The following is a 186193-nucleotide window of genomic DNA, read 5'->3' as shown; positions in this document are numbered from 1 at the left end:
CATTCGCTCGACTTGCATGTATTAGGCACGCCGCCAGCGTTCATCCTGAGCCAGGATCAAACTCTCCAATAAAGTTAGTTTGTCTAGCATCTAAAAATAAAAATTGACGTTCACGTTGTTTGTTTCGTTCAGTTTTCAAAGAACTACTTGGTCGCTCATTTGCGACTTCCTTATGTTAACATCTTCGTTTTTCGATGTCAACTAAGTTTTTCAATTTCTTTTTTGTCGTTTTCTGCGTTTCCGCATCAGCGACGGTTATTAATATATCATGTGAAAAAACGAAATGCAACACCTTTTGAAAACTTTTTTTAAACCAACTACATTTCTTTTTTAATATCATATACTTAAACGAAATATCTCTTTCATTTCTAAGTAATTCCTACATATATTCTATATAAAGTCACTCTGCCAAAAAGCGTTTCTTTCTATATAAAGTGAAACTTTAATCAGTGGGGGGTGTTCATCCCCCACTGATTATTAGTTGAACCAATCGGGCATTTACGGGCAGTTGTCTCCCACCTAACTTTCTCGCATTCGGCGAATTTTGAGGCGAGGGCTTACTGCCCGTTAATGCGGGATAAATGTTTTATTCATATACCATATCATACAAGGAGGAATATACATGGACTACACCGACTTATTAATAAAATTAGGTCTCTCGGCTATTTTAGGATTCGCTATCGGTTTAGAGCGCGAATTAAAACGTAAACCACTCGGTTTAAAAACTTGTTTAGTTATTTCTATTATTAGTTGCCTCCTGACTATTGTTTCTATTAAAGCAGCTTATAACTTACCACATACCGATCATATGAATATGGATCCACTTCGACTTGCCGCTCAAATCGTATCAGGAATCGGCTTTTTAGGTGCCGGTGTAATTTTACGAAGAGGAAACGATAGTATTGCGGGACTAACGACTGCTGCTATGATTTGGGGTGCTTCTGGTATTGGCATTGCCGTTGGAGCCGGCTTCTATATCGAGGCGATTTTCGGGATGTGTTTCCTTATGATTAGTGTAGAACTTATCCCATTAACTATGAAATTCGTCGGCCCTAGATCATTTCGTCAACGTGATATCGCAGTTAAACTCGTTGTACGAAATATGGACAATATCCCCATTGTAATTGAAGAAATAAAAGAGATGGATATAAAGGTTAAAAATATGAAGCTCAAAACATTAGAAAACGGCGCTCACTACTTACATCTTAAATTGTCTATCGATCAAAAAAGACATACTGCCGATGTTTATTATGCTCTTCAGCATCTTGAAAGTGTTCAACAAACTGAAGTGGAGAGTATGTAACATAAAGAAAAACGTAACTACTCAGCCGTACATTTCATTTAGCATTTTGGTAAGGAGTATTATCCCAGCGAAAATACGTACCTTATTGCCTATATATTTTTTCATTTTTCAGCATATAGATTACTGCCATGGAGATAAAAATGGACCTACACCTCGCTACCCTTCTTTGTTTTAAAACTTTGCGCGTGGCAGGAAAAGGCACTGACCGCTCCTATACATAGCCAGTCCATCTCAACCATTTAAAAAAATGCTTTTCTGGCGTTTTTTCATAGGGGGACTGAGTAGTTACAGAAAAACTCTCTTTTTAATTAGAGAGTTTTTCTTTTTTCTATAATGGTAACAATGAATGTAGTCCTGAAAAGTAAGGAGGAATAGGAACTTGAAATCCCGTCCGAATTTAGTAGATACATTTCGTGATTCCATTATTTTTCGTTTAATTTGTTTTATTATTGTACTTACTGCCTTCTCCGGCTTTCTTATACATATATTAGAGCCAGCTCACTTCACCACATGGTTCGACGGGGTTTGGTGGTCAATCGTTACCATTTTCACCGTTGGATACGGCGATTTTGCCCCTCATACAACGATAGGAAAACTTATTGGTATAGGCATTATTTTATTAGGAACTGGATTTTGTTCTTATTATATGGTTCTATTCGCTACCGACATGATTAATAAACAATATATGAAAATTAAAGGAGAAGCAGCTGCTACCTCTAATGGTCATATGATTATCGTTGGCTGGAATGAACGTGCAAAACATGTTGTAAAACAAATGCACATATTACAACCGAACCTTGATATCATTTTAATTGATGAAACACTTTCTTTACTGCCAAAGCCATTTCATCATTTAGAATTTATAAAAGGTTGTCCGCATCACGATCAAACTTTATTAAAAGCTAACATTACAACAGCTCACACTATATTAATAACAGCGGATAAAGAGAAGAACGAAAGCTTAGCAGATACACAGTCCATTTTAAATATTTTAACTGCAAAAGGACTTAATCCAAACATTCACTGCATCGCTGAACTTCTTACTTCTGAACAAATCCAAAATGCAACGAGAGCTGGCGTATCAGAAATTATAGAAGGAAATAAATTAACGAGCTATGTATTTACCGCTTCTCTTTTATTCCCTTCCATTTCAGGTGTACTATTCTCACTTTACGATGAAATCTCTGATAACAAATTACAACTGATGGAGATTTCCCCGTCCTGTATAGGACAATCCTTTGCAAATTGTAGCTATACTCTTTTAAAGCAAAACATTCTCTTACTAGGTGTAAAGCGCGACGAACAATATATGATCAATCCAGTTCATTCTTTCATTCTCATCGAAAGCGACATACTCATTGTTATTCACCATTAAAAAAATGACTTTCTAGTTCTTGTACTAGTACTTTACCAATACTGATATATTTTCTTTTCACGTCTCCATCGGGATCTTTCGGCTCAGCAAATTGATCAAATCCACTCGTTCCAGCTGTTAAAGTATTAACATTATCATCTAGTTCGTCTTGATATACATGCGAAAGAATATACGGCGTTTCAAGACGGACTACTACCTCAGGCACATCTAGTTCTCCATCCACCGCTGTAAATGGTACTCGTAAAAATTGATAGCCATCTTCTTCGTCGATTTTATAATCAAAACATCCTTTATCATAATCCCAATTGCCACCAATACTATATCCAAGTGGTTTCATAACCTCTTCTAACTTATATAACGCATATGTACGTCCTTCTAAATTTGATTGAATCGGAATCAAGCCCATCCCTCCTAGACTTTTCCTTTAGCATACCCATTCTAGTTTGAATATACCGATGTACTTTTCAGTAAAATAATAAAAAGCGATCGGAGACCCGATCGCTTTTTATTATTTTAAACGCTCTTCTAATTCTGCTTTTAACTCTTCAAATCCTGGTTTTCCAAGTAGAGCAAACATATTTTTCTTGTACGCTTCTACTCCTGGTTGGTCAAATGGATTTACGCCTAATAGGTAGCCACTCATCGCACATGCTTTTTCGAAGAAGTATACAAGGTAACCGAATGTGTACTCGTTTAGTTCTGGAATGTTTACGATTAAGTTTGGTACTCCGCCATCGCTATGTGCAAGTAATGTACCTTCGTATGCTTTTGTGTTTACGAAGTCTATAGTTTCACCAGCAAGATAGTTTAATCCATCTAAATCGTTGTCATCTAATTCGATTTTTAGTTCGTGTGTAGATTTACCTACTTTAAGAACTGTTTCGAATAGGTCACGACGGCCTTCTTGAATGTATTGACCTAATGAGTGTAAGTCAGTTGAGAAGTTTGCTGAAGATGGGAAAATACCTTTTTGATCTTTTCCTTCACTTTCACCAAATAACTGTTTCCACCACTCAGAGAAGTAGTGCAGTGCTGGCTCATAGTTAACAAGCATTTCAATTGTTTTCCCTTTATTGTATAGGGCATTACGAACTACTGCGTATTGGTAAGCTGGGTTTTCTTCAAGTTCTGATTTCGCGAAGTCATTATGACCAGCAGCTGCACCTTTCATCATCTCTTCAATGTTTAGGCCACTTACAGCGATTGGTAATAAACCTACTGGTGTTAATACAGAGAAACGACCGCCAACATCATCTGGAATAACGAACGTTTCGTAGCCTTCATTATCAGATAATGTTTTTAAAGCACCGCGCGCTTTATCTGTAGTCGCATAAATACGTTTGCGTGCTTCTTCTTTTCCATACTTTTCTTCTAATAATTTACGGAAAATACGGAATGCGATTGCAGGCTCTGTTGTTGTACCTGATTTGGAAATAACGTTAATAGAAAAGTCTTTACCTTCTAGTACGTCCATTAAATCTTTCATGTAAGTGGAGCTAATGTTTTGTCCAACAAATAGCACTTGTGGAGTTTTACGTTGTTCTTTAGAAAGCGTGTTATAGAAAGAATGGTTTAACATTTCGATTGCTGCGCGTGCTCCTAGGTAAGAACCACCAATACCTACAACAAGTAAAATGTCAGAGTCATTTTTAATTTTTTCTGCGCATTTTTGAATGCGAGCAAATTCTTCTTTATCATATTGAAGCGGAAGCTCTACCCACCCAAGGAAATCGTTCCCAGCTCCAGTTTTTTCGTGGATTGCATGATGTGTTACTTTTACTGCATCACGTAAATAAGTTAGTTCATTTTCACCGATGAAGGATAACGCTTTAGAATAGTCGAACGTTACATGTGTACTCATCTTTTTCCCTCCAATTATGTATATGTATTTCTGTATTCACTTTAGCGAAACTAAAGTTGTAAATCAAGCGATTCAATAATTGTAAACGTAACCATTATTTATTTTTTAGAAAAAGTTCATTTTTTGCATAAAAATTCGCATTTTTCGGTATAGATGTATATACATCATTTTTCGTACATTTTTCATGTATAAAAACAACAAAACTATACCATTCTATAAAGGAGTTAAATTTTCTTATTAACTCCTTGCTTGCTCACGTTTCACATTAAGGGGGACTTTTCATGAGTACTCTACAACGTATCGCATTAGTCTTCACTGTAATCGGCGCTGTTAACTGGGGACTTATTGGGTTCTTCCAGTTTGACTTAGTAGCGGCTATTTTCGGTGGACAGAACTCAGCTCTTGCACGTATTATTTACGGCATCGTTGGTATTTCTGGGCTTATCAATCTCGGCTTACTATTTAAACCATCCGAGAATCTTGGTACTCACCCAGAAACACATGAAATTCAATAGTCAGTATGTCTTTTCGCCTCCGACATACGAATATGATTGCATGCAATCATATTTGCAAAAATATATATCATAAGTCACAGTAAAAGAGGAACGCTCATATGCGTTCCTCTTTTACTTTATTACCTCCGATTCTTCAATCCATTCTGCTAGCTTTTCTCGCAGCGTATTGAACCCTTTATCAGATGGATTCAGTATAAGAACCCTTCCTTGTTTTCTTTTCGCAGCTTTTAACGATAAACTCATTTTCCTGTGCTCTTCATCAATTGAAAGTACCTTTACTTCTACTGTATCTCCGACCTTCAAAAAGTCATGAATGTCTTTTACATAACCATTTGTGATTTCAGATATATGCACAAGTCCTTGTGTTTCTGCATCCAAAGCTACAAATGCACCGTAATCTTGAATTCCAGTTACTTTCCCTGTTACAACCACTCCCGTTGTATATTGTTCTGACATGTGAAACACTCCCATACGTTTACCATTTTCTCTACAATTGTAAATAGCAAAGCAGATGTATTTATTGTTAAATATCCGATTAGTGGTAAGTATCCTAAGTAAAACCCCGAGGATACTCCCACCTTATATTAGTAAATTATACCACTATGATAGAGCTCATTCAAAATCCATGAAAAAATTTCCTATAATACGTATAATTATCCAATATTAGGATAGAATACTAACACATGGCTTTCTAGTATTCCCCCCCTTTTATGGACAAAACGTATTATGTTTTGTCCTTTTTTTATTCTCTATGAACCGTTCCATTCTCTTCATTGCTTCCATAAGTTGCTCAAGCGATGTTGCATATGAACAACGAATAAATCCTTCACCACTCCCGCCAAACACATTTCCAGGAACAACAGCCACTTTTTCTTCTAATAATAACTGTTCTGCAAATTCTGCTGAAGATAGTCCAGTTGAAGCTATAGAAGGGAAGACATAAAATGCCCCGCCTGGCACATGACATGTTAAGCCCATTTCATTGAAAGATGTCGTCATAAAGTTACGACGTTTTTTATAGCTATCTCTCATTCGAATTACTTCATCATTTCCCCCGCGTAATGCTTCAAGCGCTGCAAATTGAGACATCGTCGGTGCACACATCATTGAATACTGGTGGATTTTGAGCATTAATTCTGAAAATTGCACAGGGGCTGCAATCATCCCAAGACGCCATCCCGTCATGGCAAACCCTTTTGAAAACCCTGAAATTAAAATCGTATGGTCACGCATATTTTTAATACTCGCGAAACTCGTATATGCTTCGTCGTATACGAGCTCTGCATAAATTTCATCAGATAACACGATTAAATTATACTTCTCAACAATAACTGCTAGCTTTTCTAATTCGGATTTATTTAACATTGCGCCTGTTGGGTTATTGGGGGAACAAAGTAATATTGCCTTTGTTTTCGTTGTAATAGCTGCTTCAATTTGATTTGGCTGTACTTTAAATTCATCTTCTAATGAAGTCGCTACTGGAACTGGGACCCCGCCCGCTAACGTAACAAGCGGTGCATACGAAACGAAGCTTGGTTCAATAATAAGTATTTCATCATCAGGATTTACAATAGCGCGCATCGCTACATCTAGCGCTTGACTCGCTCCAACTGTAACAATGATTTCATCATTCGGATCATAAGATACTGCAAATTGTTTCTTTAGATACTTTGCTATTTCTTGACGGAGCTCCAATAATCCTGCATTTGCTGTATATGACGTATATCCTTGTTCTAAAGAACGAATACATGCTTGCCTTACATTCCAAGGGGTAACAAAGTCCGGCTCCCCCACTCCAAGTGAAATAACACCTTTCATACTTGCCGCTAAATCAAAAAACTTTCGTATACCGGACGGTTGTAAAGATTCTGCTACTCTAGATAGGTCAAATTGCTTCACGGTGTCACCACAATTCTCTTATCATCATCTGTCTTTTCATAAATAATCCCCTCATGTTTATACTTCTTCAAAATAAAATGAGTTGTCGTTGAAACGACAGATTCAATTGTTGCTAATCTCTCAGAAACAAACATTGCTACTTCTCCCATCGTCTTCCCTTCTAATGTAATGGAAAGGTCATATGTTCCAGACATTAAATAAACGGATTTCACTTCTGAATAGCGATAAATTTGTTCAGCTACTGCATCAAAACCCACACCACGCTTCGGTGTAACTTTCACATCAATCATCGCCGTTAAACCAGTATGTTCTTTCACTTTTGTCCAATCGATATGTGTTACATAGTCCACGATAATCTTTTCACTTTCTAATTTCGCAACCATTTTTTTCGCTTCTTCTACTTCTATATTTAACAACTTCGCTAATGTATCTACAGATAAACGACTATTCTTTTCAAGACAAGCTAATAATTCCAATTCTTTCTCTGTCACCATATAAATCATCCTTCCTTTTAGTTTGTGTCTAAATTATACAAATACTCTTTCCGGTTTGAAAAGAAGATTTTTTTTGAGAATTATGTCAAAATAAAGTGAAACTTTAATCAGTGGGAGGATTCATCCCCACTGATTATTAGCCTTCACCAATCGGGCTTTTACGGGCAACCCGGACTCCCACCTAACCTCTTTGTTTCAGCCGTTTTTGGAGGTGGGGGTCTTACTGCCCCAATGAAACTTTAATCAGTGGGAGCTTCATACCCGCTGATTATTAGCACACACCAATCCGGGTAAAGAGGAAAGGGGATGGAACCGTGAAACCAAAAGTATATATTGCCGAACCAGTTCCAACATTTGTAGAAAACTATTTATCAGAACACTGTGATTTTGAAAAATGGGATCAAGACGAGAAAGTACCTCGTGATGTTCTATTGGAAAAAATAAAAGATAAAGATGGGTTATTAAATTTCGGATCTACTATAAATGAAGAGTTATTGCAGGCTGCTCCTAATTTAAAAGTAGTAAGTAACATTTCTGTTGGCCATGATAACTTTGATTTAAAAGCGATGGAAAAACAAAATGTTATCGGAACAAATACTCCATATGTGTTAGATGATACAGTAGCCGATCTCGTTTTCGCTCTTATGTTATCTGCTGGTCGCCGTGTTTGCGAACTCAATTCCTATGTAAAAAATGGTGAATGGAACGCTGAAATCGGAAAAGAACACTTCGGACTAGATGTACATCATAGTACGATCGGTATTATCGGAATGGGAAGAATTGGAGAAGCTGTCGCAAAACGAGCGAAATTCGGCTTTGATATGAATGTCCTTTACTATAACCGTCGCCGTAAAGAAGAAGCTGAACAAAAATTTGATGCTACATATTGTGATTTACAAACTCTAATCCAACAATCTGATTTTATTATTCTTCTTACTCCATTAACAGATGAAACCTATCATCTTATCGGTGAAAAGGAATTTTCACTAATGAAAGAAACAGCAATTTTCATTAATGCTTCTCGCGGGAAAACAGTAGATGAAATTGCATTAATTCATGCGTTAACAGAAAAGAAAATATTTGCAGCCGGCATCGACACATTTACACAAGAGCCGATTCAAAAAGAGAATCCGCTCTTATCATTACAAAACGTTGTAACTTTACCGCACATCGGATCTGCAACATTAAAAACTCGGCAGCAAATGGCTATGACAGCTGCTGAAAATTTAGTGGCAGGATTACAAGGAAAAACACCACCTAATATTGTGCTTGGGTAATTATAAATACGCGAAAGGCAAGATGACATCGTCATCTTGCCTTTTTTTGTTAACATATTTTTTTCTTGCCTGGAGATGATATGAACAAAAATCAATGGAGTGACAAAAAATGAACCATGAATGCAAATGCCCTTACTTCACTTTTTCCACTCGCGGGACTACTATTCATTACGAATTGTATGAACATAATACTAAAAAAGAGCGACCTACTTTCGTACTCGTTCACGGCTTCCTCTCTTCCTCATTTAGCTATCGACGACTCATTCCTTTACTAACAAAGAAAGGTACAGTAATTGCCCTTGATTTACCACCATTCGGAAAAAGTGATAAATCTCATCTCTTTAAATATTCTTATCACAATTTAGCAGCTATTATTATCGATTTAATCGAACATTTATCTCTCTCGAATATTGTATTAGTTGGTCATTCTATGGGCGGACAAATTTCACTCTTTGTAAACCGTTTACGCCCTGAATTAATTTCAAAGACAATTTTACTATGTAGCTCTAGTTATTTAGCACGCGCAAACTTACCTTTACTGTACTCCTCTTATTTACCGTTCTTCCACTTATACGTGAAGAACTGGATTATTCGAAGGGGCATCATTCATAACTTAATGAATGTCGTTCATGACCATTCATTAATTGACAATGAAATGATGGAAGGCTATGCTGCTCCTTTTTATGATGATCGTATATTCCCTGCTTTAACTCGAATGATAAGAGACCGTGAAGGTGACTTATCTTCAACTGAATTACAAAAAATCGAAACCCCAGTATTACTCATTTGGGGTGAAAAAGATCGCGTCGTCCCTGTACATGTAGGACACCGTCTCCATAAGGACCTACCTAATTCAACTTTCATTTCTTACGAAAATACAGGGCACTTACTCCCTGAAGAAAAGCCCGATCATGTTTATGAAGAAATTATTGCGTTTGCGACGCAATAAAGTGAAGCCTTAAACCGTGGTGGTTCCTATCCCCGTGGATTATTAGCCTTCACCAATCCGGCTTTTACGGGCAGTTTGGTTTCCCTCCTATCTTCTTTGCTTCAACCGAATTTTGAGGCGGGAGTCTTACTGCTCGTTAAAACGGGATAAAGTGAAGCTTTAATCAATCCGAACGAAAATAAACAAAAAGGCTGTCGTAAATTCCGACAGCCTATAATGAACAACTTCCGCCTTCTTTTAGTACGAGTAACTCTACTGCTAATTTTTCGCATTTTTCAAGTGCAGGTACTTCTTCAAAAGACATAAAGTATATATGTTGAATCTTCTTTGCGATGTATTTCGGATCATCAAACACACTTACGACGTTTACAACATCGCTCGCTTCTGTTTCATAAAACTCCGGTCCCATTTGAAACGGATCCCAATTTTTCACAACCTCAATCATTTTGTCATATGCACCCATCTGCTTCCCGCCTTTTCACTTTTTAATGCTTTTCTTTATCGTATCACATCAGCTATTCTATAAGAAGAGTGAGAATTTTCATAACTTAACAGTTTGACAGAAGAAAGGAGCAAACATATGCAACTATTTCATAAAACGGTAAATCGTCGCGGAACACATAGTACAAAATGGGATACATATAAAAATGAAGAGCTCATCCACGCTTGGATTGCCGATATGGATTTTGAAGTACCAAAACCAATTCAAACTGCATTACAAAAACGCACAGAACATCCTATTTTCGGCTATACACTTCCTCCTGAAAATATTGGGGATATCATTTGTAATTGGACGAAAAGCCAATACAATTGGGAAATACAAAAAGAATGGATTGTATTTAGCGCAGGTATCGTTCCAGCTCTTAGTACGAGCATACAAGCTATAACGAAAGAAGGAGAAGCCGTACTCGTACAACCTCCTATTTATCCACCATTTTTTGAAATGATCAAAACAAATAATAGACAATTATGTGAGAGTCCCTTGTTTAAACAAAATGGCATATATAAGATAGACTTCGAGCATCTAGAAACTCAATTTAAACAGGGTGTAAAACTAATGCTTCTTTGCAGCCCTCACAATCCTATCGGACGCATTTGGACAAAAGAGGAGCTAACAAAACTCGGCACGTTATGTACGCAATATAATGTAACCGTTGTCGCGGATGAAATTCACGCCGATATTATTTATAGAGACCATACTCATACACCGTTTGCTTCTTTATCTGAAGAATTAGCAGCACGCACTATTACTTGTATGGCTCCAAGCAAAACATTTAATATCGCTGGATTACAAGCATCGATCATTATTATTCCGAATGAAAATCTCCGTAATGCCTTTATGTCTATCCAATATAGACAAGGATTCCACGGATTAAATACATTTGCTTATACAGCAATGCAAAGTGCCTATACAGAATGTAATGATTGGCTAAATGAAATTCGATTGTACGTTGAAGATAACGCTCAATTTGCTTGTGAGTATATTCAAAATCACATACCAGCTCTTTCTGTAATTAAACCAGAAGGTAGTTTTTTACTGTGGATTGATTGTTCCCACTTGGACCTTTCTCAAGATGAACGAACAGCATTGCTTGAAGAGAAAGGTAAAATCATCGTTGAGCCTGGTGAGAAATACGGAACAGGTGGAGAAGCCCATATCCGAATTAACATTGGCTGTCCTAAATCTGTTTTAGAAGAAATTTTAAACAGACTACACCATACATTCTCATAATAAAAAAGGAGGCTGTCCCAAAATAATTTTGGGACAGCCTCCTTTTTTTCGATAAATCGATATAATTCCACTTACTATCATGCGGTTTTACAACAAAATCTACTATTCACGGTAGCTTCTATTTTTTCTTCATATCCGACACTTTTTTTACGATAACACCGCAAGCAATTCGGCCACCAGATTTACCCGTTGGTTGTGTCATACCATCATCAGCGTTTTCTGTAATAATAATAGACGCTCCATCTTTTCTATGAATCGTCGTTTTTCCTTCTTCAAGCGTTATATGCGGAGCATCGATTTCTGCTTTAATCTTTCCCGAACCGTCTGCCACTATATTCGGTAAATCACCATTTTCCGCACCTTTCGGATTCAAGAGCCCATGTTCTTTATTATCCGGATTAAAATGATTCCCAGATGATTCGAAACGAGGCGCTTTACATTCTCCGATTTCATGCACATGTATCCCGTGCGTTCCTGGTGTAAAGCCCTCCGCTTTAATCTTAATTTTCACTCCACTTGTTTGCTGAACTACTTTTGCAGTCCCAACTTCATCACCTGAAGCATTATGTAATTTCACATCAATTTCTTTCGGCTTCCCTTGGTCACAACCCGCCATTAGAAATAATAAACAACAACTGAAAAAAAGCTGTCTCTTCATTCAATTCCCTCCAAAATACTTTCTGCCCTTAGATTGTCCGAGCATAGAAGGAAACATACAGAAATGAACTACTGTTTCTTTTCAGCTAAAAGCTTTTCTTCTACTTTCTGTAATCGCTCTGCTTCTCGTTTTGATACACGAATAAACATACGCCACGTAGCAACCGCACCGATGATAAATAGAACGCAAACAATACCTGGAATAATATACTCCGTTTTATCTTCAGGAAAATATAAAGGCATCATATAGAACACTCCTTATCAGGGAATTTATGAAAATAATTAACATCAGAATTTTCTGTTATATCATTTTAAATTATAGTTGAAGCCTGTCATATTCTCAAGGACATTCAAAAATCAACTGATTTCTTTGACTCCTTCTTATACTTTCCTTACTATAAACTTGAGGTGAAAAATATGAGAGAAACATTTGAAATTGGTGAAATCGTTACTGGTATTTATAAAACTGGAAAATACATCGGCGAAATTACAAATAGCCGTCCTGGCAGTTACGTCGTAAAAGTATTAGCTGTTTTAAAACATCCAGTGCAAGGTGATTTACATAATGTAAAACAAGCTGACGTACCATTCTTCCATGAAAGACGCGCTTTAGCTTTTCGTGAACAGACGAACATTCCAGAGCAAATGGTGAAGAAATATGAAGGAGAAATTCCGGATTATACAGAGTCACTAAAATTAGCATTAGAAACTCAAATGAATTCATTTTCTGAAGATGATTCACCTTTTGCGGGGCGTAGTCTAGAAACACTTCAGCACTTGAAGCAAGATTACAAACTTTAAAAAAACAAAACGACCAAATTACATGTTTTGCAATTTGGTCGTTACTGTGTACTCACTTTCTTTAACACTTTCGAAAAATCAACAAGTTCCCCTAATGTCGGAGGTGCTGGTTTGACTAAATACTCTTTATCTTTTTCTACTAACTTAAAAATATTATATGTCGTCATCGCATCATCAAGCGCACAATGATGCTTTCCTGTTCCTGCTTTTCCATATGCCTCAATTGCTTTCCACAGCCCTGTTTGATTTCTCTCTCCAAAAAACTTCTTATACTCAAGCGATAAATCACGACACTGTCCAAAGAATGGAAACTCTACTCCCGCCATTTCGCAGTTTTGCTTTAAGACTTTCATATCCATATTTCCCCACGTTACAATTGTCGGTTTACACCTCTTTTCATATTCTCCAAGTTTCTCAACAAGTTCATGAAAAAAAATTCCTTTGTCCACTACTTCCTGTTTAATTCCTAAAAATTTTTTACATCGATCCGTTAAAGACGGAAATGTTTTCGGTCTAACATGCGATGAATACGTATCTTCCACCTTACAACCAACAACTGAAACGAGTCCGACCTCAATAATTTCTGGGAAAAAACCTTTTGGCTTTTTTCTATGCTGGGGCATCGTAAACTCAAAGTCTAAAAACAAAAATCGTTGTTCATCCATACGATCCCTTCCTTATCATTTTTGTCATTCCTTTCTATTTGACACTCCTACACGAACAAGCTCGAATGCTAATTTCATTTTAAATATTCAGATTGGATGTATCTTATATATATGTCAAATACCCGCAAATATTTTTAAAAATAAGAAAAAATGAGCTATGCAGAAAATATGACAAAATACCCCCTTTCATTTACATCTGCCATTTTTCTACTTTATAATGACGTTATGTGTGTTTCTTCTAGAACATTTTTGACACACTAAGAAGAGAAAAGAAAAGGAAACGAAAGGAGATGAGAGTTTTGCACGAGACAACGCAAGAGCTCGCAAACTGGCAGTATTATTTTGCTATCGCAGTCTTTTTAATTACATATGCCATTATTATTTCTGAAAAAATTAATCGCGCTGTCATCGCACTTCTTGGTGCAGCACTCATGGTAATTGTGGGTGTCGTCGACTTACACAACGCATTTACGAAACATATTGAATGGGGAACAATTACGCTACTCATCGGTATGATGATCCTAGTGAACATTACAAGTAAGTCTGGGGTATTCCAATACGTTGCCATTAAAGCAGCTAAACAAGCACAAGGAAATCCAATTAAAATTTTAATTTCACTTTCCTTACTTACCGCGCTTGGCTCCGCATTTTTAGATAACGTTACAACAGTACTTCTTGTTGTTCCAGTTACTTTATCTATTACGCGCATCTTGCAAGTAAATCCTGTTCCATATTTACTTTCTGAAATTATTTTTTCAAATATCGGAGGAACAGCAACACTAATTGGTGATCCACCAAATATTATGATTGGTTCTGCAAATAAGCATTTAGATTTCAATGCTTTCTTATTCAACTTAGCACCTATCGTAATCATCATTATTGCTGTTACAGCAACAATTCTTTACTTCATATACCGTAAGCAATTAATTGCTGATCCTGTACAAATTAAAAAGTTAATGAGCTTAGATGAAAAACAATACATTAAAGATCCAGTATTAATGAAGAAATCTTTAACCGTACTTGGATTTACTATTTTAGGTTTCATGACTCATTCTATTTTCCATATTGATGCAGCTATCATCGCTTTAACTGGAGCTACTGTCCTTATGTTAATTGGTGTGAAAGAACATGAAATTGAAGAGGTATTCGCAAGTGTAGAGTGGGTAACAATTTTCTTCTTCGCGGGACTATTCGTACTCGTTGGAGGACTTATCGATATCGGGCTTATCAAAATGTTAGCTCAAAAAGTAGTTGGAATAACAGGCGGAGATATTTCTCACGCATCTATCCTTATTCTATGGGTATCTGGTATCGCCTCTGCAACAATTGATAACATTCCATTCGTTGCAACAATGATCCCACTTATTAACGATATGGCAGTTGGGCTAGGTTTATCACCTTCTGACGCACAAATCGACGTACTATGGTGGGCATTAGCATTAGGTGCTTGCTTAGGTGGAAACGGAACATTAATCGGGGCTTCCGCTAACGTAATCGTAGCCGGAATCGCAAGTCGTGAAGGACATAAATTCAGCTACATGGAATTCCTTAAAGTCGGCTTCCCAATTATGATCGTTTCATTAATCATTTCTCACATTTACATTTACTTACGTTACCTTATGTAGTAGAAAAAGCGCCCTGCTTAGCAGGGCGCTTTTTTATGTCTCATTCAGTACCGATTTTTGGAAAAGTTACTCGTTATACCTCATCGGCTCATTTCGAATAATGAATAAATGAATCGGCAAGAAAACCGAAAATGTGATTACATGAATAATCGTAAATAATATCGCATTCGTTCCATATCTGTCCAAAATAGCGTAAATGAGATAAATAGACAGCACAATCGACACAGCCGCTGCTAGCAGACTTATAATTGGTACATAATTAAAAATAAAGCATGCGACATATATACCGAATACTTTCCACCCTGCTTCTTCTTTCAAGAAATCCGGCAATTTATCTTTCGCTAAGTCACCCCATGTCTTACTATTTATAAAAGGAATAAACGCAAGAACGCCATCTGTTGCACCATCATTTTTCGCCATCGTATAAAGTGCAAAAGCCGTTAACAAATACGAAATAATGGCCCAAATTAATATAACAAGAATAAATGCAAAACTAAGAGCAAAGAAACCTGCTAGTACGCCTTGATCTTCCATCTTATCCTCTCCTCTCTCTTCTCAACATATTTCATTACAGTGCAAGTTATGTTTTAAAATTCAACCAAACTCTTTGTATAATAAGAGAGGAAAGATAATAAGAGAGGAGCACATACCTATGCATCCATTTGTAAAGGCATTACAAGAGCATTTTACAGCTCATCAAAATCCCGAAAAAGCAGAACCGATGGCACGTTATATGAAAAATCACTTCCCGTTTCTCGGCATTCAAACTCCCGAGAGAAGACAATTATTGAAAGACGTCATTCAAATACATACTCTCCCAGATAAAAAGGACTTCCAAATCATCATACGTGAGCTTTGGGACTTACCAGAACGTGAATTTCAAGCGGCTGCACTCGATATCATGCAAAAATATAAAAAACACATAAACGAAACTCATATCCCATTTCTAGAAGAACTTATTGTCACAAAATCTTGGTGGGACTCTGTTGATAGCATCGTCCCTACATTTTTAGGTGCTATCTTTTTAAAACATCCAGAATTAATTTCTGCATATATTCCAAAGTGGATTGCATCAGAAAACATATGGTTACAACGTGCCGCTATTTTATTCCAGCTGAAATATAAACAAAAAATGGATGAAGAACTCCTTTTCTGGATTATCGGACAACTACATTCCTCAAAAGAATTTTTCATTCAAAAAGCAATCGGCTGGGTCCTTCGCGAATATGCAAAAACAAAGCCAGATGTAGTTTGGGAATACGTTCAAACTAACGAGCTCGCTCCATTAAGTAAACGCGAAGCAATTAAGCACATTAAGCAAAATTACGGAATAAATAACGAAAAAATAGGCGAGACTCTATCATAGATAGGCACGCTCCTCTATTGTGATTTAAAAAAGAACGTGTTAGAATATGTTCATTATTATTAATATAAGTAGCGATGACGGACTTATAAGTACTTGCACAAAAAGCGATTCAGGGATAGTGAAAGCCTGAAGCCGCAAGGAAACGGCAGTCTCGAGCAATACGTGATGAAAGTGGATGTGCGAAATGCACATCAACTAGGGTGGAACCGCGGGTATATACAAGCTCGTCCCTAGGCATGATTGCCTAGGGACGAGCTTTTTTGTGCTTAATTTAAAAGCGCAAGCGGCTCGCTCAGAATGTGAGGGGGATGGAGCTTCTGACATAGAGGCGCTTTTGGCCTCGGCGGAAGAAGCGAAGCCACCGAACATTTTAGCCGCTGGAGCTAGCGGAGATGCCTCGTTTCCAAATTACCCATCACGTCATCGCAAATACGTTAACTTTCAAAAGGAGGATTTTATTATGTATTCAATGGAACAAGTTGTAAACTTAGCGAAACATCGCGGTTTCGTTTTCCCTGGTTCTGAAATTTACGGTGGTCTTGCAAACACTTGGGATTACGGTCCACTTGGAATCGAATTAAAAAATAACGTTAAAAGAGCTTGGTGGAAAAAATTCATTCAAGAATCTCCATACAACGTTGGTTTAGATGCTGCTATTTTAATGAATCCAAAAGCTTGGATCGCTTCTGGTCACGTTGGTAACTTTAACGATCCAATGATCGACTGTAAAAAATGTAAAGCTCGTCACCGTGCTGACAAATTAATTGAAGATGCATTAGATGCAAAAGGCATCGAAATGGTCGTTGACGGTCTTACTTTCGACCAAATGGCTGATTTAATGAAAGAACATGAAGTAAAATGCCCAGATTGTGGTAGTCAAGAATTCACAGAAATTCGTCAGTTCAACTTAATGTTCAAAACATTCCAAGGTGTTACAGAGTCTAGCACAAACGAAATCTTCCTTCGTCCTGAAACAGCACAAGGTATTTTCGTAAACTTTAAAAACGTACAACGCTCTATGCGTAAGAAACTTCCATTTGGTATTGGCCAAATCGGTAAAAGTTTCCGTAACGAAATTACACCAGGTAACTTCACATTCCGTACACGTGAATTCGAACAAATGGAACTTGAATTCTTCTGTAAACCTGGTGAAGATTTAGAGTGGTTCGCATTCTGGCGTGAAACTTGTAAAAACTGGTTACTTTCACTTGGTATGACTGAAGAAAGCATGCGTCTTCGTGACCACGGTGAAGAAGAATTATCTCACTACAGTAACGCAACAACTGATATTGAGTTCAAATTCCCATTCGGTTGGGGCGAACTTTGGGGCGTAGCATCTCGTACAGACTTCGATTTAAAACGTCACATGGAACACTCTAACGAAGACTTTAACTATATTGATCCACAAACGAATGAGCGTTACGTGCCATACTGTATCGAGCCATCTCTAGGTGCAGACCGTGTAACATTAGCATTCTTATGTGATGCATATGAAGAAGAGCAATTAGAAAACGATTCTCGTACAGTTCTTCGTTTCCACCCTGCTTTAGCACCATACAAAGCAGCGATCTTACCATTATCTAAAAAGCTATCTGAAGGTGCTACTGAAGTATTCGCAGAACTAGCTAAAGACTTCGTGGTAGACTTTGACGAAACTGGTTCTATCGGTAAACGTTACCGTCGTCAAGACGAAATCGGTACACCATTCTGTATCACATACGACTTCGACTCAGTTGAAGACAAAGCTGTTACAGTACGTGACCGTGACACAATGGAACAAGTTCGTATGCCAATTAGCGAATTAAAAGGTTTCTTAGAGAAGAAAATCCAGTTCTAATTATAAAGTGAAACTTTAATCAGTGGGGGTTTTGTTCATCCCCCACTGATTATTAGTTGAACCAATCGGGCGTTTACGGGCAGTTGATCTCCCACCTAACTTCTTTGCTCAAGCCGAATTTTGAGGTGGGAGTTTTACTGCCCGTTAACGCGGGATAAAAAAAGAGGCAGCTCATAAGAGCCGCCTCTTTTCTATTTTTCACGTTTTTCTTTAATTGCTACTGTACATCTTGATATGCATAGTAAATCATCATTTTCATCAATGATGCGAATATCCCAAACCATTGTCGATTGTCCTCTATGTATCGGTGTTCCGATTGCTGTTACAATTCCATCTTGCTTTGAGCGAATATGATTTGCATTAATTTCTAATCCAAAACAAATACATTTCTCTTGATCAATTAAATTGTATGAACCAACGCTTGCCACAGTTTCTGCTAATGCAACAGATGCACCGCCATGTAAAAATCCAAACGGCTGATGCGTACGTTCATCAACAGGCATTGTAGCAACCACCTTATCCTCTGTCATTTCTAACAACTCAATTCCAAGCGAATCCATTAAAGTTTTTGACATATCGTTTTCAACCTCTCTCACTTCAAATTAAATGTATAATTTTACCTATTTAATTTCAAACTACCTATAACACTTATATAAGGAGGTTTCACCTAAATGAAACAGAAATTTTGTATACTACTGCTTATGTTCTCCTTGCTCACTATTGTACCAAATTGTGCAATAGCAGCCAAAGCATCCAACCTGACAATCAATGTTAAGACTGTAACGCAAAAAGGTAAGAAACCTTATATAGAATATCAAATTAATAGGCCTTCCTTTCACAACTTTTCTGATTCGAAATTTCAAAATAAGCTGAATTCCTATTACAAAAACTCTACTGCTAAATTTAAAAGTAAATTAGAAAAAGAAGCGAATAAATATTATAAAGAAACAGAAGGATCTAGCACACCTTTTCATCCATACGTTGCAAATGTTGACTATAAAGTAGCTTTAAACAAACCACCTTTCCTAAGTCTATATGTGAATTACTATCAATATACAGGCGGAGCGCACGGACTTTATACGTGGAAGGCAAATACATTTGATTTAAACGAAAAAAAATTATTACACTTAGACGATTTATTTCAACAAGAGGATAAATATAAAGAAATAATTCGCACAGAGATTGTAAGACAAATTGAACAAAATGAAAGCATTTATTTTCCTGATGCAGTCGAAAAAGTAACGAGCACAAAAAATTTTCACTATTTTTTAGAACCGGATAATCTTGTGATTTATTTCCCTTTATATGAAATTGCTCCTTATTCAAGCGGAATCCCGCAATTTCGTATTCCATACACATTGCTTAGAGACTATTTAAAGCCTTCTTATCAAAATATTTTGATTGACAACAAGTAAATATTTTCGCTACGATAATGTTAACCAAAGCGCAACAGGAGGTTAACATTATGAAAAGATTTCATGTTCTAGATTTAGCATTAGCTGCCATGTTCGTCGCTCTTATGGCCATTGGTGCAAATATTGTATCTTGGGCACCATTCCTACAAATAGCGGGCGTTCCATTGTCTATGCAACCATTTTTCGCAATTTTAGCAGGCCTTCTTCTTGGAAGTAGACTTGGGGCATTATCAATGACTGTTTACATGCTTGTTGGAGTAGCAGGTGCGCCAATCTTCGCTAACTTCAAAGCTGGATTTGGAGCACTTTTAGATCCTACTGGTGGTTTTATTATCGCATTTATTATCGTTGCTTACGTATCAGGAAAACTAGTAGAACAAAAAGAACGACCAACATTCAGCACCTTTGCAATTGCTTCTTTCGTCGGAATCATTTTAACGTATATTATCGGTACTACTTATATGTACGGGGCAGTCAATATTTTCATGGGTGGTAATATGAGTTATAAAGCTGCTTGGATGATTATGATGTGGTTTGCAGTAAAGGATATTGCGTTTACAATTATCGGCGCTATTATCGCACCTCGCATATACTATGCTGTACGTCGTTCCGCTTATCAGCATTCTCATTCGACGATTTCATAATAAAAAAGAGTTATTTCAGTATACTGGAATAACTCTTTTTTTATTTTCGACAACATCCGACACAGATTAGAAATAAATTTTGCTATGCTAGTTCGGTAAATATTACATTTTATACATCTAATAAAAACAATTTTCGGAGGAAAATCAGTGAAACTATCAAAAAACACACTTATTAAAATAGGTGTAGGAGTACTTTCTTTACTCTTTATAATAAGTATAATTAGCGGTTATACATTATATGGAAATAGCGAATTAGGAATGAAATATGCGCTTGGAAATGGTCTAGCATTTTTCTTTTTAATTCTTGCTATAATTAGTTTATGCGCGACTTTAATCTTTATTGTCATCGGGTTCATTAAAAAAATCCGAAAAGTACCAGCAAAAAGAACCTTTATAACATCAATAATACTATTTCTTACATCAGTTATATCAATCATTGTTCTTCTCTTTACTATATCATCAGTAACGAATATGGAGGAAGAATATCAGGCTATTCAAGCTCAAAAGAAAAAAGAAACTGATTACTTAAAAGCTGCAGCATCTTTTTATAACAAAATAGAGACTTTCGAATACTCTGCGTCATATGTGTTATCCGAGTATTCAACTACATGGTCAAACGCAATAGATAGTCGAAATGATTTCAATACTGCACTTAGATCTAAGAAAAAAGAAATTGATGGAATGGTTGTAGCTGTAGATGTATTTTATAACAGCATGGGAAAAGATTTAAGGTTAGTCTCTGAGGCTGCAAAAGAACAGCCAAATAAGTATAAAGAAATCTATGAAGAATATAAAAAAATCTATGGTATTGTAACTGCACTTAATGAACAAGCTCAATCTCCAAGTGGTAGTTTGATTTCATTTAATCAAAATGTTAATGCATTAATTCAGGAATACAAAAAAGCAGCTGGAAATATTAATATCGCTATTACTGATGATATTAAATCAAAAGCTAATGAACTGAAACCCACCGATTAAAACTTAAGTTCTAATTAAAGACACTCTCTCCAGAGTGTCTTTTTCACAAAAAAATCCCTTGTTAGATTAAGCAGTAAATTACATATCTCTACTGCCAATCCAACAAGGGATTATGCCACAAAATGAAAACCTATATATTAAGACTCTTGCTTCATTTGCTCTTCTAAAATTTTCTTCATCATTACTAGCATATCATCACGTAATTCTTCGTGCTGCAATGCCATTTCAATTGTTGTTTGAACAAATCCTAATTTTTCACCAACGTCATAACGCTTTCCTTCGAAATCATATGCAAATACACGTTGAATTTCATTTAAGTTTTGAATTGCATCCGTTAACTGAATTTCGCCACCCGCTCCAACTTGTTGCTGTTCCAAGAACATAAAGATTTCAGGAGTTAAAATGTAACGTCCCATAATCGCTAAGTTTGAAGGCGCAGTACCTTGCGTTGGTTTTTCAACGAAATTACGAACTTGATAACGACGTCCCTCTTGCTCTAACGGATCAATAATTCCATAGCGATGTGTTTCTGCTTCAGGAACAGTTTGTACACCAATAACAGAAGAAAGTGTTTTGTCATACTCGTCCATTAATTGACGTAAACATGGTTTTCCAGCTTGAACGATATCATCGCCTAATAATACTGCAAACGGCTCATCACCAATGAATTTACGCGCGCACCAAACAGCATGTCCTAATCCTTTTGGTTCTTTTTGACGAATGTAATGGATATCTACCATTTTAGAAGAAGCTTGTACTTTTTCAAGTAACTCATACTTTTTCTTCTCTAATAAGTTTTGCTCTAATTCAAATGCGTTATCAAAATGATCTTCGATAGAGCGCTTTCCTTTACCAGTAACGATAATAATATCTTCGATGCCTGATTTTACTGCTTCTTCTACGATGTATTGAATTGTTGGTTTATCTACAATTGGAAGCATTTCTTTTGGCATTGCTTTCGTTGCTGGTAAAAAGCGTGTTCCTAATCCCGCTGCCGGGATAATTGCTTTTCTCACTTTTTTCATGACAAATACCCTCGCTTTTCATTTTAATTCTCTTAGTAAAGTGCAAATTTATAACATTAGCTCGTAATAATCCTCTACATCAAACAAAACTACAAGAAAAGAGGAGGCCGTTCTCCGTTCTCCCCTTTTCCTATCTGTAGCACTCTATTCTATTATAAACGATTCATAATATCTTCTTTAATAGTAAGTAACTTTTGTTCACTATTTTGTAAGGAATCATCTTGTACACCAAAGTAGAATTTAATTTTTGGCTCTGTTCCAGATGGACGTAAGCAGAACCAAGAACCATCTTCTAATTGATATTTTAACACATTTGATTTCGGTAAGTGAATCTCTTCCTTATTTCCATCTTGTAACGTTGTAATGATGCTTTCCTTATAATCCTCAACTGCAACGACTGTTAAACCAGCTACTTCTTTCGGAGGATTTTCACGGAATGTTGCCATCATCTTTTGAATCTGTTCGGCACCATCTTTTCCTTTTAACGTTAACGATACAAGGTCCTCACGGAAGAAACCGTACTTCTTAAATACTTCTAACAGACCATCATATAACGTTTTACCTTGTGATTTGTAGTACGCAGCTACTTCACATGCAAATAGGACTGATTGCACCGCATCTTTATCACGGCAGAATGGACGGATTAAATAACCATAGCTTTCCTCATAACCGAATTGGAATTCATATTGTCCGCTTTCTTCATACTGTTTAATTTTTTCACCGATAAATTTAAATCCAGTTAACGTATCAACTGTATCTAAACCGTATGCTTTTGCGATTGTACGGCCGATTTCAGACGTTACGATTGTTTTTAAAACAACACCGTTTTCTGGAAGCATTCCGTTTTCCTTCTTTTGTGATAATAAGTAATCAAGCATTAACGCACCTGTTTGGTTACCAGTTAACACTTGGAACTCACCATCATGATTGCGAACTGCTACACCTAGACGGTCTGCATCAGGATCTGTTGCGATTAACACATCAGCGCCTACTTTTTCACCGTCGCGAATTGCATACTCAAACGCTGCATGCTCTTCTGGATTTGGTGATTTTACTGTAGAGAAGTTTGGATCTGGTAACTCTTGCTCTTTTACAACTGTTACATCTGTAAATCCAACTTCTTCTAAACCACGGCGTACCGAAATATTTGATGTTCCATGTAATGGTGTAAAGACGATTTTCAAATCTTTTCCTACTTCTTTCACCATCTCTTTATTAATAATGACATTGTTCAATTCTGCCGCATATGCATCATCTACTTCTTGTCCAATTATATGTAATAAACCGTCAGCTTTTAATTGCTCAACATCAGCAACTTCAACTGTTAATTCATCTTTTACTGCATTTACGTAGCTAATTAACTCATCAGCTTCTTTTGGAGGCAACTGGCCGCCATCTTCACCATATACTTTATAACCGTTATATTCGGGCGGATTATGGCTTGCCGTAAGAACGATTCCACTTGCTGTATGTAAATGACGAACTGCGAAAGAAAGCACTGGTGTTGGACGTAAGCTTTCAAATACATATGTTGTAATACCATGTGCACCAAGTGTAGCAGCTACTTCCATTGCGAATTCAGGTGATTTATGACGAGAATCATACGCGACAACAACACCACGTTTTTTCGCTTCTTCACCTAATTTTTCAATAAACCTAGCTAATCCTTTTGTTGCTTTACGAACTGTATATACGTTTAAACGGTTCGTACCAGCACCAAGTTCACCACGCATACCACCTGTGCCGAACTCTAGATTTTTATAAAAGCTATCCTCGATTTTCTTCTCATCTTGCTTCATGTTTTCTAGCTGTTCTTTTAATTCTGTGTCTAATTCTGCATATGAAAGCCAGCGACTAAATTCTTGTTTCCAATTCATACTTCCATCTCCTCTCGCCTGTCGTACCTTCATTATATGAAAAAAACAACCTGCATCTCAATATTTTTTAAAATCTAGCAGGATTTTACTATAAATATTTGTATACACTATGGTTAAATACTCCACCAAAGGGAATGAGGATTATGCAAGAATGGGGCTTGTCAGAAGAGCTCAAAATAAAAACAAAGCAGATGATTGAAATTGCTGAAAAAGAATTATCAAACATGAAGCATGCAATCGATAAAGAAGATGAATGTATTTTATGTAAAATGGAAGATATTCATCATATGTTAACAAATGTACAGACGTTAGCAGCTACATATTATATTCAAGCATATTTATCACCTTATACGGAAAGTTCACATTTCATCACTACAGCTGTCCAACATTTAAGCGCTCGAAAACACGGTGCTCTTATTATTGTGGAACGAAGTGACGCTCTTGATTCTTTCATTCAAACTGGAACGACATTAAACGCACACTTAACCGCGCCACTACTTGAATCGATTTTTTATCCAGGGAACCCTCTTCATGACGGAGCCGTTCTCATTAAAAATAATCATATTGTCTCAGCAGCTAATATTCTTCCATTAACAAAAAGTATAGAAATCAATCCTGAGCTAGGAACACGTCACAGGGCTGCAATTGGCTTATCAGAGAAAAGCGATTCACTTATATTAGTTGTCTCTGAGGAAACAGGGCGTACTTCATTCGCTTTAAGTGGGACGTTATATACAATTTCTTTATAGAATACCTATAAAATAAAAAAAGCTGCTCCGGAAAGGTTCATTATATGATGACCTTTCCAGACAACTTTTTTTGCATTCTTTATTCTTCTCCGAAACGCTCAACAAGTGTTGCAAGTGTACGCACCATTACACCTGTTGCTCCAGATGGTCCTAAATCATGTGCACCTGTTGTTTCAGATGTTCCAGCGATGTCTAAGTGTACCCATGGTGTTTCTTCTGCAAATTCACCAAGGAATGTCCCAGCCATAACCGCATGTCCTTCACGGCCTGGTGAGTTATTTAAATCAGCAAATTTACTGTTTTTGACAAGTTCTTTATCACGTTCAAAAATCGGCAATTCCCAAATTGGCTCATCCGTTTCCATAGAAGCCTCTAACACTTGTTCAAACAATTCTTCATTATTTGTCATTGCGCCTGTTGTATGATTTCCAAGTGCAACAATTACACCGCCTGTTAATGTTGCAACATCAACTAAGTAATTTGCACCAAGTTTCTTCGCATACGTAATACCGTCAGCTAACGCTAGGCGACCTTCTGCATCTGTATTTAATACTTCAATTGTTTTTCCGCTCATAGATGTAATAACATCATCTGGCTTAAATGCTGTACCACTTACAACGTTGTCAGTTGATGGAATAACAGCAATTACATTTTGCTCAGGGCGAAGTTCACCGATGATATCCATCGCGCCAAGAACAGCTGCAGCACCGCCCATATCACCTTTCATACCAACCATGCCTTCACGTGGTTTTAAAGAATAGCCGCCAGTATCATATGTAATCCCTTTTCCAACAAATCCAATTACATCTTTCCACTCTTCTTTTCCTTTATAAATAAGAGCGATCATTTTAGGCGGTTCAGTAGATCCTTGGTTTACTGCAAGTAATGCACCCATACCAAGCTCTTCCATCTCTTCTTTCTCAAGAACCTTATAATCCATATCGTATTTTTCCGCTAATTCAACTGCATATTCAGCAAGCTTTGTCGCTGTTAATACATTTGGCGGCATATTTACAAGTGTACGAGCTGAATTCGTTGCACGTCCATGTACGTATCCTACTGTTAATGCTGCTTCAATTTCTTGTGCATCTTCTGCTGTAATAGCAATCAGTTTTTCTAACTCTACTCTTTCTTTTTCATCCGTTTTATATGTTTGTAATCCGTATGTACCAAGGCAATATACTTCCGATGCAATATGAGCTACATCAATCGTGTCTAATTTATCTGTTACGAAAGAGTCAAGTAAGATTGCTGCGTCTTTTACTTTTGCTGATTGTAATGATTTAAAAGCTTTACTAAGAGCCGCACGTAACGTTTCTGTTGTATATGACTCTTTCTTACCTAAACCAACAAAATAATAACGTTTAACATTTGTTTTTCCTAAGCTATGTACTTTTGAAATGGCTTTCTTCTTAGTTGAAAGTTCTTTTTCTTCTAATAAAACTTGTAACTGTCCTTCAAACGCTTTATCCAGTTCTTGTACAAAGCTATTCGTTTTATCTTCTTCAAATAAGGCAACAATTACCGCTTCATGACTTGCTAATTCTTTTTGTACTTGAAACATGTTCAGACCCCCTAAATTTCTCTATGTCTATTATAACTTTATTTTCGATAAAATGCGACAATTCTAAATTCTATCGTTTCATATAAAGATGCTATCTCCAATATCTTCTATGGTGAAATAAGACAAAAAAAAGTCTAGCGTTATTACCACTAGACTATCTTTGTTTTAAATATTGTCCACGAAACACTTGCATCGTTTCGTCTTGATTTAACATCGTTAACTCTTCTTCCGAAAACTTACCATTTCCTATTTTCACTATATACACATTTACTTTTTTCTTACCCCATTGGCTATAAACATCTTTCACCGTATCATAATATAAATCGAGACGATTTCCTTTTATAGCACCGCCCTTATCAGTTACAACACCATATCCGTAACCTGGCACGAATAGAATTGTCCCAAGCGGGAATACGCGCAAGTCAGCAGCGATTGTGGAATATAAATCCCTTTTTGCTTTAACACCTGAATATGTAATGCCATACTCTGGATGCCCCGGCCTCTTTCCAGTTGACTCTATACCTGATGTATAGCCAGTTGCAGTCATTTCTATAACGCGATATTTAGACCAGTCATTTGCCTGTTCTAAAGCATTTATCACTTCTTTACTCGGAGCAATTTTTTTCTCAATTTCTGCTGCATGTACTTCTTTTGCACTTGTTTCTTCATATGATTTTATAATCTCTAATAAAGAAACTCCTGTGAAAGCCTTCCATGTTACGCATAATGCGAATGCAAGTAAACAAGTCATCATAATGCGAATACAATATCGTTTTAACATTTTTATATTCCACACTCCTTCATCGTTAATCATTCCCTATACGATGAAGGAATATGCAAAAAAATAATCTCCAAATTGATTGGAGATTAAAACATTTGATATCCACTTTTCCGAAGTTTTTTAATTATGATTCCTGCTAAAGCAGCACCTACTAATCCAGTAGATAGAATAAACACATCTGCATGTCCTAAATGCGATACACTCGTCCCAAATGAAGAAAATGTTTCTTTTGGCTTTGAAAAATAGTCCCATACACTCGCTTTATTAATAATAAGCATACAAATAATCGGATACACAATAACCATTACCCACGTAGCTCGCAAAATCATGTTGAGTAAAAATCCAATTCCAAAAAATAAAATAAAGAACAACATCATTGAAATAAGTAGTACCGGTATACTCACTTCTTCTCCCTCTCCTTCGCATACGCCGTAAACACATGATAAGCCGTATAACCAAATTGCTCTCCTGGATTTAATGTTTTGTCCATTTCAAAATACGACTCTGCTCTTCCTTCTAATAAATATTTGATGAGTACAGAAGTATTTTGATCATCTGCAATATTTTCTGGATGTAAAAAAGCTACTTCCGACAATTCTTTCTCCTGTACGATAACGTCTTCTCCCTCTGGCTCTAAAAGAAAAATAATCATATTATCACTAATTTCATTATGAATAACACCCGAGCGAATACCAATAATCCCCTTTACATGAGCAACAATTCCTGTCTCTTCCAAAATTTCACGTTTCACAGCTTCATCAACAGTCTCACCTTCATTAACAAAACCAGCAGGTAAAGACCATTGCCCTTTCAATCCACCGTATTTTTTCTTAACGAATAGCCATCTCCCATCTTCTGTAGCTACTAAGCCACTGACAGCTAACCACACTTTCCCTCGCTTCCCCATGATATAACCTCCTCCACCAAACGGACAGAATATTCTTTCTTTTTTATATATTATACTATATTTTCAATACAAAAAAAGCAGAAACAGCTCATAGCCGTTTCTGCTTTTTCTACTATATATTAAAAGAACTTCAATTTACCTTTTTTAAGAACTAATAAAGGTCCGCCTAGTAGGAATAAGTAACGGTTATCGATTACTTTCTTCATGAATGAAGCTTTCCAACCTGTCAACTTTTTACCCATAACAACGCCCATTGCATCGTCATGACCTAATGAACATACAGATCCTTTATTATCAAATGCGAACTTTTTCATTTCGCCTTTGCCGCGAACTAACACAGTTAAATTGTGTGCAATGTTATAACCTTCTTGAATTGCAATCTGTGCTGTTGGTGGGTATGGACGGTTAATCTCCTCATTGATGATTAACGCTGCGTCACCAACCATGAATACATCTTCATGACCCGGAGCGTGCATGTACTCATCCACTTTAATGCGTCCGCGCATTGCTTCAAATCCAGACTCTTCCACAATACCGTTACCACGAACACCTGCAGCCCAAACTACAGTTTCAGATTTAAGAAGTTCTGCATCATCACCGTTTGCAACGATAATACCTTCTTCAGTTGCTTCCTTAATTGCTGTACCGATGCGGAATTCTACACCTTTTTTCTCAAGTTGTTTTACAGCGTACTCTACTAATGCTGGATCGAAACCCGGAAGTGCTGTTGGAGCAGCTTCTACACAGATGATACGTGCTTTTTCACGTGGAACATCGTACTCTTTGCAAAGTTCAGGAATACGGTTTGCAAGCTCACCTACGTACTCGATACCAGTAAACCCAGCGCCACCAACAACGATTGTTACTAACTCATCGCGTTTTTCAGTCGCATATTGAGCGAATTTTTCTTCCATATGCTCACGAATTTGACGAGTTGCATTAATGTTAGTGATTGAGAATGCATGCTCTTTTAATCCTTTAATTCCGAACGTTTCTGATTCGAAACCAAGACCGATTACTAAGTAATCATACTCTAATTCACCATTTTTTAAGATAATACGTTTTTCAGCAGCTTTAATCTCTACTACTGTATCTTGTACAAAGTTCACTTTATTTGTATCAATAACGTCTTGAATATCTAGACAGATTTTATCATCTTGTAATGTACCAGCTGCACTCTCATGTAACCAAGTTGCTTGGTAGTGATAGCTGTTGTTGTTTACTAACGTAATTTCAGCTTCACTTACAGATAATGTTTTTTGCAGACGAACAGTCGTAATCATCCCGCCATAACCTGCACCTAAAACTACGATTTTTGGAGTCTTCACTAAATCACAACCCTTTTCTTTATATAATAGTAATAAAAAATAATACCAAGTACTAAAAAATCTATTTGTCAAGAATGTGGAATTTATCACATTCTATATCATAACAAAACGCAGTCAAAAAATCGTACGAAATTTGTCATAGAAATTTAACATAATACTTCCCTATATTAGTCGGTTTTATTCCATAATTCAAGCACCTAGAGAATTATCAATATTTTAAAATAACATAGCGTTTTCAAGGGTTTTTTAGCCTTTTTTTCATGTATTTTCCTTTCGCTATATTTTATACGATTCTAAAACATCTATGTGCAAACTTACTTATTATTCAGTCGTTTTCAGAAGTATTATTAACTGAAATATGCTATCATTTATTTGAAAGTGTCATCATTTGCAGGATTTTCATGTACATATGAACAATATATGAAATCAATATTAAAATTCCATCATCTATAGGGGGAATGAAAATGACAGAAAATCAAAAAGTTTACGACATAACGATTATTGGTGGTGGCCCAACAGGACTATTCACTGCATTTTATGGCGGAATGAGACAAGCAAGTGTAAAAATTATTGAAAGCTTACCTCAACTTGGAGGGCAATTATCCGCACTATATCCCGAAAAATATATTTATGATGTAGCTGGATTCCCAAAAGTGCGTGCACAAGAGTTAGTTGATAACTTAAAAGAACAAATGAAAAAGTTCGATCCAACTGTTTGCCTAGAAGAAGCTGTTGATACGCTTGAAAAACAAGCTGACGGTATATTTAAACTTGTTACAAATAAACAAACTCACTACTCTAAATCTGTCATTATTACTGCTGGTAATGGTGCTTTCCAACCACGCCGCTTAGAATTAGAAGGCGGGGCAAAATACGAAAAGAAAAACTTGCATTATTTCGTTGATGATATGAATAAATTTGCTGGAAAACGCGTCGTTGTATTCGGCGGCGGTGACTCAGCAGTAGATTGGACAATGATGTTAGAACCGATTGCGGACAAAGTTACAATTGTTCATCGCCGTGATAAATTCCGTGCACATGAACATAGCGTAGAAAGCTTACTGAATTCCCGTGCAGAAGTAAGCACACCTTACGTTCCAGTTGAACTCATCGGTGATGATACGATTGAACAAGTTGTTCTTCAGCACGTAAAAACAGAAGAAAAAGTTATCATCGATGTTGATGACGTAATCGTAAACTACGGCTTCGTTTCTTCGCTTGGTCCAATTAAAAATTGGGGCTTAGATATTCAAAAGAACAGCATCCTCGTGAACTCAAAAATGGAAACAAATATTCCTGGTATTTACGCTGCTGGTGACATTTGTACATATGAAGGAAAAGTAAAACTCATTGCTTGCGGCTTTGGTGAAGCACCGACAGCAGTAAACAATGCAAAAGCTTACTTCGATCCAAACGCAAAACTTCAACCAATGCATAGCTCAAGTATGTTTTAATATAGAAATGAAAAGAACTCCTTTTACATGAGAGGAGTTCTTTTCATACTCTCTCCTTTTCCTAACTAAAATACATTGCAATTTGATAAAAAATATTACTTCCTTCCAAAATATGTTACAATAAAAACAGAACGTACGTTTCATTTAATAAAGGGAGGTTTTATTAATGAAAGAACCTATTATCGTAAAAAAAGAAGCTTTCCAAGCAATCGGTGTCTCTATTACGACGACAAACGAAAAAGAAGCATCGACTGAAGGAAGGATTCCAATGCTTTGGAATCGCTACTTCCAAGAACAAATCATGCATCAAATTCCACATCAACAAACAAAAGAAACATTCGCCTTCTATTCAAACTACGAATCAGATGAAACTGGTACATATCAATTTACTATCGGCATGTCCGTTTCTTCATTAGACGATGTTCCTGAAAATATGACAGCCTTAACAATACCTGCCGCAACGTATGCAGTATTTACAACGAGAAAAGGTCCTGTGTCTGAAGTCGTTTGTGAAACTTGGGAATATATTTGGCAATGGTCGAAAGAAAACAAACGTGCTTTTACAACAGACTTTGAGCTTTATGACGAAAGAGCACTTGATCCAAATAACGTACAATTGGATATTTATATTGCACTAGCTTAAAAAAAGATGCCCTTTGGCATCTTTTTTTGTCGTGAAATAGCCACTGTGCAAATTCATTATTATTGTCTACAATGAGAAAGTGCAGTATAGAAATATTAGAAACTGTATAAAGTGAAACTATACTCAGTGGGGGTTTTGTTCATCCCCCACTGAGTATTAGCCCTCACCAATCGGGCGTTTACGGGCAGTTGGTCTCCCACCTAACTTCTTTGCTCGAGCCAAATTTTGAGGTGGGAGTTTTACTGCCCGTTAACGCGGGACAAAATGATTGTTAATAGGTTTTTTAGTCTAAAATCGGTACATAGAAAGGAAGCAATATGGAGGAACTACAACAAAATAAATCTGCTTTAGAAGGAAGCGGAAAACCGTTATTAAAAAATACGAACTTCCTTTTTCTTTGGGCAGCTACGCTCTTTTCAAGTTTTGCTTTAGCCTTTTTTACTTTTTCACAAACATGGTACATAGCAAAAACATTAAACCTTGAGGCTTCACTCGGTATTGTTTTCGTGGCTCTTAGTGTTCCAAGGCTCATCTTTATGATTATCGGCGGAGCATTAGCTGATAAATTCCCGAAAAAAAACATTATGTTTTACTCTAATATTATTCGCGCTATTCTTGTCGCAACCATTCTCACCTGGTTCATCGTCGGTGATGTAACACTATATACATTTGCTTTGTTCGCTTTGTTCTTCGGACTTGCTGACGCTTTCTTCTGGTCAGCAGATGGATCTATTCTGCCTGAACTTGTAGAAAAAAGCCGTTTAACACAAGCAAATTCACTTACACAAATGACAAACCAAGGATCGGTTATTTTAGGCCCTGTACTTGGCGGTATTCTCATTAAATTTACGAACTATGAAACAATTTTTTCAATTACAATCCTGCTACTCATTATCGCTGCAATACTCGTTCAAAAAATACAATTTACAATACCCGAAAAAAATGAAACAGATAAAGGCATGTTTACTTCTATTAAAGAGGGAATTTCATATGTAAAAGAATCACCATTTCTTTCAACTTTCCTTATATGTAGCGCCTTTTTAAACTTATTTTTAATCGGCCCAATGCAAGTAGGCTTCCCGCTCTTCGTCAAAAACGTTCTGCACGGTGATTCACTTCAGTTTAGTTACTTAGAAGCTGCTGTTGGCGGCGGGATGGCGATAGGAGCTGTCATTGTCGGATTAAAAAACATTAACCGCAGACGTGGTCTATTTTGCATTATCATGATGCTACTGTCTGGTGTATTCTTCCTATCCATCAACTTTAGCACTGTACTTTGGCAAGCGTTATTAGCCGGAATGTTTTACGGTATTACAATCGCGATGGCTATCGTTCCACTTATGGCAATGATCCAATCGACGGTAAAAGAAGAGATGATGGGACGCGTTATGAGTTTACTCATGCTTTCATCAATGGGATTCATTCCGCTCTCTTACGCATTTACATCGCTTGCACTTGGGATAGGCATTCCAATTGTAACGGTTATGAAAAGCGGTGCAATCGCCGTTATCGTCTTTGTACTATTTGTAGCAATTCGTGTCCCAGTTGTAAGAAAGTTCGATTAGCTCTTAGAGTCATGTATTATACGCATGACTCTTTTTTAAATGGATCGAATAACGGTATTCCCTTACTTCTCCTTAATGCCGCTCCCCACTCTAATCCAATTTCTAAAAATAAATCTCGCATCGTACTATACAATAGTGCTCCGACATCTTTACGAATTTCTCCGTACTTATACGCTCTCACAACACTTTTAGCCCGCCGAATTAAATTTCCATACACTTCTTCATCAGCTAAAATCTGGTCTAATAAAACACCTTGCTCTAGTAATCCGCTTTTTTTGTAAGCAAGCTCCACTTTACTCCACAGTGTATTAAGCTTCTTCGGATGACTCGTCATCGGTATAAGTGCGTATATAAAAGGCTTCGGTATATCATGACGACAATACGTTTCATCAAGCTCGTACGTTACTTTTCTTTTCTCTTTTATTTGTGGAATGTTTTTAGAAAGAATTGTTTCCCCCTCATTTTTTTGCTCATTTCCACTACAGCCAGTTGCGTGCCCCCCACTTTCACATGCGGACATTTTCATACGGTCATCCATGCGGTCAATCGCAGATGTAAGAAATACATATAAGTTTGCACTATATCCGCCGCGCTTATATCTTTCTTTTGTCGCAACACGCTTTACAATTCCAAGCTCCTCTAGCTTCGCAATCGAGCGACGTACCGTCCGAATACTCTTTCCAATATTCGTCGCAATTGTCTCCATTAACGGACAAGCAACACCAACTGTTTCGTTCTTCTCATTAACCGCATATTTCCCTAAAAAATGAATAACTAAAGAATCAGTCTTATTTAGTTGAAACTGATAACATTTAAAAACTTGTTTTTGATATGTATTAAACTCTTCTTTACTTCGAAATTCACTATATGGTTTCATTAAATTATATAAGCTTCCCATTTTTATCACCTCATTTATAGGTAAGAAACAGGAAGAGAAATTGGCGTGATATTTAATATTTTTTTATTGGAGATGAAAATATGATTGTAATTAGCGCTTGTTTAGGTGGCATTGCTTGTCGTTATGACGGCAACGATAATCTCGTTTCAAAAATAGAAGAGTTATTACAAAAGGAAGACACCATCCTCGTTTGCCCCGAAGTATTGGGCGGTTTACCTACACCACGCCCTTCTGCTGAAATTATCGGTGGTAATGGCGATGACGTTTTAGATGGAAAAGCAAAAGTGATGACGAAAGAAGGACAAGACGTCACGGAGGCTTTCGTGCGTGGTGCTTATAAAGCATTAGAACAAATAAAAGATTTAAACCCAGAATATATCATTTTGAAAGAACGCAGTCCTTCATGTGGTAGTTCTACTATTTATACTGGCGAATTTAACGGAAATAAACAAACTGGATATGGCGTAACAACAGCGCTATTCCGGAGACATGGATTTACAGTAATTTCTGAAGAAGAATTCGAAAACAAAAAAAGGAATTGACCATGATCGTCAATTCCTTTTCTTCATTCTTTATTTCACACCTAATTTTTCTTTCACCTTCGCTGGAAGCTCGTCCTTTTTCACTTCTTCCCAAGCTGTTACGCCCTTTTTATCAGAATGGAATACGCGTAGGAATGCTTCTTTACGAAGGTTTTTCACAGCGGTAAATTCCATTTCTTTTTCTTTACCATCCTTATCAAATCCAGGTAACTTATACTCGAATGATTTGTGCGGCTGACCATTATCAGCTTTTTCATTCTTTTCGATTCCATCAGTAGTAATTTGAACGTAGTACTCATCTTTACCCATACGGTTTAAATCACAGCCAACTAATAGACTTGCAAATACAACTAAAATACTAAAAAGTGCAATATATCTTTTCATTTCCTTCACCTCATGTGTTTTTCTTATATTGTTATCTTAAAGCCTAAGCTCTAAAGAAGAAATTCAAAAACATGACATGAACATTACACTTTTGTAAGATAATAATTATTTCTTCACTCTAGAAACAGTCATCCCGTCACCAATTGGAATGAGTACAGATTCTAATTTCGGATGAGTTGCTACCATTTTAAAAAGGCAATTGCTCTCTCGCAATGATGTAACCTATCTCTTCCTTTATGATGATCACCACGATGGTGACCTTCCTTCATGAACTTATCTTTTCTCATTTCAAATCTCCCTTTGTATACAAAATTTCAAAATAAAAAGCCTTAAGGGAAATGAATTTTATAATTCATCTCTCTTAAGGCTTTTTATCTTCTATCTCTTTACTACCAATATTTCTATGTATCCATTACCGCCAATAATGTCTTTCGCGCCAGTTTCGCCACTTATCACGAATTTTATCACGCAATTTCCTTATACCATTTATTACACCTTCTATTATGCATTCTATTATAATATCTATCACAAGGTATCTTATACATCTAAAAATAGGACCTATCACGTACTTCACTACAAATTCAAAAATATCTTCCAGCATATATCCCTCCTCTTTCTACCCTTCAATTATAGCTGTAAGAAAGAGAACAATTAAAGCAAAATAAAAGACCTTTTTCTATTTCGGCTAAAAACTTAGCACTCTTTTGGCTCACCAGCATTCGATGCTGTATGGAAAGATGACCACATGATGCGATTGCATTTGGATTATCAATTGTAAATTATGCGTTTAGTTTAAGGCAGATTAAAAAATGATAAAATAAAGCATAAAAAATTAGGAGTATATGATAAATAATCAAACCTGTCCTTGTTGCGGTTATAAAACATTAAAAGAACGTAATAATTAGGAAACATGTCCAATTTGTAAGTGGAATGATGCTGAAGTTCAGGTGGTTTCCCATGATATTCGTGGTGTAAATAAAGAAATTGGAAGCCAATAGATGAAAAATAATAATTCTTTATTCAACTAACGCATGCATGAGTTGAACAACCTTAGGCTACTTCGTTAGCTATTTTTTGGTATCAACTGGCAGTTTAGTTTTCAATATGTGAAAAGGGATTTCTAAGTAATTAATTGAATATATATTTATTGTTTACTCATTTTTGGTAGGTTCCTTTATAGGAAATAAGCTTTACTGTATTCCTGTACTTCGCACGGTTCTATAATAACTTATATTGATGCTGTAACGGGATTTCCTATTAGTGAGATAAGGTATTTTTTAATTCATTCATTATAGAAATTGCAACTCTCTTCCTCAAGAATTATTTCTTTTGGGTGAAAGTTTTTTTATTATATAAGTTTCATTCTGTCATAATTTAAAGTTTTCGAGAGGAGAAATTATATGCATCCTATTTTATTAGATGTTCCGTTACAAATAGAAACAGACAGACTAATTCTTCGAGCACCACTTCAAGCTGGTGAAGGGAATGTAGTATACCAAGCTATTAAGGATTCAATTAATGAGTTAAAGCAATGGTTGCTTTTATTCCAGTCAATTCCTACTGTTGAAGAAACAGAAATTATCCTAAGAAATGCGCATATAGATTTTTTGAAAAGAGAAAGCTTTCGCTATCTTATCTATCATAAGGGGACTAATGATTTTATTGGAACTGCTAGCCTTCACGGAATTAATTGGAAGATTTCTAAATGTGAAATTGGCTACTGGATTAACACGCAATTTAGTGGCAATGGATATATGACAGAAGCAGTAAGTGCGTTAACAAACCTTGGATTTCAGTTATTCAAATTTAGAAGAATTGAAATACGATGTGAATCTAATAACACTAAAAGTCGTACGATCCCTGAAAAACTAGGTTTTGAGCTTGAAGGGATATTACGTAATGAAGATCTTTCAGCTGACGGTAACAAACTAACTGATACCTGCATCTATGCAAAGATAAATTAGATTAAAATTTGAAAATTCCTTGTACAACTAAAGCATGCGATCGTTGTACAACATATCTAAAAGTCGGTTTCCAAATTTGGAAGACGGCTTTTTTGATTTTTTATAACGAACGGTGTCATAATGAACTACGCAAAAAGGATTAAAATTCATGCATTAAACGTAGGACTACTAGAAAATACGATGATGGGGCGCTTCTTTATTCAAACACTGTTGGCAGTTGCGGATATTTGGGGCTAGCATTCACCATCTTTGTAATACTCTTTTTCTTTTTTTACGGCAAAAGAAAAGACCTCCCTAACGATTAGAATCCATCGCTAAGAAGGTCATCTTCCACAACCGTATATTGAACGTTTTAGGGTCGTTTATCTCCCAAAAGATACTTGTTTTCCTGCGGTCTAAACCGTATAATCCGTAACTCTCCGATTCAGTTTCCGCCTAGACTAACGGAATAAAAAAACTTAGCACTCTTCCGGCTTACCAGCATTCGACGATGTACGGAAAGATGATCCGCATCCACATGATGCAATTGCGTTTGGATTATCGATTGTGAATCCGCCACCAAGCATAGATTGCTTATAGTCAACTTTCACTCCTTTAACAATCGGAGCACTTTCTTTATCGATAACAAATTCAACACCGAAAAACTCAAGAACTGTGTCGTCTTCGTTTGGTTCTACTTCAAAACCTAAGCCGTAAGAAAGACCACTACATCCGCCGCCATGTACAGCAAGGCGCACGTACTTCTCTCCATCTTCAGCATCTTTTAACATATCTTTAATTTGAAAAGCTGCTTGTTCTGTTACTTCAATCATGAAATACACCATCCTTTCTGTTCTCATTCTATTATACATCTTTACGCTTCTATCTTGTACTCATACACTCCGCGACAAATTATTTCCGCAGGTCCTTTCATTAATACATTTCCTTCTTCTGTCCATGCGATCATTAAGTCGCCGCCTGCTAAGTGAACTGTAATTTCTTTACCGTGTTCCATTTTTCCATTTAAAATTGCCGCAACGACAGCTGCGCATGCTCCTGTCCCGCAAGCTTGTGTTACACCAGATCCACGTTCCCAAACGCGGAAATTCATCTCTTCATCATTCAAAATCTCGATGAATTCAACATTCACTCGCTCTGGGAACATTTCATGTGTCTCAAGAACTGGTCCTAACGTTGTAAGAGGCGCTTTTTCTACATCATCAACAAAAATAACCGCATGTGGATTCCCCATTGAAACAGCTGTAAATGCATAACGGTGATTATTGTATAAGAAGTTTTCACGAATAAACGGTGTTTCTCCTTCACCAAGCATCGGTATCTCTTCACGTGTTAAACGAGGTGCTCCCATGTCGATTTTCGCTAATGTAACTTTGTCATCTTCTACCGTTACTTCTGCCGTAACAATACCAGCTAACGTTTCAATTGTGAAAACTTTACCTTCTACTAGTTTATGCTCATACGCATATTTCGCTACGCAGCGTAAACCATTTCCACAGCTCTTTCCTTCTGAACCATCGTTATTAAACATGCGCATTTTTACTGGTGCCACGTCAGAAGGACAAATTAAAATCATTCCATCTGCACCAATACCAGTATTAATATTTGAAACCTTTTCCGCTACAATTGCTAAATCTTCTTCTCTAATTTGTTCCTCAAACATATTTACATATATATAACTATTTCCAAGACCATGCATTTTTGTAAAAGAAAATTGGCTCATTTTTATTCACTCCAAAAATAATTTATTATTTCAAGTATAAAATGCATGCTTTTAGAACACAATATGAATGTCCCCCGTTTCTCATATTTGACAGTGTTTTGGCAATGTTTTGGCAATAAGCCGTTCTTACACAAATCGTGTAAGAAAAAAGCCCTTCTAAAAGGGCCTTTTTTTTTCGAAATAAACACTCCTAATAAAGTGAAACTTTAATCAGTGGGGGGGGTGTTCATCCCCCACTGATTATTAGCCTTCACCAATCGGGCTTTTACGGGCAGCCCGACTCCCACCTAACTTCTTTGCTTCAGCTGAATTTTGAGGTGGGAGTCTTACTGCCCACAAATAGCGGGATAAATGAAAAAAAGAAAAACGTTGCCTGTTTGCAACGCTTTAAAACATTGGATTTTCATCCAAATAATCATATACATTATTTACAAGTTCTTCTACTGTTGCACCTTGTACAACTTCACCATTTACAAGTGCAAATGGACCTTCAAAACAGATACCACAATATCCTAAACAACCATATTCCATTACGTCTAAATTAGGATCTTTTTCTAATTTTTCTAAAGCCGCTTGCGAACCGCTTGCAAGGTTACCTACACAAAATTCGATTAATGGTTTAATCAAAACTCTCCCCCCTGTATCTCTAAACAATTTACCATTTACTTTAGCAAGTATGAAGTGCATACCTAATTTGCGAAACGGATAAGTAACCCTCTCTACTTGTTACCATTCCACTTTATTTATAAGAAGAAAACTAAGCTGTTTCTTGTTGTTTTCGTTATATATTCTAAACTATTTAGTTACTTCACTATTTCACTTCACAATAGATAGTCTTCTTTATATAACATTCTACTCATAATGAAATAGTAAATAGTAACTAGAAAATGAAAACAGTTTACTTTACTTTTCTTCTTATTGTACAACAGAGTATTCATTCATGCATTGTTATTTGTTCACAAATTCGATATAATTTGATTGAGTAAAGTCGAAATATTTTATTAATATAAAATTGTATGATTAGGGGATATTTCAACAGAAAAGGGGTAATCCATCATGAAACACCTCGTAATACTGGGTGGTGGCTACGGTGGAATGAGAATTCTGCAGCGGCTACTTCCAAGCAACCAACTTCCAGATGATGTACAAGTGACATTAATCGACAAAGTACCATATCATTGCTTCAAAACTGAATATTATGCATTAGTGGCGGGTACAATTTCAGAAACACATATTCGCATACCGTTTCCTGAGCACCCACGTCTTAATATTCAATACGGCACAATCACAAATATTGATCTTGAAACGAAAGCCGTTCATCTCGATGGAGGTGAAACAATCCAATATGATGATTTAATTATCGGACTTGGCTGTGAAGATAAATATCATAACGTTCCTGGGGCGAAGGAATATACACATAGCCTACAATCAATTGAACAAACACGTAAGACATATGAACAATTAAATAGCTTAGAACCAAATGCAACAGTAGCTGTCGTTGGAGCTGGCTTAAGTGGCGTTGAAGTAGCAAGTGAACTTCGTGAGAGCCGTTCTGATTTAAAAATCTATTTATTTGATAGAAAAGATAGAATTTTATTCCCATATCCAGAGAAATTAAGTAGATATGTAGAAGAATGGTTTATAAAACATAACGTTACCATTATACGAAACTCTAATATTACCAAAGTGGAACCAAATATTGTATACAACCATGATGAACCACTTGAATGTGATGCAATCGTATGGACAGCTGGTATTCAAGCAAATGAAATTGTTCGAAACCTTCCAGTTGAACAAGATGGTAGCGGACGGGTTGTTTTAACAAAATATCACAATATTCCAAATAACGAGCACGTTTATGTCGTAGGAGATTGTGCAGCACTTCCACACGCACCATCTGCTCAACTCGCTGAAGGTCAAGGAGAGCAAATTGTCCAAATATTATTAAAACGTTGGAATAATGAACCACTTCCTGATGAACTGCCTGTTATTAAATTAAAAGGTGTTCTCGGTTCTCTCGGCAAAAAACACGGATTTGGTTTACTAGCAAACCAACCATTAATGGGACGTGTACCGAGATTATTAAAATCCGGTCTTCTTTGGATGTACAAATATCATAACGGTTAATACTTTAAAGGCTGTCTACATAGTAGACAGCCTTTTTCTATTCATTTTTTTAAAAAATAACTTTCTCAATATAGATTCACAAAATTTTTCCATTTTAATATTAAAAACTACCGATGAAAAGTGTATGCTATATGTAAGAGTTATTTCATTTTATTATTTTCTTTAGGACCGAATGCGTTCGGTCTTATTTTTTATGCTATAAATACTACACATAATAGGAGGCATTTCATTTCACTTATGAACTTAACAAAACTAAATAATCGAATAGAAGTGAAAAAGAAAGAATTAATCCACCTCGTTGAAAAATATGGATTTTCTCACGATAAAGTCATTTCTCTTAGTCAAGACTTAGATCGTTTGCTAAACTTATTAACGAAGCTAAATACTTCCGTCTCAAGACGATCTAATCCTGCAAACAAAGAAAAAAGATGTTCCTTCTAAATAGATTTTATTTTTCTATTTTTCTCTCTTTTTGATACGATATAACTAGAATCAGAAAGGAGCAATTTATGTTTATATTAAAAGACATCATATATAAGGATATTCTACACATTCCTTACTTACAAATTCAACAAGAAAAAATAACTTGTATTATCGGTGAAAGTGGTAGCGGAAAAAGCACATTACTTCGTATGTTAAACGATTTACAATCACCAACATCTGGCACAATTGAATATAACGGAAAATCTATTTTAGATTATCCTCCCATTCAATTACGCCGTGAAGTTGTCATGCTCGGACAAACTCCGCCTATTTTTGATGGAACAATTAAAGATAATTTATTAATGGGACTTCGATTTTCTGAAAAGCCATTTCCAAATGACGATGCCCTGCGGGACGCATTAACGACTGTTAGCCTAGATAAAAAATTAGAAGATAACGCCTCCTCTTTATCAGGTGGTGAAAAACAAAGACTCGCTTTCGCTCGCATTATACTAATGGATCCGCCCGTCTATTTATTAGATGAACCAACTTCGGCACTAGATGGTGATACAGAACGCCGCGTTATGAAACAATTTACTATACTCGCAAGAGAAAAGAAAAAAACAGTTATCTTCATTACACACTCACAACAACTTCCAGAAGAAATTGCAGATGATATTATTGAAATTAGTAAAACAAACGGTGCAACTAGAAAGGAAGTGCTATCAATTGAAGGGCGTTATTGAACTACAAATTTGGCAACTTGCAGCTGCATATATTTTCATCCTTATTTTAATCGGGCTTGTGAAATTAAAAGGAATACCGCGTGAGAAACAAATTACAATTGCTACATTACGTATGACGATTCAACTTGTACTAGTTGCATATGTTCTTACATACATATTTGAAAATAGTAATCCGTTTTATACAATAGCTCTCATTACTTCTATTACTACATTTGCGATTTTCAACATTTATAAACGAATAAATCTTCCTATGTCAAAAGAATTAAAAAGAGTTGCTGCCATTTCCATGATTGCTGGGTCAATTGGGCCACTACTCTTATTTATCTTTGTCATTATCGGACACGATCCTTGGTATGCTCCGCAATATATCGTTCCTATTGCCGGCATGTTAATCGGTAATGCTATGACAGGTATTTGCCTCGGGGCAAACACCTTTTTAAACAGTATGAAATCACAAAGAGATCATATCGAAGGTGCACTTATGCTCGGGGCAACTCCAAAACAAGCAGCTGCCCCGCTCATACGGGACGCTTTTGATTCTGCTATTTTACCAACAATCAATTCTATGGTCGGAATGGGGATTATAAGTCTTCCGGGCATGATGACTGGTCAAATTTTATCCGGTGTATCACCATTTACAGCTATTCAATATCAAATTGCGATTATACTTGGTATTTCTGGAAGTACAGCTTTCTCTGTTATTATCTTCTTACAGCTTGGGTATAAAACGTTCTTTAATAAAAGGTGTCAGTTGAAAGAAGTTGAAGTACAATCATAAACTAAGTGTTGCGCGCCGAGGTAAATGAAATTATATCAACGATTCTATACGAAATATCGATTTACCGAAAAAAATTGACAATAAAAAGAGGAGGCTACTCGCCTCCTCTTTTACTTACGCCTTCTTAACGAACTGTGATTTTAACTTCATAGCTCCGAAACCGTCAATTTTACAATCAATATCGTGATCTCCCTCGACTAGACGAATACTCTTTACTTTCGTACCAATCTTTACAACTGAAGAAGTTCCTTTTACTTTTAAATCTTTAATTACAGTAACAGCATCGCCATCTTGAAGAACGTTTCCGTTCGCATCTTTTACAACTTTTGCACCGTCATTATTTTCAGCTTCCGCTTCTTTGCCCCACTCATGAGCACATTCTGGACATACGAAAAGAACGCCATCCTCATACGCATATTCTGAATTACATTTTGGACAATTTGGTAAAGTAGCCATAAATTCATTTCCTCCGTTCATTATTTATACGTAAAAATCAAATCGAATTTTTACATGTCGATAAATAAAATTTGTATAGCATTTCTTTATACTGCCATAGTCTCACGTTATTGACAAGCCTACCTCAAATTCTCATTTTTTATTGTATTTTACAAAATTTCAATTAGTATGCCGTTTTTTATGTCTTCCCCAATAAATAAAAGAAGAACCTTCACAAGGTCCTTCTTTTCAAAATTAACGAGTTCTCTCTAGAAACCCCAACTATTTTCTTCAATGTAAATTTGATACTCTTCTAATTCTTCTTCACTTAACTTCTTATTATTTTCATATACTTCTTGCCATTCAAAATAATCTTCACTGAAATAAACAGCAAATTTAATTTTTACGTTTTTCTTCTCTGTATAGTCATAACCAGTAAACTCTACTACGTCATAATCCTTTTCTTTCTTTACAAACTTCCAAGTTGGATTATCAGTCATAACCTCTAAAGTAAATCCTTCATCACTTGAACGAACAACATTTTTAATATTCGGCTCAGTTGGTAAAAGGGAGAGTCCGAACATAGCACCGCCAAACACTATCCCCACTATAACTTGTAAACCAATCATACCAACAAAACTAGCGCCACCCTTTGATTGTAAGTAATACGCCTTCTCATGATCAGGCATATCTTCTGCCTTATGTAAAATACGAACAGCGTGCTTATAATATAAACGGTTTCCTTGCCATCCAGTAAATATCATAATTCCTAATTGAAGAACTAAACTAAATGATAAATAAATTCCATCTGGAATGTCTATAAAAGGAGTTACCAATATACTAGGTACCGACAATAATGTAAGTATAATAAATAACTTATACATTTTACGATGAGCTAACCAAAAAGATGGGAAGAAAAAGGCTACCCAATTCCATGTATTCTCTTTTCCTGGATTTTTTACTTTGCCCCATTTAAAGTCATAATAAGCTGTATTCTTTTGAACAACTTTATGTAATTCTTGTGGAGAAATTGTTTCTTGTAAAACTGTGTCCCTCACGTACATCATCCTTCTCTTATTTCTATATAACTTTATTGTATATCTATAAAAAGAAGGAATCTAACAAAAAATAGTTATATTTCATAAAAATGAACGAAAATCGAATACATTCCGACAATTACCCGTTTCTTATTCCATTTTACTATTAAATATATTAGAATACTCATATATAAGGCATTTAATACACTATGTTAAACATCTTGTGTATTCGCAAAAAAGGATGTCCCAAAATCATTTTGACACACCCTCCTCCTATTATATAAATTACTATTGTGATATGACCAAACCTAAAATCTCGACTTAGGAAACTTCACAAATTAGCTTTCTACTATTTCAAACATATTTCTACTTACACAACTGCTCCAAATTACCCTTCACTTTCTCAATAACATCTTCTATACGTTCCGCTATACATTCCGGCTCCCAATCTCCCTCACCGTGCATAGCGGTATAAACTGGACAATTCTCATCATTACTATCTACAAAGATTGGGTCCCCAAGATACGAATCTATCCCAATTACAATCCATCCTTCTTGCCAATCTCCTTCTTCATTCCCAACTAAGCTTTGCCCTTCATTGTCAAAACTATAACCAAGTTGCCCTTCTTCTATTTCTTCACTATTAAATAATTCTATTGTCATTGGTTCAAATTCATACTCTAACTCAATTTCATTATCCCCAGCACGATCTACATATGCTAAAAGTTGTTTAATTTTATTATGGTTAATCATAATATTTTCTCCATTCTATCTTTAAAAAATCTAACTTTATTCATAATAAGCTGCTGCAAGCAACATTTGGGCAATAAAGTGAAACTTTAATCAGTGGGGGTTTTGTTCATCCCCACTGATTATTAGTTGAACCAATCGGGCTTTTACGGGCAGTTGATCTCCCACCTAACTCCCTCACATTCGCCGAATTTTGAGGTGGGAGTCCTACTGCCCGTTAATGCGGGATAAACTTCCACGGTATATTTTCTGGAAGCTTCTCCCCTTGATTTATATAAGCACCTTCACAATCACCTAACCAACCATTTAATGCCTCTAAATAAGTCTCTACCTCTATATTCTCCCATTCATCTTTATTCTCTTTAAAATCCTTTTGAAGATATACAAGAAACTTCAACAAGTCTTCTTTAGAATTTACGTGATCAAGGTATTCAGATATATCCATATTTTGTTCCTCTTTCTATTGCTCGTCATTTAAACTAACTATAATATATGAAATAAGATTCCTAAAACTATTACTTGAGGTGACCAAATATGAAGTCTACAGTTTGGACAGAAGATGATTATTTAAAATTAGCCCCTATTAACGACGAACTAATAAAAAAAGCAGAAGAAGTACTGAACGTAAAGCTCCCAGAATCGTACATAAATCTTCTAAAAGAACAAAATGGAGGAACTCTTCGATTAGATGCTCACCCTACTTCAGAGCCAAATTCTTGGGCAGACGATCACGTTAATGTTTCCGGCTTATATGGCATTTCTTTTAATGAAAATGAATCTAGCATTTTAGATAGCCAATATTTAATTCAGGAATGGGACATGCCTGAGAATATCGTGCTTTTATCTGGTGACGGACATACGTGGATTGCATTAGATTATCGAAATGTAGCTAAAAATCCTTCAGTTATATTTATCGATAATGAATTGGAGGAAATTATTGAATTAGCACCTAACTTTGAAAGCTTCTTACAAAACTTAACTACGTACGATTATGATGAAGAGTAAACCTCTCTCTAAAGGAGTACACACTGGTGCAAGATTTCATTATAAATTTACACGCTGCTTTAAAATCACTTGGGTTTAAGAAAAAAAAGACATACATTTCAATATTCGATTGTATTCTACAAACAAGAATAGAACCTATAAACATCAAAAAGAACAATCTATTGCATAATGTTTCACATGAAACTATCCATATTCCAGATTACCTCTCTACAACTTAAAACAGTACGAACAAGCTAATCACTACTTACAGCAATATTTATATTGCTCTGTGCATCTTAATAATGAGGAAAGAGAAACAGTATTCTTTCATGAAATTGATATGTATATGAGAAAACTAATAGAAAACGCAATGTAATTTTACATTGTGCTTTCTACTAGTCCTTTATCACAGTTCTATATACTTAGTCGCCTTTTATACCTCTCCTACAACGCCCAAGTAATATTCATTTCTTCAAATGACTCCTTACTCACTTCCAACCCTTCGCTACCATCCGTTCCAATCATCGCTACCTCTTCTTTAGACAACATAATTTCCTCGTTTGGATTTTGGATTTTTCTCTCATATACTAATTGTAAAAGCTCTATTTGTTCCTCTGTCAGTTCATACTCTTCTTCCAATCTTTCAATTGCTGATTCCGTATCAAGTAATGGGATTTCTAATAAGAATCCACCGTGTTCTTCCATCTCTTCAAATGAATCGATTGAATATGCACCGTTATCATCAATCCAAAATGCTGTTGTAATGAAAGGAACTGTTTCGCCTTCTACTTCTTCTAATACGTATTGAAGTGCTTCTTCTTTAGCAATTTCTATCACTTCCGAAGGTGCCCCTTCAAAATAATTTGCCGCATCAATCCACTCTTCAATTCTCTCACTATTCACATCTTGAAGACATACGATCGTGTATTTCGGATGAAAAGTAATCGTCCCTCGTCCGCCTTGACTATCTTGCATACTATAGTTAAATCCATCCCATGAACTTTCATGTAAAAAATCAGGAGCATGTGCTACAAAAATTGCATCTGCAATTGACTTTAAAATGCATCCTTTCCATAGTTGCTCTTTATCTATATGTAATTTATATTTTCCCATTCTCTTCTCCTATGCACATATTTTTTCTATTATCTTTCCCCTACACAGTACGTGTAAAGCCTTTTCTACCATTTCTCTCTACACGTCTCAATTAAATGAAGTAAGTACCTCTTCGTCATATCAGCCCGTCTCCAACTAGAGAGCCTTCGCTTTTCTTCTGGATTATGCCGCATTCGCTCTACTTCTCTGAATAAAGGCTCCCACTCATGAGAGTAAAGTTCCAACATATATTGCAATCCTCTATCTTTTGAAACGATTGTTTTATAATCTAGCGTATATAAAATACGTCCCATCGTAACGACAGCTGATTCCACCCATTCTTCTATGAAAAATAAATAGGGACGCTTCACTTTTTCACTCCAGTAATGTTCTACGTTATATTTCATTGTATTTACTACATCGTCCCATTCTATTTGAAAGGGAAGGTCTTCTGCTTCTTTCCCGATAACTGTAATGCCTTGGTTTTTCAATGTCCACCATGTGACCGCGTTAATATCCCAATGACCAATATTAGCCTTACCATCTGCACAATACACGTACTCATTCATTTCATGATTGTATTTCCCTAAGTCAGCAAGCGGAATATACATACCGTCCATTCTTTTACCTAACGTACTTTTCCTAATTTTTTTATGCAGTTCTATAATTTGCTGTTTTTCAACTTCATTCACGGAATCACTTATTACCGTAACAAAGTCAACATCGCTCGTTTCTATATGAAATGCTCCTAGCGCGATTGATCCGTAAATATATACCCCGACTATTTTTTTATCTAAGAAGATTTCTTTTAATTCTACTATGTACTGCCCCATTAATTGCTTTACTTCTTCTGGTAAAGCATGTTTTATTCCACTCTCCACATCTATCCCTCCATTAAAAAAAGCCTCTGCAAATTCGCAAAGGCTTCATGCTTTATAAATATTTCTCGATTTCTTCGTAAACATCCTTCAAACGAGGATTTCCTTCTCCAACAATTTCTCCATTCACAAGAACGACTGGATAAAATAAATCTTCCTCCACTACTCGCTCTGCGAATGCTTTTTTATCCTCATCTTCTTGTTCTTCTTGAAAATCAATATACTCAAAATTAAATTTATTTTCTTGTCCTTCATATTTACGACCAATCGCCGCTTGTAACCACTCAAACGTTTCTGTTGAAGATGGCATTCCAACGCAGCTCGCACAAATTACTTTCGTCCCATACACTTGAACATTAACCATTTTTTCTCCCCCACTTCTCGTTCTAACAGTATATTCAGATGTCTTATTGCATAAGCACATCATTTTACAAATTTATTCTATACCCCTATACTGAAAAAACACGTTGTAAACATGATACAATATTTCGACAATAAAACAAGAAGAGAAAAAATAGATTTTCCCCTCTATCTTGATTATAATAAAACTGATGAAAGGAGTCGATAAAAATGGAAAACCCAAATATGCAAGAACAAGTACTAGAAGTATTAGATAAATTACGTCCGTTCTTACTTCGTGATGGCGGTGACGTTGAATTAGTAGATATTGAAGAAGGTATCGTAAAACTACGCCTTATGGGTGCATGTGGAAGCTGCCCAAGTTCTACAATCACACTAAAAGCTGGTATCGAACGCGCACTACTTGAAGAAGTACCAGGCGTTATTGAAGTAGAACAAGTATTTTAAATTAAAAGCGGCGGTGGCTCGTTCAGCTCTGATTGGCTAAGGTTCTTTCGCATAGAAGGCGCTTTTTGCCTTCTTATGCGGAAGGTTCTTAGACACGAAGAGCTAGCCACCAGAGCTGGATAATATTAAAAGCAGAAGCGGCTCGTTCAAAGCTACTTCTAAAAAAGAGACCAAATTTGGTCTCTTTTTTTGTACGCAAACAATACATACTCCCCTACACTATTAACATCATAAAACAAAATTGGAAATCCTTCTCAAGAAATGCAATAATTAATATATAGTGAATCGTTCACACATATAAAGCGAAAAACATAGGGGGACGACGTATGCCAAAAATAGGGAGTACTTTTGTAACAATTCAAGAATTAGAACAGAAAAAAGAATATTTATTAATTCTTTCACCCGTTATACCGACATGGAATACGAGCTATCAATTTTTATTTAAAGAAATACAACAAGAATTATTAAAAAAGGTAAATGAAAAAATTGAAAGACACCACATTATTTTAACTATATGTACAGATCAAAAAGTAGGAGCATAGCTTCTTATTATATAAAGATAGACACGGGTATCTATTGTGGTATAAAAAAGAGACCTCAATTGGCCTCTTTTTTATACTTTTAAGATAGCCAATCTAATTTCCTAATGCCTAACTTATCAATAGGTAAACGAAATGACTCGTAAAAATGATTCATAAATTGCTCAGTGCGCTTCACATCATGTAAAATGATTTCTAAACGAGCTCTATATATGCCTTTTTGTTCTTCGTTTCCTGTTTGATAATATCGTTCAACCGTTTCAAAGTAGTGAAGCGGGAACAGAAGCCTTGCGAATAATAAGCGCCAACCAAATGAAGAGAGCGAATAATTACGTTCATAATCTGTAATGAATTGAACTACCGTTTGCTCCCAATCTGTCTTTTTTTCTATCATCATATAGCGAATACATTCTGCTATATCCCTACTTGGGTGATCATATACCCAATCAAAAGGAAGTTTTAAGCGCTTCGTTTGATGCCATAATAAAGGTGTAAATCGTTCTTGGCAAATTGTTGCTGCGTCAGTTATTTGCGGTGTATCATCCATTTCTGTATCGACAACATATTGAATTGCATTTTCTGCAACTCCTAAGTAATACGGGAAGGATTCAATAAACAATTGATCGAATACGTCTGAAGGATGGTTCATCACTTGCGATTGCCAAAACCTTTCTAATTGGTCGAGCCTTTTTTCCCATAATGCTTTCCATTCACCAATGCGGCTTAATTGCTCAACTTCTTCTGGAAAGAATGCGCCACGTTTATGGAATATAGAAAGCTCGCTTCCTAATGATGTAGCATGTCGCTCTAACATACGCATACCTTTTAATAAGCAGTAATTTTTTTCTTCTATCTCACTTACATGGTAGCCGTGTATAGTCGGAACGAAAGTCGCAACAGTTATATCCCCTTGCTGATTCATATAATCACTGAGCTTTTTCATCTCTACAAGTACTTCTTCCTCCATTTCTCCAATTGGAACAAGTACATAAATTTTATTGCGAATCCAAAAGCTTTTATAGGGGCCAAGGGGGATTAATTCTTTAACATGTATGTGATAATGCTCATAAATATGCTGAATCATCGCAGTCGCCACCTATGGTTTTTCTTTATATATATGAGCTTGTGCTCGCCTTTCATTCCTATGCACATGATAAAGCAACGAAACGTATACAAATACTAAAAAGAAAAAAAGGTGATAAACATGAAAAAGTCAAATCAACTACAAGAAAGAGCATTACAACTATTACAAGAACGCGGTGTAACAATTGACGATATTGCTGAACTTGTTCATTTTCTTCAAAAGAAATACCATTCAAATTTAGAGATGTCAGAATGTCGCTATAACGTTGAGCGTGTACTATCAAAACGAGAAGTACAAAACGCACTTATTACAGGCATTGAACTTGATGTCCTTGCTGAAAAAGGAATGTTAAGTGAGCCGTTACAAGATATCGTAAAACGCGATGAAGGACTATATGGAATCGATGAAGTCATCGCACTTTCAATCGTTAACGTGTACGGTTCTATCGGTTTCACGAACTTTGGATATATCGATAAATTAAAACCAGGTATTTTAGAATACTTAAATGATAAATCAACTGGAAAGGTGCACACATTCCTTGATGATATCGTTGGCGGAATCGCTGCCGCTGCTTCAAGCCGTTTAGCGCACCGTGCTGAGCATTCAGAGTAACGTATCTAGGCCGTCAGTTTCATACTGACGGCCTTTCATATTCCATAAGCATGAACTCTCTTCCACGGCTCAAAAAAAGAGGTCCTACTTGAAATCCAATGTTTTTATATAGCCTAATCGCTCTCTTATTGAATGTCGCTACACTCAGTCGAAACATTTTCGAATTCAATTCCTCAGTAGCAAATGCTATTCCCGCTTGAAAAAATATTTCCCCCATCCCTTTCCCGGTTAAATCCGGCTTCATTCCAAGTCCGATATCTACAACATCTTCTCTCACATATAAATTGGCATCTCTTCCCCCTGGCACTTGTGCATTTTCTCCAAAGCAAAAATAGCCGATGAATTCTCCATTCTCTCCGCAACAACCGTAATACGTCCCATCTAGTAACTCTTCTATTACTTCAGCCTCTCCTGAAAAACTATATAAATTGTACGGTTCCTCATACGTCCACATATTTATCTCATTCGCTTCTTCTTCTGTTAATTTATGAATTTCCATTCCTTTCGCTCCTCATCAAATATTCTATATATATTTACTCATTCATTTTTCACATTCAATTTCCCTCTAATTACAATATGCATAATTGCATGCGCACACCCATTTAAAAAATGCTAAAATTTATTTGAATCGCTGTTGTTACACTTCTTGATTAAGAAAGACCGTTAACCGGAAAATTAACGTCTTATCAAATTCAAGCAATTGGCACATTTTGTCATCATGAAAGACACTCGAAAGAGTGTCTTTTTTTCTATACCTGAGCAGGACCTGCTCATTTACAAAGTTAATGCATAAATTAATATAACTCTTTAAACACATTATTCCCTTTCTATACGTTGCGGCGTTCGTTGCGACAGATTCGGATAATAAAAAGCACTCCAGCCAGAGTGCTTTTTACTTTCAAACAAGGAGGTTACATATATGGATAGTACTCTTGTATTTAACTTTGGTATCGGTATTGTTATCATTTTATTCGTCTTCTTTGTACTTTGTATGAGCGGGGTATAGTAATCTTTTATGCTGATAACTCCTTTAAAGTATCACTCAATTTAAACTTTCTTAATTGTAATGAAGCAATCATTGCTGCACCTGCTCCGAGTATCACACTAGCTAGGGCCAATATGAAAACTTGATTATACGGAACGATAATAACCGTTAACTCTAAGCTTGATAACACAATATAACTAAACAAAATTCCGCCAAAAATGCCAATACAACCAGCTATCGCTCCGAGTAAAGTTCCCTCTAATAAAACAATCCGTCTCATTTGCTTCGGAATAGCTCCTACCGCACGAATCATACTAATTTCAGCACGTCTTTCATGTAAACTTGCGACAATCGCATTCATTAATCCTATACCAGAAATAATGAAAATAATGACAACTAACAAGCGAATTAACATCATCATTTGCGATAATAACTGCTCCTGCTCTTTCAATAGATCATAACTATTAATAACTTCTACGTTCTCTTTATTATTTGTAATTTGTTTTACTTGTTTCTTAATTGCTTCAAATGATTGATTAGAATTTGTCATAATTTGAATCGCTTCATATCCTTGCACGTGAAAATTATCACGGGCCCATTGTTCATTTACAAAAATATCTGATCCTCTTAGCCTTAATCCTTGCTCAATAATCGAAACGACTTTAATCGTTTGTTTTTCTTTTCCTTTCCCTTGTACTTCGATCGTATCATGTAACTGAATCCCTAAATTTTTAGCCGTTTCTTTCGTAACGACTCCTTCACCATCTTGTAATGGCTTATTTAAATTTTGTCCTGAAATCACTTTTGCCTTTGTTACTTTCTGATACGCTACAATATCATTACCTACAACTTCCATTGAGTCATAATTAAAATTATTTTTCCTCCTATATTCATACCATTCTTGATTTGCTTTCTTAAAGTCATAATTTACAAGTTTTGCTGTGAAATCAGCAGCATTCCCTACACTCGCTTCTACACCGTCAACTTTTTTAACCTTCTCCATCCAACTAAATGGTAAAGTTTCAATTTCTTGCGATTCCATCGGTACACGTATTACTAAATCCGCTGGTAAATGCTTTTGTAATCCTTTCTTCGTACCTTCATACATAGAGTTTACATACATCGTTCCAACAAGTGCTAACATAAAACCAAATGCTAGTATAGCAACTGACACCGTTGCCTTATTCCGATAACGAATTACATTACGGCTACTAATCGTCGTTTCAATTCGAAATATCATTTGCAAAGGTTTCGCAATAAATGGCGCTATCATACGAATAAATAACGGAATTGCAAATAACAAACCAACTGCAAATAACAGCGCTCCTATCGCACTTGGATTAAAACCGATATACTCCTCTAATACGTTACCTGCTAGTCCAATAACAGTACCAATAATTAAAATGCTACAACTAAAAGTACTCCATCTTTTTTCTTTTTTCTCATTACTAGGAAGACCGGGCCGAAGTGCTTGAACTGGGGGAATCTTTCTAACCATGAAAGCTGGTATAATAGCCCCTATGACAGACATAACAATCCCTAGTGAAAACGTAATGAGTAAAATCTCACCTGAAATCGAGAATGATTCTTTCCCTGCACTCTCAATATTCACCCATTTATTAATGAATGATGCCGCAATTGTGTGCGTACTCGCTCCAAGAACAATTCCTGCTAGAGATCCAATTGCTCCAATACATAAAGCCTCTAATAAAACGACTAATATAATTTGATTTGGATTACTACCAAGTGCACGTAATAATGCCCATTGCTTAAATCGACTTCTGACAGATAAGAAGAAACTTCCCATTATTAAAAGGGCTACTACAAATAAGGCAATACCACCTAAACTAAAAATTAATGGCTTCATTACATTTAGTCGTTCAAATGCCTTATCGACATAAGTACGCTGATCTACCTTTATATTTTCTATCTTCTTATTTACATCAAGAGCAATTGCCCTTTTCACATTTACATCCAGTGCTTTCACTTGAACGAGATTGAATTGATTTTGTAGATTTAGTTCTTTTTGAAGCCAATTAATTGGAAAATAAGAACCATGCCCCATTGCCGCCATTAAAGGTGGATTCAAAATCCCGACAACTTTAACAGTCTTTTCTCCATGCGGTGGAAACGGAAGTTTGATCATATCTCCTACACGTATATTTTCACGGTCTGTATACCCTTTTGTCAGTGCTACTTCAGCACCTTCTTTCGGATATCGTCCTTCTGCAACTTTATAAGAACGCATTTCTGGTGAATCTTGCTCAACACCCCAATAAGACGGCTTCCCTGATAGCTCTTTATACTGTGGTAAAGGATACGGTATAAGTACTTTTGATATTTTTTCAGCGTTTTCTAAGCCATCTATCCCTTTTAAACTTTCATTATTTAAATACATATCATTCTTTATATATCCAAATTGCAAATTATAATCTCCATAACGACTTACTACTTGTTCCTTCACACTTTGCTCAACTGATTGATTCCCTAGTAATAACATAGTCGCTAACATAACACCTAACGCTGCTCCAAGGGCAATCAACATATTTCTTAACCAATTTTGTTTCATTGATTTCACCGCATACTTAATTACCCAGCGCATCACCTTTACCTCCTACTTTAAAGTGATGATTCATAATTTCTTGAATGTGAGTAACTTGCTGCGGGATATTTCGAAATTTCCATCCCTTACTTTCAGCATGTTCATAAATCACTTCACCATCTAATAAGAAAACAACTTTATCCGCATGGGCCGCTACGAATGGATCATGCGTTACAATGACAGCTGTTTGTCCTAACTCATCACAGGCATTGCGAAGGGCGGCGATTATATTTTTGCTATTTTCTGAATCTAATGCCCCTGTTGGTTCATCCGCTAATATAATAGCTGGCTCATTTGCAAAAGCCCTTGCAATTGCAACCCTTTGCTGTTGACCACCTGATAACTGTGCTGGTAAATGCTTTTCTTTTCCCTTCAATCCAACAAGATCTAATAAGCGATTTGCTGTCACAGTCGCCTTCTTTTGCGAGACATTATCTAACAGTAAAGGCAATCCTACATTTTCCTCCGCACTAAACACTGGAATCAAATTAAACTGTTGAAAAATAAAACCGATTTTATGCCTTCTAAACAAAGCGAGCTCTTTTTCTTTTAATGTTGAAATCTCTGTACCATCAACTCGAATACTACCTAACGATGGAATATCTAATCCACCTAACAGCTGAAGTAAGGTCGTTTTACCCGACCCACTTGCCCCCATAATACAAACGAAATCCCCTTTTTGAATTTGAAGATTGATACCTTTTAATATCTTTACTTTGCTATCCCCAATATCAAACGATTTTTCTAACCTTTCAATTTCAATAATATTCATCCCGATATCCCCTTCTCTCTCTATTTGCCAATCTATATATTCTATTCGAAAATGCAAAATCCCTACTATTTTGTATTTTTTTGTCACATACTAACATTTATATTAACCGGCAGTAAGTGCCCGATTAGTGTGAGCAAATAATCAGTGCGGGATGGACAAAACCCCCACCGATTAAAGTTTCACTTTATTTCTCACGTCAGAAAAGTTGATTCTCGCAACGAAAGTAACCATAATAGTTACACAAATATATAAAAACTATTCACATATCCACAAATAGGAGGAAGAAAAATGAAACATGTAATCGTTTATGCACATCCGAATACAGAAAGCTTCAACCATGCTATTTTAGAAACTGTAAAAAGTGAATTAGAAGGAAAAGGGCATGAAGTACGCGTTAGAGACTTATATGAATTAAACTTCAATCCAGTATTAGGCGCTTCCGATTTCACCTCATTTTCTCAAGGAAACACACCAGAAGATATTAAAGAAGAACAAGAGCATATCTCTTGGGCTGATAGCATTACATTTATTTATCCAGTTTGGTGGGCAGGACTTCCTGCTATTTTAAAAGGATATGTTGACCGTGTATTTAGCCACGGCTTCGCTTATGCTTACGGTGGAAATGGCATTGAAAAGTTATTAAGCGGTAAAAAAGGATTGTTATTATCTACAATGGGTAATACGAAAGAGGCATACACAGCAGACGGTATGTTTGACGCAATGAAGAAAACAGCGGATGTTGGTATTTTTGAATTTACAGGCATTGAAACACTTGAGCATACATTCTATACAAGTGTTCCTTCTGTGGATGACAGTGTGCGTAAACAATATCTTGAAGAAGTTAAAGACGTTGTGAATCGCGCATTTTAATAAAAAACTCCGGTTATAACAACCGGAGTTTTTTATTTCATCATCAATTTCGGAATATATCTTTGAAGTATACTTTCTAATTCATTCATATCTTCCTGTCTAATAAGTAAATTTACATTGTCATTCATTTTTTCTCGCCCGCGATATAAAAATATATTTTCTTTTGGATTTTCCCATGTTGATGTTTTATAGCCTTTTAATTCTTCGTATGAATAAAAGTTCAATCCGTCTATTACACCTTTTTCATATATTTGTACACTTTTAATCAGATGGATAGCTATTAAAGTCATAAAACAACTTGCTACAGCATAACTACCTGACTGAATGAGAAACTGTTCAACTGTACCAATATCACCACTTACGTACTGAGCATATATATACATACATTGTCCGATGAAGTACGCTGGTCCAAGTAATGCAATCCAACGTCGTTTCACCCGAGGATATGTTGCAATAAGTTTTCCCGCGCTTTTTTTCATTTCATTTATTTTATATATCTTCCATAGAACAAAGAACAAAACACATAATGTAAAAACAAACATAATACATGACATCCAATACACTCTTATTCCCTCCCCCTTTATATCACCACATGTAAATTTTACATTTTATATAACTATAGTACATATGCAATTATGCATAAAAAAACAGGCAACCGCTCCCGGTTACCTGCCTTTCATTACATCTTCTCAATCCACTCCGTCAAGTTATGCACAACTTGCGTTGGTTGTACTTCATATTCTGTTAACTTCTCCACAGTTGTTACTCCAGTGTGGACAAGAAGGGTATGCATACTAGCATTTATCCCCGCTAAAATATCTGTATCGTAGTTATCCCCAACCATTAAAGCTTCTTCTTTTCCTATGCCAAGCACTTTTAACGCTTGTTCCATAATGATTGATTCTGGTTTACCGATAAAGATTGGATCCACACCTGTTGATACTGCAACAACTGATGTTAATGAACCGTTCCCTGGTAATAATCCGCGCTCAGTCGGAATCGCAATATCCCCATTTGTTGAAATAAACGTCGCACCGTTACGTACAGCAAGACATGCTTTTGCTAACTTTTCATATGTGATATCGCGATCTAAACCAACAACGACGAAATCAGGATTTTCATCCACAAGTTCAAATCCTTTTTCAACAAGAGCATCGTGTAAGCCCTCTTCACCAATCATATATACAGTTGCATCTTGTTTACGCTCATAAATAAAGTTCGCTGTAGCCATACTCGTTGTGAATACTTGCTCCGCTTTCGCTGGAATATCGAAACGAACAAGTTTTTCTGCAACTTGTTCTGGTTTACGAGTTGAGTTATTTGTAACGAATAAATATGGAATACCACGTTCTCCTAATGCTTTTACGAAGTCACTTGCTTCTTCAATTTGTTCTTCTCCGCGATACATCGTACCGTCTAAGTCAATTAAATAACCTTTATACATCTATTTGTCTCTCCTTCTATGCTAACGTTCTCACCTATCATACCACTCTTATATTAACCCCTTTTTCAAAAGAAAAAAACGCTTTACCCTAAAGCGTCCCATAACGTTCATTTTTTCTCTTTTATTTGATACGAGCAATTACAATCGCCTTCACACATGTTCGTTAACGTCTTCACATTTGCATCTACAAATAATCGTTTGTACATATCTTTTTCATCTTCACACACTTGCGGGAATTTCTCCGCTATTTCCTTTAACGGGCAGTTTTGCTTTTCAAGTATGAAAGAGCGTTCCCCATCTCTCTTTATTTGAACCATATAACCATTTTTCTCTTGCATAGCAGCTAGTTCCTGTACTTTATACGCTAAATTACTTTGATTACTTATCTTCTTTTGCAACTGTTCTTCCATTCGTTTCGTTCTCGCTTGTAAAACGTAACGAAGTATTTTTTCATCGCCCATTCGAGCTAAATCATCTAGTATTTCAATAGCAAACTGCTTATATTCTTTCGGGAATGTATCTTCTCCCTTTTGACTTAATCCATACAAATATGTTGGTCGTCCAACATGCTGCCTTACCATCTTTGAATAAATTAGCTCATCTTTCTCAAGATTACTTAAATGCCTTCGAATTGCCATTTCCGTAATTTCTAAAGCTTCGGCTAATTCTGCTACAGTATGCTCGCCCTTTACCTTCAACAATTGTACAATCTCTTCTTTCGTCGTACGTGCTTGCCCCATAACTCGCCCTTCTCCCTTTTCTCATATACAATATAAGATCCCCAAAAAGTATTTTGGGGATCTTATAAGCACAATTATTCTGGTACAAATGCAGATACAGGCCCTAATTCCTTTTCTAAATAACTGTGAATATTCACTGGGTATTTCTCTACCACGGCAATATGTTTTTGAATCGTCTTATATAATTCATCATGATTCATTTGAATATAATCTTGCGTAAGCATTTTTCGAAGAAGAATAATTTCTTTAATATGCGCTCCCTCTTCTCCACTTATAACTCTCTCGTCCATTAAAATATCAATAATATCTTCGTAACTTCCTGGATCGCGCATAATAAATCCATCAATCATCGCATTTCCTACATCTAATATACAATCGATAATAAGATGGGCTATGCGCTCTAATGCATAAAATTCAAACTCGGTTTCATATGTCTTTTTCTCTTGAAATGTATTTGTTGCTCGTTCTAAACATACTAGCATTTGTTCTATTTTCTTTCTGTCTACGAAGTACATGAATGTCACCTACCTGGAAATTAAAGCATTTACATTTTAATTGTAACGCTTTCTTCTGAAAAAATCGACAATTTTTCGAATTCACCTTTTCCTCGTTATTTGTTATAGTTATATTTGTATGATTTTTGAAATTGGAGGAATGCAACCTTGGAACGTGAACTCGCACTAGAAATTGTCCGTGTAACAGAAGCAGCAGCCTTAGCATCTGCACAGTGGATGGGCCGCGGAAAGAAAAACGAAGCAGATGATGCAGCAACTACAGCTATGCGTGATATGTTCGATTCAGTAAACATGGCAGGTACAGTTGTAATCGGTGAAGGAGAACTTGATGAAGCACCGATGTTGTATATTGGTGAAGAACTAGGAACAGGTAACGGTCCAGAAGTAGATATCGCCGTTGATCCATTAGAAGGTACAAACATCGTTGCGAAAGGCCTTGCAAATGCAATGGCAGTTATCGCAATCGCAGATAAAGGAAACCTTCTTCATGCTCCGGATATGTACATGGAAAAAATCGCGGTTGGTCCAAAAGCAGCTGGTAAAATTAGCTTAGATGATCCAATTGAAAAAACAATTGAAATTGTAGCAGAAGCAAACAATAAAAAAATTCGTGACCTAACGGTTATCGTGCAAGAACGTGAACGTCATCAAGAGATTATTGACCGTGTTCGTGCAAAAGGTGCACGCGTAAAACTATTTGGTGATGGAGATGTTGGTGCATCAATCGCTACAGCTCTACCTGGGACAGGTATCGACTTATTCGTAGGTGTAGGCGGAGCTCCAGAAGGCGTTATTTCTGCTGCAGCATTAAAATGCCTTGAAGGTGAAATGCAGGCACGCTTAGTTCCAATGAACGAAGAAGAAGAAGCTCGTTGCCGTGAAATGGGATTAGAAGATCCTCGTCAACTTCTTATGTTAGATGACTTAGTATCTGGTGATGACGCAATCTTCTCAGCAACAGGTGTATCTGCTGGTGAATTATTAGACGGCGTGAAATTCCTTGGCGGAGATTTAGCTGAAACATATTCTATCGTTATGCGTTACAAAACAAGAACGGTACGATTCATTAAAACACACCACCATTTAGACCATAAACCACACTTAAACTTAGATATTTAATAAAGGAGCCATGTGTATGGAAGAACGTTTCTTTCTGTACGACGATACAGTCGCTACAAAAACTCGTTTCGTTAGCTTTATGGGGGAAAATGAGCGTCATGATTTAGCGCTTCTATACTCTGATCGTCATTACGGTAAAACGATAGTCCTTGATATGCAGAGCAACAAATTTGCTATCATCGGTCCTGACGATTTAAACGAACCAGGCTACTTAGAGCATGCATTTTCTATGTCTGAAGAAATTGCAGAAGAATTACGCTCATTTTTATTTGAACTTATATAATTTATCTTATACACCAGCTATTTTAGCTGGTGTTTTTTTACATTTAAAGTTTTGAATTTTCAATCTTTTATGTTATACTTATGAACAAATCTATTTGGATAGAAAGGACGTTATCTACGTATGCCAACATTTACTTTGTAATGGACCAGCAATTGGATAGCATTACTCTCAAAAAAGCACCGTGCTTTTTCAAGGGAGTAGTCTGCCCATTCCCATTACGAAGGAACGTAACGCATCTGTAGTATGATGTTTACGGAGGTTCCTCTTAGGGGAATCTCCTTTTATTTTTGTCTACTTCTCATGTCTTCATACTACAAGACATCCAAATAGCTGTATTACGTTCCTTTACCACTATATAAGAGGTGAAGGAAAATGCAGAAAGTACAACTTTCTTGGAGTTTATATGAAAATGAGTTATCCACAATCGAAAAATATTGTAAAAATTGTAGGCGCACTGCCCTTTTTACTGATACGAATATTCGCAGGCATAACGCAAATGGAAAAAACATATACCGATTTGCAATTTATAAATGTCCGAAAGATCATACGTGGAACCAAAAGCTTCACATTTATAAATCATTTACTGATCACGTCGAAACTGTCGATATGGCTCAGCAAGAACAAACTGAAACAAGTACTACCATTTCCATTACACAATACAAAGAAAGTGGTATAGCCGAAATAACGATCGTATTAGACATAGTTTTTGGTTTCCACCGGATTGATAAAGTGTTATCCACATATATTTCAGATTGGAGCCGTACACTCATTGTGGATAAAATTAAAAATGGGTATATCCAATTGAACGGGCAACAAATGAAACCAAATACAACACTTTCTGAAGGTGATTTTATTTCAATTTTCTTGTAAAGGAGACGATTATGCTAAAAATAAAAAAAGGCACAATTGATTTATTGGACGAATTAAATTTGATGTATACAGAATGTAAAGAAGCACTCTTACAGAATCAAATTTACCAATGGGACGATTCTTATCCGACGCTCGAACATATTTCCTATCATTTAGAACAGGACGAATTGTATTGTCTATTCCAAGACCAAGTACTTGTCGGCGCTGTTGTCTTAAACGAAGCAGAGTCTCCAGAATACAAATTGATTGACTGGTCAGAAACATACGGACGCTTTCTTATCGTTCACTCTTTCGTCATCCATCCGCTCGCGCAAGGAAAAGGATATAGCAAAGTACTATTATCCTTTTGGGAAGATGAAGCAAGACGGGAGGGTTACAAAGGAATACGCCTAGATTGCTTTACAGGTAACCCTGTTTCATTAAGCCTATATGAAAAAAACAATTATATTTGCCGAGGTGCTGTTTATTTTGAGAGTAAACAGCCTCCTCATAATTGGTATAACTGCTATGAAAAAATCCTCTTACAATCGTAAGAGGATTTTTTCATTTCTTCACTTTTCGTAATACAAAGTGTGCACAACCGAAGTTACAGTACTCGTATAAATACTCTGATAAAGTACTAATTTTCGTATCATATGTCGAACGTTGATTACTATCATCAAAGAATCCACGCAATCTAAGTTGCTCATAACCCCAGTCTCCAACGATATAATCATATTTATTTAAAATTTCTGCATAGCGCTCTTTAAGTGCTTCTTCACTAAAACCGTCACGAAAGTTTTTAATTACTTCGTACTGAACATTATTAACGCTCACCGTAGTATGAATCTCTTGCTTTTGCTCCATTATGAACTTCCTCTCTAAGCATTCTTCTTTTTATCGTATCACAAAGCATAACAACCAACAATTTCAAATACAAAAAATTGAAAATTAGTGCATGCTATGGAGAAGGAGGTGATACATCGTGAAAAAGCAAATTATACTCTCTCTTCTCACTCTTTCCTTCTTTGCAGGCTGCCAATCAACTAATAAAGCCGAAATGGAGCGTGAAGAAGGAAGTCGTGTTCTTGTTTCCAACAAAAACGACATGTATCATACGGAAAACACAAATACAAGGTTAACGAGAGTCGGTTATTCTTCTAAACAGAAGCATGAAGTATCTAACAAACAAGTAGGCGCTATTAACCGTGAGAAAGTCGCCGAAATGATTACGAGCATGACAGTCAAACTTCCTGATGTCACCAATGCCGCTACACTCGTTACCGACGATGAAGTGTTCGTTGTATACCGTGCAAACACAACGGATCCGAAACTCGTAACAGATCAAGTATATAAAACAGCTTTGTCCATCGTCCCTCGCTATTATAAAGCATATGTATCAACAAACCAAAAGTTGATTTCTCAAATTCAAGGTCTCCAATCTGGTAGCTTAAACGATAAAGAATATGAACAAAGTCTTGATATGTTAAAACGTGAAATGAGCGATAATCCTCATTTGAACAATACGGGGGATCAAACTTTAAATGATATGATAAAAAAATAAAAAGGTGGAGAAAACCTCCACCTTTTTACTATTTCTTACGATTTGCATAAACCTCCATCGCATCACACATAAACTGCGCTAAACCTTCACCAAACTTATCAATATTTTTCGTAAAGTGCTCATCAGCAACATACATTTGACCGAGTCCCTTAAATGCCTCTAATGAATATTCACCGAAGTTTTGCAAGTAATCGTACCATACCCCGATTGCTTCTTGCGCCTCTTTAGAATCCGGTGCTCCATTTCGAAGTGTCGCTAGATTTCTGTAAATAGTATTAAACTCCTCCTGTTTCTCTGTAGACATACCCTTCGCTGTTTTATTCGCTTTATCTACAGCCTCATCTCCCCATCGTTCACGCGCTTCTTCTTCATACAGGTTATGGCTAAAATCAAATCCTTCAAATTTCTCTTTATTCGTCATCTCAATCTCTCCCTTTGTATGCTGAATTGTTTTATTAATTGTCGCTATCACTTTATCCAACCTAGCTCGCTTTTCAAGAAGCATTTTCTTATGAAGCTGTAATGCCTCTTCACGGTCGAATGAAGGACTCATGATAATTTCCTTAATCTTCTTTAAAGGGAAGCCAAGCTCTTTAAAAAATAAAATTTGCTGTAGTGTTTCTAAATTTTCATTGGAATACAGACGATATCCAGACTCTGTCGTCTCATCTGGGGTTAACAACCCAATTTCATCGTAATGATGCAGTGTGCGCACACTAATTCCAACTAAATTAGCTACTTCTTTTATCCTCATTGTCATGCGTATCTCCCCCTTAATACATACGATAAAGTATGACGCAACGTTAGAGTCAATAAAAATTTCATTTTGTTTTTGAAAGATTCATCTCTCCACATTCTCCTACATTTCATGCATAATATATATGTACATACATTAGAAAGCGGTGAAAGTATGGTTTCAAATACTGTAATTGCCAGTATCATAATTCAACTCGTTGTTTCGGTTCTGGTCCCAATTATTGTACTCGTTTATTTCCGTAAGAAATATAATATTAATTGGAAAATAGTTGGCGTTGGTATCCTTATCTTTATCGGGTTTACCCAAATTCTCGAAACACCATTCCAATTATTCATGCGTGGTAATCCCACAACAGCTGAATTTTTAAAGAACCCATTTATCTTTTCGATTTTCGGCGGACTAACTGCTGGTATTTTTGAAGAACTAGGTCGTTTCGTTGCCTTTTACTACTTACTAAAAAAATATCGAGATTATAAAGACGGTCTTGCGTACGGAATTGGACACGGCGGTATTGAATCGATTTTAGTCGGCGGATTCGCTGGGCTTCAAACTCTTACCTTTGCAACATCTATTAACAATGGTAGCTTCGCTCGAATGGTTGAACAATACCCACAGTTGAGCCATATCAAGGACTTGTTAATAGAGCAACCTGCCTACTTATACTTACTTGGTAGCTTAGAAAGAATTATGGCACTCGTTCTGCAAATTGCTTTCACAATGCTTGTCGTATACGCAGTAAAACAAAAGAAATACATTTTCCTCGTATACGCTATACTATTCCACGCACTTGTGGACTTTTTCGCAGCACTTTACCAAACAAAAATGATTAACATCTTTGTAGCAGAAGGAATTACTCTTCTCTTCGCGATTGGCGCTTTCGTTCTTATTCGCAAAATGAAAGAGAAATTAGTGAGTGCTTCAGAGTAAAAATAAACCACCAATTTTGGTGGTTTATTTTTCATGTGGATTATCGCAATGGTGATAGCTTTTTCCTCCTAAAAGCTCCCTCTTTATTTCTGCATCTATAACTATATACTTATGAAACTCATCTACTTCATCTTGAGAAAAGGAAGCAAAAAAATACACTTGGCGATCAGGATGAACAAATACATCTTGAATCACCACTCTACTTCGACAGCCAACATCTGTTTTTTTTCGGAAGGTAAATTCTGCATCTTGTACTTCTTTCCATAAAATTTTCTTTCGAACACTATACGCCGCATTTTTGTATTCCTTATAGACCTTCTTATCTAACTGTTCATAAAACACATCTTCATTCACAAACGACTTATTTTGATTGCTCGGGTATTCTAATTCTTGATTTGATTGTGCATATGCTGTGGACAATTGTATGAGAAAATAAATACTGAATACAATGCATATTATTTTTTTCATAATTGCACCTCAAATTTTCATTTATCCACATTACTTTTCCACATACTTAGATCACTATGCCCTTTCCAAGAAAAAGGAATTTTTTCCACATTTGTCGAAGTATATATCGTCAACTTGAAAGAAGGGGATGAAATATGAAGAAAATTATTGTAATCAGGCATTGTTCAGCAACTGGACAAGAGCGTAATGCCGAATTAACAAACATGGGAAGAGACCAATCAAACACCGTTGCTACATTCCTCATAGCAAATCATCTACAAATAGATCATATTATTTCAAGCCCATTTGTCCGAGCTATCGATTCTATTCGGCCATATGCCCTCCAAGCTAATTTATCTATTCAAGAAGATGAACGGTTAGCAGAACGCATATTAAGCACTGTTTCAATGGATGATTGGCTTCAAAAACTAGAATACACTTTTACCAATATAGATATTGCCTTTTTGGGCGGAGAGTCAACAAAACAAGCGATGGATCGCGCAATCTCACTTATTCAGGAAGTTTTAAAGCTAGAGCATGACACAACATTACTCGTTACACACGGCAACTTACTCACATTAATTTTAAAGCACTTTGATCATACTATTGGCTTTGACGAATGGAAAACTTTAACGAATCCTGATATTTATGAAATTACACTTGATGAACAATCTATCATAAAACGATTATGGGAAGCGCCATCCAAGTAATATCCCTTTCCAATACATTCAGTTGACACCGCGAGAAGATATGGCGAGACTGCAGTAAAACATAGAGAGGGGTATCATTCAATATGTACGAAGACGTACTTTCTTTACTACATAAAACAAATGCTTCATATGAAAAGTTTGAACACGAACCAGTACTTGACTATGAGACTGATCGCATCGTTCGTGAAAGGCTCGGCTTACAAGGTACTCCAAGTAAAAGCCTATTTTTAAAATCAAAATCCGGGGCGTATTACGTATTCTTTACGTTAGAGGGAACTCGCCTCAACCGAGGAGAGATGAAAGAAATAACAGGAGAAAGCTTATCTCTCTGTTCTCCTGATGAGCTAAGAGAAGAGACTGGTTGCATGCCAGGATGTGTAGCTCCTTTCGGTTATTCACAAGATGTAACGATTATTGTGGACAGTTCAATTTATACTTACAAGAAAGTTTTAATCACACCTGGTGTACCTGAATTTACAATTGAATTATCCACAGAGGAATTAAAACGAATTTTATCAACGTGTCAAAATACAGTTTTAGAGTATAAGAAAAAAGAGAGCTAATCATTAGCTCTCTTTTTTCATTATTTCGCTTCTGCTACTTTTTCTTTTGCAGAACGTACTTGCTCGTCCGCATGATAAGAAGAACGTACAAGTGGACCAGCTTCACAGTGGCTAAATCCTTTGCTAAGTGCAATTTCTTTAAGCTCTGCAAATTCTGCTGGTGGGTAATATTTAATAACTGGTAAATGCTTCTTAGATGGTTGTAGGTATTGTCCAAGAGTTAAAATATCCACATTGTTTGCACGTAAGTCATCCATTGCTTCAATTAAATCTTCTCTTGTTTCACCTAAGCCCACCATAATGCTCGATTTAGTTGGAATATCAGGCTGCATTTCTTTTGCTCGACGTAAAAACTCTAATGAACGATCATATTTTGCTCTAGCGCGAACTCGGTTAGATAATCGACGTACTGTTTCAATGTTATGGTTCAAAATATCTGGTTTTGCATCCATTAACATTTTTAAGTTTTCTTCTACCCCACCCATATCAGATGGTAATACTTCGATTGACGTAAATGGATTTTTGCGACGAACAGCGCGTACTGTTTCAGCAAAAACAGCTGCCCCGCCATCCTTTAAATCATCACGTGCAACCGCTGTTATAACAACGTGCTTTAAGCCCATTTGTACTACAGAATCTGCTACGCGTTCTGGCTCTTGTAAATCAAGCTCAGTTGGCAAGCCTGTTTTAACCGCACAAAAACGACAAGCACGTGTACAAACCGCACCTAAGATCATAAATGTTGCTGTTTTCCTTACAGCCCAGCATTCATGAATATTCGGACATTTCGCCTCTTCACAAACTGTATGAAGATTCTTAGAACGCATCATTTTCTTTAAGCCTGTATAGTTTTCATTCGTGTTTAACTTAATTTTCAACCATTCGGGCTTGCGCTTATACTCTGTTTGTTTTGTCATGGTTATCAACTCCGCACAATATGAAATAGTTTACCGTGTTCGCTTCTTTCAATGTAACATATCTATTCTAACGCATGAAAGCGATTTGCTCAAATGAAGATTCTAAGATTTTTTCCAATCGTTCCCTATAATGAAATACTCCGTATATCCCACACTAAAAAGAGTGATGTTGTGAAAGGAGTCTATTTCATGCTTCGAAAAATTTCTCTTTTGCTTTCGATTTGCTTTCTTCTCCACCAAAACATCGCTTACGGTGAAGATAATCAGCAAAGCATATATGAAAAGCGCATGGCACTATATAAAGAAACTGAGCAATCTTCAAGTATTCCGTGGTATTACTTAGCTGCAATGGATCAATATGAAAGAAACATACGGGGCGTAAGAAAGGATATTCCGAAAAAACCAGATGCCATCATTTCCCTTTATTTCAAACCTGAAATATGGGCTGGACCTGTTAATAGTAATGATACTCTCCCCCATACGATTTCTCTATTTGGCGGAATGGGTTTAGATGGTGACAAAGATGGATTTGCAAATGCAAATAACGACCGTGATCTTCTGCATACAGCAGCAACCATTTTAAAGAAACAAGGAACGTCAGAAGACCGTATTAACATTATGCTTTGGGAATATTATAGACGTGCAAAAACAGTTGAATTAATTACAGAATACGCCCGAATTTATAAACATTATGGGCGCATTAATTTAGAAGGAAATGCTTTCCCTCTCCCTATTCGCAGTGACCATAGCTATCGTAGTACTTTTGGTGCTGGTAGAAGTTTTGGCGGCAGGAGAATTCATGAAGGAACCGATATTTTTGCTGGATATGGCGTACCTGTACGATCCACTTGCTATGGCGTTATTGAAACAAAAGGATGGAATCGTCTTGGTGGATGGCGCATTGGTATTCGTGATCTTCATAATAATTACCACTATTACGCTCATTTAGGCGGGTTCTCTAAAGAAATACAGCTCGGACAAATTGTCGAACCAGGAAAAGTAATCGGATTTGTCGGTAGTACTGGTTACGGTCCTCCTGGCACAGCTGGAAAGTTCCCACCCCACTTACATTTCGGCATGTATAAAGACAATGGCTATACAGAATGGGCTTTCGATCCATACATGCATTTAAGCCTTTGGGAACGAAAAGAACGAGCAAATACAAAACGATAACCGTAGCGAATTGCTACGGTTATTTTTTATCTGGTACAACAACTCCGCCACTTCCGTAATAAGTAGGCACCTCACCTTGAACGATGCGCGTCGCAATCGGAATATTTTGCTTCACCTTAATTTCTTTCGTGCGTAACGGAATCATAACTTGTAACGTCACTTCCACTTCCATAATAATTTTGATCGCTGTATTATTAATTCCTTGCGGCTCAACTAGCTGTTTAATATCCGTATTCACATGACCAATTGGCGTAAAATTAATCGGAATATCCGGCCCTATATTACCAAGAAGCGCATTATCGGTTATGCGTCCAAAAGGAATTGACATAGATACCCCATTCTCTTCAAAAATACCAAGTGCTTTCGTATCCCCTTTTTCTACTTGTTGTAAATATTTCTCTATGTATGCAGTAGTCGATGTTAATATTTCATTTACTTGTTTTGTATTTAAATCAATTGTAGATACTTTCCCATTCCTATCCGTTTGCACTTTCATTAATGAATCTACATCAAACCCTTCATTAATTCGGTCTTTTACCGCTTTCGTCATAACTGCTGTTGCCATTTTATGCGTCTCTGTTTCTCCATACTTAATTAACGCTGGCTGAATACTTTTATTTACAATCCATAAACCTTGAACTACCATTACGATAAAAATAATAAACGAAATAAGCAGTATATACCGAAAGGAAATCGGTCCCCTTCGCAACCGCGAATTGTTCGAACGAAATTTACGCATAAGAAAACCCTCCTTCTTATACTATTTCTATGCAAGAAAGAGGGACGATATATACTTATCTCATTTTTAATAGTGCATCTTTTCCAATCGTTCCTACTGGAATACCTAAAGCTTCTGCTCCAGTCGTTACCGATTCTAGTGGTGCTTCAAGAAGTTGTTCAATCGTTCTTACACCAACTGCACGGCCAGCAATAATTCCTCGATCTCCTAACTTCTCATTTAGAAGACCTACATCTAAAGCACCGCACATAATATATCCTTTATCGCTCATTACAGCTAGCAAATTTGTCTTTGGAAGTTTTACGCTAACAGCAATGAACGTATAGTTATCAATTATAATTGGCTCTACATTAACCATAGTTCACACTCCTCTCTTTCTTATCTTTATGACAAGAGAAAAATGAGTGTTACAAGTTAACTAGCCTATAGTTTGACTGAAGATGTATAAGTTATCAACATATCTGTTAACACATCTCTAAGTAATTCTGGCATATAATATTGTTTGTCAGAAAGTGTGGATAGCTCTGGGTATAAGTATCCGAATGTAAACATATCAATCGTTCCTACCGTATATATCCGGTCTAATTCCAGCGATTCGCCATTAATCAATACATCTTCTAGTAAAATTTTATTCCCTGGAATCGTATCTGGAATCACTTCCAAACCATCGTAAATCATTTTCCCCATTACTTTTCCACGAAATCCGAATCCTTTCACCTCAAGATTCTCCATATTCGGACGGCGCGCTTTCAAAATAACTTCTCTTAACGTTTTCCCTGGTACTTTTAATAGACATGGATTAATTGGATGTGGACAAATTCGATGAATATCTCCGCGCGTCACAACACCTTCATTTAATCCATCAAGAAGTACACCAGCGTTCACCATCCCAACATCCGCATTACACCACTCTTTAAGTGCACTTGCCAACATATGAGAAAATGACGTCTCCTTAAACCAATCGACCGGCAATGATTCTTTTAAATGAACGACAGGCTCAGCCATTATCTGTTTACTTTCTTCCTTTAGCATTTCAATTGTGGATAACGGCTCGCTATAAGCACCTAACCGTTCTGTCTTAATCGCTCTACCGTCTTTTTTCAAGAGTTGCTTCGTCTCTTTATCCACAGTAAGCTGAACGTGACCGACGTAATGTCCCCACTTTTCACAACAGCAAAGCAAAGTATCGTTTACAAGAACACCACGCTCAAATAAATGATGCGTATGTGCCCCTAAAATAACATCTATATCATAATGCTCCGCCATATACTCATCCATACTTTTTCCAAGATGAGAAAGCACAACCGTAATATGAGCTGTATCCTTAACTTCTTCTAAAATAGACTCTAAATGGATGATTGGATCTTCAATATGCCAATCTAACATATGATAAAACTCTGGATAAGCTACCGTTAATCCAATAAAGGCAATCGTAATCCCATCTGTCGTTGTATGTAATTTATAAGGCTTCGCCCATGCTGGACGTACGCCCTCTTTTTCAAATAAATTCGCTACGAGCACCTCAAACCCAGCATCATCATATAGACGATTCAAATGCTCCTTCGCTAATGTAATTCCTTCATTATTTCCGATCGTTACATAATCATATAACGCCTCATTTAATAACTTTGTATTCCCAAGTCCATTTGTCGCTTCCGAAATACTATGAAAACGATCCACATGATCGCCAATATCCACAGTTAAAACAGTCTCTCCCGCTTCCTGCCTTCGCTTTTTCTCCCCTAGTACAAACCGAGAAATTTGCGGCCAATTTTCAAAATGACTATGTATATCGTTTGTATGATAAAGGTGGATGATCGTTTCTTTATTTATATTCAGAGAAAAAACCTCCTCTCAGTTCCTTACTGCCATTTACGCTACACGTACGCAATAATCCTGTAAATACTTTTCGTCTTTTCTTGCTATTCTACATTGTACTCGCATTATAAGAAAAAGCAAAAGATTCTCCTTTCAACATGGAAAATTTCACATTATCATCTATGTAAGGAGGTGTTCTCTATTAATCGATATAGTTTTCTCTCACTATGGTTTTCATTAGCAGGAGGCATTTTATTTATCACTTCCGTACTTTACTTGCCTAATCTATTTCTATTTATTAGTGTCCCACTTATTATTCTCGGCCTCATATTCAGCATGATTGCCCTATGTAAAAACGAAGAGAGCAAATTAAGATTTATCGGTATCTTCGTCTTACTTATATTAGTTATTTTTATATTAGTATGCGTTCCTTTTATATTTGTAGCGTTTGGATTTTAGAGCCGTCTTTTGATGGCTCTTTTCACGTATTAAGGGGTATTTTCGGCCGTCCTCCATGTCTTTGTCGACAAGTCGATATATTTGAATAATCGTTGATACATTTAGCTAAATACTAAGTGGGGTATCTACGCCCGAGCTCCATATATAACATAAAAAAGCGCCCTGCATAGCAGGGCGCTTTCATATTTCTATTTAACCAATAGAACCTTCCATCTCAAACTTGATTAGGCGGTTCATTTCTACTGCGTATTCCATTGGAAGCTCGCGAGTAAATGGTTCGATGAAGCCCATTACGATCATTTCTGTAGCTTCTTGCTCAGAAATACCGCGGCTCATTAGGTAGAATAATTGTTCTTCTGACACTTTAGATACTTTCGCTTCGTGCTCAAGTGAAACGTAATCGTTTTTGATTTCGTTATAAGGAATTGTATCAGATGTAGATTGGTTATCCATGATTAACGTGTCACACTCAATATTAGAACGAGAGTTTTTCGCTTTTGGTCCGAATTGTACGATACCACGGTAAGTTACTTTACCACCATGCTTCGCAATCGATTTAGAAACGATTGTTGAAGATGTGTTTGGTGCTAAGTGAATCATTTTCGCACCAGCATCTTGGTGTTGGCCTTTACCAGCAATCGCGATAGATAATGTTAAACCACGAGCGCCTTCGCCTTTTAAGATAACTGCTGGGTATTTCATCGTTAATTTAGATCCGATGTTACCGTCAATCCATTCCATCGTTGCGTTTTCTTCACAAACCGCACGTTTTGTAACTAGGTTGTATACGTTGTTCGCCCAGTTTTGGATTGTTGTATAACGGCAATATGCATCTTTCTTAATGATGATTTCTACTACCGCACTATGCAGTGAGTTAGTCGTGTAAACAGGTGCAGTACAACCTTCTACGTAGTGTACATGTGCGCCTTCGTCTACGATGATAAGCGTACGCTCGAATTGTCCCATATTTTCAGAGTTAATACGGAAATACGCTTGAAGTGGTGTATCAACTTTAATACCTTTTGGAACGTAGATGAATGATCCACCAGACCAAACTGCAGAGTTTAATGCAGAGAATTTGTTGTCTGTTGGTGGGATTATTTTTCCGAAATGCTCGCGGAAAATATCTTCGTTCTCTTTTAATGCGCTATCTGTATCTTTGAAGACGATTCCTAGAGCTTCTAGGTCTTCTTTCATGTTGTGGTATACAACTTCAGATTCGTACTGTGCAGATACACCAGCTAAATATTTTTGCTCAGCTTCAGGAATACCTAATTTATCAAATGTCGCTTTAATTTCCTCAGGTACTTCATCCCAAGACTTCTCAGATTTCTCAGATGGTTTTACGTAGTACGTAATTTCATCGAAATCTAAGTCGTTTAAGTCGCCGCCCCATTGTGGCATTGGCATTTCATAGAACTTATCCAGTGATTTTAAACGGAAGTCTAACATCCACTGTGGTTCTTCTTTCATACGTGAAATCTCTTCAACGATTTCTTTTGTTAAACCGCGTCCAGCACGGAAAATCGAAACGTCTTTATCCTTGAAACCATATTTATAATCGCCGATATCTGGCAGTTGCTTCGCCATGTTGGTGTGTCCCTCCTTATATAACCTCGTTTTTAGGAACCTTTAACATTACTTATCTTCGTTTAAGCCCTTTTCTAACGCTTTCCACGCTAATGTTGCACATTTAATACGTGCCGGGAACTTGCATACGCCTTGTAATGCTTCAATATCTCCTAAATCAATGCTGTCATCATACTCTTTTCCTAGCATCATGTCAGAGAAAATTTTAGAAAGCTGAAGTGCTTCTTCAATTTTCTTTCCTTTTACTGCTTGTGTCATCATTGAAGCTGAAGACATTGAAATTGAACATCCTTCGCCTTCAAACTTCGCTTCTTGTACAATACCCTCTTCTACTTTCATCGTAAGTTGAATACGATCGCCGCAAGTTGGATTGTTCAAGTTAACGGTAACACTATCTTCTAACACGCCATGGTTACGAGGATTTTTGTAATGATCCATAATAACTTGACGATATAACGTATCTAAATTATTAAATGACATTTGTGAAATACTCCTTTGTCTTGATTAGCGATTCAACAAATGTATCAATTTCTTCTTTTGTATTATATAAATAGAAGCTCGCACGTGCTGTTGAAGAAGCTTTTAGCCACTTCATAAGTGGTTGTGCACAGTGATGTCCTGCGCGAACCGCAATGCCTTCTACATCTAATACAGTTGCTACATCGTGAGGATGTACGTCTTCAATATTAAATGTAACTAGACCAGCGCGATGCTTTGGACCATAAATTGTAACGCCATCTACTTCTGATAGTCTTTCTAAAGCGTATTGCGCTAATTCATGTTCATGCTTTTCAATATTATGAAGACCGATTTCTTCTAAGAAATCAATTGCCGCACCAAGTCCGATTGCATTACCGATAATCGGTGTACCTGCTTCGAACTTCCACGGAAGCTCTTTCCAAGTAGACTCTTGTAAGTCTACGAAATCAATCATTTCACCACCAAATTCAATTGGTTCCATATTGTTTAGCAATTCTTTCTTACCATATAATACGCCGACACCTGTTGGTCCGCACATCTTATGAGCAGATAATGCGTAGAAATCACAGTTTAAATCTTGTACATCCACTTTCATATGAGGTGCACTTTGTGCTCCATCAACGATCATGATTGCACCGTTTTCATGTGCGATTGCTCCGATTTCTTTTACAGGGTTAATCGTTCCAAGTACGTTTGACACGTGCATAATAGAAACGATTTTTGTATTCGGTGTAAATGTTTGACGAACATCTTCTAAAGAAATTGTACCGTCTAGTTGAAGCGGAAGGTATTTTAAAGTTGCGCCAGTTTTCTTCGCAACTTGTTGCCACGGAATGATGTTACTATGGTGCTCCATGTAAGAGATGACGATTTCATCGCCTTCTTTTACATTATCAAGACCATAGCTAGCTGCTACTGTATTTAATGCAGTTGTCGTTCCGCGCGTGAAAATAATCTCTTCCATTGATTTCGCATTAATAAACTTGCGAACTTTCTCACGTGCACCTTCATACGCGTCGGTAGCTTTCGTACCGAGCGTATGAACACCGCGATGCACGTTAGAATTATATTCTTTATAATAACGTTCTAACGTTTCAATGACTTGAATTGGTTTTTGAGAAGTTGCTGCACTATCGAAATAAACAAGTTGTTTGCCGTTCACTTTTTGATCAAGAATTGGAAACTGTTTGCGTATTTCATGAATATTCATTAGCGAACTTTCCTTTCAATTACCTCAACAAGCTGTGCTTTTACTCCTTCAATTGGAAGCTCATTTACTACAGGTGCTAAGAATCCATGGATGACTAAACGTTCTGCTTCGCGTTTTGGAATCCCACGGCTCATCAAGTAGTATAATTGGTATGGATCTACGCGGCCTACTGAAGCTGCGTGACCTGCCATTACATCATCTTCGTCGATTAAAAGAATTGGGTTTGCATCACCGCGAGCTTTCTCATCTAACATAAGAACGCGAGAAGATTGTTGTGCATTTGATTTAGATGCACCGTGTTCAATCTTACCAATTCCATTAAAGATAGATGTTGCACTATCTTTTTGTACTCCGTGTTTTAAAATCCAACCTTCAGAGTGTTTACCGAAGTGAACAACTTTAGTTGTAAAGTTTTGTGTTTGGTTACCACGGCCAATTGTTACTGTTTTTGTATCAGCAAATGATCCGTCGCCCATTAAGTTCGTAACGTTCTCTGAGATTGTATTTCCGTCATTCATAAGGCCTAGAGCCCAATCAATACGGCCGTCGCGTCCAACAATGCCGCGGCGGTTAACGTAAGTTGTTACATCTTTCGCTAATAAATCAACCGCACCGAATTTCACTTGTGCGCCTTGTTCCACGATTACTTCTGCTACGATATTTGCAATACCTTTAGCATTTTCATTTGCAACGTAGTTTTCTACATAAGTTGCAGTACTGTTCGCATCAGCTACGAATAATACGTGGTTATATACGTTAGCTTCTTCGCCGTCTACTAAGAATACAGCTTGAAGTGGAGTTTCAAGAACAACGTTTTTCGGAACATATACGAATGCACCGCCGTTGATTAATGCAGCATGAAGTGCAGTTAGACGATGTTCGTCTACTTTCACGCCGTCTTTCATTAAGTACTTTTGTACTAGTTCAGTATGCTCTGTTGCAGCTGTTACGATGTCTGTAAAAATAACACCTTTTTCTTTCGCTTCGTCTGCTAAAGAAACGAACGCAGTTGTACCAGTACGTTGTACCAATACGCTGTTATTTTCATCGATTAAGTTTTTCACTGCCTCTGGAAGCTCTGTTAAAGAACTTACAGGCTCTTGCTTAGCAGCGTCGCCTTTTCCGATAAAGTCCCATTTGTCAATTTTCGTTTTATCAGGCGTTGGCATTGGAAGTTCAGTTGCTTGTGCAAGAGCTTGTAAGCGGAACTCAGTCAACCAAGCAGCTTCGTTTACTTCGCTTGCGCGCTGACGGATTGTTTCTTGATCGAAAGGTAATGTACCGATTGTCATGTTTATGCTCCTCTCTTACGCTTCTTGCTCTGCTGTTTCGTCTTCAATACCTAATTCTTTTTTAATCCAGTCGTAACCTTCAGCTTCTAGACGTTGTGCAAGCTCAGGGCCACCAGATTTAACGATACGACCGTTCATCATAACGTGAACGAAGTCTGGAGTGATGTAGTTTAATAGACGTTGGTAATGCGTAATCATTAGGCAACCGAAATCTTCACCGCGCATTTGGTTAATACCTTTAGATACAACTTTTAATGCATCGATATCAAGACCAGAGTCGATTTCATCTAAGATTGCGATTTTTGGCTCAATCATCATTAATTGAAGAATCTCGTTACGTTTTTTCTCACCACCAGAGAAACCTTCGTTTAAGTAACGTTGTGCCATTTCTGGATCCATTTCTAGGAATTCCATGTTTTTATCTAATGTACGGATAAATTTCATAAGAGAAATTTCTTCGCCTTCTTCACGACGTGCATTAATTGCAGAACGTAAGAAGTCAGCGTTTGTTACTCCGCTAATTTCACTTGGATATTGCATTGCTAGGAATAGACCTGCTTGCGCGCGCTCGTCTACTTCCATTTCTAATACATCTTCACCGTCGATGATGATGCTACCTTCTGTTACTTCATACTTTGGGTGACCCATAATTGCAGAAGATAAAGTTGATTTACCTGTTCCGTTAGGTCCCATGATTGCGTGGATTTCTCCACCTTTTACTTCAAGGTTTACACCCTTTAAAATTTCTTTGCCATCAATTGATACATGTAAGTCTTTAACCGTTAATGTAGAACCAGCCATCTCAATACCTCCATTAATCCTATATATACATTTTAAAAATTACTAAAACGTTCATATTCTCATTTTATTCTCATTCTAATCTTATATCAAATAAAATGATATCGCAAACGCTGAAAAAATGTAACAATTTTTTCACAAATGTATATAAGTATTTCCCTTGCATCCTTATATGATACACCTTTCTTCTTATTTATATAAAGAAAAAAGAACTGGTAATTTCCAGTCCTTTCCTGCACTTATTCATTTACCGGAAGTACAGCACCTTTATATTCTTTATTAATAAAATCTTGAATTTCTTTTGAATGTAGTACTTCTACTAGTTCTTTAATTTCTTTTTTCTTCTCATCGCCTTTACGAACTGCAATAATATTTGCATAAGGAGAGTCTGATCCTTCAATTGCAATTGCATCCTTTTTCGGATTTAATTTTGCATCAATTGCGTAGTTTGAATTAATAAATAAAGCATCACCTTCATTGTTTTCGTACAGCTTCGGTGAAAGTCCAGGTTCTACATCTGTTTTAAACTTTAAATTTTTCGGGTTTTCTACAACATCTTTTACTGTCGCTTTAACAACATCTACACCGTCTTTTAATTTAATAACGCCGCCTTTTTGTAACAACGCTAACATACGACCACGCTCAGCTACGTTATTACTCATAATAACCGTTCCTCCATCTGGAAGCTCTTTTAAGCTTTTATATTTCTTAGAATAAATGCCCATTGGCTCTAAATGAATTTTTCCTGCGTTTACAATTTTATATCCTTTTTCTTGAATTTCTTTATCTAAATACGGAATGTGTTGAAAGTAGTTCGCATCAATTTCTTTATCCGCTAACGCTTTATTCGGTAACACATAGTCCTGGAATTTTTTAATCTCTAATTTAATACCTTTTTTCTCTAATATCGGTTGTGCTTTCTCTAAAATAACAGCGTGCGGCACGTTAGAAGCTCCAACAACAAGCTTATTCTCCTCTTTCCCCCCGCAGGCAGCTAATGTAAATACAGACAGTGCTGTAACAGCTGACAGTATAATCTTTTTCATATGACGTCTCCCCTTCTCCCCTATAGTTATGTAGTTAGAAAAAAGAGCCGGCATACACCAGCCCTTCTTCAAACGATTATTCTTTTACAGGAACAACTGCCCCTTTATATTCTTTATTAATAAAATCTTCAATTTCTTTAGAATGCAGCACTTCTACAAGAGCTTTAATTTCTTTCTTATCTTTATCGCCTTTACGAACTGCTACTACGTTTGCGTACGGTGAATCACTACCTTCAATTGCAATTGCGTCTTTTTCTGGATTTAATTTCGCATCAATTGCATAGTTAGAGTTAATTAGAACTGCATCGCCTTCTTTATTGTTATACACTTGTGGTAATAAACCAGGCTCGATATCCGTTTTGAATTTTAAGTTTTTCGGATTATCTGCAATATCTTTCGGAGTCGCTTTAACTGGATCTACTCCGTCTTTAATTTTTAAAATGCCTTCTTTTTGTAAAATTGCTAAACCACGTCCATGATCAGCAACAGAATTACTCATAATAATTGTCGCCCCGTCTGGAAGTTCTTTTAAGCTCTTATATTTTTGAGAGTACACGCCAATTGGTTCTAAATGAATTTTCCCCGCTATTTCAAAATCATATTTTTTATCTTTAATTTCTTTTTCTAAATACGGAATGTGCTGGAAGTAGTTTGCATCTAAATCCTTATCCGCCAATGATTTATTCGGCAACACGTAATCTTGGAATTTTTTAATTTCTAACTCAATTCCTTTTTTCTCAAGTAACGGCTTTGCCTTTTCTAAAATAACAGCGTGCGGTACGTTAGAAGCACCAACAACTAGTTTCTTTTCATCTTTATCTTTCCCACCACAAGCAGCTAGCCCAAAAATCGAAGTTGTAATAAGTGCTGTAAGTAATAATTTTTTCATTTGAAATACCCTCCCGTTTTTCATTATCTTTTATCTATTCGAGTCGTTACACTATCACCAATCCACTGAATGAAAAATACAACTAGTAATACACAAATTGTCGCAACGATTGTTACATCGTTATTTCCTCGCTGGAACCCTTCTAAATAAGCAAGTGTTCCAAGGCCACCAGCACCAACAACACCTGCCATTGCTGTATAACCTACTAAAGCAATTGTCGTTACCGTAATACCAGATACTAATGCTGGTAACGCTTCTGGAATTAATACTTTCAAAATGATTGTGCTTGTTTTTGCTCCCATTGCTTTTGAAGCTTCAATTACACCTTTATCAATTTCACGAAGTGCGATTTCAACCATTCTCGCGTAAAATGGTGCCGCTCCAATAATTAAAGCTGGCAGCGCTGCACTCGCTCCGAGAATTGTTCCGAGAAGAATCTTTGTGAATGGGATTAATAAAATAATTAAAATGATGAACGGTATAGAACGGAAAATGTTTACAAACGCTCCAATCACCGTATTAATCGCTTTATTTTCCCATAAATTATCTTTCGCTGTCATAAAGAGTAATAGTCCTAAAATAAGTCCTAAAACAAATGTGGCAAGCGCTGCGATTGCCGTCATATATAACGTTTCACCAGTTGCTTCTAACATTTGATTCCAATCAACATTTGCGATTAACTTATCCATGTGCAATCACCTCCAGCTCTACTTGATCTTGATGAATCCCTTCTATTGCTTGCTGGATTGCTGTTTCTTCACCATTTAAATGAACGACTAAACTTCCGTAAGAGCCGTTATTCGTTTGTGCGATATTTCCTTGCAAAATGCTAACTTCTATATCACCGCGCTGCATTAACCTTTGAAGTACCGGTCTTTCTACCGCTTCACCGACAAACTGCAAACGAATTACTTTTCCATCTGGATACTTTTCTATTAAACTTTCAATCGTTTCATTCGTATCTTCAGAATCAGTTAACTGCTGTACAAATCGTTTTGTAATGTCTTGCTGTGGATTACGGAATACGTCAAGTACTGGACCCGTTTCTACGATCTTCCCTTTCTCCATTACAGCAACTCGATTACAAATTTTGCGAATAACGTGCATCTCATGCGTAATCAATACAATTGTTAATCCGAGACGCTTATTAATATCTAACAATAAATCCAAAATTTGATCCGTCGTTTCCGGATCAAGAGCTGACGTTGCTTCATCACATAAAAGTACTTGTGGATTGTTAGCTAACGCTCTTGCAATCCCGACGCGCTGCTTTTGTCCACCACTTAGCTGAGATGGGTACGCGTCTCCTCTTCCCTCTAATCCAACAAGATGAATTAACTCATCGACACGTTTTCTTCTCTCCGCCTTATCGACACCTGCAATTTCAAGTGGGAATGCGATATTTTCACGCACAGTTCGTGACCAAAGTAAGTTGAAATGCTGAAAAATCATTCCGATTTCTTGTCTTGCCTTACGAAGTTCATTTCCAGTAATTGCTGAAATCACACGATTCGCAATTGTAATTTGCCCAGACGTTGGTTTCTCTAACTGATTAAACAATCGGATTAAAGAACTTTTCCCAGCGCCACTATATCCGATAACACCAAATATTTCGCCTTTCTCTATTTGTAAGTTGGCGTTATCTACAGCAGTGACATCACCGCTTTTTGCCTTATATATTTTCTTTACATTCTCTAATAAAATCATGGTGTATCACCCCTTTTTTAAATAAAAAGCGCAAGCGGCTCGTTTAGAACAAGAGGGCGTTGGAATCCCTGACGTAGAGGCGCTTTTTGCCTCATAGGAAGGGATGAAACGACCGACTGTTCTAGCCGCTGGAGCTAGATTTCATAAAGATTTTAGATTTACTCCGCAATTTTTTATTTTTGATGCGTGTAATCTATCGCTACTGCTCATCTTGCTGTTTGAATGTCCTCCGCATTCAAACAACAAAAAAACCTTTCCGCTTCTAGAGAAGCAGAAAGGTTTATATGCGTATATAACAACATTATACCTCTCTCTCATCTCTCAAAGCATTTGCTTTGCAGGAATTGGCACCATTTCAACATAAGTTGACGGTTGCCGGGCTTCACAGGGCACAGTCCCTCCACCTCTCTTAATAAGAGAAATCAGATTAAATTTTCGTCTGATTTAAAATTTATGAAATTGTCTATATTTTATGAATTGAATTGTATCAATATCCACATGCTGTGTCAACAGAAATTTTCGTAAAAAAAGAAACTTCAGAATTTTAAGCTCCGACTGACATCGGTTTACATATATGAAACATCGATTCAACTAATAACATCGTTCGATACGTTCCAGAATATTGTACCCGTCCATCACTCATTAACTTTTGCAACCTCATATTTCCAGTCACTAATTTTTGTACATCCTCTTCCTCTAAACAAACGATTTGTTCCGTTCCTCTCGCCTCTTTCAAAAGTTCTATATAATCTCTTGAAATTTGTAACGAACAGCATTCATCTCCAAAACGAAAATTAACAGTTCTTTCTCCTTGCCTTAAAAGCGGTTCTAAATGATATTGACCATTAGCGTAATTTACAAATGATTGCAGCAAAGAATATAATTTCATCCTAAATCACATCCCTCATATCACTTTCTATTACATACCATTCCCTCTTATTAAAGAGCAATCCTGTTACTTTCGCTCGACAAATACTGTATCTATCACGCATGTCGACATATTTCCCAAGAAATATGTCGAGGCGGCAAAAACTTTGCCGCCTACTTTAATTCCGTATATAAATATTCAACCGAATGAAATGCATATATTTTCTTCATCAGTGTCCCATTTTCAAAAATAAGTAAACACGGTACACTTTCTATCCCATACTCTTTCGCTAAATGCGGGGCATAATTTAAATCTAACATTCCAATTTTCAAATCTTCAATCGTCATCTCGACGACCGTTAACATCTTCTTTGCTAATTGGCATGTTCCACACATTGGTGTATACACATATAACACTGTTTTTTCTTCATTTCCTATTAGGGCTGTAGCTTCGGCACCTGTCCAATCAATCACTTCTATCATTCCTTACCGTAAATATTCTGTATAAACGTCAATGTCAGCTCCCCATAACACATTTGCTAAATGTGAAGAAGGTGCAGTCGCCACCTCGCGATACGAGCGATCAATATAAATATGCTCTGCTTGCGGAAATTCTTTTCGGAATTGTTTCCTTAACTTTTCTCCTGCATCATCAGCATCCACTAGCACATATACGTCCTTATCAAAAAATTGATCAATGAGCTCATCCATTTTCGACAAACCAATTGTACCATTTGTACAAACAATTTCCACTGGTTCACGAATAATAGATTCAATCTTTCTTCTATCCGATTTACCTTCTACAATAATGACTTTTTCCACATAAATCATATGTCATCACCCGATCACCATATACTATACAACCTTTAACTTAGTATATAGTATATTCGTTATTTTCATGTTGTTTCCTGTTTATTTTTGCAAAAGAAAAGCGGAAGCGGATCGCTCAGAACAAGAGGGCATTGGAACTCCTGAACTAGAGGCGCCTTTTGCCTCAAGTGAAGGAGTGAAATGACCGACTGTTCTAGCCGCTGGAGCTGGATCATAACGAAAAGCGGAACCGACTGTTTAGCCCTGTTGGCTAAGGTTCTTTCGCACAAAAAACACATGAAATCTTACCGAAGAGAAGTTATTCCCCTAATAGCTGATTCATTTATATGTGATTTAAAACTTATTATGTACATAAAATAAAAAAGGACAGCACAAAGGCTGTCCTTTTTCTTCGACTATAATTAGTCTTGGTTTGTCATTTCTGCATATTTTTCTGCAGTTAATAACTTCTCAACTTGGCTTGCATCAGAAAGTTCAACTTTAACCATCCATGCACCCTCGTATGGAGATTCGTTAACTAGTTCTGGTTGGTCACTTAATTCTTCGTTTACTGCTACAACTTTACCACTTACAGGTGCGTATAATTCAGAAACTGTTTTAACAGATTCTACGCTTCCGAATGGCTCGTCAGCTTGAATTGTTGCACCTACTTCAGGAAGTTCAACGAATACGATATCGCCTAACTCACCTTGCGCAAAATGAGTAATACCGATAACAACCGCATTACCTTCTGTTTTTACCCATTCGTGTTCTTCAGAGTAACGTAAATTATTTGGAATGCTCATGACTGTACCTCCAGTGAATGTATTAATTATGTAAAAATACCTTATTGGTACTTTTTCCACACACTTTCAAACTGCTCTTCGTTAAAACCAAGTGTTACACTCGTTCCATCTGTTACAATTGGACGTTTAATTAACATGCCATCAGATGCTAAAAGCTCGTACATTTCGTCTTCGCTTGCATCCTTTAACTTATCTTTTAAACCAAGTTCGCGGTAACGCATACCACTTGTATTAAAGAATTTTTTTAATGGTAATTCACTTTTCTCATGTAAATTACGTAAATCTTCTTTTGACGGTGGATTTTCAACAATATGAATCATCTCATATGCTACATCGTTTGCCTCAAACCATTTCTTTGCTTTTTGACATGTGCCACACTTTGGATATGAATAAAATGTTACTGTCATAAATTCACCTACTTTTTTACTAACCTTTACCTTTATCATATAGAAAACATTTTATTATTTCAAACGATTATTCGCTAAACTTTTACTTATTTCGTGATAATTTTTAATAATCCTGCTAATTTTTCTTATTTTTCCGCCATTTATTAAGAAAAAATAAATATATAATTTTTTTAAAAGTTTTTTCTCATCCCACGCCGAACATATATCTTAAACAAACGTTTGATTAATTTCATATTTTTCTACCTCAGCCTTTGGAATACGTAGATTCTTTCATACCGAACAAATACCTTAAACAAACGTTTGATTAATTTCGTGTTTTTCTACATCCACCGTTGAAAAACATGATTTTTCCCATACCAAACATACCTCTTAAACAAACGTTTGATTAATTTCATGTTTTTCTATATCACCGTTGAAAAACATGATTTTCTATACCGAACATATCTCTTAAACAAACGTTTATTTAAAAAATAAGAAGCCCTTTTACAGGCTCCTTCATCATCGACTTAAATAATCCGAAATGGTTTGAAATACTACTATATACATATTATGAATATTTTGATTGGAAACCGTATCATTATATAATCCTATACCCCAATATTGTCCTTCGGGTCTTCCCATATTCACAAAACCTTGCGTATACATCATTGCCCTATCCCTTGGAGCATTGTCAAAATCTAAATCTTTTTCAGTAAAAATCAAATACGGTCTATCTTGTAAACCAATAAAAAACACCGGCTTCTTTAACGATAAAAATAAGTCCGTATACTGTTCCTTTGATGCTTCTTGAAAATATTCTTTCATGACGAGAAAACCATCAACTTTTGCTGATTTCTCCCGCATCTCTTCTAACTTCACTTTTTCAAACTTTATATTTCTAAATGTATCTTTCGGCTTTTCACCAACAACTCCAATGACGAGTGCTCTCCCGTTATATTCTAAATTCTCTCCTTCTTTATCCTTTGCACACCCAGTACTCACTAGGCATAACAATATAAAAACTAAGAAATAAAGTGAACGCTTCATATAGCACCCTCCCCCTCTTTTAAGTCAAGTGACAAAAATGTAAGGTGAATTCAAGAAAATGTAAGTAAAATCGATAGCCCAATTGGATTTTCTATATTATAATCAATTGAATTTATTTACATTACTAAAACATAGGAGATTATCATGAAAAAATTTAAACTTTCATCTCTTCTTCCGTTAAGTTATATACTTCTACTCGTACTCGTAAGTCCCCTTTACGATGTATTAAATAAATCTACTGTTCACGCAGTAGATGTCACAACTGTAGTAGATGATTGGATTCCATTTGTGAAAGCATTTATTATTCCTTACTTACTTTGGTTTCCATACTTATACGGTGCACTTATTTATTACTGTTTTGCTGATCGAAAGCAATATTATGTCACTTTAAGTAGTGTAATTCTTGGAAAACTTGCTTGTTTTTCGATTTATTTTTTTTGGCAGACAACTGTACCACGCCCAACCGTCGTTGGAACAGATGTATTTTCCGAACTAGTCCGCTATATTTATAGTATTGATCATCCAGTAAACTGCTTCCCAAGCATTCATGTCCTTACGACATTTGTAATTATGTTAGCTGCCTTTAAGCGTAGAGAACAGCATACTTTGGAATATTACATCCTTACTTTCTTCGGTACGCTTATTATTTTATCAACATTATTTACGAAGCAGCATGCCTTTGTAGATGCAGTTTCTGGAATGACGCTCGCAAGTGTACTATACTTCGGTGTCCAGCTCTTATTAGCAAAAGAAACAGTGACAGTTCCAGTAAAACAAAATCATAAAATGTAAAAAAGCAGACTGTGGCTTCTTCAGTCTGCTTTTCTCTATATTAAGGAGATTTTCAAATTAAGATTGCGGTACAGTCATATCACCAGAATGAATACGACCTGCTTTTTTAAGAGCAATGTAAAGTATATAAGAAACAGCTACTGGGATGATAATATAAGTGATTATCATCGCTGGGACAACCTCCCACCCTTGGCTGGAAATTAAATTAATTGGTGCGATAAGGGAGCTTAATCCAAGACCTGCAATTTCTTTTCCTGCTTCCAGTTGGAAAATTAATGCTGATACTGGGCCCACTATAGCACTGGCGACGACAGTTGGGACGAGAATCATTGGATTTTTAGTAATGTTCGGCAACTGTACTTTTGGAGTACAAAGTGCCTGAGCTAATATGCCACCTAAATTATTTTCTTTCGCTGAAATAACAGAGAATCCGATAAATTGAGCAACACATCCTGCAAGTGCTGCACCGCCTGCAACACCATCTAAGCTAAGTGCTATCGCTAAAGCAGCTGATGAAGCTGGAGAGATAAGTAATAGTCCCCAAACTACAGCAATCACGATAGAAGCGATAAATGGGCTACCAGCTGAACTATCTTTAATGAATGCTCCAACTGTATTTAAAACTGGGCTAATATTTTGAGCTAACCAAATACCGACTAAACCAGAACCTAATATTGCTGCAAATGGAACGAGCATCATATCTAAAGCAGTTTTTCCACTTAATCGTTTACCAATATAAACTGCTAAAGTCGCTGTTAATAATGCACCAATTGGTTCGCCTGTTTTAATGATGAGACCAGCTTCAGTAATTGAAATTGAACCAGCTCCAATTGCTCCAGCTACCATCGCTGAGAAAATTACAAGTCCGTTTGCACCGAGCATAAAAGCAATCCCGGCTCCAATTGCTGGTGCCATAAGTGATTTTGCAACAACTCCGATTGTAATAAGTAACGGGATATCAACAATTCTTCCTATATTTTCGATCAGTAAACCAATTCCAAGGGATACGAAAATACCCTGTGCGATTCCGGCAGAAGCTTTAAACATACGAGACATTATATATTCCTTCATTTGTTTCACCTTCTCCTATAATTTAGTAACCAATTGTTTTCATATAATCGCGTAAAACATCGTTTGATTTTGCAAAGCGGCTTTCTTCATCTTCTAATAAGTTCAGTTCTACCACTTCTCTTATACCGTCTCTAGTAATAATTGCTGGTACTCCTGTACAAATATCGTATTCGCCATATTCACCATCTAAAATGGCTGAAACAGCGATAACACGGTGATCATCATTGAAGATTGAGCGAGCAATATACGCTAGAGAATTTCCAATTCCGTAATAAGTAGTTCCTTTACGTTTATAAATTTCCCATCCAGCTTTTGCAGTCTTCTCAACAATTTCATCTAAATCTATTTCACCAAAGCATTCTTTTTGTTCCTCTAAAATTTGCAGAATTGGTTTTCCACCAACAGTTACATGAGACCAAGCAACCATTTGAGAATCACCATGTTCTCCTAATGAATACCCATGAATACTACGAGGGTCTACATGTAACATTTCAGATAAAATTGTTCTTAAGCGAGAAGAATCTAGTGATGTACCTGTACCAATCACACGATTTCTAGGTAATCCAGATAGCTTCCACACTTGATATGTAATAATGTCAACTGGGTTCGATGCGAGTAAGAAAATGCCATCAAATCCACTTTCCATTACGCCGCCAACAACACTTTCCATAATCTTAGCGCTTGCTCCTAAAGTGTCTAAACGACTTTGTCCAGGCTTCGGCGCTGGTCCTGCTGTAATAATGACAATGTCCATATCTTTGCAGTCTTCATAACTTCCTGCATATACTTTTGTTCTTGTATTTGTAAAGTTAATGCAGTGCGATAAATCCATCGCTTCTCCAACTGCACGTTCATGATTTATATCAATTAACAATAGCTCTTCGCAGATTCCTTGATTCACAATGGAATACGCACAGCTTGATCCAACTAATCCAGTACCGATAATTGCAATTTTTCTTGTATTTCTTTTCATAGCAATCTCTCCTAATTGATCATATAATCTATTTCTTTTGTTCTTTACACTCTTCATTATAGAGATTCCCACGATAGAAACCATGGATACTTTGTGAAACATTGAACAAACTTTTGTCCTTTTTGTGAATTGTTATATTCAATTTTCGTCATATTTGTTACAACTGGAAAAATATTTATTACATATTTATTGACATGTACAAAACAAAAAAACGAGCGACTTCATTCGCTCGTTTTTCAGCACACTATTCCGCACTTAATTGACTTTTTAATTGTTGCACAATCATCGGATTAGCCGGTGCTGCTGGCTTATAATAACTTTTTTGCTTTGCGTATTCATACATATTACGTTGACGCATTTCATCTTGATTACGAATTTGAATTAACGTTTGATGTAACTGTTCATTATCAGACTGAGAAATATAATTTGCATAACTTGTTAAACTTGAATTTAACCCTGCTAAATAATCGTTTACCATATCTTTTTCATTCATTTCTCTCTTCCTCCTATCCTAAAAAAGTCATTAATTGCTGTTTCGTATTTCGTGCATCTTGTGCATCCTTTTGCAGCATTTGTTTCAGTTGTGGATCTGTACAAGCCTGTGCATACTGGTCCAATTTGTTAATGATTGTCGCATGTCCACCAATTAAATGACGTAAGTTTTCCACTTCAAGCTCTGTTAAATTTTGCATAGATCATACCTGCCTTTCTTTGTTCATTCGTCATTAGTATTTGGTTCTTTTTGGATTGTATGCGTTAACTTTTCCTACTTATAAACAAAATAAAAGATGAATAGCTAGGCCATTCATCTTTCATGCTAAATATTCGTTCAATTTTATAAAGAGGCAATCATACTTATACTCACAAGTAAGTTCCATGCAATATGTAAAATGATACTAGGTACAATAGATTGCGTCTTCTTATATAACATAGCAAATACAATCCCCATCATCATTGCTGTAATCGGATAACCATCATGAAGAATCCCAAAAATGAAGGAAGAACCCATGATACCAATTAGAAAATTATATTTTTTTCCAAAAACCGATATAAAATACCTCGAAATAAAATTTCTTCTATAACTGGTGTAATTATATCGGTACTTAAAATATATATAACACTTTGAATTATGCCATTTTGAAGAGGTATGTTTCCTAATTGTTCTTGTTGTTTCTCTGGGCTTTCAAAACTAAACACATCAAACATTAAATATTGTGATAAACAAATGATAATAACATCAATTAATAGATACAAGTATGTCTTCCCATTCTTCAAAACAGATATATCCCAAATGTTCTTAATAAAATGAAGCACTGGTTTATAAGCAAATGAAACAATAGTAACAACAGCTGCCTCAAATAGGGTTAAATAATAAACCTCTAAATTATTACGTATTGCTTCTTCTCCATAAATCCCAAGAGCTAAAAAAAGGAATAATCCCCCTATTAATAGGAACCCAAAAATACTTGCTATCATTACTAATAAATTTTTATATGTTAAATTGTCCGTTCTCTCTTCTACGCTATAAGCTTCTAATACTGTTTTACTCATACTATTCCTCCACTTGTTTTAATTCATTTTTATCTATAATTATTAATATGAATATATAAATAACATAACGAAAAATAAAATAAGAATAATATGCAATTTTACATATTGTGAAAACCCTGCATTCTATAGTTTTAGAATTCAAATTACTATATAATAATTATTAAATAAAAACTCCGAAAACTCATAACATCCTAGTTATCAAATCAATCACCTAAATTAAAAGTAGCACCTTTACAAAAATTCTTTCTATTTGTTATTACACCATCTTGCTTATTCACCATGACACTCGCATCATATAAAACTTTTTAATTGAAGGAGAGATAAACATGAAAACACATGACTTCCTTACAGAAATCCAGAAAAGCTCTGAGCCTAATCCATATCACGATCCTATCGTATTTATTTTCTTTGGCTTTTTCTTAGCTATATATACCTTTTTAAAGCCTGCAAAATAATATCATTTAGGAGTAGCACCACATTACCGTCAAGCTACCGAAACTGGTTACCCCCAAAACGAAAAAAATGAGTCGAATTCTTATAAACAATTAGAGAAAGAAAATTTTTTAGTTTTGGGAATACCTTAGACTCTTGGCTTGATGGATATGCATAGTACCTCTTTTAGTGAAAAATGTACCTCTACGGCCTAGTTTTACACATTTCTCGGCTGAACTGCAAAAAAAGAAAAAAGGATGCCCTGTTATGGAAATCCTTTCTAGTTTTAAGCCCGAGGGCTTGTATTTAGTTTACTGTGGTAGAGTGAATTTAAACCCTTATGAAATCTTTATCTTGTAGTCTAAAAACAAGTATTCTGAAGTGTGTTCAACATATCCTTTATTTAATCGATTCACTTTCCATAAATCCCCTTAATGATTTGGGTACGTTTCTTTCAAAAAACTTACAGATTGTTTAATTAGCTCTTTTAGAACATTAATATCAATGTCTGCTATTTTATTAATGTATATACACGATTTTCCAGACGTGTATTTTCCAAAGTTTTTTAATAGTTCTTCACGCCTAGGATCACCCTCTGTAAAATACAAACTAATTTTAGCTTTTCTAGGAGAAAACCCTACTAATGGGGCATCTCCTTCATGACCGGATGCATATTTATAATGGTATGTACCAAATCCGATAATACTTGGCCCCCACAGCTTTGCTGTATATCCTGTTGTTTCAGTAAATATATCTAATAATTGATATGCATTTTCTCGCTTTTTAAGACTTTCAACACTTTCAATAAACTCAATTACACTATTGTTAGTTTCTGTTGTTTTGAGTTTGTACATATTAGAGGCACTCCTTTTTAGATATGGATTTTATCACATACATAATTATAATACAGCCGACACTATACATATCCATCAAGTTACGATAAGTTTGTATCCATATAATGAAAAAACGCTATTCTTTTTGTGGAAATATGCAGAAATAATGGTGTTTTTTTACTTAAAGACACTTAGTACTCTAAAATTGATGGGTATGGGGCGCCAAGAACCCTCTAAATTATTAGAGGGTTCTTTTTACTAAAACTACAATATGAGTTACTAATCCATTCTTCACTTCTTTATTGCTAAATTCCCCTCCGCTTCTTCAATCGCTCGTTGCATATGTAGCAAAGGATCTTTAATCATCTTCCCATGCCCTGTCGCCAATATAGTCGGCTTATATTCCAGCAATTTCTGAGCGCTTGTTAACGCCATATTCGCATCCCAAGTCCCGAACACCGGAAACGGAAAAAGCCACTTCAATTGCCCCGCAACCGCCACCCCGCCTCTCGTTTGAAACGCATCTCCAACAATGAGTGCATCATTTCTCGTATCTAAAAACGCCATTGATCCTGGTGTATGACCTGGAGTCTCAATCGCTACAAGAGAACCAATTCTATCTCCCTCCTGCAACAGAAAATCTGGAGTAGTCTGTATCTTTCTTGACACCCCCACTTTTATTGGCGTGTTTCTTTCTCCCTTTTGCAGTGACAAATCTCCTTCAAGTAAACGAGCATCTCTTTCAGAAATATAGACCGAAACATTCGGGAGTTCTTGTTTTATAGCATCAAGTGCTCCTACATGATCATCATGTGCATGTGTAATAACAATATTCGTAATTGGTTTCCCTATTTTTCGAGCCGATTCTAAAATCTTCTTTGCACAAAATGGTAAAGCTGCATCAATTAAAGTTAATCCTGTTTCTTCTTCGACAAAGTAACAGTTAATTGGACATAGACGCGGTAAAAATGCGATTTGATGAACTGTTCCTACTCTTATTAACTGCATCTCCTTTACCTCCATTAAAAAAACCGTTTACAAATACATATGTTCAACAGCCCTTTTCAAGAATCCACCAACAAAAAACCAGTAGCCATAAGGCTACTGGTTCCCTCTCATCTATTAAACTGTGTAACGCTCATCTTCTAAAATTTTCGCAGCAATTTCACGTTTCTTCGGAATTACGTTAAGTGGTGTGTGGCGAGTTAATTTACGTAATGATGATAACATCATACGTAGCATGTCGCCGTTTTCAACTGCGATAAGTGTTTCTTTCGCATCTGCTTCAATTTCGTTGAATGCTTCTTGGCAGAATACTTCAGTGTATAACACTTTTTGTTTATTCTTTTCAAGGCCAGTTGTTTTAATTGCTTTTTCTGTACGAAGAACAGCTGATTCCATTGCGTATAGGTTGCTTACAATGTCAGCGATATTCACAAGAATTTCTTGCTCTTTATCTAATGCTTTACCGTATTTTTGAGCTGCTAATCCAGCTACCATTAATCCGATTTTCTTCGCGTTCTTTACTAAATATTTTTGAAGTGCTAATGGCTCATCGCCTACTTCTTCTGGCATCATCATCATTAACTCTTCTTGTAATTTTTGTGCTTTTTGTAGTAATGGTAATTCACCTTTCATCGCTTTACGTAAGAACGTACCTGGTACGATTAGGCGGTTGATTTCGTTCGTTCCTTCGAAAATACGGTTAATACGCGAATCGCGGTACATTCTTTCAATCTCGTACTCTGCCATAAATCCGTAACCACCGTGAATTTGAACACCTTCATCTACTGTATAATCTAACACTTCAGAACCGAATACTTTATTTAAAGAGCACTCGATTGCATATTCAGCGATAGAAGCTGCTACTGCTTTACCGTCTTTTACTTCTTCTTCAGATAATGTGCTCATGCGGCTTTCGAATAAACCTACTGTACGATATACAGAGCTTTCAGCTGCATATGTTTTCGCTGCCATATTCGCAAGTTTCTCTTGAATTAATGGGAAGCGAGCGATTGGTTGTTTGAACTGTTGACGTTGATTTGCATATTGTGCTGAAATTTCTACTGCACGTTTCGCAGATCCAACTGTACCAACACCTAATTTATAACGGCCGATATTTAAAATGTTGAACGCGATAATATGGCCTTTACCAATTTCACCAAGTAGATTTTCTTTCGGTACTAATGCATCCTCTAAAATTAACGTACGAGTTGAAGAACATTTAATACCCATTTTCTTTTCTTCTGGGCTTGTAGATACACCAGCGTATTCTTTCTCTACGATAAATGCTGAGAAGTGCTCGCCATCTATTTTTGCGTATACGATAAATACGTCAGCGAATGCAGAGTTTGTAATCCATTGTTTTTCACCATTTAATACGTAATGCGTACCTTCTGCATTTAAACGTGCAGTTGTTTTTGCACCTAATGCATCAGATCCTGAACCTGGCTCAGTTAATGCATATGCAGCTAATTTTTCACCAGTTGCAAGTAGTGGTAAATATTTTTTCTTTTGCTCTTCGTTACCGAATAATACGATTGGTAAAGATCCGATACCAACGTGAGCACCGTGAGTGATTGCAAAACCACCAGCGCGCGAGAATTTCTCTGCGATTAACGCTGAGCTTACTTTATCAAGACCAATTCCGCCGTACTCTTCTGGTACGTCAGCACCTAATAAACCAAGTTCACCAGCTTCTTTTAAAAGACGCACAGAACGATCAAACTCGTGTTGCTCTAAATATTCAAGCTCCGGAAGAACTTCATTTACGATAAAGTCCTCTGTCGTTTTTGCAATCATTTTATGCTCAGATGAAAAATCTTCTGGCGTAAACACTTGATCAATCGTAATCTCATCTACTAAAAAGCTACCGCCTTTAACCGCACTTCCTACTGTTTTTTCCATGAAAATTTCCTCCTTTATATTTTCATAAGCCGCTTTTCTCATTTTGAAAGAAGCTGGCTCTCACGTTTATTTTTTATAAAGTGAAACTTTAATCAGTGGGGGTTTTGTTCCTTCCCACTGATTATTAGTTGAACCAATCGGGCGTTTACGGGCAGTTGATCTCCCACCTAACTTCTTTGCTCCAGCCGAATTTCGAGGTGGGAGTTTTACTGCCCGTTAATGCGGGATAACCCTTTGTTGCTTCCATTCTTTGCTTTAGCGTCCTCTTGTTCTAAGCGAGCCACCTGCACTTTTTTTATAATCTAGTTCCAGCGGCTAGAATGTTCGGTGGCTTCACTTCTTCCTACGAGGCAAAAAGCGCCTCTACGTCTGAAGCTCCATCCCCCTCACATTCTGAACGAGCCGCTTCCACTTTTTTTATAGTAATTCAAATACTCCCGCTGCTCCCATTCCGCCGCCGATACACATTGTTACGATACCGAATTGTTGGTTGCGGCGTTTCATTTCGTGAATAAGGGATAGTGTTAGTTTTGCTCCTGTACAGCCAAGTGGATGTCCAAGTGCGATTGCACCGCCGTTTACGTTTACTTTTTCTTCATCTAAACCAAGTTCACGAATAACTTGGATAGATTGAGAAGCGAACGCTTCATTTAGTTCGAATAGGCCGATATCAGATAGCTCTAAACCAGCTAATTTTAACGCTTTCGGAATTGCAGCGATTGGGCCGATTCCCATTACTTCTGGTGGTACACCAGCTACTGCGAATGAACGGAATTTTGCAAGTGGCTTCATGCCATCGCTCACTGCTTTTTCACGATCCATTAATAGTACAGATGCTGCACCGTCACTCATTTGTGAAGAGTTACCAGCCGTTACAGAACCGCGAACGTTAAATGCTGGACGTAATTTACCTAAAATGTCTAGCGTCGTCTCTGCTCTTACACCTTCGTCTTGTGCGAAAATGATTGTTTCTTCTTGCAGTTTGTTATTTGATCCAACAGTACGTAATGTTACATCTACAGATACTGTTTCATCAGCAAAGTTCCCTGCAGCTAATGCTTTTGCAGCACGTTGATGACTTCTTACCGCGAATGCATCTTGCTCTTCACGAGAAATTCCATATTTCACAGCAACTTGCTCTGCTGTATGTCCCATACCCATATAATATTCTGGAGCCGCTTCTACAAGGCGACTATTCGGACGAACAACGTGTCCCATCATCGGAACTAAACTCATTGATTCCGCTCCGCCTGATAATACAGCTTCAGAGTGACCAAGCATAATGCGTTCTGCTCCGTAAGCGATACTTTGTAAACCTGAAGAACAGTAACGGTTAATTGTAATAGCTGGAACATCGTAAGAAAGTCCTGCTAGCCCGCCGATATTACGAGCCATATTCAAACCTTGCTCTGCTTCTGGCATCGCACAACCGAAAATTAAATCATCAATTGGTCCTTCATAATTCGCACGCTTTAACGTTTCCTTTACTACTAACGCCCCTAGATCGTCAGGACGAACTGTTTTTAATGAACCCCTCTTTGCTTTTCCAATTGGTGTTCTTGCTCCCGCAACAATGACAGCTTCTCTCATGAACGATATCTCCCCTCGTTATTAGTTACGTAATGGCTTTCCTTTTACAAGCATGTGCTGCATTCTTGCTTGTGATTTCATCTCACTTACTAAGCTAATAAATGCTTCACGTTCTACATCTAATAAATACTGCTCATCAACTTCTGTTCCGTACGGCACTTTTCCGCCCGCAATGACATATGCAAGTTTCTTCGCAATGTGAAGATCATGCTCAGAAATGTAACCTGATAAATGCATTGCTTCTGCACCAAGTACAAGCGTTGCATATCCTGTCTCACCAACAACTGGTATCTTTTTGCGGATAGGCGCTTTATAACCCGCTTCATATAAAGCAAGTGCTTTTTGTTTCGCATCATATAGTAAGTGATCACCATTCACACTAATACCGTCTTTATCGCCTAAGAAGTTGTTCGATACAGCTTCTTGTGCTGATGTAGAAACTTTCGCCATCGCTACAGATTCGAATACTTTATTCGCAACTTTTTGTAAGTCGAATTCTACACCGTTTGCCATCTTGTTTAAGTGTTTAATGTATAGCTCTTTGTTACCCCCTCCGCCAGGGATTAGACCAACACCTACTTCTACTAAGCCCATATATGTTTCGCTAGAAGCTTGAATGCTCGCTGCTGGTAAACAAACTTCTGTACCGCCGCCAAGTGTCATACCATATGGCGCTGCTACAACTGGCTTAGAAGAATACTTAATTTTCGTCATTGCATCTTGGAAGTTTTTCACAACCCACTCAATTTCAAAGTAGTTGTCATCTTGTGCTTCCATTAAGATCATTGCAAGGTTCGCACCGACGCAGAAGTTCTTCGATTGGTTTCCGATAACAAGACCTTTATAATTTTTCTCTACTTCATCAACAGCGTAGTTAATCATTTGCGTAATATCCATACCGATTGCATTGCTCTTCGAATGGAATTCTAAGCAAAGGATGCCGTCGCCTAAATCAATTAAGCTCGCTCCGCTATTTTTCTTTAACACACCGTTTTTCGCTTTTAATTGCTTAAGCGAAATTGCTTTTTTGTTACGTTCGATTAGCTTATATTCACCGTTATCGTAATAGTAGCTATCGCCATTATCATGTTTATAGAAAGTAGCAAAACCTTTCTCTACCATTTCTTTCACCCAAGCAGGTACATTTACGCCGTTTTCTTCCATCTTTTGAACGGATTTTTCAACGCCAATTGCATCCCAAATTTCAAATGGACCTTGCTCCCAGCCGAAGCCCCATTTCATCGCTTGGTCAATTGCAACGATATCGTCAGCAATTTCTTTATGAAGTTTTGCAGAGTATAAAAGAGTTGGTGTGATAATATTCCATAACAACTCTCCTGCGCGATCTTTCGCGTATACAAGCGCTTTCAATTTATTCGCTAATCCTTTTTCTTGCTTACTTAGCTCTACGGATGCAGCTTTTAATTTTTTACGCGCTTCATATTCCATCGTTTCTGGATTTAATTCTAAAATTTCTTTTCCTTGTTTTAAGAAGAAGCCTTGCCCCGTTTTACTTCCAAGCCATTTTTTATCAAGCATGTCATGCATGAAAGCAGGTACTTTAAATACATCACGCTCTTCTTCTTGTACATTTTCATATACGTTATTTGCAACGTGTACAAATGTATCTAAACCAACAACATCTAATGTGCGGAACGTTGCGCTCTTCGGACGACCAATTAATGGACCTGTTACAGAGTCAACTTCTCCAATGCTATAGCCACGCTTAATCATTTCTTGAAGCGTTACAAGCAAGCCATACGTACCGATGCGGTTTCCAATAAAGTTTGTTGTGTCTTTTGCGATAACAACGCCTTTTCCAAGAACGTCTTCGCCAAATAGTTTCATGAAGCTTAATACTTGTGGATCAGTTTCTTTCGTCGGTATTACCTCTAGAAGTTTTAAATATCGTGGTGGGTTAAAAAAGTGTGTGCCTAAGAAGTGTTTCTGGAAGTCGTCTGAACGACCTTCTGCCATTTTTTCAACGGAAATTCCTGATGTATTTGAGCTCACAATCGAGCCAGGTTTACGGACCGCATCTACTTTTTCAAATAGTGTCTTTTTAACATCTAAGTTTTCAACTACTACTTCAATAATCCAATCTACATCAACAAGACGCTCAAGATCATCTTCTAAGTTTCCTGCTTCAATCAGTGCTAGATTACCTTTCACTGTCAGAGGAGCTGGTTTTTGCTTTACTAGTTTTTGCAAAGCCGTGTTACTAAAACGATTTCTCACACTTTTATGTTCTAATGTAAGTCCCTTCGCTTCTTCTTCTTTCGTAAGCGCCGGTGGTACAATATCAAGCAATAATGTCGGAATACCAATATTAGCTAAGTGTGCCGCAATTCCTGAACCCATTACGCCTGAACCTAGAACAGCAGCCTTTTTAATTTGGAACATCCATTTCTCCCCCTATTCTTGAATGAATGCTCATTCAATTTTTCGACATAAGTCGCAATCAATGAGTGAGCCTCTACTAATAAATATATGATACAGTTTGAATTTTCGCAATATATTTATTGATAAAATTTTCTGAAATAAATATATTTCTTTCATTTGGCTATGCTATACATGTGTATTTTCTTCATTAAAATGCACTTTCCCTTTTTATAATCTGACGAAACTGGAGGAATATATATGGCAAAACTTAAGAAGAACCCTTCAAAAGCTGGAATTAGCGCAGCAAGCGTAACTGGAAATGCAGGTCCGCATAATCACGGTGTTGAAAAAGGGCGTCAAGGTAATAACCAACAATATAAGAAGCATAATATGGGCGAAAAATAACGCTATATTTTTGGGCAGAGAACGTGGCATAATGATTAATGGCTGCTTTTTCTGCCCAATTTATTTGTACATATGGAAAACAAAAGAGGGAACGACGATGAAACGAACAATAATTATGATTGTAATGATTGCCACACTATTTACAGGGATGATTTTCTTCTCTTATGCACAACGGCAACAAGTTGTAAGAGTAGATCAACCTAACATTACTGGTCAATATGGGATTACAATCGATGCAGACACAGGGAAAATTTTGTATGGAAAACGTGAAGATGAACGCTCTTATCCGGCTAGTATAGCCAAAATGATGACGACTCTTCTCTTACTAGAGAATGTAAAAGAAGATGAGGAAATTACGATTACGGAAAATGCGATTAAAACGGAAAGTCAAAGTAAGAAGATTAAGCTTCACGCGGGTGAAAAATTAAAACGTGATGAGGCATTAAAGCTTATGCTGATCATTAGTGCAGACCCAATCGCTGAATCAATTGCAGAACATATTGCAGGATCAAAAGAAGGGTTTGTTAAAATGATGAATGCTAGAGCGAAAGAACTTGGTACAAAACATGCAACTTTCAAAAACGCAAGCGGTGCTGATGCACTTGGAAATAAAGTATCACCTTATGACATTGCTATTATTACGAAAGAAGCCTTGAAGTATCCGATCGTTTTAGAATATATGAATTCAATACATACAACACTACATACTTCAGAGCGCTCTCCAAAAATTGCAAACTATGGACGAGAAGAACTATATGACGATCCATATGCGATTGGAAGTAAAAGCGGTTTATCAGCACTCGGAAAATATACAGTTGTAACAGTTGATGAAAAAGACGGTAAACGTATCATTAACGTCGTATTATCTTCTACTCGTACACAACTATATCCTGATACGAAGAAAATGGCGCACTATGCATTTCAGCAATTAAAATAACCAAGGAGAAATTTCTCCTTGGTTATTTTTTGATCATACCTTTTAATACGAACGCAACGTTCGCTGGACGCTCTGCTAGACGGCGCATGAAGTAACCATACCAGTCGTTTCCATACGGTACGTAAACACGCATTTTATAGCCTTCTTTTACTAGCTCAAGTTGACGCTCTGTACGAATACCAAATAACATTTGGAATTCAAATTGATCCCTTGAAATATTGTGTTCTTCGGCAAGTTTTTTTGTATATTCAATAATCGCTTCGTCATGTGAAGCAATTGCAGTATAATTTCCATTTAATAAGTGCATTTTAATAATTTTTTTATAATTGTCATCTACATCTTTCTTGTCTGGGAACGCTACTTCTTCAGGTTCCTTATAAGCCCCTTTTACAAGACGTAAATTAGGATTATAAGCATTTAAATCTTCAATATCTTTTTCTGTACGATATAAATAAGCTTGAATAACAGTACCAATATTATCGTATTCAGATTTTAATTGTTTAAAGATATCAATTGTTTTCCCGCAGCGCGTATAGTCTTCCATATCAATTGTAATAAACACACCATTTTCTTTTGCAGCTTCTAAAATACGGCGCATATTGTTCATTACGATTTCGTCAGAGATATCTAATCCCATAGAAGTCATCTTTAAAGAAAGCTGCGAATCAAGACCTTCTCTTCCAATTGCACGAATCGCTTCAATCGATTCGCTAGCCATTTCATTTGCTTCCGCTTCATTATCAACGAATTCACCTAAATAATCGATTGTTACACAAAGACCTTGCTTATTTAATGCTTTAATTGCAGCTGTCGCTAATTCAATCGTCTCCCCTGCGACGAATCGACCTGCACCAAAGCGTAAACCGTACTTTTTAGCCAGTTTTGTTAGCGCTTTATTTTTAGACAAGAAAAGAAACGAATTTCGCATTAATTGTTCCATGTAATTCACCCCTAAGACTATACTTTATCTGTTTTTTACCCCTCTTCAAAATTATATCACTGTTTAAAATTATTTGATACAAATAATTATTTAGATAATTTATAAAATACTATCAAAACATTTAAAACCCTATATTCTCGCTTGTAAATATGAAGAAATATTTTTCGACATTTAGAAAAAAGGAGTTTACTAGGGAAAAAATGAGCATGCCGAAAATATTCGACATGCTCACAAAACCATTTATATTTCATCTAAATTATATGAGGATATTAATAACAAAAACTTGAGGTAACATTATCTCAAGCCTTCTTACTTCTCATTTCGCTTCTCATCATTCAGCTTTTTAATATTCGTAATTAACTGTACCATCTCTTCTTTTGCATCTGGATACGTCTCATTCCAATGTTTCACTAAAGCTGGCATCGTCTTAGCTATATAAGAATAAAGTGCCCATTTCTGTACCTGCTCTTTTCGCTCTTCATTACTTTCTCCTAGCAATAATTCTGTATATTTCTCTAATAATCCATCAAATTGCTCATTAAACTTTTCACTCATCTTATTTTCCTCCTATATGAAAAAAGCAGCGAAGATCGCTGCTTTTTCTTATAATTTTGATCGAACAGAGTTTAATTTCTTCTCCATCGTACTTACTTTATCACGGCGATCATCGATACGAATTGTTGTCGCAACACGCTGTGCACCTTTCGTATATGGAACTTCATGCATTTGTTGAATGACTTCTAAAATGACAGGAAGATCTCCTTCAATAACTGTATTCATCGGTGTTAATTGATACTTCACGCGATCAGCATTTTTCTCTAGCACCTTTTGTACTTCTGCCACATATTCACTAACACTTGGATTACCTGTTCCTACCGGAATAATCGATACGTCAACAATTGCCATAGTAACACTTACCTCCTATAATCGCTTCTTATATATCCATTGTCTATTTTACCTAAATCCTCATCACTTTACTAATCTGTTTTCTTCTACTTTAAACTGCTCAACCAATCTCTCTAAGTCCTGCATATTCTCTGTCACACTTTCCATCGTATGAGCTACTTTTTCTAAATGATTCACTTGTGACTCAGTTGCTGCATTTACCTCTTCAGAAACAGCCGCACTCTCTTGACTCGTGCTAGCAATTGTTTGCATAACTTCTGTAATTTCTTCTTGCTCGTGACCTATGTTATTTACCTCTTCTACAATTTTTTCAACTGAGGTACTAATAGTATTTACAACTGACATAATTGTGCGAAATTCTGTCTCCGCCTCTGCCGTAACTTTATTTTGTATATCCGCAATGTCTTTCAATTTACTTACAACTTCTACAACTCGTTTTACTTCTAACTGCACACCACTAATCATTATTGCAATCTCACCCGTTGCCTCTTTTGATTGTTCAGCTAATTTTCGAACCTCTTCCGCAACAACAGAGAAGCCCTTACCTTGCTCACCTGCACGTGCTGCTTCAATTGAAGCATTTAAAGCCAGTAAATTCGTTTGATCCGAAAGACCTTTTATAAGTTCTACCACATTTCGAATCAATCCAACCCTTTGCTCTAACTTACCGGATGCTTCTTCCGTATGAACAACGATAGAAGATGATTGTTCTCTTGTACGAACTAAATTTCGCATCGTATTGAGTCCCTGCTTAGATGCTTCTTCCGCCTTGCCAGTCACTCCCTTTATTTCACCAACGGAACTATTCATTTCTTCCATCGACTGCACCATATTTTCAAGTTGCGCTGAAACCTCCTCTACACTATTAGCAAGAGTAGACGCGCCTCCGCTCACATCATCCATTGCACCTGAAACTTCTCTACTAGCTGCTACAGTTTCATTCGTTAAATAATGCAGATTGTGAGTCGATTGCTGTACTGTCGATACACTATTTTTAATTTTACTTACCATTTCATTCATTTGCTCAACCATATCATTAAAGTGAGTCGTAAGCGTACCAACCTCATCTTTACTTGTCACCTTCATTTGCAACGTTAAATCACCTTCCGCTACTTTTTGAACGTGATTTGTTAATAGTTGTAATGGTCTTGCTAATCTTCTTGAGAATACATATGAAGCTAATATTCCAATTAATAAACTTATACATGCCATTATAATAACTGTATTTCTTGTTTCTATTAGTAAGTTATCAATGGACTCTTTCGGATATACAATCCCGATTTTCCATTTCATCTTATCAAACAATTGACTATAGGCTACTACATCTTTTCCACCTAATGTCGCCGCCGCAAATTTCGTTTCATCTTTATTTAAACTTTTAACAAGTGGTTCTTTCGAAACATCTTTTCCTACTTTCTCCGGGTACACAATGGCAATATTTTTATCATTTATGATAAACATTTCTCCGCCATTATTATATTGAATATTATGGAGTAGCTTTTGAATCGTCCCTAGTGATACATCCATTGCTACAACACCTAACACAGAACCATCTTGTCCGACAATGGCTTTTGAAACTCCAATACTTAACTTACCCGTCGCGATTTCATATTGTGGTTGTCCCCAAATAATCGATTTTGTATCTACTTCTGACGCTTTATACCAAGGACGACTTGTTGGATCATATCCTTCCGATACTTTGCCTCCTTCAGCAAGATTTGCACTCAACGTTTTTTTATCTTTCGTCCCTATGTAGACATCTAAAATATCAGGATGATTCTTTTTAAACCTTGAAAATTCCTTTAAAATAAAACTCTCCTCTTCTGGGGTAACCCCATCTTGTAGCATGTTTTGAATATCATCATGAGTTCCATAATGACCCATATCTTCTTCAATTCGCTGCATAAATGCAGTTAACTGCTCTGTCACAAGATCCATCGTATTTTCAGAATACTGGTCTAAGGAGTGCGTTTCTTTCTCTTTTTGCAATTGATACACAGCTGTACCTAATATTACAAACATCATAGAAATAAGCACCGAAAATACTACTGCAATTTTTAAACGTAAACTTCTCAACATCGTCCCTCAAGCATCCCCTTCTCGATGAAATTTAATCCTATTAATCACTATATTAAGTATAATAGATAAATCAGAAAGCTCAATCCATATAGTTTAAAAACTTGAAATTTATTCTCATTTCAATCAACCTACTTGTTATCTCAACACTTGTGTAAAAACAAATAGTTCATTATCCTTAACATATAATCTCATTCGTTCGGAGGGAACTATGCTACAAAAATTCGGTTTCTCACAATATGAAAGCCAGGCCTATGAAGTTGTCGTATCAAGCAATGAACCATTAGATGCAACAACTATCGTTAAACATTCAGGTGTTCCAAAAGCAAAAATATACGAAGTGTTAGCACGACTAATTGATAAAGGGATGGTAATGGATTCTGTTTCTGAAAAGAAAAAATTGTATACCGCATTACCACTCAAGCTAGCAATTGAAAAGTTAACGACAGAATTCCAATCTAATATTAAAGAACTTGAAAATAATATTTCTAAAAAGTCATTTACAGATGACCGCGTTTGGAGTTTAAAAATGCAGTCTTCTATTAAAGTACAAAGTAGGCAACTTGTAGAAGATGCGAAAGAATCCATACGCATCTCCGCATGGAACGATACCCTTTTAGAATATCTTCCTTTACTAGAAGAAAAAGCAAAACAGGGTGTCCAGATCGAGTCCCTCATAGTTGGAAAAGTAAAAACAGATTTAGAAAACATGCATTTTCTAATCCCAACTGAAGAACCTAACGCATTAGAGCGTTACTTACTACTCATCGTTGACGATCGTGAAATTTTATTTGCTGGTGTAGAGCAAGAATCATGGCAAGCGATGAAAACAATGTCACAACCTTTCGTGAAGTTCTTTACGGAGTTCTTCTATCATGACGTTGCACTTGCGAAGATTACAGAGAAGCACCATGATCTCTTTATGCAGGATGAGGAAATTAAGGAATTGTTGATGAAGTTGAGGTATTAACAAATCCCAAAATCGATTCTACCATTTGAATAGATAATATAATTTTCCATACAAAAAAAGCTGTACCAAACGGAGTTTTACATACTCATTTGGTACAGCTCTTTTTTATCCCGCTATTTGTGGGCAGTAAAACTCCCACCTCAATTTTTCTACATTTCTTTTCTATTTTTCAACCTTAACACATATGCACCAGCAATAATAAAACCAATCCCTAGAATAAATAAGAGCGCAAACTCTTTCGTACCACCTGTCATTGGTAAACGAACTTCATCCTTAGCAGGCTTTTCTATTGCCTTCACATCATCTATAGAAGGTTTTACTTCTCCACTCGGTGTTTGAGGCTGATCCGGTTTAGGAGTTGTAGAGGGTTTCTCTTCTTTCCTATTCTTTACAGTATGCTTAATAATTTCTCCATTCTCTTTTATTTCAAATGAGAATGTCTCTTCATTAATTACATATCCATTCGGCGCTATTGTTTCTTTATATGTGTACTTTCCGTATGGTAGTTTAAATTTCGCTACACCTTTTTCATCCGTTTTCCCTTTTACTACTTCTTTCCCTTGCTCGTTATAAATTGTAAACTCTGCATTTGGTAATTTCGTATTTCCATCGGCTACATCTACTTTTGTTATTTCTAGTTCACCTTCTATTTTTTTATCTTGAACGATATGTTTAATAATTTCTCCATTCTCTTTTATTTCGAATGCGAATGTCTCCCCATTAATTACATATCCATTCGGTGCTATTGTTTCTTTATACGTGTACTTTCCGTATGGCAGTTTGAATTTCGCTACACCTTGCTCATTCGTTTTTCCTTTTACTACTTCTTTCCCTTGCTCGTTATAAATTGTAAACTCTGCATTTGGTAATTTCGTATTTCCATCGGCTACATCTACTTTTGTTATTTCTAGTTCACCTTTTATATTTTCATTTTTCAATTCTAATACAGCTGTTTCACCAGTTTTCACCTCAATTTTTTTAACAGCATTGTCTAACACATATCCAGCCGGCGCTTGAATTTCTTTCACGCTATATATACCGATAGAAAGATTTCCTAACTCCGCAATCCCCTTATCATTTGTAGTAACATTTTGTTTAAAGTTTTCATTAGAAACTTCAAACACAGCCCCTTTTAATACTTCCTTCTGCCCTCCTAATTTCATAATCCTTAAAGATCCTACCGATTCCCAGTTTACGATTAAATCTGTACTGATTTTCTCACTATTTCTTTGTAACAATACCGTTGTGTTTTGAATTTTTTCCGAGCCTTTAAAAGCTATTGCTTGTAAATTTGTTAAAGTAGATTTCACTTTCATTTTAAAATTCCCACTAATCGTATCTTTCGGAATTAAAATTTTGAATTTTTCATTAATTGATAATGTACTTTTCTCTTCTCCTCTTTCATTTACAATTCTAATACCTTTAGGAGCATTTTCAGGAAGAATTGTATAGGAACCAGACACTGCATTTGTTTGAATTGCATAAAACCCTGTTTCTAAATAATCACCTTTTTGCATTGCAGTTTGTGGATCTATAGAATTAACTTTAAAAAATACATCTTGTGATCCAGTTTCTTTTTTTGAAGCCTCTACTAAACGCTTCATAAGATTATGTACTTGTTCATTTTTTGCAACTAAATCTTCTTCAGTTAATTCATTTGATGCAATCCATACTGCTAATTGTGTAGCATAATGCGCTTCTTCCACTGTCGCTACACCTAATTCAGATGGGCTTTTTTTGGGATATCCATTAAGTAAAACACGGTATACAGCATCAGATGTTTTTCCAATATCAGGTAAATCTTCTCCATTAGGAGAACGTAAATCAGGCGTTAAACAATACGCAATACTACCCGAGGCAGTTTTAATTATTTCGGTCTTTATGTCACGATCTTTTGCTTTACTATAACTCCAATCCATTTCATACTTTTCTCTGTTCATTACTTCTGCTTTTGCTTGTGGTACTACAATTCCTAATAAAACAATAAGAGCACTAAAAAAACTAAACCATTTTCCGATTACCTTTCGTTTCACTCTCTCCACCACCATATATAAATTTCTACATGAAGCAATCTTACTGTTTCATTGTACTTATAGTAAAAAAAAGAGAATAGGTGGTTTTTTTGTAACATACTGTCGAAATATTGAGAAAGTTAAATGGATAAACTGCGAGTTTTGAATTCCTCATTTCCATTTGACTATTGATAAATAAAGATAATTTGTGCTCAACCCTTTAAACATAATAAAAAGGCACTTTCAAAAGTACCTTTCAAATTTGCTAAAATTAGATTACTTTATATCTTTATATACTAATTTTACAAATAAATACTATTACTTATTCTTCTCCTTTATATCCATCAACAGCTCAATAATTTTCTCATTCTGCTCCACTTGTTTCTCTGAATTTTGATAGATGAAACGAACCCATCTAAATACAAAAATAATAAGAAATAACGGAACTATCGACATTAGAAAACCAATAATCGAAAAATTCGAATACATATATTATCACCTCGCTACCTACCACCTTCTCTATTCCTCTACTAAATCCTTTAATTTTCTTCAAAAAAAGAACCTATCAAACGATAGATTCTTCCTTCACAAGCTGATTAGAACGCCCTCTCGTAATAGAGAAAATCGCACAAAGCAGCGCCAATATAATGAAAACGCCGCCTACCCAAGCGTTATATATAACAGATGATTTCTCAATAACAACTCCGCCCACTGTTGAACCGAGCGCAATTCCTAAATGAAGTGCAGAGTTATTTAAACCTTGCTGAATACCAGCTGATTCTGGTGCAATTTCAATTAAATAGTTTTGCTGTGCTGGCGAAATCGCCCAGCTCAGCATACTCCATAATCCCATCATAATGATGAAGAGCGGGAATGAGAATGTCATCATCGGCAACATAAAGATTGCACATGCAAATACGATAATGATGGAAATAATACTTTTCTGCGATCCCCATTTATCCGCAAGCCAGCCGCCAAGGCCACCTCCAAGTACCGCTGCAATTCCGAAAATAAAGTAAAACACACTAATCCAGTTTGCTTCAACATGCATGACATCTTTTAAAAACGGTGTTAAATATGCGTATAGCGTTAAATGACCCGTTAAAAATAAAAATGATGTTAACTGTGCACTTACAATTTTTTTATCTTTTAACGTAGCGATTTGTTCTCTTATTGATAATACTGATGTCGCTGGTACTTTCGTTAAGAACAACGAAATACAAGCGATTGCCATAACAGTTAATATCGAAATTAATACAAATGGAGCACGCCATCCGTATGCATTTCCAAGCACAAGGCCGAGTGGTACTCCAAGTACGAGTGATCCACTAATACCCATGAAAATGATTCCAATTGCACGCGCACGAAAATGTGGCTCTACTACACTAGAAGCAAGTGTTACCGATAGTGCAATAATAAGCGATCCACTCGCTGCACAAATTACCCTCGAGAACATTAACATCCCGTAATTCACACTAAATGCTGAAATAATATTTCCGATTAAGAAAATCGACAATGCCCCAACATACAATCTTTTTCTTTCAAACTTTCCTGTTACTGCTAATAAAACTGGACCTGATAGAGCGAATACTACTGAAAATATTGTAATAAGCTGACCAGCTGCACTAATCGACACACCTAAATCATTGGCAACTAAATCGAGCGTTCCTCCTATAATTAGCTCAACCGTTCCGACTACGAAAGCCGCAATAGCTAAAATATATACACGAAAATTCAAGTCTTCCCCCACACTTTCTCTTTTGGTTACTACTATTATAGTAATCAAAAGAGAAAGTGGACGCAAGTATAATTTTTTTACAGCAAAAAAGGCAGGCGTATTATACGCCTGCCCTTCAATCATTAAACTCCAGTTTCTTTCTTCTTATTTAAGTACCAATACACCGGAAGTCCTGTAAATACAATTCCAATCGATAAGAAACAACTTATCGGATCGTTAATAATCGCACTTCCAAGTACAAACAACGATCCTAAAATCGCAACGATTGGTACAATTGGGAATAACGGTACACTATATGCACGCTCTTTATCCTTGTTACGCTTTCTTAGAATAAAGACACCAATAAACGTCATTACATAGAAAATATAAATAATGAATACGGAAATCTCAGATAGCTTATTCGGATCACTAATAAGCATTAAAATAATTCCTAATATGATTTCAACAGTAATCGCATTCGCTGGTGTTTTAAACTTCTCGTGTGCCTTTGCGATAAACTTAGAAAACGGAAGGTGTCCACGCTCTGCCATCGACATCGGAATACGCGGGAACGTTAAAATCTTCCCATTTAAACAACCGAAAATAGAAATGATAATACCAATACTAATAATTTTCCCGCCATATTCTCCAAGTAGCATGCCCGCAGCTGTCGCTGTTGCATTTTCTCCAAGGTCTACAATTTTCGCTGCTGGTAATACATTTAATAACGCTAAGTTAATTAATACGTAAGCAGCAGTTACAATTAAAATCCCAACTGTCATTGCCTTTGGTAATAACTTTGTTGGATTCTTCATTTCTCCGCCGATAGAAGCAAGCAAAATCCAACCATCATAGGCAAATAAAGTTGCTAAAATTGCCATCCCGATACTTTGATTTTCTGATATCGGTACAACTACGTTGAAGATATCACTATTCCCTTTCCAAAACCCTAGCACAACAATTAATATAATCGGAATCATCTTCCCAACTGTCGTAACCGTTTGGACGATGCCCCCATATTTTGTTCCCATACTATTTACAACGCCTAGGAACACAACTGTTCCAATTGCGATTGGTAAATTCCATACTTTATCTAAATAGAAAAAATTGATCATTAAAGAACTAAAATACAAACCTAACGTTCCAATAATAGCTGGTCCATAAACAATTGTTTGCATCCAGCCAGATAAATACCCCCAAAAACTTCCGTAAATCTCCTCTAAATACGTATACAACCCACCATTTTTCGGAATTTGCGCCCCAATTTCGGCTACTGTTAAACCACTTGCTAACGTCAACAGACCACCAATTACCCAAGCAAGGATTGCCATATTAGAACTCCCCGAGTAATCTAATACGCTCCCTGGTTTCATAAACACACCAGACCCAATAATAGTTCCTACTACGATAGAAAGTGCTACTGTTAAACCAATTTTGTTTTTCTCATCATGATGCATGCTGCGTATCCTCCTTCCAATTCTAGTGTGATGCAAAAATGAAATAAAAAAACACTCCTCCCTAAAAAAGGGACGAGTGTTGTATTCGTGGTTCCACCCTTGTTTCAATTAGTAAAGTGACACACTTCACCAATTTCTCAAGTCTAAATAACGGTTTTTGCCGGCAAGCAATTACTAGATATCCGTTCACTGCTGCAGTTCAGAGGTGGTAATCCATTTTTCCGTATTAGGAAGCTCACAGCCAAAGGCCTCCCTCTCTGAGAATCGTAAAAAATTGATCATGTCCTCATCATCACTTCTTGATGTCGAATTTTGTAGTTATTGTTCATTATATTGAATTGTTAGAAAAAATCAATATATTTTTTTATATAACATAAAAAATATTTCTCTCCTTATATTATAACAGAAGTTACCATATTTCTCTAATTTGCTCTCTCGTTAACAATGTGATCTGGTAAATGAAATTATATCGACTTCCCAACAAAAAACGACAACGATAGCAACCTACATAATAAGAGGAGGCTGTTCCAAAGACAGCCTCCTCACATATGTATCTTTCGGTTGCCCACACGAAAGATACGGCATAGTTCAATTATTTATCATCTTTTTTCATGAAAAATTTATGATTTGGAAGATCGACATTTAATTCCGCTAGTTGTTTCTTTTCATTTTCTAGAATCGCTTTCGCTTTTTCTTTTGCCTGATCATCTAAGTTCGCAAAGATGTCTTCATGCTTCCCTTTCTCTGGAAGTTTCACGCCTAGTTCCGTCAGTTTCTCTTTCACTTGCTCACGAGTTAATTTCCCTGACTTTTCTTGCTCAAAAATTGACTTCGCTTTTTCTTTTGTCGCATCATCTAAATCCGCGAACATATCTTTGTGCTTCCCTTTCTCTGGAAGGTTTACTCCTAATTCTTTCAATTTTTCTTTCGCTTGCTCATGAGTTAATGCTCCGGACTTTTCTTGCTCAAAAATTGACTTCGCTTTTTCTTTTGTCGCATCATCTAAATCCGCGAACATATCTTTGTGCTTCCCTTTCTCTGGAAGGTTTACGCCTAATTCTTTCAATTTCTCTTTCGCTTGCTCACGAGTTAATGTTCCAGACTTTTCTTGCTCTAAAATTGCTTTCGCTTTTTCTTTCGCCTGATCATCTAGATTCGCGAACATGTCACCACGCTTCCCTTTCTCTGGAAGGTTTACGCCTAATTCTTTCAATTTCTCTTTCGCTTGCTCACGAGTTAATGTTCCAGACTTTTCTTGCTCTAAAATTGACTTCGCTTTTTCTTTTGCCTGATCATCTAATCCTGCAAACATTTCCTTGTGCTTACCCTTCTCTGGGAATCTCACACCTAGTTCCTCTAATTGTTTCTTTGTATCATCCATAATCGTTTTTACTTTTTGTTTTGTAGTGGCATCTAAATCCTTTTTCGCCGTTTTTGTAGGTTGCTCAGCTGCTTGCGTATTCGTTGCCGCAAATGCTGGTATGCAGGCTCCTCCTATAATTCCAAATGATAAAGCACCTGCAATCGCTAAATACCCAACTGTTTTTTTCTTCATAGGAAATTTCCTCCTTCATATTTCTAAAGCATGTACACTTACGTATACAATGCCAATAGTAATGTTGGTTTCTTAAAATTTCCTTAACGATGCAAATAAAAAACACCGCTCATCACGAGCGGTGTTTCTCTAAGCTTTTTGTAATTGTAATTCTTCACGTTCCATTATTTTTCTTAATACAATTGTTTGTGTCATTGTAAATAAGTTACCCGTAATCCAATACAACACAAGTCCTGACGGTGCCGCAATACCCATAAACAAAATCATTGCTGGCATCATAATTTGCTGTATTTTCAGCATTTGCACTTGCTCTCCAGGCGTTATATTTGATTGGAACACCTTCATTTGAATAAATGTTGTTAACGCTGCGATAATCGGTAATATATGATATGGATCTGCATGTCCTAAGTTTACCCATAAAAATGAAGATGTACGAATCTCTTCAGTTCGGCTAATCGCGTAATACAAAGCAGAGAAAATCGGCATTTGTATAAAGATTGGCCAGCAACCAGCTAACGGATTCCAACCGCCTGATTTCATTAGTTCTGACATTTCTTTTTGATACAGCTTTTGTTTTTCAAGATCTTTACCCACATCACCGTGTTTCTTTTTCAGCTTCTGTAATTCAGGTTGCATTTTTTTCATTTTCATTTGACTACGATATTGCGAAACAGCTAATGGAATCAGTGCTGAACGAACAACAAGCGTAATGACAATGATAGCAATCCCAAAGCTTCCACCAGATATATGATGAGCAACAAATTGAATCATATACGATATTGGATATACAAAATAATGGTTCCAAATTCCCGTACTATGTGAATCAATTGTGCCTGCATTACTGCAGCCAGATAAAACAAAAACAAGTAATAATGATAAACTAATGAGCCCAGCTCGGTATGATTTTAACATATTCATTCCTCCAATGTTTCGTAATTAATTAGCGAAACATTGGTGTATACGGACCTACCTCGTCACTCTCTCCGCTCGATTCTTGTCTGCGGACAGAACGAATCATTCCATATTTATAAAAAATAGAAAATAGCGGTACATTTCTTGTACCCTCTTCACACGTATCAACTAGTTTAAAAGCTCTCTGTCTACCGCTCGATGCTTGCTGACGCACAAAGCGAGAAACGTTAGCAAGAAAAAAGACTTCTAATACACAAAGCGCTGTCGTTACAAACGATATATATAGAATTGCATCCTGCAATAAAAATTCCATCGCTTCACATCCTTAATAAAGTCATTTTAGCACATTCAACAAACATTCTCTATTTCCTTTTGTTCTCAAAAGTTTTTTTGCATATTTTCTCAAAAAATTATGCTAGAAAACCAATGTATTCGCTTTCTTTAGTATATTCACACGTATCTTTGAATAGGTTTAATTTTTTAGAAATTTATAAAATTTTTGCATTATAATAAAACTATTGCCAGTTTTTGAAAAAAGCTTTATTCTCTTCTTGTAATCAAAAATGAATATGGAGATGAAACATACTATGGGTCAACTAGGAGACGCCGATTACGTTCCCGACACCGCCTTTTTATCCTTCCCAGCAGCTAAAACATTTCACTTAGAATTTATCATACAGCTAGTTGTTATTTTTATAGCTTCTATTTTGTATGCAATTTCTATGAATATGTTTTTTATCCCGCATAATATGATTAGCGGTGGGTTCGCTGGTGTAGGGATGATCATCGGTTATTTAATGCACTACAATATCGGAGCACTTATCTTTTTACTAAACATTCCGCTTCTTATTTTAAGTCACTTTTACTTAGGTAAGAAGACAACCTTTTTAACGGCATACTTTGTAGCTGTATCATCTTTAGCGATGAACATTATCCCAGTACACCAAGTCTCAGACGATATTTTACTTTCTTCTGTATTCGGTGGTGTCATCTGCGGTGCTGCCTCAGGAATCATATTCCGATTTGCTTCTTCAACAGGTGGTTTTGATGTTGTTGGATTGATTGTAGCGAAACATCGCGATGTTTCAATTGGAGCAATCATCTTTGGATTCAACTTAATCTTACTTGTTGCAGCAGGATTTATTTTCGGATGGGATATTACGCTTTATACGTTAATTAGTCGGTTTGTAGTCAGCAAAGTAATTGATGCCGTGCATACAAAACATATTAAATTAACGATAATGACAATTACAGAAAAAGGTGAGGAAATAAAAAGCTCACTATTACATCACGGCATACGTGGCGTAACAATGGTAGATGCTGTCGGCGGCTATACAAACCATAAGAAGAAAATGATTTACACTGTCGTAACTCGCTACGAGTTAGGCGAAATGAAACGAATCATTCGCCAAGTAGACAATCGAGCATTTATGAATATTACTGAAACCGTTGAAATCGTTGGACGTTTCAAACGTATATAAAAAAGCGCAAGGAACTACAATTCCTTGCGCTTTTTATTTTTTACACTTATTACAAAATCAGATAATTCTATTATTGTGGCACTAAATGTGTTATAATAAAAGTAGACTTACAAAAAAGAGTATATAGACTTGGAAGTTTCTCTTATTATTATAAGCAAAAAGAAACGAGCAGTCGGGTATATTTCAGACACCATACACGTAACGGCTAAAAAAAAGCCGATCATCTTAGTTATTCTTCACTGATCTTTTTATAAAAAGATACGTACAACTAAAATTCACTTCAATATACTATACCTACCTTTTTGACTTCCAAATCATCTTACTACATAAGGAGATGAACATATGAATCAATATGTACGATACACAATAGCTGTCCTGTTTGCCATCGTAGGCGGTGTGATCTGCTTCTGGACAAACACCCAGCTTGGAGAGAATATCATTTTTAATGGAATCGAAACGCTTGTAAGCGCTTCAATTTTAGGTGGATACATTTTCTTCCTCTTCAATCCAGAAGAAAATGCTCAAAAAACAATGTTATTAACAATGATCGGAATCGTTGGTGGATGTATTTCCTACTCAATGACAAACTATACATTACCACTTCAATTAAGCTCAGCTTTCTTCCACGGTCTATGGACTTGGTTTATCGCATTCTGCCTAGCAGACGTATTCAACCTATTACAAGACCACGAAGAAGAAAATGGTCAACAAATTGAAAGTAACTCTTAAGCTGGAAGATACTCTTCCAGCTTTTTTAGATCACCTCATATACCCCGCATAGTACTTCCTGGAATATATCATTATATCGACGTTTCAACACAGGATATCGATTTAACGACATCGTTCGACATCCCTAAAGCACAACATACCCTATCCCCCAAGCAACTTACTACCGAACTCCACAATTAAAAAGATAACTACAAGAATCGCAAGTATCTTTAATGCCACATACGTCACTTTAAAAACAGCATAAATGAGCAAGACTAACAAAATAATCGCTAAAATTTCCATATATAATTCCTCCAAGCTTTGCTCTTCTTACCTCATTTTACTCGCCCCAAGCTTTTTACGGAACGGCATAAGATTACATATAGAAAAGAGGATACCTCACCCATCGTAAGATACCCTCTCCTTCAACTGCTCAAACCATTCTCTCTCTAATTGTAAATATCCTATTTCACTCTTCTCAGTGCTCTTCAATTCTTTATCAGCTTTCCTCATATAAGTGCGTGAAGCTTCTAAATCACCCTCTAAATATTTAACAATTCCTTGTGTGCGGTAATACCCATTTAAGTCCATTTTTGTAATTGCCTTTGCATGTTCCTTCGCTTCTTGCAGAGAAAGACTTTCCTCCTGATACAGTACTTTATATAAAAGATACCAACTATGAAAGATACTAACGAAAAATTTATTTTCTTTCGTTACAGGTAGTTGAACAATTTGTTCTACATACGGTATCGCCCTTTCCATCCCCTCTTGATCAGCTCGGGCATAAAAGACGAGCATAAGTCCACTCATTATCTCGCTTATACTTTTATCCTCTTTTAATTTTTCCTCACTAAGTTCTATTAATCTCTCATCCCAATCTTTCGGTCTTTTGTAACTAAATAACTCACTCGATACTTGAATCGTGTATAAATGCTCTCTAGCCTTTTCATCATCTTTAATTAAAATGAGGAATTGCATGCCATCGCTTAATAGCGTTCCCTTAATTGGAATTGCTGTGACGACAAAGATTGCAAGGTGTAACACAGAAAAGTATAAAAGCATGTGGTAATAACTCACCATATATATGTAACCTGATACAATGCCAAATACGAAACTCGTTAACGGTCCGCTTAAAGTCATCCATGCCCATTTTCTTGAAAGGTTCGGTGTTTGTGTGGAAGGCGGCACTAACATTGCAACGCCACCAACATACATCCATATTTTATTTTCTCGAATTCGTATTTTCCCCTTTTCTTTTTGAACAGTAATAGGCCCTACTGTCATAAACTTAAATTTCAAACCGACTATCAAACCACATATTACATGCCCTAATTCATGAATAGCTAACACTAGCAATGCAATCCCGAAAAAGGCCCATATTTCTATAATTTGCTGTACTTTTTCTATTCGAATGAACCCATATAAAGCGGAGAAAACGAAGGCAACGAACATTGAAAAAGCAGGTCTTCTTAAAATGTCCAACGCTTTTCTCCCCTCAATAAATCATCTTTTTATGCATTTCATACATATATGTTCCAACATGTAATACCCAAACGAACGAAATCATAATGACCATAAAGAAATCTTTTCCGTCTAAAAGTGCATACGCAATCGCCGCAAACCACGCACAAACAAGTGTCATATTTGTATATTGATATGCCTTATATCCGGCTTCATGAACGATTTGCTTTTGCCCTTCATCTGCATTCTTCGCCCACATTTCCATTGACTGAGAATACGTGACACTCTGTTCTGGATATAGATTGTTATACCTTTTCTTCATTGCAAATCCTAACCAAGTTATAGCAATAAAGCATACTGCAGATGCCACTGTACTTACACTCACAAAGAATAAGTTCCCCTCACCTGTATACGTTCGGTAAAAAGCAATAACTGAGCAAACAAACCATGATGGAATAACAATTTCCATTATTCGAAGATAAATAAGTACTATTCCTAATCTTCGTCCCTTAACATTCTCCTCTTCATCTTTCGTTTGTGCGAGCGCTCTTGTACGCTTCCAAATATAATACATAGCCGCTATACCGAATACACTCATCATAATAATGCTAATAACAGGAGATATTTTGCTAGTACCAGCTGTAGCAATATCTCCTATTACATACCCTATAAATCCACCAAATATCGCTCCTACCAACAGCTTAAATATAGCAGACATTTTCCCCTTCGCCTTACTCTTCATTTTCGTCTTCCCCCTCCACTAACGTAAATATCTCCTCCACCGGCGCTCCAAAAATTTGTGCGATTTTTAGCGATAATACAATAGACGGCGCATAATCCCCACGCTCAATTAAACTAATGGTTTGCCGTGATGAGCCAATCGCTTTCCCTAAATCCCCTTGTGATAAACGATGCTTTGCTCGCAATTCCCTCACTCGATTTTGAAGCTTCATGTCTTACCTCTTTTTCATTTATTTAATTAAAATTGTAAATAATATCCTGATAAATGTCAATTATCATTGTCATTTTGACGTTAATAATTGACAAAAATAAGGATTTATTATGATGCAAATAACCTATATAATGAATGTGAAATATTAAACAAAGGAGGTGACATATGAATAAAACATCTACCTTTTCTTACATTCTTACTAAGCTAACAGCAACTTTCTTGTTATTATTACTTATTAGCACACTTCTCTTAACAACTAGTCAACAAACACTATATAGTTTCTTAGCTGGATTACGGGAATTACTATATGTTCCCTTCATTCCTCTTCTTGCTTTATATGCAATTTTTTGCTCTATTTGCATCGATAAATTGAACTTAAAAACACATACAAGACTTAAGAGATTATGCCTTTATATTTTTTGCGGCTATTTATTCTTTCTTCCCTTCCTAATATTTAAAGAAGCTGCTCTAATACAGTTCTTGTTCCTCGGTTCAATTGGAGCAGTATGTTCTCTTTTTTTCTACTTATGTACAGTCATAGCAACAAAATTTAATTGGATACAATATTTCGTGCCAAGCATTATGCTTATTATATTTATCACAATCAACTTAATCGATCTAGCAAAGATTGGAACATCAAAAGAACAATGGATCGAAACAAAAACAGAAAACTCTTTCGAAGCATCTTTTCAGCATTTTAGCGGTGAACATAAAGTCCCAATTGAACTAAAACGGGGTGACATATTAGAATTTACCGTTGAATCACCATCTGAAAATCCAAATGGCTACATGAGAGACATAAGAATGGCTAGTGAATTTGAAGAGGAAGAAAACTATTTAGCTTCAAACGGCCCTAATACATACCAATTTGCGGCAATTAAGACAGGAACTTATTACATTATAGTTAGCGGAAATAAGTTAAAAGGGAAACTGAAAATAGATTGGAACATAAAGTGAAACTTTAATCAGTGGGGGTTTTGTTCATCCCCCACTGATTATCAGCCCGCACCAATCGGGCTTTTACGGGTGGCCCGACTCCCACAAATAGCGGGATAAAATAAAAAGGCAGTGCTTTTGCACTGCCTTCCTAAATTCTGACATAGAATGGATTTCATATTAACTTGCGTTTTGTACGAATACTCGTTTTAGCTGTTTGCGGAAACGAACGCTCAGCGTGATTACTACAATTACAACTACTCCAAAGATGATTTTACCGATATTATCTTCCAGTACTCCGAAAATATCATGTAAGTTACCACCTAGCCAGTAGCCACCAATTAAGAAGAATGATACCCAGAATAAAGCACCTGAATAAATTGTAATCGCAAAGCGGCGAAACGGTAAGTTAATGATACCTGCAAAGTATCCTGTAAAATGACGTACACCAGGGATGAAGAAGCCAATAAAGATTAGAAAATATCCATACTTATCGAACCACATTCTCGTTAAATCAATTTTTCTTTGTGTTAAAAATACGTACTTCCCGTATTTTTGAACAAAAGGCATACCAAGCTTATTCCCTAAAAAATATTGGATCGTCATTCCTACACTTGTCCCAATAAAGGATAAAATAATTAAAATAGGTAAACTTAAATCACCCTTCTGTGCTAAAAATCCCGCATATGCTAATGTTGGCTCTCCCGGAAACGGAAGTGCAATATATTCTAACAGCAAGCCTACAAGTACTACATAATACCCGTATTGCTGAAATAATTCATGAACCCATTCCATGTCATCTCCCCTTTCATTCACGTACAAGTTGTTACTATTATTGTATAAAAAAATTGTCGAAATAACTATCACAATAGCTTACATTTTTATTACATTTTTGTAAGGCTCATGCTAAAGTTTTCTGTTCTTTATTTAATTATATAAATTATCGTTTTAAAACGGGATGACGCCTATCTATTGCAATGGCTAGAGATAGATGTCATCCCGTTTTCAGCACTCGGAAATCGCCTCATTTTGTTCTCTATAAAAAACCATAACAAACTCATACTAACTTCATATTAGCTTCATATATGTATTGTAAGATTATATCGGAATTTGTTGAAAAGTTTAATTACTATATTACCTAAACATTAAATTGAATAAATATAAGTCGTTTTCTGAAATTGAAAAAAGGGAGAATAAGAATGGAAGCTTATAAAATGCATGATTTTATTAATAAAAATGTTGAATCTCATCCAAATGAAACGATTTTTAATTTACACATATGTGAAACAAATGAATTTGACGTAAGTTTAACAAAATCCACAACGCTATCTTTTGTCGTTTCTAAAAAGAATATTAAAATTGTCACGAAAAAATGGACTAATTCTAATCAAGAAAGCATGATTGGAAAAAGTTATATCATTCCAACGAAAGCGTTTCACTATTTTTTACCTATGATTTCTGAAACAGAAGATGAAATGAGTATTCAAGTACAGAGCTTCGGACTACACGGTGAGCTTTTACTAAATGAAAGATTGCTCATTGATAAAAACAACAAACATAATACAAAAATTACTACTTTTTTTGAATCACTAAATGAAAACGTACATCAAGCATTACGAGGATTACAAATTCATTGTATGTAATACTACTAAAATAGTAAAAGGAGAATATCAATGAAAAAATTACTAGTAACTATTATGTTATCGTTAGTTTTTTTAACTGTTCCATATATATCTGCAGAGGCAGCTTCAACTAACGAACAACTTATCGTTGACACGAAATTAAATAAAATGGATTTCTATCAAAATGGAAAGCTTATAAAAAGCTTCACTGTCGCTACTGGCAAAACAGCAACACCTACACCTAAAGGTACTTTTCAAGTGGTAAACAAAATTAAAAACCGTCCTTATTATACAGGGCGTATTAAAGGCGGCGATCCACGTAATCCACTTGGTGACCGTTGGCTCGGATTAAATATGGCAGGAACATACGGAACAACGTATGCGATTCATGGGAATAACAATAATCAAGCGATTGGTAAAGCTACAACACTTGGCTGTATTCGCATGTATAACAATGATATACATTGGTTATTTGAACGTATTCACGAACGTGCCACTGTCACTGTAAAATAACCTATGAACAAGATTTACATGTAGCCAAGAATTTTATATCTTGGCTTATTTTATTTATTCATTTACAGTAGCTAAACAACTCTACTTGCATATATAATGAAAGTAGACTGCACTAAATAGCATAAAAACATTAATAAACATAGATATTAAAATTATACAGTTATAATATTTTATAAATTTCACATTGCATACTATAATAGAACTACTGTGATCCTGAAATATTCAGTCCAATAAACAATTCCCCTTGCTACTTTTATGATTATTTTATAGCGGGGGCTTATTATATGTATATACAACCTGAGTCATCCGAAAAATGATGAATTCGAATATTGCAGTAAAAAGCGTTATTTAGGAGGTGTTACTATGACGCATATACTGGTGATTGAAGACAACCCAGATATACAAGAACTTATTCGTGAATTTTTAACTGCCCAAAATTTTACCGTTGATGTAGTTGGCGCTGGAACGGAGGGTATTCTTCTTTTCCAAAAAAACTCATACGACCTTGTCCTCCTTGATGTAATGTTACCAGATATAGATGGTTATAGTATTTGTAAAATTATGCGAGGACAGTCTGATGTACCAATCATTATGTTAACAGGCTTACATAATGAAGAGAGTGAAATTAAAGGGTTTGAGTTGGGCGTTGATGACTATATTACGAAACCGTTCCATTACACGGTATTTATTAAACGCGTAGAAGCTGTATTAAGAAGGACAACAACGAAGGAAGCCGAAACTGCAACTATACTACAATTCCATGAATTGATGTTAAATTCCACAGCATATGCAGCTTATGTTCATGGTAATCAAATTGAACTAACAACTAAAGAATTTGAGATTATATATACGTTGTTACAAAATCGAGGAAAAGTATTATCAAGAAGTGATTTGTTAAATAAGGTATGGGGCTATGAACATTATGGTGATGTAAGAGTTATAGATACACATATTAAAAATTTAAGGAAAAAATTAGGGATTACTTATATTAAAACGGTGAAAGGCATTGGCTACAAAATCGAAGCATAGCAAGGATAACATCACCAAAAATATTTTCATCAAAACCCTATTGTTTTGTGTTCTTTTATCAATTTGTTTTTATCAAATCATTTATTTTCTAGCTTTAAACTATGATAAAGGGCATTATGCGAAAAACCCTGAAACTCAAACTGCAGAACATGCGGATTCAGTTCCGAAAAACGAACAAAATAAAAGAGAACGGAATAAAGTTGTTTCAGAGAGTAGCATCTCAAATTTCCAGTCATCTATTATAGATTTCAAAACACTCTCTACTGCTATTAATCATCTTTTGCAACCTAGCCAAACTACAAAAGCAAAAGAAAATATAGCACATCTTTCGGAGGAAAGTAACAAAACTGAATCACATACTAAAGCGGAACAAACAGCCGCTAACACTGATTCCTTACATACACAAAATACAGCAAAGAAAACAAACGAAACACATGATAATCCTAGTTTAGCAGATGCCTTGCAACAATTAGCTCCAAATATTGGTGCAACAATGCTTGTATTATCTCTGCTCGGTTCTTTAGTTTATGCCAAACTAATTGCCAAACCTTTTCAATATATGAGTGATACTTTAAAAGATATTATAAATCTGGACTTTTCAGATCAACAATCACCTAACAAAAATACAGATCAAACAGATTTTAATTTGCAAGTAGCCGCTTCACAAGTCCCAACCATTGTGAAGAATCTACATGAAACAAATAAAGATTTAAGAAATGAGCTCAAGAAAGAACAACAATTAGAACAATCTCGCAAAGAATTTATGTCTATGGTATCCCATGAATTAAAAACACCTATCGCAGCCGTTATGGGACAAATAGATGGCATGATTCACGGAATCGGTGCTTACAAAGATAGAGATAAATACTTAAAACGTTCCTACGAGATGATGCAAGATATTAACGTATTAACGGAAAATATATCAGAATTATCCAAAATACAAAATCCTCAATTCAAACCGAATTTAGAAGTTATTTCACTATCTAACATCATTGAGGACGTTATGAAGAAAGTAGATTATTTTATATCAGTAAAGCAATTAAATGTTCAATCTAATATTAAACAAGACGTACAAATTTTAGCTGATCCTAAATTTATTCAAACTGCTATTTTTAATATTATTTCAAATGCAATTCACTATACAATCGATCGTCAGCATGTATATATAAAGCTTTATGAAAAACCAAACGGTTACGCATTAGAAGTATTAAATACAGGTTCACAAATTGATGAGGACAAACTCGCTCATTTATTTGAGCCTTTCTATCGCGCTAATCCTGGAAACAACGGTTTAGTACAAGGTAGCGGTCTTGGATTATATATTGTAAAACAAATACTAGATAAACATCAGTTTCCTTATGGAATACAAAACACACCTCAAGGTGTAAAATGCTCAATTGTCTTTCCAAAAACAATGTAAACTACTACTATAATTTCATACCCCAAACTCATACTTCGTATGAGTGGCGGAATTTTGTAGAGTCTCTGACTCTGTTTCGTTCGCCCGTTGTCCTTATTAGGATAACGGGCGTTTTTTATTTATCCCGCTATTTGCCGGGCAGTAAAACTCCCACCTCAAAATTCGGCTGGAGCAAAGAAGTTAGGTGGGAGTCGGGCTGATAATCAGTGGGGGATGAACAAAACCCCCACTGATTAAAGTTTCACTTTATATAAGGAGGTTTTCACATGGAGAAATTTAAGTATTCATTACTAGTTTTATTCGGCGCTTGTAGCTACGGCGTACTTTCAACTATTTTTAAACTCGGATTCATCGACGGATTTTCAGCACACCAACTACTAGGAGGACAATATGTCTTCGGATGGATTGGACTATTTTTACTCGTTCTTTTCTTTTCACGTCATAAAGTATCAAAAAAACAATTCTTTTCGTTACTAATAGTCGGCACAACAATGAGTATGACAGGTATTTTCTATGCTATTTCTGTAGAAGAGCTGCCAGCCTCTATCGCTGTCGTTTTACTCTTTCAGTTCACTTGGATTGGTGTAGTCATCGAAGCGATTGCGAATCGAACATTCCCAAGCCGTGAAAAAGTTATATCTATTATTATTTTATTTACTGGTACATTGTTTGCTGGTGGAGTATTTGAAGGTCTTGGACAAAACTTTTCTACGAAAGGTATTATTTTTGGACTATTAGCTGCCGTCTCTTTCTCATTCTATGTATTTGTAAGCGGGCGCGTTGCTACAGATGTTCCGCCTTATACGAAAAGCTTTCTTATGACAACGAGTGCTACTCTTATTGTATGCTTATTTTTCCCGCCTACCTTTTTAACAGATGGTGCCTTACAAACAGGCCTATGGAAATATGCTTTCTTCCTTGGATTGTTCGGGGTTATTATACCTGTCATTTGTTTTTCAATTGGGGTACCAAAAGTCGGAACGGGACTTGGTACAATATTAGGTGCAGCTGAATTACCAACAGCAATTATCGCTTCCATTACACTCGTTCATGAAGTTGTATCACCTATGCAGTGGCTTGGTATTATTTTTATATTGTTTGGTATTTTCACACCACAACTGCTTACAGCTAGGAAAGGAAAAGAGCATAATGCGTGAAAATTAGATACTTGTACAAAAATGCAAATGAAGTTAAAATACGGTATATATTTTAAAATAAGTAAATCTATTTGGAGGTATAAATGACTATTTTAAGCATAGCGTGGTTTGCTATTATGTCTATCTTCTTCCTAATAAGATATATGAAAGAAAAGAAATTTTACGACTTGCTCCTCATTCCCATTTGCATATATGCAGGAGCAGTGAAAACTCCATTAGCAGAGTACTTAAACTTTAATACTACATTCAAGATAACATATGATATTGCAGCTATTATTCTCGTAATCCTTGCTGTACTTTTCTTTTTAAAAGATAAAAAAGAGAATCCTACTGCATAACTAAAGACCTTTCATTTATTTGAAAGGTCTTTTCCTTATATTTCACTTTACCGCTCCATATAACTTCTCTACCTCATGTTCAATTTGTTTTACATCGATTCGCTCAAATAATGGCTGCACATTATCAATTCGGTTTGGCAACGTATTTTGAGGTTCCCAATTTACTTTAACACTCGATAATGTATTTCTAACTCTTTCACTTGAAAACGGTAAAAATGGTTCAAGCAGTTGTGCAAAATTAGCGATAAGATAAACACAGTTACAAATCGTTTCTTCACATGAAACTGGGTCGTCTTCTCTTTGTTTCCAAGGCTGCTTTTCATCAAAGTATTTATTTGCAAAGCGTACTGCATCAAATATTGTTTCTAATGCCACCTTAAATTTAGTTTGTTCAATTGTTTCTCCTACACCTTTATATAATCCTTCTACCTTATCTCTCAGCTCCATATTAATATTTGCTTTTGGCACAATGCCATCATAATACTTTTCAATGAACTTCAACGTCCGATTCACAAAATTCCCGTATGCGCCTAATAGTTCACTATTATGACTGTAAATGAATTCACGCCATGAAAAATCAGTATCACGATTTTCTGGTGCATTTACTGTTAAAAAGTAACGAATAGAATCTGGATTATAGCGTTCCAATATATCAGGTACCCATACTGCCCAGTTTTTACTTGTCGATAACTTTCTTTTTTCTACTGTTAAATACTCATTCGAAACGATATGACGCGGGATCGCTTCTTCTCCTATTCCAAGTAATACCGCTGGCCAAATGATTGAATGAAACGGAATATTATCCTTACCATGTACATAATATGTTTTCGCATCTCTATCCCAAAACTCTTGATCAGCTTTCTCTGTTTCTTCAGCCCAGTGTTTACTCGCTGAATAATATCCTGTCACAGCTTCAATCCATACGTAAATTTTCTTATCTTCATATCCTGCCACTGGAATTGGTACCCCGATTGGTAAATCACGTGACACTGCCCTATCTTGTAATCCTTCCTTTAAATATCTCTCTGTTAATTGAATTGCATTGTCGCGCCATGTTCCTTTCTGCTTTGCAATTTCTACAACCTCTTTAATTTGCTGCTGAAATTTATGCAATGCAAAATAGAAATGCTCTGTTTCCTGTACTGATGGCGTACTACCGCATAACTTACATTTCTTTTCTAACAAATCGAGTGGATCTAAAATAGCGGAACAAGCATCACATTGATCACCCCTCGCCCCTTCATGACAATGTGGACAAATACCTTCTACATATCGATCCGGTAAAAATTGCGTACACGTTTCGCAATAAGCTTGTTCAACTACTTTTTTATAAATATAACCTTCTTCTAATAGTCGCAAAAAGACTTTTTGAACAGTTTCATGATGGTGCTCACTATCTGTACGTGTATAGCAATCATACGTAAAACCAAGATTATGAAAACATCGCTGGAATTCTTCATGATATTGATCAGCTATTTTCTTTACTGTAACCCCTTCTTGTTTTGCTCTAATTGCAATTGGCGTTCCATTACAATCGCTTCCTGAAACATACAACACTCTCTCACCTTTTGCCCGATAATAACGTGCTAAAATATCTCCTGGCAACAAACTAGCAATATGCCCAAGATGTAACGAACCATTTGCATACGGCCAAGCGCCTCCAATAAAAATACTCATCTTACATTCCTCCTTTAAAATATAAAAAGCCCCGCCCCTATCTTAAAAAAGATAAGGGCGGGGCTGTATAAACAGTCGCGGTACCACCTTATTTCGTCAGTCATTCACATAACTAACCTTAACAAGTACGGAGCTATATGCTCTTATACTGTGGTTTTGATAACGAGTACCAACTCTCGTCGCCGCCTACTATTATCATTTGATAAGTTCAGGACGAAGCTCAAAGGCCATTGTTCAAATGAATATTCTTGCTTCTTCTCAGCTACCGAAGCTCTCTGGAAAGAATGTTTTCATTCTACTTTTCCTTTTCAACGCTTTTATGTATAACACGTATTGTACGACTTAATAACAGAAAAATCAAACTTTTTTAAAAAAACAGGAAATCCTACTCAATCACCGAATAACTATATGTTCACAAAAGGAGTGATAAAATTGAATCAAAAGCAACTAAGCACGATAAATGAAAAAAGCTGGAACGCAGCTGCTTATGAAGCTTGGACAAATCGCCACGGGGCGCCTGCGAAAAAGCTCATGGAAGATCCAATACGCGAGGTAGATCATTATTTACCCTACATACAATCTCCAAAAGGAAAGCGTATTATTAATTTACTCGGATCAAAAGGCAATAAAGCAGTTGCTCTTGCCCTTTTAGGAGCCGATGTAACAGTTGTAGACATTTCAGCAAGTAATGCGAAATATGCCAATGAACTAGCAGAGGCTGCTGGAGTCTCTATTCAATATATCATTTCCGATGTACTAGATTTAAATCTATCCCAATCATTTGATATCGTGTTACTGGAACTTGGCGTGCTCCATTACTTTTTAGACTTAAAGCCACTCTTTCATATAATCTCTCACTTACTAAAACAAGATGGGACATTTATACTGCGTGACTATCATCCCGTTTATACAAAATTATTAGGAATAGATCATCCATCATTTCGAGCAAATGGAAATTATTTCGATGAGAAACTTATTGAAGATGACGTAGCTTATAGTATTCTCCTTACGGAATCACAGAAAGAAGCCTTACCAAGAACAAAAATTCGGCGCTGGACACTAGGAGAAATTATTACAGCAATGGCGGAAACAAATTTCAAGGTTGAAAAATTGATTGAAGAACACGGATCTCATCAAAAATGGGTCTTCCCTTCTACTGCACCCGAAGGAACTGAAGAGCGTATACCCGCTCTATATACATTAATTGCGACAACATGCAAAAAAGGATCCCTTCACGGATAGGATCCTTTTTTTGCATGCTTACGCATATAAGTTGAGGTTGGAGATTACCATAATTCTGTAGAATAGGACACAAGATATTTCAACATTCATCTCTGACTCACGTCGTCAAAAAGGGGTATGACCAACATAACGAAGAGTAATGTTTTAGTTGATAGTGATAATCGTTATCAACTAATTAGAAGTATACAGGATGTCATTTCAAATTACAATAGCCTTTCTGGTTTTTATTTATGAATTTTTTGATATAAAAATGTATACATTTTAAGAACATTTACTCATATCAATTTGCCTCCTTCCGTTATCTGCTATAATTTTCACTGAACAGATTAATAACTTCATAATAATGTTTTTATTAATTCCGTTTTTATATTTATAAATTATAATAAATAGTTCTTTAAAAAAGGTAGGGTAACGATGAAATATATTAGTATTCGAAAAAAAATACTCTTCACACTCTTAAGCATTTGTTCCTTATTTAGCATTGCTCTAATTATTATTCTTACATTCGCTATGAACCAAGCAAATGAAGTTGAAACATTAAAAAATGATGTATCGAAAAGAGCAACCATTTTAAAAGAACGCGGTGATTGGTTCCAAGCGCAAGTTGCTGGCTTACAAGAACATTTACTATCGCACGATCAAAAAGGATTAGATAAATTCAACCGGGAAGGAAAGAAATTAGCTGATACAAGAGAAAAAGTAACGAGTGATAAAAAACTCCCTGAAGGAATGAAAGAGGCCATTTTAATGGGCGCAAAGTGGCGAAGCGTCATAGACAATGAGGTTCTCCCCCTTGCAAGTGAAGGGAAATGGGACGAAGCATCCAAAATCGCTTTAGCTCAAACAGATTACGTAAATGACCTTTTAAGTCGATTTACTAAATATGCAAATGAAGAGAATGAAAAACGTGATACATTAATTGCTGAAGTTCAATCTTCTTCATCTCTTATCCAATATATTATTTTCTTCTCACTCATTACATGCACACTAACTTCTATTTTATTAGCATGGTGGTTCTCTGGTAAACTCGTTAAACCTATTCGACAAATTGATGCGAAATTAAAAGAATTAGCTTCTCAACATGGCGATTTGACTGCGAGATTGAATGTAACTAGTAAAGATGAAATCGGTGATATTGCACATTCCTTTAATCAAATGCTCGCTAACTTACAACGTATAATAAAGCAAGTTCAACAAACATCAACAAGTGTAAAAGAAGCTTCAGAAAATATGTTCATCGAAACAACTGCATCTATGGACACTACCGCACAAATCCAAGAGACTATGAATGCTCTTGATCATAATATTCGTTCACAAGTGTCTAGCATCGAAGAGAGCTCAACGGCAATGGATGATATGGCAACAAGTGTTCAGCGCATTGCAGAATCTGCCTCTTCTGTTGCTAGCTTAGCTGTTACAACTTCAGAAAAAGCAGATGATGGTAGTAAAGTAATTAAAAAATCTATTACACAGATGAATACAATCAATGACGCTGTTAACGCTACATCGCAAGTGGTAGAGCGACTCATTACACATACAAACCATATTGATACTGCTCTTCAATCCATTTCTAACGTTGCAGAACAAACGAATCTACTTGCTTTAAACGCTTCTATTGAAGCTGCCCGCGCTGGTGAACATGGTAAAGGATTCGCTGTTGTCGCTGATGAAGTTCGTAAACTTGCGGAACAATCTAAACTAGCTGCAACCGACATTAACCATTTACTTTATCAAATTCAAGAGGATACAAAAATAGCTAATGAAATGATGACACAAGGTCAATCAGAAGCTTCACAAGGAATCACAGTCATTCGTATGGCTGGCTCTTCATTCTCAGCAATTGTTAACCACGTTAACAAAGTCTCTACACAGATGCAAGAAATGTCTGCAACTGCTGAAGAAATGGCCGCAAGTTCTGAGGAAATGAATGCAGCTTTAAATAATATCGCTTCTATTTCAAACGAAGTTGCCGCTGAAACATCACAGACAGCACATTCAGCTGGTGGCCAAGTAGATGTAATGAAAGACATTGCTACAAAGTCATCAGAAATGAAAACTGCAGTACAAGAACTTGAAGTTCTCGTTTCTCATTTCAAAACAAATGCATAAAGTGAAACTTTAATCAGTGATTTTTTTCTCCTCCCCCACTGATTATTAGCCTTCACCAATCGGGCTTTTACAGGCAGTTAATTTCCCGCCTAATTTTGAGGTGAGAAATTAACTGTCCACAAATAGCGGGATAATAGGAAAAAAGAGGGATTTCTTTTTTTAGCCCCTCTTTTTTACTTTAAAATATATCTTTCTCTCTCCCACTCTGTCTGCTATAATTCCTAAAGGAAATAAGAAAGCTTTATTCCAACTTTAAATAGGAATAAGGCTTTCTTTTAAATCGTTATATAAAGTAATCATAATACTCAAATTTTACAAAGGAGGTTTTTCAATCATATGAATTTTATTATCATTCGAAAAAAATTAATGTTCATGATGGGAACGATTTGCGCTTTATTTGGCATCGCATTAGCTTTTATTTTATTCTTCACTATTGATCAGTCTCGTAAAGCTGAAGCATTGCAAAAAGAAATTTCTCCTCTTGCAACAGAGTTAAAAGAACGTGGAGACGCTTATCAAGTACAACTTTCTGCTTTAAGAGGTTATTTACTGCAACATGATCAAGTCGAATTAGACAAGTTTCATGAAATGAGTAAACGTCTTGAGGATTCAAAAAATGAACTTCTTTCTAACCCTAATGTTTCTCAACAAGTAAAAGACACAATGCAATTAGGCTCTACATGGAGACAATTTATTGATGATAAAGTTGTTACTCTTGCGAAAGAACAAAAATGGGAAGAAGCATTACAAGTTGCTTCTAAAGAAAATGGTACGGTTTATAAAGTTATTGGTGATTTCACAAACTATAGCAACGAACAAGCTAAGTTACGTGATCAATCCATTGAAAAAATTGACCAATCATCACTACTAATTGAATACGTTGTATTCTTATCACTTGTTATATGTATTGTCGTTGCAATTATTCTTGCATGGTGGTTCTCTGGTAAACTTGTAAAACCAATTCAACAAATTGATACTAAACTAAAAGAGTTATCTTCCCAAGAGGGTGACCTAACAGCTCGTCTACAAGTAAATAGCAATGATGAAATCGGTGCAATTGCCACATCATTTAATAACATGTTAGAAAACTTGCAGCACATCATTAATCGTGTTCAAAAAACTTCTGTAGAAGTACAAAATGCTTCTGAAAATATGCTAGAAAAGACCAATACATCGCGTGATGCAACAATAAAAGTTCAAAGCTCAATGTCCAATTTAAATGCCAGCATCCAATCGCAAACTTCTAGTATGGAAGAAAGCTCGACTGCAATGGATGATATGGCAATGAGTGTTCAGCGCATTGCAGAATCTGCTTCTTCTGTAGCCGAACTAGCTGTAGCCACGTCAGAACACGCTAACGACGGAAGTACTGTTATTCAAAAATCTATTTCACAAATGACGACGATTCACGAAGCTGTAAATGCTACATCAGAAGTAGTCGAACGTCTAATCACTCACACAAAATACATTGATACAGCTGTACAATCTATCTCTAATATCGCTGAACAAACAAATCTACTTGCTTTAAATGCTTCTATTGAAGCGGCTCGTGCCGATGAACAAGGAAAAGGATTTGCTGTCGTAGCTGATGAAGTTCGTAAACTTGCTGAACAATCAAAAACAGCGGCAACGGATATTAACCAGTTGCTACATCAAATTCAAAATGATACAGAAACTGCTAGCTCTATGATGTCTCAAGGTCGCTCTGAAGCATCTGAAGGCATTAACGTCATTCGTGAAGCAGGCTCTTCTTTCACAACAATTGTTGGTCAAGTGAATACAGTGTCTACTCGAATTCAAGACATATCAGCAACTGCTGAAGAAATGGCCGCAAGCGCTGAAGAAATGAATGCTTCACTTAATAACATCGCTTCAATTTCTAATGACGTTTCAAGTGAGACTGTCGCAACAGCACAGTTTGCTGAACAGAAAGTCATCGTGATGAATGAAATGACTCTAACTGCAAAACAAATGAAACAAACAGTTGAAGAATTAGATCAACTCGTATCTCATTTTAAAACTGAATAGCTTTTCAAAAAATATTCCTCCTTCAAGAGGAATATTTTTTTGAGCTCATTTCCTGCACTTTATACGCATATCCGTTATAATGAGAATCGATATCATTAATATTTAGGGGGTGCTACACATGTCACAACAAGCATTTGAAGAAAAGTTATATGCAAACTTAGAAGCTGTTATTGACCCTGAATTAGGTGTTGATATTATCAATCTTGGATTAGTTTATGACGTTACAGCTGATGAAAATAATAATGCTGTTATTACGATGACGATGACTTCTATCGGTTGTCCAATGGCTGGTCAAATCGTATCAGACGTTAAAAAAGTACTATCAACGAACGTACCCGAAGTAAATGAAATAGAAGTAAACGTTGTATGGAATCCACCATGGACAAAAGAACGTATGTCACGCATGGCAAAAATCGCATTAGGTGTCCGTGATTAAATAAGGAAAAGACCTGACAATCCAGTCAGGTCTTTTTTCTCTTATTATTTTACTCCTACTGCGTCATAAGCTTTCGTTACAGCTTGTAACTCTTTAGAGTTTTTACCGTATAAATCTTCTGCTGATTGAAGTGCTGCTTGACGCATCATTTTAAAGTCAGAGTTTGCAGTTAAATATTTTGTAAGAGCACGATAGTAAATTTTTTCTGTTGCTTCACGGCCCACTCCAGTTACTTTCACACCGTAATGAGTGCCGCCCTCAGATACTAAGTATGCTGCTTTATTATTGATGCTACTGTTAATATGAACGCCGCCATTATCAGCTGTTCCAGTATAACGTTTATTGTAATGATCTGGGTAACCTTCGCCAGGTTTTAATGGATTTGGAATAGATGCTGGATCTTTCAGAGAACGAAGTGCATCACCAGGTTTACCAGGTGTATAAATGTCAGCACCTAAATCCCAGCTCTTCTTCTCAACCATTACACCCATAATATCAGACAATGATTCGTTTAATGCACCTGACTCATTTTTATAAACAAGGTTTGCTGTATGTTCAGTTACAGCATGCGTTAATTCGTGACCGATAACATCTAGTCCAGCAGATAATGGAATGAATGTCTTGCCATCGCCATCACCATACATCATCTGAACACCGTTCCAAGCTGCGTTATTCCAAGATTCACCTACGTGAACAGTAGAAATAAGTCTCGCACCTTTATCATCGAAAGAGTTACGGTTAAATGTCTTTTTATAGTAATCATATACTTTTCCTGCATTCACATGCGCATCAACTGCCGCTTTATCTTCGAAGAACTTAGATTTACTTACAACTTCTTCTCCTGTATATCCAAGAATTTGTGAGAATAAATTAAACCAGTTTTCATCCATATTCTCTGCATCAAATGTATGGACACCTTGTCCTCGTGTACCATCAAATAAGTTGAACGCTCCTGTTTTCGTATCTTGAGCAATTTCAAATGATTGTCTAGCCCCTAATACTCCGTAACCAAATCCAGTAATGTGATCTACAGCATTATATTTCTCAATAACATTTCCATTTGTCGCATCAACAAAGTAATGCCAATATCCTGGAGCTGGTTTTGAAACCGATGCTTTTACAAGATAAGCAAGATAGTATTGGCCATCTTTTTCATACACATATAAATCTTTTTTCACACCATCATAATTCTTTACTTTACCAATTTCTTTCTCAATATTAGCTTTTGCAATCGTTTCTGCTTGTTCCGCACTAATACTTGCAGATGCAGGAATATTTTTATCATCTAAATTCGGAATAACTTGTCCGAAAAACGCTTTTACATTATTCTCTTTATCAAGCGTAACCGTTTGATCTGAACCATACACAGGAATGTTATTATGCTTCTCAACTAACTTCACATGTGTTGTACCAGACTCAGCATCTTTTTCTTCACCAACGATATTGAAATGTTTTTCAATATTTCCTGCTAGTTTAAACATATCTTTTTTATTCTCTAAATATTGAAAGACCGTCTCTTTTTTATCTAGTCCTTCCGGTGCTTTCCATTCTTCACCTATGTAAGCTGGTGTTTTAAACTCTTGGTGATACTGGATTTTTTGCTCTTCTGCTTTCGTCGTAGTTGCTCCAAATGCCCCAAACCCACTTGCGATAACAGTTAACGCTAATGCTGATGAAATTATTTGCTTTTTCAATCTAACACTCCCCATTCCCCTAAGAATTTTTGACACTCTTAATACAATTCTAAATACTTATTCGTATACCTGTTCTCAAAAATTGAGAAAGTTTTTTCTGACAATTCGACTCACCAAAAAGAGGACATCGAAAAACGATGTCCTCTTTCCTATAACTTTTCATTCCGCTATTTATATGTTCGAAAGCCACCACTGATTAAAGCCTCACTTTATTGTATTTTCATTTCAATTGCTAAATAGTGAGACTTCTCTTTCGCTTGAATTTGAATATCTTCTTCTACAGCCTCCGCTGCATCACGCATTACAAGTGTTTCACCGTTTACAACGCTGCTACCTTCAATTTGTACAAGGTACAATTGACGTCCTTCTTTAACAGGAAAATGAATTTCTTTACCAGCTTCTAATGATAAAGAATATAAATTTGCATCTTGATGAATATGAATTGGTGCATCTCCATCAGAAGGAGATACCATATGGAACCACTCATTTTCACGTTTACTCCAATCAAATTTAAACTCACCGTAGTTTGGTTTATGACCATCGCGGTCTGGTAAAATCCAAATTTGCAATAAACGTAATGTTTCACTTCCTAAGTTATGCTCACTGTGAAATACACCAGTACCTGCACTCATATATTGAACATGCCCACGCTCAATTGTCCCTCGGTTCCCCATACTATCTTCATGTGTTAATTCACCATCTATAACGTAAGAGATAATCTCCATATCACGGTGCGGATGCATATCAAAACCAGTTTGTGCCGCTATTAAATCATCATTCATAACACGTACTGCTCCAAAATTCATGTTGTTTGGATTATAATAATTTGCAAAAGAAAAATGAAAATGTGTATTTAACCAACCGTGATTTGCTCTTCCCATATTTTTATGATCAACTTTTCTAAACATATCCTTCACCTCATATTATCTCGAAATCGAGATATTTTTTTGAATTTTATCACTGCAACTTCTTCAGTAATTCTAATAATTGTTTTTGTTCTTTTCTATTTAACTTATCAAATTGCTCTGCTTGAAATGTTTCTTGCGGTGGGACTATTTCTTCATATAGAACCTTTCCCTTTTCTGTTAATGAAATATATTTCGTGGTACCTTCTTGTTCACGCTGAATCCAATCTAGTTGCTCCATTTTATTTAAAAGTTGAGTAACATTTCCTTTCGTAACAAACAACTTATTTCCAAGCTCCTGCTGCGTTAAACGATCATGTCCTCCAATTTGAACTAATACATCAAACTGAGCGGCAGATACATTCCACTTTTTCAAATGCTGATTCGTCTCACGAATACTTCTATTATAAAAGCGTGATAAACGAAACCATAATAGTAATCCAAGTCTTTCCTCTGCTTTCATTCCATCACCTCGCTCATTTGATACTATTAGTTTAGAACTAAACTTAATAAAGGTCAACTACTTATTTTTCATTAGCAACAAATAAAAGCACAGTGATTTTTCTCCACTATGCTTCAGATTAAATTTCTATTTTTATATTCATCTAGCTTCCTCTCCGCGAAATGCCTCGCATCTTTCTCGATCCATCTTTCTTCGTATAGTTCATTTCCAACATATAGTACATCATTCTTATGCTGCATCGCATGCCTGAATTCATGCAATAGCGTTTTGAGCACTTGTTCATACTCTTCCCACTTACAAATGAAAATTAATTGTTTTTCTTTATGATAAAAACCACCTACCGGGAATAAAAACTCCTCTTCTTCTTCTCCTAATGATAAAAGGACATGATTCGCATCACACGTATCACAAAAAATAACTGGCGTTGTGCTTATTTCAATAAGGGAAAATAAATCATTTCTTAACTTTTTGACATCCCAAGGAAGCTCCGAATCCAACACATACCAATTCTCAACTTGTTGATATACATTTTGAAACTGGAGTTCCATTTCTCAATAATCCCCTTCCCAAACTCCCTTTTCCTATATGTATGCCACAATATGTAAAATATTAAACATATCCTTCTCTAACAAATAACAACAAGTTATTAATTTTCCATAAAAAAGGAATCTATTTAACTATAGATTCCTTCACGATAATACCTTATATAAAATCTGACCTTACACGTCAATTGTTTAAAATTTAGCTATTCTTCATATCCCACTTAAAGATTTTATTTAAAAATTTATATACATTCTTTGACTCTTTCGTTAGAAGCGGACCTAAAATGGATAATATAAGCACATATAGTGCTGAGAATGGTTTCAATACCGACATTAAACCACCCGCGATACCGATATTAGCCATAATGATTGAGAATTCTCCCCTTGAAACGATTGTTAATCCAATATTTGTTGATGCTTTATGAGATAGTCCAGCTTGTCGTCCTGCAATCATCCCTGCTACAAAGTTTCCAATTATCGTCAGAAGTACAGCACCTAACGTTAACCATATTGCTCCGCCCAATGAGAATGGATCTATACTTAATCCGAAACTGAAGAAGAAAATAGCTCCGAAAAAGTCTCTAAATGGAACAACAAGATGTTCAATTCGATCACTATGCTCTGTCTCAGAGAAAACTAACCCTAAAAGAAGTGCCCCGATTGCTTCTGCAACGTGAATTGTTTCTGAAAAACCAGCAATGAAGAACAACGAAGCAAATACTACAATAATAAAGATTTCATCAGAACTAATATTCAACAATTTATTTAATAACGGCGTAGCCTTTCTAGCTACTACGAAGAATAGAAGCATATATCCTAAAGCAATTCCAATTGAAGTGAGGGCACCTAAGAACGAAGCGTGATCCCCAAGGACTAAGCCAGAAACTACTGATAAATATACAGCAAGGAATATATCTTCAAACATAATAATTCCTAAAATTAATTCGGTTTCATTATTACCAGTTCTTCTTAAATCAACTAACACTTTTGCAACGATAGCACTAGAAGAAATCGTAATAATACCCGCAATAATTAAGATTTCGAGTAACGGGAATCCCATTATAAATCCGTATAATAATCCTAGTGAAAAGTTAATCAAAATATAGATTGTTCCGCCAATCGCGATAGAACGTCCAGATTTAATTAGTTTTTTCATCGAAAACTCTAATCCCAGATAGAAAAGAAGGAACAGAACGCCAATCCTTCCAAGGAAGGATATCACACTTGCACTTTCAATAAATTTGAGATCGATAACACCTATTGTCGGCGCGTGCGGCCCTACTAACATGCCAAGAACGATTAGAAAAGGAATTACTGAGAATTTAAACTTCCCAGCAATTACCGCCGCAATTGCTACTAAAACTAAAGCTGTACCAACTTCAAAAATTAAAGTATCCATCTAGTCAGTCCCCCTGTTCGAAAGTAATTCATTAATAATCTTTTTAATTTCTTCTCTCTCACCAGAAACTACAAGCATATCTCCTTCTTCAATCACCGTGTCTGGCCCTGGATTAAATAGCTTTTTCATGTTCTTTTTCATAACTGCAATTATAGTTACGCTATATGTTTTTCTTATTTCAAGATCACCAATTGTTTTTCCAATTGCTGGCGCTGCATTCTCCACTTTGAACCACTCAATTGCTAAACCTTCAAAGACCATTTCAACATTTTCTAATGCCCTAGGCTTATATACCATTCCACCTAATATTGCTGCAATTTGTCTTGCCTCTGAGTCACGCAATGAAATACTTGATAGACTTTCTTCATGGTCTGAATCAAAATGATACATTTCCCTACGTCCATCATCATGAATAACAATCACCATTTTTTCGTTACCTTTCGTAACGATCTGAAACTTATAACCAATACCCGGAAGTTCGCTTTCTCTTATATTCATACTAGTTCCTCCTCAACAATCTTTATTTGAATTTTCTGTTTTTCTGTCTTTTGTTCATCCAATCAATTTTAGAAATTCTAGCCATTCAGGATACCTGTGATTTGGAAATCTTTTATTGTAATAATAAGTAGCTCCTAGAAAGATACTTGAAGATGTAATGATAAAAAATACATTACTTCTCATCTTTAGACTCTCAAGGCTTACTTTCAATAAAGTTTCTTCTTTCAAATTATCCCCTCTTTCTCGCTTTAAATTTAGTTTTTTAAAATGTAAATAATTCTAAAAATATTACAATGTAACATAATCATAACATAAAACACATTTAAGTAACATCATTTTTAGAAAAATTGATTCTGGTATATTTTTTGCATATAATTTTCTTATTACGAAAAAAAGGAAGTGTATTATATGGTTGATATCTTTAGCAGATTCCTTGAGGTAACGAATAATATTTTATGGTCATATATTCTTATTGCAATGCTAATCGGCTTCGGTCTTTATTTCTCTTTTAAATTAAAATTTGTCCAAATTACTCATTTCGGTGAGATGGTCAGTTTAATTAGTAAAGGATTCAATCGAAAAGAAAAGAAAAAAGATAGCATCTCCCCGTTCCAAGCATTTTGCTTAAGTGCAGCAGCACGCATCGGTATCGGGAACTTAGCTGGTGTAGCACTCGCAATTTCTATGGGTGGACCTGGTGCAATATTTTGGATGTGGTTTATCGCTATTATCGGTGCAGCTACTAGTTTTGTAGAATGTACTCTCGCACAAATTTATAAAGTAAAAGATGGACGTGGATTCCGTGGTGGCCCTGCTTACTATATGGAAAAAGGTTTAAACAAGCGCTGGATGGGCATTTGGTTTTCACTTCTCATCACAGTTGCATACGGATTAATTTTCAATTCAGTACAAGCAAATACAGTAACAATAGCATTTGAAAATGCTTTTGGACTAGAACGAACTATCGTAGGAGCTGTATTAGCTTTATTAGTTGCTGTTATTATTTTTGGTGGTATTAAAAGCATTTCACGTATTACAGAAATGATTGTTCCTCCAATGGCAATCGTTTATATCGGCGTAGCTGTTTTTGTCGTTATTAAAAACTTCAATATGTTACCAAGCATTTTCCTAGAAATATTTAACGGCGCATTTGGTTTAGACCAAGCCATCGCTGGTGGTATTGGAGCAGCAATCAAGTTCGGAATTCAGCGCGGTTTATTCGCGACAGAAGCAGGTATGGGGAGCTCTCCTAACGCAGCAGCAACATCAGATGTATCTCACCCTGTAAAACAAGGACTCGTTCAAGCATTAGGTGTTTTCATAGATACATTCTTAGTATGTACATCAACAGCATTTATCGTATTATGTTCTGGACTTTATAAAGGATCTAACTTACAAGGAATTGAATTAACACAACAAGCATTAAGTTCTCAAATTGGACCGTGGGCAAGCACTTTCTTAGCGATTATTATTTTCCTATTCGCTTTCAGTTCCTTACTAGGAAACTACTATTATGGTGAAACAAATATCGCATTCATTAAAGAAAGTAAAACATGGTTAATGATTTATCGCGTTGCAGTTGTCGGAATGGTGTTCTTCGGATCAATCGCTGCCCTTCAAACAGTTTGGAGTTTAGCTGATTTCTTTATGGGACTAATGGTATTCACAAACTTAATTGCTATCTCATTCCTTAGCAAATTTGCCTACGCAGCATTAGTAGACTATATAAAGCAAAAGAAACAAGGAAAAGATCCTGTTTTCGTTGCAAGTTCTATCCCTGCCTTAAAGAATACGGAGTGCTGGGATGGACAGGATGCAGAAGAGAATAAACAAGCTGGATAACAACTAAAAGCGGAGGTGACTTGCTCAGAACAGGAGCGAAATGACCGACTGTTCTAGTCACTGGAGCTGAATATCACTTAAAGCGCAAGCGGCTCGTTAAAAACAGGAGCTATATATCAAATAAAAAATCCCTATTACTTCACAGTAATAGGGATTTTTTATTTACAACAGTTCATAATTTGTTCAAATTAATTCCAGCAAAAGGGTTGATTTATATAAATTACTAGATTATAATAATTATAAATTAGTAATTCATATAACATAATAACTCAAGAGGAGATTGATCATAATGAACAAACAAGTAATCGAAGCATTAAACAAACAAGTAGCAAACTGGAGCGTTTTATTTACAAAACTACACAACTTCCATTGGTACGTAAAAGGACCTCAATTCTTCACACTACATGAAAAATTTGAAGAGCTTTACACAGAATCAGCTACTCACATTGATGAAATTGCAGAACGTATTTTAGCAATTGGCGGCAAACCAGTAGCAACAATGAAAGAATACTTAGAACTATCTTCTATTCAAGAAGCAGCTTACGGAGAAACTGCAGAAGGGATGGTCGAAGCAATCATGAAAGACTACGAAATGATGCTAACTGAACTGAAAAAAGGCATGGAAATCGCTCAAAACTCTGACGACGAAATGACATCTGACCTACTACTAGGCATCTACACAGAACTAGAAAAACACGCTTGGATGCTACGTGCGTTCTTGAATCAATAATAGATTTAAAAGCGCAAGCGGCTCGTTCAGAGTCGCTTCTTTTATGTAGTCGTCGCACATCACAATGGTACATAAAATTATATCGGCGATTTTTCAAATTTATCGACCGCAACTCGAATTTCATCACCGATTTTTCATTTTATCGAAGTTCCGACAAAGAATATCGACTTACCGACAAATCACGACAATATTAACACTCCTCTCCTCTACTTTTATCAATATATTACAATCTCATTTATGTTAAAATATAGGAAACACCCTTTAGTAAAATAGATCCAAAAAAGCTTTTCCAAGTTCATCATTTACGACTTAAATGACGGGAGTGGTTCAGTTGAAAGACTACTTAATTAGAGCATTTTTTGCGTTAATAACAGTTGGGATTCTCTTACTTACAGCTAATATTTTCAACATACGTGTCGAGGTTAAAGACTATGCTTTCCTCGTTGTTGTAGCAATTGGTGGCGGCTGGGGTGGCTGGTACCTATATAAAAAACAAAATAACAATAACAATAAAGGCATTCCGAAATAATATGGAGTGCCTTTATTCTATAATACATAATTAAGCTTAAATCACTAATAAAGCAGTCCCAAAAAACATCATACAAACCCATATTCTATGGTAAATAAAAAGAATTCATTTTGAATATAGAAATAGTCCAAAATCTTGCATAACAGAGGTATGACCCATTTGCCGCAACATTGTGGCTATATTCCCACGGTGATATGCTCCGTGGGTAACGACGTGTAGTATTGTTTCAGAAACCGTCGTATCCAGGTGCCCAGCATATGGATTATCAACCTCAAACACTTTTTCATAATCTCGTTGACTACTTAAAAGTTCTTTATATCGTTTAGATAATTCATAAAAACTAGTTTCCATTTCCTCAATATTTTTTGTTTCCAGCTGTTCTTTCAATTGGTTTGTGTGTACCATTGCATCACTCATGCTTTTACCAGAAATAATCTCGAGCCAGGCTAAATCTGTGAGGTATATGTGAGACATTACTTTTGCCACCGAAGAAAAAACACTCTTAACTTCCTTATGGAAAATGTCTTGCGGTAGTTCTTTTAAGCGATTTAAAATAACTTCATTTGCCCATAAGTGGTAGTTATACATTTTTAATACAGAACGACCCATGCTCATTTCTCCTCCAATTTTCATTTTAATGATTAGATTATGATACATAGCTGATTAAAAATTCCCAAAGGATTACATCTATAAAATTCATTCTGATTTCGATTAAAAAAACCTCTATTAACTTCATAAAAAACATTCGCTATCTTCCACAATCTGACCCTTTAACGGAACAATTCTATGTCACTCAATAATTCCTTACTCACCTTTTATTCAGATGTTCTTTTTCTTTAAGTCATAAAAACATACTTCCATCCACTTCTCCCCTTCCATATTTTTATATCTAAATGTCAATATATTTAAACAAATAAAAAACACATGCTTTTTAAAAAAAATTTACATGTGTTTCTATAAATCTCTATAAAATTGTATTATGATAGCTGCTTCCACTTCGTTCCCAAAACAGGACGCTCGTAATTTTGGATTTCATGAATTAATTTATCTGCCGTCTCGGCTGAAACAATCAACTCTTTATTTGATGGATTCATGAACCCTTCATCCGCTGCACGTTCAACCATTTGCAAAATTGGTCCGTAAAAGTCTTTAATGTTTAATAAACCAACTGGCTTATTATGTATACCAATTTGTGACCAACATACAACTTCAAATAGTTCTTCAAACGTTCCGTATCCGCCTGGTAAAGCAATAAAAGCATCTGCAAGCTCTGCCATTTTTGCCTTACGCTCATGCATCGTTTCTACTTCAATTAATTCCGTTAGTCCTGTATGAACGATTTCACCACGGAATAAACCACGCGGCATAACACCTGTTACACGCCCACCTAAACGAAGAACTTCGTTTGCTACTTCTCCCATTAATCCAACGCATGAACCACCGTATACGAGCTCATAGTCGTTTTCAACAAACATTTTTCCTAATTCAATTGCCTGCTCTTTAAATTCTGGTCTCTCCCCTAAATTTGAACCTGCAAACACACAAATCTTTCTCATCCCTACACCCCGAAACTATATATTGTTATGATACAATGAATATTGTACAACATATTGAAGGGATGAGGAAGAAATGGATATCGTCGCATTTCAAAGATGGGTGGAGGAATTTTACGAAAAACGAAGCTGGTCACAGTATAATTCCTTTATTCGCTTAAATTTCTTAACAGAGGAAGTTGGAGAAGTTTCACGCGTTGTTCGCGCAATCGAAATTGGGCGTGATCGTCCTGATGAAAAAGTGAAAACAGAAGAAGAGCTAAAACAAGAACTAAAAGAAGAACTTGGTGATGTACTATCTAATCTTATTATTCTTTCACAAAAATATGATTTAGATTTACAAGACATTATGGAGGCACACGTCACAAAGCTTTCGAAAAGGTTCGAGGTATCCAAATGAGAATATTATCAATTATGGTATAATATTCTTGTCACAATACTAAGGGGGATTTTATGTTATCTAAAAAATTGCACGACGCATTAAACGATCAAATGAACTTTGAATTTTACTCTGCCCATGCTTATATGGCAATGGCTGCTTACTGTACGGCGGAGAGCTATGATGGTTTCGCTAACTTTTTCCTTGTACAAGCTGAAGAAGAACGCTTCCACGCAATGAAGCTTTACAACTACATTAATGACCGCGGTGAGCGCGCTATTATAACTGGATTTGATAATCCAAATAACGAATACGAATCTGTACTGAACGCTTTTGAAATGGCACTTGAGCACGAGCGTGAAGTAACGAAGCGTATTTACAACTTATCTGATATCGCTTGGGATGAGCGTGAGCACGCAACAATTACATTCTTAAAATGGTTCGTTGATGAGCAAGTAGAAGAAGAAGCTTCATTCGATAGCATCATCCAAAAATTAAAACGTATTACAAGCGATTCAAATGCACTATTTATGCTAGATGCTGAATTAGAGAAACGTACATTTACGCCTCCAGCTGAATAATATTTTGATCACCTTGATGAATGTATTAAGGTGATTTTTTATTTTCTCCCTAGCTTAAAATCACTTTAAATTTCCTCATTTTTGACATGGCACTAGTTTTAAAATGGTATTGTTTTCAATATAAAGTGAAACTTTAATCCGCGGGGGTTTTGTTCATCCCCCACGGATTATTAGCCTTCACCAATCGGGCGTTTACGAGCAGTTGATCTCCCACCTAACTTCTTTGCTCCCGCCGAATTTTGAGGTGGGAGTCTTACTGCTCGAAAATAGCGGGATAAAATAATATACGAGGAGAGAAAAAATGAATCAGCGTGTAGAAGCTGTTGATGCAATCCGTGGTTTCGCTTTGTTTGGTATTTTACTTGTCAATATGACCTTAATTCAATTTGGATTCTTCGCCAGTGAAAAACCAACTTACATATTTGGAAAACTTGATGAAGGTGCTAATTGGTTTATTCAATTTTTCGGCACCCACAATTTCATGTCCCTATTCTCTTTTTTATTTGGTCTTAGCATTATTTTGTTGCAAAAAAGTATTATTGCGAAAGGAAAAAAATTCTTCCCCACATACATAAGACGTATTATCATTCTTTTACTACTAGGCTACATTCACGGCACCTTTGTTTGGGAGGGAGATATTTTATTTGCCTACGGGATTATCGGGATTTTCTTAATGATGTTCATCAATCGAAAATCGAAAACCGAAAACGTTGCTCATTTGGGCATCTATTTTACTAGCACTCATTATGCTCGCATCTTACCAATCGGAATCAACATCGAACCCCTATGATGATTTCGCACCTTATACCGAAAAGGAACATAAGGTCCATGAGACTGGAAGCTATGTGGATCACGTCAACTTTAGATTGACTGAAAATCCTTTTGATTACATGGGGATTAACGGTGTATTCGGATTAGTTTTCATATCAGTTTTCGCAATAATTTTTATGTCTCCACTTTTCTTACTCGGAATGTATGTGGGGAAAAAGGGCTGGCTATTTGAGGTCGATCAACATATACCTGCTGTCAAAAAAATCTGGCTTATCACTGGGATTTTCTCTTTTACAATTAAAATCTTAGCCATATTCGTGAAACATCCGATTTTAATTATGTTACAAGATAGTCTTACACCAGTAACCATGACCTTCTTTTACGGAAGCACGATTATTTTATTATTCCATTACAAAAAGGTAGCGCGTTTACTAACATACATGGCGAACATGGGAAAAATGTCGGTTAGTAATTACTTAGCGCAATCTATTATCGCAACAACTATTTTTTACGCATATGGATTTGGCTTATACGGTAAAATTGGCTATTTCTTCGGTATTCTTTTAACCATCGGAATTTATACGATTCAACTATTAGTTAGTACCTATTGGCTACAGAAATATCGAATGGGTCCTGTGGAATATATATGGAGACTGGGAACTTATTTGGAGAAACCACAATTTAAAAGAGACTTGGATAAAGCAAGTTAAACAAAAAGTCGTTTATCCCCCGAAGTGAGAGATAAACGACTTCTTTATTATTTATTAAAGCATAACCCCAACGATAATCGCTGATAATATACTTACTAACGTTGCACCGTATACAAGTTTTAATCCGAATGAAGATACAACGTTTGCTTGTTTTCCATCGATACTCTTCGTTGCACCTGCGATAATTCCGATAGATGAGAAGTTCGCAAATGATACAAGGAAGATTGATAAAATACCTACTGTACGAGCTGATAACTCACCAGCTACTTTTCCAAGATCAAGCATCGCAACAAATTCGTTCGTTACTAATTTCGTTGCCATAATTTGTCCTGCTGTTAGCATCTCTGAAGTTGGAATACCCATTATGAATGCTAATGGTGAGAAGATGTATCCTAAAATGCTTTGGAATGTGATTCCGAAAATAGAATCGAACACACCGTTAATTGCTGTAATTAATGCTACGAAACCGATTAACATCGCCGCTACTGTTACAGCGATAGAGAAACCTAGCATAATATATTCGCCTAACATTTCAAAGAATGTTTGTTTCTTATCTTCTTGTAATTCTAAAATGTCATCTTCTTCGTTCACATCATACGGATTAATAATATGAATGATAATAAATCCACTAAATAAGTTTAGTACAAGTGCTGTTACTACATATTTTGGATCAATCATTTTCATATAAGAACCGACAATTGACATCGATACTGTCGACATTGAAGATGCACATAGTGTATATAAACGATTTCTTGGTAATTTGCTTAATTGATCTTTTACTGTAATAAATACTTCACCTTGGCCGACAATTGCCGCCGCTACTGCATTATATGATTCAAGTTTTCCTAAACCGTTAATTTTACTTAATACGAAACCGACTGCACGAATGATAATCGGTAAAACTTTAATATGTTGTAAGATCCCAATTAGTACTGCTAAGAAAATAATTGGTAATAATACTGTTAAGAAGAATGGTGCTTGTCCATCATTTGCTAGACCACCAAATACGAAATTAACCCCTGCTTCCGCAAATTTTAAAATAGCGCCAAATCCATCTGCAATCCCTTTTACTAATACAAATCCGACCTTTGTATTTAGTAAGAAATACGCAAGTACCAATTGAATTACAAGCATAACTGCAATTGGTTTATATTTAATTTTCTTTCGATCTGAACTTATAAGGAACCCTAGTACAAATACTACAAGTAAACCGACTAGAAACATTACTAACTTCATATGTGAATCCTCCACTTCCATGAGTTATCAGTCGTATAACGAATGACGTCCGACCATTGATGTTAAAAAATATGAACTCCTAAAATATTTTGAACTGTCTTCTAAAATCAGTAAGCGTTTACATAAATTGCAATTTATAACAGGTAGTCTCTTCTTCTCTACCGTATTTAACGTCTGAAATGGATACCACCTACAAATCAAATTGTAAGCGTTATCTAATTGAAATGCAATATAAATTTTAAAAGATTTTTATATGTTAATATATTCCTAATTGATTGGTTTTTTTATGTAAATTCACCATGAAAAATAGCCCTAGCTATGAGCTAGGACCACCCTTTTTATAACATAACACCAACGATAATCGCCGATAAAAGACTTACTAATGTCGCACCATATACAAGTCGTAATCCGAATGATGAAACAACGTTTGATTGGTTTTCATCGATCCCTTTCGTTGCACCTGCGATAATTCCGATAGATGAGAAGTTCGCAAATGATACAAGGAATACAGAAAGAATACCGACTGTACGAGCTGATAAATCACCAGCTACCTTTCCTAAATCAAGCATCGCAACAAATTCGTTCGATACTAATTTCGTTGCCATAATTTGTCCCGCCGTTACCATTTCTGATTGCGGGATGCCCATTACGAATGCTAATGGTGAGAAAATATATCCTAAAATAGCTTGGAATGTAATACCGAACACTGAATCAAACAAGCTATTGATTGCTGTAATTAATGCTACGAAACCAAGTAACATTGCTGCTACCGTAATCGCAATCGTGAAACCAAGCATAATATATTCGCTTAACATTTCAAAGAATGACTGTTTTTTCTTATTTTCTAACTTCAGTGTATCTTCTTCTTCCGTAATATCGTACGGATTAATAATATGAATAATAATGAAACCACTAAATAAATTTAATACAAGTGCTGTTACTACATATTTTGGCTCAATCATTTTCATATAAGAACCAACGATCGACATCGATACTGTCGACATGGAAGATGCACATAGTGTATATAAACGATGTTTTGGGATTTTACTTAATTGATCTTTTACTGTAATAAATACTTCTGCTTGCCCAACAATTGCAGCTGCTACTGCATTATATGATTCTAATTTTCCTAAACCATTTACTTTACTTAACAAAGTACCAATAGCACGAATAAGTATCGGTAAAATTTTAAAGTGTTGCAGAATCCCGATTAATACTGCAAAGAATACGATTGGTAATAAAGCTGTTAGGAAGAATGAAACCTCTCCTTTATTAACAAGACCACCAAATACGAAAACGATTCCAGATTCCGCATATCCAAGAAGTGCTCCAAATCCATCTGAAATTCCTTTTACTAAAATATAACCAATTGGCGTATTTAATAAGAAATACGTTAACGCTAGCTGAATAACAAGCATAATCGCGATTGGTTTATACTTAATCTTCTTACGATCAGAACTTATAAGAAAACCGAGTACGAATACAACTAGTAATCCTACAAGAAACATAACAAACTTCATTAATAAAATCCTCCATTTAACTCATCATTAACGTTGAACGTCTGACTACTCAAAACAAGAAATAATCCGAACTTTCCATTTCTCCTCCAAAACCTTCAATCGGATATGAAAAACCATAAAACCTCTTGTTTCAAAGCCATTTTCCATTCTAACACAAATTATAACTCACATCCGCACTTTTCTTAAAAAAATACATTTTATTATAAAACACTCATTAATGTTCGTATTTTCCCTCTTCCCTTAGTTTATCACCATAAAAAAACGAGCATCAAATTTCTCTGATGCTCGTTCCTTTTTTATTATACAGCTTTTTCTTTATCTGCTACTGCTGGCTTATCCCAGCACTCTGTATTGTTTAAACCGGGAATAGACTCCGCATAAAAGACAGGATCTTTTCCTTGTTTCTTTTGTTTTACGTAATCTGATAATGCCGCGAAAGCATACTTAGAAAGGAATACAATCGCAATTAAATTAATAACAGCCATAATACCCATGAATAAATCAGCTAAGTCCCAAACAATTTGAATTGTTGCTACAGACCCTAACATAACCATACCAAGTACCGCGATTCGATAAACATTTAGTAAAACTTTACTTCCATTTAAAAACTCAATATTCGTTTCACCATAATAATAGTTTCCTACCAATGAACTAAATGCAAATAAGAAGATTGCCACTGCTACAAATATAGAAGCCCATGGTCCGATATGTTGACTTAATGCTTGTTGCGTTAATTGAATTCCGTTTAAATCAGCCGCTCCAGGCACATCTGATAATAAAATAATAAATGCTGTACAACTACAAATTAATAATGTATCTGTAAATACCCCTAAAGTTTGAATGAAACCTTGTTTCACTGGATGCGTTACGTTAGCTGTTGCTGCAGCATTTGGCGCACTACCCATACCAGCCTCATTTGAGAATAATCCACGTTTTACTCCTAATAAAATCGCAGCTCCTAATCCCCCGCCCACTACTTCTTTAATTCCAAAAGCATGTAGGAAAATCTCTTTAAATACATATGGAATTGCCGTAATGTTTGTTACAACAACGAATAATGCAACTGCTACATATATAATTGCCATTACTGGAACAATCATTTCAACCGCACGTGCAATTCGCTTAACCCCGCCAAAAATAATGATTGCAAGTAAACCAGCCATAAACAGACCTACAAGTCTACTATCCATTTTAAATGCGCCATCAAAAGCTGCCGCTACTGTGTTTGACTGCACGGCGTTGAAGATTAATCCGAAACTAACTGTTATTAGAACAGAGAAGACAACCCCTAGCCAGCGTTTCTTTAAACCTTTTTCCATATAATACGCTGGGCCACCGCGGAATGCATTCCCATCTTTCACCTTATAAATTTGCGCTAACGTGCTCTCTACAAATGCAGAAGCTCCTCCGATTATCGCGATTAACCACATCCAAAATACAGCTCCTGGTCCTCCTGCTGAAATTGCAATTGCTACACCAGCTAAGTTACCAGTTCCTACACGAGATGCTGTACTCATACAAAATGCTTGGAATGATGAAACACCGCTCTTCTCTTTTTGCGCTTTTCTTGTTTTCGAACTCGCTCCATCCCCAAGTAAACGAATCATTTCACCAAAGTAACGAATTTGGACAAACTTTACACGGAAAGAAAAATAAAGTCCTAATCCAATTAACATTGCAATAATAATATATGACCAAAGAACATTATTTATATCCCCAATAACCCTAGTTAAAAAATCCATCATTGCGTTCCCCCTCTTCATAACACTAAGAAAATTATATTCTAAAAACTTTTAACAATCAAGAATTTTCGACACGAAATGTAAGGTTTTGTGACATGAAAATGTTAACAATTATAACATCCGTATTTTTTATAAAAATGATATTAATCATCTTTTAACCTTAATATCATTTATCACAACAAAAAAAGAGCATCGAATTCATCTCGATGCTCACCTTTTTATTATACTGCTTTTTCTTTATCCGTTACCGCTGACTTATCCCAACACTCTGTGTTTGTTAAGCCAGGAATAGAATCCGCGCTGAATACCGGATCTTTTCCTTGTTTCTTTTGCCTTACATAGTCCGCCAACGCAGCATACGCAAATCGGCCAAGAAGTGTAATCGCAATTAAGTTTGTGATTACCATTAGACCCATAAATAAGTCTGCCATATTCCATACAACTTGAAGTGTCGCAACAGAGCCGAATAGTACCATTCCAACTACCGCAAGACGATAAATCGTTAACCAAGTTTTACTTTGTTTAATAAATTCAATATTCGTTTCACCATAATAGTAGTTTCCTAGAAGTGAACTGAAAGCAAATAAGAAAATAATAATCGCTAAGAAGCCGCTTGCCCACGAACCAATCTGTGAACTTAGCGCAACTTGCGTTAATTCAATACCTTCTAAATTTGTTGCCTTATATGCACCAGAACATAGTACGATAAACGCTGTTGATGTACATACTAAAAATGTATCTACTAATACTCCAATTGTTTGAATAAAACCTTGTTTCGCTGGATGCGTTACATCCGCTGTTGCAGCCGCATTCGGTGCACTACCCATACCTGCTTCATTCGCAAATAATCCGCGCTGAATACCAAACTTCATTGCAGCACCAATACCGCCACCTACAGCTGAATCTAAACCGAATGCCCCTTTAAAGATTTCTGTAAACATATCCGGTATTAAATAATAATTTTTAATAACAACGAAAATAGCTACTGCAATATAAATAATTGCCATCGGCGGAACAATCATTTCTGACATACGCGCAATACTTTTCACACCACCAAAAATAATAACCGCAACCAATACCGCAAGTACAATCCCTACAACATAACGCTCAATACCAAATGCATTTTTAAATGCTAATGTCACTGTATTTGCTTGTACTGAGTTGAAAATTAAACCGTAACTAATTGTAATAAGGATAGAGAACCAAATTCCCATCCAACGTTTATTTAAACCTTTTTCCATATAATAAGCAGGACCTCCACGGAAGCCACTACCATCTTTTATTTTATAAATTTGCGCAAGCGTACTTTCTACGAAACTTGAAGACGCCCCAATAATCGCAATAACCCACATCCAAAATACAGCTCCTGGTCCTCCCATAGAAATAGCTAGCGCTACACCAGCTAAGTTCCCGATTCCAATACGAGCTGCTGAACTCATACAAAATGCTTGGAATGACGATACACTTCCCTTTTTACGTGTCTTTCCAGTTAAGCCATCACCCATTAATCGAACCATTTCCCCTAAATGAGTAATTTGTACAAATTTTAATTTAATAGAAAAATAAAGCCCTAAACCAATTAACATTGCAATAAGAATATATGACCAAAGAATTGTATTCGTTGATGAAACGAATTGTTCTAAAATATTCATACAATTAACCCCTCCTTTTCTTCATAAATCGAATTATATTTAAAAAATATTCAAAAATCAACATTTTTCGACAATTTACAACTTCCAAATGTTAGAGGTTTTATAACGTAATTATGTTTTTATGACTTACCTTTCACTAACTGCACATACTAAAACAAAAAAATAATTTCATAGACAACACCATTGACAAAAATGCACACCTGTAACTATAATGATTACACCTAGTTGTAACAAACCTAATTACACTAAATTTATTTATTTTTAGATATACACTTTAATAAAGAAACTTGGAGGGAATCATTATGAAAATTGGAATTATCGGAGCAAGTGGAAAAGCTGGAAGTCGCATTTTAAAAGAAGCATTAGATCGTGGACATAAAGTAACTGCAATCGTAAGAAGCGCTGCAAAAATTACAGAAGAAAATGTAAAGGTTTTAGAGAAGGATGTATTCGCTCTTACATCTAACGACCTAGGAGCATTCGATGTAGTTGTAAATGCATTCGGCGCTCCAGCAGGACAAGAACATCTTCACGTAGATGCAGGAAATGTACTGATTGAAGCTATGAAAGGTGCACCTAACACGAAATTACTTGTTGTTGGCGGCGCTGGTAGCTTATTTGTAGACGAAGAGAAAACAACACGTGTATTTGATACACCAGGTTTCCCAAATGAATATCTTGCAACTGCTCAAAACCAAGGTAAAAACTTAGAAATCTTACAACAAACAAATGATATTACTTGGACATTCATCAGCCCTTCTGCACTATTCGCATTAGGAAAACGTACTGGCTCTTACCAAGCTGGCAAAGACAACCTTCTTATTAACTCAAAAGGTGATAGCTACGTAAGTTACGAAGACTTCGCAGTTGCAGCACTTGATGAAATCGAAACTCCAAAACACTTAAACGAACGCTTCACAGTAGTTTCTGAAGCTGAGTAATAAAAAAGCTCGTAAACATAGTGTTTACGAGCTTTTTTCATCATCTGTTATATTGATTCGGTTTATGTGGTTCATTTGGTGTATAGGGTTTATTTGGTTTATTATCATGACCATTTGCTTTTTTCCAACTTACCGCTAACTCTGGACTTGTTTTTTCTTCACTACGCTCAAGTAACACAACTGCATTTTGAATCGTTGGCGTTCCTTTATGCGCAATTCCTTGTAATTTCGTTAAATTTCCTGATACTTTAAAGCTAAATCCACCCGCTGGTGTTTGTTTCGGAATTAAAATGCGGAATTTCTCTCCCACATTAAATTCAGTTTTCGCTTCACCTTTTTCATTTACGAACTTCGCGCCTTCTGGTGCGCCTGTTGCTTGTACTTTATAAGTTCCGCTTTTAGCGTTTGTTTGCACTGTATATAAACCAGTTTCAAAAAACTCATCTTTCAATACTGCTTCTTGTTCTTCTGAAGGTGTTACACTCATCGTAATTTCTTGTAATTCTTCACTAGCGTTTGCTTTTGCCACAATATCTTTCGTTACTTTTTCTACATTTTTATTACGGAAATCTAAATCGTTAATATCAATTTGTTTTAACGCATTCCACACCGCAAGCTGTGTTGCGTAATGTGCATCTCTCCAATCGGAAACACCTAATTCTTGTGGGCTCTTCTGTGGATACCCGTTTAATAGTACACGGTATACGTTAATATCTACTTTACCCATTTCAGGTAAATCTTGGCCGCTCGGAGATTTCAGATCTACATTTAAGCAAAAAGCAATTTTGCCATCTGCTGTTTTAATAAGCTCTGTTCGAATTGGTTTTTTCTTTGACTTACTATAACTCCAATCCATTTGATACTTCGTGTGATCCATAACTTCTGCGGATGCCTTTTGAAGTGGGAATAATAAGTTCGCAAATACAAATAAAACACTCAAAAAAGCGGCCATTAGTTTGAACGATCGTTTTATATTCATGTCTACAACCCCTTATATAATAACAAATTTAATACTGTTTATTATTTAGTTAGAAACGTTTTTTATGCATAGACAAAATAAAAAAGAGTGCAAACTTTTTGCACTCTTTTACCTACTTTGAACTTAAAAATCAAAGTTATCAGGATCTGGACCGACGCGGTGGTTTTCATTTAAAGCATCAATCTTTTCCATGTCTTCTTTCGTTAATTCGAAGTTAAATATATCAGCATTTGCAATAATGCGCTGCTCTTTCGTTGATTTCGGAATTGTTACAACTTCATTTTGAAGATCCCAACGTAAAATGATTTGTGCTGTTGTTTTACCGTACTTATCAGCAACTTCTTGTAAAGTTTCGTTATCTAATAATTGCCCTTGCATAAGTGGTGACCATGCTTCCATTTGGATTCCTTGTTCTTTACAGAAAGCTTGTAGTTCTTTCTGCGTTAAACGCGGGTGATACTCTACTTGGTTAATCATCGGCTTAATTTCCGCACCTTCCATTACATCCTTCAGATGATGGATTTGGAAGTTACTTACGCCAATTGCACGCGCGCGCCCTTCTTTATAAATTGTTTCTAACGCTCTCCACGAATCTTTATATTTTCCTTCAACAGGCCAATGAACAAGATATAAATCTAAATAATCTAGTTCTAATTTTTTTAAGCTCTCTTCATATGCAGCAAGTGTCGTTTCATATCCTTGATCTGCGTTCCACACTTTTGAAGTAATGAATAAATCTTCTCGAGAAATTCCTGCTTCTTTTATACCAGCGCGAATGCCTTCTCCAACTGCTTTTTCATTTCCATAAATCGCAGCCGTATCAATACTGCGGTATCCTTCTTTAATGGCTGCTTTTACAGCCTCTACAAGTTCTGGCCCATCTTCTACTTTAAATACACCTAAACCGAACCAAGGCATTTCTACACCGTTATGCAATACTGTTTTACTTTGTAAATTTTTCATTATATTTTTCTCTCCTTTATTTTGCTTGATCTCTTTTTTCTAAGCTCATACTCCAAGCTGTTAAGATAACAGCGCCTACTACCATAATGCCGCCTACCCAAGCTGTATGAATTAACCCTAACGAGTTCGTTACAATACCGCCCAAATAAGCACCAAGAGCAATTCCTGCGTTAAATGCTGCAATATTCATTGCTGATGCCACATCGACAGCGTTCGGTACGAATCGTTCCGCCAAAATAACGACATATACTTGTAGTCCTGGAACATTCATAAACGCGAATAGCCCCATAAAAATAATTGTGATAAGCCCCGCTACTTGAAATGGTGCTGTAAATGTTAGTACGAATAATACAATCGCTTGAATAAAGAACATATAAAATAATGCACGAATTGGATTATGATTCGATAACTTCCCGCCAATCATATTTCCAATCGCAATTGCAATCCCGTACACTAACAAAATGATTGTAACGGTACTCGATTTAAACCCTGTTACTTCTTGTAATAGCGGTGATAAGTACGTAAATGTTACGAATGTTCCACCATACCCTAATGCAGTAATGACGAAGACAAGTAATAGTCTTCCGTTCGTGATGAGTTTGAATTGATCACGAAATGATACAGACGTACCCTTTTTTAAGTTAGACGGAATTAGCATGCTGTTTGCGACTAAGGCAACGATTCCAATGACCACAATCACCATAAATGACGCTCTCCAGCCAAATTGTTGACCAATAAATGTTCCAATTGGGACACCTGTAATAGTCGCAACGGTTAAACCAGTAAACATAAAAGCAATTGCGCTAGCACGTTTATTCTCTGGTACAAGTGCAGCCGCAATTGTTGAGCCAATCGACATAAACACGCCATGTGCAAATGCAGAAACAACCCTCGCGATAAGTAACACAGTAAAACTCGTTGCTACCGCTGCAATTCCATTACCAATAATGAAAACAATCATAATCCACATTAATAACGTCTTTCGCGACATACTAGCTGTTAACGACGTTAAAACTGGAGCGCCAAATGCTACCCCTAACGCATATAAAGAAACGGTTAAACCCGCTGTTGTAACAGAAACATGTAAATCCTCCGAAATAGATGGTAATAAACCGACGCTAATAAACTCGGTTGTACCAATTCCAAACGCACTAATTGCTAGCGCTAATAAAGCAAACATACTTCTTCGATTCGTCTGAACAGCCGAAGAAGATACTGTATATGAATTCAATTGAACTCCTCCTTAATACGAGAAATCCAATCATAATAGTGTGATAAAAAGGCCTTTTTATCTTCTACAAAAATAACTTTACTGCTCATAAATGCTATTATGAATGGCTTCACTCTTTTTTTGAAGAACGCACTTTAAAGTACGATAGGTACCAAAAAGTAACATAGGTACTTTTTAGTACCGTACTACTCATTTCCCTCTTACGTATGCTATTATGAAACATATTCAACACGATAAAAAGTACGTACTTTAAAGTGCTATAGGCACTAAAAAGTAACATTTAACTTATTTAGCTTCTTTTGTTGAAGAACTGAAATTCACATTCATCAAAGGAGATTTTCATATGAAGAAATATAATATTCCTGTTGAGGCGACTTTAGAGGTTATCGGTGGCAAATGGAAAGTCGTTATTCTTTGTCACTTAACGAAAGGCACAAAGAGAACGAGTGAACTAAAACGTTTAATGCCTGGTATTACACAAAAGATGTTAACACAGCAATTACGTGAATTAGAAGAGGATGGGGTTATTCAAAGAAAGGTATACAATCAAGTACCACCAAAAGTAGAATATTCCCTTACTGACTATGGATGGTCTTTAGAATCCATTCTTGATTCTCTTTGTACTTGGGGCGAATGTCATCTTGAAAAAAGCGGTAACACATCGATGCTAATCGCAGAGAGTGAACAATAAGAAAAAAGGAAAAAACGAACGTGAATTTGTTTATTTTTTCCTTTTCTTATTATTATATAGGTATACTTCTCATCGAAGTAAAATAATTTATGCGCTTTCATACCTTGTCATTACTAGGTTACGGGCTCAATATCAAATAATTAGGAATCATTTTTATGTTAACATACGTGTATATAGTATATAATATAGGATATATATTATATACACTTTCCGATAAGGGAACTTTCCATTATGCGGACAAGCCATGTATCGGACAGTTCATAAATAATAGGTAAGACGTTATGGTTTTAAATTTATGTTTTCAGCCTACTTGCTGTCATAAATTTAAAGGCATTTTATTGTGTTTTGTGAAACTTTGTATAAAGTTTCATAACATTCACTACCTTACCTAAATAAGGAATATTAATTCCAAAAAAATAAGAGTATTGCTATCGTAAAGGAGAATTGGAGATGCCAGAAACTATGACTCAAACAAAGCCAGAACAAGAAACTGTACAAATTTCTGCTAGCCAAGGACAACTTGATGTACTTGATCAGTTGTTAAAACCTGAGGTACAAGAATCATTAACAACACTAGTAGCGCAGCTTCCAAAATTAACTGAGCTTGTTAACATTTTAACTAAGTCTTATGACTTGGCTCAAACTGTTGCTACTGATGAAGTATTAAAAAACGACACTGTTAGTGCAATCCAAGAACTTGTAGAACCTGTAAAAGATACAGTGAAAAGCATGGCTGCAACTGCTATCGAAGCGAAAGATCGTGCTGACGAAAGCAACGAAGTTATCGGTCTGTTCGGTCTATTAAAATTACTAAAAGACCCACAAGCACAAAAAATGTTCCGCTTTGTGAACGCATACCTTCAAATTAGTGCAGAACGTAATAATAAATAATTTTACTTATAACAACAATTAGTAAAGACGGGGGATAACATACTATGTCAAAACAAATTGTCATCTTAGGCGCTGGTTATGGCGGTCTTCTTGCCGCTTTAAACGTACGTAAATACTACAGTAAATCAGAAGCACAAGTTACAGTGATCAACCAATACCCAACACACCAAATCATCACTGAACTACACCGCCTTGCAGCTGGTAACGTTGCTGAGCAAGCAATTGCAATGCCACTTACAAAGCTTTTCAAAGGCAAAGACATCGATCTTAAAATTGCAACAGTTGAGTCATTCTCAGTTGATAGCAAAGAAATCAAACTAGCTGGTGGCACTACGCTATCTTACGATGCACTTGTAGTTGCTTTAGGAAGTAAAACTGCTTACTTCGGTATTCCAGGACTAGAAGAAAACAGCATGGTATTAAAATCTGCTGCTGATGCAAACAAAATCTACAAACACGTTGAAGACCGTATTCGTGAATACGCTAAAACGAAAAACGAAGCTGATGCTACAATCGTAATCGGTGGTGGCGGATTAACTGGCGTTGAGCTAGTTGGTGAGCTTGCTGACATTATGCCTAAACTTGCAAAAAGCCACGGCGTAAATTCAAAAGAAGTTAAACTTCTTCTTGTTGAAGCAGGTCCAAAAATCCTTCCAGTATTACCAGACCACTTAATCGAACGTGCAACTACTAGCTTAGAAGCACGCGGTGTTACATTCTTAACAGGTCTTCCTGTAACAAACGTTGCTGGCAATGAAATCGACTTGAAAGACGGTCAAAAAATCGTTGCTAACACATTCGTTTGGACAGGTGGCGTACAAGGTAACCCATTAATTGGTGAATCAGGTCTTGAAGTAAACCGTGGTCGTGCAACAGTTGATGCGCACCTACAATCTACTTCTCACAAAGACGTATTCGTTGCTGGAGACAGCGCTGTTGTCTTCGCTGCAGACGGTCGTCCATACCCACCAACTGCACAAATTGCTTGGCAAATGGGCGAGTTAATTGGATACAACTTATACGCAGCACTAGAAGGCAAAGCATTCGAAGAGTTCGCACCTATCAACTCTGGAACACTTGCTAGTCTAGGACGTAAAGATGCTGTTGCTACAATCGGAGCAAGCAATACTCCACTTAAAGGTCTACCAGCATCATTAATGAAAGAAGCAAGTAACGTTCGTTACTTATCACACATTAAAGGTCTATTCAGCTTAGCTTACTAATCTGAATACAAGCCCGAATCATGCCCTGCATGGTTCGGGCTATTTTTATCCGTAATTTTCTCTACTTTATTTATTCGGCAGAGTAATAATATAACCCTCTTTAATTATCGGAATATACTGACTTTTTCTCATCAAAATTGTGTATATGAAAAGAGCGGAAGTAGGTATCTTCCCTACTTCCGCTCTTTCACAAAAACTATTCTCCCAATTTCACTAAGCTGTAATTCTTCTTCCCTTTGCGAATGATAATAAATCTTCCATCAAATGAATTTTCGACCGTAACATCCGTACCCACATCCGTTACTTTCTCGCCATTCATAGATATAGCCCCATTATTAATATCTTCACGCGCTTGTCGTCTAGATGGTTCAATTCCTAAATCAACTAGCCACTCTACGATGTTTTTCATCTCTTTTGAAGACTGGAATGTTGGCATCTCTTTAAATCCTTGTTCAATTTCATCGGCTGTTAACGATTTAATATCTCCGCTAAATAATGCCGATGTAATTTTCACAGCCTGCAAAAATGCTTCTTCTCCATGAACGAATTTCGTCATTTCTTCAGCTAACACTTTTTGTGCCTCACGTTTATGTGGCTCCATTTCTACTTTCACAGCTAATTCATCAATTCGCTCTTTCGTTAAGAACGTAAAGTATTTTAAGTATTTAATTACATCACGGTCATCTGTATTCACCCAGAACTGGTAAAATTCAAACGGTGTTGTTTTTTCCGGATCAAGCCAAATAGCACCACCTGCTGATTTACCAAATTTCGTACCATCCGATTTTAATAATAACGGAATTGTTAGCCCGAATACTTTCGCCTCATGACCTTCTAATTTACGAATTAAATCTAAACCACTCGTAATATTTCCCCATTGATCACTACCACCGATTTGCAATTGAACATCTTCTTCTTTGTATAAATGGTGGAAGTCCATCGCTTGCAAAATTTGGTACGTGAACTCTGTAAATGAAATTCCTGTATCTAAACGACTCGCTACAATATCCTTCGCTAACATGCTATTTATGCTAAAGTTTTTTCCGTAATCACGTAAAAACTCGATAATGTTTATTTTATGTGTCCAGTCATAGTTATTTACCATCTTCACTTCGCTATTCCCGCCAAAGTCAAATAGCTTTTTCATTTGTGCTGTTAACGCATCTACATTATGCTGCACCACTTCTAACGTTTGTAGTTGACGCTCTGATTGACGTCCACTCGGATCACCAATTGTTCCTGTTGCTCCTCCAATTAAAATAACAGGATGATGCCCAGCTAATTGAAATCTTTTCATCATCATGAACGGAATCAAATGTCCGATATGCATACTATCACCGGTCGGGTCTACCCCGCAGTATAACGAAATTTCTTTCTCTTCTACTAGCTTACGTAATCCTTCTTCATCTGTCTGTTGATTCACAGCACCGCGCCATTCTAATTCATCGATAATATTCATCTCTTCATCCCCTTTATTTTTTTAAAAACAAAAAAGCCCCTATGTCTACGATAGACATAGGGACGATTATTCACCGTGTTACCACCCAGTTTGCATAAATAGCATAGCTATTCATACCACTCTTAGCAATAATATCGATTGCTATTCCGCTTAGCATTACCTAAGATACTCCAGAGTGTAATTCACAAGTTTGTTTGTACTAGGTTCCAGCAACCCCTAGCTCTCTTTGATAACAGTGACAAACTGCTACTAGGCTCTTTCAACGTATTTCATATGTTAAATTATTAGCCATTATATTGAATTAAAAACAAATTGTCAATAATACCTAAATGTTTTCCAAAAATAATTCATACTTTTATACGTTTTTTATTCAAAGGTTACTGTAGATCTTCTCCAATAATCCTTACTTCTCGCTCTAATTTCACACCGGATTTTTCTTCAACAGTTGTTTGTACAAAATGAATTAAATCAATATAATCTTGTGCAGTTCCGTTATCAACATTCACCATAAATCCAGCGTGTTTTAAAGAAACTTCCACTCCGCCAATTCGCTTACCTTGCAGTCCTGATTCTTGAATAAGCTTACCCGCAAAATTATTTGGTGGACGCTTAAATACACTACCACATGAAGGATACTCTAACGGTTGTTTTGATTCACGCTTAAACGTTAAATCATCCATTTTTCCCTTGATTTCTTCACGCACACCTTCTTCAAGTTCAAACTTCGCTTCAAGAATAATGTAATGATTGTTCGCAAATACACTCTTACGATATCCAAATTCAAATTCATTTTTCGTTAAAGTGCATAGCTCTCCATCACCTGTCATTACAACTGCTTCTGTTAATACATAAGCTACTTCACCGCCATATGCACCAGCATTCATATATAACGCTCCACCAACTGAACCTGGAATACCACAAGCAAACTCAAGTCCTGTTAAACAGTGATCCAATGCAATTCGTGACACATCAATAATCGCTGCACCACATTGTGCGACAATCGTTGTCCCTGTTACAGTAACACCTGTAATATGAATTAAACTTACTGTAATCCCGCGAAGACCACCGTCTTTAATAATTACATTAGATCCGTTTCCTAAAAACGTAACTGGAATATTGTATTGATTCGCATACTTTATAACTTCTTGAATTTCATCATAATTCGTAGGAGCAACGAACACATCTGCTTTCCCGCCCACTTTAATATGCGTATGATTCTTTAACATTTCATCTTGCTTCACATGACCTTCAGGCAATACTGTACTTAAATATTTATAAACCTCTTGCATATTCATTTTACGATTCCTCTATTTCTATAATCTTTTTATCCCGCTATCCACGGGCCCATAATATCCCCACATAACAATGCGCTACAAATAAAAAGCACAAGTGGTGGATAAAGTGTACATAAAGCACACCTATAAACCTCTTAAATTATAAGAGGTTCCACTCATATTAAAATATATATTGCATAATAAAGCAACCCAAATGGGCTACTAAACTTGACATGTAACTATATAGACAACAAATTGTAAAATATATATGTTTTTCAAAGCAATACCCTTCAATATCTTACTATACCATACGAAAGAAAAATGGTATTTTTTGTAATCTTTTTTATTTTCATCAATAAAAAAAGAGCACATCCCACAGAATGCGCCCTTTCTATACTCTTTAAATTATTTTTCGTTCTCTTCTTTTTCCTTATCAAACCATAATAGCTCATCGTCATCAACTTCACCATTATAATTGATTAGAATCTCTTCTCCCGCTTTTATATCTTTGTAAGCAAAGAAGTTAAACGTATGATTCTCAAAGACAATATCATACGTTGCATTCGGCTTATATGAATGATTAAATAACATGCCGTATCCTAAAAGGAATGCCGTATGATTTACCCCATACTCAAATGCGTAGTCAGCAAGTAACGTTTTCTCAATGTGTTCATGCTGTTCATTCGGATAAGAGATAACTGGTGCTGAGTGTATCAACTCACCCTTTTTAATATCACGAGTTGCAAATACACCTCTATTAAATTCTCCATCACTAAGTTCAGAAGTCTTAACTTCAATCATATGCGTCACCTATATATTTCTTTCTTCGAAGTATTTTTCTCCTTAAGCTTGGCAGAAAACGCGGAGAAAAGCAATTAAATTCCTACCAAGTATAAAAAGAGCACATCATTTGTGCTCTTTTTAAGTGAAATTGTTTTTCTAAAATATTCTTTAACGACTCCGCTTGCTAATTAACCGCATGTGACATCCTTTAAGATATTCTATAAGGCCCCACTTTCTACACTTATACGTATCAATTACTTCAATTTAAATACCGCGCTCACTGGGTTGTGATCACTATTTTCAAATTTTAAATCTTTGCCTTGTACATTTACAATTTCAACATTCGGCGAAACGATAAAGCCATCAATAATAGTGACAAAGTTTTCACCTTCCACATACTTCTTCACATCATCCCTTACCGTCATCACAGATGGATCTACAGCCCATTGAAATCCTCCATCCGCAAAGTCCGTTGGTAACTCTACTAGCCATTCAGGACGCTCTTTTACAAACTTAGGATCACTTAATTGGACATTAGAAAGTAACTGGTTCCAATCTCCACCTAATATTACGTAATCACCATTTTGATAACACTTGTTCATATATTCTTTTAAATATTCCGCTTGTTGCTTTCTAATTTTTCCGCCCTCATCATAAGCAGATAAATGTACGTTTACGAGCCTAACATAATTCCCATTATTAACAGGGATTTTATGTTCAACAATCGCTCGATCTAAATCAAATAAACGCTTCGGCCAAGGCTCCATTCCTGGTAGTTGGAACCTCTTCGCTGTTTGAACTGTGTATTTAGAAAATGTACTTAATCCTCCCTCAGCATATCCCATCGGTTTTGTGACTGGGACAGGAACCCACTTTGTATCATAGTTCTTTCCAAACGAAGATGCATACTCTGATAATCCTCGCTTTAGAAACTCATGCTCATTTACATCAAATGATCGGTGGGATTTTATATCAACTTCTTGCAATAACGCAAAATCGCTATTCTCATTTTGTAAAAATGAAAGCATATTTTTCAAATTAATCTCAGTTTGCTCCTTGCTACTCGAACCAGAGCCTTTTCCACCGTCCATAAAGAAGTCTTGGTCCTTATCTAATCCAGCGTATCCAATATTAAATGTTGTAACTTTAAATTCATTTTCTAGCTGCAGTACACGCTCTTTATTATTTTCAACCTTTACGTCTAAAACATTCGCTGGTTGCTCTTTTGTAAGTGTCATATAAGCTAAAAAACCACCTAGAATACCAGCTACTATTAAAATAAATATTAATACTATTTTTAAAATTTTCTTCAAAACACATGACCCCTTTTTGTAAAATAACATATTTCTGTATTTTCAGTTAAATGAAGATAGATTAAAGACACAAGAAATATTTTACCATAAAGAAAACTTCATATCATTATATTTAGCTAACAAATAATCATTGTATCTCTCACTGCAATTATCTTGAAATTCAATCATAACATTTAAGAAGACAAGACTGTAAGGCAATTACAATCCACAACAGAGAAATTGCAACTTCAAAGAATATACAGATCCTACTTTTCGCACTTTTCATTAACATATTTATTGGCAATCCAAAATAATATTTAGTAAACTATACATAGAACTTATAGGCGATGGAGTTCGCCATAACTGCTATTTAGCTAATGACTCCTACCAGTATGACTACTGGTAGGAGTCTATTTTTTTTGAGTAAACTATTAGAGAGGTGAAGAAATTGAAATATATTATTGTTGGCATAGCCGGTATATTAGGAGCTCTTTCCCGTTATTATTTAGGTTTTACTATCGATACTCTTTGGCATCATGCATTACCACTCGCTACATTAACGATTAACTTAATTGGTTGTTTCTTACTTGCTTTGTTGACCACCTATATCGCTCGGTTAAACATCTTATCCTCCGAAGTTATTACCGGGATTGGAACCGGATTTATCGGTTCATTTACGACATTTTCAACATTCAGCGTAGAAACTATACAGTTAATCAATCATTCACATTTTGGTATCGCATTTTTATATGTATCATGCAGTATGCTAGGCGGTCTAATTATGTCTGGGCTTGGCTATAAACTTGGAGGTTTTTTACTAAACAAACACCTTGAGGAAGGTGAAATATCATGATTAACGCTTTATTAGTAGCAACAGGAGGATTCTTCGGTGCCATTACACGATTTGCAATTAGTAATTGGTTTAAAGAAAGAAACAAAACTTCATTTCCGATTGCTACATTCCTCATTAATATAACCGGTGCATTTTTACTCGGATATATAATTGGCAAAGGGATAACTACAAATTGGCAATTAGTATTAGGCACAGGATTTATGGGCGCCTTCACTACATTTTCAACGTTTAAATTAGAGTCTGTTCAGCTTTTCAACCGCAAAAACTTTGGCGTACTATTTCTATATTTAAGCGCGAATTATATGATTGGTATCCTCTTCGCATTCCTTGGGATGAAGTTAGGTGGAATATAAAAAAAGCGACTCTTTTACCGATCGCTTTCTTTCATAAAAAGTATGCTCCGCCATATGGAATTGAAAATAAACCAGCTGGATACACATCATAATGTATACTTTGCACAGGAAGCTGCGAATGCGACATATACTGACTCTGCATCATTTGCGCTACTTGTGCTTGTTGTTGCATTTGAATGGCCTGATGCACTGCCTGAATTGTCATCTGTGCCCCGGCCAGCGTAATAGCTGCCCCTACTTGTCTTCCAGTGTGAAAATAATGATTCATCATTCTTCAGCTCGCTTTTTATACAGAATGAATTCCTTTTACATGTTATGTTTACATACGATGCAAGTGTTTTAAATTTACATAAAACATGTTTTTAGCCCAACCCATACATAAAACACCTTCATAGAGTATATAAATGCCCACAAATATATGAAAAGGAGTGAGAATATGAGTTTCTACGAACAACAGCCTTTTACTCAAGATAACTATTATCGAGATCAACATTGGCATCCCCAAAATCCACTAAAACACCAAACAATCGCTATAATTGGTCCTGCTGTTTCTCACGGATTACGTGAAGCTGCTCATCTCGGCTATCAACACGCATTAACCGAAGCTGTCGCTATCGGCTACTTACTTGGAAGAGGTTACGATTATAATACCGCTTGGAAAACCGTTGAATCTTGGTGGAGACCACCAGGATCCCCGCTTCCTACTCCATACTAAAGCAAAAAGACCGTAAATATACGGTCTTTTCACTTTACCATGCTTTCTTTTTTCGAAGCATCGAGAAAATAGCCATGAATAAAATCGCAATAATTCCAGTAAAAACAAATAAATAAGCTAATGGAATTAAGAAAAATGGTTCCACTAAAGTTCCATCCGGCTTCACTTCCGAACCAATTATATTAAACATAATTATACATAACACTCCTAAAAATATCGGACTAGCCGCTAATAAATATTTATTTTTCATAATATATTCTCCTTCAATCTCATAATTATTTTTTTGTATTCCTTTTCACTATTCTTACTACCATCATAATAAATCCAACGGCATTAAAAATCAACAATTATTTATTGTTTTACGATAAACAATTGTTGATTTTTATGAATCCCAGACGTAAAGAGGCTATAGACAAAACATTGTCTATAGCCTCTTCAATCAATTATTTCGATCCAAAATACGCCTTTTGGAACATACACATTCTTATCGCATTATGGTAGTTACCATCAACGAAAAATTCGTCTTGTAACTCACCTTCCACCATAAATCCAACCTTTTTATAAACATGTACAGCCTTTTCATTTTCTTTATCAACAACTAAATAGAGTTTATGCATATTTAATACAGAAAAAGCGTAATCCATCGCTAAACGTGTTGCTTCCGCTGCATAACCGTGTCCTTGATAATTCGGATCAATAATAATCTGGAATTCAGTTCTTCGATGAATATAATCGATTTCCACTAACTCGACTAATCCAACCATCTCATTATCTTTCTCCAGGATAAAACGGCGTTCACTTTGATCGTGGATATGTTTATCATATAAATCCTGTAGTTCTACAAAAGCTTCATACGGCTCTTCAAACCAATAAGACATAATATGCGCGTTATTATTAAGTTCATGCACGAACTTTAAATCTTCCCGTTCTAAAGGACGTAACTTTAATTCCTGACTCATTTCTATAACCTCCAAGTAAAATAACCTCTTCACTTAATTTCTCAATTTTTTTCGATTTCAAACGCCCTATTTACATTGTAAACCTTCAAGTAACTTGAAGGTCAAGACGAAAAAGCAGTGCAAATTGATGTCTGCACTACTACTCTTTTCTCAAATCTCTCATATTTGATATGTATAAAGCAATGACTAAAACAAGAATGGATCCCGCATATAATAGCGTCTCCATTGGTTCCTCATGAGATACAATAATCAATCGAATTAAAGCCGTAATCCCGATATAAATAAAATAACGTAACGGAAAATGATAATTCGATTTGAAATACTTAATAATTAATGCGATGAACTCAAAGTATAAGAAGTAGACAATGATACTTTCAACTAATTTATAAGATGTATACTTCTTCGCCGAAAATATGTATTGAATAAACGTGATTGTCTCATTAATTAAAAAGATAGATAAAACAATGGATAATATAATTAGAGCTATATTTAATATCCATTGTAAAACACTCGCAATAAAATGATCGATATTAAATGATTTCATTCTCTTTTAAAACTCCCCTTCATATTAATACGTACTCATTATAGCAAAATTATAATTGCAGAGGGGTTAAATCATATTTTCGGCCTTTGTTTTTTGGTTTAAACTCCACAAATAATCTAAGAAACCAAAATGATTTTAATTTTTGCATTCATCTGATTGAAAGATGGATGTTTTTTTCATACATAATAAAAAAATAAAAAATTTTGTCACAAAACTCGTTATTCCGGGTTCTCTATAATACAAGCATCAAATGAGAGTGAGGTTTTAACTGACATGTTAAAAATAAAAAAGGAAGACAGGCCTTTTTCGGATGTGACATTTGAAGATTTGTTTAAACAAAACTATGTTTACGTTGTGAAACAGATCGTATGGATTGTCAAAAATCAGACTATCGCTGAAGAATTAGCCCAAGAAGTCTTTTTACAGCTATATCGCAACGATTGGAAGAGAATTGAACACTTACCTGGATGGCTAATAAAATCTTCTACTTATGTAGCGTATAAATATCTACGATCTGAAAAACGACATCAGGCGAGAGTAGATAAAACCATACAATATCATGAAGTACAACATATTTCATCATTAGATGATGACTGGATTAGACAAGAAGAAATTACAAAGGTACAAATGGTACTCAGTAACATGGATGAACGGGATCGAACCATTTTATTAATGAGGTTTTCTGACTTTCAATATAAGGAAATTGCAGAAGTGCTTCAAATTGACATATCTTCTATTGGAACATTATTAGTCCGAGCCAAACAAAAGTTTCGTAAGATTTATAAACAGTTAGAGGAGGCGTAATAAATGAATTGTTATGATGTGGGATTTATTCAAGCATATATGGATGGGGAATTACCTTATGAGACAAGAAAAGAATTCACAAAACATTTAGATACGTGTAACGCATGCCAAGACTTATTACTAGAAATTAGTAAATTAAATCACTGGGAAAATGTCATGTTAGAAGGAGAAACAGTACATTCATCAAAAGAAATCAAAATTGATGTAGACCAAGCGTGGAAAGCATTTGAAAGTCGCGCAAAATTTGAAGATGTTTCTTATATCAATCAAAAACCTGAACAGAAGAAGGGATTATTTACAAATATGAATAAAAAATCAAAACGTTTCATGTATATAGCAGTAGCGGTAGCGGGGCTTTTTACAACAGCCATGGTTCCACAAGTGCGAGTGGCAGCTACGAATGTTGCCTCCTATTTTTCCAATGCAATTTCAAATGATACGATTATATACGAAGGAAGAGACGTTGAAAATGGTCAATTTATTCCGCTTGATGAAAAAATTACAGATCAAGGTGTTACGGTAAATTTAAAAGAATTATATGTGGCGGATTCACGTATATCCGTTCATTACAAAATTGAAAAAGAGAATGGAAGTGTAGTACCGTTTGAATTTGATACAAAGGGGTTACAACTTGAAGATGACGGCAAAGTAAATGGACAACAAGAAAACAACCCAGTGTATAAGAAAAATGAGTACTTCGGACAATTAGCATTTATTCAAGGAGCAAGTGGTGGACCATTCGAACTAAAAGCATCCGGTGAAGAATTAAAGCATATAGGTATTCGTTTTAAGGATAGACCAGAAGGTGTCATTACATTTATCGAAGGTCCTGAAGGGAAAGATTCTTTCAAACAACCACTTACATTAGATGTAAATATAAGCAGGATTGGAAAAGTATCTGGTTCTTGGAAAGGTCAGCTTCAATTCGATCCTACCAAATTGAAAAAATAAAGTAATTTCAAATGAAAAAAAGAATAAAACGAGATGTATTCAATACCATGCTTATATTCTTCCTTGTGTTACTTACGTTTATTTCATACATGATTTCAACTCTACCTTTTTTAATTTCATAATCATAAAAAGGTAGTATAGTAAGTAGCCGGTTCCTTAACGTACAGGGAATCGGCTACTTTGTGTCCAAGCGTACAATTTTCTTTTTTGGATATGGTGCCCCTACATGCAAAACTTACATAAAATCCAGATGAACTCCAAATAAACTCCAGATACTTGCTTTATGCTAAATGTAATCTTAAACAAGGAGGTAATGAAAAATGTTTAAAACATTATTAGCAGGAACACTTTTAAGTACAGGATTATTAGCGGGTGGTGCAGTAGGTACAGAAGATGTGAAAACGAACAAACTAGAATCGAATAAAAAAATAGAATGGAGACAAACAAATAAAAGTGAAAAAGAATCCGCAAAAAAGATGGAAAAAGGTACAGAAATTGGTCAAAATCAATCAATGTCAGTTACAACAAGTGTAGATGGAACAACAACTTCTTCACCCATCCATAATTCACCTGAAGACGCAGTGCCAGCAATTCCTAACGAAGATGTGAAATCTAACCATAATCAAACCTTTGAAATGCCTGAGGACACTAAATCAAAACCTGTACATGATTCTTCTAAATAAGCTATAAAATGAAATAGGATCATACGGTCAGATAAGTAATAATAGAATCCCTGTTGTATACAGCGCAGGGGTTTTTGTTGTTAAAAAAGTTCCCTTCACTAGTCAAAAGCAAATAATGAAAAAACGAAAGAAAATGCAGTCTTACGCCTTTACATTAAACAAGAGGACGTAAAGAAAACAGATATACCAGCAAAAATAAAAGAAAAATTAGGTGTAAAATAATAAATAATTATTAAAAACAAATAAAAGGAGTATCTCTTATTTAATAAGAGATACTCCTTTTATTTTTCGAACCATGTCTTAGCCACAAGCAAAAAGAACCATAAACTTGCAGAAAGTTTATTTTAACTTCCCTATTGATAGGTTAACACGATAATTCCCATACTTTAATAGTCGCCCCAGAAAGTTATCCAATTCTTCATTAGAAGTAAAATGTGTTTTTAATAAATAACATCCCTCACCACTTATACGATGCACTTCAGAAATCCCTTCTTCTCCTTGAAAGAAATTCATAAACTCTTGATGATTAGCTGTTGTTACAAACAAAGTAACAAATGCAGTCACTATTTGTCCTAATTTGATTCGGTTTATTGCGATTGTATATTGTTCAATAATCCCTAAATCCTCTAATCTTCGAATTCGATTTCCTACAGCCTGCCCCGTCATATGTATTTTCTGACCAAGTTCTTTCCATTGTATTCTTGAGTTTTCTCCTAATAATTTCAGTATCTCAAAATCTGTTTGATCAATGATATAAACCAATCCTTTCACCGTGAAAGTAGAAAGCCAGAAAGTGTTTCGCCAGCTTATTCTGCTTATCGATACAATTCACTATACTTAGTTTATCCTCTTACATCGCATTGTTTATCAGTTATATTTACTTATAACACAGAGGACGCAACAAAAAAATACATCTAGATTTAAAGGAGGTTACAAATATGTTATTACAAGAAATTCTATCGTTCAATGAACAATTTGTAGAAAATAAGGAATACGCTCCTCGTGAAGCGACAAAAATGCCTAAAAAACGTATGGTTGTTGTTTCTTGCATGGATGCTCGTTTAATTGAGCTACTTCCAAAAGCTTTAGATATACACGATGGTGATGCAAAAGTTATCAGAAATGCAGGTGGTAAAATTGCTTCTCCTTTCGATAGCGTTATGCAAAGTGTTGTAGCATCAGTATATGATTTAAATGCAGATGAAATCTTCCTTATCGGACACCATAGATGTGGTGCGAGTCAAACTAATCCAAAAGGAACACTTCAAAAAATATTAGATCGTGGAGTAGCTTCACCAGAAATTTTATCAGCTATTGAATACGCTGGTGTTGACCTTGAAAAATGGTTATTTGGATTCGATGATGTCAACAATTCAACTCAAGCTAATGTTGATTTAGTAAGAAATCATCCGCTTATTCCAAAAGATGTTCCTGTACATGGTTTAGTTATTGATCCTCACACAGGTAAATTAGATTTAGTAGTTGATGGATATACAGCATTAAATAGTATGAAAAATTAATTATTACTTAAATGGAAGGAAGTTATTAGATATGAATAGACAAGAAGCTACGCAAAAAATTATGGAAGCAAAAATTAAAAAAAGTTTAACATGGGAAGAAATTTCAAAAGTAAGCGAAAACTCTGAGACTTGGGTTGTAACAGCGTTATTAGGACAAGCTACAATGACACGTTCAGAAGCAGAAAAAATCGGTAAACTATTAGAATTAGATGAAGAAGTAGTTCAAGCATTAACAGTAGTTCCACTTAGAGGTCAAGTAATGCAAATGCCTCCTACTGACCCAATCTTATATCGATTATATGAAATGATGTTACAATACGCACCAACTCTTAGAGAATTAATCCTAGAAAAAGCTGGCGAAGGTGTAATGAGTGCAATTAACTTCAATCTAGGTGTGGACACACAAGAAGATCCAAAAGGTGGCGACCCTCGTATCGTGATTACACTTAACGGGAAATTCTTGCCATTCCGTACATGGTAATTAATTAAATATCCATCTATATAATTAAAATAATTTTATAGACCTAAAAAATCCATCCTTTTTAATCTAACTGTATAAAAAGGATGGATTTTTACTATGAGATTCTTTTTCGGCAAAGGAGAATAATATGAATAAAAAATATTTTGAGACGGGCTTTAGTATTCTACAGTGGTTTGTGTTTTTATTAGCAAATACAATTGCATTGCCTATCATTATCGGTGGCATATTCCATTTATCAATAGAAGATATCTCAACATTAATGCAACGAACTTTTTTAGTCGTGGGAGTAAGCTCATTTATACAAGCATGGTTTGGGCATCGCTATCCCATTGCGGATGGTCCAGCCGGTTCATGGGTAAGTATATTTGTCATACTGGGACAAGTAGCTATGCATCAGGGACAAAGTGCAAAAGATGTATTACAACTTTTAGAAGGTGGATTAATTATTGCGGGTATATTACTCTTCGTTCTTGGTATAACAGGGCTTGTTCATCGAATTCTACGTTTATTTACCCCTTTGGTTACAGGGACTTTTCTTTTAATCTTAGCTCTTCAGCTTAGTGGTGTGTTACTAAAAGGAATGATGGGATTACAAGGGTCTGCAACTCATCCTGATTATACAACAGCTACTATTGCACTCTTTGTTTTTGCCATGATTACCTTCTTATCAATTAAAGGGAAAGGATGGATGAAAAGTTACGCTGTGTTACTTGGCATTTCATGTGGTTGGCTTTTGTATGCTTTATTAGGAAAATCATCTCATATGCCTTCACACACACCGTTAGTTAAGTTACCAGAGATATTTGCTTGGGGCACACCTAGATTCGATATTGGAATGACTCTAACTGCAACTTTATTTACATTCCTTTTAGTTGCAAATACGATTGCTGCTATTTCGGCTGTAAAACAAGTGGCTCCGTTATCTAAAGAAAATGAAAAGCAAACACTGAACCGTGGCGTATGGGCCGGAGGTATATCACATATTATCTCGTCGTTGTTCTCTACAATTGGAATTGTACCATTACCTGCATCAGCAGGATTTATTCAACTAACAGGACAAAGAAAAGAGAAGTCATTCCTTATAGCAGTCTCATATTAGCAGGAATTTCTTTTATTCCCTTAATTGTAAGCTTTATATCCTTGCTACCAGGCCCTATTGCTAACGCTACACTTTTAGCAACATTTGTCCAGATGATAGGAATTTCATTTCAATCGATTTTACGTGAAGAATTAAATCAACGCCGATTAACTATATTAGGAATTTCATTATTAATCAGTTTGGGAATAATGTTTCTTCCAGAAAGTGCATTTAGCGGAATTCCTTCTTCCTTACAATATGTTTTAAGTAATGGATTACTCGTAGGTACTATGATTGTCATTCTACTGGAACAGTTTTGGAAAGAGTAAAGTATTTATACACTTAATTATAAAAAGGAGAATTAAATGAATTTAATAGTGGATTAAAAAGATAATATTCATATTTCTCTTTTTGATTATTGTTACCATACCAATTTTTACTTTTTACACCATGAAACTATATACGTCAAAATCGTTTCATGACGTTATTACTTCCACATACTTGCACTTTATATAATAACGGTACAGTACAAATAACATGCTGTATAAATAAGTGTGGAGGGATTTACTATGAACGAAGCGTTACTATTAGTCGACATACAAAATGATTACTTTGAAGGCGGCAATATGGAATTACATCAGCCTGAAAAAGCCGTACAAAAAGCGAAGGAAGTATTGAAAGTGTTTCGCGAAAAACATAAAACAGTTATTCACGTACAACATATTGCGAACAATGAAGGGACTACTTTCTTCTTACCCGAGACAGTAGGGGCTCAAATTCATGATGACGTACAACCGATTGCTACTGAAAGAGTCATACAAAAACATCACCCTAACAGTTTTTTAAGAACAAATTTATTACAAATATTAAAAGAAGAGAAAATAGACCAACTAGTCATTTGCGGTATGATGACTCATGTATGTATTGATGCAACAGTACGCGCTGCCAGTGATTTAGGATTTCAATGTGTTGTAATTGAAGATGCTTGTACAACAAAAGATTTAGAATTCCAAGGAAACCTAATTCCAGCAGTACATGCTCATCAATCGTTCATGAGTGCATTAGAGTTTGGTGATATTTACGCAAAAGTCATGTCAGCAAGCTGTTTTGCAAACAAAAACAAATAAAGGATTACAGTTCCATATCAAAAAAAGAAAGGATAAATCTCTTATTCTTTCTTTTTTTCAATTGTCTTAATGACAGTATTTATACGATAATCACCATAATGTAAAACATCTGCAAGCGTCTCCTCTAATTGTTGGTGCGAAGATGTATGAAGAATCATGATATAACACCCATCGCCACTTATGCGGTACATTTCAGTAATTACGTCTGTTTTTTCAAAGAAACTTTGAATTTGATTGTGATAATGTGGTGCATGCAAAAATAGCGTAACAAATGTCATAATAGATCCTTCCAGCTTAGCCCTATCTATGTCTATCGTATATTTTTGAATGACCCCTGCCTCTTCTAATTTATTAATTCGTTTCCTAACAGCCTGGCTAGTCAAATGTACTACTTCTCCAATTTCCTTCCAATTCATTCTAGCGTTTTCTTGTAGCAATTGTATAATCTTAAAATCTGTTGAATCAAACATGGCCATCCCCTTCCTATAGGAATCAAATTTTATAAGATTTTCATTTCCCCTACAGTATAGTTCAAAAATTTTGCAATATAATCGATTAACTCTATTAGGAATTACATTATTGTTAACTACTTTCCTTCCTCCTTACAATGTATTTTTTGATTACTCGTAGGCATCATGATTGTTATTCTACTGGAACCAAGTGTTTGAAAGAACAATACAGCAAGCTAGCGATTGTTTTTTATAAATATGCAAATTTTTTAGGAATTAGTTTATCTTTTTTTAATAATTTATTTAGAGGGAGTTTATACTCAGGTATTAACATAATAAACATAGCAACTAAGTTCATTGATTCAATTTGAGTCTTTTCATATGTGGCTTATAGCAAAAAGAAATATAGACGAACTGCTACTATAATCGCAAACCGTACTACTTAAAATCATAAAATGAGGAGACGATAAAAATGAACAAAAAAACAAAAGCACTATCATCCATACTGCCCAGATTTACATTAGCATTAACAGGGTGTGCTGGTACTAAAGCTGAAGAAAATCATAGTAAACAAAAAAAGCTGCTGCCTATAAAATACAGACAGCAACTTCAACTAGAGTAGCTGTTATGATCTATGTAAGCTACATTATATAATTTGATTTTCTATTAGTTTTTTGGCATACTCATTTTTTACATTTTGTAACTAATAAACAGCGATTGGCCCATAAGGGCCATTGATAATTTCTATTTTTGTTTCAAAAATATCAGTCAAAATTTTTGGGTCCATAACCTCTTCTACTGTTCCAAAAGCAGCAATTTGTCCATCTTTCATAGCACAAATTTTATCAGAATATTTGGCTGCAAAATTTATGTCATGCATAACAGTCAGAATTGTTCTTCCAAATTCATTAGCCGCACGTCTCAAATGCTCCATCATTTGAACAGAACGAGCAACATCAAGGTTGTTCAGAGGCTCGTCCAAAAGTACATATTCAGTCTCTTGGCACAATACCATCGCTACATATGCCCTTTGTCTTTGACCACCAGAAAGCTCATCTAAATATCTATTCTCTAAATTAGTTAAATCTAAAAAATCGATATATTTAGAAATAATAACTTCGTCCTCTTTAGTTAATCTTCCCTTTGAATAAGGAAAGCGCCCAAATCCAACTAGTTGTCTAATAGTAAGCCTAGTTACAAAATGATTTTCTTGTCGCAATATAGTCAAAATTTTTGCTAAGTCTTTTGATTTGGATTCAGAAACATCCATATTTGCTACCTGAATTTGACCTTCATCCATATCTAAGAGTCGTCCAATCATCAAAAGTGTCGTGGACTTTCCAGCGCCATTTGGTCCAATTAAAGAAGTAAAGCCCGCTTTTGGTATTTCAATATCCAAAGGTCCTATTTTTACCTTATCAGTATAGAACTTTTTAACATTATCAATTTTTATCATAAAGCCCTCTTCCTTAAAACTATAGTTAAAAATATTATTCCACCAAATAATTCGATAATAACTGAAACTACACCTTGAGCATGGAATACATGATACATTAAAAAGTATGCACTCGTCATTATCAAAAATCCTATAGCAAGAGCCATTGGAAAAATATATCTATGATCATAAGTTGACGCCGCCTGATAACTCAAAGTCGCTACTAAAAAGCCGTAGAAAGTAAGTGGTCCAATCAAAGCTGTTGAAATGGACATCAAAATAGCAACTAATACAAGCGTATAAATTACACTAGGTCGATATTTAACTCCAAAAGAAGTAGAAACATCCTTTCCTAGTGACAATATATTCAAATTCTTAGAATGAGCAAAAATTAATACTGCCACAATTATGACCATAGGAATTACAATAGGAAAATATGCAGAATCTGCATGATTAACAGAACCAAATAATCTTGCTTGTAAAATATCAAATTCTGAAGGCGCAAGTAGTTTTCTCATGAAAGTTGACACAGAATTTAGCCCAGTACCAATAATAATTCCAACTAAAAGCATAAGTTGTAAATTCCCGTATTTACCGGAAAGTAACCATCCATAAAGTATCAAACTCATGAAGACCATAACAACAACTTGAAATAAAAATGATCCAATTCCACTAAAATTTATCAATACACTAGCACCAAAGAAGAATATTGTACTCGTCTGAATTGCTGAATAAAGTGATTCGAAACCTAAAAGCGAAGGAGTAATAATCCTATTATTCGTAATAGAGTGGAAAGCAACGGTCGACAAGCTATGGCAAACTGCAGCAATAATCATTGCAACAATAGCTACTATCCTTCTCTTAACAACTGGGATAAAAGAAGGTGAATCTATCGGAACTGGATTGTTATAAACTAAAAGTCCATATGAAGAAAGGAGGCCTAAAGCAATCAATGTTATCAGTAAAATCCAATAACGTCTTTCTTCCTTCTTAGAACGAAAAGCACTAGCTGATCTACTTTCATTATGAAGGCTAGAATCGATTTCGACATTTTCTTTATTTCTATATTCTAATGCGATCATCGTAGCCTCCTTGGTTTTCTTTGTCTCAATAAAATAGTAATAAACACGATTGCTCCCACTGTTGCAAGTATTAAAGAAACAGGTACTTCAAAAGGCTTTATAATTGTTCGAGAAATGATGTCACAGGCAGTTATTGTCCCCATTCCGATCACACATACCCAAGGTAAATTACTCCTAAGATCATCACCTCTAAACATTGAAACAATATTTGGCACAATTAATCCCAAGAAAGGTAAGTTTCCAATAACAGCTGCAACAATTCCAACTGCAACAGAGATAAGAGCAGTCCCAAAAAGAACAATTCTATTGTAATTAACTCCAAGGCTTGTTGCGACATCTTCTCCTAGTCCAGCTAAAGTCAATCTATTAGCATACATAAAAATAAGCAAAGTAATGATAACAATCAACCATAAATATTCATATCTTCCCACCTGAACGGTAGCAAATGAACCTACAAACCAAGTTTCAATACTTTGCGTCATTTGAAAAAGGAGCCCCATAAAAGTAGACACTGCAGAAATAACTGCTCCAAGCATCAATCCAATAATCGGGACAATTAAAGACGAACGAAGTTTAACTCTTCTTAAAAATAGAAAGAAAATCATAGTTCCTATAAAAGAAAAAATGATTGCACCAGTCATTCTTTGAACTAAAGTCGGGGCAGGAAATAATAAATATACAAAAAGCAAGCCTAAACCTGACCATTCAATAGTCCCCGTTGTAGTAGGTTCAACAAAGCGATTCTGTGTAATTAGTTGCATTACGAGCCCTGCCATCGCCATTGCAGCTCCAGTAAGCATTAATGCAACTGTTCTCGGAACACGAGTTATGAAAAACATCTCCATTCCGTCCTCTTGTCCACGTATATCATAAACTCCAGTAAACAGTGATATAATCCCTAAAATTATAACAACTATAATCGCTATTATAAAAGGTTTTGTCCATAATTTATTGTGATTATAAAACTGGGGTTGAGAAATATTCTCAACCCTAGAAATTATATTTTTTGACACTGTTTCGTACTCCTTTACACTACTTAGCTAAAGTTTTTGCAATATTTCCAAACAACTCTATATAAGTCTGAATTGATTCATTTGTGTAAGTATCCTCTGGTGCATAAATAACCTGTTTTTTAGAAACAGCAGTTGTGTTTTGAAGAGCAGGTGATTTAGAAATAACATCTTGAGCAGGAGATGAAGTAGCTGCATCAGATGTTGCAGCATCACGATCTAATACGAAAAGCCAATCAGGATTTGTTTGTGCAATAGCTTCAACAGAAACGTCATCACCTTTATGACCTGCAGTAGAATTGGAAACTTCTAGTGCTGGAACCCAACCGAAAATTTCATACATTGGCCCCCAAACACGACCAGAATGAGGAGCAGCAAAACCAATATTCCCACCAGTAACGATAACACTCATAACCTTATCTTTTCCATTATAAGCAGATTTTGCATTTTCAATAGATTTATCAAAATCAGCTACTAATTGTTTAGCTTCTTTATTTTTATCAAAGATTTTCCCTAAAGAAATCGTAGAATCTTTAAGTCCTTTTACTAAGTTTTCTCCAGGCTTAGTAGCTTTCTCAGAAACATCAACATTAAGATCAATAACAGCTGCATTTGGCACTAATTTTTTGATCTCTTCGTAATGGCCAGCAAATCTTTGACCAACGATTACAAGTTCAGGGTTTGCAGCTGCTATAATTTCAAGATTTGGTTCGCGGTGATTTCCAATATTTTTAACTGAATTATCCTTTACATATGCTGAATCTGCAGGCATTACATCCTTTGGAGCAGCCGCTAATTTAATTCCCCAATCAGCTAAAGTTTCAAAAGTTCTATTATCCAAAGCAACTACATTCTTTGGATTTACAGGGACTTTAACAGTTCCATGTGCATCAGTGATTTCAACCGTTTTTGGCTTATCACTACTATTACCTTTATTAGCCTTCGAAGTTTCTTTACTTGAATCTGAGCAAGCTACTAACATTAAAGTGAAAATTGCTAGAATACTCACTAATTTTAAAAGCATAGATTTTCTCATACGTATACTCCTTATAATGTAATTTATTTCGAAAATGATGACGTCCATAGATTGAATTAGATAGTAACTTGTATTCACCTAAATCGCTATTGATAATCATTTTCATTTGAATATCCTGTTAATTAGTATAGTCATTAATTCTGTGAAAATCTTGTGAATGATGTGAGTTAATAGAATTAAGCATAATTTGTATACCAAAAGTAATATGTGCCGTCAGGCGTGTTGATTAACCTTTATTTTACAGAGAATACATGAAAGAATGTTGATTTTCTTTTCAAGTAGGCACTTTCATTGGATACGGCCTCAACTAATGCGTGCTAGAGTCATCCCCTCCACACTAACCAATAGATGAGCACCTTATAAACTATGGTTTCTCCTACAAAATACGCCCATTAATAGCTAATATTTTCATAATTCATTGCCTGATAGAAATATTCTTTTTATAGTTTCCGTCTTTTAATATTTCTCAAAAACTATTTGATTATTAGATTTAATAGAAAAAACGAGTAAAACTGAATGAAACAGTTTTACTCGTTTTTTCTATTATGCTGGATATTGATTATTATGATAAACTGTACTTTACCTATTATCTTATTTTTATCATTCAATCATTGAATAGCCCCTGCCATGTATCGTTTGAATATATCTGTCTTTCTTCTCGCACTTTAACTTTTTTCTTACATACCCAATATATAAGTCCACTACATTTGGATTTACTACTACGTTATATCCCCAAACCTGGTTCAAAAGCATTTCACGGCTCAATATTGTATTTTTATTCTTAATTAAAAATACAAGTAAATCGTACTCGCGCTTAGTAAGCGAGAGATTTTTACCACCTTTTTTCACAATATTGCTAGATGCATCAACAAAGAGATCTTTAAACTGAAAAAAGTTTGTCTCATTTTGCTGGATACAGTCCCTTCTCCTTAAAATCGCTTTAACCCTTGCTACTAATTCTTCTTTCACAAATGGTTTTCTTATATAATCATCTGCTCCTGCTTGTAACCCTGCTATGCAATCCTTGCTAGAAATATTGTCGGTCACAATAATTATCGGTGTCGTTTTAACAAGTCGTATTTGTCTGCAAATTTCTGGTCCGGATATACTTAATGAATCCCAATCCAATACGATAATATCCCAATCTTGTTCATATATTATATTTAAACCTTGGTTTTCATTGTGAAGTTTTAAAATGAAATAGCCTTCTTGCGTTAGAACGCTTACGATTTTCTTTGCTAAAGACCGTTCATTCTTAATTACCAACACCTGCTTCACCGATGGTTCACCTCTACTTCAATATAACTTAGTTAGATAAAAAATTATCCTAAAAAAATAATTTAAGATTTATAAATATTAAATTCCTAAAAAAGCCATTATAACAGCTTATTAGGAGAACTCTATACAATCTTACAATAGATATGGATAAAAACACAAAATATATGAAGATTTAAATAAATCTTATTTAATCATTAAGGGGCAGCTATAGTCTCTACCTGCTTATCATCAATAACTATTTCTTCATTTTCTGTCTCAAGGATGCCGCCCCATCCCCATCAACTTAAGCATTTTATAAAACTACAAAACAAAAAAACGGTATTCTTTCTATTAGGCTTTACTCTATTCAGATTGTGAAGTTTCCTACTTAAACTAACGGGGCAGGTTAGTTTAAGTAGGAAATATTTGAATTAAGATAGATATAAGTAGAAAAACTAATAAAGTAATAAGTTTTACTTCAGTAAAATAAGGTATATTATATTTGTAGAATAGATTCTCTTTAAAGACAAGAAAAGTAGGTGAGCAAAGTGGGAAAATATCAATTGGATTACAAAAGTCAGGTAGCTGTGACAAAGTTTCATGAAAAACAGACGCCTGCCAAATTTGATAAAAAGCAGCAACTTGAAAAATTGCGTGCGGATTATTTGAAAAAGAAGCAAAAACAAACAGATAAATAGCATATTGCATTCTTCTGAATTTTCTGCATATCACATAAACAAACACAAGAAAATAGGTAAGTTATTCATCGTTCAAATATATACAGGCTATTTTTTCAAACCTCTTACTTAATGAACTAATGCATGCGTTAGTTCATTAAGAATAACTAAAAAAGTCGATTCCTTGAGATGGAAATCGGCTTTTTTTATAAGTGACATTTCCTTAGCGTTGTAAATCCGCATTTTTCTGACGTTACCCCTAATTAGACTAACGAGGAGGATGGTTGAAGAAGACAAAAAAAATTTGAGTACAAAAAGAAAATAGATTTTAGATAACTTTTTTTGGGGGATTTATATGTCATTTGAACAATGCCAGAGGATCAATTCATTAATGTCAAACTTTGATAGAACGTGGTTTATTGCTGGAGGATGGGCGATTGACCTTTTTATTGATGAGGAAACAAGAGAACATAAAGATATAGAGTTTGCTGTCTTTCGAAAAGACCAACAATATCTGAAAGATTATCTTAATAAATGGGAGTTCAAAAAGGTAATTAAGGGTAAGTTCCATACTTGGGAAAATGAGTTTTTAGATTTGCCAATTCACGAAATACACGCTTCGAATATGTTAAACGGAGATAAAATAGAAATTCTTCTTAATGAAACAGAAGGAAATGATTGGATATTCAGAAGAGACTTTAGGATTTCTTATCCACTCAATTCCGTTTGGAGTACTACTAAAACAGGTATTCCATACCTAAATCCAGAAATTGTACTTTTATATAAGGCGAAGAATACAAGAGAAAAAGACCATCAAGACTTTATCGCTATAAAGGATTATCTTGATAATGAGAAGAAAAAATGGCTGCGATATGCTTTAGAAATACACGAACCAGGACATAAGTGGCTTCAATTTTTAATCTAAAAATTATTTAACTTACAGGTGCTTTTAGTTCAATGAAATTAAAGTACTTTATTATCATTTTTATAAATAAATTTGCAGAAATTATATGTTTTTAAACAACTTTTAAAAGCCCTATTACATTTCATATGTAGTAGGGCTTTGGTTTTTCTAAATTAAATTTAAACGACTTCATTATCTTTGGACATTATGAGCTCATAAAAGGTGATCTTTGGTACCAAGATTGAATAAATCCTTCTTAGCTTTAATTCAGAAACATTAAAATCACTGGAAGCATAAGTTGGCCAGAAACAAAAAGAACCATAAGCTTGCCGTTTCGGCAAACTTATGGTTCATATCATACAAAATAAAAAAACCACCAAATATGTATTGGTGGAGACGGTGGGAGTCGAACCCACGTCCAAAAATATCGGCACTTAAGCTTCTACGAGTGTAGTCGATATATTAGCATTTCGCAAACTCTTCGGCCTATCGACAGGCTTCCAAGTTGCTAGTCTGATTGTTCTCTTCCTTCGCCCTCAGACGGCGAACTCCGGCGTAGTCCACTTAGTTTGAGTCCCTTACCCTACCACATGGACGATGGAGGGAGGAACCTTTAGTGCAATTAAGCAGCTAAAGAAAGATTGTTTTGTTTGCCAATTATAGGCTTTGACGTTTTAACGAGGCCGATCCCCTCGACTCGCAACCTAAGCTCGAACTATCCCTGTCGAATCCGTAACGTCCCCATGATAAAAATGGAGCATACGAAGAAAATATCGTGATAGCTACTAAGAGCTGTTTTTCAATGTGCAACAATCTTACATAGGTTATTATATCATACGCGCGCCGTTTTACAAATGTAAATATCTGTATTACATCTTTTGACGATCACGGAACACACGTGCAATTTCACGTTTAGCTTCTTTCTCTTTTAAATCGTGACGCTTATCGTATTGCTTCTTACCTTTTGCTAAACCAAGTGCCATTTTCGCAAATCCATTTTTCAAATAAATTCTAACTGGAACTAATGCATATCCTGTTTCTTTTGCACAACCTGCTAGCTTATCAATTTCTTTTTTATGAAGAAGTAACTTTCTTGTACGAAGTGGATCGTGATTGAAACGATTCCCTTGTTCATATGTGCTAATATGCATATTATGAACCCATACCTCACCGTTATGTATACGTGCAAACGCATCTTTCAAGTTCACGCGTCCAGCGCGAATCGACTTAATTTCCGTTCCTTGAAGGACAAGCCCTGCTTCGTATGTTTCTTCGATGAAATAATCATGAAATGCTTTTTTATTTTGCGCAATAACCTTACCTGTACCTTTTGGCATATAACGTCCCTCCTCTATTTTTACTATTGTAACAAATGTGAACAAAAAGCGAAAGTGGCTCGCTCAGAATCTTTGGACATTGGAGCTCCCGACAGAGAAGCGCTTTTTGCTTCGTCCGAGGAAGCGAAATGGCCAATAGATTCTAGCCACTGTAGCTAGATTCCACAAAAAGCGAAAGTGGCTCGCTCAGAATGTGAAGCGAAGCCACTCTTTTCTTACTTACGCTTTTTCTTTTTCTTCTTGAATCCTGGTACATTTTCAAAGAAGCCTTTTTTCTTCTTACCATTACCGTTACCATCTTTTTTCCCTGGCTGACTAGCGGATGTGGATGCTGATGCGGATGCTGATCCTTTTCCTTTTCCTTTTCCTTGTCCACCACGATCAAACTTTCTTCCTGTGCCGCGCTCGCCACCGCGCTCATTACTACGTTCGTTACGTCCACCGCGTTTCTTTCTGCCTGTTCTTGGCTGTTCAATCACAACTGGACGATCTTTGAACTTACGACGAGGTGTGCCTTTCATGCCAACGATTTCAAAGTCGATTGCGCGCTCGTCTTTATTTACGTTAATAACACGAATTGTAATTTCGTCACCGATGCGGAATACGTTACCTGTACGTTCTCCAATCATCGCAAAATGTTTTTCGTCATAACGGTAGTAATCATCTGTTAAATAGCTAACGTGTACAAGACCTTCAATTGTATTTGGAAGCTCTACGAATAAACCGAAGTTTGTTACGGAGCTAATCATACCGTCATACTCTTCACCGATCTTATCAAGCATATATTCTGCTTTTTTCAGTTCGTCTGTTTCACGCTCAGCTTCAACAGCACGGCGTTCCATATTAGAAGAGTGCTCTGCAATCTCAGGCAAGTTTTCACGCCATTTCGCTTGCGTTTCGTTGTCTACTTTACCATTAATGATGTATTCACGAATCAATCTATGAACAATCGTATCTGGGTAACGACGAATTGGCGATGTGAAATGCGTGTAGAACTCAGTTGATAAACCGAAATGTCCTAAGCTGTCCGAATCGTAACGTGCTTGCTTCATAGAACGAAGCATAACTGTTGAAATGACTACTTCTTCCGGCTGACCTTGAACCATTTCAAGAATTTGCTGCAGCGCACGAGGATGTATTTCGTTCGCACGTCCTTTTACTGCATATCCGAAGTTTGTTACAAACTCGAAGAAACGCTCCAGTTTATCTTCTTTCGGATCTTCATGGACACGGTACATAAACGGTACGTTCATCCAGTGGAAGTGCTCTGCTACTGTTTCGTTCGCAACAAGCATAAACTCTTCAATTAACTTCTCTGATACAGAACGATCACGCATTACAACATCAGTCGGTTTTCCTTCTTCATCTACTAGTACTTTCGCTTCTTTAAAGTCAAAGTCAATCGCACCGCGGCGCATACGTTTTTCACGTAAAATCTGTGCTAACTGCCCCATTTCTTTAAACATTGGTACTAGCGGTTCGTAACGTTCAATTAGCGCTTCGTCTTCATCTTCTAAAATGCTTCTTACGTCAGCATACGTCATACGCTCTGTCGTTTTAATTACACTTTGGAAAATCTCATGCTTTACAACATCACCTAGATTGTTGATTTCCATTTCACAAGATAGTGTCAGACGGTCTACTTTCGGATTTAATGAACAAATACCGTTTGATAAACGATGCGGAATCATCGGAATTACACGGTCTACAAGATATACACTCGTTGCTCTCTCTGCTGCTTCAACATCAATTGGAGAACCTTCTTGAACGTAATGACTTACATCCGCAATATGAACGCCAAGCTTATAGTTACCGTTCTCAAGCTTCGTTACTGTAACAGCGTCATCTAAGTCTTTTGCATCTGCACCGTCAATTGTAACAATCATTTGATCACGTAAATCACGGCGATCTTTTATATCTTCTTCTGAAATCGTTTCTGGTACACTGTTTGCATGCTCCATAACTTCTTCAGGGAAAGCTAAAGGTAAATGATGTTTATGAATGACAGATAAAATATCTACCCCTGGGTCATTTTTATGACCTAGAATTTGAATAACTTCACCTTCTGCGCTTAAACGGTTCTCTGGGTAGCTCGTAATTTTCACAACGACTTTATGACCTTCTACAGCACCCATTGATGCGCTTTTCAAGATAAAAATATCACTTGTCCAGCGCTTATTATCAGGTACAACAAACCCAAAGTTTTTCGATTCTGTATATGTACCAACTAGTTCCTTCGTTCCACGCTCTAAAATACGAACAATCGCACCTTCTTGGCGTGATCCACTTGATTGCGCGCTAACACGTGCTAATACTATATCACCATGAAGTGCACCATTTAATTCTGTAGGTGGGATGAAAAGATCATCATCCCCAGTTTTCTTCTCTTCTGGTACGACGAAAGCAAAGCCACGTGCATGTCCAATTAACTTACCGCGTACTAAATTCATCTTTTCAGGAAGACCGTAGCGATTACTACGTGTACGAACAACAAGTCCCTTCTCTTCCATCATTACAAGTGCCTTTACAAAATCTTTAAAGCCCTCAGAGCCTTCGATTCCAAATGCAGCTTCTAATTCTTGTATCGTTAACGGTTTATACGCTTCTTCTCTCATAAATAATAACAACTTATCAATATGTTCTTGTGTGATTTCTTCCAAGCAGAAATACCTCCTTTAACCCTTATATTATTTAGTGTATCCGAAAGATGGGGGATGTATAAAGTGAAACTTTAATCATCTCCCAATGATTTTTTACAGCTTTCATAAAGTGAAACTTTAATCATTGGGGGGGGTTATCCATCCCCCAATGATTATTAGCCCACACCAATCGGGCTTTTACGGGCAGTTATCTCCCACCTAACCTCTTCGCATTCGCCGATTTTTGAGGTGGGAGTCTTACTGCCCGTTAATGCGGGATAAAAAATTCCCTTATGAAAAAAAGAGGCAACTAGACCTTACCAATCTAGTTGCTCCAAGAAGTTATATACATCCTCATGTAGCACATCACGTTCTTTATCAAGTGTAATGACATGCGTAGAGTCTTCATACCATTTAATGTCTTTTAACGTAGATTCTACACCGTTATAAATAATGTTAGCACTATCTGTATTAATCATCTCATCATGGCGTGCTTGTACAACGAATGTTGGAGCATAAATCATATCAACATTATTGCGTACGTCACGAATCAACTCTTGTAATGCTTTTAGTGTATTCATCGGTGTCTGTTTAAATTCAAACATTTCCTGCTCAATTCGTTCTGGTGATTTTTGCTCACGCTTTTTATATTCGCGGGCATATGCCAATATACCTTGGTACATAATTTCTTCACTTTTAATGTACATCGGTGCACACATTGGTACAACACCTAAAATCGGTAATGTATAAGCAAGTTTTAATGAGAATACTCCGCCTAATGATAATCCAACCGCAGCTATTTTCTCGTAACCTTGATCTTTTAAATGCTGATAGGCATTCATTACATCTTTCCACCAGTCTTCAGGACCTGTATGAACAAGCTCTTCTGGTGGTACGCCGTGTCCTTTATAAATTGGCGCATGACAAGTATAGCCTTTCTTCTCTAAGAAACGCCCTAGCATGCGTACATCAGCTGAGTTTCCTGTGAATCCATGCAATAATAAAACAGCGCGGTCTCCACCTTCAAATGTAAATGGTTTTGGAGATGCTAATTTCATCATGTACTTCTCCTCTTTCTCTTCTGTAATCTAGTCGTATTCTTTCTATTCTTAGTGTACCATATTTATAATTCTATAATCTAATTAGAAACTTTTTTCGAATAACAAATTAAAAAAAGAAGAACCATTAGCACAAATCAGCTAACGCTTCTTCTTTTTAATTCTATAAGTTTAAGTACGTAACACCAATTGTTAGTACGAAGAATAATACAGCTAAGACAACTGTAATACGGTTTAATACCGCTTCAATTCCACGTGCTTTTTGCTTACCAAACAATTGCTCTGCACCACCTGAAATAGCGCCTGAAAGGCCTGAGCTATTACTAGACTGCATAAGTACCATAACAATCATTAAAATCGATACAACAATAAGTAAAACTGATAATAACGTATGCACTTGGCGTACCTCCTACAAAGATTCAGTTAGTTTAAATGTTAGCATAAATCCTATAGAAAAGCGAGAGCTATAGAGTCACTCTCGCTTTTCTTCTATTACATGAACATCATTGCAAATAAAGGTCCGAGCAAACATGTCAAAATTGCTGTCAATGTCATTGTTACCGATCCAATAACACCTTCATGCTCGTTATTTTTCATCGCTCTCATAACACCCATAATATGAGAAGCGCATCCAAATCCGATTCCTTTACCAACCGAGTTTGTAACGCGGCTCCATTTTAATAAAATTGGTCCCGTAATCGTTCCAGTAATACCTGCGATAACGACAAAGGCTGCTGTTAAGGACGGGACACCGCCAACTTGTTCAGATACACTCATCGCAACGGGCATTGTCACTGACTTTGGTAAAGAAGATAAAATTAAACTTTTATCTGTTCCCATAAGTGAGGCAATAGCAAAATCACTTGCAATAGCAACTGTTGTACCTACTAGTACACCACCAGCAATTGGTACAACATATTTTTGCAGAACATGACGTTGTTTATAAAGCGGGATTGCAAATGCTACAACACCTGGTCCAAGTAGCTCCGCAATCCAGCCACCACCACTTTCCATGTAATTTTGATATGGTATATCAAGCACTATAAATAAGAAAGCCATTAATCCTGTTGCTACAAGCATTGGAATGGTAAATGGTGTTGGAAATAATTTGTAGATTTTTTTAGATAATTGATATAATAGCACCGTAAAAAGAACCCAACCGATTCCGATTAATATTTGGCTCATTGTGTCTCTTTTTCCCCTCTATTCGCAAGATATTGTCCTGTATGTCCTGCGACAATAATAATTAAAAACGTACTCGCTACAACTGTAATGAAAAGAGAAATTCCTTTACTCATAAAAAAAGCACCGTAATTCATTAGGCCAAGCGTTGGCGGAATTAATAAAAACGGCATAATGGCAACGAGTGTTTCTGCTCCTAAATCAAACCATTTCACTGGAAGTACTTTTAGGCTAAGTAAAACAAGTAGGAGGAACATCCCAATCAAACTACCTGGAATCGGAATATTCAACATTTCTTGCACCCAATTTCCAACCATATAAAATACATAAAGAGCAGCAATTTGGACAAGAATCTTTGTGAGTTTCATGTTCATCATCCCTCATGTTTATACGATCTTCTGTTAATATCCTTATCATAGTATAAATTGTAAAAACCTGCAATTTATCAAATCGACAACGAAAATCCACTACATTATACGCTTACACCCTTGATATGACTGCGTTTCCGCATGTAATTTACGTCAAAAACCTTGACCTAATATATAAAGTTTATATTTTCTGAATTTTAGCAGTTATTATTTCGATAAAACAAAATCCTTCACTCCATTTTTATTCCGCCTTCTCTCTAGCACACATATATATAAAGATAGGTGGTGAACATATGTCTAAAAAAGTTCTTGTTTTTTGTGATCCTGGAATCGATGATACGATAGCCCTCCTCCTCGCATTCTTTATCGATGAAATTGAAATCGTTGGGATTGTCGCTGATCACGGCAATGTTCCAAAAGAAATGGCCGTACAAATCACCAATTACCGTCATGACCGAATCTTACGCTCAAGGAGCAAGCATCGGTGATTTCCGCTCTTTAGTAGGATTAAGCCCATTCATCAATCGGCCCTCGCAGCAAATTGCTATCGATTTTGATTATAATCTCTTCTTTAAATACTTCATGTCACTTATGACGGACGAACAATTTTAGCATAAAAAAAACAGACCGTGATTTCTCACGGTCTGTCGTTATTTTCTACAATTATCGTTTGATATTGTAGAAAGATTGTAAACCAGCGTAAACAGCGATTTCGCCTAGCTCGTCTTCGATACGTAATAATTGGTTGTACTTAGCAATACGGTCAGTACGGCTCATAGAACCAGTTTTGATTTGGCCAGCGTTAGTTGCAACTGCGATGTCAGCGATTGTAGCATCTTCAGTTTCACCAGAACGGTGAGATACAACTGCTGTGTAACCAGCACGTTTAGCCATTTCGATTGCTTCGAAAGTCTCAGTTAAAGTACCGATTTGGTTAACTTTAATTAAGATTGAGTTAGAGATACCTTTTTCGATACCTTCAGCAAGTTTTTGAGTGTTAGTTACGAATAAATCGTCACCAACTAATTGTACTTTATCACCGATACGCTCAGTTAATAATTTGTGACCATCCCAGTCGTTTTCGTCTAAACCATCTTCAATAGAGATGATTGGGAAGTCTTTGCAAAGCTCTTCGTAGAAATCAACCATTTCTGCAGAAGTTAAGCCAGTACGGCCTTCGCCTGCAAGGTCATATTTACCAGTTTCTTTGTTGTAGAACTCAGAAGAAGCAACGTCCATTCCTAAGAATACGTTCTCCCCAGCTTTGTAACCAGCTTTTTCGATAGCTTCGATGATTACTTCTAATGCTTCACGGTTAGAACCAAGGTTTGGAGCGAATCCACCTTCGTCACCTACTGCAGTGTTAAGACCTTTGTCATGTAATACAGCTTTAAGTGCATGGAATACTTCAGCACCCATACGGA

The 186193-nt window shown here is 36.0% G+C and carries 198 protein-coding genes, 1 rRNA gene, 1 other RNA gene, 11 pseudogenes, 2 riboswitches and 3 other annotated features (1 of these 216 only partly in view); of the genes and pseudogenes, 82 read left to right on the top strand and 129 right to left on the bottom strand.

Annotation, left to right across the window (positions count from 1 at the left end; translation table 11 throughout):
- Positions 1-72, bottom strand: a 16S ribosomal RNA gene (locus MR071_RS01600); the annotation flags it as partial.
- A 550-nt stretch (positions 73-622) separates the two neighbouring features.
- On the opposite strand from MR071_RS01600, the gene MR071_RS01595 reads away from it, so the two are divergent.
- Together MR071_RS01595 and MR071_RS01590 are read left to right on the top strand one after the other, a co-directional pair.
- Positions 623-1303 (top strand): MgtC/SapB family protein, encoded by a 681-nt coding sequence (locus MR071_RS01595; protein WP_105585444.1) that lies wholly within the window; start codon positions 623-625, stop codon positions 1301-1303.
- Positions 1304-1682: 379 nt separating this feature from the next.
- A complete protein-coding gene (locus MR071_RS01590; protein WP_105585445.1) occupies positions 1683-2678 on the top strand; it encodes an ion channel in 996 nt (331 codons plus the stop codon).
- Here the strand turns inward: MR071_RS01590 and MR071_RS01585 are convergent.
- Both MR071_RS01585 and MR071_RS01580 read right to left on the bottom strand, forming a co-directional pair.
- Positions 2665-3078, bottom strand: a complete 414-nt coding sequence (locus MR071_RS01585) for a YugN-like family protein (RefSeq protein WP_142395809.1) — start codon at positions 3076-3078, stop codon at positions 2665-2667. The two genes, MR071_RS01590 and MR071_RS01585, sit on opposite strands and share 14 nt — an antisense overlap.
- A 108-nt stretch (positions 3079-3186) precedes the next feature.
- Entirely contained in the window at positions 3187-4539 is a 1353-nt protein-coding gene (locus tag MR071_RS01580; protein WP_002015845.1) for a glucose-6-phosphate isomerase, read from the bottom strand.
- Positions 4540-4820: 281 nt separating this feature from the next.
- Here MR071_RS01580 and MR071_RS01575 point away from each other — a divergent pair, with 281 nt between their 5' ends.
- Positions 4821-5054 (top strand): DUF378 domain-containing protein, encoded by a 234-nt coding sequence (locus MR071_RS01575; protein ID WP_002034535.1) that lies wholly within the window; start codon positions 4821-4823, stop codon positions 5052-5054.
- A 111-nt stretch (positions 5055-5165) separates the two neighbouring features.
- Here the strand turns inward: MR071_RS01575 and yugI are convergent, their stop codons facing one another.
- The 3 genes from yugI to MR071_RS01560 all read right to left on the bottom strand — a co-directional run bounded on the left by yugI (position 5166) and on the right by MR071_RS01560 (position 7447).
- Entirely contained in the window at positions 5166-5510 is a 345-nt protein-coding gene (gene yugI / locus MR071_RS01570; RefSeq protein WP_105585447.1) for a S1 domain-containing post-transcriptional regulator GSP13, read from the bottom strand.
- A 252-nt stretch (positions 5511-5762) separates the two neighbouring features.
- Positions 5763-6953 (bottom strand): aminotransferase, encoded by a 1191-nt coding sequence (locus tag MR071_RS01565; protein ID WP_016096635.1) that lies wholly within the window; start codon positions 6951-6953, stop codon positions 5763-5765.
- Entirely contained in the window at positions 6950-7447 is a 498-nt protein-coding gene (locus MR071_RS01560; RefSeq protein WP_142395810.1) for an Lrp/AsnC family transcriptional regulator, read from the bottom strand. The genes MR071_RS01565 and MR071_RS01560 overlap by 4 nt, the downstream gene beginning before the upstream one ends.
- A 284-nt stretch (positions 7448-7731) precedes the next feature.
- Between MR071_RS01560 and MR071_RS01555 the strand changes: the two genes are divergently transcribed.
- Positions 7732-8724, top strand: a complete 993-nt coding sequence (locus tag MR071_RS01555) for a 2-hydroxyacid dehydrogenase (protein ID WP_105585449.1) — start codon at positions 7732-7734, stop codon at positions 8722-8724.
- 109 nt (positions 8725-8833) lie between these two features.
- The gene (locus MR071_RS01550; RefSeq protein ID WP_105585450.1) at positions 8834-9673 is read left to right on the top strand and encodes an alpha/beta fold hydrolase; all 840 of its coding nucleotides are present in this window, start codon (positions 8834-8836) and stop codon (positions 9671-9673) included.
- A 211-nt stretch (positions 9674-9884) separates the two neighbouring features.
- On the opposite strand, the gene MR071_RS01545 is transcribed toward MR071_RS01550, so the two are convergent.
- On the bottom strand, positions 9885-10136 hold the full coding sequence (locus tag MR071_RS01545; RefSeq protein WP_002015854.1) for a YugE family protein: 252 nt from the start codon (positions 10134-10136) through the stop codon (positions 9885-9887).
- Between the two features lie 117 nt (positions 10137-10253).
- Here MR071_RS01545 and MR071_RS01540 point away from each other — a divergent pair, with 117 nt between their 5' ends.
- Positions 10254-11405 (top strand): MalY/PatB family protein, encoded by a 1152-nt coding sequence (locus MR071_RS01540; protein ID WP_242234684.1) that lies wholly within the window; start codon positions 10254-10256, stop codon positions 11403-11405.
- A gap of 118 nt (positions 11406-11523) precedes the next feature.
- Here the strand turns inward: MR071_RS01540 and MR071_RS01535 are convergent, their stop codons facing one another.
- Both MR071_RS01535 and MR071_RS01530 read right to left on the bottom strand, forming a co-directional pair.
- Positions 11524-12063, bottom strand: a complete 540-nt coding sequence (locus MR071_RS01535) for a superoxide dismutase family protein (protein WP_105585452.1) — start codon at positions 12061-12063, stop codon at positions 11524-11526.
- 68 nt (positions 12064-12131) lie between these two features.
- Positions 12132-12308, bottom strand: a complete 177-nt coding sequence (locus tag MR071_RS01530) for a hypothetical protein (RefSeq protein WP_000982763.1) — start codon at positions 12306-12308, stop codon at positions 12132-12134.
- Between the two features lie 171 nt (positions 12309-12479).
- Between MR071_RS01530 and kapB the strand changes: the two genes are divergently transcribed.
- Positions 12480-12863 (top strand): kinase-associated lipoprotein KapB, encoded by a 384-nt coding sequence (kapB, locus tag MR071_RS01525; protein WP_105585453.1) that lies wholly within the window; start codon positions 12480-12482, stop codon positions 12861-12863.
- A gap of 41 nt (positions 12864-12904) precedes the next feature.
- Here the strand turns inward: kapB and kapD are convergent, their stop codons facing one another.
- Positions 12905-13528 (bottom strand): 3'-5' exonuclease KapD, encoded by a 624-nt coding sequence (gene kapD, locus MR071_RS01520; protein WP_105585454.1) that lies wholly within the window; start codon positions 13526-13528, stop codon positions 12905-12907.
- A gap of 299 nt (positions 13529-13827) precedes the next feature.
- On the opposite strand from kapD, the gene MR071_RS01515 reads away from it, so the two are divergent.
- Positions 13828-15153 (top strand): ArsB/NhaD family transporter, encoded by a 1326-nt coding sequence (locus MR071_RS01515; RefSeq protein ID WP_142395811.1) that lies wholly within the window; start codon positions 13828-13830, stop codon positions 15151-15153.
- A 66-nt stretch (positions 15154-15219) separates the two neighbouring features.
- Here MR071_RS01515 and MR071_RS01510 read toward each other — a convergent pair whose 3' ends face one another.
- Positions 15220-15687 (bottom strand): hypothetical protein, encoded by a 468-nt coding sequence (locus MR071_RS01510; RefSeq protein WP_242234682.1) that lies wholly within the window; start codon positions 15685-15687, stop codon positions 15220-15222.
- Between the two features lie 118 nt (positions 15688-15805).
- Between MR071_RS01510 and MR071_RS01505 the strand changes: the two genes are divergently transcribed.
- A complete protein-coding gene (locus MR071_RS01505; RefSeq protein ID WP_105585457.1) occupies positions 15806-16519 on the top strand; it encodes a DNA alkylation repair protein in 714 nt (237 codons plus the stop codon).
- Between the two features lie 460 nt (positions 16520-16979).
- On the top strand, positions 16980-18356 hold the full coding sequence (locus MR071_RS01500; RefSeq protein WP_105585458.1) for a glycine--tRNA ligase: 1377 nt from the start codon (positions 16980-16982) through the stop codon (positions 18354-18356).
- Between the two features lie 191 nt (positions 18357-18547).
- On the opposite strand, the gene MR071_RS01495 is transcribed toward MR071_RS01500, so the two are convergent.
- Positions 18548-18931 (bottom strand): hotdog fold thioesterase, encoded by a 384-nt coding sequence (locus MR071_RS01495; RefSeq protein ID WP_002145111.1) that lies wholly within the window; start codon positions 18929-18931, stop codon positions 18548-18550.
- A gap of 96 nt (positions 18932-19027) precedes the next feature.
- On the opposite strand from MR071_RS01495, the gene MR071_RS01490 reads away from it, so the two are divergent.
- From MR071_RS01490 to MR071_RS01480, 3 genes are all read left to right on the top strand, one after another.
- Complete coding sequence (locus MR071_RS01490) at positions 19028-19771, top strand: DUF3298 and DUF4163 domain-containing protein (protein ID WP_105585459.1); 744 nt, start codon at positions 19028-19030, stop codon at positions 19769-19771.
- Positions 19772-19821: 50 nt separating this feature from the next.
- Complete coding sequence (locus MR071_RS01485; RefSeq protein WP_105585460.1) at positions 19822-20415, top strand: biotin transporter BioY; 594 nt, start codon at positions 19822-19824, stop codon at positions 20413-20415.
- A gap of 147 nt (positions 20416-20562) precedes the next feature.
- Positions 20563-21393, top strand: a complete 831-nt coding sequence (locus MR071_RS01480; RefSeq protein ID WP_105585461.1) for an MFS transporter — start codon at positions 20563-20565, stop codon at positions 21391-21393.
- Positions 21394-21530: 137 nt separating this feature from the next.
- Here the strand turns inward: MR071_RS01480 and galU are convergent, their stop codons facing one another.
- Positions 21531-22418 (bottom strand): UTP--glucose-1-phosphate uridylyltransferase GalU, encoded by an 888-nt coding sequence (gene galU / locus MR071_RS01475; protein WP_242234680.1) that lies wholly within the window; start codon positions 22416-22418, stop codon positions 21531-21533.
- Positions 22419-22570: 152 nt separating this feature from the next.
- The gene (locus MR071_RS01470) at positions 22571-24295 is read right to left on the bottom strand and encodes a phospho-sugar mutase (protein WP_105585463.1); all 1725 of its coding nucleotides are present in this window, start codon (positions 24293-24295) and stop codon (positions 22571-22573) included.
- Between the two features lie 143 nt (positions 24296-24438).
- On the opposite strand from MR071_RS01470, the gene cdaS reads away from it, so the two are divergent.
- A complete protein-coding gene (gene cdaS, locus MR071_RS01465; protein WP_105585464.1) occupies positions 24439-25044 on the top strand; it encodes a sporulation-specific diadenylate cyclase CdaS in 606 nt (201 codons plus the stop codon).
- 79 nt (positions 25045-25123) lie between these two features.
- On the opposite strand, the gene MR071_RS01460 is transcribed toward cdaS, so the two are convergent.
- From MR071_RS01460 to MR071_RS01440, 5 genes are all read right to left on the bottom strand, one after another.
- A complete protein-coding gene (locus tag MR071_RS01460) occupies positions 25124-26608 on the bottom strand; it encodes a leucyl aminopeptidase (RefSeq protein WP_242234677.1) in 1485 nt (494 codons plus the stop codon).
- A 154-nt stretch (positions 26609-26762) separates the two neighbouring features.
- Entirely contained in the window at positions 26763-27389 is a 627-nt protein-coding gene (locus tag MR071_RS01455) for a 3D domain-containing protein (protein ID WP_142395812.1), read from the bottom strand.
- Positions 27390-27475: 86 nt separating this feature from the next.
- Positions 27476-27793: a YuiB family protein gene (locus MR071_RS01450; RefSeq protein WP_002089308.1), complete on the bottom strand. Its 318-nt coding sequence runs from the start codon at positions 27791-27793 to the stop codon at positions 27476-27478.
- On the bottom strand, positions 27790-28296 hold the full coding sequence (locus MR071_RS01445; protein WP_105585467.1) for an NUDIX hydrolase: 507 nt from the start codon (positions 28294-28296) through the stop codon (positions 27790-27792). Before MR071_RS01445 ends, MR071_RS01450 begins: the two co-directional genes overlap by 4 nt.
- A gap of 119 nt (positions 28297-28415) precedes the next feature.
- Positions 28416-29624, bottom strand: coding sequence for an NAD(P)/FAD-dependent oxidoreductase (locus MR071_RS01440; RefSeq protein ID WP_002112603.1), 1209 nt, complete (start codon positions 29622-29624; stop codon positions 28416-28418).
- A gap of 464 nt (positions 29625-30088) precedes the next feature.
- Between MR071_RS01440 and MR071_RS01435 the strand changes: the two genes are divergently transcribed.
- From MR071_RS01435 to MR071_RS01425, 3 genes are all read left to right on the top strand, one after another.
- Positions 30089-31078, top strand: coding sequence for an NAD(P)/FAD-dependent oxidoreductase (locus tag MR071_RS01435; protein WP_142395813.1), 990 nt, complete (start codon positions 30089-30091; stop codon positions 31076-31078).
- 166 nt (positions 31079-31244) lie between these two features.
- Positions 31245-31721: a GyrI-like domain-containing protein gene (locus MR071_RS01430; RefSeq protein WP_105585469.1), complete on the top strand. Its 477-nt coding sequence runs from the start codon at positions 31245-31247 to the stop codon at positions 31719-31721.
- Positions 31722-32038: 317 nt separating this feature from the next.
- A complete protein-coding gene (locus MR071_RS01425) occupies positions 32039-33286 on the top strand; it encodes an MFS transporter (protein WP_105585470.1) in 1248 nt (415 codons plus the stop codon).
- Positions 33287-33302: 16 nt separating this feature from the next.
- Here the strand turns inward: MR071_RS01425 and MR071_RS01420 are convergent, their stop codons facing one another.
- Complete coding sequence (locus tag MR071_RS01420; protein ID WP_105585471.1) at positions 33303-34184, bottom strand: helix-turn-helix domain-containing protein; 882 nt, start codon at positions 34182-34184, stop codon at positions 33303-33305.
- 80 nt (positions 34185-34264) lie between these two features.
- Between MR071_RS01420 and MR071_RS01415 the strand changes: the two genes are divergently transcribed.
- Positions 34265-34726 carry a 2-thiouracil desulfurase family protein gene (locus tag MR071_RS01415; protein WP_105585472.1) on the top strand — a complete coding sequence of 154 codons (462 nt, stop codon included), beginning with the start codon at positions 34265-34267 and terminating at the stop codon, positions 34724-34726.
- A gap of 30 nt (positions 34727-34756) precedes the next feature.
- On the opposite strand, the gene MR071_RS01410 is transcribed toward MR071_RS01415, so the two are convergent.
- The 4 genes and pseudogenes from MR071_RS01410 to MR071_RS01400 all read right to left on the bottom strand — a co-directional run.
- A complete protein-coding gene (locus MR071_RS01410) occupies positions 34757-35110 on the bottom strand; it encodes a YxeA family protein (protein WP_002129712.1) in 354 nt (117 codons plus the stop codon).
- Positions 35111-35215: 105 nt separating this feature from the next.
- A pseudogene (locus tag MR071_RS25720) lies at positions 35216-35299 on the bottom strand (O-methyltransferase); the annotation flags it as partial.
- Between the two features lie 223 nt (positions 35300-35522).
- Complete coding sequence (locus MR071_RS01405; RefSeq protein WP_105585473.1) at positions 35523-35711, bottom strand: hypothetical protein; 189 nt, start codon at positions 35709-35711, stop codon at positions 35523-35525.
- A 92-nt stretch (positions 35712-35803) separates the two neighbouring features.
- A pseudogene (locus MR071_RS01400) lies at positions 35804-35889 on the bottom strand (iron-sulfur cluster assembly accessory protein); the annotation flags it as partial.
- 621 nt (positions 35890-36510) lie between these two features.
- Between MR071_RS01400 and MR071_RS01395 the strand changes: the two are divergent.
- Both MR071_RS01395 and MR071_RS01390 read left to right on the top strand, forming a co-directional pair.
- On the top strand, positions 36511-37074 hold the full coding sequence (locus MR071_RS01395; protein ID WP_105585474.1) for a GNAT family N-acetyltransferase: 564 nt from the start codon (positions 36511-36513) through the stop codon (positions 37072-37074).
- A gap of 141 nt (positions 37075-37215) precedes the next feature.
- Positions 37216-37302: pseudogene (locus MR071_RS01390) on the top strand (recombinase family protein); the annotation flags it as partial.
- A 230-nt stretch (positions 37303-37532) separates the two neighbouring features.
- Here the strand turns inward: MR071_RS01390 and MR071_RS01385 are convergent.
- The 3 genes from MR071_RS01385 to MR071_RS01375 all read right to left on the bottom strand — a co-directional run bounded on the left by MR071_RS01385 (position 37533) and on the right by MR071_RS01375 (position 39421).
- Positions 37533-37886 carry a HesB/IscA family protein gene (locus MR071_RS01385; RefSeq protein ID WP_105585475.1) on the bottom strand — a complete coding sequence of 118 codons (354 nt, stop codon included), beginning with the start codon at positions 37884-37886 and terminating at the stop codon, positions 37533-37535.
- Positions 37887-37927: 41 nt separating this feature from the next.
- Positions 37928-38794: a diaminopimelate epimerase gene (gene dapF, locus MR071_RS01380; protein ID WP_002015893.1), complete on the bottom strand. Its 867-nt coding sequence runs from the start codon at positions 38792-38794 to the stop codon at positions 37928-37930.
- Positions 38795-39181: 387 nt separating this feature from the next.
- Positions 39182-39421, bottom strand: coding sequence for a YuzB family protein (locus tag MR071_RS01375; protein ID WP_000595025.1), 240 nt, complete (start codon positions 39419-39421; stop codon positions 39182-39184).
- Between the two features lie 429 nt (positions 39422-39850).
- On the opposite strand from MR071_RS01375, the gene MR071_RS01370 reads away from it, so the two are divergent.
- The 4 genes from MR071_RS01370 (at position 39851) to MR071_RS01355 (ending at position 42868) form a co-directional block, all read left to right on the top strand.
- Complete coding sequence (locus tag MR071_RS01370) at positions 39851-40921, top strand: NAD(P)/FAD-dependent oxidoreductase (protein ID WP_105585476.1); 1071 nt, start codon at positions 39851-39853, stop codon at positions 40919-40921.
- 237 nt (positions 40922-41158) lie between these two features.
- Positions 41159-41362 (top strand): aspartyl-phosphate phosphatase Spo0E family protein, encoded by a 204-nt coding sequence (locus MR071_RS01365; protein ID WP_142395814.1) that lies wholly within the window; start codon positions 41159-41161, stop codon positions 41360-41362.
- Between the two features lie 68 nt (positions 41363-41430).
- Entirely contained in the window at positions 41431-42090 is a 660-nt protein-coding gene (locus MR071_RS01360; RefSeq protein WP_105585477.1) for an ABC transporter ATP-binding protein, read from the top strand.
- Positions 42074-42868: an ABC transporter permease gene (locus MR071_RS01355; RefSeq protein WP_002089330.1), complete on the top strand. Its 795-nt coding sequence runs from the start codon at positions 42074-42076 to the stop codon at positions 42866-42868. The genes MR071_RS01360 and MR071_RS01355 overlap by 17 nt, the downstream gene beginning before the upstream one ends.
- A 114-nt stretch (positions 42869-42982) precedes the next feature.
- Here the strand turns inward: MR071_RS01355 and phnA are convergent, their stop codons facing one another.
- From phnA to MR071_RS01335, 4 genes are all read right to left on the bottom strand, one after another.
- Positions 42983-43324 carry an alkylphosphonate utilization operon protein PhnA gene (phnA, locus tag MR071_RS01350; protein ID WP_105585478.1) on the bottom strand — a complete coding sequence of 114 codons (342 nt, stop codon included), beginning with the start codon at positions 43322-43324 and terminating at the stop codon, positions 42983-42985.
- Positions 43325-43572: 248 nt separating this feature from the next.
- Positions 43573-44367, bottom strand: a complete 795-nt coding sequence (locus tag MR071_RS01345; RefSeq protein WP_105585479.1) for a DUF2628 domain-containing protein — start codon at positions 44365-44367, stop codon at positions 43573-43575.
- Positions 44368-44706: 339 nt separating this feature from the next.
- Positions 44707-45093 (bottom strand): hypothetical protein, encoded by a 387-nt coding sequence (locus MR071_RS01340; protein ID WP_242234675.1) that lies wholly within the window; start codon positions 45091-45093, stop codon positions 44707-44709.
- Positions 45094-45307: 214 nt separating this feature from the next.
- A complete protein-coding gene (locus MR071_RS01335) occupies positions 45308-45535 on the bottom strand; it encodes a DUF7660 family protein (protein WP_105585481.1) in 228 nt (75 codons plus the stop codon).
- An 89-nt stretch (positions 45536-45624) separates the two neighbouring features.
- On the opposite strand from MR071_RS01335, the gene MR071_RS01330 reads away from it, so the two are divergent.
- Positions 45625-46095 (top strand): SMI1/KNR4 family protein, encoded by a 471-nt coding sequence (locus MR071_RS01330; protein WP_105585482.1) that lies wholly within the window; start codon positions 45625-45627, stop codon positions 46093-46095.
- Positions 46082-46450, top strand: a pseudogene (locus MR071_RS01325) (hypothetical protein). The gene MR071_RS01330 and the pseudogene MR071_RS01325 overlap by 14 nt, the downstream one beginning before the upstream one ends.
- A 68-nt stretch (positions 46451-46518) precedes the next feature.
- Here the strand turns inward: MR071_RS01325 and MR071_RS01320 are convergent.
- From MR071_RS01320 to MR071_RS01310, 3 genes are all read right to left on the bottom strand, one after another.
- Positions 46519-47187 (bottom strand): hypothetical protein, encoded by a 669-nt coding sequence (locus MR071_RS01320; RefSeq protein WP_105585484.1) that lies wholly within the window; start codon positions 47185-47187, stop codon positions 46519-46521.
- A gap of 65 nt (positions 47188-47252) precedes the next feature.
- Positions 47253-48047: a nucleotidyltransferase domain-containing protein gene (locus MR071_RS01315; protein ID WP_105585485.1), complete on the bottom strand. Its 795-nt coding sequence runs from the start codon at positions 48045-48047 to the stop codon at positions 47253-47255.
- Positions 48048-48099: 52 nt separating this feature from the next.
- A complete protein-coding gene (locus tag MR071_RS01310; protein WP_000248590.1) occupies positions 48100-48408 on the bottom strand; it encodes a YuzD family protein in 309 nt (102 codons plus the stop codon).
- Between the two features lie 206 nt (positions 48409-48614).
- On the opposite strand from MR071_RS01310, the gene MR071_RS01305 reads away from it, so the two are divergent.
- Both MR071_RS01305 and MR071_RS01300 read left to right on the top strand, forming a co-directional pair.
- Entirely contained in the window at positions 48615-48851 is a 237-nt protein-coding gene (locus MR071_RS01305) for a NifU family protein (RefSeq protein WP_000431179.1), read from the top strand.
- A gap of 326 nt (positions 48852-49177) precedes the next feature.
- Entirely contained in the window at positions 49178-49393 is a 216-nt protein-coding gene (locus MR071_RS01300) for a carbonic anhydrase (protein ID WP_105585486.1), read from the top strand.
- 79 nt (positions 49394-49472) lie between these two features.
- On the opposite strand, the gene yutH is transcribed toward MR071_RS01300, so the two are convergent.
- Positions 49473-50474 (bottom strand): spore coat putative kinase YutH, encoded by a 1002-nt coding sequence (gene yutH, locus MR071_RS01295; RefSeq protein WP_105585487.1) that lies wholly within the window; start codon positions 50472-50474, stop codon positions 49473-49475.
- A gap of 120 nt (positions 50475-50594) precedes the next feature.
- Between yutH and MR071_RS01290 the strand changes: the two genes are divergently transcribed.
- The gene (locus MR071_RS01290) at positions 50595-51086 is read left to right on the top strand and encodes a phosphatidylglycerophosphatase A family protein (RefSeq protein WP_242234673.1); all 492 of its coding nucleotides are present in this window, start codon (positions 50595-50597) and stop codon (positions 51084-51086) included.
- A gap of 19 nt (positions 51087-51105) precedes the next feature.
- Here the strand turns inward: MR071_RS01290 and MR071_RS01285 are convergent, their stop codons facing one another.
- The 3 genes from MR071_RS01285 to MR071_RS01275 all read right to left on the bottom strand — a co-directional run bounded on the left by MR071_RS01285 (position 51106) and on the right by MR071_RS01275 (position 55445).
- Complete coding sequence (locus MR071_RS01285; RefSeq protein ID WP_105585489.1) at positions 51106-51585, bottom strand: GNAT family N-acetyltransferase; 480 nt, start codon at positions 51583-51585, stop codon at positions 51106-51108.
- Positions 51586-52099: 514 nt separating this feature from the next.
- On the bottom strand, positions 52100-54673 hold the full coding sequence (locus MR071_RS01280) for an FtsX-like permease family protein (RefSeq protein WP_142395815.1): 2574 nt from the start codon (positions 54671-54673) through the stop codon (positions 52100-52102).
- Positions 54657-55445 (bottom strand): ABC transporter ATP-binding protein, encoded by a 789-nt coding sequence (locus MR071_RS01275; protein WP_105585491.1) that lies wholly within the window; start codon positions 55443-55445, stop codon positions 54657-54659. The genes MR071_RS01280 and MR071_RS01275 overlap by 17 nt, the downstream gene beginning before the upstream one ends.
- 288 nt (positions 55446-55733) lie before the next feature.
- Between MR071_RS01275 and MR071_RS01270 the strand changes: the two genes are divergently transcribed.
- A complete protein-coding gene (locus MR071_RS01270; RefSeq protein ID WP_242234671.1) occupies positions 55734-56315 on the top strand; it encodes an NAD(P)H-dependent oxidoreductase in 582 nt (193 codons plus the stop codon).
- Positions 56316-56347: 32 nt separating this feature from the next.
- On the opposite strand, the gene MR071_RS01265 is transcribed toward MR071_RS01270, so the two are convergent.
- From MR071_RS01265 to MR071_RS01250, 4 genes are all read right to left on the bottom strand, one after another.
- Entirely contained in the window at positions 56348-56878 is a 531-nt protein-coding gene (locus tag MR071_RS01265) for an iron ABC transporter substrate-binding protein (protein ID WP_105585493.1), read from the bottom strand.
- A gap of 116 nt (positions 56879-56994) precedes the next feature.
- Positions 56995-57759: a TIGR01457 family HAD-type hydrolase gene (locus MR071_RS01260; protein ID WP_105585494.1), complete on the bottom strand. Its 765-nt coding sequence runs from the start codon at positions 57757-57759 to the stop codon at positions 56995-56997.
- A gap of 107 nt (positions 57760-57866) precedes the next feature.
- A complete protein-coding gene (locus MR071_RS01255; RefSeq protein ID WP_105585495.1) occupies positions 57867-58499 on the bottom strand; it encodes a helix-turn-helix transcriptional regulator in 633 nt (210 codons plus the stop codon).
- A gap of 74 nt (positions 58500-58573) precedes the next feature.
- Positions 58574-59014 carry a DUF86 domain-containing protein gene (locus MR071_RS01250; protein ID WP_105585496.1) on the bottom strand — a complete coding sequence of 147 codons (441 nt, stop codon included), beginning with the start codon at positions 59012-59014 and terminating at the stop codon, positions 58574-58576.
- Between the two features lie 147 nt (positions 59015-59161).
- On the opposite strand from MR071_RS01250, the gene glpX reads away from it, so the two are divergent.
- The 4 genes from glpX (at position 59162) to MR071_RS01230 (ending at position 61819) form a co-directional block, all read left to right on the top strand.
- Entirely contained in the window at positions 59162-60133 is a 972-nt protein-coding gene (glpX, locus tag MR071_RS01245) for a class II fructose-bisphosphatase (RefSeq protein ID WP_002174048.1), read from the top strand.
- Positions 60134-60149: 16 nt separating this feature from the next.
- On the top strand, positions 60150-60416 hold the full coding sequence (locus MR071_RS01240; RefSeq protein WP_000392612.1) for a DUF3055 domain-containing protein: 267 nt from the start codon (positions 60150-60152) through the stop codon (positions 60414-60416).
- Between the two features lie 372 nt (positions 60417-60788).
- The gene (locus MR071_RS01235; protein ID WP_105585497.1) at positions 60789-61286 is read left to right on the top strand and encodes a cytoplasmic protein; all 498 of its coding nucleotides are present in this window, start codon (positions 60789-60791) and stop codon (positions 61284-61286) included.
- Positions 61287-61297: 11 nt separating this feature from the next.
- A complete protein-coding gene (locus MR071_RS01230; protein WP_105585498.1) occupies positions 61298-61819 on the top strand; it encodes a GNAT family N-acetyltransferase in 522 nt (173 codons plus the stop codon).
- 10 nt (positions 61820-61829) lie between these two features.
- Here the strand turns inward: MR071_RS01230 and MR071_RS01225 are convergent, their stop codons facing one another.
- Positions 61830-62132, bottom strand: a complete 303-nt coding sequence (locus MR071_RS01225) for a YutD family protein (protein ID WP_002015914.1) — start codon at positions 62130-62132, stop codon at positions 61830-61832.
- 118 nt (positions 62133-62250) lie between these two features.
- On the opposite strand from MR071_RS01225, the gene MR071_RS01220 reads away from it, so the two are divergent.
- Positions 62251-62829, top strand: coding sequence for a YhcN/YlaJ family sporulation lipoprotein (locus MR071_RS01220; protein ID WP_199627481.1), 579 nt, complete (start codon positions 62251-62253; stop codon positions 62827-62829).
- A 28-nt stretch (positions 62830-62857) separates the two neighbouring features.
- Here the strand turns inward: MR071_RS01220 and MR071_RS01215 are convergent, their stop codons facing one another.
- A complete protein-coding gene (locus tag MR071_RS01215) occupies positions 62858-63589 on the bottom strand; it encodes a MerR family transcriptional regulator (RefSeq protein WP_105585500.1) in 732 nt (243 codons plus the stop codon).
- A gap of 108 nt (positions 63590-63697) precedes the next feature.
- Between MR071_RS01215 and MR071_RS01210 the strand changes: the two genes are divergently transcribed.
- Positions 63698-64513, top strand: coding sequence for a YhfC family intramembrane metalloprotease (locus tag MR071_RS01210; protein ID WP_105585501.1), 816 nt, complete (start codon positions 63698-63700; stop codon positions 64511-64513).
- 24 nt (positions 64514-64537) lie between these two features.
- Here the strand turns inward: MR071_RS01210 and MR071_RS01205 are convergent, their stop codons facing one another.
- Positions 64538-64981 carry a hypothetical protein gene (locus MR071_RS01205; RefSeq protein WP_105585502.1) on the bottom strand — a complete coding sequence of 148 codons (444 nt, stop codon included), beginning with the start codon at positions 64979-64981 and terminating at the stop codon, positions 64538-64540.
- 134 nt (positions 64982-65115) lie between these two features.
- On the opposite strand from MR071_RS01205, the gene MR071_RS01200 reads away from it, so the two are divergent.
- Complete coding sequence (locus MR071_RS01200) at positions 65116-65670, top strand: histidine phosphatase family protein (RefSeq protein ID WP_105585503.1); 555 nt, start codon at positions 65116-65118, stop codon at positions 65668-65670.
- Between the two features lie 83 nt (positions 65671-65753).
- The gene (locus MR071_RS01195; RefSeq protein ID WP_105585504.1) at positions 65754-66233 is read left to right on the top strand and encodes a YbaK/EbsC family protein; all 480 of its coding nucleotides are present in this window, start codon (positions 65754-65756) and stop codon (positions 66231-66233) included.
- A 20-nt stretch (positions 66234-66253) separates the two neighbouring features.
- On the opposite strand, the gene lipA is transcribed toward MR071_RS01195, so the two are convergent.
- Positions 66254-67150, bottom strand: a complete 897-nt coding sequence (gene lipA / locus MR071_RS01190; RefSeq protein ID WP_105585505.1) for a lipoyl synthase — start codon at positions 67148-67150, stop codon at positions 66254-66256.
- 189 nt (positions 67151-67339) lie between these two features.
- Here lipA and MR071_RS01185 point away from each other — a divergent pair, with 189 nt between their 5' ends.
- Positions 67340-68323: a M23 family metallopeptidase gene (locus MR071_RS01185; protein WP_105585506.1), complete on the top strand. Its 984-nt coding sequence runs from the start codon at positions 67340-67342 to the stop codon at positions 68321-68323.
- A gap of 19 nt (positions 68324-68342) precedes the next feature.
- Here the strand turns inward: MR071_RS01185 and yunB are convergent, their stop codons facing one another.
- From yunB to MR071_RS01095, 18 genes are all read right to left on the bottom strand, one after another.
- Positions 68343-69062: a sporulation protein YunB gene (gene yunB, locus MR071_RS01180; protein WP_105585507.1), complete on the bottom strand. Its 720-nt coding sequence runs from the start codon at positions 69060-69062 to the stop codon at positions 68343-68345.
- A 55-nt stretch (positions 69063-69117) separates the two neighbouring features.
- Positions 69118-69420 carry a YunC family protein gene (locus MR071_RS01175; protein WP_002015926.1) on the bottom strand — a complete coding sequence of 101 codons (303 nt, stop codon included), beginning with the start codon at positions 69418-69420 and terminating at the stop codon, positions 69118-69120.
- A 65-nt stretch (positions 69421-69485) separates the two neighbouring features.
- The gene (locus tag MR071_RS01170; protein ID WP_105585508.1) at positions 69486-70877 is read right to left on the bottom strand and encodes a bifunctional metallophosphatase/5'-nucleotidase; all 1392 of its coding nucleotides are present in this window, start codon (positions 70875-70877) and stop codon (positions 69486-69488) included.
- Positions 70878-71531: 654 nt separating this feature from the next.
- Entirely contained in the window at positions 71532-72929 is a 1398-nt protein-coding gene (sufB, locus tag MR071_RS01165; RefSeq protein WP_070145358.1) for a Fe-S cluster assembly protein SufB, read from the bottom strand.
- Between the two features lie 48 nt (positions 72930-72977).
- Complete coding sequence (gene sufU / locus MR071_RS01160; RefSeq protein WP_000009523.1) at positions 72978-73409, bottom strand: Fe-S cluster assembly sulfur transfer protein SufU; 432 nt, start codon at positions 73407-73409, stop codon at positions 72978-72980.
- The gene (gene sufS / locus MR071_RS01155) at positions 73399-74619 is read right to left on the bottom strand and encodes a cysteine desulfurase SufS (protein WP_242234669.1); all 1221 of its coding nucleotides are present in this window, start codon (positions 74617-74619) and stop codon (positions 73399-73401) included. Before sufS ends, sufU begins: the two co-directional genes overlap by 11 nt.
- Positions 74619-75911 carry a Fe-S cluster assembly protein SufD gene (gene sufD, locus MR071_RS01150; RefSeq protein WP_105585509.1) on the bottom strand — a complete coding sequence of 431 codons (1293 nt, stop codon included), beginning with the start codon at positions 75909-75911 and terminating at the stop codon, positions 74619-74621. The genes sufS and sufD overlap by 1 nt, the downstream gene beginning before the upstream one ends.
- Before the next feature lie 15 nt (positions 75912-75926).
- Positions 75927-76712, bottom strand: coding sequence for a Fe-S cluster assembly ATPase SufC (gene sufC, locus MR071_RS01145; protein ID WP_002112662.1), 786 nt, complete (start codon positions 76710-76712; stop codon positions 75927-75929).
- Between the two features lie 236 nt (positions 76713-76948).
- Positions 76949-77755, bottom strand: a complete 807-nt coding sequence (gene metQ / locus MR071_RS01140) for a methionine ABC transporter substrate-binding lipoprotein MetQ (protein ID WP_105585510.1) — start codon at positions 77753-77755, stop codon at positions 76949-76951.
- A gap of 76 nt (positions 77756-77831) precedes the next feature.
- Complete coding sequence (metQ, locus tag MR071_RS01135) at positions 77832-78644, bottom strand: methionine ABC transporter substrate-binding lipoprotein MetQ (RefSeq protein ID WP_105585511.1); 813 nt, start codon at positions 78642-78644, stop codon at positions 77832-77834.
- A gap of 23 nt (positions 78645-78667) precedes the next feature.
- On the bottom strand, positions 78668-79333 hold the full coding sequence (locus MR071_RS01130) for a methionine ABC transporter permease (protein ID WP_071770926.1): 666 nt from the start codon (positions 79331-79333) through the stop codon (positions 78668-78670).
- Positions 79326-80351 carry a methionine ABC transporter ATP-binding protein gene (locus MR071_RS01125; RefSeq protein WP_061673671.1) on the bottom strand — a complete coding sequence of 342 codons (1026 nt, stop codon included), beginning with the start codon at positions 80349-80351 and terminating at the stop codon, positions 79326-79328. The genes MR071_RS01130 and MR071_RS01125 overlap by 8 nt, the downstream gene beginning before the upstream one ends.
- 311 nt (positions 80352-80662) lie before the next feature.
- A riboswitch (SAM riboswitch) is annotated at positions 80663-80770 on the bottom strand.
- A gap of 125 nt (positions 80771-80895) precedes the next feature.
- Positions 80896-81240: a hypothetical protein gene (locus MR071_RS01120; protein ID WP_002015939.1), complete on the bottom strand. Its 345-nt coding sequence runs from the start codon at positions 81238-81240 to the stop codon at positions 80896-80898.
- A gap of 152 nt (positions 81241-81392) precedes the next feature.
- Positions 81393-81701, bottom strand: coding sequence for a thioredoxin family protein (locus MR071_RS01115; protein ID WP_002015940.1), 309 nt, complete (start codon positions 81699-81701; stop codon positions 81393-81395).
- A gap of 3 nt (positions 81702-81704) precedes the next feature.
- Positions 81705-82049, bottom strand: a complete 345-nt coding sequence (locus tag MR071_RS01110) for a toprim domain-containing protein (protein ID WP_000640865.1) — start codon at positions 82047-82049, stop codon at positions 81705-81707.
- Between the two features lie 401 nt (positions 82050-82450).
- Complete coding sequence (gene gcvH, locus MR071_RS01105) at positions 82451-82834, bottom strand: glycine cleavage system protein GcvH (protein ID WP_000026895.1); 384 nt, start codon at positions 82832-82834, stop codon at positions 82451-82453.
- A gap of 41 nt (positions 82835-82875) precedes the next feature.
- A complete protein-coding gene (locus tag MR071_RS01100; RefSeq protein ID WP_002129756.1) occupies positions 82876-83241 on the bottom strand; it encodes an arsenate reductase family protein in 366 nt (121 codons plus the stop codon).
- Between the two features lie 498 nt (positions 83242-83739).
- A complete protein-coding gene (locus MR071_RS01095; protein WP_105585514.1) occupies positions 83740-84267 on the bottom strand; it encodes a hypothetical protein in 528 nt (175 codons plus the stop codon).
- 144 nt (positions 84268-84411) lie between these two features.
- Here MR071_RS01095 and MR071_RS01090 point away from each other — a divergent pair, with 144 nt between their 5' ends.
- Positions 84412-85059, top strand: a complete 648-nt coding sequence (locus MR071_RS01090) for a phosphatase PAP2 family protein (RefSeq protein WP_105585515.1) — start codon at positions 84412-84414, stop codon at positions 85057-85059.
- Positions 85060-85116: 57 nt separating this feature from the next.
- On the opposite strand, the gene MR071_RS01085 is transcribed toward MR071_RS01090, so the two are convergent.
- The 5 genes and pseudogenes from MR071_RS01085 to MR071_RS01065 all read right to left on the bottom strand — a co-directional run bounded on the left by MR071_RS01085 (position 85117) and on the right by MR071_RS01065 (position 88654).
- The gene (locus tag MR071_RS01085; protein WP_105585516.1) at positions 85117-86130 is read right to left on the bottom strand and encodes a PTS sugar transporter subunit IIC; all 1014 of its coding nucleotides are present in this window, start codon (positions 86128-86130) and stop codon (positions 85117-85119) included.
- 22 nt (positions 86131-86152) lie between these two features.
- A complete protein-coding gene (locus MR071_RS01080; RefSeq protein WP_242234667.1) occupies positions 86153-87103 on the bottom strand; it encodes an L-lactate dehydrogenase in 951 nt (316 codons plus the stop codon).
- Positions 87104-87347: 244 nt separating this feature from the next.
- Positions 87348-87596, bottom strand: coding sequence for a spore coat protein (locus tag MR071_RS01075; RefSeq protein ID WP_002015950.1), 249 nt, complete (start codon positions 87594-87596; stop codon positions 87348-87350).
- 13 nt (positions 87597-87609) lie between these two features.
- On the bottom strand, positions 87610-87795 hold the full coding sequence (locus tag MR071_RS01070) for a hypothetical protein (RefSeq protein WP_001180550.1): 186 nt from the start codon (positions 87793-87795) through the stop codon (positions 87610-87612).
- A gap of 143 nt (positions 87796-87938) precedes the next feature.
- Positions 87939-88654, bottom strand: a pseudogene (locus MR071_RS01065) (lysostaphin resistance A-like protein).
- Between the two features lie 326 nt (positions 88655-88980).
- Between MR071_RS01065 and MR071_RS25445 the strand changes: the two are divergent.
- Entirely contained in the window at positions 88981-89109 is a 129-nt protein-coding gene (locus MR071_RS25445) for a hypothetical protein (protein WP_255832848.1), read from the top strand.
- A gap of 408 nt (positions 89110-89517) precedes the next feature.
- Here MR071_RS25445 and MR071_RS01060 read toward each other — a convergent pair whose 3' ends face one another.
- The 5 genes from MR071_RS01060 to MR071_RS01040 all read right to left on the bottom strand — a co-directional run bounded on the left by MR071_RS01060 (position 89518) and on the right by MR071_RS01040 (position 96819).
- Positions 89518-89940, bottom strand: a complete 423-nt coding sequence (locus MR071_RS01060; RefSeq protein ID WP_105585519.1) for a DUF1801 domain-containing protein — start codon at positions 89938-89940, stop codon at positions 89518-89520.
- 270 nt (positions 89941-90210) lie between these two features.
- On the bottom strand, positions 90211-90927 hold the full coding sequence (locus tag MR071_RS01055; protein WP_105585520.1) for an MBL fold metallo-hydrolase: 717 nt from the start codon (positions 90925-90927) through the stop codon (positions 90211-90213).
- 114 nt (positions 90928-91041) lie between these two features.
- Positions 91042-92826, bottom strand: coding sequence for an acyl-CoA dehydrogenase family protein (locus MR071_RS01050; protein WP_105585521.1), 1785 nt, complete (start codon positions 92824-92826; stop codon positions 91042-91044).
- A 417-nt stretch (positions 92827-93243) separates the two neighbouring features.
- Positions 93244-94416: an acetyl-CoA C-acetyltransferase gene (locus MR071_RS01045; protein WP_001206343.1), complete on the bottom strand. Its 1173-nt coding sequence runs from the start codon at positions 94414-94416 to the stop codon at positions 93244-93246.
- A gap of 21 nt (positions 94417-94437) precedes the next feature.
- Complete coding sequence (locus MR071_RS01040; protein ID WP_242234665.1) at positions 94438-96819, bottom strand: 3-hydroxyacyl-CoA dehydrogenase/enoyl-CoA hydratase family protein; 2382 nt, start codon at positions 96817-96819, stop codon at positions 94438-94440.
- A gap of 237 nt (positions 96820-97056) precedes the next feature.
- Between MR071_RS01040 and MR071_RS01035 the strand changes: the two genes are divergently transcribed.
- On the top strand, positions 97057-97203 hold the full coding sequence (locus MR071_RS01035; RefSeq protein WP_001096344.1) for a YuzL family protein: 147 nt from the start codon (positions 97057-97059) through the stop codon (positions 97201-97203).
- A 97-nt stretch (positions 97204-97300) separates the two neighbouring features.
- Positions 97301-98140: a D-alanyl-D-alanine carboxypeptidase family protein gene (locus MR071_RS01030; RefSeq protein ID WP_242234663.1), complete on the top strand. Its 840-nt coding sequence runs from the start codon at positions 97301-97303 to the stop codon at positions 98138-98140.
- Positions 98141-98162: 22 nt separating this feature from the next.
- On the opposite strand, the gene MR071_RS01025 is transcribed toward MR071_RS01030, so the two are convergent.
- The 5 genes and pseudogenes from MR071_RS01025 to MR071_RS25710 all read right to left on the bottom strand — a co-directional run.
- The gene (locus MR071_RS01025; protein ID WP_105585524.1) at positions 98163-99080 is read right to left on the bottom strand and encodes a proline dehydrogenase family protein; all 918 of its coding nucleotides are present in this window, start codon (positions 99078-99080) and stop codon (positions 98163-98165) included.
- 309 nt (positions 99081-99389) lie between these two features.
- Complete coding sequence (locus MR071_RS01020) at positions 99390-99635, bottom strand: YusU family protein (RefSeq protein ID WP_002145027.1); 246 nt, start codon at positions 99633-99635, stop codon at positions 99390-99392.
- A gap of 48 nt (positions 99636-99683) precedes the next feature.
- Complete coding sequence (locus tag MR071_RS01015; protein WP_001018862.1) at positions 99684-99986, bottom strand: MTH1187 family thiamine-binding protein; 303 nt, start codon at positions 99984-99986, stop codon at positions 99684-99686.
- A gap of 63 nt (positions 99987-100049) precedes the next feature.
- Positions 100050-100889 (bottom strand): methyl-accepting chemotaxis protein, encoded by an 840-nt coding sequence (locus MR071_RS25715; protein ID WP_375337507.1) that lies wholly within the window; start codon positions 100887-100889, stop codon positions 100050-100052.
- Between the two features lie 123 nt (positions 100890-101012).
- Positions 101013-102008 (bottom strand): annotated as a pseudogene (locus MR071_RS25710) (cache domain-containing protein); the annotation flags it as partial.
- Between the two features lie 265 nt (positions 102009-102273).
- Between MR071_RS25710 and MR071_RS01005 the strand changes: the two are divergent.
- Complete coding sequence (locus tag MR071_RS01005; protein ID WP_105585526.1) at positions 102274-103032, top strand: TrmB family transcriptional regulator; 759 nt, start codon at positions 102274-102276, stop codon at positions 103030-103032.
- A gap of 149 nt (positions 103033-103181) precedes the next feature.
- Here the strand turns inward: MR071_RS01005 and MR071_RS01000 are convergent, their stop codons facing one another.
- The 6 genes from MR071_RS01000 to MR071_RS00975 all read right to left on the bottom strand — a co-directional run bounded on the left by MR071_RS01000 (position 103182) and on the right by MR071_RS00975 (position 110998).
- Complete coding sequence (locus MR071_RS01000) at positions 103182-105080, bottom strand: thioester domain-containing protein (protein WP_242234659.1); 1899 nt, start codon at positions 105078-105080, stop codon at positions 103182-103184.
- Between the two features lie 529 nt (positions 105081-105609).
- On the bottom strand, positions 105610-106905 hold the full coding sequence (locus tag MR071_RS00995) for an MFS transporter (RefSeq protein ID WP_242234657.1): 1296 nt from the start codon (positions 106903-106905) through the stop codon (positions 105610-105612).
- Positions 106905-108218, bottom strand: coding sequence for an APC family permease (locus MR071_RS00990; RefSeq protein WP_105585529.1), 1314 nt, complete (start codon positions 108216-108218; stop codon positions 106905-106907). The genes MR071_RS00995 and MR071_RS00990 overlap by 1 nt, the downstream gene beginning before the upstream one ends.
- A gap of 65 nt (positions 108219-108283) precedes the next feature.
- Positions 108284-108520 (bottom strand) — a binding site (T-box leader).
- Positions 108521-108810: 290 nt separating this feature from the next.
- Positions 108811-109773: a hypothetical protein gene (locus MR071_RS00985; RefSeq protein WP_242234655.1), complete on the bottom strand. Its 963-nt coding sequence runs from the start codon at positions 109771-109773 to the stop codon at positions 108811-108813.
- 129 nt (positions 109774-109902) lie between these two features.
- Positions 109903-110685 (bottom strand): membrane protein insertase YidC, encoded by a 783-nt coding sequence (locus MR071_RS00980; protein ID WP_105585531.1) that lies wholly within the window; start codon positions 110683-110685, stop codon positions 109903-109905.
- Between the two features lie 28 nt (positions 110686-110713).
- Positions 110714-110998 (bottom strand): hypothetical protein, encoded by a 285-nt coding sequence (locus MR071_RS00975; RefSeq protein WP_002015967.1) that lies wholly within the window; start codon positions 110996-110998, stop codon positions 110714-110716.
- 274 nt (positions 110999-111272) lie between these two features.
- On the opposite strand from MR071_RS00975, the gene MR071_RS00970 reads away from it, so the two are divergent.
- Positions 111273-112166 (top strand): YitT family protein, encoded by an 894-nt coding sequence (locus MR071_RS00970; protein ID WP_016096587.1) that lies wholly within the window; start codon positions 111273-111275, stop codon positions 112164-112166.
- A gap of 342 nt (positions 112167-112508) precedes the next feature.
- On the top strand, positions 112509-112895 hold the full coding sequence (locus MR071_RS00965) for a DUF3938 domain-containing protein (RefSeq protein ID WP_105585532.1): 387 nt from the start codon (positions 112509-112511) through the stop codon (positions 112893-112895).
- Between the two features lie 141 nt (positions 112896-113036).
- Here the strand turns inward: MR071_RS00965 and MR071_RS00960 are convergent, their stop codons facing one another.
- The 4 genes from MR071_RS00960 to MR071_RS00945 all read right to left on the bottom strand — a co-directional run bounded on the left by MR071_RS00960 (position 113037) and on the right by MR071_RS00945 (position 115288).
- Positions 113037-113177: a DUF3985 family protein gene (locus MR071_RS00960; RefSeq protein ID WP_002124182.1), complete on the bottom strand. Its 141-nt coding sequence runs from the start codon at positions 113175-113177 to the stop codon at positions 113037-113039.
- A 96-nt stretch (positions 113178-113273) separates the two neighbouring features.
- Entirely contained in the window at positions 113274-114356 is a 1083-nt protein-coding gene (locus tag MR071_RS00955) for a M50 family metallopeptidase (RefSeq protein WP_105585533.1), read from the bottom strand.
- 13 nt (positions 114357-114369) lie between these two features.
- Entirely contained in the window at positions 114370-115077 is a 708-nt protein-coding gene (locus MR071_RS00950) for a DUF3169 family protein (protein WP_242234653.1), read from the bottom strand.
- Entirely contained in the window at positions 115067-115288 is a 222-nt protein-coding gene (locus MR071_RS00945) for a helix-turn-helix transcriptional regulator (RefSeq protein ID WP_105585535.1), read from the bottom strand. Before MR071_RS00945 ends, MR071_RS00950 begins: the two co-directional genes overlap by 11 nt.
- A gap of 164 nt (positions 115289-115452) precedes the next feature.
- On the opposite strand from MR071_RS00945, the gene MR071_RS00940 reads away from it, so the two are divergent.
- Positions 115453-116244, top strand: coding sequence for a PPC domain-containing protein (locus MR071_RS00940; RefSeq protein ID WP_105585536.1), 792 nt, complete (start codon positions 115453-115455; stop codon positions 116242-116244).
- Between the two features lie 159 nt (positions 116245-116403).
- Here MR071_RS00940 and MR071_RS00935 read toward each other — a convergent pair whose 3' ends face one another.
- Positions 116404-117018, bottom strand: coding sequence for a DedA family protein (locus tag MR071_RS00935; RefSeq protein ID WP_105585537.1), 615 nt, complete (start codon positions 117016-117018; stop codon positions 116404-116406).
- 404 nt (positions 117019-117422) lie between these two features.
- Between MR071_RS00935 and MR071_RS00930 the strand changes: the two genes are divergently transcribed.
- The 6 genes from MR071_RS00930 (at position 117423) to MR071_RS00905 (ending at position 122302) form a co-directional block, all read left to right on the top strand.
- Positions 117423-117866, top strand: a complete 444-nt coding sequence (locus MR071_RS00930; RefSeq protein ID WP_105585538.1) for a DUF3978 family protein — start codon at positions 117423-117425, stop codon at positions 117864-117866.
- 30 nt (positions 117867-117896) lie between these two features.
- Positions 117897-118358, top strand: a complete 462-nt coding sequence (locus MR071_RS00925; RefSeq protein WP_105585539.1) for a L,D-transpeptidase — start codon at positions 117897-117899, stop codon at positions 118356-118358.
- Between the two features lie 363 nt (positions 118359-118721).
- Positions 118722-119387, top strand: a complete 666-nt coding sequence (locus MR071_RS00920) for a response regulator transcription factor (RefSeq protein ID WP_002124171.1) — start codon at positions 118722-118724, stop codon at positions 119385-119387.
- Entirely contained in the window at positions 119365-120807 is a 1443-nt protein-coding gene (locus tag MR071_RS00915; protein ID WP_242234650.1) for a sensor histidine kinase, read from the top strand. Before MR071_RS00920 ends, MR071_RS00915 begins: the two co-directional genes overlap by 23 nt.
- 266 nt (positions 120808-121073) lie before the next feature.
- On the top strand, positions 121074-121964 hold the full coding sequence (locus MR071_RS00910; RefSeq protein WP_242234648.1) for an EamA family transporter: 891 nt from the start codon (positions 121074-121076) through the stop codon (positions 121962-121964).
- A gap of 83 nt (positions 121965-122047) precedes the next feature.
- Positions 122048-122302 (top strand): hypothetical protein, encoded by a 255-nt coding sequence (locus MR071_RS00905; protein ID WP_242234646.1) that lies wholly within the window; start codon positions 122048-122050, stop codon positions 122300-122302.
- A 42-nt stretch (positions 122303-122344) separates the two neighbouring features.
- On the opposite strand, the gene metG is transcribed toward MR071_RS00905, so the two are convergent.
- Positions 122345-123979 carry a methionine--tRNA ligase gene (metG, locus tag MR071_RS00900; protein WP_242234644.1) on the bottom strand — a complete coding sequence of 545 codons (1635 nt, stop codon included), beginning with the start codon at positions 123977-123979 and terminating at the stop codon, positions 122345-122347.
- Between the two features lie 50 nt (positions 123980-124029).
- Positions 124030-124300, bottom strand: a binding site (T-box leader).
- Positions 124301-124411: 111 nt separating this feature from the next.
- On the opposite strand from metG, the gene MR071_RS00895 reads away from it, so the two are divergent.
- From MR071_RS00895 to MR071_RS00880, 4 genes are all read left to right on the top strand, one after another.
- The gene (locus MR071_RS00895) at positions 124412-125221 is read left to right on the top strand and encodes a class I SAM-dependent methyltransferase (protein ID WP_242234642.1); all 810 of its coding nucleotides are present in this window, start codon (positions 124412-124414) and stop codon (positions 125219-125221) included.
- Between the two features lie 414 nt (positions 125222-125635).
- Positions 125636-127330 (top strand): methyl-accepting chemotaxis protein, encoded by a 1695-nt coding sequence (locus MR071_RS00890; RefSeq protein WP_242234640.1) that lies wholly within the window; start codon positions 125636-125638, stop codon positions 127328-127330.
- Between the two features lie 336 nt (positions 127331-127666).
- Positions 127667-129358: a methyl-accepting chemotaxis protein gene (locus MR071_RS00885; protein WP_242234637.1), complete on the top strand. Its 1692-nt coding sequence runs from the start codon at positions 127667-127669 to the stop codon at positions 129356-129358.
- Positions 129359-129476: 118 nt separating this feature from the next.
- Positions 129477-129794: a metal-sulfur cluster assembly factor gene (locus tag MR071_RS00880; protein ID WP_070145396.1), complete on the top strand. Its 318-nt coding sequence runs from the start codon at positions 129477-129479 to the stop codon at positions 129792-129794.
- A gap of 44 nt (positions 129795-129838) precedes the next feature.
- Here MR071_RS00880 and MR071_RS00875 read toward each other — a convergent pair whose 3' ends face one another.
- From MR071_RS00875 to MR071_RS00850, 6 genes are all read right to left on the bottom strand, one after another.
- Positions 129839-131488, bottom strand: a complete 1650-nt coding sequence (locus tag MR071_RS00875; protein WP_142395817.1) for a M4 family metallopeptidase — start codon at positions 131486-131488, stop codon at positions 129839-129841.
- Between the two features lie 209 nt (positions 131489-131697).
- The gene (locus tag MR071_RS00870) at positions 131698-132396 is read right to left on the bottom strand and encodes a pirin family protein (protein ID WP_105585549.1); all 699 of its coding nucleotides are present in this window, start codon (positions 132394-132396) and stop codon (positions 131698-131700) included.
- A gap of 49 nt (positions 132397-132445) precedes the next feature.
- Positions 132446-132856 carry a MarR family winged helix-turn-helix transcriptional regulator gene (locus MR071_RS00865; protein WP_242234636.1) on the bottom strand — a complete coding sequence of 137 codons (411 nt, stop codon included), beginning with the start codon at positions 132854-132856 and terminating at the stop codon, positions 132446-132448.
- Positions 132857-132969: 113 nt separating this feature from the next.
- Positions 132970-133404 (bottom strand): DUF3920 family protein, encoded by a 435-nt coding sequence (locus MR071_RS00860; RefSeq protein ID WP_242234633.1) that lies wholly within the window; start codon positions 133402-133404, stop codon positions 132970-132972.
- 193 nt (positions 133405-133597) lie between these two features.
- Positions 133598-134797, bottom strand: coding sequence for a cation:proton antiporter (locus MR071_RS00855; RefSeq protein ID WP_242234631.1), 1200 nt, complete (start codon positions 134795-134797; stop codon positions 133598-133600).
- On the bottom strand, positions 134798-135295 hold the full coding sequence (locus MR071_RS00850; RefSeq protein WP_002015988.1) for a cation:proton antiporter regulatory subunit: 498 nt from the start codon (positions 135293-135295) through the stop codon (positions 134798-134800).
- Positions 135296-135703: 408 nt separating this feature from the next.
- Here MR071_RS00850 and MR071_RS00845 point away from each other — a divergent pair, with 408 nt between their 5' ends.
- The 3 genes from MR071_RS00845 (at position 135704) to MR071_RS00835 (ending at position 138396) form a co-directional block, all read left to right on the top strand.
- Entirely contained in the window at positions 135704-137137 is a 1434-nt protein-coding gene (locus MR071_RS00845; RefSeq protein ID WP_105585554.1) for an alanine/glycine:cation symporter family protein, read from the top strand.
- Between the two features lie 289 nt (positions 137138-137426).
- Positions 137427-137867, top strand: a complete 441-nt coding sequence (locus MR071_RS00840; RefSeq protein ID WP_105585555.1) for a Dps family protein — start codon at positions 137427-137429, stop codon at positions 137865-137867.
- A gap of 331 nt (positions 137868-138198) precedes the next feature.
- Positions 138199-138396 (top strand): hypothetical protein, encoded by a 198-nt coding sequence (locus MR071_RS00835; RefSeq protein WP_105585556.1) that lies wholly within the window; start codon positions 138199-138201, stop codon positions 138394-138396.
- 105 nt (positions 138397-138501) lie between these two features.
- Here the strand turns inward: MR071_RS00835 and MR071_RS00830 are convergent, their stop codons facing one another.
- Positions 138502-139005: a DinB family protein gene (locus MR071_RS00830; RefSeq protein WP_242234629.1), complete on the bottom strand. Its 504-nt coding sequence runs from the start codon at positions 139003-139005 to the stop codon at positions 138502-138504.
- A 368-nt stretch (positions 139006-139373) separates the two neighbouring features.
- On the bottom strand, positions 139374-139952 hold the full coding sequence (locus MR071_RS00825; RefSeq protein ID WP_255832831.1) for an LOG family protein: 579 nt from the start codon (positions 139950-139952) through the stop codon (positions 139374-139376).
- Positions 139953-140025: 73 nt separating this feature from the next.
- Between MR071_RS00825 and MR071_RS00820 the strand changes: the two genes are divergently transcribed.
- From MR071_RS00820 to MR071_RS00810, 3 genes and pseudogenes are all read left to right on the top strand, one after another.
- The gene (locus tag MR071_RS00820) at positions 140026-140349 is read left to right on the top strand and encodes a MazG nucleotide pyrophosphohydrolase domain-containing protein (protein WP_000355764.1); all 324 of its coding nucleotides are present in this window, start codon (positions 140026-140028) and stop codon (positions 140347-140349) included.
- Between the two features lie 53 nt (positions 140350-140402).
- On the top strand, positions 140403-140909 hold the full coding sequence (locus MR071_RS00815) for a ferritin (protein WP_105585558.1): 507 nt from the start codon (positions 140403-140405) through the stop codon (positions 140907-140909).
- Between the two features lie 301 nt (positions 140910-141210).
- Positions 141211-142390 (top strand): annotated as a pseudogene (locus tag MR071_RS00810) (DUF418 domain-containing protein).
- 54 nt (positions 142391-142444) lie between these two features.
- On the opposite strand, the gene MR071_RS00805 reads toward MR071_RS00810, so the two are convergent.
- The 4 genes from MR071_RS00805 to MR071_RS00790 all read right to left on the bottom strand — a co-directional run bounded on the left by MR071_RS00805 (position 142445) and on the right by MR071_RS00790 (position 148540).
- Complete coding sequence (locus MR071_RS00805; RefSeq protein WP_105585560.1) at positions 142445-143626, bottom strand: NupC/NupG family nucleoside CNT transporter; 1182 nt, start codon at positions 143624-143626, stop codon at positions 142445-142447.
- A 338-nt stretch (positions 143627-143964) separates the two neighbouring features.
- Complete coding sequence (locus tag MR071_RS00800; RefSeq protein WP_105585561.1) at positions 143965-145146, bottom strand: NupC/NupG family nucleoside CNT transporter; 1182 nt, start codon at positions 145144-145146, stop codon at positions 143965-143967.
- Between the two features lie 299 nt (positions 145147-145445).
- Positions 145446-146888, bottom strand: coding sequence for an alanine/glycine:cation symporter family protein (locus tag MR071_RS00795; RefSeq protein ID WP_105585682.1), 1443 nt, complete (start codon positions 146886-146888; stop codon positions 145446-145448).
- 221 nt (positions 146889-147109) lie between these two features.
- Positions 147110-148540 carry an alanine/glycine:cation symporter family protein gene (locus tag MR071_RS00790; RefSeq protein WP_242234627.1) on the bottom strand — a complete coding sequence of 477 codons (1431 nt, stop codon included), beginning with the start codon at positions 148538-148540 and terminating at the stop codon, positions 147110-147112.
- A gap of 302 nt (positions 148541-148842) precedes the next feature.
- Here MR071_RS00790 and MR071_RS00785 point away from each other — a divergent pair, with 302 nt between their 5' ends.
- Positions 148843-149481 carry an NAD(P)-dependent oxidoreductase gene (locus MR071_RS00785; protein ID WP_242234625.1) on the top strand — a complete coding sequence of 213 codons (639 nt, stop codon included), beginning with the start codon at positions 148843-148845 and terminating at the stop codon, positions 149479-149481.
- A gap of 40 nt (positions 149482-149521) precedes the next feature.
- On the opposite strand, the gene MR071_RS00780 is transcribed toward MR071_RS00785, so the two are convergent.
- The 3 genes from MR071_RS00780 to MR071_RS00770 form a co-directional block, all read right to left on the bottom strand.
- Positions 149522-150460 (bottom strand): thioester domain-containing protein, encoded by a 939-nt coding sequence (locus MR071_RS00780; RefSeq protein WP_105585564.1) that lies wholly within the window; start codon positions 150458-150460, stop codon positions 149522-149524.
- A 123-nt stretch (positions 150461-150583) separates the two neighbouring features.
- Positions 150584-151423: an aldo/keto reductase gene (locus MR071_RS00775; protein WP_105585565.1), complete on the bottom strand. Its 840-nt coding sequence runs from the start codon at positions 151421-151423 to the stop codon at positions 150584-150586.
- Between the two features lie 16 nt (positions 151424-151439).
- Positions 151440-152603 (bottom strand): MFS transporter, encoded by a 1164-nt coding sequence (locus MR071_RS00770; protein WP_242234689.1) that lies wholly within the window; start codon positions 152601-152603, stop codon positions 151440-151442.
- A 394-nt stretch (positions 152604-152997) separates the two neighbouring features.
- Here MR071_RS00770 and MR071_RS00765 point away from each other — a divergent pair, with 394 nt between their 5' ends.
- The 3 genes from MR071_RS00765 (at position 152998) to MR071_RS00755 (ending at position 155459) form a co-directional block, all read left to right on the top strand.
- Positions 152998-153345, top strand: coding sequence for a winged helix-turn-helix transcriptional regulator (locus tag MR071_RS00765; RefSeq protein ID WP_105585567.1), 348 nt, complete (start codon positions 152998-153000; stop codon positions 153343-153345).
- 450 nt (positions 153346-153795) lie between these two features.
- On the top strand, positions 153796-154236 hold the full coding sequence (locus tag MR071_RS00760) for a DUF1641 domain-containing protein (RefSeq protein ID WP_242234623.1): 441 nt from the start codon (positions 153796-153798) through the stop codon (positions 154234-154236).
- Positions 154237-154280: 44 nt separating this feature from the next.
- On the top strand, positions 154281-155459 hold the full coding sequence (locus MR071_RS00755; protein ID WP_242234621.1) for an NAD(P)/FAD-dependent oxidoreductase: 1179 nt from the start codon (positions 154281-154283) through the stop codon (positions 155457-155459).
- A gap of 196 nt (positions 155460-155655) precedes the next feature.
- On the opposite strand, the gene tyrS is transcribed toward MR071_RS00755, so the two are convergent.
- The 4 genes from tyrS to MR071_RS00735 form a co-directional block, all read right to left on the bottom strand.
- Positions 155656-156918 carry a tyrosine--tRNA ligase gene (gene tyrS / locus MR071_RS00750; protein ID WP_105585570.1) on the bottom strand — a complete coding sequence of 421 codons (1263 nt, stop codon included), beginning with the start codon at positions 156916-156918 and terminating at the stop codon, positions 155656-155658.
- 55 nt (positions 156919-156973) lie between these two features.
- Positions 156974-157190: a binding site (T-box leader), on the bottom strand.
- 105 nt (positions 157191-157295) lie between these two features.
- Positions 157296-158213: a UDP-N-acetylmuramate dehydrogenase gene (gene murB / locus MR071_RS00745; protein ID WP_242234619.1), complete on the bottom strand. Its 918-nt coding sequence runs from the start codon at positions 158211-158213 to the stop codon at positions 157296-157298.
- A 384-nt stretch (positions 158214-158597) separates the two neighbouring features.
- Positions 158598-158993 (bottom strand): SET domain-containing protein, encoded by a 396-nt coding sequence (locus MR071_RS00740; protein WP_000573656.1) that lies wholly within the window; start codon positions 158991-158993, stop codon positions 158598-158600.
- Positions 158994-159229: 236 nt separating this feature from the next.
- Entirely contained in the window at positions 159230-160288 is a 1059-nt protein-coding gene (locus MR071_RS00735; protein ID WP_242234617.1) for an endonuclease/exonuclease/phosphatase family protein, read from the bottom strand.
- A 313-nt stretch (positions 160289-160601) separates the two neighbouring features.
- Positions 160602-160661, top strand: a riboswitch (Fluoride riboswitch).
- Between the two features lie 54 nt (positions 160662-160715).
- Between MR071_RS00735 and crcB (MR071_RS00730) the strand changes: the two genes are divergently transcribed.
- Positions 160716-161120, top strand: coding sequence for a fluoride efflux transporter CrcB (gene crcB, locus MR071_RS00730; RefSeq protein ID WP_142395818.1), 405 nt, complete (start codon positions 160716-160718; stop codon positions 161118-161120).
- Positions 161117-161473 carry a fluoride efflux transporter CrcB gene (gene crcB / locus MR071_RS00725; protein WP_105585574.1) on the top strand — a complete coding sequence of 119 codons (357 nt, stop codon included), beginning with the start codon at positions 161117-161119 and terminating at the stop codon, positions 161471-161473. Before crcB (MR071_RS00730) ends, crcB (MR071_RS00725) begins: the two co-directional genes overlap by 4 nt.
- A gap of 31 nt (positions 161474-161504) precedes the next feature.
- Here crcB (MR071_RS00725) and MR071_RS00720 read toward each other — a convergent pair whose 3' ends face one another.
- On the bottom strand, positions 161505-161744 hold the full coding sequence (locus MR071_RS00720) for a DUF3947 family protein (protein ID WP_242234615.1): 240 nt from the start codon (positions 161742-161744) through the stop codon (positions 161505-161507).
- Between the two features lie 165 nt (positions 161745-161909).
- Here MR071_RS00720 and MR071_RS00715 point away from each other — a divergent pair, with 165 nt between their 5' ends.
- Positions 161910-162188 carry a hypothetical protein gene (locus MR071_RS00715; protein WP_002144954.1) on the top strand — a complete coding sequence of 93 codons (279 nt, stop codon included), beginning with the start codon at positions 161910-161912 and terminating at the stop codon, positions 162186-162188.
- 34 nt (positions 162189-162222) lie between these two features.
- Here the strand turns inward: MR071_RS00715 and MR071_RS00710 are convergent, their stop codons facing one another.
- From MR071_RS00710 to psiE, 3 genes are all read right to left on the bottom strand, one after another.
- Positions 162223-162438: a DUF3955 domain-containing protein gene (locus MR071_RS00710; RefSeq protein ID WP_105585576.1), complete on the bottom strand. Its 216-nt coding sequence runs from the start codon at positions 162436-162438 to the stop codon at positions 162223-162225.
- Positions 162439-162631: 193 nt separating this feature from the next.
- Positions 162632-163147, bottom strand: coding sequence for a spermidine N1-acetyltransferase (speG, locus tag MR071_RS00705; RefSeq protein ID WP_105585577.1), 516 nt, complete (start codon positions 163145-163147; stop codon positions 162632-162634).
- A 139-nt stretch (positions 163148-163286) separates the two neighbouring features.
- Complete coding sequence (gene psiE, locus MR071_RS00700) at positions 163287-163691, bottom strand: phosphate-starvation-inducible protein PsiE (protein WP_098268296.1); 405 nt, start codon at positions 163689-163691, stop codon at positions 163287-163289.
- Between the two features lie 273 nt (positions 163692-163964).
- Between psiE and MR071_RS00695 the strand changes: the two genes are divergently transcribed.
- The 3 genes from MR071_RS00695 to MR071_RS00685 all read left to right on the top strand — a co-directional run bounded on the left by MR071_RS00695 (position 163965) and on the right by MR071_RS00685 (position 166129).
- Entirely contained in the window at positions 163965-164495 is a 531-nt protein-coding gene (locus MR071_RS00695) for an RNA polymerase sigma factor SigX (RefSeq protein ID WP_002068217.1), read from the top strand.
- A gap of 3 nt (positions 164496-164498) precedes the next feature.
- Entirely contained in the window at positions 164499-165446 is a 948-nt protein-coding gene (locus MR071_RS00690; protein WP_242234613.1) for a DUF4179 domain-containing protein, read from the top strand.
- A 320-nt stretch (positions 165447-165766) separates the two neighbouring features.
- Positions 165767-166129: a hypothetical protein gene (locus MR071_RS00685; protein WP_105585579.1), complete on the top strand. Its 363-nt coding sequence runs from the start codon at positions 165767-165769 to the stop codon at positions 166127-166129.
- Positions 166130-166468: 339 nt separating this feature from the next.
- On the opposite strand, the gene MR071_RS00680 is transcribed toward MR071_RS00685, so the two are convergent.
- A complete protein-coding gene (locus tag MR071_RS00680) occupies positions 166469-166900 on the bottom strand; it encodes an Lrp/AsnC family transcriptional regulator (RefSeq protein ID WP_242234611.1) in 432 nt (143 codons plus the stop codon).
- 167 nt (positions 166901-167067) lie between these two features.
- Between MR071_RS00680 and MR071_RS00675 the strand changes: the two genes are divergently transcribed.
- The 4 genes and pseudogenes from MR071_RS00675 to MR071_RS00660 all read left to right on the top strand — a co-directional run bounded on the left by MR071_RS00675 (position 167068) and on the right by MR071_RS00660 (position 170335).
- Positions 167068-167649 (top strand): beta-class carbonic anhydrase, encoded by a 582-nt coding sequence (locus MR071_RS00675; RefSeq protein ID WP_105585580.1) that lies wholly within the window; start codon positions 167068-167070, stop codon positions 167647-167649.
- Between the two features lie 31 nt (positions 167650-167680).
- Positions 167681-168130, top strand: coding sequence for a cyanase (gene cynS / locus MR071_RS00670; protein ID WP_105585581.1), 450 nt, complete (start codon positions 167681-167683; stop codon positions 168128-168130).
- Positions 168131-168257: 127 nt separating this feature from the next.
- Positions 168258-169537, top strand: a pseudogene (locus MR071_RS00665) (purine/pyrimidine permease).
- 240 nt (positions 169538-169777) lie between these two features.
- Positions 169778-170335, top strand: a complete 558-nt coding sequence (locus MR071_RS00660) for a cysteine hydrolase family protein (RefSeq protein ID WP_105585583.1) — start codon at positions 169778-169780, stop codon at positions 170333-170335.
- Between the two features lie 41 nt (positions 170336-170376).
- Here MR071_RS00660 and MR071_RS00655 read toward each other — a convergent pair whose 3' ends face one another.
- Entirely contained in the window at positions 170377-170811 is a 435-nt protein-coding gene (locus MR071_RS00655) for an Lrp/AsnC family transcriptional regulator (RefSeq protein WP_242234609.1), read from the bottom strand.
- Between the two features lie 445 nt (positions 170812-171256).
- Here MR071_RS00655 and MR071_RS00650 point away from each other — a divergent pair.
- A pseudogene (locus MR071_RS00650) lies at positions 171257-171364 on the top strand (DUF4822 domain-containing protein); the annotation flags it as partial.
- Between the two features lie 123 nt (positions 171365-171487).
- On the opposite strand, the gene MR071_RS00645 reads toward MR071_RS00650, so the two are convergent.
- The 5 genes from MR071_RS00645 to MR071_RS00625 all read right to left on the bottom strand — a co-directional run bounded on the left by MR071_RS00645 (position 171488) and on the right by MR071_RS00625 (position 176625).
- The gene (locus tag MR071_RS00645; protein ID WP_105585585.1) at positions 171488-172240 is read right to left on the bottom strand and encodes an iron ABC transporter ATP-binding protein; all 753 of its coding nucleotides are present in this window, start codon (positions 172238-172240) and stop codon (positions 171488-171490) included.
- On the bottom strand, positions 172237-173301 hold the full coding sequence (locus tag MR071_RS00640; RefSeq protein WP_242234607.1) for an iron chelate uptake ABC transporter family permease subunit: 1065 nt from the start codon (positions 173299-173301) through the stop codon (positions 172237-172239). Before MR071_RS00640 ends, MR071_RS00645 begins: the two co-directional genes overlap by 4 nt.
- A complete protein-coding gene (locus tag MR071_RS00635) occupies positions 173298-174314 on the bottom strand; it encodes an ABC transporter permease (RefSeq protein WP_105585587.1) in 1017 nt (338 codons plus the stop codon). The genes MR071_RS00640 and MR071_RS00635 overlap by 4 nt, the downstream gene beginning before the upstream one ends.
- 19 nt (positions 174315-174333) lie before the next feature.
- Positions 174334-175347: a siderophore ABC transporter substrate-binding protein gene (locus MR071_RS00630; RefSeq protein WP_105585588.1), complete on the bottom strand. Its 1014-nt coding sequence runs from the start codon at positions 175345-175347 to the stop codon at positions 174334-174336.
- A 600-nt stretch (positions 175348-175947) separates the two neighbouring features.
- Positions 175948-176625 (bottom strand): response regulator transcription factor, encoded by a 678-nt coding sequence (locus tag MR071_RS00625; protein ID WP_242234605.1) that lies wholly within the window; start codon positions 176623-176625, stop codon positions 175948-175950.
- 527 nt (positions 176626-177152) lie between these two features.
- On the opposite strand from MR071_RS00625, the gene MR071_RS00620 reads away from it, so the two are divergent.
- Together MR071_RS00620 and MR071_RS00615 are read left to right on the top strand one after the other, a co-directional pair.
- Positions 177153-177302: a hypothetical protein gene (locus tag MR071_RS00620; RefSeq protein ID WP_242234603.1), complete on the top strand. Its 150-nt coding sequence runs from the start codon at positions 177153-177155 to the stop codon at positions 177300-177302.
- Positions 177303-177636: 334 nt separating this feature from the next.
- On the top strand, positions 177637-178206 hold the full coding sequence (locus MR071_RS00615) for a nucleotidyltransferase domain-containing protein (RefSeq protein WP_105585590.1): 570 nt from the start codon (positions 177637-177639) through the stop codon (positions 178204-178206).
- 367 nt (positions 178207-178573) lie between these two features.
- On the opposite strand, the gene ssrA is transcribed toward MR071_RS00615, so the two are convergent.
- The 7 genes from ssrA to MR071_RS00580 all read right to left on the bottom strand — a co-directional run bounded on the left by ssrA (position 178574) and on the right by MR071_RS00580 (position 184778).
- Positions 178574-178928: a transfer-messenger RNA gene (gene ssrA, locus MR071_RS00610) on the bottom strand.
- Between the two features lie 126 nt (positions 178929-179054).
- Positions 179055-179522, bottom strand: coding sequence for an SsrA-binding protein (smpB, locus tag MR071_RS00605; protein ID WP_242234602.1), 468 nt, complete (start codon positions 179520-179522; stop codon positions 179055-179057).
- 215 nt (positions 179523-179737) lie between these two features.
- Positions 179738-182182 (bottom strand): ribonuclease R, encoded by a 2445-nt coding sequence (gene rnr / locus MR071_RS00600; RefSeq protein WP_242234600.1) that lies wholly within the window; start codon positions 182180-182182, stop codon positions 179738-179740.
- A gap of 296 nt (positions 182183-182478) precedes the next feature.
- Positions 182479-183219 carry an alpha/beta hydrolase gene (locus MR071_RS00595; protein WP_162836430.1) on the bottom strand — a complete coding sequence of 247 codons (741 nt, stop codon included), beginning with the start codon at positions 183217-183219 and terminating at the stop codon, positions 182479-182481.
- Positions 183220-183382: 163 nt separating this feature from the next.
- Positions 183383-183616: a preprotein translocase subunit SecG gene (gene secG, locus MR071_RS00590; protein WP_002089535.1), complete on the bottom strand. Its 234-nt coding sequence runs from the start codon at positions 183614-183616 to the stop codon at positions 183383-183385.
- Positions 183617-183711: 95 nt separating this feature from the next.
- Positions 183712-184404 (bottom strand): LrgB family protein, encoded by a 693-nt coding sequence (locus tag MR071_RS00585; RefSeq protein WP_242234598.1) that lies wholly within the window; start codon positions 184402-184404, stop codon positions 183712-183714.
- Positions 184401-184778 carry a CidA/LrgA family holin-like protein gene (locus MR071_RS00580; protein ID WP_242234596.1) on the bottom strand — a complete coding sequence of 126 codons (378 nt, stop codon included), beginning with the start codon at positions 184776-184778 and terminating at the stop codon, positions 184401-184403. The genes MR071_RS00585 and MR071_RS00580 overlap by 4 nt, the downstream gene beginning before the upstream one ends.
- Before the next feature lie 284 nt (positions 184779-185062).
- Between MR071_RS00580 and MR071_RS25705 the strand changes: the two are divergent.
- Together MR071_RS25705 and MR071_RS25700 are read left to right on the top strand one after the other, a co-directional pair.
- Positions 185063-185215 (top strand): annotated as a pseudogene (locus MR071_RS25705) (nucleoside hydrolase); the annotation flags it as partial.
- Positions 185199-185381, top strand: a pseudogene (locus MR071_RS25700) (nucleoside hydrolase); the annotation flags it as partial. The pseudogenes MR071_RS25705 and MR071_RS25700, both read left to right, overlap by 17 nt.
- 51 nt (positions 185382-185432) lie before the next feature.
- Here the strand turns inward: MR071_RS25700 and eno are convergent.
- Positions 185433-186193, bottom strand: partial view of a phosphopyruvate hydratase gene (gene eno / locus MR071_RS00570; RefSeq protein ID WP_002112796.1) — the 3' portion only. The gene runs 535 nt beyond the window's last position; 761 of the gene's 1296 nt are visible here — the last part of the coding sequence; its start codon lies beyond the right edge, outside the window; the stop codon is at positions 185433-185435.

Source organism: Bacillus cereus group sp. BfR-BA-01316 (assembly GCF_022664195.1).
In the GTDB taxonomy this organism is placed as follows: Bacteria; Bacillota; Bacilli; order Bacillales; family Bacillaceae_G; genus Bacillus_A.
This window is presented reverse-complemented; position numbering and strand designations above follow the sequence as displayed.

What these genes read in the sequence shown, in the direction of transcription:
- MR071_RS01310 (WP_000248590.1), bottom strand. Translation starts at nt 48,408, where the DNA reads ATGGTTAATGTTCAAGTGTATGGGACGAAAGTAATTTGTGCGAGCTGC.
- MR071_RS00845 (WP_105585554.1), top strand. Translation starts at nt 135,704, where the DNA reads ATGGTTGATATCTTTAGCAGATTCCTTGAGGTAACGAATAATATTTTA.
- MR071_RS01530 (WP_000982763.1), bottom strand. Translation starts at nt 12,308, where the DNA reads ATGATGCCTTTATATTTTCCTGAAGATAAAACGGAGTATATTATTCCA.
- MR071_RS01205 (WP_105585502.1), bottom strand. Translation starts at nt 64,981, where the DNA reads ATGAAAAAAATAATATGCATTGTATTCAGTATTTATTTTCTCATACAA.
- MR071_RS01560 (WP_142395810.1), bottom strand. Translation starts at nt 7,447, where the DNA reads ATGGTGACAGAGAAAGAATTGGAATTATTAGCTTGTCTTGAAAAGAAT.
- MR071_RS00775 (WP_105585565.1), bottom strand. Translation starts at nt 151,423, where the DNA reads ATGAAAAATTTACAAAGTAAAACAGTATTGCATAACGGTGTAGAAATG.
- MR071_RS01030 (WP_242234663.1), top strand. Translation starts at nt 97,301, where the DNA reads ATGAAACGAACAATAATTATGATTGTAATGATTGCCACACTATTTACA.
- MR071_RS00765 (WP_105585567.1), top strand. Translation starts at nt 152,998, where the DNA reads ATGAAGAAATATAATATTCCTGTTGAGGCGACTTTAGAGGTTATCGGT.
- MR071_RS01260 (WP_105585494.1), bottom strand. Translation starts at nt 57,759, where the DNA reads ATGTATAAAGGTTATTTAATTGACTTAGACGGTACGATGTATCGCGGA.
- MR071_RS01200 (WP_105585503.1), top strand. Translation starts at nt 65,116, where the DNA reads ATGAAGAAAATTATTGTAATCAGGCATTGTTCAGCAACTGGACAAGAG.
- MR071_RS01505 (WP_105585457.1), top strand. Translation starts at nt 15,806, where the DNA reads ATGCATCCATTTGTAAAGGCATTACAAGAGCATTTTACAGCTCATCAA.
- MR071_RS01215 (WP_105585500.1), bottom strand. Translation starts at nt 63,589, where the DNA reads ATGACAATGAGGATAAAAGAAGTAGCTAATTTAGTTGGAATTAGTGTG.
- MR071_RS00630 (WP_105585588.1), bottom strand. Translation starts at nt 175,347, where the DNA reads ATGAGAAAATCTATGCTTTTAAAATTAGTGAGTATTCTAGCAATTTTC.
- MR071_RS00970 (WP_016096587.1), top strand. Translation starts at nt 111,273, where the DNA reads ATGGGTCAACTAGGAGACGCCGATTACGTTCCCGACACCGCCTTTTTA.
- MR071_RS00950 (WP_242234653.1), bottom strand. Translation starts at nt 115,077, where the DNA reads ATGAAGAGTAAGGCGAAGGGGAAAATGTCTGCTATATTTAAGCTGTTG.
- MR071_RS00870 (WP_105585549.1), bottom strand. Translation starts at nt 132,396, where the DNA reads ATGTTTAGAAAAGTTGATCATAAAAATATGGGAAGAGCAAATCACGGT.
- MR071_RS01405 (WP_105585473.1), bottom strand. Translation starts at nt 35,711, where the DNA reads ATGCTGGAAGATATTTTTGAATTTGTAGTGAAGTACGTGATAGGTCCT.
- MR071_RS00985 (WP_242234655.1), bottom strand. Translation starts at nt 109,773, where the DNA reads ATGAAGAAAAAAACAGTTGGGTATTTAGCGATTGCAGGTGCTTTATCA.
- MR071_RS00655 (WP_242234609.1), bottom strand. Translation starts at nt 170,811, where the DNA reads ATGGCCATGTTTGATTCAACAGATTTTAAGATTATACAATTGCTACAA.
- sufU (WP_000009523.1), bottom strand. Translation starts at nt 73,409, where the DNA reads ATGTCATTTAATAATTTAGATACGTTATATCGTCAAGTTATTATGGAT.
- MR071_RS01015 (WP_001018862.1), bottom strand. Translation starts at nt 99,986, where the DNA reads ATGGCAATTGTTGACGTATCGATTATTCCGGTAGGAACAGGTAATCCA.
- MR071_RS01210 (WP_105585501.1), top strand. Translation starts at nt 63,698, where the DNA reads ATGCATAATATATATGTACATACATTAGAAAGCGGTGAAAGTATGGTT.
- MR071_RS00740 (WP_000573656.1), bottom strand. Translation starts at nt 158,993, where the DNA reads ATGATTGAAGTTAAGACTTCTGAACTTAGTGATGGAGAATTTAATAGA.
- MR071_RS00840 (WP_105585555.1), top strand. Translation starts at nt 137,427, where the DNA reads ATGAACAAACAAGTAATCGAAGCATTAAACAAACAAGTAGCAAACTGG.
- MR071_RS01320 (WP_105585484.1), bottom strand. Translation starts at nt 47,187, where the DNA reads ATGGGAAAATATAAATTACATATAGATAAAGAGCAACTATGGAAAGGA.
- MR071_RS01175 (WP_002015926.1), bottom strand. Translation starts at nt 69,420, where the DNA reads ATGGTTAATGTAGAGCCAATTATAATTGATAACTATACGTTCATTGCT.
- MR071_RS01470 (WP_105585463.1), bottom strand. Translation starts at nt 24,295, where the DNA reads ATGAATTGGAAACAAGAATTTAGTCGCTGGCTTTCATATGCAGAATTA.
- MR071_RS00910 (WP_242234648.1), top strand. Translation starts at nt 121,074, where the DNA reads ATGGAGAAATTTAAGTATTCATTACTAGTTTTATTCGGCGCTTGTAGC.
- metQ (WP_105585510.1), bottom strand. Translation starts at nt 77,755, where the DNA reads ATGAAAAAGATTATACTGTCAGCTGTTACAGCACTGTCTGTATTTACA.
- MR071_RS00850 (WP_002015988.1), bottom strand. Translation starts at nt 135,295, where the DNA reads ATGAATATAAGAGAAAGCGAACTTCCGGGTATTGGTTATAAGTTTCAG.
- tyrS (WP_105585570.1), bottom strand. Translation starts at nt 156,918, where the DNA reads ATGAATATTATCGATGAATTAGAATGGCGCGGTGCTGTGAATCAACAG.
- metQ (WP_105585511.1), bottom strand. Translation starts at nt 78,644, where the DNA reads ATGAAAAAATTATTACTTACAGCACTTATTACAACTTCGATTTTTGGG.
- MR071_RS01345 (WP_105585479.1), bottom strand. Translation starts at nt 44,367, where the DNA reads ATGTACGTGAGGGACACAGTTTTACAAGAAACAATTTCTCCACAAGAA.
- MR071_RS01430 (WP_105585469.1), top strand. Translation starts at nt 31,245, where the DNA reads ATGAAAGAACCTATTATCGTAAAAAAAGAAGCTTTCCAAGCAATCGGT.
- MR071_RS01235 (WP_105585497.1), top strand. Translation starts at nt 60,789, where the DNA reads ATGCAGAAAGTACAACTTTCTTGGAGTTTATATGAAAATGAGTTATCC.
- MR071_RS01435 (WP_142395813.1), top strand. Translation starts at nt 30,089, where the DNA reads ATGACAGAAAATCAAAAAGTTTACGACATAACGATTATTGGTGGTGGC.
- MR071_RS01035 (WP_001096344.1), top strand. Translation starts at nt 97,057, where the DNA reads ATGGCAAAACTTAAGAAGAACCCTTCAAAAGCTGGAATTAGCGCAGCA.
- MR071_RS01535 (WP_105585452.1), bottom strand. Translation starts at nt 12,063, where the DNA reads ATGAAGAGACAGCTTTTTTTCAGTTGTTGTTTATTATTTCTAATGGCG.
- galU (WP_242234680.1), bottom strand. Translation starts at nt 22,418, where the DNA reads ATGAAAAAAGTGAGAAAAGCAATTATCCCGGCAGCGGGATTAGGAACA.
- MR071_RS01000 (WP_242234659.1), bottom strand. Translation starts at nt 105,080, where the DNA reads ATGGTGGTGGAGAGAGTGAAACGAAAGGTAATCGGAAAATGGTTTAGT.
- MR071_RS01095 (WP_105585514.1), bottom strand. Translation starts at nt 84,267, where the DNA reads ATGAAGCGTTCACTTTATTTCTTAGTTTTTATATTGTTATGCCTAGTG.
- MR071_RS01410 (WP_002129712.1), bottom strand. Translation starts at nt 35,110, where the DNA reads ATGAAAAGATATATTGCACTTTTTAGTATTTTAGTTGTATTTGCAAGT.
- kapD (WP_105585454.1), bottom strand. Translation starts at nt 13,528, where the DNA reads ATGGATGAACAACGATTTTTGTTTTTAGACTTTGAGTTTACGATGCCC.
- MR071_RS01130 (WP_071770926.1), bottom strand. Translation starts at nt 79,333, where the DNA reads ATGGATAAGTTAATCGCAAATGTTGATTGGAATCAAATGTTAGAAGCA.
- sufS (WP_242234669.1), bottom strand. Translation starts at nt 74,619, where the DNA reads ATGAATATTCATGAAATACGCAAACAGTTTCCAATTCTTGATCAAAAA.
- MR071_RS01055 (WP_105585520.1), bottom strand. Translation starts at nt 90,927, where the DNA reads ATGCAGTTAATAAGAGTAGGAACAGTTCATCAAATCGCATTTTTACCG.
- MR071_RS01340 (WP_242234675.1), bottom strand. Translation starts at nt 45,093, where the DNA reads ATGATTAACCATAATAAAATTAAACAACTTTTAGCATATGTAGATCGT.
- MR071_RS00645 (WP_105585585.1), bottom strand. Translation starts at nt 172,240, where the DNA reads ATGATAAAAATTGATAATGTTAAAAAGTTCTATACTGATAAGGTAAAA.
- MR071_RS01510 (WP_242234682.1), bottom strand. Translation starts at nt 15,687, where the DNA reads ATGGAAGATCAAGGCGTACTAGCAGGTTTCTTTGCTCTTAGTTTTGCA.
- MR071_RS01290 (WP_242234673.1), top strand. Translation starts at nt 50,595, where the DNA reads ATGAAAAAGTCAAATCAACTACAAGAAAGAGCATTACAACTATTACAA.
- MR071_RS01395 (WP_105585474.1), top strand. Translation starts at nt 36,511, where the DNA reads ATGCATCCTATTTTATTAGATGTTCCGTTACAAATAGAAACAGACAGA.
- MR071_RS00695 (WP_002068217.1), top strand. Translation starts at nt 163,965, where the DNA reads ATGTTAAAAATAAAAAAGGAAGACAGGCCTTTTTCGGATGTGACATTT.
- MR071_RS00965 (WP_105585532.1), top strand. Translation starts at nt 112,509, where the DNA reads ATGAATCAATATGTACGATACACAATAGCTGTCCTGTTTGCCATCGTA.
- MR071_RS01280 (WP_142395815.1), bottom strand. Translation starts at nt 54,673, where the DNA reads ATGCGCTGGGTAATTAAGTATGCGGTGAAATCAATGAAACAAAATTGG.
- MR071_RS00865 (WP_242234636.1), bottom strand. Translation starts at nt 132,856, where the DNA reads ATGAAAGCAGAGGAAAGACTTGGATTACTATTATGGTTTCGTTTATCA.
- MR071_RS00660 (WP_105585583.1), top strand. Translation starts at nt 169,778, where the DNA reads ATGAACGAAGCGTTACTATTAGTCGACATACAAAATGATTACTTTGAA.
- MR071_RS00785 (WP_242234625.1), top strand. Translation starts at nt 148,843, where the DNA reads ATGAAAATTGGAATTATCGGAGCAAGTGGAAAAGCTGGAAGTCGCATT.
- MR071_RS00800 (WP_105585561.1), bottom strand. Translation starts at nt 145,146, where the DNA reads ATGAAGTTTGTTATGTTTCTTGTAGGATTACTAGTTGTATTCGTACTC.
- MR071_RS01485 (WP_105585460.1), top strand. Translation starts at nt 19,822, where the DNA reads ATGAAAAGATTTCATGTTCTAGATTTAGCATTAGCTGCCATGTTCGTC.
- MR071_RS00905 (WP_242234646.1), top strand. Translation starts at nt 122,048, where the DNA reads ATGACTATTTTAAGCATAGCGTGGTTTGCTATTATGTCTATCTTCTTC.
- MR071_RS00920 (WP_002124171.1), top strand. Translation starts at nt 118,722, where the DNA reads ATGACGCATATACTGGTGATTGAAGACAACCCAGATATACAAGAACTT.
- sufB (WP_070145358.1), bottom strand. Translation starts at nt 72,929, where the DNA reads ATGGCGAAGCAACTGCCAGATATCGGCGATTATAAATATGGTTTCAAG.
- MR071_RS01550 (WP_105585450.1), top strand. Translation starts at nt 8,834, where the DNA reads ATGAACCATGAATGCAAATGCCCTTACTTCACTTTTTCCACTCGCGGG.
- gcvH (WP_000026895.1), bottom strand. Translation starts at nt 82,834, where the DNA reads ATGAGCATTCCAAATAATTTACGTTACTCTGAAGAACACGAATGGGTA.
- MR071_RS01255 (WP_105585495.1), bottom strand. Translation starts at nt 58,499, where the DNA reads ATGGGGCAAGCACGTACGACGAAAGAAGAGATTGTACAATTGTTGAAG.
- yunB (WP_105585507.1), bottom strand. Translation starts at nt 69,062, where the DNA reads ATGCGTAAATTTCGTTCGAACAATTCGCGGTTGCGAAGGGGACCGATT.
- yutH (WP_105585487.1), bottom strand. Translation starts at nt 50,474, where the DNA reads ATGATTCAGCATATTTATGAGCATTATCACATACATGTTAAAGAATTA.
- yugI (WP_105585447.1), bottom strand. Translation starts at nt 5,510, where the DNA reads ATGTCAGAACAATATACAACGGGAGTGGTTGTAACAGGGAAAGTAACT.
- MR071_RS01500 (WP_105585458.1), top strand. Translation starts at nt 16,980, where the DNA reads ATGTATTCAATGGAACAAGTTGTAAACTTAGCGAAACATCGCGGTTTC.
- MR071_RS01050 (WP_105585521.1), bottom strand. Translation starts at nt 92,826, where the DNA reads ATGGAAAAAACAGTAGGAAGTGCGGTTAAAGGCGGTAGCTTTTTAGTA.
- kapB (WP_105585453.1), top strand. Translation starts at nt 12,480, where the DNA reads ATGAGAGAAACATTTGAAATTGGTGAAATCGTTACTGGTATTTATAAA.
- MR071_RS01370 (WP_105585476.1), top strand. Translation starts at nt 39,851, where the DNA reads ATGAAACACCTCGTAATACTGGGTGGTGGCTACGGTGGAATGAGAATT.
- MR071_RS00690 (WP_242234613.1), top strand. Translation starts at nt 164,499, where the DNA reads ATGAATTGTTATGATGTGGGATTTATTCAAGCATATATGGATGGGGAA.
- MR071_RS01120 (WP_002015939.1), bottom strand. Translation starts at nt 81,240, where the DNA reads ATGAAATTATATTCTTTGCTGCAATCATTTGTAAATTACGCTAATGGT.
- MR071_RS00930 (WP_105585538.1), top strand. Translation starts at nt 117,423, where the DNA reads ATGGAAGCTTATAAAATGCATGATTTTATTAATAAAAATGTTGAATCT.
- MR071_RS01025 (WP_105585524.1), bottom strand. Translation starts at nt 99,080, where the DNA reads ATGGAACAATTAATGCGAAATTCGTTTCTTTTCTTGTCTAAAAATAAA.
- MR071_RS00675 (WP_105585580.1), top strand. Translation starts at nt 167,068, where the DNA reads ATGTTATTACAAGAAATTCTATCGTTCAATGAACAATTTGTAGAAAAT.
- MR071_RS00990 (WP_105585529.1), bottom strand. Translation starts at nt 108,218, where the DNA reads ATGCATCATGATGAGAAAAACAAAATTGGTTTAACAGTAGCACTTTCT.
- smpB (WP_242234602.1), bottom strand. Translation starts at nt 179,522, where the DNA reads ATGCCAAAAGGTACAGGTAAGGTTATTGCGCAAAATAAAAAAGCATTT.
- MR071_RS01275 (WP_105585491.1), bottom strand. Translation starts at nt 55,445, where the DNA reads ATGAATATTATTGAAATTGAAAGGTTAGAAAAATCGTTTGATATTGGG.
- MR071_RS01240 (WP_000392612.1), top strand. Translation starts at nt 60,150, where the DNA reads ATGGAAGAACGTTTCTTTCTGTACGACGATACAGTCGCTACAAAAACT.
- MR071_RS01595 (WP_105585444.1), top strand. Translation starts at nt 623, where the DNA reads ATGGACTACACCGACTTATTAATAAAATTAGGTCTCTCGGCTATTTTA.
- MR071_RS01115 (WP_002015940.1), bottom strand. Translation starts at nt 81,701, where the DNA reads ATGATAGAAGTGATTGATTGGACAGGTGCCGAAGCTACAGCCCTAATA.
- MR071_RS01305 (WP_000431179.1), top strand. Translation starts at nt 48,615, where the DNA reads ATGGAAAACCCAAATATGCAAGAACAAGTACTAGAAGTATTAGATAAA.
- MR071_RS00580 (WP_242234596.1), bottom strand. Translation starts at nt 184,778, where the DNA reads ATGATGAACATGAAACTCACAAAGATTCTTGTCCAAATTGCTGCTCTT.
- MR071_RS00790 (WP_242234627.1), bottom strand. Translation starts at nt 148,540, where the DNA reads ATGAATATTTTAGAACAATTCGTTTCATCAACGAATACAATTCTTTGG.
- MR071_RS00720 (WP_242234615.1), bottom strand. Translation starts at nt 161,744, where the DNA reads ATGATGAATCATTATTTTCACACTGGAAGACAAGTAGGGGCAGCTATT.
- MR071_RS00770 (WP_242234689.1), bottom strand. Translation starts at nt 152,603, where the DNA reads ATGTTTGCTTTATTAGCGCTAGCAATTAGTGCGTTTGGAATTGGTACA.
- MR071_RS00825 (WP_255832831.1), bottom strand. Translation starts at nt 139,952, where the DNA reads ATGAGAAAGATTTGTGTGTTTGCAGGTTCAAATTTAGGGGAGAGACCA.
- MR071_RS01080 (WP_242234667.1), bottom strand. Translation starts at nt 87,103, where the DNA reads ATGAAAAGAAATACAAGAAAAATTGCAATTATCGGTACTGGATTAGTT.
- MR071_RS01250 (WP_105585496.1), bottom strand. Translation starts at nt 59,014, where the DNA reads ATGTACTTCGTAGACAGAAAGAAAATAGAACAAATGCTAGTATGTTTA.
- MR071_RS00760 (WP_242234623.1), top strand. Translation starts at nt 153,796, where the DNA reads ATGCCAGAAACTATGACTCAAACAAAGCCAGAACAAGAAACTGTACAA.
- MR071_RS00820 (WP_000355764.1), top strand. Translation starts at nt 140,026, where the DNA reads ATGGATATCGTCGCATTTCAAAGATGGGTGGAGGAATTTTACGAAAAA.
- MR071_RS00890 (WP_242234640.1), top strand. Translation starts at nt 125,636, where the DNA reads ATGAAATATATTAGTATTCGAAAAAAAATACTCTTCACACTCTTAAGC.
- MR071_RS01580 (WP_002015845.1), bottom strand. Translation starts at nt 4,539, where the DNA reads ATGAGTACACATGTAACGTTCGACTATTCTAAAGCGTTATCCTTCATC.
- MR071_RS01330 (WP_105585482.1), top strand. Translation starts at nt 45,625, where the DNA reads ATGAAGTCTACAGTTTGGACAGAAGATGATTATTTAAAATTAGCCCCT.
- MR071_RS00585 (WP_242234598.1), bottom strand. Translation starts at nt 184,404, where the DNA reads ATGAGCCAAATATTAATCGGAATCGGTTGGGTTCTTTTTACGGTGCTA.
- MR071_RS01360 (WP_105585477.1), top strand. Translation starts at nt 41,431, where the DNA reads ATGTTTATATTAAAAGACATCATATATAAGGATATTCTACACATTCCT.
- MR071_RS01285 (WP_105585489.1), bottom strand. Translation starts at nt 51,585, where the DNA reads ATGGAAATTCATAAATTAACAGAAGAAGAAGCGAATGAGATAAATATG.
- MR071_RS01020 (WP_002145027.1), bottom strand. Translation starts at nt 99,635, where the DNA reads ATGAGTGAAAAGTTTAATGAGCAATTTGATGGATTATTAGAGAAATAT.
- MR071_RS01225 (WP_002015914.1), bottom strand. Translation starts at nt 62,132, where the DNA reads ATGGAGCAAAAGCAAGAGATTCATACTACGGTGAGCGTTAATAATGTT.
- MR071_RS01545 (WP_002015854.1), bottom strand. Translation starts at nt 10,136, where the DNA reads ATGGGTGCATATGACAAAATGATTGAGGTTGTGAAAAATTGGGATCCG.
- cdaS (WP_105585464.1), top strand. Translation starts at nt 24,439, where the DNA reads ATGCAAGAATGGGGCTTGTCAGAAGAGCTCAAAATAAAAACAAAGCAG.
- MR071_RS01040 (WP_242234665.1), bottom strand. Translation starts at nt 96,819, where the DNA reads ATGTTCCAAATTAAAAAGGCTGCTGTTCTAGGTTCAGGCGTAATGGGT.
- MR071_RS01230 (WP_105585498.1), top strand. Translation starts at nt 61,298, where the DNA reads ATGCTAAAAATAAAAAAAGGCACAATTGATTTATTGGACGAATTAAAT.
- MR071_RS01085 (WP_105585516.1), bottom strand. Translation starts at nt 86,130, where the DNA reads ATGAAGGAATATATAATGTCTCGTATGTTTAAAGCTTCTGCCGGAATC.
- crcB (WP_105585574.1), top strand. Translation starts at nt 161,117, where the DNA reads ATGATTAACGCTTTATTAGTAGCAACAGGAGGATTCTTCGGTGCCATT.
- MR071_RS00995 (WP_242234657.1), bottom strand. Translation starts at nt 106,905, where the DNA reads ATGATTGAAGGGCAGGCGTATAATACGCCTGCCTTTTTTGCTGTAAAA.
- metG (WP_242234644.1), bottom strand. Translation starts at nt 123,979, where the DNA reads ATGAGTATTTTTATTGGAGGCGCTTGGCCGTATGCAAATGGTTCGTTA.
- MR071_RS00945 (WP_105585535.1), bottom strand. Translation starts at nt 115,288, where the DNA reads ATGAAGCTTCAAAATCGAGTGAGGGAATTGCGAGCAAAGCATCGTTTA.
- MR071_RS00940 (WP_105585536.1), top strand. Translation starts at nt 115,453, where the DNA reads ATGAATAAAACATCTACCTTTTCTTACATTCTTACTAAGCTAACAGCA.
- MR071_RS25715 (WP_375337507.1), bottom strand. Translation starts at nt 100,889, where the DNA reads ATGGATGATGTGAGCGGAGGCGCGTCTACTCTTGCTAATAGTGTAGAG.
- MR071_RS01415 (WP_105585472.1), top strand. Translation starts at nt 34,265, where the DNA reads ATGATTGTAATTAGCGCTTGTTTAGGTGGCATTGCTTGTCGTTATGAC.
- MR071_RS01125 (WP_061673671.1), bottom strand. Translation starts at nt 80,351, where the DNA reads ATGATTTTATTAGAGAATGTAAAGAAAATATATAAGGCAAAAAGCGGT.
- MR071_RS01420 (WP_105585471.1), bottom strand. Translation starts at nt 34,184, where the DNA reads ATGGGAAGCTTATATAATTTAATGAAACCATATAGTGAATTTCGAAGT.
- MR071_RS01045 (WP_001206343.1), bottom strand. Translation starts at nt 94,416, where the DNA reads ATGAGAGAAGCTGTCATTGTTGCGGGAGCAAGAACACCAATTGGAAAA.
- MR071_RS01365 (WP_142395814.1), top strand. Translation starts at nt 41,159, where the DNA reads ATGAACTTAACAAAACTAAATAATCGAATAGAAGTGAAAAAGAAAGAA.
- MR071_RS00935 (WP_105585537.1), bottom strand. Translation starts at nt 117,018, where the DNA reads ATGGAATGGGTTCATGAATTATTTCAGCAATACGGGTATTATGTAGTA.
- MR071_RS00715 (WP_002144954.1), top strand. Translation starts at nt 161,910, where the DNA reads ATGAGTTTCTACGAACAACAGCCTTTTACTCAAGATAACTATTATCGA.
- MR071_RS01335 (WP_105585481.1), bottom strand. Translation starts at nt 45,535, where the DNA reads ATGGATATATCTGAATACCTTGATCACGTAAATTCTAAAGAAGACTTG.
- MR071_RS01270 (WP_242234671.1), top strand. Translation starts at nt 55,734, where the DNA reads ATGAAACATGTAATCGTTTATGCACATCCGAATACAGAAAGCTTCAAC.
- phnA (WP_105585478.1), bottom strand. Translation starts at nt 43,324, where the DNA reads ATGGCTACTTTACCAAATTGTCCAAAATGTAATTCAGAATATGCGTAT.
- MR071_RS01005 (WP_105585526.1), top strand. Translation starts at nt 102,274, where the DNA reads ATGCTACAAAAATTCGGTTTCTCACAATATGAAAGCCAGGCCTATGAA.
- MR071_RS01425 (WP_105585470.1), top strand. Translation starts at nt 32,039, where the DNA reads ATGGAGGAACTACAACAAAATAAATCTGCTTTAGAAGGAAGCGGAAAA.
- MR071_RS01575 (WP_002034535.1), top strand. Translation starts at nt 4,821, where the DNA reads ATGAGTACTCTACAACGTATCGCATTAGTCTTCACTGTAATCGGCGCT.
- MR071_RS00815 (WP_105585558.1), top strand. Translation starts at nt 140,403, where the DNA reads ATGTTATCTAAAAAATTGCACGACGCATTAAACGATCAAATGAACTTT.
- MR071_RS01060 (WP_105585519.1), bottom strand. Translation starts at nt 89,940, where the DNA reads ATGTACAAACTCAAAACAACAGAAACTAACAATAGTGTAATTGAGTTT.
- sufC (WP_002112662.1), bottom strand. Translation starts at nt 76,712, where the DNA reads ATGGCTGGTTCTACATTAACGGTTAAAGACTTACATGTATCAATTGAT.
- MR071_RS00885 (WP_242234637.1), top strand. Translation starts at nt 127,667, where the DNA reads ATGAATTTTATTATCATTCGAAAAAAATTAATGTTCATGATGGGAACG.
- MR071_RS00710 (WP_105585576.1), bottom strand. Translation starts at nt 162,438, where the DNA reads ATGAAAAATAAATATTTATTAGCGGCTAGTCCGATATTTTTAGGAGTG.
- MR071_RS00755 (WP_242234621.1), top strand. Translation starts at nt 154,281, where the DNA reads ATGTCAAAACAAATTGTCATCTTAGGCGCTGGTTATGGCGGTCTTCTT.
- cynS (WP_105585581.1), top strand. Translation starts at nt 167,681, where the DNA reads ATGAATAGACAAGAAGCTACGCAAAAAATTATGGAAGCAAAAATTAAA.
- MR071_RS00855 (WP_242234631.1), bottom strand. Translation starts at nt 134,797, where the DNA reads ATGGATACTTTAATTTTTGAAGTTGGTACAGCTTTAGTTTTAGTAGCA.
- MR071_RS00980 (WP_105585531.1), bottom strand. Translation starts at nt 110,685, where the DNA reads ATGTTAAAATCATACCGAGCTGGGCTCATTAGTTTATCATTATTACTT.
- MR071_RS00685 (WP_105585579.1), top strand. Translation starts at nt 165,767, where the DNA reads ATGTTTAAAACATTATTAGCAGGAACACTTTTAAGTACAGGATTATTA.
- MR071_RS25445 (WP_255832848.1), top strand. Translation starts at nt 88,981, where the DNA reads ATGAAAACACATGACTTCCTTACAGAAATCCAGAAAAGCTCTGAGCCT.
- MR071_RS00960 (WP_002124182.1), bottom strand. Translation starts at nt 113,177, where the DNA reads ATGGAAATTTTAGCGATTATTTTGTTAGTCTTGCTCATTTATGCTGTT.
- MR071_RS00615 (WP_105585590.1), top strand. Translation starts at nt 177,637, where the DNA reads ATGTCATTTGAACAATGCCAGAGGATCAATTCATTAATGTCAAACTTT.
- MR071_RS01495 (WP_002145111.1), bottom strand. Translation starts at nt 18,931, where the DNA reads ATGTCAAAAACTTTAATGGATTCGCTTGGAATTGAGTTGTTAGAAATG.
- MR071_RS00860 (WP_242234633.1), bottom strand. Translation starts at nt 133,404, where the DNA reads ATGGAACTCCAGTTTCAAAATGTATATCAACAAGTTGAGAATTGGTAT.
- MR071_RS00830 (WP_242234629.1), bottom strand. Translation starts at nt 139,005, where the DNA reads ATGGGTCGTTCTGTATTAAAAATGTATAACTACCACTTATGGGCAAAT.
- lipA (WP_105585505.1), bottom strand. Translation starts at nt 67,150, where the DNA reads ATGACAAAACAAACAGAGTATAAGCGCAAGCCCGAATGGTTGAAAATT.
- MR071_RS00795 (WP_105585682.1), bottom strand. Translation starts at nt 146,888, where the DNA reads ATGGATTTTTTAACTAGGGTTATTGGGGATATAAATAATGTTCTTTGG.
- MR071_RS01385 (WP_105585475.1), bottom strand. Translation starts at nt 37,886, where the DNA reads ATGATTGAAGTAACAGAACAAGCAGCTTTTCAAATTAAAGATATGTTA.
- MR071_RS00975 (WP_002015967.1), bottom strand. Translation starts at nt 110,998, where the DNA reads ATGGAATTTTTATTGCAGGATGCAATTCTATATATATCGTTTGTAACG.
- MR071_RS01100 (WP_002129756.1), bottom strand. Translation starts at nt 83,241, where the DNA reads ATGACAGTAACATTTTATTCATATCCAAAGTGTGGCACATGTCAAAAA.
- MR071_RS01455 (WP_142395812.1), bottom strand. Translation starts at nt 27,389, where the DNA reads ATGTTAAAACGATATTGTATTCGCATTATGATGACTTGTTTACTTGCA.
- psiE (WP_098268296.1), bottom strand. Translation starts at nt 163,691, where the DNA reads ATGAAATCATTTAATATCGATCATTTTATTGCGAGTGTTTTACAATGG.
- MR071_RS01540 (WP_242234684.1), top strand. Translation starts at nt 10,254, where the DNA reads ATGCAACTATTTCATAAAACGGTAAATCGTCGCGGAACACATAGTACA.
- sufD (WP_105585509.1), bottom strand. Translation starts at nt 75,911, where the DNA reads ATGACAATCGGTACATTACCTTTCGATCAAGAAACAATCCGTCAGCGC.
- MR071_RS00925 (WP_105585539.1), top strand. Translation starts at nt 117,897, where the DNA reads ATGAAAAAATTACTAGTAACTATTATGTTATCGTTAGTTTTTTTAACT.
- MR071_RS01490 (WP_105585459.1), top strand. Translation starts at nt 19,028, where the DNA reads ATGAAACAGAAATTTTGTATACTACTGCTTATGTTCTCCTTGCTCACT.
- dapF (WP_002015893.1), bottom strand. Translation starts at nt 38,794, where the DNA reads ATGAGCCAATTTTCTTTTACAAAAATGCATGGTCTTGGAAATAGTTAT.
- MR071_RS01185 (WP_105585506.1), top strand. Translation starts at nt 67,340, where the DNA reads ATGCTTCGAAAAATTTCTCTTTTGCTTTCGATTTGCTTTCTTCTCCAC.
- MR071_RS00880 (WP_070145396.1), top strand. Translation starts at nt 129,477, where the DNA reads ATGTCACAACAAGCATTTGAAGAAAAGTTATATGCAAACTTAGAAGCT.
- MR071_RS01445 (WP_105585467.1), bottom strand. Translation starts at nt 28,296, where the DNA reads ATGGGGAAGCGAGGGAAAGTGTGGTTAGCTGTCAGTGGCTTAGTAGCT.
- murB (WP_242234619.1), bottom strand. Translation starts at nt 158,213, where the DNA reads ATGAATATGCAAGAGGTTTATAAATATTTAAGTACAGTATTGCCTGAA.
- MR071_RS01195 (WP_105585504.1), top strand. Translation starts at nt 65,754, where the DNA reads ATGTACGAAGACGTACTTTCTTTACTACATAAAACAAATGCTTCATAT.
- MR071_RS01110 (WP_000640865.1), bottom strand. Translation starts at nt 82,049, where the DNA reads ATGATTTATGTGGAAAAAGTCATTATTGTAGAAGGTAAATCGGATAGA.
- MR071_RS00805 (WP_105585560.1), bottom strand. Translation starts at nt 143,626, where the DNA reads ATGAAGTTAGTAATGTTTCTAGTCGGTTTACTTGTAGTATTTGTACTA.
- MR071_RS01070 (WP_001180550.1), bottom strand. Translation starts at nt 87,795, where the DNA reads ATGCAAAATTTAACAGAGCTTGAAGTGGAAAACTTACGTCATTTAATT.
- MR071_RS01090 (WP_105585515.1), top strand. Translation starts at nt 84,412, where the DNA reads ATGAAAAAATTTAAACTTTCATCTCTTCTTCCGTTAAGTTATATACTT.
- MR071_RS01460 (WP_242234677.1), bottom strand. Translation starts at nt 26,608, where the DNA reads ATGTTTCAAGTACAAAAAGAATTAGCAAGTCATGAAGCGGTAATTGTT.
- speG (WP_105585577.1), bottom strand. Translation starts at nt 163,147, where the DNA reads ATGAGTCAGGAATTAAAGTTACGTCCTTTAGAACGGGAAGATTTAAAG.
- MR071_RS01300 (WP_105585486.1), top strand. Translation starts at nt 49,178, where the DNA reads ATGCCAAAAATAGGGAGTACTTTTGTAACAATTCAAGAATTAGAACAG.
- MR071_RS00780 (WP_105585564.1), bottom strand. Translation starts at nt 150,460, where the DNA reads ATGAATATAAAACGATCGTTCAAACTAATGGCCGCTTTTTTGAGTGTT.
- MR071_RS00640 (WP_242234607.1), bottom strand. Translation starts at nt 173,301, where the DNA reads ATGATCGCATTAGAATATAGAAATAAAGAAAATGTCGAAATCGATTCT.
- MR071_RS00595 (WP_162836430.1), bottom strand. Translation starts at nt 183,219, where the DNA reads ATGAAATTAGCATCTCCAAAACCATTTACATTTGAAGGTGGAGACCGC.
- MR071_RS01075 (WP_002015950.1), bottom strand. Translation starts at nt 87,596, where the DNA reads ATGAATGAAAAAGATATGGTAAACGATTATTTAGCAGGGTTAAATTCA.